This is a genomic window from Chryseobacterium sp. 2987, from assembly GCF_031456375.1.
Classification (GTDB): domain Bacteria; phylum Bacteroidota; class Bacteroidia; order Flavobacteriales; family Weeksellaceae; genus Chryseobacterium; species Chryseobacterium vaccae.
Map to the genome: position 1 here is coordinate 287,318 of NZ_JAVDUN010000004.1, position 230,686 is coordinate 518,003.

Here is a 230,686-nt window from a genome sequence, read left to right on the forward strand (position 1 = left end):
TATGTATGATGATAAAGACTGGTATCTGAATCAGCTGAATAATTTCTTATCTGCGAAATAATGATATTTGAGAATATATACGAACTCTACTGGCAGAAAATATTCCGGCTGTGCATGGGATACATCAATGACGCAGAGCTCGCCCGGGATCTGGCTCAGGAAACATTTATTATTGTATGGCAGCAGCTTCCGAAATTCAGAAATGAATCCAGCATCGGAACATGGATTTTCAGAATTGCCTCCAATAATTGTCTCCGCCAGATTGAAAAGGAGAAAAAATTCGCTAAAACAGAACTTCCCATAAACCTGGAAGAAAAGAAACAGGAATCTCTGGAACCCCAGATCCAGCTGCTCTACCGGTTTATTTCCGAATTACCGGAAACGGACAGGATCATTATCTCTCTGGAACTTGAAGAAATAAAACAGGTAGAAATTGCCCAGATTACCGGACTCTCAGAATCTAACGTCCGGGTAAAAATTCACAGGATAAAAGAAAAATTAACGCAAAAGTTTAAAGAAAATGGCTACTGATATTGATTTCAAAAATATATGGAAACAACAGGCTTCCAACAAACCCAATATGGAAGAACTCCTTGGCAGACTGAAAAAATTCAGAAATGAAAACCTACGCAGGCTGATTCTTACTAATATTGCCCTGATCGCCACCTGCCTCGGCATTGCATTGATCTGGTTCCGCTACCAGCCTCAAATGATGACTACAAAAATCGGAATCGTACTTGTTATCCTGGCAATGGTTATTTTTCTGCTTGCCTATAACCGAATGTTCATGTTTTTTTACAAAACTGATACTACTCAATCCAACAGTGAGTATCTGCAAAGCCTGTATGCTGTGAAGAATAAGCAGAAGTTTATGCAAACGACTATGCTCAATCTTTATTTCATCATGCTGTTTCTGGGAATCTGTCTGTATATGTATGAATACACTTCATTGATGAAATTTTCTTCCGCTGTATTAGCTTATGGAGCTGTTTTGGCCTGGCTTGGTTTCAATTGGTTCTATATAAGGCCTAAAACGGTAAGAAAACAACAGGAAAAACTGAATGGACTGATCAGCAAATTTGAAGAGCTCAACAATCAGTTTAAAGAATTATAAATCAGGCAGTATTCATTATATGGTATTTTTTATTTATTTTTAAAATTGAAAAATTTAAATCGAAAATACTATGAAAAAATTATTATTTCTTCTTATTTCCGGGGGATTATGCACGAGTTTTTATTCACAGAAGTTGGAATTCCAGGAATGTGGAACGGATGAACTGATGAAAAAGCACTATGAAAGGTTTCCCGAAGAGAAAGCCCGTGATGATGCTTTCAATCTTGAGCTCTCCAAACTGATCAAAAGTGGAAAACTTGCATCCAAATTCAATAAAAATCAAGTCTATGAAATTCCGGTTGTAGTACATGTTGTTGGAGATGGCAGCGCCATAGGAACTCCTAATAATAAATCTGATGCGGATATTATAGCGTGGATTAATTATACCAACGGCGTTTTTGCAGGAAGCTCATCCAGCGGAATGGCAGGAACCAGTGCTGTGCTTCCGGTAAAATTTGTTTTTGCCCAAATAGACCCCAGCTGTAATGCTACCAACGGAATTAACAGAATCAATGCTTCCCATCTTCCGAAATACGTAAGCGGCGGTGTCAACAATGATAATACCACTAATGCTGTAACCGCATCGGACATCACAGCTCTCGGAATGTGGGATACCGGCAAATATTATAACATATATGTCGTAAAAAGACTGGCTTCTAACTCCGGATTACTGAATGGCTTTGCGTATTACCCGGGAGGAACCAATGATTATTCTTTCATGTCGACCAGTGCCTCAGCTGTAAATGCCCAAACTTTGGCCCATGAATTCGGACACGCTTTAGGCCTGCGCCATACCCATGAAGGCTACAATACCTCTACCGGAGACTGCCCAACCAACACAGATTGTACCCTTCAGGGAGATCTTGTATGTGATACTGAGCCGATGAAAAGTCTTTACCACTCTTCTGTTCCCAATACCTGCCAGACCGGGCAGATCAATCCATGCACCAGCCAGGTGTATGCCGGTGGTGAAAAAAATGTGATGGCTTACACGTTCTGTTTCCGAAATTTATTTACACAAGGACAGACAGACCGTGCTACAGCGCAGCTTCTGCAGTACAGACAATCATTAATCAATTCTCCGGTAGCATCTTCAGCAATTCCGGCTAACAGTTCTGTATTAGCCACAGCTTGTGTTCCTGCTTCTATCACCACGCCGGGGAACTTTAATATCGGAGTGACTGGTGTACAATTCGGGAACATTAATAACTATTCTTCTCATTATAAACAGGCAGCTAATAACTTTTATGAAAACTTTACCGGAACGTATTGTTTAGGAACATCAAAAACCACTATTCCATCAGGAACATCTACTGCTCTTACTGTGATGCCGGGCTTAAGTAATCCGCATATCATTAAAGCTTATATTGATTACAATAATGACGGACAGTTCAATGAAACAACTGAGTTGGTTCTTAATCAGAGCAACATAAGCAATGGTTCTTCGGCTACAGCTTCTGTAACTCCACCTGCCACTGCAGTACTCAATACTCCGCTAAGAATGAGGGTAATTGGTGATTACAACGGTACAGCAATTACCGCCTGCTATACTCCAAGATATGGACAGGTAGAAGATTATTCGGTGATTATCAGTCAGAATAATTCATTATCTGCAAAGGATACAGCCAGAAAAAATACGGTTGATATTTTTAAAGATGAGAATTTTGTGTATGTAAGAAGTGATATCAAAATAAATTCTCTGCACATTTATGATGCTTCAGGAAGGCTTCTTATGAACCAAAATGGTATTAAATCTACAGAATACAGATTTCCGATCAGCCAAAAGAATAGTATCGTGACTGTAACAGCCGTTCTGGAAGATGGAAAAGTACTGACTAAAAAACTGAAGTTCTAAGACTCATGAACCATTAGATCATTTATAAAAAATAAGTTCTGTGCTGCACAGGACTTATTTTTGTTATTTTCGTCTGTAACAAATTTGTCCTGTGAAAATATAAATAGAAAAAAATGACTCTTCAAAAAACTCAGGCTATATTGACCGATTTTCTATCTTTTTTAAAGAGACCTGATGATATACAACTAAAGCCTCCCCTCAAAGAACGTTACAGGATGATCTTTACCTTATTGTCTTTGGAACTTATCCTCAATCTGACTTTGATTAGCTTTTTAAATTATGGAATACAAAAGTTCATCACTTTAAAAACTGACCGGTTGGAATATAGTGAAACCTTTATATCTTCTATAATCTGGTTTGTCATCATAGTTCCTTTGGTTGAAGAAGCTGCTTTCAGATATATTCTGAGGTATAACAGGCTGTTTTCCAAAATTATTAAAAGAGACAAGTGGAACTGTATATTTCCTTTTGCAGTCTATAGTCTCAGTATCTTCTTCGGCCTCATCCATATTTTCAATTATAATAATGATACGGCTCTTTTTTATATACTATCTCCGTTAATTATTTTCAGCCAGTTATTTGGCGGCTTTATTCTCAGCTTTATCAGGGTAAGGCTAGATTTTTCTTATGCTTATTTTTACCATACGCTTTGGAATTTTCTTTTTATTGTACCCATTCCCTATATCACTTTGCTTTTTACCAATCCACATATGGATACCGGAGCCGGGCAAAATTATAATCTGGAAATTAAAGAACGTTTATTTTTCAATAAGCAGGATAAGCAATCCATCAAAATAGACTCTTCTGCAGGTAAAATATATAAAATTGAATCTAAACAATATTCATTTCAGCATATTTTAGATACTGTTTATGGCCGTAATACATACTATACTGATGATTTTCTCCTTGACATGAAATTCAGATCCCGAAACGGTGTTTCGAAGGAGGATTTTAAAAAGATCCTGGAAAAGGAATATGACATTGAATAGAGTCGAATTAATGTATTCCCGTTTATGCTTCTTTTTCTTCTTCCAACTCTACTTCGTGACGCAGCTGGGCTTTGTATAGAGTGGCATAATATCCGTTCTTATCAAGAAGTTCCAGATGTTTTCCCTCTTCCACAATTTTCCCATGTTCCATGACGATGATCTTATCTGCTTTTTCAATGGTTGAAAGCCTGTGTGCAATAATAATGGAAGTTCTGTTTTTCGTGATTTTTTCAGTAGCCCGCTGGATTAGTTTTTCACTTTCATGATCAATAGATGATGTTGCTTCATCCAAGATAAGAATTTTCGGATCAGACAGGTAGGCTCTGAGGAAAGATAAAAGCTGTCTCTGCCCTAAAGATATAGAAGAACCTCTTTCACTCACAACATACTCATACCCGCCCGGAAGTTGTTCAATAAACTTATCCACTTCAATTTCTTTTGCACCTGCCTTTATTTTTTCCAGTGTAATGCTACTGTCTCCAAAGGCAAGATTTTCAAAAATACTTCCATGGAACAGGAAAACATCCTGCAATACGACCCCGATGTGACTTCTCAGGTTATACAGTTCATAATCTTTCAGGTCTACATTATCAATCAGGATCTTTCCGGAATTGATATCATAAAGCCTTGTAATTAAGCTGATGATGGTAGATTTTCCAGCTCCCGTAGCTCCTACAATCGCCACCGTTTCTCCCGGATTTACTTTAAAATCGATCCCTTTCAATACTTCCTGTTTTTCATCGTAGGCAAAGTGTACCTTCTGGAACTCTATTTTTCCGTCAAAATGGTCTTTTTTCACGGTCCCAGTATTCGGCATTGAATTCTCTTCATCCATCAGTCCCAGTACTCTTTCCGCACCTACAATACCTCGCTGGATATTATTAAAACGGTCAGCAATCTGCCTTAAAGGACGAATCAGCATAGAAATATACTGAATAAAAGCAATCACTACCCCGGCACTTATTGTAATATATCCTCCATAGAACAGAATAAATCCGATGAAAAGTGACGAAATAAGTTCTACCACAGGGAAAAATAATGAGAAAATAAAAACAGTCCTTAAAAGGGCTCCTTTCAGGGTAATATTGATATCATCAAACTTTTTAAATTCTGATTCCTGTCTGTTGAAAACCTGAATAATAGACATCCCTGCAAGCCTTTCTTGAACAAAAGAGTTCTGATTAGATGTCCAGTTTCTCTCATCTCCGAAAGCCTTTTTCAGCCTTTTCTGGAAAAATCGGGTAATCACTACCATTAAAGGAAGAATTGCCAGGGTGATATAGCTCAGATGTACATTGGTACTGAACATCATCACCAGAACAAAAATAATTCTGAGGATATCCCCAAAAACCATCAGAAATCCATCTGTATATACTGTAGCAATAGTTTCCACATCCCCTACAGCACGTGTTACCAGCTGTCCGATAGGAGTTTTATCAAAAAAAGAAGTCTTGAAATAGATTAGCTTGGCGTATAACCTCTGTCTTATATCACGGATAACATTCTGAGAAATATAGTTGGAAAAATAGACCAGAAAAAAGTTCAGAACAGTTTCTGCAAATACCAGCCCTACCAATATATAAATATGTTTCATCATCAAAGCTTTGTCTTTAAGCTTGGTAATGTCATTATCCACCACTTCCATGGTAAGATAAGGTCTATAGGTAGAAACGATGGATAGTATAACGGAAATTACTAATGTAAGGATGAACCAGGAACGGAATTTCATCCCGATAAAGAACAGCCTCCTTATAATCCCCCAAGTATCTTGTTTTTTCATTGTTCGAATTGAAGAAAAGAATTAAAAATTCTATGCAAAAATAAGACTTTATAATTTGTCTGCCTTTACAACTTCAGCAAATCCTCATAGAAAATTTTAGATAGGCATCATTTACAATATGAATAGTTTTGGCTTTTTCCGGATTTCCTACCTTAGATTGACTCCGGCCTGAAAATGTGATTCGCTAATCTATAATCTTCAATATGCTGGTTTGTTCAGCGAATCTTCTTCCAGCGTCTGCCAAAGTACCATCCGACTAGTAAAGCCACAATAGCAGAAAAAATCCAGCCCAGAATATTCACCAGAGTGAATGAATGGAAATCAATATCCTGCGAATAGTGATTGGGATCCTGTATGACACCTGCTATTCCGTACGTAAGACCAAATATAAACTGTAGCCCGAAACACAGAGCAATTCCTAAAAAACCATAAAGCCATTTCTTCTTTCCGAAACGGGCTGCCAGCTTCTCGTAATAAAAAATATGGCTACAGCAATAAGTCCAGAAATCATAGATTTGGGTTTAAAATTCGTATCCTACATCCACCAGATAGAGCCCATGTCCTGGAGCAGAGGTTCCTGCGGCATTACGGTTTTTATCTTCAATAACTTTACGCAGATCTTCCGGCTTTATTTTTCCGGTACCAATCTCCACCATGGTTCCAACGATAGCCCGGACCATATTTCTAAGGAAACGATTCGCCGAAACCGTAAATTTCAGTTCTGTCCCGTTCTGCTCCCACTCCGCTTTGTAGATCTTACAGATATTGGTTTTATTATCAGTTTTCAACTTGGCAAAACTTGTAAAATCTTCATATTCAAAAAGAATCTTACAGGCTTCATTCATTTTATTAATGTCAAGAGGTCTTTTCCAGTGCTGCCATGCCGACTCTTGGGTAAAAGGATTTTTAGCAAGGGAAATATAATATTCGTAGGTTCTGTAAGTAGCATCAAAACGTGCATGGAAATCATCCTGTACGAGAAAGATTCTTTTCACCGCAATATCAGGAGGCAGGAAGCTGTTCAACTTGTGCGGAAGATTTTCGTCCAGCACTTTTTCTGTGTCAAAATGGGCAAATATTTTTTTAGCATGAACTCCGGTATCTGTTCTTCCGGCTCCTGTGGTTTTAATTTCTTCCCTCAGAATCGTGGAAAGTGCTTTCTCCAGCTCTTCCTGTACAGAAACAGCGTCCGGCTGTATCTGATAGCCGAAATAATTTTTTCCGTTGTAAGAAAATTCTATAAAGTATCTCAATGTATTTCAATAACTCCACAAAAATACTTTAATTTCACGAAATAATTGTTGAAAAGTCTTTGAGAATCTTGCATCAAATCCCTGCAAAAATTCCTATTTTTGCAATCGTATGAAAAGATGGTACCTTTATCCTTTCTCCCTTGGTTATCATTTGGTAACGGGTATCCGAAACACAATGTATGATCTGGGAATTTTTAAGTCAACAAAGTTCAAAACACCGATAATTAATGTCGGGAACCTTTCCGTGGGCGGAAGCGGAAAATCGCCTATGGTGATGTATCTTGCCCAATACCTGTCCAAACATTACAGGACCGGTGTTCTTTCACGTGGTTACGGAAGATTAACCAAAGGCTATGAAGTAACCAATTACGACAGTAATTATAAAATGGTGGGCGATGAAGCCATGCAGCTTTTTGAGCGTTTTAAAAACCGCTTTGTAATCGCTGTTTCGGAGAAAAGAGTTCCGGGAGCCCAAAAGGTAATTGAAGATATGGACCTTGATGTTCTTGTTCTGGATGATGCCTTCCAGCACAGAGCCATTAAGGCCGGGTTCAATATTCTGATGACGGATTTTAACGACCCGTTTTTTAAAGACCATCTTCTTCCTGCCGGAGACTTAAGAGAATCCAGGGCCGGTTCCAAAAGAGCAGACATCATTATGGTCAGCAAATGTCCTGATGAACTGACAGAGGAAACAAAAAGATATTACATTTCAAGGATCAGACCTTCTCATAACCAAAAAGTTTTCTTTTCATCCATTGGTTATGATGAAAACGTATACGGAAAAGATAAAATGCTTCCGGACAATAATCTGAATTATTATGACATTCTGCTGATCACAGGAATTGCCAATCCAAAACCTCTTCTTGAGCATCTGGCAAAATTTTCACAAAGGGTGAAGCATCTGAAATTCAGGGATCATCATAATTTCACGGACGATGATATTAAAAAAATCAACGCAGAATACAAAAAACTGGGCGAATATAAACTGATCCTGACGACGGAGAAAGATTATGTACGTCTGAAAACTTTTGACTATCTTAGAGAAATTGTTTACTACTGGCCTATCAATGTCATTATTGATAAAAAGGAAGAATTCAATCAAATCATCTTAGATTATGTTAGAAAAAATTAAGCAGACCTCAGATTTCATTAAAAGTATTATTAAGGAAACTCCTGATTTCGCAATCGTATTAGGTTCAGGGCTTGGAAAGCTACAAGACGAAGTACAAGCCATTCATACACTGGAATACCATGAAATCCCCAATTTCCCGCAGACTACCGTTGCCGGACATGGAGGAAAATTAATCTATGGAATCTTAGAAGGGAAAAAAGTTCTGATGATGAGCGGCCGTTTTCATTACTATGAAGGCCATTCTATGGAAACCGTAACATTTCCGATACGTGTTTTTCATCTGCTGGGAATTAAAAACCTTATCCTTTCCAATGCTTCGGGCGGAGTAAATCCGAATTACAGTGTAGCAGATATTGTGATTTTAAAAGATCACATTAATATGATGCCTGAGCATCCGCTTCGTGGCAGAAATATTGATTCTTTCGGACCACGTTTTGTGGATATGAGTGAGCCTTATAACAAAAAAATGATTGAGGTCGCTGAAAAAGCGGCTAAAGAAAATAATATTAAAATTCACCAGGGTGTTTACGTAGGGCTGCAAGGGCCAACCTTTGAAACTCCGGCAGAATATGGAATGATTAAGGCCATTGGTGGAGATATGGTAGGGATGAGCACCGTTCCGGAAGTCATCATTGCCAGACATATGAGCATGGATGTTTTCTGTATTTCCATCATTACAGACCTTGGCGGTCCGGATATTGCCTATTCCGTTTCCCACGAAGAAGTCTTGAATGCAGCCAATAAAGCCATGCCGAATGTAATTACCGTTGTGAAAGGACTTATCAGAAATTATTCAGTAACTTAAAATTTATCGGGAATTTTTTAACCACAAAAGATTAACACTTAAGATTTCTTTTAAGAGACAAACTGTACGTTAGGAAGTGCTCTATGATTTTTATTGGCTCTGAACATCAATTTGCGTCATTGCCAATACCTGTAAGAGAAGTAGGGAGAATTGGAAAGCGCAAGGATTCAAGTTTTTGATCTAAAACTGCTTTTAAGGTGCAAAAAATCAAAGATTTTAACAAATTTTTCTCACTGATATTTTTTTATTCTGATTAGGCAGATTTCATGCAGCCTTTCTAAAAAACAGAGATAAAATATCGAATTTGAACTATTTTTTACGTCCGCTTCATCAAATCAACGCAGTTGATTCCCTCCTTTGCCTCCTAATATAAGCAATATTAAAATAAAACCTTTACGAATTATTTTATTAGTGCATTAGTGGCTAAAAATATCAATAGAAATTTTCAATTTCATAAATTTTTCTTAATTCATCAAAAATCGATTTCCGGTTGCCATTCATTGTTTAGATTTGTACCATGAAATTGTAAGAGATGAGAAAGTTGTTATTAATTTTTATGATAGGTATTTTTGGAATAAGCTATTCCCAAGAAGATCCTGCTGTCCTTAAGAAAGGATTTTCTAAAGAAGCTTTGAAGCAGAAACTGGAAAATGAAGAGGGAAAAACGATTACCATTCAACAGATTTTGGATCAGCACAAAGGAAAAGTTTTAGTCATTGATTTCTGGGCCGGATGGTGCAGAGACTGTTTGCAGGCACTGCCAAAAGCAGAAGAACTGGAAAAGAATAACCCCAATGTAGATTTTGTGTTTCTGTCGCTGGAAAAATCAAAAGAGAGCTTTGATAAAAGTCTTGTGAGGTTTAATATGAAGGATAAAGACAATTATTGGTTTGTTACAGGATGGAAAAATGATTTCAATAATTATATTGATCTTAACTGGATTCCGAGATATATGATCATCAACCAGAAGTCCGGCATTGCCAAATATTACGCTATTTCCCCGGAAGATCCTGAAATCCAGCAAACCATAAATAACCTTTTAAAGTAATCGATATTTTATTTTTCAACCATGATCATAAGAGAAGCAACAGAACAGGATTTAGAAATTCTTTTAACATTTGAACAGGGCATTGTCACAGCGGAAAGACCATTCAACAGTACCCTTATTGATGGGGAAATTCATTACTATGACCTGACCCATTTTATGAAATCTCCTGATGCTGTTTTAATCATTGCGGAAGAGGATAATGAAATCGTTGCATCGGGATACGCTCTCATTAAAAATACCGATAAGAATTATTATCATTTTAAAACTTATGCTTATCTGGGTTTTATGTATGTAAAACCGGAGTATCGGGGAAAAGGAATCAACAAGCTGATTACTGACGAACTGATTAGTTGGTCGAAATCAAGAAATATTTCAGAGATCAGACTGGATGTTTACGCTCAGAACGAACCTGCTATAAAAGCCTATGAAAAAGCAGGATTTGAGCCGCTTCTCCTCACGATGAGACTGAAAAGCTAGAAAACAAGAAGATAAAAGCCGGAAGATGATGATGTTTTACAAATTCCTATCCTCTTTTATTTGAAAATATTTTAATTGTAAAATACAGATCCCATAATCTTCCCACTCCCCCTATTCATCTCTCTTCCCTCTAAAATCCTATCTTTGTACTATGGACCTGCCGCTTCGTAAGATTATTCATGTAGATATGGATGCATTTTATGCTTCCGTGGAACAGCATGACAATCCGGAGCTTAAAGGCAAGCCCATTGCAGTTGGCGGCCAGCACCGCGGAGTAGTTGCTGCCGCGAGCTATGAAGCCAGAAAATACGGAGTTCGTTCTGCAATGCCCAGTAAGACTGCCCGGGAAAGATGCCCGCATCTTATTTTTGTTTCGCCCCGCTTTGCCCGGTACAAAGAAATTTCCAGAAAGATCAGAGAAATTTTTTATGAATACACTGATCTGGTGGAGCCGCTGTCTCTGGATGAGGCTTATCTGGACGTTACTGAAAATAAAAAGGGAATGGAATCTGCCAACCTGATTGCCCGTGAAATCCGTCAGAAAATTTTTGAACAGACCGGATTAACGGCTTCTGCAGGAATTTCAGTCAATAAATTTTTAGCGAAAGTAGCTTCTGACATCAATAAACCCAATGGCCAGAAAACCATTCATCCAGATAAAGTGGAAAACTTTCTGGAAGAACTTCCTGTTGAAAAATTTTACGGCGTAGGTAAGGTTACAGCTAACAAAATGTTTAGTTTAGGGATTTACAAAGGAAAAGATTTAAAGAAAAGATCCCTGGAAGAACTGGACCGGCTTTTCGGAAAATCCGGCAGGCATTACTATAATGTGGTGCGTGGCATTCACACTTCCGAGGTAAAACCTCATCGAATCCAGAAAAGTGTCGCTGTTGAAAGGACTTTTTTTGAAGATCTTTTTGATGAACAGCAAATTGATGAAAAGCTTGAAAATTTAGGACAGGAACTCCATCAGCGGTTACAGAAAAACAATATTCTGGGAAGAACTCTCACTTTAAAAATAAAATACAGGGATTTCTCTATGTTCACCAGAAGTATCACAAAAGAGGAGTATTTTTCTTCTCCGGAACAGTACTTCAATACCGGTAAAAAACTCTGGGAACTCCGTCCTTATAATAAACCAGTAAGATTATTGGGATTGTCTCTTTCTCATCTTAATACGGAAGAAAAAAAGCAGATTTCTATTCAACTAAAAATTCCGTTTGAAGAGTTTGAAAATCAGTAGTGAAAATTTTTCACTATCTTGTATTGGCCAAATTCATCATTTATGAACCCAACAATGATCCAATTTTTCCACTGGTATTCCGAAGGGGATAGCAAACTGTGGAAAGAAGCTGAAAAACAAGCCAAATTTCTTTCAAGCCTAGGAATAACTTCTGTATGGCTTCCGCCGGCTTATAAGGGTAATAGCGGTGGCTATTCTGTTGGATATGATGTTTACGATCTTTATGACCTTGGGGAATTCAACCAGAAAGGAAGCATTTCCACGAAATATGGTACTAAAAACGAATATATAAAGGCTATCAAAGCTTTAAAAAAGCACCATATAGAAATCATTGTAGATATTGTACTGGGACATAAAGCAGGAGGTGACGAACTGGAAAAGTTCAAAGCGGTAAAAGTAGATGAAAACAACAGGGAAAAGATGATTTCTGATATTACTGAGATTGAATCTTATACCAAGTTTACTTTTCCCGGGCGGAATAAAAAATATTCTGATTTTGAATGGAATTTCACCTGTTTTAGCGGTGTAGATTATGCTGAAGGTATGGAATCCCACATTTTCAAGATACAGTCTGAATATGGAAACGACTGGGAAGAAATGATTGATGATGAAAAGGGCAATTACGATTACCTGATGTATAATGACATTGAGCATCGCAATCCTTTTGTACGTGAAGAGCTGAATCATTGGGCAAAATGGTATTTTGATCAGACTGATTTCGACGGGGTAAGGCTGGATGCATTAAAACATATTTCTTTTGATTTTTATAAAGAGTGGCTTACGATGCTCCGCTCCAATTCCGAAAAGAATATTTTCGCGGTAGGTGAATACTGGGCTCCCGGCCATCTGCATCTTCTCCAGAAATATATCGAAGTCACGGAAGGCTGTATGAGTCTTTTTGACAGTTCACTCCAGAATAATTTCTATAATGCCTCAAAAGAAGGAGGTTCTTATGATCTTCGGAGAATTTTTGAAGGTTCTCTCACAGAAGCAGACCCAATGCACTCGGTAAGTCTTGTTGATAATCACGACACACAACCTTTACAGGATCTTGAAGCCCCGGTAGAAGCCTGGTTTAAGCCCATTGCCTATGCCCTGATCTTACTGCGGAAAGATGGTTATCCCTGTATTTTTTATCCTGATTTATATGGCGCTCATTATATCGATAAAGACAGCGCCGGAAATGATCAGGAAATATTTTTATCTAAAGTGGAAGGTATTGAAGAACTCCTTCAAGCCAGAAAGAATCATGCTTACGGAGAGCAGCGGGATTATTTTGAAGACGCCAATTGTCTTGGATGGATACGCACAGGTGATGAAGAACATCCAGGGTGTGCCGTGGTTCTGAGCAATAAAGACGCTTATAACAAGCCTATGGAAATGGGAAAAGACTATGCCGGAAAAAAATGTAAAGATCTGCTTAAAAGATTCAAAGATGTGGTTGTTATTGATGAAAACGGATGGGGAAATTTCCCGGTTCCCGCAGGAAATGTAAGTGTCTGGATCCCTGAATAAAGGTAAAAATGATAAAAAACTAAGGCATCCATAGAGACCACGTATGCCTTAGCTGATTCTTTAAACCATCTATTTTAATGATTCTAGCACTGAATACCTCGGCAGTTCATAAAATCGCTGGCCCACTCACAACAAAAGTTTTCCTCGTTATAGGTACAGCATACCCGGTTACCCCAGCGGTCTCCTGCTTTGAGATTTTTTAGTTTCTCTCTTTCAATTTTTCGTACATGTAAAAGGTTTTTTGTTTTCATAATGATCTATTTTTATGATTTAATTAAATATACATAAAATATCACCAACCTTTGAATAAAACTAACCAACGACATTCTTTTATCTGTCTATTTCAAAAGATAGCAGATCTATGCTGAGTATTTTTAAAGCTTGATTTTCCGGAGACTCAGAATTTCAGGCCTTTCAGATTCATCGGATACATGTCCGGTTCTGGCAAATTCTGCCCAGAGTGCACGGATTTTTTTCCCGTTTTCGTGGATATATTCCCAGGAAACATTTTTCAATAATTCTGCAGGCTTCCAAGCTGATTCATTTCCGAAAATTAGGGGAAGATCAATGCAGTGTGCTGCCCCGATCTGGTTTTCCTTTAATTTTGAATGAATTCTGAAGAGATAAACGTTTCCACCTGCCTTGGCAAAATCTTCAGCAAAGTGCTCAGCCGGTTTTCCATAAATAAATTCTGTAGTTTTCTGGACCGTCTTATCAAGAATTTTCAGTCCAAAACCTTTTCCGAAATATTTATTTAAAGCTTCGGAGGTTTTAAGATAAAATGCGGTTTCATCATTATTCAAACCGATCAGAACATCATATTTTCCGACACCTGATTTCCACTTTTCCACGGCTTCACTTTCATTACATAAAGGAGGAAAACCATATTGTGTTCCGAAGGGCATTGCCGCTTTCAGGCCGTATTTTATCACAGAAGGTACATATTTTCCGTACTCGTCCATCATTTTATAGATATCCGGTTCATCCTTCAATCCTTCTGTTTTCTTCAGAAATTCGGCAGACATTTTCTGTCTTTTGTGACGTAACCCTAAAGGAGCACTTTGAATAATAACCTTTTGAAAAAGGTTTTCCACTCCATCAGAAATCATAAGATGTGCTATAGCATCACCTCCTGAAGACTGTCCTAAAAGCGTAATATTTTCGGCATCGCCTCCAAAGTCAGAAATGTAATTTTTAACCCATTTCAACGCTTCTATGATATCAAAAAGGCCCAGATTCGGTGGTCTTGTTTCATCACCTCCTAAAAAACCGAAAAGTCCAAGTCTGTAAGAAACATTCACCACAATAATGTTCTGCTCCCTCACCCACTCTCCTGCATCAGCGGTAGGAAGATCTCCGCAGCCGATCTCATGCGAACCGCCATGAATCCAAACGACAACTGCAAGCTTTTGATTTTCGGTAAAATTTTCAGGTCGGATCACTGAAAGATACTGTGTTGATTCGTCCGGATTAAAATCATCAATCTGGGTAGGGCCAATCATCTTTTCTACCAGCAGACTAATCTTCTGGGGACATACCGGAGTTTTATCCGGAAGTATAATATCAGACCCTGAAGGTTCTACAGGAACAGGTCTCTGATATCTTTTCGAAAAGGCATAACGGATACTTTTGGCCTTAATAATACCATTTTCTTTTACAGCAGTGATTCTTCCAAAACGGGTTTCAAAAATATGGCTTCCATTCTGTTGTGGTCTCATGATAAAACTGAAAAATTTTCTTATTTTAAATATAATAAATAAAAAATTTACCGAATGTCATGATCTGTAAAAGTTATTTATGAAACGGCTACTTGCTATTAATTAAGACTTTTATATTCGCTTGGAGAAATTCCTACTTTGGTTTTGAATAGTCTTGTAAAGTGCTGCGGATATTTAAATCCCAGATCATAAGAAATCTCGCTGATGGATTTGGAAGGATTCACAATCAGCTCTTTAGCCATTTCTATGAGCTTATTATGAATAAACTCCTGTGCGGAAATTCCTAATTCTTTTTTAATCAGATCCCCGAAATAATTAGCAGAAAGATTGAGCTGTTCTGCAAAATAATGCACCATCGGGAAGCCTATCGTTTTAGGATTATCGGATGTAAAGTAATCATCCACCAGTTTTTCAAATTTTCCGATCACCCCCTGATTGATATGGTCTCTGGTAATGAATTGCCGGTCATAAAAACGCATACAGTAGTTTAGAAATAATTCAATATTGTTTACAATTAATGATTTACTGTGCTTATCAATAGACTGCTCTAATTCGAGTTTAATATTCTTAAAGCATTCCAGAACGATTTCTCTTTCTTTTTCGGAGAGATGGAGTGCTTCATGTACATCATAAGAAAAAAAAGTATACTCATTGATGTTTTTACCAAGGTTGGTTCCTTTGATCAGATCCGGATGAAAAAGCAGGGCATATCCTCCCGGCTGAACGGATCTTCCATCATTGGTAACCCCGCTTACCTGCCCGGGAGCAATAAAAACCAATGTTCCTTCCTGGTAATCATAACTGTGTTTACCATAATGCATATCACCGCAAATCACATCTTTCAGAAAAACGGTATAAAAGGAATAGGTTCTCCTGTACTGGCATATCGGATCAGATTTTGAAAAATCGACCACACTTACCAGCGGATGAAGTGTTTCATGATTCGTCATTTTATTGTATTCCGAAATACTGCTGATCTTTTCAACGACCTGATTTTCCATAAAATAGATTTTAAATCTGATTCAAAATTACTACTTTCATTTGTACCATAGAATAAGGACTGTAAAATTGGTAAGTATTCCGGTAATCTGTATAAGCTCTGTTTTTACAAAAGTTTCGACTTTTGTATTGTTATGGAAATATTGAATACCAACATTTTTCCAAAAGGAGAAAAGGCGTCTGCTGATTATTTTTCAGGTGGTACAGCATGGGTACATATTTTAAAACCCAATGCGGATGAACTGAACTGTCAGATTGCTCATGTCACTTTTGAGCCTGGCTGTAGAAATAACTGGCATTCTCATGGCGGCGGACAGATTTTAATTGTAACTTCAGGAACCGGTTTTTATCAGGACAAAGGTAAGCCTGCACAAATCCTTAGTCCGGAAGATACAGTCAATATTCTTCCGGGAATCATTCACTGGCATGGAGCAGGTCCGGAAAGTGAATTTACGCATATTGCCATTAATCTGAATACCCAAAACGGTATTGTGGAATGGCTTAAGCCTGTAACCGATGATGAATATAATCATTTATAAATCATAATTTATTAACTTAAATACATATATAAAATGAGCACAATTACAGTAAAAGCCTATGGAGCAGAATCCAAGACGGCAGATCTGAAAGAAATGAATATTGAAAGAAGAGCGGTAACTTCCAAAGATGTAGAAATTGAAATTCTCTATTGCGGGGTATGCCACTCTGACCTCCATACAGCAAGAAATGACTGGGGCGGATCGCTGTATCCAGCGGTTCCCGGGCATGAAATTGTAGGAAGAATTACGAATGTGGGAAGCGAAGTATCTAAATTTAAGGTTGGGGATCTTGCCGCAGTGGGCTGTATGGTGGATTCATGCGGGCACTGTGACAGCTGCCAGCACGATCTTGAACAGTACTGTTTAAACGGATTTACAGGGACTTATAATGGTAAGGACCAACACTTGGGAGGCCATACCTTTGGAGGGTATTCCCAAAAAGTTGTGGTTGATGAACATTTTGTTTTAAGTGTTCCTGAAAATTTAGATTTAGCAGCAGTAGCACCGCTTCTGTGTGCAGGAATTACCACGTGGTCGCCTTTGAGACACTGGAACGCTGGTCCTGGCTCTAAAGTAGCCGTTGTAGGGCTTGGCGGATTAGGGCATATGGCGATCAAACTAGCCAAGGGATTAGGTGCAGAAGTTACATTATTCTCCAGAACTCCAGGGAAAACCGAAGATGCCAAACAGCTTGGAGCAGACCATGTTGTTATTTCTACTGATGATTCACAGATGGATGCCGTAAAAGGAAAGTTTGACCTGATTATTGATACTGTTCCTTATGAGCATGATATCACTCCTTATATGCAGACACTCAGACTGAACGGAACGATTGTTCTTGTAGGTTTTGTTGGCGAATTCGAAAATGATGCAGTGAGCACAAGGCCAATGATCTTCCAGCGTCGTTCTGTTGCAGGATCGCTAATTGGCGGTATTGCTGAAACACAGGAATTACTGGATTTCTGCGGAAAACACAATATTGTTTCTGAAATTGAGCTGATCAAAATGCAGGATATTAATCACGCTTACGAAAGAATGCTGAAGAGCGATGTAAAATACCGTTTTGTAATTGATATGAAATCTTTATAGATCTCCATCATATAACAATAAAAGACTCTTTCAATTGGAAGGGTCTTTTTATTTTTTTAGAATTAGGTAGCGTTATTGGTGTCTGTTGATTTTTATTAAATGGGCTGAAGCCCATTTCTATTGAATAAGGTTCTCTTTACAGGTCTTTTTTTATCAAAAAATTTTCAGAATCCCGAGATATATTTTAATTTTTACATTCTAGACTGATTATTTTTTATACTTCCCTTCCATATCCTGAAATGCCCATTCTGCCATAGCATCAATGACTGTTCCTAATCCACTTCCGGCTTTGCTTAGTTTATAAGTGACATGAGGAGGAACAACAGGTCTGGCGGTTCTGATGATAAGTCCGTCTGCCTCCAGCTGTTTAAGATGTTGAATCAGCATTTTTTCGGTGACGGCGGGAATTGCTTTTTTCAGTTCACTATATCTTTTTTCACCTGTGGAAAGATTGAAAAGGATAATGGGTTTCCAGAATCCCCCGATTCTTTCCATAACATACATTACAGGGCAGTCCTGCAGCACTTTTCTGTTTTCCTGAATGGTTGAGCTTTCTTTGATTGCTGTCATAATAATACATACTTTAGGGTAAGTACTTGTAAAAAAGTAAGTACAAATATAACTTTGTATTCAGAAATAAAAAAATATTTATTATGAAATCGCAGTCATTTGATCAATCCATAAAGGTGAATCAATATCCAGCGATTATATATGACCATTAAAAACAATAAAAAAAATTTACATATGAAAATTGTCATCACAGGATCATTAGGAAATACAGCCAAGCCTTTAGCACAACAGCTTCTATCAGAAGGCCATGAGATCACCATAATCAGCAGCAGTGAAGCCAGAAAACATGATATTGAATCACTGGGTGCCATTCCTGCAATCGGGTCAATAGAAGATGTAGATTTTCTGGCCCAAACATTTGAAAGTGCAGATGCTGTCTTTTTAATGACACCTCCTGCCATCAGTGCTGTAAATATCGTTGAAAATACTATTAACGCAGGAAAAAATTACGCTGAAGCTTTGAAAAAAGCCAAGGTAAAAAGAGCCGTTATGCTGAGCAGCGTGGGAGCAGAATCTCCTGTAGAAAACGGTCCGATTAAAGGCCTTCATCATATTGAAAAACTCTATAGCAATGTAGAAAACACCTCTTTTACTTTTTTAAGGGCAGGGTATTTTTACACCAACTTTTTTAATGATATTCCTTTAATTAAAAATGCAGGAATCATTGGCGGAAATTATTCTGCAGAGATAAATATTCCTCTGGTTCATCCTAAAGATATTGCCAAAGCAGCCGCTGAAGAGCTTGTAAAAAATGAAACAGGTAAAAATATCCGATATATTGTGAGCGACACCCGAAACGCTTCTGATTTTGCTAAAGTTTTAGGAGCCTCAGTAGAAAAACCGGAATTACCCTGGATAGAGTTTTCTGATGAAGATGCTTTCAATGGAATGATACAGGCGGGACTTCCCCAGAATATGGCCGAACTGTATACAGAGATGGGAAAAGGAATGAGAACAGGCATTATACAAAAAGACTTTATTGATCACAGAGCACCTGTTACAGGAAATATTAAGCTCGAGGATTTTGCTAAAGAATTTGCGGATAAATTCTAAGTTTTATTTTTTGTTCTGGAACAGTTTCGGCGCACCTTTGGTGCGCCGAAACTCTTTATATAGCTTTGAATTTTACTTTTTTCTATCTTTCAATATTTCTTTCAGAACTTTTAATTTTCCATCGATCGGCTGATCCGTTTTTAATCCTAAAACTTCTGCAACTAAAGGATAGACGTTTACATTTTCAAACTCATTGACCTGCTGATTGTTTTTGAATTCAGGGCCCCAAGCATAGAATGTAGCTTTCATTTCCGGAACTATTCCAGGATTGTAACCGTGTTTTCCTGCTGACGTTTTCTTGTCTTTTTCCAAAAATATTTTTGGAGCTTTAGGAATGAGAAGGATTTGCCCGATTCTTTTATAAGTATCATCTTTAGTGGCAAAATGCAGATATTTGGGAAGTTTTTTATCCAGATACACTTCATAGTCAGCTGTTTTATGAGCTTTTAATTCCTTATATACCGCTTTTACTTCAGCAGGATTCTTTACATATACTCTTAACAGGGTCTGAGAGTTATAGAAATCAAATCTGTTTTTATCAAAAAGTATGGCTGGAATTTCCAGCGGAGCCCCTCCATCTACTTTAATCATTCCATGATCTGAAACAAAAATAAAGTTGACATTTTTTAAACCTAAGCCATTTACTTTCTGAACCAGATCACCAACAGCCTGATCAATTAAATGAACCGCGCTTTCAGTTTCCGGAGTATCTGGTCCATAGTGATGGCCGCTTCCGTCAACTTCCGGGAAGTATAATGAGATAAAATGGGGCCTTTTATCTTCAGGCAGCTTCAGCCAGTTCACTACTTTATTTACCTTTTCAGAAGGAGTAAATTTTTCATGATAGGGATAATAATAAGAAGGCCTTATTCCTCCGGCATCACTTGCAGAACCTACCCACATTAAAGATGCAGATACCATTCCCTGCTTTTCGGCCAGTGCCCAAAGCGGAGTTCCGCCGTACCAGCTTCCATCTTCAGCATTCTTTTTATTACTCATCGCATAGGCTTCCTTTCTATTATAATCGTAGAAAAAATTGTCAATCAGACCATGATGAGAAGGATATAGACCTGTGATCAGACTCCAATGGTTAGGAAAAGTAATACTTGGATAGCTTGGAATCATTGCTTTGGCCTGTACTCCATTTTCAGAAAGTTGTAAAAGATGTTCAGCATGATATTTTTTGGCATAATCATACCGGAAGCCATCTGCTGAAATCATGATTACATAAGGTTTTCTCTGGGATTCTATACTATTGGTACGGCCGGGTATGATGATCTGTGCCGTATCTATAATGGTTTGCCGGGCAAAAGCTGTCAAAGAAAAAAAGAGCAGTAAAATTTGTATTCCTCGCTTCATTATTTAAATTTTGACAAAGTTACGGCCTGTATATCTGTCCGAAAAATGAATGAGGTTAAAAGTATATTAAAACTGAATTTTTAGAGATTTTTTTTCATTTCCAACTGCGATATCCAGTTTTTAAGACCAATAGTACTGCTCAAAAATGAAAAAGTTTCCTTTGACATATCATCTACATTATTTACCGATACTTCTGATCCTCCTGCTATTTGTGCTATCGCTTTGAAAAGCATTGTTCCAGCTCCTTGTTTTCTATGACTTTTATCGACAGCCAACTGATATATCTTTTTTGAAGAACGATTATAAATAGCGTATCCTACAAGCTTTGTATCCCTATAAGCTCCAAGAATAATACATTCTTTGAGTATATCGTCAAGAACAAAAACAGAAGCCTGCCATGAAGGTTCAATGTCCCAAAAAGAAAGGAAATTCTCCCATTGGAAGCCTTCCATTTCTCTTACAATAATATCAGGATTTTCTTTTGCCAGAATGATATTTCCTCTGAAGCAAAGTAATTTTCTTACCACATTGAAACCTAAATTTTCATAAGCCCGGATGGCGGGTTCATTTCCTTCAATGACTTCAAGCAATAATCTATCTGCATTTCTTTCTTGTAATACAGGAAGAATAAAATCGTACATTTTTCTTACCAGACCTTTTCCCCTAACCTCCGGAATTACTCCGGTTCCCGCATTATAAATTATTTTTTCACCATCTTCTTCCTTTTCTGCCTGTAGAATAAAACCTGCCAGGTGTCCGGAATCAAATACACCTACGGAGATATCCAAATTTATTTTTTCAGTATTTATTTTTGAAATAAGCTGTTCTTCTGTCAGATGAAAAGGAACGATATAATCTGAAAAAGAAAGGTTAAATACGGATAAAAGCTCCTTGATATCGGTTCCTGCTAAATTTTTAAATTCCATTGTTTTCTTGTTATTATATTTTTTTCTATGAAGAATTAATATTATTCAAAAATAATTTTCATACTATACAGATAGGGCAAAGGTATAAAACAATAGACAAATCTTTTAGGTATTTATAGAAAAAGTCCCTCTACAGCAAGCTATAAAAGGGACTTCCATCTGTATAGAGATCTAATTACTCTTTGATAAGCTTTTCATAAGACTTATTTCCATCTTTTAAAGTAACTTCGAAATAATAAATTCCGGATTTCAGGTCGGAAATATTGATATTCTCTCCATCCGTATTTGCTGTTCTTACCTTCCTTCCTGTTGAGTCGTAGATCTCAACAGATTTTATTTTGTCTGCGTTTTTAATACTTACAGTTTCCTTGGCCGGGTTCGGATAAAGATTAACTTTCTTGTTCTCGGCAGCAACTTCACTGGTTCCTAAGGTAGTAGCTGTCATTGTTAATGTTGCATAACCTCTGTCTGTATTTCCATGATATCCTAAATCCTGATTACCTAATCTGCGTGCATAAAAAATATTGATTGTTCCTGCTGCATTAGGAATTGCAAAATCCCCTGCTCCACCGGAAAGAGATCTTGTAGCCACAATAGTTCTTATACTTCCTGACACAGTATTTGATGTTTGCGTCCAGTCCTGAGATGAATCAGGTGAAGGAGCATTAGGAACTCCACTGAAAGAATAGTCTCTATTCGCAGACGAATTATAAATGAACCCATCTGCACCAGCCCCCATTCCTGAATTACCGAAACCTATTCCCAGCATTGAATTACTATCTCCTGTTAAGGTAAGGGTTACTTTTGTAGGATCAGTCACTAATTTCACCGTCATGACAGGTGTCATTACCGTTTCTGACGAAAACTGCGCCCAGGCTAAACTTGCAAAGGCTAAACTAAGTGTTAGTAGAATTTTTTTCATATCAATTTTTTAAGAGTTTAATAATTTCGTTGTTATTGGTCTGTAATGCATATTCAAAAGGAGTCATTCCCATTGAATCTTTTTTGGATTTATCTGCTTTATATTTCAGCAGCAGCTCTACCAGATCTTTGTTTCCTGATTTTACTGCCCAGAACAAAGGTGTATATCCTGTAGCATCAGCAATATTTGGATCTGCATTTTTCTTTAGCAACCGTTCCACCAGATCTCTGTTGTACTTTATTGCAAGTCCTGCCAATGCAGTTCCTTCGCCACTTTTATAATTAACATCTTTTACATGGTCAATCAAAAATTGAGCAACCTCAATATTCCCTCTGTAACAGGCTAAAATAAGTGGCGAAAAACCATTTTCATTGACCTGGTTAATAATATCCGGGTTCTGTTTCATCAGATCCTTTACTTCGGTAAGTGTTCCGCTTCTGGCAATATCAAATATTGACTTTGCTTTCTCCTGAGCAGATACCAGTGAACCCAGAAATATTCCTAACATGAAGATCAGATTTTTCATTGTTGGAGCATTACGTAGTTATATTCAATATTTACATTCTCTGCTACTTTCTTAGTAACCATCTTCGGAATAGCTACTTTATAATCTGCAGGCTTCGCTATAAAACCACCCTGCATATAGATTTTCCCATCTTTTGCATAGATTGTTGCTGTGGAAGAAACGGCTTTATCCACTCCGTGAAAATTTAAAGTTCCCTGAACGGTATACTTTTGTGGGCTTGCACTCAGCTTTGCTTTATCGAAGTTGACAACTTTCCCTTTGAAAGTCGTTTTCGGATATTTCGCAGTCTCGGCATAGCTTTCATTGAAATGTTCTTCCATTAATTTTGTTTTAAAATGAAAGTTCTTCACAGATGAAACTGATGCCATTTCTCCGGTATCTGCATTTAAAACAACAACATTATTGTCATCCTTCGCATAAATATCTTCGAATAAAGGTACTGAAGCCTCAAAACTTACTTTTCCCGTTTTAGAGCTGTATTTTTGTGCTGAAGCGTAACCAGCCGAAAGTAGTAATACACTTAATAATCCTAATTTTTTCATATCAAATATTTTTTAATTTTCAGTTAATCCGTCAGCTTTCCATTTAATAAAAATATTAATCTGTGTCTGAGACAAAGATCCGCCCTGAGGCATTTTCCCGGGATCACCGTTTGCTCTCTGTATTCTGTTGAGAATTCCTTCTATATTATTTTTTACATCATTATAAGACACCAGAGGTTTAAAACTTCCTGCCGAATGGCAACCTATGCAGTTATTATCCACAATTGGCTTTACATCCTGGTTGTATCTTACCAGTTCGACAATTGGCTTATTCTCAGATACTTCCTCGTAGGTTCTGCTGTCACAGGCAGTTAGTAAAACTGCTGAAAGCATTATGTATATGTTCTTTTTCATTTTAAAATACTCTGTAAAGATTAAATCCAAAGAAAATCTGCCCTTTGCCCCACTTTCCCACTGCATTGGTAAGATAGCCTATATCTGAATTGATCTGGGAATTGGTGAATAGCAGCTGGAAAATATGTCCTCCAGTTTCTATATCTACTCCTAATGACAGAGGGTTTTTATAAAAACTGTGATTATCAAAATTCACAAAATATTCTGCGTTTACAGAAACTCTTTTTGATATTTTATAGCGTCCTCCCAATCCGGTTAAAAACTGGTTCTTATCTTCTATTGTTGGTTCATATAGGTTTTTATGGACGTATGAAGGGATGAGCTGTAATGATAGGTTATCATTAAATCGTCTTGAGATTAAGGCTTGTGTAAGATAAGTGAGTCTGTCACCGAATTTAAGATAAGGATAAGTATCTTTACTAAGATCCGTATTTACTCCCATTACATTATAGCCAACGATATCCACCGGAAAGTTTTCATCTTGCTTGGTCAGTTTATATTTTAATGCCCCTTCGAAGGTTTTCATATTGGTTTCTCTGGAAAGACTTACAGAAACTGCATCTGAAACACCGTAGATAACACCTAATTTAGTGGATGCATTATCCAGTCCGAAAAAGTCTTTAAATCCTGTGCTTATGTCACCAAATCTATGGGCAACAACAATATACCATTCTTTTTTGGCAGCAAGTTTTGTAGATTGTGCCGTAACAATCTGAAGAGCTTTAAAAGCGGGCTGTGAAATTTCTGTATCGGTTTTAATAGTGTCAATATCTTTCAGCAGATCTTCCTGTCCAAAGGCAAAAACTGATGAAAATACTGACAAAAATAATAGAGTCTTTGTCATATACTACTACAATTTGAATTTAAATTATGATATGACAAACTTATAGAGATATCGATTCAAAAATGTGTGATAAAAGTCACCATATAAATAGTTTTTATCAATGATTAAACTAAAACCTTTAAAACAACATAAATTAGACTAATCTAACATTTTCATTTACAGCGACTTTTATTCCTTCCTTAGCCTGAACAATTTCTCCGTCACTTTCAATTTTCTTTAACACCCTGCTTACCACTTCCCGGGAAGTTCCTAAGCTGCTGGCTATTTCACGATGGGTAATCTTGATAGGATTATTTCCAGTTAAGGAGATCTGCTGTTTTATATAGTTCAAAACACGTCTGTCAAGCCTGTGAAAAACAGCTTCATTGACCATACTCATGACTTCCGAGAAACGTCTGTCGTATTCCCGGTAGAATAATTTATTGATTTCCGGAAACTGAATCAGCCAGTCGTGTATTACGGAAACAGGGATAAGCAAAGCTTCAGAATCTTCTTCTGCTATCGCATATACTCTGCTCACATAGTCTGTAAAAATGGAGGAAAAGGTCATAAGGCAGCTATCGTTGGGCCTGATGTAATAGTAAATAAGTTCCCGGCCGTCATTAAGGGTAAAAACTTTAATAGAGCCTTTTATCAGAAAAGGGACATATTTATTTTTCTGTCCTTCCCTTATAATTTCCGTCTTCGACTTTATATTGGTCATCACTGCATGTTTTTCAATTTCAGTTAAAAAACCACGACCTAAAAACCCAAATTTCTGGAGAATAAACTGGTCATTTATCATATCTTTTTTTGTGAGGTATTTTTAAGCAAATATATAAAATCGAGCAACTAATATGCGATATTAATAAAAATCTTTCATCATAATGTTAAAAATAACTAAATATTGGTATTTTTAATATATATTTTAAATTGAAAATTAAAATAATATGAATTTTATAAGGAAAAACCGAGAACTTATTTTGAAGATCATGGATCTATAAAAAGATCTATTAGCATTTAACAAAAATACCCCGGAAAACCGGGGTATTCTATTTTATGATAAGAAAAATCTTAAGCTTGTACGTTGTTTCCTCCTAATACGAAAGGCTCAACTTCTTTGATTTCTCCGAACTGCTGCTCATAGTTAGCGATGTTCTGTTGAAGAGCGTTTAAAACTCTTTTAGCATGAAGAGGAGCAAGAATAACTCTTGATCTTACTTTAGCTTGCTGTACCCCCGGCATTAATTGGATGAAATCTACTACGAACTCAGATGGAGAGTGGTTTACCAATGCTAAGTTAGCATAGATACCAGCAGCTACCATTTCGTTTAATTCGATGTTGATGTTTCCGTCTTGTGGATTTTGATTGTTGTCCATTGTTATAAATTATGTTTTTAAAATTCGAAATTTGAGATTGTGAAAATATAAAAATAATTCCAAATCCCAAATTTCAAATCATTTAATTTTAGTTAAGGTCTTCGAATTCTTTCTTAGAACCTACGATAACATTCTGGTATTCTTTAAGACCTGTACCTGCAGGAATTCTGTGCCCTACAATTACATTTTCTTTAAGACCACCAAGAGCGTCTACTTTACCAGCTACTGCTGCTTCATTAAGAACTTTAGTCGTTTCCTGGAACGATGCTGCAGACATGAATGACTTCGTCTGAAGAGCTGCTCTTGTAATCCCCTGAAGTACAGGTGTTGCTGTTGCAGGAAGAGCTTCTCTTACTTCTACTAAGGCCTGATCTTCACGTCTCAGTTTAGAGTTTTCGTCTCTTAATTCTCTAGCAGTAATCATCTGACCTGGTCTGAATTCTTTAGAATCACCTGCATCAACTACTACTTTAAGACCGAATACTCTGTTGTTTTCTTCCAGGAAGTCATACTTATGCTCAAGAGCTCCTTCAAGGAATTGAGTATCACCTCCATCCACGATAGATACTTTAGTCATCATCTGTCTTACGATGATTTCGAAGTGCTTATCGTCAATTTTTACCCCCTGAAGACGGTAAACTTCCTGAATCTCATTTACTAAGTATTCCTGAACGGCTGTTGGGCCTTTGATTCTTAAGATGTCGTCCGGAGTAATTGAACCGTCAGAAAGTGGTGAACCAGCTCTAACGAAGTCATTCTCCTGTACTAAGATCTGGTTAGATAATTTAACTAAGTAAATTTTTCTTTCTCCAGTTTTAGCCTCAACGATCAATTCACGGTTACCTCTCTTAATTTTTCCGTAAGAAACGACCCCATCGATTTCAGTAACAACCGCTGGGTTTGAAGGGTTTCTTGCTTCGAATAATTCGGTAACTCTCGGAAGACCTCCGGTGATATCCCCTGCTTTTGCAGATTTTCTTGGGATTTTAATTAGGACTTTACCAGCCTTAATTTTCTCACCATCATTTACCATTAAGTGGGCACCTACCGGTAAGTTGTAAGCTTTCTGCTCAACTCCTTTAGAGTCTACCACTTTCAGTGTAGGTACGGCTTTCTTATTTCTGGATTCAGAGATTACTTTCTCTTCAAATCCTGTCTGTTCGTCAATCTCCAATTGGAATGAAATACCCTGGATAATATCCTCGTATTCTACCTTACCTGAAGTTTCAGCAATAATTACCGCGTTATACGGATCCCATTTACAGATTGTATCTCCTTTTTTCACTTTATCACCTGGTTTCACAGCTAATATAGATCCATAAGGTACGTTAGCTACCATTAATGGAGTTCTGGACTCATTATCAGCAACTAATCTGAATTCTGTTGAACGGGAAACTACAACCTCAGCTGTATTACCGTTTTCATCTTCAGAAGTAATGGTTCTTACTTCATCCATTTCAACGATACCGTCTCTTCTTGCAACGATAGATGGGTTTTCCGATACGTTTCCTGCAGTACCCCCCTGGTGGAAAGTTCTCAACGTAAGCTGAGTACCTGGTTCCCCAATTGACTGTGCTGCAATTACACCTACCGCTTCTCCCATGTGGATCACTTTACCTGTTGCTAGGTTTCTACCGTAACATTTCGCACAGATACCTTTCTTAGCTTCACAAGTTAATGGTGAACGAACCTCAACTGCTTCTAATCCGGCTTCTTCAATTCTCTTAGCTAATGCTTCGTTGATTACCTGATCAGCTTCAGTGATTAATTCATCACTTTCAGGATCATAGATGTTATGAAGAGATACTCTACCTAAGATTCTTTCAGAAATCTTTTCAACGATCTCGTCATTTTTCTTAAGGGCAGTAACTTCTGTTCCTCTCAGTGTTCCACAGTCGTCTTCTGTAACGATAACGTCCTGTGCAACGTCTACCAATCTTCTCGTTAAGTAACCAGCATCGGCTGTCTTAAGAGCGGTATCCGCAAGACCTTTACGGGCACCGTGGGTAGAGATAAAGTACTCTAGAATCGAAAGACCTTCCTTAAAGTTCGCAAGGATCGGGTTTTCGATGATCTCCGCTCCGGTAGACCCGGCTTTCTGCGGTTTCGCCATCAAACCTCTCATCCCTGATAACTGACGGATCTGTTCTTTAGAACCCCTCGCTCCAGAGTCAAGCATCATGTATACAGAGTTGAAACCACCTTGGTCGGTTTTCATTCTGCTCATGATCATTTCAGTTAATCCGGCGTTGGTGTTTGTCCAAACGTCAATTACCTGATTATAACGTTCTGTATCGGTGATTAGACCCATGTTATAGTTGGCTCTAATTTCGTCTACAGTTTCAATTGAAGTAGCAATCATCTGCTTTTTCTCAACAGGAACTACGATATCCCCTAGTGAGAATGAAAGACCTCCTTTGAATGCGTTTGAATATCCTAAGTCTTTCATTGCATCAAGGAACTTCACCGTTGTAGGGAAATCTGTATCAGCAAGGATCTTACCGATAACGTTTCTCAATGATTTCTTAGTTAAAAGTTCATTGATATATCCTACCTGCTTAGGTACGATCTGGTTGAATAAGATTCTACCTACAGAAGTTTCGATTAATCTTGTTACGATTACTCCATCTTCTTTAATAGGAAGTCTACATCTTACTTTAGCATTTAAAGACACTCTCCCTTCAGCATAAGCGATTTCCGCTTCTTCAGGAGAATAGAATGCAAGACCTTCCCCTTTTACTTTCATATCTTCTGTAGAGCTCAATTCTTTAGTCATGAAATAAAGACCAAGAACCATGTCCTGAGAAGGTACTGTAATTGGAGAACCGTTTGCAGGGTTCAGGATGTTCTGAGAACCTAACATCAATAACTGAGCTTCAAGGATCGCTTCTGGTCCTAACGGTAAGTGTACCGCCATCTGGTCACCATCGAAATCGGCGTTGAATGCTGTTGTTACTAACGGGTGAAGCTGAATCGCTTTACCTTCGATCATCTTAGGTTGGAAAGCCTGGATACCCAGTCTGTGAAGGGTAGGTGCTCTGTTCAGTAGAACAGGGTGACCTTTCATCACGTTTTCAAGGATATCATATACTACAGGTTCTTTTCTGTCGATGATTCTTTTTGCAGATTTTACTGTTTTTACAATACCTCTCTCGATTAGTTTTCTAATGATAAACGGTTTGTAAAGTTCAGCTGCCATATCTTTAGGGATACCACACTCGTGAAGCTGTAAGTTTGGACCTACAACAATTACCGAACGAGCAGAGTAGTCAACCCTTTTTCCTAGTAGGTTCTGACGGAAACGCCCCTGCTTACCTTTCAATGAATCTGAAAGTGATTTCAATGGTCTGTTTGATTCAGATTTTACTGCAGAAGATTTTCTTGTGTTATCGAATAATGAATCTACAGATTCCTGAAGCATACGCTTCTCGTTTCTCAAGATTACTTCAGGAGCTTTGATCTCCAATAGTCTCTTCAAACGGTTATTTCTGATAATAACTCTTCTGTAAAGGTCATTTAAGTCAGAAGTCGCGAAACGTCCTCCATCCAATGGAACCAATGGTCTTAGTTCTGGCGGGATAACAGGAAGTACACGCATGATCATCCACTCAGGCTTGTTGATCATTCTTGTATTAGCACCTCTTAATGCTTCTACAACGTTCAATCTTTTTAAAGCCTCAGTTCTTCTCTGCTTGGAACCTTCGTTGTGAGCTTTGTGTCTTAAATCGAAAGACAACGCATCAAGATCGATTCTTTTTAATAGATCTTCTACAGCTTCAGCACCCATTCTGGCGATGAATTTGTTTGGATCAGAATCATCAAGATACTGGTTTTCCACAGGAAGAGTTTCCATGATATCAAGGTATTCTTCTTCTGTAAGGAATTCCATATTTTCAAAATCGGAACCGTCTAATTTTTTAGCAATACCCTGCTGAATCACTACATATCTTTCGTAGTAGATGATCATATCCAATTTCTTGGAAGGAATTCCTAAAAGGTAACCGATTTTGTTTGGTAAAGAACGGAAATACCAGATGTGAGCAATTGGAACAACAAGATTGATGTGTCCGATTCTCTCTCTTCTTACCTTTTTCTCAGTAACTTCTACTCCACAACGGTCACAAACGATTCCTTTATAACGGATTCTCTTGTATTTACCACAAGCACATTCGTAATCCTTTACCGGACCGAAGATCTTTTCACAGAATAACCCGTCTCTTTCAGGTTTGTGCGTTCTGTAGTTAATAGTTTCCGGTTTCAGAACTTCTCCTCTGGATTCCTGAAGAATGGATTCCGGTGAAGCTAAACCGATGGTTATTTTATTAAATCTACTTGATTTATTTTTATTTGACATAATTTTTTTTAGATTTTAGATTTCAGATTTCAGATTTCAGACGAAATCATCATTCCAAATTCAAGGATTATAAAATTTTTAGAGTGTCATAGTCTGACATCTTGTGTCTGACATCTGATATCTTACTCCTCCAATCTTACGTCTAATCCAAGACCTTGTAACTCGTGAAGCAATACGTTGAATGATTCCGGAATACCTGGTTCAGGCATAGATTCACCTTTTGCAATCGCTTCATAAGTTTTCGCTCTACCAATCACGTCATCCGATTTCACGGTAAGGATTTCTCTAAGGATGTTGGATGCTCCGAATGCTTCAAGAGCCCAAACCTCCATCTCTCCAAATCTCTGACCTCCGAATTGAGCTTTACCTCCTAACGGCTGCTGAGTAATTAATGAGTAAGGTCCAATAGAACGTGCGTGCATCTTATCGTCAACCATGTGACCCAGTTTCAGCATGTAGATGATACCTACAGTAGCTGCCTGAGTAAATCTTTCTCCGGTACCACCATCATAAAGGTGAGTGTGACCGAATTTAGGAAGACCTGCTTTCTCTGTATACTCCGTAATCTGATCAAGACTTGCTCCGTCAAAGATTGGTGTAGCAAACTTCAATCCTAATTTCTGACCAGCCCATCCAAGAACTGTTTCATAAATCTGACCGATGTTCATACGTGAAGGTACCCCTAGTGGATTCAATACGATATCTACTGGTGTTCCATCTTCAAGGAACGGCATATCTTCTTCACGAACGATTCTTGAAACGATACCTTTGTTACCGTGACGTCCTGCCATTTTATCTCCTACATTCAGTTTACGTTTCTTAGCGATGTAAACCTTAGCCAGCTTCATGATACCTGCAGGAAGTTCATCTCCGATTGAAATAGCAAATTTCTCACGGTTTTTAACCCCTTGAATATCGTTGTACTTGATTTTGTAGTTGTGAATTAATTGTTTGATTAATTCATTTTTATCAGCGTCAACTGTCCAGTCTGAACCGCTAACGTTTACGTAGTCTTCCACTGAAGTTAATAACTTGTGAGTAAACTTCACTCCTTTACCGATAATTTCCTCATCAAGGTCGTTTTTCACTCCCTGAGAAGTTTTACCGCTTACCAGCGTATTTAATTTTTCAATTAAAGTGTTTCTCAACTCGTCAAACTTAGCCTTGTAAGTGTTTTCAATTTCTTCAAGTTTAAGTTTTTCTTCAGTTCTTTTCTTTTTGTCTTTAATGTTTCTGGAGAACAATTTTTTGTTGATCACCACTCCTCTTAATGAAGAATCAGCTTTTAATGATGCATCTTTTACATCACCTGCTTTATCACCAAAGATTGCTCTAAGAAGTTTTTCTTCAGGAGTTGGGTCAGATTCACCTTTTGGAGTGATTTTACCAATCATGATATCTCCAGGCTTCACTTCAGCACCGATTCTGATCATACCGTTCTCGTCAAGATCTTTGGTAGCTTCTTCAGATACGTTTGGAATATCTGCTGTAAGCTCTTCCATACCTAATTTGGTATCACGAACTTCAAGAGAGTATTCATCTACGTGGATTGAAGTAAACCAGTCTTCACGTACCACTTTTTCGTTGATTACGATCGCATCCTCGAAGTTGTATCCTTTCCAAGGCATAAATGCAACCACCAGGTTTCTACCAAGAGCCAATTCTCCGTTTTCAGTAGCATAACCGTCGCAAAGAACCTGTCCTTTTTCTACTACATCACCTACTCTTACGTTTGGTCTTAGGGTAATGGTAGTACTCTGGTTGGTTTTTCTGAACTTGGTTAGGTTATATGTTTTAGTAGCAGACTCGAATTGTACTAAATCTTCGTCTTCACTTCTTTCATATTTAATAGTAATCTTGTCAGCATCTACATATTCTACAGTACCTGTACCTTCAGCATTGATTAAGATTCTTGAGTCTTTCGCAACTTGTTGTTCCAGACCTGTACCTACGATTGGAGCCTGTGGCTTCAACAATGGAACGGCCTGACGCATCATGTTGGATCCCATCAATGCACGGTTCGCATCATCATGCTCCAGGAATGGAATTAACGAGGCGGAAATACCGGAGATCTGGTTAGGAGCAACGTCGATAAGGTTAACCTGGGCAGGTTCAACTACCGGGTAATCGCCATCCAGTCTTGCAATAATTCTGTCTGTTAAGAAGTCACCGTTATCACTTAATTCAACGTTTGCCTGAGCAATTACTTTGTCTTCTTCATCTTCAGCATTAAGATAGATAGGATCAGCGTTAAGATCAATCTTGCTGTCTTCTACTTTTCTATATGGCGTTTCGATGAAACCAAGTCTGTTGATTTTAGCATAGATTCCTAAAGATGAAATCAAACCGATGTTTGGTCCTTCCGGAGTTTCAATCGGACAGATTCTTCCGTAGTGAGTATGGTGAACGTCACGAACCTCGAAACCTGCTCTTTCTCTTGATAAACCACCAGGCCCTAGTGCAGAAAGTCTACGCTTGTGCGTAATTTCTGATAGCGGGTTGGTCTGGTCCATGAACTGAGATAGCTGGTTGGTACCAAAGAACGAGTTAATTACAGATGTTAATGTCTTAGCATTTACAAGATCAAGCGGAGTAAAGATTTCATTATCTCTAACGTTCATTCTCTCCTTGATTGTTCTTGCAATTCTTGAAAGACCTACACCGAACTGTCCTGCTAACTGCTCTCCAACCGTCTTGATTCTTCTGTTAGAAAGGTGGTCGATATCATCAACCTCAGCTTTAGAGTTTACAAGTTCGATTAAGTGTCTTACGATAGCAATAATATCTTCTTTTGTAAGAACCTCAGTTGTAGTAGGGATGTTAAGACCTAACTTTTTGTTTAGTCTGTAACGTCCTACTTCACCTAGAGAGTATCTTTGCTCCGAGAAGAATAATTTTTCAATAATTCCTCTTGCTGTTTCCTCATCTGGCGGATCTGCGTTTCTTAACTGACGATAAATGTACTCTACAGCTTCTTTCTCAGAGTTCGTAGGGTCTTTTTGTAATGTATTCTGGATGATAGAGAATTCGTTACTGTTTTCTTTGTGAATCAGGATTGATTTCACCCCAGCATCAAGAATAAGATCTAAGTGTTCTTTTTCAAGAATTGTTTCTCTGTCCAAGATGATTTCGTTTCTTTCGATAGAAACTACTTCACCTGTATCTTCGTCTACGAAATCTTCGAACCATGTGTTCAATACTCTCGCTGCCAATGTTCTTCCCTCTACTTTTTTAAGTGCTGCTTTAGAAACTTTCACTTCTTCAGCAAGATCGAAGATCTGAAGGATATCCTTATCAGATTCATAACCGATCGCTCTTAATAAAGTTGTTAATGGTAACTTTTTCTTACGGTCGATATACGCGTACATTACGCTGTTGATATCGGTTGTAAATTCCATCCAAGATCCTTTGAAAGGGATAATTCTTGAATAGTAAAGCTTTGTTCCGTTAGCGTGGTAAGTCTGTCCGAAGAATACACCAGGTGAACGGTGTAACTGCGTAACGATAACTCTCTCTGCACCATTGATGATGAAAGATCCACTAGGCGTCATGTACGGAACCGGGCCTAAGTATACATCCTGAACTACGGTTTGGAAATCTTCGTGTTCAGGGTCTGTACAATACAATTTAAGTCTTGCTTTAAGAGGCACTGAATAAGTCAATCCTCTTTCCACACACTCATCAATTGAATAACGTGGAGAATCTACCAGATAATCCAGGAATTCCAATACGAACTGGTTTCTGGAATCAGTAATCGGGAAATTTTCCTGGAAAGTCTTGTACAAACCTTCGTCTGTTCTGTCTTCCGGAAGAGTATCAAGCTGGAAAAACTCTCTGAAAGACTCAATCTGGATGTCCAGGAAGTCAGGAGTGATAATTTTTCCTTTAGCTGAAGAGAAATTAATTCTCTGATTCCCCCTAGTTGTTGCTGTTGTTTTACTCATAAAACTTTTAAGAAAGGGTTAAAAAATATTTTGATTAATTACAAAAATATCAGAAGAAAGTAAAGAAAAAGAGGCTGGAGAAAAGAAAAAGCAAGAAAATTTTGGCGCAATGATCAGGTCTTTATTCTTTATTCTCAATTCTTTAAGTCTTTATCCGACTTCTAACTGCAACGCTGGTATATCTTTTCACAGCGTAATGCAAAATATTTTTATTACTTTTGAGGCAGAGATCGCCGCAACATCTATATACACAAAATCCCCTTCATTTTAATGAAAGAGGTGATATTCAATATTTTATAGATATACAAACAATTATTCGCGCCAAAAGAGGGACAAAGGTACAAAATATTTTCCGCGTGAACAAATAAAACCACTTCAAAATGAAGTGGTTAATATTTTAAAACTTTTATCTTACTGTTTCCAGAAGGTACATGCCTATCCGTTGAAAACTGCTAATAATTTTGTTGTGGTATCATAAACCATCATACTTGGAGGCGGGGTTAAATCAACAAATATTTTATACATTATTAAATTACTCCAATACCATCTACGCTTAAAACCCTCAAAGCATAATTCTCAAAATACTAAACAATCAACAAAACAAAGAAACCACTCTTTCGAGTGGTTTCCTTTCATAAATAAATTATTATAAGTGAAAATATTTTTTTGTTATTTTACAATTACTTTATAAGATTTTACAGTTGATTTGGTTTCTATTTTGATGATATAGATTCCTTCAGGTAATGAAGAAGTACTAATCTCTGTATTTCCGTTGAACTGACCCGTTTTAATCAGCTGTCCCTGAGCAGAGAACATTGTATATATACCACCTTCTTCTGATTTTATATTAAGGTTTTCACCGGATTTTACAGGGTTAGGATAAATTTTAGCATCGCTGGAAGCCTCTGTAATTTCAGCACCTATCGCTTTACTTGTTTTCATCTGTTCGTTTTTCAGCAGAGTCGCATAAGGGGAAAGCGGAGAATTTGGAGCTCCTCTTCTTACAAGATCCGTATCTACCACAGCCTGAATACCATCTTTGTCCATATCGTTGATTCTGGAAATAAATCCACCACCAAGATCATCCAGGTTATCTTTTCCGATAGCGTACAGATCATATTGTGAACCATTGGAAGTAATATCAAGGAAATCAGGTTTATCATCACCATCTGTATTTTTAATCTGATATTTCATCACTCCGGAATCAGGATATGTCTCCAGAATATCAGCAATACCGTTTTGTCCTACTGCTATATTACTATCGATAATACCGTTACGATCAGCATCAATCTGATTGATCACCGAGATAGGAATACCTGACTCAAACAGATCCAGTATACCATCGTTATCGGAATCAAGATCACGGTAATTAGGAACTGAATCACCAAGAACCGGAACAACTAATAGATCTCCTTCCAGATCATCGTTTTCAAATTTGCCATCATTATCAGCATCTTCTATTGAATCCGGAATACCGTCATTATCAGAATCAAGATCACATGCATCTACAATTCCGTCACCATCTGTATCCAGTGTAGGTGATTTGTCGTTTACAACTGTACAGCCTTCTGCGCAGTCAGGAATACCATTACCATTATTATCAATGCTATCATTCCCGTTCGGACATTGGTCAAAGCAGTTCGGCACTCCATCATTATCATCATCTCTGCTCGCAAAAGCATTGTAAATATTATAGCTCTGAGGAAGACGCACAGCTGTACCGCTGTTAAAAGTCACTTTAATTCTGTTAAAAGGTTTTGTTGCTTTTCCTCCTACATAAAACTTATTGGAATTTGTAGTAAAAAAGTTTCCACTGATCAGACTTCCCGTGCTGGTAAAGGTATCCGTCTGGGTATTTCCGTTATACAATGTTACTGTGATATTTTCCAAAACACTTACCCCGATCAGATTAGCAGCTTTTTCCAGAGTAAATCCGGCATAGGTATTGGCAGGCATCACACTATTGGTACTTACCGTGGCATAAGCCGAGAAGATACTGAAAATGGAAGCTGCCGGAATAGTTGCTGTTGCATAATTAGACGGATTGTTATCTACAATATTCCCTGAATTGCTCATTTTTGCAAGAATAAGCCCTAAGAATCCAGGTCCGGACGTCCAGCTGGTTCCTGTTACCAGATTTCCCGGGACTGCGGAACCGCTTGTCTGGATTTTATCATCACAGTCGCAGGCTACAGGCTCTTCGAACGCATAATATACTTTTAAAGAACCTAGATTCACGCCTAATGTCTGCGTTATTTTCAAGCGCACTTCATTAAATGGCTTGGTTGTAGTAACCGTTACTTTTTGTTTTCCTGATCCAAATCCAAGCACTTTAATATTGATAAGACCTCCACCATCAGATAGTGTTCTGGAATCCTGAAGCTGGCCATATAAATACGTTTCAACGGTAATGTTTTTTAAGAATTCAGCACTTAAAAGCTTTCCTTCATCATCAGGAGAGATCACAAATCCGGTTCTGTTCCCGGCAGGATACACCTGATTTTTATCTAATACTCCTACAGAATATGATCCTAAAAGTCCGGCAGGAAGTACAATTGAACCGTAAGAATTTTTATCTCCATCCCCTATTCTTTCTCTGTTCTGAACAAATGAAAGTGGTGCAAGGAAACTGCTGCTTCCGGAAACATTTCCGTCTACTCCGCTTCCCGCAATGATATCATCACAAATTCCATTCGTATCAACAGGCACTTTAGCCGGATCGAATGCAAATGCATAATATACATTCATTGCACTGAATATCGAAAGTACATTGGTCTGATATAACCTTACCTCATTAAATTCTTTTGTCGTCTTAAAATGCAGGAAAATTCTGTTCTTATTTCCTCCGAATGCAGGAACCGAAAGAAGTGTACTGCTGGTAGTACTCTCCTGAAGGACTCCATTTTTATAAGTACTGATTTTCAATGAACTTAAAAGATCTACGGTAATAAAGCTGGTTCCCAGATCTACATTAAAACCTGTAATATATCCTGCTGGATAGGTAACATTCGTATTTTTTACAGATATACCGTTTCCGCTAATCAGAGAGGCAAAGTTCCCCATGCTTACTTTATTGTCCAGATCTGCGTCTATTACAGGATTCATGTTCCCGTTATAACATGCAAGGCAAATTCCTGAATTATTAACAGGTTTTGCTTCTACCCCCATCCCGCGGATAGGCTCATAGCCTTGTTGTGCAAATGCGATGGCAGACATTACTACCATCAGCATCACAGCTAATTTCTCGAATAATTTTCTTGTCATTTTGTTTATTTTTATTTAAAATTGTGTGTGTTTCTATTAAAGGTTCTGCCATACATAAGTGGAAGCTCCGGTTTGTCTGCATCCTACGAAATTCCCCACTGATGATGATACTTCATAAATGATAGTTCCGGCATTGGAGGCATCGCATGTAGGCCTTGGGCTGCTTGAACTAAATGTATTCGCTTTAATGAGAATCGCTTTACTTACTTCAAGATCTGCAAAATTATTCCCATTGGGTGCCATATTGATTCCTACATCAGTAGCAGCTGTTCCTACTGCACCCTGTCCTGAAAAAACATGCATTACATTACCGTACACCGACTGGTTTGAGGAAGCCTGTGCAGAAAACCCAACAGCTAAGGCATAGCCACTTCCCGAAGCCGTAGAATTGGCTCCAAAAGCCATATTGCTTATACTGGCTGTATTTCCGGTACCTACAACAAGCCCTCCGTCATTTGTATTGCTGTTTCCAATAGTAATGCCTGATGTATTGATGAGATTATTCCCATTTCCAAATATTAAAGTAGTGGCACCGGTTCCGGTATTATTGCTTCCGATAATTTTGGCACCGCTGGCGGCCGTATTTTTCATCCCAATGGCTATTCCGGGAAAATTTGCAGCCTGTGCTGAAACGGTATTATCCCTTCCAAGAGCAACATTCGAAGAGCTTGTATTTCCCAGTGTATTATTGGATCCCCATGTAAAAGAAGCATAGGGCCCTGAGGCATTCATGTTTCCACCCTGTAAAGTTCCATTAGTATCCAGAGTTCCTTTGACATTTTTATTGGTAGCCAGCACCAGATTCTGCCCATCTGCTGTTCCCAAGTAATTTCCTGTAGTGATATTCGTACCTAAGGTTGCTGCCGTGGCTGTAGTTCCTATATTTCCGGCTGTATGCCAGTCTGCTCCGAACTGTGCCCATTTCGATCCGTCGAAATAATAATATCCTGGTGATAAAACCGCTACAGTCTGCCCACCAGGATTAGTATCTGCCGCCGTTACATATACAATAGCCCCTGTCTGAGCATTGGTATATGTTTTTAATCTCAGCTGATCTCCAGAAAGCCTTGGAGCAATAACTCCGTCTAATTTACCAGCTATGGCTGGAAAGCCGGTAACATCAAGGCTCGCTTTCGGATCATTTGTATTGATTCCTACTTGTGCGATTGCCCAAGAACTTAAAGAAAATGCTGCGATCGTAAATAATTTGCTTTTCATTTTTTTAGTGATATTTGTTGTTTTTTTTGTGTGTTTTTATAGAATATAGCGTCGAAAAACCTTTCCCTACTTGGGAAATGAATAAAGTATAAAAAAGCAGTAAGAAACTGCCGGATCAGGTTAAGAAAAAGATTTATCCGGAATTTTAACGATAGATATAAAACCTTTTGACTGTTTGAGATCTGCTGTAAATAATATATCAGATCTTAAATATTGTGTGGTTTCAGCATTTATTTTTAATCTTATTCCATATAACGGAATATCGTCGGAAAAAAAATATTTTGGGAATTCAGAAAAATGACGATAAGTAAGTTTTGAAAAAATATTTTTGTTTAAAGAAGATAAGAAACTATAAGTATAGGGTACAAAGAAAGAGTGTTTCAGATTATGATCAAAATTCACCTTATCCTTCAACTGATCAAATCCAGAAAGCAGGTTATTTTTCACACCGCCTCTCTGACTGTCTTCATCTGAAATACTATAAGATGTACCGGAATAAGAAAATAATGAAGCTGACCATTTTGAAAATGGCTCATGCTCTATATTTAGATTTCCTATAATCAATGCTGCCAATATGCCTATCGAACAGAATGCAATATGATTACAGAAAAGAAGATAATTTCTTTTCAAGTGAGTGTGTTTTTTTCAGTACAAATATAATAAATTTTCAACAAAAACAATATTTTAACAATTATTTTTCACTAAAAAGTTATTTCTATAAAAAAATAATCAATTAATTATGTTAAATAATACTGAATCGATAAAAATAATTAAATACCGTCGGTTATCCTGCAATGATATTTAAATATAATTACCTATAAAACACCTACATGGGATATGAAGAACACAAAAAAAGCCTGAGTAAAATACTCAGGCTTATTATTTTATAGTAAAATGAATTATTTCAATTCTACTTCAGCACCAGCTTCTTCAAGTTGCTTCTTAAGAGCTTCTGCTTCGTCTTTAGAAACACCAGTTTTGATTGGAGCAGGAGCACCATCTACGATGTCTTTAGCTTCTTTAAGACCAGCACCAGTTAAATCTTTTACTAATTTAACGATAGCTAATTTAGAAGCACCTGCAGACTTAAGAATTACGTCGAATTCTGTTTTTTCTTCAGCAGCTTCACCTGCACCACCTGCAGCAACTACTACAGCAGCAGCAGCTGGCTCAATTCCATACTCATCCTTAAGGATAGCAGCTAATTCGTTTACGTCTTTTACTGTTAAGTTTACTAGCGTTTCAGCTAAATTTTTTAAATCTGACATTGTTGTAATGTTTTTGTTGATTATTTATTTAATTTCTTGAGTGTAATTATTCAGCACTTGGAGTTTCTTCCGTGCTTTCTGCAGCAGGAGCTTCTGGAGCAGCCTCAGCAGGGGTTTCTTCTACAGCAGGAGCAGCAACCTCTTCAGTTGTAGCTTCTACAGCTTCAGATTTGTTTTGAAGAGCAGAAACAACTCTTTGAATTGGAGACTGAAGTAATCCGATGATTTCACCGATCATTTCTTCTCTAGACTTGATGCTTACTAAAGTATCAAGATTGTTATCACCAATATAGAAAGTTTCTTGAACAAAAGCAGACTTCAATGCCGGCTTCTCATCTTTCTTTCTGAAATCTTTGATTAATTTCGCAGGAGCATTTGCTGTCTCAGAAATCATAATCGCAGAGTTTCCTTTGAAAGACTGGAACATTTCAGAGAAATCTACTCCATCAATCTGCTCCATTGCTTTTTGTAAAAGTGTATTTTTAACTACTTTTACTTTGATATTTTGTTTGAAAGCCTGTCTTCTGAAGTCAGAAGATTTTGCAGCGTTCAATCCTTCTAGATCTGCTACGTATACTACTTTTGCATCCTGAAGCAAGTCTTTGATCTCTTGTATTGCTACAACTTTTTGGTCTTTTGTCATTGTCTTAAGGATTTAATATTAGTTAACAGATTTAGTATCAATTGCAATACCTGGGCTCATTGTAGAAGACAAGTAGATGCTTTTCACATAAGTTCCTTTAGCAGCAGTTGGCTTCATTTTGATCAATGTCTGGATTAATTCCTGAGCATTTTCTTTGATCTTAGCAGCATCGAAAGACACTTTACCAATACCGGCATGGATAATACCATACTTATCTACTTTGAAATCAATTTTACCAGCTTTTACTTCAGTTACTGCTTTACCAATTTCCATAGTTACAGTTCCTGATTTAGGGTTTGGCATTAAACCTCTTGGTCCTAATACTCTACCTAATGGTCCTAATTTACCCATAACAGCTGGCATAGTAACGATAACGTCAACATCAGTCCAACCGTCTTTGATTTTTTGAAGATATTCATCAAGACCTACATAATCAGCACCAGCTTCTTTAGCCTCTGCTTCTTTATCTGGAGTTACTAAAGCTAATACTTTAACATCTTTACCAGTTCCGTGAGGAAGAGATACTACACCTCTTACCATTTGGTTTGCTTTTCTTGGATCTACTCCTAATCTTACAGCGATATCTACAGAAGCATCAAACTTTGTAGTGTTCACTTCTTTTACAAGAGCTGAACCTTCTTCAAGGTTATAGATTCTTCCTTTTTCTACTTTGCTTAAAGCTTCCTTTTGCTTTTTAGTTAATTTTGCCATTTCTTTAAGTTTTAAGCGTTAGCTGGTTTAGTTCCTGTTACTCTCAATCCCATAGATCTAGCAGTACCTGCAACCATAGAAAGAGCTGAATCCAATGTAAAGCAGTTAAGGTCTGCCATTTTATCTTCAGCGATTTTCTTAACCTGATCCCAAGATACAGAACCTACTTTGTTTCTGTTTGGTTCACCGGAACCTCCTTTGATTTTAGCCGCATCCATTAACTGAATTGCTGCAGGTGGAGTTTTGATAACGAATTCAAAAGATTTGTCTTCGTATACTGTAATTACTACAGGTAAAACTTGCCCTGGCTTATCTTGGGTTCTTCCGTTAAATTGCTTACAAAACTCCATGATGTTCACACCTGCAGAACCCAAAGCTGGACCTACTGGTGGAGAAGGGTTAGCTGCGCCACCTTTCACCTGAAGCTTTACCATTTTAAAGACTTTCTTAGCCATTTTATTTTTTTTTAGTTTGAATAATTAATGAGTTTGGAAGCATTTATTATTCAGCAGGTTAATGCACTCACATAACAATAAACCTACTTTTCGGACTGCAAAAGTATAAAATATTTTTGAAATAGCAAATAATAATTATCTAAATACATGAATAAAAGTCAAATATGCAGTTAAAAAAATTACTGTCCATTTCTGAACAGTAATTAACCTTTTATGAATAATTATGTTTGTTTGCTTATTATTTTTTAATGAATTTTTCGGTGATCGTTTTATTTTTCGTTTTAATTTCCAATAAATACATTCCCGACGGAATAGACTGTACATCTATTCTTTTAGTTTGTCCTGCATGATTGATGATTCTATTTCCTGAGGCATTATAAACAGAAACAGCCAACACTTCCACATCAGTCTGAATATTAATAAAATCACCGGTAGGATTAGGATAAATTTTAAATGAATCCGAAGCAGCCGGTTTTGCTTCTCCATTCACTCTTGCTTCCGGTTTGATAACCTGATTCTCTACCGTATTTTTAGTAACCGGTAACGGAGTATTATCTGCATAAACATAGAAATACCCGTTATCTATTTTGGTATCCGGTAAAATTAGGCAGTAACCGGTTCCTTCTACTTTTATTCCATTCCAGGAAGAATCGTTGGCCGACCTTACATCAGCACCTTCAATGATCATATTGCTTCCGCTTTTGACAACCACCCTGCTCTGAGGGGCCATTATCAACTTACAGGTTACTTTTAAGCTTGAATTATTATCAATTTTCACATTGGAATAGTTCCTGAAATTAATATCCCACAGCTCATTAGAATTTACATTTAAATAGGTATTTTTAAATGAGTTTTCTGTAAAATACTGTCTTACACTGGTTACAGAAGCGGTCTGAAACATCATAGAAACATCTTCAATACTCAGATAACTATGATTTCCCGCCGAATAACTCATCAGGTTTGCACCGCAGTCGTGATGATACAGTCCCAGGTTATGCCCTAATTCATGAACCATTGCTCTTGCTCCCATATCAGAATAATACCACTGTTTTACCGTTTCCCAGGTAGGGTTGCCCAAAGCCGGGTTACCTACAGCAAACTGTTTCCTGTGAAGAAAACCATTATAGATATCCGGCCACAGCTGTCTTGATTTTGCATCAAACTGATTGGTAAACGGGAACTCAGAAGCTGCCCAGCCTAAAGGTGTCTGGCTGAAGTTTCCATTCTGGTATTCGGTATAGATCTGTCCGTTATTGGGAAATGTAATATTTATTCCCTGAGGTATAGCTGGATCATTATCGTAATAAGAATAGTAATAGGTACTTCCCGGCATTAAAATACTATTATTATCATAAGGGTTATTATTGGCCGGATTAAAACCTGTAACGAGAAAATCCCATGCAGGATCTACTTTCCAGATTTTATTGACGATTACTCTTATCTTCGTATCAGAGATCTGCTGTGTAGGATTTTCACATGTGCTATCCGGGCTCCCCAGATTGGCCAGCCGATAATTGATCATATCTACAAAACTGTTAAGAAATGCCGTATGTTCAGGATTATTCTGTTCAAAATTACCAGTTCCGTCTGGTTTGGTAGGAAAAATAAAATTCAGCTTCACATAGATAACATCATCGGTTACCTGTGGAATGTACTTCGGATTGTCATGATAATGATAGGCATACAATGAGGTATTACCACAATTCGTACTGTTTTTCTGTAATTCTGTGGGAAGATTTTTACTGCTTACATCTATTACGCAAGCTCTTGATTGAGCATCTGCCTGCTGTGATTTGAAGGTAACGAATAGATTGCATACAATTAAGAAAAAGAGAATTTTTTTCATAATTTTTGTTTTTCTAATTGCTGTATTTTTTTGTCCTGCTTTTCAAGCTTTTCATTCAGATCAATCAGATGTAATGTCAGTTCCTCTACTTTTTTCAATAAAAGGACATTCATTTCCTTTAATTCAACACCGTTTTTTACCACTTCATCTGCAGAAGGAACTTCAGGCAGGTGTTTATTTAATGTGATAAATTTCTTCACTTCATGTAAAGGCAGCAGTTTATAGCTGTCACTGAATACATAATCCGCCCAGCCATTAGCACTGGCAATTTCAACTTTAATTTTTTCAGTTTTAATTCCATCCTTCACAAATAGTCTGTAGTTATTACAGTCTGTGCACGAAGACAAACCAGCATTGTAGGCATTCACTCCCATCAGAATCTTCCCGTTTTCTCTTGCTGAAAATATAGGATACTGCCAGTTAGCTGTAGATATTGTTAAAAGTCCAACATCATTAGGCTGGCTATAAGTACTTTTAATCCATACCACATCTGTTCCGCTGTTCTTGTTTTGAGTGTTATCAATAATATCAATACCGTCTCCATCAACTGTATTAATATTGAAAAACATCCTGCCGTCAGCAATTCTGAATCGTTCAGCATTATTGGTCTTAAAGACGATGTCTTTATTATCTGTTGTACCGATAAAGTTAGTTGCGGGATCTGTACCGGAATTACCAGTTAACGACCAGTTCTGAGCTTTATTAAAAGCCATACATGACAAGAATGTCAAAAGAAAAATTTTCTTCATGTTATTAATTTTTAAGTTTAGGTTTAGTTTTATTCTATAAATTTAAATAATATTTCCCTAATTAAAGATATACTTTAAGAAAATTTAATCTGTTTTTATCCCGCAAAAAAAGAGCACTTTTCAGTACTCTTTTTCCCATTTTTATTTAAGCTCTGCATTTATTCTTTCATTTTACTTTTTAATGAATTTCAAACTTTCCTGCACTTCTTTAATTTTAAGAATATAATTGCCTTTTAAAAGATCTTTTACTTCTATTTTCCCCTGATTTATCATCCCTGATTTTACCAGTTGACCGGCTGTATTATAGATGTTAAATTCCTTATCTTTCAATCCTTCTATATGAATCACATCTACTGCCGGATTAGGATATATTCTCACAGAAGAATCTTTATCGGAAGTTTCATGAATCGCTAAATTTAAGCCTGGAAGCTTAAGGTTCTGTGCATATATTGCAGGGCTAGCATCTGTTGTTTTCTGTTCCTGAAATACAATAACCGCCTGGTTGTTTATAGGTTTTAATATGCTGGCATAGGCTTTAGAGGCAGGGAAAGTGGCAAAAGGAAGATATTGTTCAGTCCAGGCAAAATTACCGCTGCCGTCCAGCTGCACAGCGTTCAGTGAAAAACCAAGAGGTGAAGAATCTGCTTTTTTACGTACAACAAAGTAAGGCATATCACTCAACAGGATAAGTTCCCCGTAATGAAACATCGAAAGGTCATTAATAGGAAAAACCTGTTTTCCATGATCTGTAAAAAGCCTCGCTCCTGTATTTTTATCAAATTTCTGTACAAACTCCCCGTTTTGTCCCTGGCTGGAAGTACTGTAATTTGCGATAGCCCATACATAAGGTGATCCTGGAGCAAAAGCCATTTTAAGATCCTTTTCGAAATAGGTCTGATTAGTATCAAAATCCATCCCTGCTGTTCCCCATGGAAGGCTTCCGTCTGCATTAATTTTCTGTAAGTACCCATCAAATCTTGAAGATTCACCGGTGGTGTATCCATAATATACAACACCCCCGTCTGCTGCTCCGCTGTATTTTGCATTATAGGCTACAGATTTGGTAGAGATCTGTTTTGCATTGTTCCAGATAACAGCTCCATCCTGGCTGAGTTTCTGTGCAAATAAATAACTTGTTGTTCCAAAAGACATCTGTTTGTGGAAAACAATTTCAAACTGATTATCAGAGAGTTCAAAAAGATCGGCAGGAATAGTATTTTTAGCAGCGTCATCAGAAATGATCTGAACGGGATTTTCCCATACAGGCTGTCCTGCAGAGTTAAACCGTTGCACTTTTGTATATTTTTGACTTGGTGGATAATATCCTACAATAATATCTCCATTGGACAATGGCAGAATGGTAGGCAGATAGGCTTCTCCTAAATTAATTCCGTTAGGCCACATTGATGTTCCTTCAGGGGTAATTTTGAAAACATATCCTTTGGTTCCCGTTCCTGTTCCTGTAACACCAATGTAAAAATTACCGGAGGCATCTACTGCTGTTCTTTCAAAAATAGTATAAGTACTCATCGGAATCTGGTTACTGAGCATAATGCCATCATCGGGAAGCATTTTATTTCCGTTCGTATCAAGGATCTGCAGCCATAATTCGAAATTTACAGGGGAGGGAACGCTTTTCCAATATCCTATATAAGTTTTCCCGTCATTTGTTGTTGCAGCAAAGGAGGACCCGGATCCGGGATTGGTTACAAGAAGGTTTTGATCCAGTGCGGAATTCCATTGTGCTCTTCCAAAGAAGCCAATTGATGTAATCATCAAAAGAGTAAGTAGTTTTTTCATTGCGCTATTATTTTAAGTATGAAACAAAGGAAGACAATCTTCCTAAAAATCATTTAAAATCCCCCACATGCTTACCACTTCACTTTCAAAAAGCACCACCCTCTTTCCACACACATCAAAATACACAACTGATAAACAACAGTTTACATTTCATTTAAATATTGAGCCAGATCTTCCTTGGTATTGGTAAGATTTAATTTTTTACGCAGTCTGGTCCTGGAATTTTCTATTGTTTTCGGAGTAACATTCAGAAGACTTGATATTTCTTTGGTTGATAATTTAAGTTTCAGCATGGCTGCCAGCCTCTTATCGTAGTTGGTGAGTCCGGGATGCTTTTTGTCCAGATTTTCATAGAATGATTCATGAACATTTAAAAAATGATATTCAAAATCTCCCCATGAATCCTGCTTGGTGCTTAGTTTAATTTCATTAATGATTCCTGAGATTTCATTGATCTCCTGATCTCCGAATTTTGATTTAAGTACATTGATCTGTTCCAGAATAGATTTGAAGATGCCTTCTATCTTAGACTGTTCCATAGATTTATACACCAGCATTTTTTCTTTCATCTGATTGTCTATCTCCAATTCACGTTCTCTGTTTTCAATCAGTTTCTTTTCTAAGCTGAGTTTTTCTGTCTTGTTTCTGTAATTAATAAGCAGTAAAATACAGATCACCAATATCAGCAGAAGAATAATCCCGGTTACCATGTACAAGATATTCTTTTTGTCCTGCTCTATTGTATCCAGTCTTTTCTGCATTTCATAATCATGCTTTGCCTTCAGCCTTTCTACATTTACCGCTTTCTCTTCTACATTCAGTAACTCTCTAATGGAATCATACCTGCTAAATGTTTTTGCTGCCGATTTATAATCCTTATTCAGCAGGTAAGCTTTGTAAAGTGTTCTCAGATAGTTGGTCTGGTCAAAACTTACTGTATTGGAAGCAATATCTTTTTCAATTTGTTTTGCATACCATAAAGCATTTTCAGGATTTTGTGTCTGAATATAGAAATTAGCCAGATTATAGTGTACCTGATAATTTGACTTACTATCTTCGATATGATCTTTTGCTAAAATATGATCTGCTTCCAACAGATAATTTTCGGCTTTGTTAATATTTCCTTCTAAAAAATTAAGCTTCCCAAAATTTGAAAACACAAAAGCTTTTAAAACCGGATCATTATGTACTTCGAAAGCCATCAGCGCCTGTTCAAAATAATATCTTGACGAATCCAGCTTGGATAATACCAAATAAGCATTCCCTAAATTATTGAGTGATTTTATGGTTTCGGTTTCTTTTTTCTGCTTCCTGTAAAAGTTCAGCAGCTTTTTATAATAGGTAACTGCACGTCTGGTATCATTAAGCTGGGAATAGATGTAAGCAAAAACGCCATCTACTTTTGCTGTTTTTTCACCGTCTTTATCCAGAAAGATATGATAGGCTTTTGCAGCATAATCCAGTGCCATATCAAAATAGTTCATGTCACTGTAAATTTTAGCTGCTTCCAGATAAAAATTTCCTAAATCATTCTCCGAAACTATTTTCCGGGCACTTTGTATATTGAGTTCAGCTTTTGACCAGTCTTTAAATTTCAGTTCATTGGCAGTCTTCATATACTGCTCATAGCTTTTCTTATTCTGTCCTGAACAAAAGAAGACTGAAAATAATAACAGTATTAAAAGCAATGGATTTTTCATAAATCTATAATTCCGTATAAAATTATAAAATCATTTGAACAAATGATATTCATCACGAATTAGTTTAGCAGATTCTTAAACCAATTCAAGATATTACAGAAAAACTATTAAACAAAAAGATCATTTTTGAGCAAAATGATCTTTTTAATTTTTATACAGGTGCATTCATTAACTTAAATTCCCTCCCTGCTCTTTAACAGATTCTTTTTTTATATTCAGATACTTCAAAAATATAAACAGGGAAATTACAGAAGTCTCTATCCATTCAAAATCCAATTTAAATCGGATATTCGCAGCGTGTCCTATCAGATAAGGAAATGTAAATCCTGCAAATACTACCGTTAAAAACAGGAAAAGGGGTTTGTTTTTTCTGAAGAAATAGCCAAGACTCACTACGAATAGTAAATTGATCCCAATCACATACAGTTTTCTTCCGATAAGAACAGATAGTCCATTGTTATCAAAATACCGTTTGGGAACAAACCATAAACTTATAAAGTTATTAAGTCCCTTTTTTAGAGGGGCCATTTTATCTGCTTCCACAATTTTTGATACGGCCTCTTCAAAAATAGGTTCATCCGCAAATTCATTATGAACTGCAATTTTCTCTTCAATGAGTTTCTCCTCTTCTTCTGTCATGAATTTATTACCGGGCAAAATCTGATATTCGGATTCATATCCTAAAAATACATTCTGCCAAACAGGAGATTTGCTCACAATAAGCTGATCAAAAGTAAGATAGTTCCTGATTACCCAGGGAGAGTAAAGAAGTACGGCTATGAAACTAACGGTCACGCTCTGTTTTATAGATAATTTTTTATAAAAACACAAAACCAGAATCAGTACGGCCATTATAGGAACTGCCACAACCTGTGTGAGCGCTACAAGGGCTGTCATTACTGAGAAAATGATCAATTTTCTATAGATAACTAATTGTGTCCATATTATAGAGTAAAAATAAATCCAAGCTGCAAAAAGTAGTATAAACAGATTGGTTGCCTCAAGAACATTAGAATAGTAAAAATAGGCAGGAGAGAAAATAAAGAAATATGCTGCCAGAAATCCAGCTGTTTTGAAATTAAAATTCTCGAATATTTTAACAATAATTACCGGGATCACAAAATAGAATACATGCTGGATGATAACAATGCATTTCACCGCTTTTACGGTACCGAATATCTTTATAAAAAAGCTTAAAAACAATGGATAAACAGGAAGTTTATAGACAGAGCTTCCAAATCTGGACTGCATAGAGTATACGCCGTCACGAGCCAAATTTTCAGCAATGGACCAGTCTTCAAAAAACTCAGCATTAAATTTTGTATATACTGAGAAGAGAATTTTAACTGTAAGAATGAAAAGGTTTAAGATAAGGAACGTTTTCCAATTCAAGAAAAAATTCACCAATCGTATTTTTGAATTACCTAGCATATATAGATTTCTAAAAAGCAAAAGTAAAGAAAGATGGAAGAAAAACAGAAGATTTTACTCCCATTTTTTATGATGGACACGTTTAGAAAACAAAAAAAGTCATATCGTAATGTATGACTTTTAATGTAGATCGAAATCTTATTTTATATTAAAATCCTGAAGGCTTATTAATCGTTTGAGCTGAACCATCTGTTCCTCCCAGATCAGCATTTACATCGCTGATATTTTGTTTTGTGATTAATCTCTTATAAGCCATTAAATAAAGATCTACTGTAAAATTATCATAGGTTCTGGATGGAGGATTGGTATTGGTAGCAATAATCCTGCTATCAGTAAATTTTGCTTTGATATGCCATGTCCCATTGCTTTTGAAAGCGGTTACATCCGGAGAACCCTGTTTATTATCATTAATTCCGTTGTCTCCGTAATCCAGCATTACATTCGTAGAATTGTCATTCAGTTTAAATGAATAATTGTGAAGAACAACTAAGAAGTTATTGGCATCAATTTTAGTATCGTAATCTGTGATCCCGTTTCCGGAAACTCCTGTAAGGGTAAGCTTGATGTAATTAAACAATCCGCTGCTTTCCAGGGTTGGGTCATACAATTGAAGTCCGTTTTCTGAAGTTGCTAAGAAGCTTCCTCCTGTCATGGTAGGTTCTCCCGGGTTTCTCAGATACAAAGCATTTGTGTAACTTTTTCCGTTCACATCAAGAGTCTCTGTGGGCTTATCCGTTTTGATTCCTACCTTACCTGTCTGGGCATTCAAAAATAAACCCAAAGCCATTATTATAGTGATATAAATTTTCTTTCTCATATTTTTTTATTGAAGCCCCAGAGGGGTATTAGCAGAAACTCCTGAATAGATTGGCGAGGCAGAAGCCGAAACAGAACCATTGAATGTTCCCCAATCCTTGACTAATGATTTTTCGAAAACATTCAGTGTAAATGTCCATGTTCCGTTTTGTGAAGAAACAGTACCTGCTCCCTTGAAGCTTAAATTCACGGCATGGTAGTTTTTACCATTTTTTGAAAGTTTAGTAACTTCAGTAGAATAAGCTCCGTACGATTTAGGACTGGTACTTGTATTGGCAGCTGATACCGCATCAGTAAAAACAGCTCCTGTAATAGCAAGAACGTATTTATCCGCGTCTAATCCTGTATTCAGGCTAACTACTTCGTCCTGCTTCACATTTTTTAAAATAACAGTATACATATTTACAGGGGCCACATTACGAAGGGAAATATCGAGCATTTTCACTTTTCCGACAGGAGAACTGTCCTTGGAACGGGTAAGAAGCAGATAATTTCCTCTTGCCGGAGCATTTTCCGTATCTATTAAATAGGACTCAACCAAAGTTTCTCCTTCTACATCCAGCGTTCCTTTTGGGTTAGCAGTATTGATTCCAATTTGGGCTTTTATTCCTAATGAAGCAAAAGCCATACATAATAACAGGGTAATTTTTTTCATGATTGTATTTTTATTGAATTAACGGAGCTGCTGCAGCCCCTGTAGAAGAAGCTTTAAGGTCCTGTGTAGAACTTACATCTTTTGCATAGGATCTGTCAAAAACTAATAAATTAAGCGTCCATTCACCGGTAGGTAATGATGAAACCGGAGAGAATCCCTGGTAGTCTGCCTTAAGTTTCCATGTTCCACCTAAGGGATAAGCATAGATTTGGGGAACAGGTGTTACCCAATCTGTAGAAGATCTCACCGGCTGAGTAAAACCAAAAGAAGAGATAACTACAAAAAACTTTTGAGCATTAATCTTTGTATCAAACTGGTTTACCCAATCTTTATCGGAAGGATCACAAGTAATTTTAAACTGAATAAGATTGATGGGTGCAGGTGAATTAGGTACAAAGGAGTCGTTGTAAGCTGTAATTTTATTTTCCGGTGCGGGAGATTTAATAATAAAAGTATAATTCTCATTGGCACCTAGTTTTTCCATAGGCTTTTTGAAAACCATTCCAGATGTTTTCATTGTCCCGTTTACAGTCAGTTCTTTTTCAGGTGTGGTAGTATTTATGCCAACCTGAGCGTTCATAAGCACAGCACTTGCCACAAGCGCCATCGAAATAATTTTCGTCATTAGAAATGTGTGTTTATTGGTTACTTAACTTTTCAATTTTATATGATAGAACTCTGAATTAATTTATAGGCATAACAAACCCCGTACTCCTGCGGGGCATAGTATTCAATGGAGATCATATAAAATTTATGGATTAGTCAGGCAGTAACTTACAAGAAGTGTGCCACATGAATAATAATCAAAAAATAATTAATTATTATGAACAAAACAAGCAGTTTAATTTAAAAACATTGAATACAAAACTAAAAACAGCACAAATAATTATAATATCAACAACAACAAAAAGAATGTTTTTACAGATTGATAATGAATCAGGTGTAATATTGGAAAGAGCTCAATTCAATGAACAAATATTGAGGGAATTAAAATCAGACAGATCGTATCAAATGGAAAACTATGCTTTTTATAAATCATGAAAACAAAAAGTATAATAGCAGGATAGGTTCAAAACTTATGAGGTAATAGATTTCCCGCAAGGATACACAAAGAATATTTATACAATGTGTAAATAAGGTAAACAAAGGCGTAAACTTGGTAAAGTAATACAAAGAAAACCCTTGTATTTCAAAAATAAGCGAAGCGGCTTTGTTTATCTTAAAAACGTCTGAAATTATTTATCCTTGTTTAACTCAGCGATTAATAAAAAACTTCCTATAAGTTTTTAAGCAAAGCCTTTTATTTTACTATTAGATTCTAATTATAAAGAAAAGGGAATAAAAAAAAGACCGCTTATTCAGCGGTCTTTCTATATTTTATAGTAAGTTGTATTATACTTTTTCAACTTGCATGTAGCTCAGTTCCATTGGAGTTTTTCTACCGAAGATTAATACAGAAACTTCAATTTTCTTTTTATCTTCAAGAATTTTCTCAACTGTACCGTTGAATCCGTTGAAAGGTCCGTCAATTACTTTAACATTCTCTCCTACTACATATGGAATCTCAACATCGCTTGCAAATTCTGAAAGTTCATCCATTCTTCCAAGCATTCTGTTCACTTCAGATTTTCTCATCGGAACAGGATCTCCTCCTTTTGTTAAACTTAAGAAAGAAATTACACCAGGAATATTTTTGATAACGTGAGGAATTTCTCCCATCAGATCAGCTTCGATCATCAGGTACCCAGGATAGTAAGGTCTTTCTTTAGGAACTTTTTTACCGTTTCTAATCTGAATTACCTTTTCCATAGGAATAACCACTTGAGTAACGTACTGCTCAAACCCTAAACGTTTGATCTCCGTCTCAATATAGTTTTTCACTTTATTTTCCTGTCCGCTGATTGCTTTCAGCACATACCATTTCAATTCGCTCATTATGGGAAAATACTTTTGTTTTAGTTGAACACGTTAATTAGCATTCCAATTATGTTGCTGATTGCTTTAGAAAACAATTCATCAACTCCAAAGGTAAATAATGCCAAAATCACTGTCGCTATAGTCACTACAATTGTAGAAGACTGAAGATCAGACCACTTTGGCCATTCAACTTTATGTCTGAATTCGTTATAAGAACCTTTTAAAAAATCGACAAATGAACTCATACGATATTTATATTTGCACGGGCACAAGGATTCGAACCCTGATCAACGGTTTTGGAGACCGGTATCCTACCATTGGACGATGCCCGTAGATTTAAAAAGCTTCCGTAAAGAAGTTCCCCTTACGGAAGCCTTTTATATTTTAAGATATTAATCTAAGATTTCAGTAACCTGACCTGAACCAACTGTTCTACCTCCTTCTCTGATCGCGAATCTAAGACCCTCGTTAAGAGCGATTGGTTGTAACAATTCTACAGTGATCTCTAAGTTATCACCAGGCATTACCATTTCTACACCTTCTGGTAAGAAGATCTCACCTGTAACGTCAGTAGTTCTTACGTAGAACTGAGGACGGTATTTGTTGTGGAATGGAGTGTGACGTCCACCTTCTTCTTTAGAAAGGATATAAACAGATGCTTTGAATTTTTTGTGTGGCTTAACAGAATCTTTCTTAGCGATAACCATACCTCTCTTGATGTCAGTTTTTTCAATACCTCTCAACAATAGACCTACGTTATCACCAGCTTCACCTCTGTCTAGGATTTTTCTGAACATCTCAACTCCTGTAATTGTAGAAGTTAATTTTTCATCACCCATACCTACGATATCAACTGGATCACCAGTGTTGATAATACCTGCTTCAATTCTACCAGTTGCTACAGTACCTCTACCTGTAATAGAGAATACGTCTTCAATTGGCATCAAGAAAGGCTTCTCAGTATCTCTTACTGGCTCGTCAATCCACTCATCAACTGCATCCATTAATGCTTCAACAGTTTTGAACCACTTATCTTCTGAGTCACCGTTAGTAGCTGCAGTAAGTGCTCCAAGAGCTGAACCTTGAATTACTGGAGAGTTATCTCCATCAAAGTCATAAGTAGCTAATAGATCTCTAAGTTCCATTTCAACAAGCTCTAACAATTCTGGATCATCCACCATGTCAACTTTGTTCATGAAAACAACGATCTTAGGTACGTTTACCTGACGGCAAAGTAGGATATGTTCTCTAGTTTGAGGCATTGGACCATCAGTTGCAGCACATACTACGATAGCTCCATCCATCTGAGCAGCACCAGTTACCATGTTCTTAACATAGTCGGCGTGACCTGGACAGTCAACGTGAGCATAGTGTCTTTTTTCAGTTTCGTATTCAATGTGAGCAGTATTGATAGTAATACCTCTTTCTTTTTCTTCTGGAGCAGAGTCAATTGCAGAGAAGTCTTTTTTCTCAGCAAGACCTTTGCTAGCTAATACAGCAGAAATAGCAGCTGTAAGAGTAGTTTTACCATGGTCAACGTGACCAATAGTACCAATGTTCAAGTGTGGTTTGTTACGATTAAACGTTTCCTTTGCCATGATTTAAAATTATTTATTTATTGTTTTTCAAATTTTCGGTGTGCAAATATAATGAATTTTTAAATACGAAAACCTTTTTAATGAAAAAAGTTTCAATATTCAGATCCAATGAAGCACAAACCTTTTATTTCAATGTATTGAGACTGCAAATTTACATAAATTTCCCGATTGAAAAAAACTTTGCGAAAACTTTGAGGAAGCTTTTATGAAAAAGCCTGAAATACAGAATATTTCAGGCACAATAATATAATATAAATGAAAGAATACTAGATCTGCTGGGACTTTTTGGTCCTGTTGAAGATCCAGAAAATGATCGGGAAAATGAGTAAGGTAAGAACAGTGGCTGTAATAAGCCCTCCAATGATCACAATAGCCAGTGGTTTTTGTGACTCTGATCCGATACCGGTAGATAAAGCAGCAGGCATCAATCCTATGGAGGCCATCAATGCGGTCATAATTACAGGTCTGGTTCTGGATTTTACACCGCTTAAAATAGCATCATCTATCATAAGTCCGTTTTTCACATTCTGATGGAATTCCGTAATCAGGATTACCCCGTTCTGTATACAGATTCCTAAAAGGGCAATCATTCCTACCCCCGCAGAAATTCCAAAGTTGATTCCTGTAACATGGAGCGCAATAATTCCACCGATAAGGGCAAAAGGCACATTAGCCAGTACCAGAAGAGAGTCTTTCATATTCCCGAACAGGATAAATAATAAAAAGAAAATCATCAGTATACTCACCGGCACCACCTGGGTAAGTCTGTGGGAAGCCCGCTGCTGGTTTTCAAACTGCCCTGTCCATCCGATAGAATAGCCGTCCGGTAGTTCAATATGGGCTACTTTTTTCTGAGCATCGGCAATCGTACTTCCCAAATCACGGTCGCGGATTGAGAATTTAACACCAATATATCTTTTGATGTCATCTCTGTAGATAAATGCAGCCCCATTATCTTTTACAATACGGCTGATTTCTTTTAAAGGAATCTTAGCTCCATCCTGTGTAGGCACCATCAATGCAGCAATATCATTCTCATCTTTCCTATATTCCTGAGAATAGCGGAGACGAATAGGAAATTTTCGTTCGCCATCAAACATTTCTGAAGCTGTTTTTCCTCCGAAAGCCATTTCCAGCACGGCCTGTGCATCTGCCGGCATCACTCCGTAAGCAGCCATTTTATCTCTGTCCAGAATCACACTTACTTCCGGCTGGCCTATATTTTTAATGATTCCCGGATCTTTTACCCCTTCTACATTTTTGATCTGTGCCAGCACTTCTTCTGCCAGCTTATCCAGGGTTTCCAGATTATCTCCATAGATTTTGATTCCGTTTTCCGCTTTAAATCCGGCTACTGCTTCAGCAACATTGTCAGAGATCGGCTGTGAATAATTGAATGTAATTCCCTGATAATTTCTGAGTTTTTTATCGATCTCATCAATCAGTTCTTCATAGGTGATCTTGCGTTTCCATTCTTCTTTAGGTTTAAGATTTACGGCAAACTGTACAAATCCGAATCCATTAGGGTCTGTTCCGTCGTTGCTTCGGCCTGTCTGCGCCAGAACATCTGTTACTTCCGGTACACTCATAATATCTTTCTTGAGAAGATCTGCTGTTTTCAGTGATTCTTTTAATGATGAACTCATCGGCATTTCCGCTGTGATCCATAATGAACCTTCGTTAAGCTGCGGCAGGAATTCCGTTCCTAAAAACTTTCCGGAGAACAATGTTACTGCCAGAAATGCAATAGCCACAATAAGGCTCATCCTTTTATGTTTAAAAGTATAGTTGAAGCCTTTTAAAACAATTCTGTCCCAGAAATTAACAAACGGATTGTTCTTTTCTTTTACATTCTTATTTAATAAAATATGGGAAAGAACCGGAACCAGGGTTAGCGTGAATATCAATGCTCCCATCAGTGCAAAACCCAGGGTAAAGGCTAAAGGTGAGAACATCTTTCCTTCTACTTTCTGAAATGAGAAAATAGGAATCAGGGAGGTAATGATGATCAGTTTTGAGAAGAAAATGGCTTTTCCCAAACCTGTTCCTGTCTGCTTGATCCAGCCTCCTTTGGCCAGTTTGTTGAACTTTTCAGTTCCGTATTTATGTGCTTTATGATCGAGCATTACGAAGAGCCCTTCCACCATGACGACGGCTCCGTCTATAATAATCCCGAAGTCTACAGCTCCCAGAGAAAGAAGGTTTGCGCTCATTCCCGCCAGTTTTAAACACAGGAAAGCAAACAGCAGGGACAAAGGAATGATGATGGAAACAATCAGAGTTGTTCTCCAGTCTGCCATAAAGATCAAAACAATTACCGTTACCAGTACAATCCCTTCAATCAGATTGTGCATTACAGTGTGTGTGGTAAAATCCATCAGGTTATCTCTGTCGTAGAAAGTAACCATTTTCACATCTTTTGGAAGGATTTTTTCGTTGAGTTCTTTAATTTTCGCTTTTACTCCTACCAGAACCTCTCTTGGATTTTCTCCTTTTCTCATCACCACGATTCCTTCCACGGTATCATCATGATGATTCAGGGCTGCCTGCCCTACTCTCGGCATAGAGCTTTCATGAACATCTGCAACATTCTTTACCAGCACAGGATTTCCACTGTCGTTATGTATGGTAATATTCCCAATATCAGAGATGGATTTCACAAGTCCTATGCCTCTTACCACATAAGCCTGCCCGTTCTTTTCAATAACATCTCCTCCTACGTTCAGGTTACTCTTGGTAACAGCATCATATACCTGGAGTGGCGTAAGATTGTATTTATCCAGTGTCCGTGGATCTATGCTTAATTCAAAAACTTTGTCCTGGCCTCCGAATACATTGATATCTGCTACTCCAGGAACTCCTCTTAAGGCTCGATCGATAACCCAGTTCTGAAGGGTAAGCAGTTCTCTGGAATCTTTGGTTTTACTTTCAAGGGTATATCTGAAAATTTCACCGGTTGGCCCGTAGGGTGGCTGTACTTCAGGATCTACCTCATCAGGAAGGCTAATGGTTCTTAATTGGTTATTGACCTGATTTCTGGCAAAAGTATCATCCACCCCGTCGTCAAAAAGAATTTTCACGATAGAAAGACCAAACATGGTAGTACTTCTTACGTTTGTTTTCTTTTGAACCGGGCTCATGGCCAATTCGATGGGGGTGGTAACGAAACGTTCGACTTCTTCGGCACTCCGCCCATTCCATTGGGTTATAATGACAATCTGGGTATTGGTAACATCAGGAAAAGCTTCAATGGGCATATTTTTGAAGCTGATAAAGCCTGATATTGCTAAAATAGCAACCCAGATAAAAGTAAAAGCTTTATTCTTTAAGGAAAAAGCAATTATATTTTTAATAAATTTATTCATGATTGATTACATTGATGACCTAAAAAAGCCGTTGAAAGAATTTTAAAACAAAGTTTAAAAATTAGCTGTTCAGGGAACGGTAAATCAGTAACTGGTTGTTGGTGATCACTTCTTCTCCTTCAGACAGGCCTCCTCCCACATAGGTAACTTCTCCTACCTGCTTCATTACTTTTATTTCTTTCACTTTAATGTCGGTTCTGGATTTAAAAACCACTACAAAGCTTCTGTTGTCATCGAAGATCACGGCTTTTGAAGGTACGGTAAGTGCTGTGCTGCTCTCAGAGCTGGAAACCTTTATCGTTGCTTTGCTTTCCGGGATCAGGAGGCCATTAGCATTATCCAAAACAACTCTTGCCTGCATGGCATTGGTTTCGGGATCAATGATCTTAAATATTTTATCAATTTTTCCGTCAAAAATTTTATCCGGGTAAGATAAAGTGGAAACCTGAGCTTTCATTCCAAGGCTGATCTTGTCTATATCAGATTCGTTTACGTTCATGATGGCCCATACATTGGTGGTATTGGCTACATCGAAGATATTTTCGCTTCTGTCACTTCTCAGCTGCATATCTTTATTGATATTTTTCTGAACAATGTATCCACTGATTGGCGCTACAACACTGTAAATATTTCCTTTTTTTACATTGTATACCGTACTTACCGCGATAGCCCTCTGCAGTTGGTCCTGTGCTTTCTGCAGAACACTTTTGGCTTCCAGAACTTCTCTTTCTGTGGTCAGCTTTCCTTCAAACATTTCTTTAGCTACCCTAAGATTGTTCTGGGCAACCACCAGATCAGTTTTAGCATCACTTACGTCTTTCTGTACTTCTGCGAGTTCTGTACTTCTGATGGTGGCCAGAACCTGCCCTTTTTTCACATAATCGCCCAATTCTGCATTTACGCTTAAAACGTTTCCTCCTACTAAAGGGTAAACATCAATATAACTGTTTTTATCAGCAGAAATTTTTCCGTAGAAATTATATTCATCTTCTATATATTTTTTTTCAACTTTGGCGAGAGAGATGGAGCTCAGCATGGTATTGCTCAGTTCAAACCCTTTTTTGGCCTGCGGCCTCACTTCTTCTTTTTTTCCGCAGGATAGTAAAGTCAGAGCGATCAGTACAGGGATAATATATTTTTTCATGATTAATAGAAGATTTTGGTTTGTATTAATTGATTGAGTTGTTCTGCAGACTGGATGATCTCATTTTTCATATCATAGATCTGAAGGGCTGTCTCCCTGTAGCTGTCCATAAAGTCTGTAAACTCAATAAGGTTTACATTCCCTTTCCTGAAGTTTTTCATCATCCCGTCATACACTAGATCCATATTATTAAGATCTGTTGTTTTGATCTCTGCCAGCTGATCGTATTGGGTTTTCCATGTTTTATAAGCTGCCCGGACTTTTGTTTCAAGGTTTAATTTCTGATAGTCTGCATTTTTCTGATTCTGCTGAATGGCATAATTCGCTTTTTCAACATTTCCCTGATTGGCTCTCCATAAAGGCAGCGGAATAGCCACCATAAGATTCACTTCATTTTTAAATGTTCCTCCGTTCTGGTCCCATCCGGCACCTACGTTCAGATCCGGAACATTCATAGATTTTTGCCACTGGGCGTATAATTTGCTGTTTTCTATTAATTTTAAATAATACTGATAGTCTGCATTGTTTTCCAGCGCTTTCTTTTTAAGTTCTTCATCGTCACCAAAAGGCTGGGCAGCCAAAATATCCTTTGCTTCGGCATCGGAAATCCGGGGTTCAATATCTTCGGTAATCCCTGTCAGTAGTTTTAAGCTCTGTTCGAATTCAAGAATATTTTTATTAATTCCCAGCTTATCATTGTTCAGCTGGATCACAAGGCTCTGTAATCTTACTTCGTCTTTAAGGGAAACGTTTCCTTTTGCCGACTGTACGCGGTAGGCACTCAAAAGGTCATTCATATACCCTAATTGCTTATTGGTATTGTCAAGTTTAAGTTTTTCGTAGTAGAGATTGAAATAAGCAGTACGTAGCTGGGCCCTTAAATCTACAAGCAATTGAGAAAACTGTAACTGGGCCAATTCTTTATTTGATTTTGCAAAAGCAATTTCATTCTTCTTTTTCCCGCCCATGTAAATCAATTGGGTAACCTGGGCTCCTTTTGCATGGCCTGCATCAAATACTTTATTTCCTTCGGGATTGTAAGCATTAATCTGGCCGCTGAGCTGAGGAAGCTCCCAGATTTTTGCCTGCAGAATATCTGCATCAGCCATGTTGATGTTGTATTGTTCTGCGAGAAGCTGTAGGTTATTGCTCTGAAATGCTTCTTCACACTCCACAAGCGACAGCTCCCGCTGCTGCCCTGCCATGAATGAGGAAATGGCAATGAGCAGTCCGGCAATCTTGTTCATTCTTTCTATTTATCAACAAAATTGCCTCTACAGGATTAAAATGCTCTTAAAGATTGCTTAAAAAAAAATTAAATTTTGCTTGGGTAAAAAAGTCTGTGGCTAAACGGAATATTCCTGACAATTTATTTATTGAAAATTATACTGAATTTATTAAGATTTTCAGATGGTGAAGAATATATGATCTGCGCACCATGATATTCAAGAATTCTTTTAACGATACGAAGCCCAAGGCCTGAGCCCGAAATATTCTGTGAATTGTTTCCTCTCATAAAAGCCTCAAAAAGCCTGGATTGCTCCTCCTCCGGAATCGTATTACCATGAGAAATAACATCTACCATAAGCTCTTCATTGGTTTCCGTAATGAGGACATCCATTTCTGCATCATCAGAATATACTGCGGCATTCTTAAACAGATTAATAAAAACAATAACCAGCAACGACTGGATTCCATTGATGATAAGAAGACCATTTTCAGAAGTATCTTCAGAGATGAGAAAATCCATTTTAAGCGTTGGGTAACTTTTTTCAACGGCTTCAAAGGCTTCAAAGATCACTTCATCAATTCTTACTTCTTCATAAATACTCTGGATATTTTCTTTATCAAATTTTGTCAGCAGCAGCAAAGAGTTTGTAAGATCAGATAACTGATAAATATCGCGTTGGATTTGTTTTAAAGAGGATAGCGTTTTTGGGGAATGTTCTTCAAATTTGATCAGATTTTCCAACTGAAAGGCCATTCTTGTAATGGGAGTTCTGATCTCATGCGATGCACTGGCTGTAAAATCTTTCTGTGACTGAAAAACATCATCCAGCCTGCCAATCATGGTATTGAATGATTTTGCCAATACATTGATCTCATCATCAGACTGCCGGACAGGGATCTCTGTAGTCAGCTTATGAGCTGTCACTTCTGAAATTTCCTGGTTAAGATCTTCCAAAGGACGTAAAAATTTTCCCATGAAATAATAACTCAAAAAGCCGATAAGAAGCGTACTCATTACATAGGCTGTAATCAAAAGATATTTCAGGAATGCCAGCTTTGATTTGCCATTGGTATCAAAAGCACTGGTAAGAATATAATAATTTTCACCGTTGATATTGCGTAATGCCGCATAAATCTCGGGAACTGTTTTTTCTGTATAGATGATTTTCTTTTCATCCAATTCTTTAAGCAATGTATTATCCCAGGTTACGTTCCGGTCTTTGATTGTACTGTAAATAAGCTCTTTCTGAGCATTAAAAATTAAAATCGTTTCATTCAGAAGGATATTATCCGAATTTTCATTAAAAAAAACAGGGGCTTCTTCTTCAAAATCCTTAGACTTTGAAATAAAATGAGTGGTAAATTCCAGACGTTGCCTGAATCTTTCTTTGAATTCGTCTCTTCGAAAATCATTAAAGGACAGGTAAATCACCGCCATTACCATTGCAAAAAGCAGGGAAAAAGCGATGCTGAGCGTTAATGCTATCCTTCTTTTTAACGACATTTATTATAACGGGCTTAAATAATATCCAAATCCTGAACGGGTATGAATAAGTTTAATTTTAAAATCTTTATCAATCTTTTTCCGTAAAAAGTTAATATAAACCTCTACGGTGTTGGTATTCGTATTAAAGTTATGTTCCCATACATGTTCAGTGATCTGTTGCTTGGAAACGGTTCTCCCCTGTGCTTCGGCCAGATAAACCAGCAGCTGGAATTCTTTCAGGGTAAGGGCAATTTCATTCCCTGCACGGTAAACCTTCTGCTCAGTTTTATTAATGATCAGATCATCTACCCGAATAATATCCTGATCTGTGGTATCTGACGGCGCTTTTCTTCTTAGAAGGGAGTTCATTCTCAGTAAAAGCTCTTCAAACTGGAACGGTTTTACGAGATAATCATCTGCAAGACGGGTAAAAGCATCCTTTTTATCGGAGATATCGCCATAAGCCGAAATAATAATGATAGGCGTATTCTTATCAAAGGAACGAATAGTCTGACAGACATCAAGTCCATTTATTTTAGGAACATTGATATCGAGCAGATATAGAGCATAGGTATTGTTCTTAATCTGGCGGAGAAAAGTTTCTCCGTCATAGATCTTATCACAGGTAAAATTATTTGATTCTAAAAATCTGCAAAGCTCCGCAGAAAGAATAAGATCGTCTTCCAGTAAAAGAATATTCATCAAAATTTATTTTACACGAATTTAACGAAAATTTTATGGTCCCGGATCATCCATAAAAAATAGATAGACAGTTTTAATTAAATTTTAAGCTGTAAATGGAATAATACAGATTATAAACTCACAAAAGATAAAGGGTCAGTTTCAAAATTTGGGAAGAATATTTTTTATTAATTTCTGGCTTGCAGGCATAAAAAAATCCCGAAAAAATCCGGGATGATAGTGAGCCAACTACGGGACTTGAACCCGTGACCTCTTCCTTACCAAGGAAGCACTCTACCGCTGAGCTAAGTCGGCATTGAACCAAAAAAATCACACTGATTAGCGTGATTTTCTTTGAGCGGAAGACGGGGGTCGAACCCGCGACATTCAGCTTGGAAGGCTGACGCTCTACCAACTGAGCTACTTCCGCAATTTTGTTTCCAAAACTATTGGTAAACGCTGTGCAAAACTAAGAAAAACTATTTAATCCTGCAACTTTTTTTCTAATATAAAATGTGGGGAGAGCAGGATTCGAACCTACGAAGCCGAAGCAACTGAGTTACAGTCAGTCCCATTTAGCCACTCTGGAATCTCCCCAGATATTTTATATTAAATTGAGCCTCCAGAGGGATTCGAACCCACGACCCCGAGATTACAAATCACGTGCTCTGGCCAACTGAGCTATGGAGGCATTTTAATATTTCGACTGAAAGCGATGGAGAAACTCTACTCTACGCATTTCAGTAGTGAAAAAAAATCACCCTTTTTGAGTGATATTTTGAGCGGAAGACGGGGGTCGAACCCGCGACATTCAGCTTGGAAGGCTGACGCTCTACCAACTGAGCTACTTCCGCAATTTTGTTTCCAAAACTATTGGTAAACGCTGTGCAAAACTAAGAAAAACTATTTAATCCTGCAACTTTTTTTCTAATATAAAATGTGGGGAGAGCAGGATTCGAACCTACGAAGCCGAAGCAACTGAGTTACAGTCAGTCCCATTTAGCCACTCTGGAATCTCCCCAGATATTTTATATTAAATTGAGCTTCCAGAGGGATTCGAACCCACGACCCCGAGATTACAAATCACGTGCTCTGGCCAACTGAGCTATGGAAGCATTTAATAAAAAAGAATTCAAAAGATCGCTGTTCCCTTTTTGCGAGTGCAAATATAGAACGGATTTTTTGAATTCTCAAATTTTTCTATAACTTTTTTTAAACTTTTTTACTACGCCATTTCTTTTTTCTTGATTAGTAGCTTTTTAGCAGTATCAACACAAAGGTCTAGACTTTCTTCAAAACTGGCAGATGTCTTTTTTACTACAATATCGTCTCCCGGAACCGCTAAAATAATTTCAGCTGTTTTATTCGCTTTATCGGCGTTATTTTCAACTTTCAGAAAAACCTTACACTCATGAATTTTATCATAGAAGGTATCTAATTTGCTTACTTTTTTGTCAATGTGTGATTCTAGTGGTTCGTGTGGAGTTAAACCAATTGATTGTACTGTGATCTTCATAATTCTTCTTTTTTAGACGCTCTAGGATGAGCCTGATTAAACACTTTTTTCAATTGTTCAATATTAGCATTCGTATAGACTTGAGTACTTGCAAGACTTGAATGCCCTAATATTTTCTTTACTTTGGAGATCTCCGCCCCATTATCCAGAACATGTGTAGCAAAACTATGCCGCAGGATATGAGGGCTTCTTTTTTCTTTTGTTGTTACAAGACTAAGGTACTTATTAACTACCACATAAACAAATTTTTCATTGAGTTTTTTACCCTTTTTATTGACAAAAAAATAGGTTTTATGTTCGTCCGTAGGTTTCCTTATTTCCAGATAACTTTCAAGCAGCTCCGAAAGGCCTTCGGAAATCGGAATAAATCTTTCTTTATTCCCTTTTCCTATTATTTTCAGTTCGTTTCCGCTTATATTAACATACTCAAACATCAGGCCACAAAGTTCTGCTTTCCGGATTCCGGTCTGATATAACACTTCCATAATACATCTTTCGAGAATATCATGTACTTCTATAAATATCCGGTCATTGAGATCCTGCATTTCCTCCTGTGACATAGGAATCTGTTTTTCAGCATAAAACTTCAGAGAAGACATCCCTTCTGCCGGAGAAATTTTAATTTCTCCTATTTTTAAAAGGAAAAGATAAAAACTTCGCAGAGATGATAATTTTCTGTTGATGCTTCTTTTTGAAATTCCATTTTCGCTTAATTCAATGATAAAATTCCGGATTACTTTTTTGTCAGCTTTGGAAATGTCATCTGAAGATTCTGTTCTGAGGAAGAAATAAGAAAAATCTTCAAGATCTTTTTTATAGCTTGTAATGGTATGAGGAGAATACCTCTTCTCGAATTGTAAATATTCTAAAAACTTATATAGCATTTACGTAGGGTATAAAAACAAAAATTCACCTCTCAAATATACGTATTTAAGAAGTGAATTAATGTATGCGATTTAAGAAAATTCTTAAGCCTGCTCTTCTTTGCTAAGATTTCTCTGCTTGTGAGCAGCTTTCAGTCTAGCTTGTCTTAAAGTTACAGAAGGCTTAATAAACTGTTGTCTAGCTCTTAATTGACGAACTGTACCTGTTTTATCAAATTTTCTTTTATATTTTTTTAAAGCTCTGTCGATGGATTCACCATCTTTTACTGGAATTATTAACATATTTTACATCTCATTTTGGATTGCAAAAGTAATATATTTTCATTAAACAACAAAATTATATCCAGTAAAAAAAGATAATGGGTTTTAATTTCAACTAAAAACATTATAAAAACAATAAATCAATATCCAAATCAATGAAATACATTTAATATTTAAAGTTAAATTATGAATTTATTCAAAATAAAATAATAAAACATTAAGATAATCATATTTTGATTAAATTTGGATTTTTAAAAATAATAAAACAAAACAGCCATGAAAAAATAATTACTCTTATTTATAACCTTCTTCCTCTCAACTCAGCTTTTTATTTTTTTACCCGCCCTAAGTAACAGCAGATTATATCAATAAAAGTCATTTTAAAAAAACACTTCCAGATATGCTAAAAAAAATACTTTTTACTATACTAGCACTCTTTTACCTATCTCTTACCGCACAGGAAGACTGCATTTCAGCGATCACGGTATGTGGAAACTCCAATATCAATTACACACCATCAGGAATAGGAAATATTAATGAAAATTTAGGAGGATGTCTTTCATATGAAAATCATTCAGTCTGGTATAAATTTACCATTGCAACCAGTGGCACCCTTACCTTTGACATCACCCCAACAGGACCTGTCGATTATGACTGGGCAGTTTATGGCCCGAATGTAACCTGCTCCAACAGAGGAACCCCTATCCGCTGTAATGCCTCCGGGGAAAACGGAGCTACAGGACTGAATATGAGCAGCACACAGACTTCCGTACCCGGAGGCTTCGGCCAGCCAAGGTATTGCAAATATATGGATGTACTCGCCGGGCAGACCTATTATTTATATGTAGATAATTGGTCGACCACTGTTTATACATTTAATTTAACATGGGGAGGTACTGCTACTTTTGTTTCACCTTTCAATAATTCGTCTGCAGCTCCCAATCCATTTATACCACCGGGAGCTCCGGGACCGAATGCCAATTCACCGCGGGAAATCCCAATCTGCGGAAATACAGCCGTTTTCGATTTCAGTTCTTTATCAGCAGGAATATTAAACGGAAATCCCAATTTCACGGTTACTTATTTTAACAATGCCAATAATGCGGCTACCGGAACGAATCCCATCACAGCTCCAACCACCGTAAACACTACCAATACTTACTATTATAATATTAACTATCAAGATCCAAACAGCCCTGGAAGTACGATCAATGCCTGCAAACAGACCAATGCCATTGTTTTCAGAAACAAAAGTATTACTGCTTCAATAACACCTTCGGCCACTGTTTTATGCCCGGGAGGAAGCATTACCTTAACTTCTAACAACCCCACAGGAAATACATGGTCTACTGGAGCTACTACCCCTTCTATTACAGTAACTTCTCCGGGGACTTATACTTTAACAACTACCAATGGAACATGTACGAGCGCTCCGGTTTCTACTACGATTACTCAAGATACGGATCCCGCTGTAAGTATTACAGGAAATTTAGTACTCTGTGAATCAACCAGCACGCAGCTTACCGCTTCTTCCACAGGAACGGGAAACACTTACACCTGGTCTACAGGAGCAACGGGGAATACTATTTCGGTTTCAACACCGGGAACCTATACGGTTACTGTGAAAACCCCTGCCAACTGCCAGTACACGAAATCTGTCACGGTAGCACAAGGTGTGGTTCCTGTTGTTCAGAATTCAAGCTTGAGCCAATGTTCAAATACGGCAACAGCTATTTTCGACCTTACCTCATCGCAACCCAATATCAGCCAAACAGCTAATGTAAGTTTCGATTATTATGTGAATCAAGCAGATGCGATTGCAGGAAATACGAATACAATTACGAACCCAGCAACCTATAATTCAGGTAATGCAACGATCTATGTCCGGGTAAAATCAGCAACCTGTTCTAAAATTGCACAATTGCAATTAAATATTACGCAATCGACCGCACCGAGCATTACAGCATCTTCGTCTACGATATGCTACGGAGGGAATGTTACCCTCACATCAAGCATCAGCACTGGAAACACCTGGTCTACAGGAGCAACAACCCCATCGATCACCGTTACAATCGAAGGCATCTACACTTTGACCAATACAAGCGGAAATTGCACCAGTACTCCCGTTTCAGTTACTATAAATAAAGAGAACGACCCGAATGTGACCATTACAGGAAATTTATTACTGTGTGACCAAACCAGCACACAACTTACAGCTGCTTCGGTGGGGACAGGAAACCTCTACACCTGGTCTACAGGAGCAACAACACCAGCGATTACTGTAACGTCTCCGGGAACTTATACTGTTACTGTGAAAACGCCCGCCAACTGCCAGTACACGAAATCTGTTACGGTAGCACAAGGCATTGTTCCTGCTGTTCAGAATTCAAGTTTGAGCCAATGCTCCAATACGGCAACAGCTATTTTTGATCTTACTTCAGCACAACCTAATATCAGCACAACTTCAACTGTAAGTTTTGATTATTATGTGAATCAGGCAGATGCGATTGCGGGAAATGCGAATACCATTACGAACCCAACAACCTATAATTCAGGTAATGCTACCATTTATGTCCGTGTAAAATCAACAACCTGTTTTAAAGTAGCCCAGCTGCAGCTTTCCGTTACTCAATTCCCTGTGCCAACGATCAGCGCATCTTCTACAACGATATGCTATGGAGGGAATATCACTTTAACTTCAAGCAATGCAACGGGAAACACATGGTCCACAGGAGAAACAACCCAATCCATCACCATTACAGCTCCCGGCACCTACACTTTAACGGGGGCAAACGGATTGTGCTCAAGCGCACCGGCATCCATTAGCATTTCGGCAGAAAACAATCCGAATTTACAGGTTTCCGGAAATCTTTCTTTCTGCCCGGGATCTTCAACTATACTGACCGCCTCTTCACAGGGGACAGGAAATACATTTACATGGTCAAATGGAGTAAATGGAGCCTCTAATACGATTACTATACCCGGCACTTATACTGTTACCGCTACAACACCTGCCGGCTGCCAATATCAAAAATCCGTAGTCGTAACTATGGATAATGCCATCATTGTAAATATTGCTCCACCGGCACAGATCACCTGCACCAACCCGCAAATCACACTCAATGCAACAGCTTCAATCTATCAGCCCGGAGCCACATTCCTATGGACAGCTTCTAATGGAGGGTCTATTATTTCAGGAGGCAGTACTTTGACTCCTACCGTTAATAATGGTGGAACTTATACTCTTACCATTACAAGTGCAGCACCTTTAGCATGTACCAGCCAGGCTTCAGTAGTGGTTACCAAAAACATAACCCCTCCTACTATTGCTATTTCTGCACCTAAACTTACTATTTGCCTTGGGGAATCTGTGGTTCTTACTGCCACAGGGGCTGCTACTTACACCTGGACAGGTATTCCAGGCAACGGAAGCACGCAGACAGTGTCACCTACTACAACCACAACGTATACGGTAACCGGAACCGGAGTTAATGGATGCGCTGCCCAGACGCCGGCTACAATAACAATTAATGTTGTTCCTGAAATTGTTTCAACCCTACATGACATTGAAATCTGTAAAGGAGACAAAGCTATTCTGGATGCAGGATCCGGACCTAACTACACTTATTTATGGAATACAGGAGCAACCACCCGGACCATTAATGTAGAGCTTGAAGGAAATTATTCAGTTACTATAAGCAACGGAGTCTGCTCAAAAACATTCACTGCTACGGTAAGGTATATTGTTACGCCTGAAATCCTGAATATTATTTATAAGGACAATACCTTAACGATCAATATCAAAAACAGTGGAAACCTTCCGGCAGAGTACTCCATAGACGGAGGGGTAACATGGCAGTCATCCAATATATTCACCAACGTACTCAGAAATACTCAATATCCTATTAAAGTAAGAAACAGAGGAGCATTATGCGAAACGAATACAACTTATTATACGTTTTTCATGTCCAATGTTATCACTCCAAACTATGACGGCATTAATGATGTGATTGATTTCAGTATCATCAGCAAATATGGAAACTTTGAAGGAAGTATATTTGACCGATACGGAAAATCGATTTTCAAGGTCACTCCTAAAAATCCGATATGGGATGGTAAATATCTTAATGCCCCACTTCCTACGGGCAGTTACTGGTACCGTTTGTTCTGGGAAGATAAAATCAGTAAAAAGCCTGTAGAAACATCAGGCTGGATATTATTAAAAAACAGGGATTAACTTTTATACAACTGCCGACAATCTATGAATGTCGGCAGTTTTGTTTCACCCCTATGAATCAGAATCCTCCCCTTATTACTATAATTAAAAAAAGCAATGGCCGATATTAACGGTATTTAAACAAAATATTCTATATTTGCAGTCACTTTATTCATGGGGTTGACTGGTTTCGACAGCAAGACCAATGGGTAAGTAAGCATGCAGAGAACCGTAGCGCGATCTCTATAATCCCTTGCTACAAAATTTTAACTGGCAACGAAGAGTTCGCTCTTGCAGCTTAATATCGAAGTATAGTAGATCAAGCGTTTTCCCGAAGATTTCAGTAGGGAAGCAAGATATTCCACAAATGCTCTGTTCTGCGGCGTTTGATTCTGGGATATAGGAATGCGGAAATAAGGTTTTAGAAACTTCGGCTAAAGCACGAAAATTTAGAAGATAAGCTGGAAGTTGGGTGTCTGCCCTCTGCCTCCAGTCGAAAACCAATGGTAGAATAAGCATGTAGAAAGCTTATGTATTGCTTGTTTGGACGAGGGTTCGAATCCCTCCAACTCCACTTAAAACCCTGTAAATTACTGATTTACAGGGTTTTTTAATTTCAGATGCCAATTAAGGTGCTAGTCCTAAATACTTAATTTTCTTCGTCTTTTATTTGCATAATTTTGATAAGAAAAATTTCATCCCTCTAAAATCCCCAGATTTATCCCCAGCATTTCTATCGTAAGTATGTTGTTTAATTTGATATACTAATAACAAATCATTTTTAGCCATATATTCTTTCAATAAATCAGTCCTAAAATACTCAAAATTTTGATCGTAGTAATTCTCCTCGTAATCGTAAGATTTAAAAGCAAGAGTATTGTTTACATCTAATATTTGAAGATTAGGAACATCTGCTTTTAAAGAAAGTTGTTTTCCCATATTTGTTGTAGGAATGGTTGAACTTATTGTAGGAATTACTTTAGAATCACTTTCCCACAAATACCCAACAACAGTAGGTTCATACTGAAAAGCAATTTGCTTAGATTGTTTTCTTTTAATTACTGTACCAATATCATCTACACTATAAGTATCAGGATTACTAAAAAAATCTAAAGGTTTTACAATATAATCCACTTCCTCTTGTTCAATCAAAGGAAGGTTATGCCATTCCATTTCATCAATCGGAATATTATCTGCCCAATATAGTTCACCAAAATAAATTTTTGTCAAAGAACTATTATTGTTAACGACATCATTTCGCCAATTAAAATTTCGATTAAAAATATCTTTTATGTTTCCACTAATTGTTTCTTTCTTAATAAAAAAGGACTCAATCATTAAAAATGATCTACTTTCATAAGATTTATCAGGTCTTTGATTGATGAAACCTGAAAGCAGTGTAAACTCGCCATTCTCATATAACGAATTTAACGAGTCGTATAATTCTGTGTAAACCCAATCCTGCATATTCGTTGAATGAGCAAATAAATCAATGTTATAAAGCTTTTCTTTATAAACTAATGGTTTAGGATGAGATATTTCAATGTCAACATCACTTAATCTATCATACCTTTTTTTATCATAAGAATCATCATCTGACCACGCTTTCAGCCTACCATCTTTTAGTAAATAACCCGCATAATCAAAAAAAGAAATCCAAGAATATTTCTTTCCTAATCGATCAATTTTATCTTCAACGCCATAGATAGCCTCTCCTCTACGAAATTTTATTTCTTGTTCATTTAAATTTTCAATTTCCTGTGAATATCCTAATTGGATTATTCTTTTATAAATATTCGCAACGTTATCTAGCCTATCTTCACTATCTCTTTCTTCTAATCGGGGAATTGTATAATGAACAAAATCCCCCCGCAATGGATCAGGATTATCGTCCAAAGACCAATGCAAATAAATATCTTCTACAGTTTTTCTATCTTCATCGTCAATATCAAACCAACTATTTAACTCAAATTTATAGTTGTTAAAATCATTACTGTCTTCTTCACTTAGCACGAAAACTTCTTTAAAAATTGCAAAATCAACTAAATGCTTTATACTATCAATCACTATGTAATTATAGACTGGGTTTCTAGGATTTTTGCCAAATTGCAATTCGTAAATTTTATTTACATTATTTTTCAAGGTAGTGTTAACAAATTCATCGCTATTTTGATGTATTAAAGTAATCCCATAACAAATTGAAACTAAACGTTCGTAAACATAAGGTTTTTTGATTGAAGAGTATTCAATGACTTTTTCAAAAATCAACTTTGGATTATTTGAATAAAAGTTTAGTAATAAAACATACACTTGATCTCGTAATTCTCGTATTGTAGTTTCAAAAAGCAATATCAAAAATTCAATCAATAATTCTCTTTTTTCTACATTCTGATTTAATAAATCCTCTTCATAAATTTTATTTAGTAGACTAACTATTTCATAATGGTTATCGTATATAGATCTTGACCAGGTAAATTCAAAAGAATCATTATCTAATAATAATAGTTGCTCCTTTACAAAATTAAAATTTAAAGGTGATGTTGGATCAAAGAAATTAGAATTAAGACCAGTGAGAATATCATTTATTTCATCTTTTGATTTTAATTTACCTGTTAATTTTTTACTTAATTCTAATGTTTTAGTATTTATCTTTTCAGTTTGTAATGTAACTAGTGTAAATCGTTTTATTATAGCATTTTCTATCTCGTAAATTTGAGAATTTTCACTTGCTTCAATTAATAAAAATTTAAGAATATCATCTTTTAATTGATGAAGAGGATCAACTATTCCTACAATTTTTGTTTTAAAAAAATCACTATTTACAACATTGTCAACAGATCCGTGGTTGCTTATTAGTTTATTTGCGAGCAAATAACCTCCCACTTCTTGTTGCGTATGAATTACAACATCTCTTCCATTATAATTTTCATCTAAATAAATTAAATATTCCGATAAAATTTCATTCCCAATTGTATCGTTTACATTAGTTACATTTTGATTTTGCATTAAAGAGTAAAAATCCATTATAGGAATATTTGCCTCTAAATTATTAATCATTTCATTTGAGCATCTATTAATGCCATCACTAACTTGATCAATTGTTCCTAAACTTAGTTTTTGTTTAACTTTATGTGAAAGATTCAAAATATATCTTTCAAAAACGCTTTTAAATCCATTTAATCCAAAAATAGCTTCAACATCAACTTCTTTTGAGGGATTTAGCATTTGACAATATAAATCAATTAATAAAGGGGTCTTAAAATAAAAAATATCACCCTCTGTTAATTGATCAAAAACAATTCTATAGTGATTAAAATATTTACTAACGACTAATTTTAAATTATTACTATTAAAGCCTCTTAATTCAAAATTTGAATGTGGAATTCGATTATTCGCCCAAATCCTAGATATATATGAAGTTCTAAGTGTTGCAACGAAATAAATGTATTTATGATTAGATAACAGGTTAATAAAATTATCTAGATTATTTTCCCATATCTTACTAAATCCTTGATTTTCGAATGTCGTTTCATTTAAGCCATCAAAAATTAAGACAACTCTTTTATTTAATCTTTTTCCATAAATATTTATCTTTTCTAAAACTTCTTCAAGAGAATAGCCCGGGGGAACTAACAACTGTTCCATTAAAATTCTATTGAATTCGTCTGGACTTCCTCTAAAATCTTTTGCTTTTACTAAAATTACTGGATGATTTTCATCTTTTAATGAATTAACCAAAAAAGCTGAAATGTTAGATTTTCCCATTCCTGCTTTTCCGTGTATTAGTTTAATCCTATTAAAAAAATCAACATTTATTGATTTTAATAAATTAATTTGTGAAAGAATTTCAGATTGTCTTCTAAATACAATTGCTATAGGATAGTCATAAGATGGTTTTTTATTAATAAATTTTAGATCTTCATCATATTCTTTTATATTTTTATAATCGAAACCAAATGCATATTCATAATCTTCAAAGGCTACTACTGGTAAAAACAATACATCACTATTTATTCCCCTTTCTAGAATTTCTTTTTGTTCATTTATCTTCCCTTTTATCTCTTCAATTTTATTTAATAATAACTCTAACTGAATGTACTGTTTAGATTTTATGTTAATATCGATAGATTCACCAGCTAAAAATTCTTTTAACTCCTGGTATTCTTTAGGAAACTTATCTAACCATTCGGATAATACTCTTAATTCATTTTTATATCGAGAAATATAACTTTCATTAAATTTAATTTCATTTAATAAACTAATTGCTTTTCCTTGATTCTGATCAACAAATAGTGAGGAATCGTATTTAGATTGGATATCTTTAGTATAATGTTTATTAAAAAGAGTTTCAAACCAACTCTCATCTAATTCAAATGAGGGCTTTTCATTAATTTCACAATTTTCATAAATATTTATTTCAGATTCTGTAACATTACCAAAAGAATATTTTTTTTGATTAAAAATGTTTTTAAAAAAGCCTATAATGCCCATCCTATTTTACTTTAACTTTCGATTTAGTAATATCTTTCATTTTAACATCATCTTTATTTTCAATATCCAATTCAGAATCAAGAAGATTTCCTGCTTCAAATTTTCTAGTTATTGAGTTTTCAAAAAATAACATAAATAAAGTCGCAATTTGAGCTAAAAATACGGCTATTGGTTCAGGATCATTCTTTTTAGTATATATCCAGTAGCCAGCTACAAATAGTATTAAAATATTAATTATGATCAAAATTGTTTTTAATGTTTTATTCATTCTATTAATTTATTAGTTTAAAAATTGTTAAAAAGTAATTTTCTTACTTTAATTTAAAATCAAATAGTTCTTGTGGATGCACATCTAGACCTTTGGCTAATTCTTGAATAGTAGAAATTCTTAGATCTACTTCACCTTTTTCTATTTTACTAATATTACTATGATCTACATCACATTTTTGCGCCAACTCTCTATAACTCAAGTTCAGCTTTTTCCTATATATCTCAACTCTTTTACCAAATGCTACTCTAAATTCTAATTTATCCATTTCGGTTAACTTTAAATAGACAAATTGATGAGATTTCAACAAATTGATGTAGTCGAATTAACCTACATTAAGAAAAATGTCTTATATTTGCTAAATAAGTTACAATAAAGGTAACTTTGCAATACTTCAATGATAATAATCGAAGCTATTGCTTAGATTCTCGACTGGAAAACTGGTAATTTTATGTGTACGAGAAGATAAGTAAATGTGCCCACGACTTCGGCGTGGGCTCACTTATCGTACACGGGTATACCAGTACCACCAGTCGGTAAGTTGAGTTCCACGCCTTTCTTTTTTGGCAATATGTAGTGAGTGAGTATTTATAATGATGTAGAGAATTCATCTTATTAATCGAAGCAGTTCTTCAAGCTATAATCAGCTCAAATACACTGCTTATGAAAAGAGCAAACTCTCTGCCCCGAAAACTCACAGACCATCAGTTATACGAACTGCTGAAAAAAGGTAATCCAGCCTCATTAGAACATATTCATTTACGATATAAGAGGCTTCTTTTTTGGATAGGGAAACAAATGCTCGAGGATGATTTTGTTGTGGAAACACTTGTGCAAGATACATTTCTTAAATTATGGTTATATCGTGATTCCATTGAAACTCCAAATCACATTCTTGGTTTTTTGCGATTTGTTCTGAAAAGAGACTGCATAACGTATTTCAATACCCCAAAGAATAAATTCGCTCGCTTAACGGCTTCACTTGAAAGTTTTGAAAATTATCAGGATTATCTTGTAGGATATGATCCTCTGCAAGACAAAGAACATCTACTTCAGCAGGAGTCCGATCAAAAAGATTTTGATGAAGTCAATAAGGTCTTAAACGTAATAAATCCAAAAAGAAAGCATCTAATCGAGCTTTGCCTTCAATACGGCTTTCGATACAAACCTATTGCAGAAGCAATGGGAAGCAGTGTTAAAGATATAAGCAATGAGATAAATAGGGCAATAGATGATCTAAGGAAAATCCTAAAGGAAAGTTCTAATGACAGGATAACTATTAAATCTCAGAAAAATAAGGCTCAACAAGATGAGCTCAGCAGTCAACAAATTGAAATTATGAAAAGAAGATTCGAGAAAAAATCTTCATTTGCAATCATTGCACGGGAACTCAAACTTTCTGAAAAAGAAGTGCATCAAGAGTTTCTATGTGCCTATCAATATTTACAAAATCGGAAAAACTCTGAAATACCTGTTTGATATGGAGAAATCTACGATGACACTTACCCGAAAAATTCAGTTGCTGATTAATGTTCCATCGGATCAGAAGAATGAAATGTGGGAAAAACTTTATCGGTATCAGAACCGATGCTTCCGAGCGGCAAACTTAATAGCTTCCCACCTGTTTGTTCAGGAAATGATCAAAGATTTCTTTTATCTCACTGAAGGAATACAATACAAGTTAGCTGATGAAAAAAAAGATGAGATGGGATTGTTTGACCGTTCGAAAACTGGCACTACGGCACGAATGGTGTTTGACCGATTCAAAGGGGAAATCCCGACAGATATTCTGGGAAGCCTTAACAATACGATTCAATCTACATTCTCTAAAAACAAAGCTGATTATTGGCAGGGAACAAAATCATTGAGAAATTATAAAAGAGACATTCCAATCCCACTTCCGGTTAAATGCATCAGCAAAATGAGATATGACGAAGAAACGAAAGCGTTTTGTTTCAATATGTTTGCAATTCCTGTCAAAACATACTTAGGAAAAGACTACACTGATAAGCGAGTGATAATGGAACGTCTGTTAAAAGAAGAGATAAAGCTTTGCACCTCACAGATCCAAGTGAAAGACAGGAAAATCTTCTGGCTTGCAGTTTTTGAATTTGAAAAGGAAAAATATTATTTAAAACCTGAAATCATTGCAGAAGCTTCCCTTTCTCTTGAACATCCTATCGTAGCAAAAGCCAACAATGTACGAATCAATATTGGTACAAAAGAAGAGTTTTTGTATCGAAGGCTAGCCATTCAGGCAAGTCAAAAAAGGATTCAAGACAGTATTACCTACGCCCGTTCCGGAAAAGGAGCTAAACGCAAACAAAAGGCATTGTATAAAACAGAGAATTTGGAAAGCAGATACGTAAGCAATCGTCTTCACGTGTACAGTCGGCAGTTGATTAATTTCTGTATCAAACAACAGGCAGGAACTTTGATTCTTAAAAATCAGGAGGACAAAATTGGGATTGCTAAGGAACAGGGGTTTGTACTTCGCAACTGGAATTATTATGAGTTGCAGACCAAAATAAGATACAAAGCTGAAAAAGCAGGTATTGAATTAATCATTGGATAGAAAAATAAGAGGGTGCTTGTACACCCGCAGGGTGAGGTCTTGAAACACTCACTAAATACTTACTGTATATACAACGGCGTGGGCTCTTTTTATATTTTCAAACTGAAAATGAGTCTTTAGGGAAAAATAAATAAAGTTTATTAGCCACGATATAGTCTGACTTCTATAATCTAATCATACTATGCTAAGCTCCGTTCTAGATTCAGTTTTATTTTCTCCCAGTTAGGTAATATTTCTGTTAATGTTTTATAAAAATCTTTTGAATGATTAGGATGTATTAAATGACAAAACTCGTGCAGGATAACATACTCTATACAAGCCTTATTTGCTTTTATCAACTCTGTATTCAATATGATATTGCCATTCATTGAGCAACTTCCCCAACGTTTTTTCATAAACCGATGAGTGAGTCTTATGTCATAAGTATTAAACTGTGGAAACTGAGAAAGTAATTGATCTAGCAATTCCTTGAAAATAATATCCGCCTTACTTTTATAAAATTTTTGAATGATTTGTTCTACATTATCATTTTTAGTTGTAATGGTAAACAAACCTTTCCCTAAATTAATATTGGTTTTATTTTGTTTCGTTTTATTAATTACTAATTTATACTGCCTTCCTAGATAACGATGGGTTTCTCCAGGAATATATAGTCTTTCTTTGGCAAAAGGTCTGAACAATTCAAATGTGCGTTGTTGTTGCAAAATCCATTTAGATTTTGGTTTTACTTTTTCTATAACTTTTTCCATTGACGTATTTTCCGGAACTGTAATCAGAATATTACCTTCGGGAAAAACTCGTAAATCCATCGTCTTTCTGTCGGAATAAATAACTTCTGCTTCGATATTCTTCTTGCCGTACTTATATTCTATCTTCATCACTAATCCATTTGCTTTTTAGCTATTTTTATCACTTCTTCTACAAAGTCATCTAAAATATCAAAAGGAATTTGATGATCCATTTCCAATGATAAGCTATAAAAATAGTCATCTAATTCACTCCAAATTTGCTTTTCAATTTCTTTGTTCAACTTCCAGTCAACGATAGCTCTATTGTTTTCTCTAGTTATATTTTTTATTAATTCTTGAATTTTTAAAGCAATTTCAGCATTTTGCAATCTATCTCCTAAAAATGTAAACAATTTCGCATTTATAAAATTATAAAATGCTACCGCTATTTTGTTTCCTTCAATTATTGCTGGTACATCGTCTTGTTTTCCCGTTAGGAAGCGTTCTTCAATATCTTTAATTTTATGGAGATATTCTGTTTCATCTATTCGGCTTTGCTTATAATCTAGGATGGTTTCTTTAATCAGTTCAGACAGTTTTTTATAAAATATAGGGTCTTCATCCATTTTTATGGTTATCCCCTTTGAAGTACGTGCTGCAATGTGATCTGCTTTAGCTGCTTTACCTATCAATTTTTCCACTTCATTATCACGCTCTTGTTTATTAAAAATATCTATAGGCTCGGTTATTTTTAATATTTCTCCATCGGTGGTGATGTGTTTGTCTATTAATTTCTGAACCTGAGCTTCATAGGCTTTATAATCTATTTGGTCAAAGTACCTGCGTTTTACATCTATCCTTAACTGAATAAAAAATTTGCTGTCTTTTTTGTATTTTTCAATAACCATATCATTTTTCACATCATTAAACTCAATAGTTGCCATTGCCAAGCTAAACAATCTAATGAATTTGGATAGTTTTTCATAGAAAAGATGACGTTGCTCTTCATCTCCTAAATGTACAGCATAGGCTTCTGTATCGTATTTATTTTTGATGGCAGAAAAAACATCCCAAACTTCGGAATGTACTTGTGGAAGATCCTTGATAATGTCTTTCACATTCGTAACAGAACCTTTTACATCATCAGGATTCATTTCGTCTGAACCCGAATAGATTTCTATGGCTTTATCAAGGTTTTCTAAATTCCCATAATAATCCACAATTAAACCATAATCTTTACCTTCTGCTAATCTATTGACTCTTGCGATGGCTTGTAACAAAGTGTGTTCTTTCAAACTTCTCGTTAAGTATAATACTCTGTTTTTGGGAGCATCAAACCCCGTAAGAAGCTTATCTACTACAATAATAATCTCAGGATTTTCTTGATATTTAAAAGCATTGATGATTGATTTTTCATACTTTTCCTGCGTGCCGTATTTGTCCATCATTGATTTGTAGAAAGACTGAACTAAGTTTTCATTTTCTTCAAAAGCATCATCATAATTTTCTCTCGTATCAGGAGCAGAAATGACAACTTCAGAAGATACTTTTCCTATTTCATTCAGGTATTTTCGGTATAAAATGGCAGTTGTTTTGTTAGGAGCAACCAACTGTGCTTTAAATCCTGTATTTTGGATAAAACCTACAAAATGTTCACTTATATCCCAAGCTCTGTCATAGACAACTTGATCTGCTTTATTGATGGCATTTTTGGAACTGTATTTTCTTTTTAGTCCTGCTTTACCATATTTTGTTAAGGGTTCAGAAACTTTATCGAAAAAGTTGTCTAAAGGTTTCTCGTTTACAGTAATTGAATTATGTCTTCCCTCGTACAACAAAGGAACTACCGCACCATCTTCCACCGCATCTTTTATGGTGTATTCATCTATTACCCCACCAAATTTATCCGCCGTATTTTTCTCGGATTTCATTAAAGGCGTTCCTGTAAAAGCAATAAAACAACCATTTGGAAAAGTTTTTTGCATTTTTACATTGAATGTTTTGTATTGGCTGCGATGTCCTTCGTCTATCAACACAAAAATCTCGGAAGAACTAAATCCTTCAGGCTCTTGATTAACCGCTGCTTTAAATTTATTAATGATGGTGGTAATGACTGCATCCGAATTGTTTTTCATCAATTCTATTAAATGTTTTCCCGTTGCCGCTTCTTCCACAGGAATATTACATTTCTGAAAGGTTTCTGTTATCTGTGTGTTGAGATCTACACGGTCGGTTACCAAGATAATTTTAGGATTTTTGATTTTTTTACTCAAAGCGATTTGTTGGGCAAGCATTACCATTGTGAGCGATTTCCCACTTCCTTGGGTATGCCAGATTACACCGCCTTTTCTTTTCCCGCTAAGATCTGTTTTTTCAATTTGTTTGATGGTTTTGGTAATCCCATAATATTGTTGGTATCGGGTTACTTTTTTAATCCCTTCATCGAAAAGAATAAAACGAAATACCAATTCTAACAAGCGTTTTGGATGGCAAATACTGTACAACAGTTGGTCTTGTGATGTAACTGCCAATTCTAATTTGCCGAGTTCTTGAAAATATCGGATGGTACTCCAATATCTTGTTTTAAAAATTTCGGTATGAATGTCTTTGGGTAATTCGGCTTGTTTTAGATCGTGGAGATTTTGGTAGAAAGTATTTTCTTCTTTAGCATTGGTGAATTTCTCTTTCCAAACCGACCAAAATTTTGCAGGTGTTGCTGTAGTGGCATATTTGGCATCACTTACCGCCAATGAAAGCAATACGTTGGAATAAACATACAAATCCCGAATTCCGTCTTCCTGTTGGTTTCTCAGGTGTTGCGAAATTCCTTCTTCTACTGGAGATTTTATGGCGTTGGATTTACATTCTATTACTACCATTGGAATCCCATTAATGAACAGCACAATATCTGGACGATAGGTGTCTGAACGATGAGAACGCATAACGGCAAATTCTTCGGAAACGTGGAAGGTATTGTTTTCTGGATTTTCCCAATCGATGTATTTGAAAGAAAAACTTTTACGGTCACCATAAATAGTTTGTTCAAAACTTTTGCCGAGTGTAATGAGATCATAAAAATGCTGATTGGCATTAATGAATCCTAAATGCATAGGAAGTTCCTTCAACTCGTTAATCGCCAATTCTACATTGGTATCCGAAAAGTCGTGGGTTTGTCCTTTATACTCAATTTTGTTGATTTTTTGAAGTTGCGTTTTCAAAATATCTCTCAACAAAACATTCGTTTTTCTGCCTTCACGAAGTTGCAAGGCTTCGTCTGGCGAAATATAAGTATAGCCCATTTTTATCAGCATTTGCAAGGCTGGTAATTGGCTAATGTGGTCTTCTATGTAGGATGGTGTCATAACTATTTTTTTAATCCTCTGTATCTTCTTCTAATTTTTTTCTGTCTATGTTATCAAAAATGTAAAAAATCTGAACAGGAATATTCATCATTTTAAATGTATTGACAATTCTCAATAGGCTAATACGAGAAAAAACAGGCAATCCATTTGATTTTTTATTCGTTTTTTTCGAAATGATACCATAGCTTACACGATATTTTCCTTCTCGGATAAATGATTCCATATTTGCATTGTCCTGAACAAGATCTAACAGTTTATTTTGAGCTTCTTCATTTACTCGTAACAGTTCTACAGAATTTACTCCTTGATTAAAGAGATGGCTTAAACTTGCCGATCTTGTCGAAATCTTAATATGTGCTAATTCCAAATAATCATTATCAATAAATATTAAATCACAAGGTTCAACCTTGTATTGACCATTAGGAGATATGTTTTCTTTATCTAAACAGATGACTTCTGTGAAGGTATCTCTTACGGAATTATTGTATTCATCTTCTCTTTTGTGGTCACATTGGTGGAGATAATTGTGTTCTGTTATAAAAAGAGGATCTAAAATATCTGAAAGTTTCTGAATGAAATCTTTTTGTATTAAATACCATTCTCCATCACACAAATGATAAACATTATCATTGTATTCACAGTCAAACAAAATACTCTTATATATTGAATACTCTTTTATAAGTATGTCGTTATCATCTACAATTTTTAATTTATGAGATAGAAACTTTTCTACTGAATTGATTTCCTCAACTTGTCTATCCAATAAATACTCTCTATAACCTTTAATATAAACATCTGCAAATTCTAAATCTGATTTTCCTTCTCCAGAATACTTTACTTTATAATCTGTTTCATAATCAAAAATTTCAGGTATAGCCAAGACCAATTCCATTGGTGCGGGATCTTGATTAAAAGCTTCTACTAAGATATTGTTTAACTGATTTAATACGGTAGGATCTTTAACCGGAACAATGTTTTGTAATTCTGGGAAACTTGTTTTATAATCTTCCTTATTATATATAATTATTAGTTCCTCGCACAATTCTGTTATTTCATCGGCTTGTAAGTTTGACGAAACTCTAATATTATTTCCTCCTGTAATATTCTTAAATAGTTCTTGGTATTCCTGCCTTACAGCCCCTGTCATTTTCTTCAAAATAGTTTCATCATTATTCAACTGAAAAAAATTTAGTTCAGATGCTGTTGGACTTTGTACGCGTTGTCTTTTAGCATTTTCAGGCTGCAAAATATCTGTTGATTTGATTTTTTTAGGATCTAATGCATTTAATGTGGTTTTTATACCAAAATCATATTCAAAAGCTTCATCTTTCAATTGATGATAAGTGGAGCCGAAAGTTAAGGCTACCCAATTTTCATTCAATTTCAAAAACACTAAAGCTCCTTTCTGAGTCTGAATAAGGTTTTTATCTATATTCCAATAGGATTTCCACCAAGGCGTATTAACGGGTCTGTCGGAAATATACATTACAGCTTTTTCAGGGAGATTGGTATCTTCCTCCTGTAATAATTCTAATGTATGTCCTTCTTTTAATGAATTTGAAGGATTGTAATTTTCTTTGAGTAAATAAATTGAAAAAGATCTACTTTTTGCCATAATTAATAGTTTTTGTGATTGGATTAATGGTATTATTTTTTTACACTGTTCTTATTTTTCCTGTTAATAATTGCTGCATTAAGCCTTTTTTCTGTTGCTGTAAGGCTTTTAATTTTTCTTGATATTGTTTCAGTTCTTGTTGGGCGGTGTTTAAAATTTCTGCAATAGCGGTTTGTTCTTCTAAAGAAGGATTGGGTAAAATAATAGTAGAGAAATCATCATAACTAATATTTTTCCCATCACGTATCCCTATAACCGCAACAGATAAACGACCAATTAAATCTCTACTTTTAAAATAATATTTGTAGAAATTATCATTTATTGGATTTATCGGCTTCAAAACTGTATACGCAGGACTCACAACTCCTGTGTATTCTGAGTATTCAATTCCACCTTGAAATGATCTTAAACTAATTACAAAATCTCCTTTTTGTACTAATTTATATGTATTTAAACTTCCACTTGGCATAGTTACTCTTGTTTCCAATAAACTTCGAGGTATAATTCCGTTTTCTTGAGTAGCAGAAAGTAGCTCTACATTTTCTGTATTATTTTTAACAGATACACTTTTGAAAACTTGATTAGCAAATGATTTTTTAAATTCTTTCCCCTCAAACCCTTTCACCCGCTTTTTGCCTGTTAAAAGCGAAAACGCCAACGCCTTATTTCTTAATTCTATTTTTTTAATTATTAATTGTAAATTATTAATGGCTTTGTCCCAAGTAGAAAGGATTTCCGCGATTTTTTGTTGCTCGGGAAGAGGAGGAAGGAAAAAGTTTCTATCTTCGATGAAAGATTTTGTAATATGAAACATAGTTCCACCTTGCTTTAATGATAGCATTTTATCTGTATCAAAAAGTAAATACTGATATAGATAGCGCTTATCTGCTATTGTTGGCATTACTTTCCAAATATGATAATGATAAATTGTTTTTATGCCATTCCAAAAACTAGGTCCAAATGAAGCAGACCAAGCATACATTAAATCTCCTTTATTAACATATTTATCTTCTCCTAACTCTAAATTTGACCAATACCATTCTGTACTTGTATTAAGGTTTCCAACTCTTAAAACCTTATACTTGCCCTCATTCAGTAATTCTTCTTGTTTATAGGCTTTACCATTTATAAATCTTGCAACTTCCCCCAACTTCTTCACTTCCCAATCTGTGGGAATAAGACCGATGGGCGTTTGTTTGTATTTTTGATTATTTTGCTGCATCTAATTTTTCCTTAAGTTTGGTAATGATGTCTCTGATATCATCTTTAAAATACTTTATCAAAGTCATAAAATATTCAGAAACCTCCTGCGGTGCTCTATTTTCTCCATATACTAATTTAAAAAGCTGATGTTTATTAATTAGAAATTTGAGCTCATCAATTACATAACCTAAATTTCTTTCTGCATCTGCTCTCTCTTTTTTATTTTTACCCTTTTCCGAGTAGAATTTATGAGTATGAGCATCAGAATTTAGTTGTTCTAATTTTCGTATTAAAAGTTCAATTTCATTTCTTTCCATATTTACTATTTTTTAATTGTTTTTTTATCTCATTATCAAAGTCGGAGATGTAATTCTGATCTTGCACAGGAGCAAATTTGGCATATTCTGCTTCAGCTAATTTTTTGGCTACTGCTGCCGAAATTTTTCCAGCATCAGTAAGAATATGATACTCATTAAAGCCCAAAAAAGCATCTAGTTTACTGATCCAATCTTCCATTTTCATAGGTATTTGACGAGAAGCTTGGTTTTCTGCATAATCCAGATACATACTCACAATACGTTCTAATGACTTTAATTCTTCTTCATTCAGATAGTTCTTGGCAACCGACACATCTGTTTTGATGATTTTGCCTTTGGGAGCAGCTTTCCACGTTTGTAAGCCCATATTGGGTAGTGCTGCGTTAGCTCTTTTACTAATGAGTTCAGCAGCGGTATGACCTGTAATTGCCCAATGCAATTTGTATTGCACCGTTTTATAAAAGGTTTGGGTCATAGGTGCATTTGCATCATAATCAATACTAGCTTCTGCATATAGATCGGTGATTTTTTGATAGAATCTACGTTCAGAAGCACGGATAGAACGAATGCGTTCTAATAATTCATCAAAATAATCTTTCCCGAAATTTTGACCTTGCTTCAAACGCTCATCATCCATCACAAAACCTTTTACGATGAATTCTTTTAAAGTATTGGTTGCCCAGATACGGAATTGTGTAGCATTATAACTATTTACACGATAACCTACTGCAATAATAGCATCTAAATTATAGAAATTGGTCAGATACGTTTTCCCATCTGTCGCAGTTGTTCGAATTTTTCGAATAACTGAATTTTCATTTAATTCCCCTGATTTAAAAATTTCTTTTAAGTGATAGTTGATTGTATGTACTTCTACATTAAAAAGCTCTGCTAACTTCTTCTGTGTAAGCCAAAAAGTTTCCTCCTCAAAGCGTATCTCAACTTTAACATTTCCCTGAGGTGTCGTATATAAAATAATTTCAGACTCTTTCATAAACAAAAAATTAAATAAGGTTTAATTCTTTAAGATACTGTTCCATTTTTGCTTCGGTTTCGGCTAATTGTTTTTTCAGATCCACAATTTCGGTATGTACTTCTTTTATGTCCACCTGTTCTTCTTCCTCAAAAGTGTCGATATAACGAGGGATATTCAGGTTATACTCATTATCCTGAATATCTTTTAAGGTAGCACGATAGGAAAATTTTTCCGTCAAAACTTCCCCGTCTTCGCTATCTAAAGAAGGTAAAGACTTGAATTTTTTAAATTCTGCCACTATTTTTCCGATGTGAGTATCTGCCATTTTATTTTGGTTTTTCCCCGATTCGAACTCTGCACTGGCATCTATAAACAAGACATTAGTATTATTGCCTTTTGCTTTATTGAAAATAAGAATAGCCGCAGGAATTCCTGTTCCAAAGAATAAATTGGCTGGTAATCCAACCACTGCTTCCAGAAGGTTTTCGTCAATGAGTTGCTGCCGGATTTTACCTTCGCTACTTCCTCTAAACAAAACACCATGTGGAACAATAACCCCTACTTTTCCTTTATCTTCAAAAGTAGTTTCTATCATATGGCTAATGAATGCGTAATCTCCTTTAGATTTAGGAGGAACACCTCTGTGAAAGCGGTTAAATTCATCTATCGAAGCTTGTTCTGCCCCCCATTTATCTAAAGAAAAAGGAGGATTAGCAACTACTATATCGAACTTCATTAGTGCATCTTTTTCTTTTAGTTGAGGATTGTTCAAGGTGTCTCCCCACGCGATTTCAGCATTATCTTCTTCGTGCAAAAACATATTCATACGAGCTAAAGCCCAAGTAGAACCATTATTTTCTTGTCCGTACAGCGCATAATTTTTACCTTCGATTTCTTTTGCCACTTTGATGAGTAAAGAACCAGAACCACAAGCAGGATCGCAAATTCGATCGCCAGATTGGGGATTTATCAATTTAGCCAATAATGTACTGACTTCTGAAGGTGTATAAAATTCACCAGCTTTTTTCCCTGCCTCACCCGCAAACATCGAAATCAAATATTCGTAACTGTCGCCAATCACATCATTGTTTGCAAGATGCGAAGGCTCTAAATTAAGTTCTGATAAATCTGTTAAAAGATTTTTCAAGATTTGGTTACGTTGTTTAGTTGGACCAAAAGCCGTTTCCGAATTAAAGGAAATACTACGAAAAACCATTGCCAGTTTTGAACGGTTTTCGTCTTCCAATTTCGTTAATGCAATGTCTATTAATTCGCCAATATTGCTTTCGTTTCGGTTTTCAAACAAAAAATCGAAAGAACTTTGTTCAGGTAAAAAGAAACGCTCACGTTTTAATTGGCGTTTTACCATATCTTCGTTACCATCATATTTTATTCTTAATTCATTGGCTTTCTCTTTCCATACATCAGATAAATATTTAACGAAAAGCAAGGTTAAAATATAATCTTTATAAGAGCCACTTCCCATTACAGGTCTTAGAGAATCACAAGCTTTCCAAACTATTCTATTAATATCTTGTTGTGTTAGTTTTGTTTCCATATTATTTGCTAAAATTATTAATGAGTTGACTGAACAGCACTTGTTTTTTTTCTTTCAACTGTTCAAGAATTTCTATTTCTTTTTTATGAATTTTATACATATCTACAATTTTTTTCTGCATTTCCATCGAAGGTATAGGAATTTCAAAATCTAACAACTCTTTCTTTCTTATCGATGGAATGGAACTTCCTGCGCTTATCTGATTAAAATAGGAAATACTTTTGGAGTGGTTTAAAATACACGTCACATAATCTGGTAAAACCACCGTTGAATCTACTTTTATAATATAGAAAATAGAAGAAGCAACAGCGTCTCCCATCTCTTTATCATATTTAAAAGCAAAAAACTTCATTCCTTTGCTTACAAAAAGAATTTCATCCTGTCTAAGAAGGATATTTTCTGAAATTTCATCAGCATTTACATAAGAATCTACATTATTCAGATACATTCCATTGTCTGAAAAGTTTTTCACTTGCAGATAAGGAATCCCCTTTTTATTAGATGCTTTTATATATTGCCCGAAACTTAAAGCACAAATGTTTTGCAACTTTGTTTTGGTAATTTTAATCATTGTAGAGTTTTTCAAATATCATATTGCAAATATAGAATTTTATTCCTAATTCACAAAATAATTTTTTGTAGAGTTTTTCAAAAAAAAATATTTTTAAAAGAATTATGTTTGTTTAATAGTAATGAAAAGTCAATTACAGATTAGAATACAATCGATTTTTACATAACATTTTTCAATAACTTACTTTATTTATGAATTAAATAATAAGCACAATTACCATCTTGGCTTTATGTTTTTTTGAACATTCTCTACTTCTTGTATTTGTTTATTATTTATTCCACCGACTAACAAATTCAAAAAGTAAGCTGTTTTATTTAAATCATTAAATACCTCCTCAAAAGCAGAAAAAGGAATGTTATTTTCTTTTGATGTTTTTTCCAATATCTCAATCATTTTATCTTTTCGTTCAGCATCTTTTAGATTTTGCACATTCTGGATTTTTATACTTTCTTGTAGAATGGTTTTTTTTAATGTAATTTCAACAGATTCCAAATATTTTTTCTTTTCAGCAGCAAAAGCGTTTGGATTAGTCAGGAGTGAGGAGTTTTTGTTTTTGAAAAAGAAAACTTCTTTTTTTAGACATTTAATTTTAGTTTTCAGTTCTGCAATATGCTTCTCTTTAGATTCCAATTCTGTTTTGTTTTTGAGGAGTTGAATGTTATTTGTTTTTATTGCCTTTTTGTAGTTTTCAATGGTTTTATCCGTTTTTATTTTCTGAAAACCCAGAAAATCAGATTCTTTTACAATAAACTCCTCGGATCTTTTAGATTCCAACTCTTGTCGCATTTGACTGTATCGTTCTTCCAAAATTTTCAAATCTTCTTCCTTTTTCTTGATTTTAAATTCCACCGCTTCTAATCTTGCCAAAGAACCTGAAATACCTCTTTCCATTTCCAAACATTCTGCTGCCAAATCCTGCATTTTTGAATAATGGAAGGATTGGTGTTTGAGTGTTTTACCTGTATCCAAATCTTGCCAGTCAGCTACTAAATGAGCGTGATAATTTGGTTTCCAATTTTTCGTATCTTTATCGGTGTGTCCTTCGTCTTTATGAATGGCAATCTGAAAAACACGAATTTTCAATTCTTCTTCCAGTCTCTTTGCTAAGTTTTGAAGTTCCAACATCGTCGTGCTTTCTTTGATAACAACAACAGCTTCCCGAATCGGCATTGCATTTTTCTGTAATTTTCTTCCAGATTTTTCTTTGCAATAGGCTTCTATTTTTTGTATTCTGTCGGCTATTTTCTGTTCCAACCAATATTCATTCTTTGGTGTCAGATCTTTGCGGATGTAATCGAAAGTTTTCTTCCTGAAATTATGAGTTTCAGAGTCCGATTTGACTGCTTTGAAATTAATTGAAGTCTTCATTAGTTTTCATCATTTAATTTTACGTTATATATTTACGATCAAAATTGTTGTACAAAAAATTGTACAGCATTCAATTTGACCTGTACATATTTTACGCACCTTCATAATAGACCTGAGTATTTTTTACACAGGTTGGCACAAGTCAACCTTATGCTATTTTACTCAGGTTAAAGCCTCGCAGAGCGTATTTGAAACTTTGTTGGGAGGAACGACCTTCAAAGTTGCGAATGCGCTCCTAACTTCTGCGGGTAGTTGGTAAAACATACAGCAAGCTTTATCAACGTTTCCTTTTAAAACGATTTGAATCTGTAAGTTCAGGTTTCTGATGTCTTACTTGCAATTCGTCCGCTTCAGGGAATTTTTCAGATCGCTTTCCTGATTTATTAGCTACATCATTTTTTATTCGATGTATCAAAAATTCGTTGAGATCTTTATGGTTGGAATAAATTCCGCAATGATCTTTTGCTTCCGGAAATGATTTTATGATCTGAGATTTACATTTTATTCCTGCGGTATCATTGTCGAGAAACAGATTGATATCAGAGTAGTTTTTCAGATGTTCCATCAACTTATTTAAAAGAGCAATCGAATTCATTACGAGGATATCTCCTGCGAAAGATTTCTGCATTTCTATAAAAGACAGGGCATCCATAAAGCCTTCAAAAACTGCTGAACTTTTGATATTTTTAACTTCAACACTTAATATGTCCCGTAAACCACAATTGAGATTAATTACTGAAATATCCTTTTTCAGCAATGAACCTTTATAAAATGAATTACGAAGCTCAAAGCCTCCGGATAAATTTTCGAATCCGATGGCATACAGTTTCTTATCTCCAACTGTAAATCGTACCTCTTTTATATAGTTATAGATTTTAGGACTTAATCCGCGTACCTGCAAATATTTTTTCAGGTTTGGATTCTGGATATCCATTATTTCATCAATTTTGTAATTAGGTTCCGATTTTTTAATGTGTAGTTGCTGATGAAAAGAAGAAAAATTTTGTTTTTGTGCCCAGTCCAGAACTTCATTGACCGAAGTCTTCAAATATTTCTTCATAAAATCGGTATTGTTACCGCCTATACCCTCTGAATGAAGATACCAGGCATTAATTCTCTTATCCAATTTAAAAGATGCTTGGGATTCGGTGGAAAATGGATTGAGATACCAAGCTTCTTTTTCATTTTGTTTCGTTGGAAGGTGTCCGAGAACAAGGAGGACTTCTTCCAACGATATGCTGTTGAATTGTTTGCAGTTCATTTTTGTAATTTTAAATGTTTTTTTAACAGTAAATAGTAGGTGTCCTATCAGTTCAGGCGGACGAGTTTAGTTTTGACTAATTATTGATGAATTGATGAGAAAGCCTTATAAGAAACTAATTGATAATATCTTACACTCTCATCAAAGTCTCATCATCTCATCAAAGTGGAAATATTATTCTCATCATCCTCTCATCAAAGATCAAGGCTGAAAAGTTTGATGAGGCTTTTGATGAGATGTAACTAATTGATTTTACTTTCATTATCAATTAATTCATCATTTCATCAAATTTTTGAAGAATAAAATTCCTTTCTATTGTAAAATACCGTCCTGTTTTGTTCTGTTGAAAAAAACTTAAACCATAATCTAGGTCGTATTTGATATAGGACAAAGAATTACTTTGAGGTTCAAGTTTCCAGTTTTCTTTCAAGATTTTCCGGACATCGTTGACTGTCCAATATTGTTTGCTGAACATCTTACCAAGCATATTGAAAATGTCCTGAGGAATACAGTTAATAATTTTGTCCTCGCAATTTTGGAAAAATTCATATAGCAGTTCGATAATCTTGGATTCCAGTTTATTATTATTCTTCCAAACCAATCTTTGAAGAGCCTTTGTCCTGATCTGTGAGTCCGTGAACCACATCCTTGTCTGCTTATTACTGTGGAAGGGTCTTTGAATTAAGTATCGAAGAAAATAAGGAATCTCCTTGTTGAGATTTTTTAGAAATTCGGTATTTTCGCTTTTGATTGATTTTACTTTAATGATCCAGAATCTAATCTCATTTTCATCGATCTGAATGAAGTTGTCCTCATTATTGGAGCAGAGAATAAATTTGCCAAAGAATTCGACTTCTTCACGATCTTTTCCCTTTGCCTCTTTCTTATCTTTGTCAGTAGTAGAAAGATATTTTAAGCGTTCCGTGATTTCTTTTTTATCAAAGAATACCTCATCAATTGCAACAATCAGCATTGAAGTCCAATCTGAATTGAACTGACTGCTAAATGAGTCTCCTTTGATGTAGGTCATATTTAATCCGAAGATAGATTTCAGCCATTTGATAAAAGTTGATTTTCCAGTAGCTCTTTCTTTACTTACCAAGCAAAGAATTGGAAGTATCTGCGTTGGATATTCCAGCAATATCTTTATGTAATCTAATCCTAGCTCCAATTGCTCTCCGAAAATATGCTCCATAAATTTAAGTGAGAATGGAATTTTGTGTTCTAAAGCTTCAGAACTTATACTTTCATTGATTGGTTGATAAGGAATTTCATTGTACATATTGTAAAATCCGTCTATGATCTGCTTATAGTCCAGATGAGAAGGAATACAGCAGAAGCCATCATATTTTGAAACTTTTGAAACGTAGATTTTTCCGTGGTCACTAATAATTGTTTCACGGTTCCATCGTACCAAAATTGATATCTTGTCTCCGGAGATCAATGGTTTCTCGATAGTTTTATAATAGGTTGTGCCTACCCTGAGGTATGGAATTTTTTCGCTCATATTTTAAAGGTTTGGTTCCGTACAGGAAATACGAAAGGGTTAATTAGAATATTTGATAAATAAAATATCTATCTATCTTTTATACTTAAGCGATTTGACCTCGTTTAAAGCATCCATCAGATCAAAATGATTGACTCTGTAGAATCTTCCTATTTGTTCTGCTTTGATGTTGCCTTTTAAAATGTGTGAGCGTACGGTCTGGTAATCGAGTTTAAGAATTTCTGAACACTCTTTGATAGAGTATAGTTTCTTTTTCAACGCGATTTCAGGTTCTTTTTTTAGGGAATAGAGTAAGTCTTTTACTTCCCCTAATTCGTCGAGGATGGTTTGGAATGGATTTGTTGTCTGCATAATCTGTGATATTTATTTGCAGACAAAATTGTAAGATTGAAATAACTAATGATGCAATTCTACTCAATTGCGTATAGTTTAATACCTGATATTAAACAGCTTAGATAATTCTTTGTAGATACTTTCCTCAAAATCACTGGGTTTCACAGTTACTGCCCTTGAAAATGTTCCTTTGTCAAAATTGGTATTATATTCATTTTCCATAGCCTCGATTATTGTAGTATCTTGAAAATCTGGATTGATTATGTGATTGTCTTTTAGAAAACGGTGAATTCTTATAAATGAAGATTTCTGATCTACCAGCAGATTGTGATTTTCATCGATGAATTTTTTGTCTTTTAAAAAAGCGAGAAGAATTTTTGAACTGTTATCACCAATCATAATATCAGATAAACTAATTTCTCTATTTGTTTTATGTTTTAACGCGAAATATAGAAAAAGTGTAGTTTCGGCACCATTTAAAAAATTGCCCTGCAATTTCATCAGATTACTTGGACTTAACAGGGTGTTTGATTCTTTTTTGTATTGATCCAAACAGTACTGGATCTTTTCTTCAAAATTGTGATTTCTTGATGCATCAATATCTCTGAAATGAAAAATGAAGAAATTGTCTAACTTTTCATATCTGATCAAAAATTCATTTCTCAACTTTTCATCGAGAGCGATTTTAGAGGATTTTTGTTGCGCTTTTTCAATTCTACTTCGCAAACGTTCGTGAATCTTTGGCCTTCTAATCCAGAAATAAATCATCATTGGATAGCCTACAAATTCTTCCCAAAAATTCCAACGTCCATAAAGTTTTTTTTGATCCATAGCGTAGTTATTTAAAAACTTCATTCATATAGTTGATCTTATCATCCTCACTTGGTCTGTAATAAGCATTAAAGACTTCCAAGCTAGTATGACCAGTGTAACTCATAATAACTTTATCCGGAACTCGTTTGTTCTTCATTATAGTGATGAAACTTCTCCTTGCAGTATGTGAGGAAATTCTTGTCCAAAACTCAGCTTTTTGATCTACCAACTCATCACCATACTTCATAGTCTTCTTTATTTCATCAGTAAATTCCAGCTTTTTAAAAACCTCCTTAATATATTCATTCATCTTTTGATTTGTAATACTTGGAAGATTATAATCATACTTTTCAAGTATTGATCTAGAAATACTGTTTAAAGGAATTGCTAAGTTTTTAGATTTACTTTTTAAATCAATGACCCGTATGAAATTACCATCAACATCACTTCTTGAGATCGTGCTGTAATTGCCAAACCTCATTCCTGTAGTGCATCCAAAAACAAAAAGGTCACGTACCCTTTCCAATCTTTTATTATCACTGAAGTCATAATTGTATATGAGCTCAACTTGTTCATAATTTAGAGCTATTTCATCAGTTGTGAATTTCGCAGGTTTTTTAAAAGTAATAAAATTGTTATTGTATGTATATTTTTTATTGAGAGCCCAAAGAAGGAAAGTTTTGAGCAAACCAACATTTCTATGTAATGTATTTGCAGAATGCTTTTTTTCCTCAATACAGTACTTTAAAAACCTATTGTAAAGTTTATCATCAAATTTTCCCAGAGTAATCTTAACTTTACAATTGCTTTCAAAATCTTCGAGTAGATTCTTATTGCATTTGTAACGCTTTAAAGTAGAATTTGAAATTGAATTCCCAGTATAGTCATTTTCTTTCTCATCTAAAAACTCCTGATAAATTCTAAAGAAATCACTTTTAACAGTAATTTTTTTGAACTTTTCATCAAATCTTTGTTTAAGAATATCGACGGTAAGTTCCTCATTTATGTTCTTATATCGATTAACGATCTCTGTGAAGAAACTGCTGTACCGATCTAATTGCATTTTGACGCTTCGATGAATTTCTGCCCTTTTAGTCCTCCCGTTTAGATCATTTGGTTGTCTGCCTTCAAAATCCCATTCGCTTGGTTTTATTTTCTCACCCGTAGAATAGATGAAATTCTTATTTTCATTGTTGAAAAAAGAACGGAAATAAATCAAAGATTCCTTTGTACCATTGGGCTGTTTAAGTTTAAAAGTGTAGTTCATCAGGTGCCAGTTTAGGTGCTACTTCTTCTATATTTAGACATAAAAACTAAGTATATTAGCTTATACAAATATAGTTAAAATACTGATAAATAGATACATTACATATTTTAGGTTATGTTAAAATATGATAGGTTCAAAAACCTCCAACTCCACTTTTTAAACTAAAGAGAATTTGTATATAATTACACTTTCTCTTTTTTGTTTTTATCCCAAAGCCACTCAAAAACGTCTTACCTTATCTTTCTATTATAAAAGTCAATATCACAAAGCAAAAAAAATCCCCGAATTGCTTCGAGGATAAAAACTAATAACCATGAAAACTCAAATAAATGAGAATCATGGCAAAGGTACTCATAAATAATGAATAACAGCAAATAATGAAGCCGCAAATTGCAGTTATTCAAAATATCAATTGCTTTTTATTTATATATTTAGTCCAACTAAAAAACTATAAACCATGAAATACAGGATTATCAGCAGCTTTTCTATTGAAGAGATATAAAAAGAAATAAACAGTTTATTATTGCAGGGCTGGAAACTTCAGGGAGGTATATGAATATACGAAAAAGGCTTCATTCAGGCTGCAGTAAAAGATAAGTAAAATAAACGGGGCTGGTTCAAAAAAGAGCTAGCCCCGTTTATGATTTCTTATACAAGAAGATGCTATAAGGACAATTTACTAGGTGGCAATCCAAATTGCTTTTTAAATGCAAATGAAAAATGGGAAAGATCTTCAAATCCGAGATCCAGATAGATATCCGAAATCTTTTTCCCTTTTTCCAGAAGATAGCGGGCTTCCTGTAACCTTCTTTGAAGCAGCCATTTTCCGGGTGCTGTTCCGAATATCTTTTCAAAATCTCTTTTAAAAGCAGCCAGGCTTCTTCCGGTAAGGTAGGCGAAGCGGTCAAGTTTTACATTAAAATGGTAATTCTTCAGCATAAACTCTTCAAGATTGATCTTGTAAGGTTCGGAAATATCATAGAGAATATTCTTTAATGACGGATCATATCCAAATAATAGCAGCAATGCTTCTTTCTGTTTTAAGAAAGCCAGTTCCGGAGATTTATTTTCTAAAAGATCCTGATATTGCAACAGAGATTCCATAAAATATTTCAGATGCGGAACATGTGACAGCTCTATAAAAACAGGAGTTTTAACTTTTTCCGGAACTGCAAAACGTTCCTCTGTGCTCATCTGCTTCAGCATTCCGTCATCAAGCCTGATGGATAAAGATTTAAACCCTGCTTCCTCACCTGGTTTTTTCAAAAACTTTAATAACTGATTTTTCCTGACAAGATATACATCTCCACTCCGAAATACCTTCCTATTCTCCCCGTCATTAAGTTCCATCTCTCCTGAAATTACCATAGACAAGGCATTGTAAGAAACAAACTGCTCGCCTTCACGAAAAACAGTAAAGTAGCAGGAATAATTGATATAATTTAAGTCTTCAGACATTTTTATACGATTCATATTGAACGAAACCTTTCGGTCTGACTGTTAAATATACTGCTTTTAATTATTTTTATATTAAAATTGATTTAGGCTCCAGATATTCTTCTAAACCATATGCTCCAAATTCTCTTCCAATTCCCGACTGTTTAAATCCACCGAACGGAGCCAGAGGATCATGCTTAAAGCCGTTGATACAAACCCTTCCGGCTTCAATTTGTGACGCGACATTCAAAGCACGTTTCTCATCCGCAGAAGAGATATAAGCAGCCAATCCATAAGTGGTATCATTGGCTATTGCAACAGCTTCTTCTTCATTTTCATAAGGGATAATGGATAGTACAGGACCAAAGATTTCCTCCTGTGCAATCCGCATATCGTTGTGAACATTGGTAAAAATAGTAGCCTTTACAAAGTTTCCGTTTTCAAGACCTTCGGGTTTTCCAATACCTCCTGCTAATATCTCTGCTCCTTCTTCTATTCCAAGCTTAATATAAAATTGTACTCGTTCGTATTGCTTTTCAGAAACCATGGGTCCTACATTGGTCTCTTCATTAGCAGGATTTCCAACAATAACCTGCATTGCAGCTTCTTTTGCAATGGTGTTTACTTCTTTGATTTTTGAACGGGGAACCAGTAAACGCGTAGGCGCAATACAAGCCTGGCCACTGTTCATATAAGCTCCAAAAACAGCCTGAGGGATGACCTGTTTCAAATCTGAATCATCAAGAATAATATTAGGTGATTTCCCTCCAAGTTCCAACGTAACTCTCTTCATTGAATCCACGGCTCCTTTAGCGATCATTTTACCTGTCTGAGTAGAACCCGTAAAGGATATCTTAGCCACATCATTACTATTAACAATCTCATTCCCCACAATACTGCCCAATCCGTTCACCACATTAAAGATACCTTTTGGAAGGCCTGCATTATGAAAACACTCCATAATAACCTGTGTCTGCAATGCACTCATCTCGCTGGGCTTTACCACTACCGTACATCCTGCTGCAACGGCAGTCGCAAACTTATTGCAGATAAAGCTGTTGCTGGAATTCCAGGGAGTAATAATTCCTACAACGCCAACCGGTGTCATCTGTACCTGAGTATTTCCGGCCTTCCTGGTAAACTCGAAATCACGTAAGGTCTCTATCATATGATCAAAACCTCCTACCATATTCTGAAAGCTCATGGTACAAAACTGTCGTGTTCCTCCATATTCCAGGATCATGGTTTCAATAAGATCTTCTTCACGGCCCTGTACAGATTTCTTTAGATTTTCAAGAATGACAATACGTTCTTCTATAGTTGTTTTCGAAAATGTTTTAAAAGCTTCTTTTGCTGCGGCAATCGCGTTTTGTGTATCTATTTCATCCCCCAGTACTACTTCTCCAATTTTCTGATGGTTTGAAGGATTAATAAGGTCAAAGACTTCAGTACCGTTTAATCCGGTAAATTCACCATTGATGTAAGCTTTGTCTATACGTTTCATAGGTATGTATGTATTTATTTTAATTGTACAGGACAAAGTTCCGATAATAAGGATCTCATCATTTTGTTGTAAAGCTCAATTCAACTTTGTTAAAAAGCTCAGCTTAATCATTCATGTTTGTTTCAGAATGATGAGGTAGGGTGAAAAAATGGTTCTTTTAGCAATAGCTGGTTAAAAAAAATCAAATCGGTTTCAGATAAAATCAAATCCAAACACTATATAATATATACAAATATAAACTCCTGAAAACGAAAAGACTAAAGTTTTATTATCCAAAATCAGGAATCGTTGTCCACAAAAAAGACTAAAAAAATGTTTTATCGTAAAGAATTTTATATATTTGCACCATCTAACAATTAAAAAAATAATTTACTATGTCAGACATTGCATCAAGAGTAAAAGCTATCATCGCTGATAAGCTTGACGTTGAAGAAACAGAAGTAACTCCTGAAGCTAGCTTCACTAACGATCTAGGAGCTGATTCATTGGATACAGTTGAACTTATCATGGAGTTTGAAAAAGAATTCAACATTCAAATCCCTGATGATCAGGCTGAAAAAATTACTACTGTAGGACACGCTATCGCTTATATCGAGGAAGTAGTAAATAAATAATATTCTTCAACAAAAAAGAAAATTTAAAAAGTTTATGGAATTAAAAAGAGTAGTTGTAACCGGTTTTGGCGCAATAACACCGATTGGAAAAAATGCAAAAGAATACTGGGAAAATCTTGTGAAAGGTGAGAGCGGTGCAGCTCCGATTACTCTTTTTGATGCCACAAACTTTAAGACCAAGTTCGCTTGCGAAGTAAAAGGGTTCGATCCATTGCAGCATTTCGATAAGAAAGAAGCTAAGAAAATGGACCGTAATACTCAATTGGGTATGGTAGCTGCTAAAGAAGCAGTGGCACATTCCCGAATTATTGAAGACAATGTGGATAAAAACAGAGTCGGTGTCATCTGGGGTTCAGGAATCGGAGGTTTAGAAACTTTCGAAACTGAAGTTTTAGGTTGGGCCAACACTGAAATACCAAGATTCAACCCGTTCTTTATTCCTAAGATGATCGCGGATATTACGCCGGGACACATCTCAATTGAATACGGATTCCACGGGCCGAATTATACAACGGTATCTGCATGTGCGTCTTCTGCAAACGCTTTAATTGATTCCAAAATGCTTATCCAGCTTGGAAAAGCAGACGTTATTGTGTGCGGAGGCTCTGAAGCAGCCGTTACAGCAAGTGGTGTTGGTGGATTCAATGCAATGATGGCACTTTCTACAAGAAATGATGATCCTAAAACAGCATCAAGACCATTTGACAAAGACAGAGATGGATTTGTACTGGGTGAAGGTGCAGGATGTATCATCCTTGAAGAATATGAGCACGCGGTAAAACGTGGTGCCACAATTTATGCAGAATTAAAAGGAGGCGGTATGAGTGCAGACGCACATCACATGACGGCCCCACATCCTGAAGGCTTAGGCGCTTACCTGGTTATGAAAAACTGTATGGAAGATGCAGGCTTAACTGCTGATGAAGTAGACCACATCAATATGCATGGTACCTCTACTCCATTAGGAGATATTGCAGAATCCAACGCAATTTCAAGACTATTGGGTGAACACGCTTACGATATTCAGATTAATTCTACAAAATCAATGACTGGTCACCTTCTGGGTGCTGCTGGTGTCATTGAAGCTATCGCTGCGTTGGGAACTATTATTCATGGTATTGTTCCTCCTACCATCAACCATTTTACTGATGATGAAAATATTGACAGCAGACTTAACTTTACGTTTAACAAAGCTGTGAAAAAAGATGTAAAAGTAGCCATGAGCAATACTTTTGGATTTGGCGGGCACAACGCTTGCGTTCTATTTAAGAAAATCTAAATTTACTGAATGGAGTTACAGAAATACTTTTCTAAATTCCTTCTCAAAAAAAGAAAAAGAAAATTAACGGAGAGAGATTACTTCCTTAGTACTGAACTGAACAAAATGTTGGGTACCGAGGTTCAAAATGTCGCGCTCTACCGTGAAGCTTTTTCTTTGAAAAGTTCTTCTAAAAATCAAGACAGCAATTATGAAAGGCTTGAATTTTTGGGAGATTCTGTTTTGGGTACCATTATTTCCTGCCATCTGTTCCAGACTTATCCTCAGGCCAATGAGGGCTATCTGACGCAGATGAAATCAAAAATCGTAAACAGGAAAAACCTTAATAAATTAGGAGAAGATCTGAAGCTTACCGACCTTCTGCAGAAGCAGGGTTCTGCAGCTTTAGGTGAAAATATCTCCGGAAATTTATTTGAGGCACTTATTGGTGCCGTTTATCTGGATTTTCAGTATGACGCCTGTAAAAGAATTATTCTTGAAAAGCTTCTGACCCCTACGGAAATCAACAAGCTTGAGAACAAAATTGTAAGCTACAAAGGCCTTCTGCTTGAATGGAGCCAGAAGAAAAAAGTAAATATAAAGTACGAAACCTGCGAGGAAATCCAGGCGAATAAGGCGGTCGTCTTCAGGTGCCATGTATGGCTGGGAGATGAAAGAATAGCTAACGCGGCAGAGACTTCCAAGAAAAAAGCAGAGGAAAAGGCAGCACAGAGGGCATTTTATATTTTAAACAAAAAAGAAAACATACTTGGAAATTCAAAAACTTTATGATCTGGATGATATAGAATTTGAAGATATTGCCATAGGATTGGTAAGATTAGCAAAAGATATACCCGCTCATGAGTTTTTCTACAAAATAAATCAGAACAACGGCCTCAATTTTTCCAGAAAGAAGGATCTTGTCTTTCACGGGGACTATTATGACTATTTTTTTCCAAGATTTGAAGCCTACCACAAGTCTACCAGGACTTGTTTTACATTTATTTCAAACCGGTCTTCGGAAAGTAAGCAAAAAAAACTACAGACCGAGCTCTTCACAGGAGAAGAAAACATTAAATTTTTATTAAATAATCAGGCAGATGTAGAATATATTCTGCATAGTTCGGAACAATTTCCTGATTTTTCCGTAATTTTGCTCCCTGAAAATCTTGTGTTTCCGATACAAGATTACACACTAAGTTCTGACGAAGAACTTTATCAAATTATCCAGTATTATGAATAAGTATTTAAAGAAGACAAAAATTATCGCAACACTAGGACCTGCTTCTTCATCGAAGGAGGTCATGTTAGGACTCATGAAAGCGGGTGTTGATATTTTCAGAATAAATTTCTCACATGCGGATTACGACCTGGTTCGAAGCAATATTGACATCATCAGAGAACTCAATAGAGAATATGGCTATTCAGTAGGAATCCTAGGCGACCTTCAGGGACCAAAGCTGAGAGTAGGCGTTGTAAAGGAAGGTTCTTATCTTAACCCGGGAGATATCCTGACATTCACCAATGAAAAAATAGAAGGTGACTCTACCAAGGTTTATATGACCTATCAGCAGTTTCCTCAGGATGTAAAAGTGGGGGAAAGAATCCTTATTGATGATGGTAAACTGGTACTGGAAGTAACGGAAACCAATGAAAAGGATACGGTAAAGGCTAAAACAATTCAAGGGGGTCCTCTGAGCTCTAAAAAAGGAGTAAACCTTCCTAATACCAATGTATCTCTTCCTGCGCTTACGGAAAAAGATATTCAGGATGCTAACTTCATGCTTGACATGGAGGTTGACTGGATTGCTCTTTCATTTGTACGCCATGCACAGGATATCATTGATCTGAAAAAGCTGATTGATGCCCACCCGAATGGTAAATTCAAAACACCAATTATTGCGAAAATTGAAAAGCCTGAAGGGGTTAAAAATATTGATGAAATCTTATTGGAATGTGATGGCTTAATGGTTGCCCGTGGTGACTTAGGTGTTGAAGTTCCGATGGAAGAAGTTCCTGCGATCCAGAAAAACCTGGTAGAAAAGGCAAGATTCTATTCAAAACCGGTGATTATTGCAACCCAGATGATGGAAACTATGATCAACAGCCTTACGCCGACAAGAGCGGAAGTAAATGACGTAGCCAACTCTGTATTGGACGGTGCTGATGCGGTAATGCTTTCCGGAGAAACTTCTGTAGGAAGATACCCGGTGCAGGTAGTGGAAAACATGGCAAAAATTGTAAAGAATATTGAAATGACCCATTTTTATCAGCATAAAAATGAGCCAATCGAGAAAGATTACAACTGCATCGATGAAAGATTCATCACCAACAGGGTATGTCTTGCTGCGGTAAGAATCGCTAAAACAACCAACGTTTCTGCTATTGTTACGCTTACACATTCCGGATATACAGCATTCCAGCTTGCTGCCCACAGACCGAATTCCCATATCATTGTATACAGCGGTAACAAAAGAGTAATCACCATGTTAAACCTTCTTTGGGGAGTACATGCTTACTATTATGACATGAAAAAATCTACGGATGAAACGATTATCCAGGTCAATATGTTAACGCATAATTACGGGTATATTGAAACCGGAGATTTCGTAATCAACATCAATGCTACTCCATCTTACGAAGGCGGAAAAACCAATACATTACGATTGACAACTGTCTAAAATAAGTAATAGGCAATAGGCAATAGGCAAAGCTACTTTTTGTCAAAGCATAAAAAACTCCCGGGGTATTTTCTTCCGGGAGTTTTTGTTTTATCTAAAGTCTTCTTCGTCAAAATTATAATTCAGTTCAGATGCTTTTATTGAATTCTTATAGATGTCCAGTAAAATTCGCCTGTCAAAAAAGCCAATGCCTTCTTTCATTGCAGGAGGTTCATAATCAAAAACACCAGGATAATACTCTTCCCCGTCTTTCTGTATCAGTGAATACCCAAATCTTTTTCTGAGTACAAAATATCTTTCCGCATAAAAGCCTTCCTCTACCTCCTGAACATCTTCCATTTCAAAAGGAATAATCACTTTATTATTTTCATCTACCGCTCCTAACTTTTCATCTTTAATAAAAAAGTAATATCCATTATCATCATTCCCTCTTTGATAGCGGTCATATTCTGAAGGGATAACTTTTTTATTTCTTGTCATAACGCCCACTTTTTTATCTTTCCAGATCACGGCTACAGATGGATCAGAAAAAGAGCTTATGCTATGATTTTCAAATGGAATTATGACTTCACTCTTATAATTAAGGATTCCGGAAGCTCCATCTTTTTTAAAAAGAATCCAATATTTTCCAATATTTTTTTTATCTTCTTCTTTATCCGGAACGATGAAATCAAAAGCAATATCGAAAAAGCCTTCATCATATATAAAAGGAATAATCACCTTATTTTTATGATTGATCAATCCTTTCTTCCCCTCCTTATTAATGGCCAGAAAATACCCTGTATCTCCCAGCGGAGCCAGTCTTTTGTATATCTGGGGAATAATTATTTTCAGATTGGAGTTTCTGATCCCAAAATTTTTATTATGTCCGGCAACGATATATTTTTTACCGGGCATCCAGAATGACTCATCAAATACCCTGTTGGTTTCCGGGTCATAAACATTAACAATAGTTTTATTGTCTTTATAGGTGGATAAAAGAATAAACCGGTTTTGATACAAGTCTGCCCGATGGTATTTAAAAGGAGTTACAGGTTGACCTTTTTTATTGATTAAACCTACAGAATCTCCTTTCAAAGCTTCATAGAAATCCCCTGCTTTCAAAATTCTTTTATATTTTTCAGAGATAATTTCGCCTTTTTCATTGACTAAAAATGAGCCACTCTTTTGTTCTAAAGCGATTGTATTTCCATTAAAGCTGTAGCTTAACAAACTTGTTTCTGTGTGAGTGTCTTCTCCATAAGGCTGAAAATCTTTGTTTAACAGATACCATGTATACTTTTTGTCTTTCTCTACCAGTCCGAAATAAAATTTGTTAAACGCAATCATATCCTGATACCTGAAATTCGTGAGATGTTCTCCCTTCAGGTTTACCAGATCACTTTTCCCGTCTTTTTTTCTTTCTTTTATAAAATATTCAGATAATTTATAGGTATTGGAATCTATGGAAAGAAAGGAATCGGTTCCAGATTCATATAGAACTTTCATATCTTTTTTCCTGATGAGCTGATCAGCTTGATAGCCCTTCCCAATCCAATACTCATCAGATATACCTTCTATATCTCTGAAATAATTACTAACCCGTATTCCTTCTTTATCTATAAAATAATACATGGGTGTGGTATCTTCTTCTGCACATAGATTTTCCGCACTACAATTACGGTGTATGGGAACATTTATTTTTACCTTCGAATATCCGTATTGATCAAAAGCAGAAGCAGAAGTATATTCGGGCGGAATGATTTCTTTACCGGTCTGATCTATAAATCCCCATTGCCAGCTATAATTTCCATCCTTTAAAACTCTGGCTCTTCTTTCATCCGATTTTCCAGAAACCTTCTGAAACATGCCTATAAGTTTATATTTTTCCTGAAGGCTTTTAATATCCGTAGAATCTGTCATCACCCCATAACGGTCTATTGGAATAAGTTTTTGTGATGAGAGCAAACCAAAGCCAAGACAGAGAAAAAAAGGATAGACCGTTTTCTTCATGTTAATTTCCAACGATGGTTTTCGCCGTCACAAATTCTTTTAAAGCCAGTAAAGAAAGTTCTGTTCCATATCCTGAGGCTTTGCTTCCACCGAATGGAAAACGTGGATCAGAACTGGTCATTCGGTTGATGTTTACCGTTCCTGATTCAAGATTTTCAATGAAATATAACTGACGCTCTTTGTTGGCCGTCCATACAGAATTGGAAAGTCCGAAAGGAATATCGTTCGCCATTTGTAAAGCTTCTTCGTCATTTTTTGCCGTCATAATCATTCCCAGAGGTCCGAAAAGTTCCTCTTTTAAAATAGGATTTCCCTCCTTAACCCTTATTAAACCAGGTTTAAATTCGTTTTCTGAGATTCTTTCCAGAGGAATAATAATTTCAGCTCCATTTTCCAACGCCCTGTTGAACTGGGCTTCCAACTCATCAGCCAGGTCAGGTCTTGCCATTCCGGCTAATTTGGTTTCCTTATTTAGAGGATCTCCAATTTCATATTTTTTATATTCTTCAATGAATTTCGGTAAAAACTCATCTTCAATTTTTTCAGCAATGATAAATCTTTTTGCTGCTGTACAGGTCTGTCCGCAGTTTTGAAGTCTTGATTTCACTCCGGACTTTGCTGCTTCATCCAGATTTGCATCTTCAAAAATGATGAAAGCGTCACTCCCACCTAACTCAAGCAAAGATTTTTTAATATTTAAACCAGCGATAGAAGCTACTTCTCCCCCAGCCTTTCCGCTGCCCGTTAAGCTCACTCCTTTTACAGCATCATGTTCAAGGATTTCCTTGACAGCCTTATGTCCTACTTCAAGATTCTGGAAAACACCTTCAGGGAAACCTGCCTCTAAAAGAACTTCTTCAATTGCGTTTCCGCTTCCGAAACAAATTGAAGCATGCTTAAGAACCACGGTATTTCCGGCTAAAATAGCAGGAACAGCAAACCTCAGCACCTGCCAGAAAGGAAAATTCCAGGGCATCACGCCTAAAATTACGCCTTTCGGAGCATAATGAACTTCAGAATAAGCAAATTCAGACACCACTTTTTCAGGTTTTAAAATATTTTCTGCCTCTGCATAATAATTCATCATTAGGGCACATTTTTCCACCTCAGCAATTGATTCTGAAATGGGCTTATTCATTTCCGTAGTAATGATCCTTCCAAATTTTTCCGAATTATTTTTTAAAATTTCTGCCGCCTTTGCAATCAGCTTCTGTCTTTCTTCAAACGGCACTTTTCTCCATGATGAAAATGTCTTATCTGCTTTAATAAGTTTATTTTCAATTAACTGTTCCATAATTTAATTTCTGTTTTAAATTCAAATCAATGAATTTATTTAATGCTTCTTCTTTAAAAGCATCATGAAAGCAACAAATTTTGTTCCTTAAGTTTATATAAAATAATGATTTTCTCTATTGAGACAATATATGTTCTTACACCATAAACCATTCATTCAAAAGACAGGCTGCCAGCCTTGCTGTTCTGTCCTGAATATCAAAAGAAGGATTTACTTCTGCTGCATCCAGTGACACTACTTTTTTATTTTTTAAGATATGCCTGTAAAAATGCATGAAAGTAGCATCCGCAAAGATCCCGTTGTAGGCAGAAGCTGATACGCCGGGCGCAATGGAAGCATTGAATACATCCATACAAATAGTAAGATAGGCATAATCTACGTTGTCCAGCAATTCGTCAATACGCTGATAAATGGATGGAAGGTTTTCAAAAAAGAGTTCATCGGCAAGAATGTACTTCATCCCGTACTGATGAGCGGTATCAAAAAGTTTTAATGTGTTTGAATTTCTCTGGATTCCTATGTGCAGGGAATTGATTGGTCCTTCCTGTGCAATCTGCCAGAATCCTGTTCCGGAGCTTGGCCCTACTTTTTTTTCCGGCTGTCTATTATCAAAATGAGCATCAATATTAATGATCCCTATTTTCTGTTCCGGAAAAGCAGTTTTCACTCCTAAATAATGGGCATAAGTTACTTCATGGCCTCCGCCCAGCACTAATGATTTTCCTCCTTTTAAAAGGACTTTTGATACATTTTTAGCAAGACTGTTCTGAGCCGTTTCCAAGTCTCCGTTTTCACAAGTGATATTTCCGAAATCCAGCAAAGAAAAATCAGGGAAAATAACCGGAAAATTGGACATATTTTTCCTGATCACATCAGGTGCATCCTTTGCTCCGAGGCGTCCTTTATTTCTTCGTACTCCTTCATCTACGGCAAAACCGTGCATAACGAAATCATTCGTTGAAATAGTATCGTAATTGTGTTCATCTTTTACTCTCTGAAACAGCCTGTGGAAAAGAAGCTCTTCTCCATCCAGTCTACCCTGCCAAATATCTTGAAACATAATCCTTTAAAATTCAATTTTAGTCACATCATTATATCCAGTAAAGCTAGCTAATATTGTTTAGATAAAAAAGCTCTGTTCATATATTATGCAAAGAATTTAGGATAAGAATAACTTGAGCTTATTCTATTCTTTTTTCTGATTGGCATTGCTGCTGATGAACATTTCATTTCGTTCTTCTGAAATAATTTCCAAAAACCGTTCATAATGCTTCAGCACGTCAGAAATTAATTCATTCTTGGTAAAATACTGCACATCATAACCTTCTCTTCCGTCTCCAAAATAGGATCTTGGATAATGGGTTTTATTATCATCAATTTCCGGCAGGTTTTCTTCATTCATGATATGTTCAGAAACTGTTTTTATCTGATTTTCGATACCGTAGACAAAGTTATTCACAACCCCCTGATGGATTTCTATTTCTATTCTGACAGGATTTTCACCATGATTTATCTGCGCTTTAATTCCGTTGGTCGCAAATTCCTGCTGCAGTTCTGTAAAGGCTTCTTTGCCTTTCACCTGAATGAAATGATCTACGGAAGCATTATCTTTAAAGGAAACGATATTTTTTAAACGTTCTTTCCAGAATTCACCAGACCATGGAACAGTAGACACTGAAAAGTTTCTGTCATAATATTTTTGGTCTATCACCAATCCTTTCATCAGGCTTACCATAAACAGAATTACTACAATGGAAAACGGTAATGCTGTAATTAAGGTCATGCTTTGTAGTGCTTTCAATCCTCCCACATTCAGCAGTAAAAGAGAAAGAACAGCCAATAAAACACCCCAGAATACAATCTGCCATTTTGGAGATTTACCGGCATTTTTGGTGGCAATACTGTTCATGACAAATATTCCCGAATCTGCTGATGTAACAAAAAAGATAAGAATGATAAGAATCACGAAGAATCCTGTAAATTCTGATAAAGGCAGGTACTCTAAGAACCGGAACATTAATGCGTCCGGATCTGTGGCAAACTGACTTAACTGCCCGTTGGCAATATTTAAATCAAACCAAATGGCACTGTTTCCGAATACGGACATCCAGATAAAATTGAACAACGTTGGTAATATTAAGACTGCAAGGATAAATTCTCGTATTGTACGCCCTTTGGAAATCCTCGCAATAAACAAGCCTACATATGGAGACCAGGAAATCCACCATGCCCAGTACAGGATGGTCCAGTCGTAAAACCATGGCAATGCATTTTTCTCATAAACATGGGTATTGAAGGTAAGATTGAAAAAGTTATTGATATAATTTCCCAGTCCTTCTGTAAAACTTCCGATCAGATATACTGTTGGTCCCAATATCAGCACAAAAATCAGGAGCCCTATCACACTAATGACATTGATATTACTTAAAATCTTCACTCCTTTTCCTACTCCAGAGATGGCAGACATTACGGAAAGAGCAACAAGGGTAACCACAATGATGATCTGATACATAAAACTGTTCTCAGGCGTAATATGAAGGATATTCAGTCCGGAACTGATCTGTACCACTCCAAATCCCAGCGTGGTAGTGATTCCAAAGAAAGTACAGCATAAGGCAAAAACGTCAATAGCATTGCCCCATTTTCCGTTGATCTTATTTTTTAACAAGGGATAAAAGCAGCTTCGTAATGAAAGCGGAAGCCTGTAACGGTAAGCAAAGTAAGATAAAGAAAGTCCTACCACTCCATAAATAGCCCATGCATGGATTCCCCAATGGAAAAAGGTATAGAGCTGCGCCTGCTTGGCCCGGCTTACATAATGATTATCCGCAAAAACGTCTGAAGAATAATGCTGCATGGGTTCAGCCACACTAAAATAGATTAATCCAATCCCCATTCCTGCGGCAAACAGCATGGAAATCCAGGAAAAGAAGGAATATTCCGGCTTACTGTCATTCGCTCCCAGCTTAATGTTAGCATATTTACTAAACAGCAGATATACCAGGAAAATTACAAAAAGCGTTACAGACCAAACGTACACCCAATTTAAATTAACGAATATGAATTGTTTGATTTCATTCAGGATATTTTCCGTTGGTTGTGGATAAACTGCAGACAAAAAACAGGTTCCTATAATAAAGAGCAAACTCGGAATAGTGACCCCTTTGTTAAAAGTAGATCTAACATTTTGAAAATTCATCTTTTTTATTTTCGAATTTATAGTATTGACAAGTCTTCCTGGTATGGGATATAGCTGTAAAAAAGTACTGAGAAATAAGAAAATATCCAGGTTTTCCGGGATCTCCGGTGCACTTAAGAACTATTGAAAAATGCGTTATTTATCTAAAAATCAACGCTAATCGAGGCGCAAGATAAGAAAACTTATAGAAAATATGAAAAATATGGAGGACTTTATGATTTTATGATATCGGCTTTTAAGGCCACTTATCTAATGAAACTTAACCTGCAGATGAAAGATCTACAAAAGCTTTAAGGTTTCCCGCAGATTTCACAATTGACACAGATCTTTACAATTTTTCAATACTTACAAATTGGGTAAAGAATAAAAAATGCAGAAGAAAAATTCCTCTGCATTTTGTTAAACGGCATTATTGTAATATTTAAAATACTGCCAATATTTATCTTTAAAGATTCTGAATGAGGCTTTGTATTCAGGGTTGCTATCTTGTATTGCTTTAAAAATTTTAGAAATTTCTCTGAAATCTTTTCCTGCAAAATAGCATTCCTTGACGTTATCAGCAGTCTCTCTACCTATATACAAATATCCTTTCTCTTTCAGTTCTTCAATAGCTTTATCTTCAATATCGCTTAATTTTTCAAAATCTTCTTTTTCAGGAAGTCCGTCATTGTTATCTCCATTATATTGAAATTTAAGAACAGAAATCCAGGGATAAGAAGCCTTTGCATCATATTGTAGTAATGGAAGATTCATGCAGGCAATAAGCGGTCTTTCATTGCCTAAAGTAGCTCTGAGAACAGAAAATGTATCTTCTTCATTAGCTCTTTTTACCTTTTCATACTTTTCTGTAAATTCCTTCTCTCTCCATAGCAGGAAATCTTTCAGCTTTTCAATAGGAACCAATTCTTTTTTTGCCTGATCTTTTCCAATGATATTGAATACATCAATTTGCGTTGCGAAATTCAATTCACCTAAAAAATGGTCTAAAAATATACATATTCCGGTGGTAATCTGCCCTTTATTTTCTTCATTTACACCTTCGTAAACAAATGTAAGATCAATTTCGTCCGGATATTCTTCCGATTCGTTGGAATAAAAGAAAACATTATCCCGTGTAAATTCATAACCGTTCATCTGAAGGGCTATATGATCTATATTTTTAGCCGGTTTTAAAGCGGTAAACAGCCAATGATTGTACTTCGGGGCAGCATTGATTAATTCTTCAGCAAAAACCATATTTTTTATTTCTCCGTCTACCGTAATGATGAGCTCTGCAGTAGTATCATCAGACATCCCTGTAAGAAAATAGAAGTGTTCATTGATCTGGCGCAGTTTAGGAGAGAGAACATCAAAAAAGTCCTTTTCAATGGATGACACCTCTCTGTTTTTCACAATTTCGTAAAAATCTTTCTCTCTGGTCTGAAACCAGTTCCAGAAGTCTTTATAGGTACGAATTTCCTGTCCTGGATCTTTTTTGCCGAGGATTTTATCAAAAATGCCCATAAGAGTGTTTATTTTACAAGGTTTCCATCAATATAAACATGTTCTGCACTTAAGCTTCCCTGATTGTAAAGGATATTCTGGAAGTTATTGGTTTTAAACGTCACAAAGTCTGCTTTTTTACCAGGTTCCAGTTTCCCTCTGTCTTCCAGATTAAGAGCATACGCAGCACGGTAAGTCATTCCTGCCAGAACTTCTGCCGTCGTCAGTTTTTGGAATGTTGCCAGAATAGAAGCCTGGGTAATTAAATTCCCCATAGGTGCCGATCCCGGATTCCAGTCACTTGCAATCGCTACAATAGCACCTGCATCCAGTAATTTTCTTGCCGGAGTAAATTTCTCTCCCAACCCTAAGCTTGCCCCCGGAAGTGCTGTTGCCACTGTATCCGATTCTGCTAAAAACTGAATATCTTCATCAACCGTTGCTTCCAGATGATCTGCGGATTTTGCTCCTACTTCCACAGCTATTCGAGAACTTCCCGGGGTAAACTGGTCTGCGTGAACAGTAATTTCAAAACCTAAGTCTTTAGTTTTAAGTAAGAAATCTTTACTTTCTTCTGGCTGGAACGCAGATTTTTCAATAAATATATCGACACGCTGTGCCAAGTTTTCTTCTTTTACTTTTGGTAAAATTTCGGTAAGAATGTATTCTAAATATTCAGGATTGCTTCCTTCGAAGTCTCTAGGCTTTAAATGAGCAGAAAGACAGGTGGGAACTAAAGTAGCTTTAGTGGACTCCTGTGCTTTTTTGATGATCCGAAGCATCTTCAATTCATTTTCCACATCCAGACCGTAACCGCTTTTTACTTCAATGGTTGTAATTCCAAGATCAACCAGAAATTTGATTCTTTCTAATAATGTTTTCAGCAATTCTTCTTCTGAAGCTTTTCTTGTGTGCTGTACAGAACTCCAGATTCCTCCTCCACTTTCAGCGATTTCCAGATATGTTTTCCCGGCATTACGCATTGCAAAATCATTAGCTCTGTTTCCTCCGAAACAGATGTGCGTATGTGAATCTACGAAGGCAGGAAGAACAACCTGTTCTCCTCCCATCTTTTCAATTTCTATTGTTGGGTTTTCTGATCTTAGCGTATCAAAATTTCCAATTTTCTGAATAGTATTGTTATCTACTACAATTCCTCCATCAACAATAATTTCCAGTTGCTCATCGGAAAGTTTTCCTCTTAATGGTAAGTTGGCAAGTGTTACTACCTGCCTGAATGGTCCTAGTAATTTCATTTATTTAGACTATGGGTTAGAAGATGAACTGCCTGATTCATGATTTCAACTCAATCAGAATTTTAAATTTACAGTTCAATCTTTAATATTTCCTCTCAAAAATACTTAAAATATCTCAATATATTAAACTCATTACGCGATCTGCTTTCATCCCGGCCCCGGTCTCTGTGCTTTTCTCAATCTGCCTTTCAACCTTATTCTAAATTTCCTATCTTTGAAGTAAATGAAATGAATTAATGCCAGATTTTTTACATCCAGATAAGGAAAATTACTCGCATGAAGAGCTTATGCAGGAAGAGCAGATCCGGCCCCAGAGTTTTAAAGACTTTGCGGGTCAGAGAAAAACGTTGGAAAACCTTGAGGTTTTTGTATCGGCTGCCAAAAGACGTGGTGGCGCTCTCGATCATGTTCTTCTTCATGGTCCTCCGGGTTTGGGTAAAACCACTTTAGCGAATATCATTGCCAATGAACTGGGAGTAAACTGCAAGATTACTTCCGGCCCTGTATTGGATAAACCGGGAAGTCTGGCGGGACTGCTGACTAATCTGGAGGAAAATGATGTTCTTTTTATTGATGAAATTCACCGTCTTTCTCCTGTAGTGGAAGAATATCTTTATTCTGCGATGGAGGATTACAAAATAGATATTATGCTGGAAACCGGCCCTAATGCACGCAGTGTACAGATCGGGCTTAATCCTTTCACTCTGGTAGGAGCTACCACCCGAAGCGGAATGCTGACTAAACCCATGCTGGCCAGATTCGGGATTCAAAGCAGGCTGGAATACTATTCTGTAGAGCTTTTATCTATGATTATTCAGAGAAGTTCAAGAGTTTTAGGAAGCACTATTTATGAGGATGCAGCCATAGAAATAGCCCGAAGAAGCCGCGGAACTCCAAGAATTGCCAATGCTCTGCTGAGAAGGGTACGCGATTTTGCTGAAATAAAAGGGAATGGTGAGATTGAAATCAACATTACAAAATATGCCCTGAATTCTCTTAACGTAGACGAGTTTGGTCTGGATGAAATGGATAATAAGATCATGCGTGTCATGATTGAAAATTTTAAAGGGAAACCGGTCGGAATTTCCGCTTTGGCAACCTCTATCGGAGAAAATCCTGAAACTGTAGAAGAGGTGTATGAACCATTCCTAATCCAGGAAGGTTTTATTATTAGAACACCGAGAGGAAGGGAAGTCACTGACAAAGCCTACAAACATTTAAATATTTCAAGACCTAAGAATCCGGGAGAACTTTTCTGATTCAGGGTTTTAAGTTCAAGGTTCAGATTTCAGAGTTTAAAGTTAATGAGAAGTTATTAGTTTATGTTTATTCCTAAATTATACAGAAGTGAAGATTTCGATGTGATGAGAACAATTATCAGCGAAAATTCTTTTGCTTTATTGATTTCCTCGGTGGATAAAATCAGGGCCACCCATTCTATGATGATGCTTAACGAAAATGATCCTGAAAATGTTTATATTGAAACTCATATTTCCAAAGCCAATCCTCAGGCAAAGACTTTAAAGGATGGCGATGAAGTACTGTGTGACTTTTTAGGAGCCCATACTTATATTTCAAGCAGCTGGTATGATCATATTAATGTTTCAACATGGAATTATGAAGCGGTACAGATTTATGGAAAAATACAGTTAATGAACTCTGAAGAGCTTTATCTGCATCTTGAAAAACTGACTTCCAAGTATGAAAAATTTCAGCAGTGTCCGATGATGGTTAAAGATATGGGACAGGAATTTGTAAAAAAGGAAATGAAAGGGGCTTTTGGGCTGAAGATCATTCCGACGGAAATATTCATCAAACAGAAGCTTTCGCAAAACAGAAAAGAAGGGGATTTTCAAAGTATCATTTCACATCTTGAAAATTCTTCTGATATTTATGGAGCAAAGATTGCTGAAAAAATGAAATTAATACAGAAATAATAATCAAAATATATATGAAGCTATATCCAATACAATGTGGAAAATTTAAACTGGATGGCGGTGCCATGTTTGGCGTCGTCCCAAAGAGTCTGTGGGAAAAAACCAATCCTGCAGACGAAAGAAACCTGATTGAACTGGGAACCCGTTCACTGCTTGTTGAAGACGGAAAGAAACTAATCCTGATAGACTGCGGTCTGGGTAATAAACAGGATGATAAATTCTTCGGGCATTACTCGCTTTGGGGCGATGATAACCTTGATAAGAATTTAAAAAAATTCGGTTTCATAAGAGAAGACATTACGGATGTTTTCCTTACTCACCTTCATTTTGACCACTGCGGAGGTGCTATTGAATGGAATGATGACAGAACGGGATACAGACCCGCCTTTAAAAACGCACAGTTCTGGACCAATGAAAACCACTGGCAATGGGCTACAGAACCTAATGCCAGAGAAAAAGCCAGCTTTCTGAAAGAAAATATCATTCCAATGCAGGAAAGCGGACAGCTCAACTTTTTACCACTTCCTACAACAGGAAATTACGGATTTGCCCCTGATTTGAAAATGGACGTGATTTTTGTGGACGGACATACCGAAAAACAGATGCTTCCGGTTATTCAGTATCAGGAAAAAACAATTGTCTTTGCTGCGGATCTTATTCCTACTGCAGGACACATTAACCAGGTGTATGTAATGGGCTATGATACAAGACCTCTCCTCACTCTTGAAGAGAAAGGAAAGTTCCTGAAACAGTGTATTGACAATGAATATTTACTATTCTTTGAACACGATGCCCATCATGAACTGGCCAGTCTTAAAATGACAGAAAAAGGAGTAAGGCTTGATGAAACCTATAGTTTTAATGATGTTTTTGGATATTAATTTTTAATCATGGAAGAATTACATTCAGAAACACAGAAAGCAGAACCGGAACCATCACCCAAGATTATTGGACTCACCGGAGGAATAGGATCAGGAAAAACAACGGTTGCCCATTTTATTGAAGAATTGGGGTTTCCGGTTTATTATTCGGATGACAGAGCAAAAAGTATCGTCAACGATAATGAAGATTTAAAAATAAAGATCAAAGAATTATTAGGAGAAGATGCCTATGATAAGGATGGTCTTTATGACCGGAAATTTGTTGCCGGAAAAGTTTTCAACAATAAAGATCTGCTCCAGCAATTAAACGAGATCATTCACCCTGCAGTAAGAATTGATTTTGAGGAATGGGTAAAAAAACAAACGAAGTATCTGGTTTTTAAAGAAACAGCTTTATTGTTTGAATTAAAACTTAACAGGCAATGTTATAAGTCTCTTTTAGTGACGGCAGAAGATAATATCAGAACCAAGAGAGTGATGGACCGTGATGGCAAAACCTACCGCGAAGTAGAAGCTGTTATGGAAAAACAGATGCCTGAAAAAGATAAAATAAGACTGGCAGACTGTATTATCTATAACAACACTAATCTGGAGGATCTTAAAGAACAGACCGAAAAGATCATTTTTACTATTGAATAAATCAATTCCTGTTAACTTCTTTATTTCACATTACAGAATTGAAACCATAAAAATAAGCCCTCAAAAATGAGGGCTTATTTTATTTAATCTGAGTTCGGGCTAAGAAGGATGATTAGTTATAAGCATTGAAGCTCACTGTTAAATCAAACTGCCTTAAAAAGATAAAGTACTTTAAAATTTAAAGAATCATCCTTAATATTCTAACCTATGAACCTCAATTGATACTAATCTACAAGCTTTCTCATGGCAGCCGGAAGAAGGGTTTTTAAAAATTTTGAAACCAAAAAAAAGCCCTCATTTCTGAGGGCTCATTTTATTTGAAATTTATTGATTATTCTTTGATAAATTTCTTTTGTACGGTGTTACCGTTGTCATCAATATCAATTACATATACTCCGTTGATCAGTCTGCTTACATTGATCTGGTTGTTTAACAGAATACCTTCTGCGATCACCTGACCTGCTGCATTGTAAATTTTATATTTCGCTTTTTTGCTGATATTTTTCACAAACAACACTGAACTTACAGGGTTTGGATAGATCATGATATCATCCTGGTTCAATGAATTCGGAACACCTTGTTTAGCAATTCTTACAGAATAGTCTTCAACCTCTCCGTTCTTCATATTCACACAGTTTACTGGAATACCATCTCTTTCCATTGCAACTCTCATCACAACATATTTATGAGTAGATGTACTTACGAATGCATCAGCCGGTACACTGAATGTTCCTGATACAGGAGTTGTTGTATTCGGTGGTGAAGTAAATACTCTTTCATTGATATCAAAGTATCCGTTTCTGTTAAAGTCAATCCATACAGCAATACCTTCATTATGATTAGTACCAGTCCATTTTTTCTCGATTGAAATCTCATTTCCTGTAGATCCTTGAACAAGTTCAATGAAAGCACCCGGAACTCCTGTATAATCTGTATAGCTTGATGCTCCTGATTCATTCTTCATTTCAGGTCTTCCGTTAGGTTTTACTGTAACTTTAGAAATATGTTCTCCCGTAGAGCTTAGTGCTCCCATCTGGCAGTAGATTACGGTTGGTGTTGTGAAATAGTACGGAGGAGTATAAGTTCCAGGGGTACCATTACATACGTTCACAACCTGCATTTCATATCTCGTAAGTTCAGTTAATCCTGTGATTGTATAAGTAGGATTTACTGTTGTAACTGTTGTCCAGCTCGGAATACCTACTTTTCTGTATCTAAGGATATATGTTGCTCCAGTGAATCCTTCCCATACTACTTCAGCACTTGTTGGAGTAAGCTGAGTAATTGTTAATCCCGGAGGAGGAAGTTCACAAATTCTATCTGTTGTAAATACTTTTGGATTAGAATATGGATTAATTCCAGATTCTCCATTACACTTGTTCGCCACTCTTACTTCATAAGTAGTATATGGATCCAGGTTGTTCAACTGGTACGTGTTAGTAGGAGGTACAATACCTGTAATCTGATTCCAGGTAGTTGTTCCAACTTTTCTCCATTCAAAAATGTATGTTGAACTAGCTACTACCGGAGCCCAAGTAATGAGTGCTGAGGTAGAAGTAATATTACTTACCGTAACATTCGGAGGAGTAGGATCACATCTTGTTGTGAATGTCTTTATTGGTGTAAAGTTTCCTGTTACTCCACCACAAACCGCAGCAATCTGAACTTCATAAGTGGTAGCATTTGCCAATCCTGTAATAACAAGTGGAACGTTATTCAGAACAGTAGAAGCATATACTTCTGTCCAGGTTCCAGGAGGAGGTCCCTGTGTTCTGTATCTTACAAGATACGTAACTGTAGTTGCAGGACCATTAAAAGCAATTGTCGCAGAGTTGTGTGTAGGTGTAATAGTAGGCTGGTTTGGAGTAGTTGATGTACATGGTCTGATTCTTACCGCATAATCTTCCACTTCTCCGTTAGCCGCATTCTGACATATTGTTGGTGCGCTTCCACGTTTCAATACCACTCTCATTGTGGTAGTATACTGTCCTACATAAGCATCAGCCGGAACATTGAAAGTTCCTGTAATAGGAGTAGTTGTATTTGACGGTGAAATAAGGATACGCTCTCCTGTTTCAAACTGTCCGTTTCTGTTGAAGTCAATCCAAACTGTAATAGCATCACTATTGGTTGCTGCTGTCCAGCCTTTAGCTACAGAAATTTTATTACCGACAGAACCTGCATCAAGAGTGATCAGAGTTTCCGGTGTTGTGTAGCTGAAATAATTGGTCTGTACAGTAGTGTTACTCATTACCGGTACACCAGGGTTAATAGAAGTAACGGTTACATTTGAAATGTGGTCGTTAGTTCCTGTACCTGTCATATCACAATATGATAACGGAGGTGTAGTAAACTGTACTGCTGTAGAATATGCTCCCGCAACACCTGTTCCACACTTGGTAGAAATCTGTACATCATATTTAGTCTGCTCTAAAAGACCAGTAATGGTATAGTTATTTACCCCTGCTGCTAAAGGAACAGCTGGAATAGTATAGGTACCAGCTGTTGCCAGTTTCCATCTGATGGTGTAAGAAGCGTTTGCAACTGCATTCCAATATACTGTAGCTGTGTTTGCAGTAACGTTGGTTACTGTAATATTGGAAGGCGGAGCATTAGTACATGCCGGCTGATCAACCAATTTTACAGCATAATCTTCTACTTCACCATAAGTAAATGTACCACAGGCTTCAGGAGCACTGCTTTCTCTTAAAGCGACACGCATACGGGTAGTAAGTGCACCGCCATAAGCACCTTCTGCTACGGTTGGTACGTAGAAAGTTGCAGTAACCGGAGAAGTAGTATTGCTTCCGGAAGTTAAAACTTTTTCTGAAGGCTCAAATACACCATTTCTGTTAAAGTCAATCCAAACTGCGGTTGCAAAAGACCATTGGTAATCCGGCCATGTCTTGGTAATTGTAACCGTATTATTATTTAATCCTCTTGATAAAGTAATCAATCTTGTAGCGTCAGTAGTATAGTCCGTATAATTACTGAAACCAGAAGTACTTGTCACTGGTATACCACCTGTTGGGTTTACTACAACTTTGCTGATATACCCATCAATTGTTGCACTTGTAGAAGCTGCAGCGCAATACGTAATAGGAGGAGTGGTAAAGAATACTCCGGCAGAGAATGGTCCCTGGTTTCCATTACATTTGGTCGCAATCTGAACTTCATACTGAGTCTGTTCAGTCAGACCTGTAAGAGCCAAACTTGATGTCAGAGGTGTATTTATGTTAACTGTTGTCCAAGCTCCGTTAGGTGCTACCCTATACTGTACTACATAGGTTGCCCCGGTTGTAGGGGTCCATGTTACAGTAGCTGAAGTAGGTGTAATACTGTTCACTGCAATATTGGCAGGAGGTGCTGTAGTACAAGGCTGAAGAGCCTCACTTACCAATATCAGCCTTGGAATATTAGAATATCTGGTGGTTGCTGCAGGAGGAGATGCAGGATCTGCATTGGTTCCGTCTTCATAGAACATCATTCCTCTGTTGGTACCAGCAGCATACTGTCCCCAGCTTGTAGCAGCATCGGCATAACCAGGAGAGTTCTCATCCACTGCAATTACAATATTACTTGTTCCATCCCATACGAACGGAGTGGTAAGAGGAATAGTAACCCATTGTCCATTAACAAGGTTAGGAATAGTTCCCGTAAACACCTGCTTCAGGTTAGGTAAAGTAACCCAGTTTGTTGTACTTGAGAAATTATTTTGTGTAGTATTTCCCATATACACTACCCAATTATTATAATTGGTCTGAGGTGTCGTAGCCGTACCTACAAAAAATTTGATGGCAGTAATATAATTGGCTGTACCTGCTGCTGTTATTTCCGCAGCGGTATAAATCTGCTGTGAGTAGTTGTATCCGTAATAGGTCTGTACAGGCAACGGCCCCGTAAGAGTTCCCTGCCCAATCTGACCAGGAGTAAACGACGGACCTGCCGCCCAGGCACTTTTATCTGTACCAGAACACACTGATCTTACCCACCAGTAATACGTAGTACCTGTAGTCAATCCAGGAATGTTAACCGTAGTACCTGTAACAGGTGTACCTGGTGTACCTGCTGCAGGAGGTGTATTGGTTGTAGTATAATAATATTCATAACCATTAGCCGGAGCTGTTCCCTGAGGAGCCCATGAAAGTCCTGCAGAATTAGCTCCTACAGTAGGGACTGCCAATGATATAGGGAAAAGACATGAAGGCACTGAGAATGAAATATTATCAATAGATGCCGGAGGGTTTGATCCCTGTGAGGCATCATTAACCCATTCAAATACCAGACGCATAGTACCACCAGCAAATGTATTAATAGCTAAGTTGCTAGTAGAATAATTTTGCCAGGTTGACTGAAGTTCAAACCGCCCACCACTTACCAGTGTTCTTCCGGTACCGGTAGTAATTGCCGTTCCCGGAGTAAGAGTATATGTGGTAGGAACCAGCCATACTCTTAAATAATCATAGGTAGACTCTCCGTTAGCTTTCCAGTCAAACGAAAAGTTACCAATAACAGATCCTGTCGGAATGGTAATATCCCTGTAGGCAAAAGTAACACTTTTGATACTGTTGTCATAAGCATTGGTAGTTCCGTTATCATCAGAAATGAAAAGGGAATTCCCGGGATTTCCGACCACGTTACCGTGCACCCATTTGTTGGTCTGGGTACCATTCAAAATTGTGAGATCATTACCAGCCGTAAAGTCCTGGCTATAGGGTAATGTCGCAGGTGTCTGACCATAAAGCTCTGATACAAAGCCAATGTTTATCAAACACAGAAGAAGTATTAAAGAAGTAAAGAGTTTCTTCATAATGTTCTCATTATTATATTAATCATACAAATCTAATCATTTTTCATTACTAATCTCACAGGAACAAGTATTTTTTTTGTAAAATTTTCATAATATTCGTTTTTACATCATAAAATAAAAAATCCCCAGGAAACCCGGGGATTAATGCTATTTTAAGCGAATAGGTTATTTTTTGATGAACTTAGATCTGAATTGATCTTTTCCTTTATCATCTATAGTGATCACATATCCACCTTTAATTAAAGAAGAAACATTGATCTTTCCACTGTTGATATTTCCATCACTTACAAGCTGGCCGGCAGCATTATAAATTTTATAGGCAGCTTTATCTGAAACTTTTGTTACGTTCAGGATATCGCTTACCGGGTTAGGATAGATCTGGATTCCGTCATTAGCTTTTTTAATGTCGCTTGTTCCTAAATTTGGTGAAGTTACAACAACATTGTAGTCTTCAACTTCTCCGTATAAACCTACAGTCCCACATGGAGGTGTAGAAATTACATAAGGTGCCGACTGGTAATAGAATACACTGGCTCTCATTCTTAATCCCTGTCCTATAACAGCATTAGCCGGAACTGTAAATGAAGCTGTAACAGGGTTCTGTGTATTGGTTGTTGCATTAGAAACCATTAAAATTCTTTCGCTATCTTCAAAGCTTCCATTTCTATTGAAATCAATCCATGCAGTTACCATTTCCGGAACAGGAGTACTGGTCCATCCTTTTGTAATAGACAGTGTATACTGGTTACCTGCTACCAAATTGATCTGCAATGCAGGATTCGTAGTATAATTGGTATACACACTAGGACCTGAAGGGTTACTCGCTAAATTTCCTAATGATATGTTGGCAATATGATCATCTGTTCCGTTTCCGGATTGTACGTTACAATATACAAGACCTGGTGTTGTAAATCCTGAAGATGCAGAATAAGTTCCTGTAGTTCCAGAGCAAACTGTTGCAATTTGTACTTCGTATGCAGTTCCATCAACAAGGTTTGGCAATGTTACTGTATTTGAAGATGTATTAATAGTCTGCCAAGTCGTCTCAATTACTTTCTTATATCTTACAACATAAGTAGCCGTTGGTACCGGCGCCCAAGTTACTACAGCAGAACTAGGGGTAATGTTACTTACACCAATACCGCCTGGCGCAGTACCATCACAAGCGATTAATGTTACTACATTGATTGCTTTAACTGCATAGAATACATTACCTATTGAAGAAATTCTCAATTTAATGATCTGCCCATTCAATGAAGAAGGGAAAGAAAACACTTCTGAGCCATCATTGGCTGTTGTATTTGAAAGAACAGTCCATGATGTTCCATTGTCTGTTGTATAATCAATTTTAACATTCGCAGAATTGTATGGAGCCGAAGTTGTATTGGCCACATCCCATTCAACGGCAGTTGGTGAGTTATGATATACATACTGAGTATTCACTTTAAATGGTCCGTCATTTCCAACTACAATGGTTTGTGTTCCATAATTAGTCTGCTGTTCTGCAGGGTTTGGGTTATTATCTCTTACGGTTACAGCAAAGTTGGTTGTTCTTGCTACTTTAGAAACAGATTCCCAACCGTTGTTTGAATTATCCAACACTCCGTCAAGCACTGAAGATAATTTAGGGAAATATCTTGTAGGACTTGTACTCGCTGGCTGTGATCTGAATGTAGCCCCTGAAGTAGTCGTTCCAAGATTATTTTTATCGATAACAAGTGCAGCATTATCAATCTGTTCCCATACATAAGTAAGTGGGTTATTTTCCTGATCTGTAGCAGAAGCAGTCAATACAAACGCTGTTCCTTTAGGGATATTATAAGTAGGTAATGCAGCAACAACAGGAGGGTTGTTGGTAACCGGAGTTTCTACATCACATAACTTGTTGGTAAGATTGGTTTGAATCTGCTGGATGCTCACATGATGAAAAAACGGGTCAGAATGTGCTTGAACATCCGTAGTAGCACCAGTAATACCGGCATATCCCATAATAGTAGTCCCTGAACCTGGTTCAACATTCTTTCCGGCGGGTTCCAACGCATGGGCAAAGGTGTGGTTAGCTCCAAGCTGGTGGCCCATTTCGTGAGCGACAAAATCAATATCAAAATTATCCCCTACCGGGCTTGTACTCTGAGTAAAGGCAGATCCTTTTGCTCTATCAGTAGTCGCAACCGGAGATATACATACGCAACCGATACATCCTGCATTTCCGTTATTTCCCGCAGCATTAAACACGTGGCCTATATCATAGTTCTCGCTGCCTACCAATGATGTAAGCGTCTGCTGCAACTGTAAATTTAAATTGTTCGAATAGGGATCTGAGGTAGCATCTGTAAAAATAATATTCTCAAAATCCTGAACATTTAAGTGAAGAGCAAGGTCTTTTTCGAAAACGGCATTTACTCTTGTCATTGTAGCGTTCATAGCCTGAAGTGCCAATGGTTTGGTACCTCCATGAAAAGTAGTGTATTCTCCTGTAGCAGAAAGAGCCAATCTCATGGTACGGTACTTCTTGTCTGAGCTTCTGGAGAAATCTGTCGGCTGGTTATTGAAATTCTGCCCAGATCTACGCATTTGTTCTATCTGATGAACTTCATTTGGATTTTCTGATGTAGTACAGACAAAACTTTTACCTTCCGTGTTTACCGTTTTAGGATGAACGCCATAAAGTGTTTTATCTGCATTCTGTGGATCAATAAATTCATATTCCCCGCCTTTGATAATCATAGACTGGAAATCATTCGGAGCCAATGAGAATCTCAGGTATTTTTCAGGATCATCAATCCCAACTCCCACATAGGAGCCTAAATTATACCTGTCTGCAAGGGACTTTACAAGAACCGGAAAACTGTATACATTAAATTTTTCAATTTTCCCACTCAATGTCGGAATGGAAATAACCACTGGCTTACTTCCTTTTCCCATTTCCTGGGCATTTTTAAGCTGGTCTCTTAATAAGTTAATGTCCAGTTTGAAATTCTGCCTCACCATTCCGGTAGGTGATTTCAGATCAATTGACTTGACTTTTGTTTCCGGTTTAGCGGGCGACCACTGTGCGAGGGCCGTTCCTCCTACCAAACTTAAACATAAAGTAGTAATAAGTTTTTTCATAAATTACTTTTTAACAAATTCATATCTGGCAAAAATATAAAAAATATCCAACGAAACAGCCAAAAAGATAACTTTAAATTAACATAATAACATTAAAATCAATTATTAAACAACAAAAAAGACCAACAAAACGAATAATCAAATTAAAAAACAAAAGATAAAAATCAACAATATGAAAACAAATAACACATTATTTACAGCAATAAACACAGTAAAACTTAATTTATTGTATTTTAAGAAAATAACACTATTTCTTTTTTCATTCTACCCATAAACATAAAACTCCGGAAGTACCGGAGTTTTATGTCTATATCATTATTTATATTTTAAAACTTATAGGCAATATTCCATGCAAAGCCCATATTGAATTTGGAAGAACTTCTGCCAAATCCCGGAATGATCATTGGTGATATATTATCCTGCTTAGAAGTATATGCAAGATATCTTGGCTGAAGGTTCACATCAATATAAAAGTTAGAGTCAAACAACTGAACTCTGCCTCCCAGTGTTCCTTCCACCCAGAAAGAAGATTGAGAGGAAGACGGAAAGGCTACTGAGGAAGTACTTCCCCCAAATCCACGCACCGGGATAGCCATATATTCCTGGTTGTAAAAAGCTCCCCCAACTTTACCTCCGGCATAGAAACCATTGAACGGATTTTCTGTATCTTTTGCCAGCATATAAAATGCTCCCAACTTCACAAAAGGACCGCTTGCTTTGGCATCATACCCATTCTTCTGATACACATTTTTTTCAAAGCCTGCTTCAGCAATGGCATGAACATTTTCCTTTATTCTGGAAGAGATAAACCCCTGATACAGCATACGGTCTGAGAAAAAAGAGACCCCGGTATTCAGTGCATCAAGACCTACCATGAAATTAGGCTCGTATTTCCATTTGGTTTTCTTTGTTTCTTTTTCTTCCTGAGCCAGCGTCAGTATTCCGATCAGGCTAAAAAAGAAGGTAAATGCTAGTCTTGTCCTCATTCTCTATTTGATTTTGTGCTACTTCCGTTGCTTTTACAGGATCAGCTGTTATTAATTCTGCTTTCAGATTCTCATAGGATTTTTTTACACCACATCCCGGAGACACATAGGTAGCTTTTGTGGTATAGCTTATTCTTACCTGAGATTCTTTTCCCTTATCTTCTAACCTCACATAAACATCGGTATAGGCGTTATCATCCACTCTTAAGGGAGCAAGTACTGATTCAACATTCTGCTGTCTTCCCAGCTCCACTTTTCCGGAACCATAATCTACGGCAACATAGACGTTTTCCAACGCCTTAATTTTGCCATCCTGAGACTTGAAGCCTATTTTCATTCGCGGGGTTCCCTCTCCGCTTTCACAGATATCATCATCTCCTCCGCATGACCAAATCATACAAAGGCCACATAATACTATAAGGTATCTAAGGTATTTCATATTTCTATTTTGGGTCTAAAGCTTTTTCTATTCTGAAAACAAGATCTTCATAGTGGTATTTATTAACGGTATTGGGATCTGTTTTTACCGAAAGTTCTTTCTTTATTGTATTTAAATTACCTCTGGCAATGGCAGCAACATCAGATTTGTCTGAAACTTTTGTATCCACAAGTTTAATCAGGTTATCTACATAGCTTCTCTGAAGGTTTCTTCCATATACATCAGGATTCTGCTTTTTAATAATCGAATTATTAAGGTCTGCAAAAAGATCAATCACAGTATAGGTATTCTGATCAACCGCTTCCATCTGATACATATTCTGTAATACAAAAGGACTTAAAATTCTTGTAAGAACACCATTCTGAATTTCTTCAACCGTTTTTACAGGTGTTTTTCCTGTTTTTTCAAATATCTCTTTTTTAAGTAGCCATTGTGGTACTGTAAATACATTCTCTTCTAAAAATCTCATGGCTTCCTGCTGATCTTTTTTAGCAACTGCTTCATATACTACTCCGGACTGTTCTGCTGTTTTAGGAGTTTCCATCTGGCCACCAATGTATTTTGAAACATGTCCTGTGTACCTTCTGAATTGTGACACAACCTGATCATACATCATTCCAAGGTTTTCATAATCTTCATTTGGAGTCGCCGTCCATTTGTCAAGATTATCTATAATTCTCTTCAGGTTCTTGATTCCGTACGTACTGGCCACCATGGCATTATCTCCTACCTGCTCGCTCTGAGATCTAGGATCCAAAGGATTGGTTTCTGTACCAAACCAAAGTCTTTCATTCTTCAGGTTTTTAATAATCCATTTATTCAGATGCTCTTTTTCAGCATCCGGAGTATTGTACTGATAAAATCTCCTGTATCCCCATTCAATGGCCCAGTCATCATAGTCACCAATTCTTGGCATAATTCCTGAATCACCAATATTATCTTCCGGCTGTGCAACATAATTAAATCTTGCATAATCCATGATGGAAGGGGTATGACCATTTTTTTCCAGCCATTTTTTATCTCTTAACTTTTCAACGGGCACGGTAGAACTTGAGCCAAAATTATGCCTTAATCCTAAAGTATGTCCTACTTCATGAGAAGAAACAAAACGGATCAGTTCTCCCATCAGTTTATCATCAAACTTTACCTTTCGGGCTCTTTCATCATTAGGTGCAGCCTGTACAAAATACCAGTTTCTCAGCAGAAGCATTACATTATGATACCAATTGATATGGCTTTCCAGAATTTCCCCTGTTCTCGGATCGGAAATAGAAGGTCCTGAAGCATTGGGGACATCTGAAGGTTTATAGACAACGGCAGAGAATCTTGCATCTTCAAGACTCCATTCTGGATCTGTTTTAGGATCCGGAACTTTTGCGTACACCGCATTTTTGAAACCTGCTTTTTCAAAAGCCTTCTGCCAGTCGTTCACTCCCTGAATCAGGTAAGGAACCCATTTTTTAGGGGTTGCAGGATCAATATAGAATACAATAGGTTTTGCAGGCTCTACCAGTTCTCCTCTTTTATATTTTTCAAGATCCTGAGGTTTAGGCTCCAGTCTCCATCTTTTTACCAGAGAAATTCTTTTTACTCCCTGAGGATCTAAATCGAAGTCTGTATATCCGACTGCAAAATACCCTACTCTTGGGTCAAAATAACGTGCCTGCATCTTATTTTCCGGAAGAAGAACGAAAGATGAGTTAATCTCTACGGTATAGTTTCCGCTTACTTTCGGAAGATCGGCCGGTGGAATTCCCGGTAAAGGTCTGCCTAAGGTACGTGCAAAAGTTTTTGTGGTATTAACTTCTATATTTCCAGGGAATGATTTTACGAAGTTTACAAAAGACATATCTTTCTGAAAAGCTCCTACTTTGAAGGCTTCTTTATTCCTTACAGAGAAAGAAACCATTTCATTGTCAGAATTCAGGAGATCTGTTACCTCAATTACTGAAGATTTCTTATCATTTCCGTATGTTTTTACATCAAAAGATTTAATGATAGATTGCACATTATTTCTGATCACAGAATTATACATATCTGATGTAGAATCTTTTGCATAATCTACGTACGAAATAGATCTAAGAAGGATTTTATCTTTTGGACCTTTTTCAAAGGCAACTACCTGCTGGCCGATTTGGTCTCCGGCATAACCGGTAGTTCCCGAACGCATTCCTGCAGCTGCTTTGGTAAGTCTTGTTACCAAAAGGAATTCCTTTTTCAGCATTTTGTCAGGAATCTCAAAGTAATATTTATCTTCAATTTTATGAACGGTGAAAACACCCTGATCCGAAACTGCTTTATCGGTAATGATCTCTTTATAGGATTTCATAGCCGGTTTCTTCTTCGGGTCATCTTTTTTTACTTTGGCTGTATCTGTTTTTACTGCCGTAGAATCTTTCTCTTGTGCTTTCAATCCACTTTGTCCCAATGACAGCGCCAGCGCAATGAGTGCTGCATTCCTAAGGTTTTTCACTTCTTTCATTTAAAATTTTCAGGTTATATTTTCAAATTTAACTCATTATTTTTTAATCAACAGGGCTATATTTTCAACATGGTGCGTCTGTGGAAACATATCTACAGGAAGTATTTTCACCAAGGTATAGTGTTCTTTCATCAAAGCAAGATCTCTGGCCTGTGTTGCTGAGTTACAGCTTACATAGACTACTTTTTCCGGGGAAAGCTTCAGGATCTGTTCTACCACTTTCTGGTGCATTCCGTCTCTTGGCGGATCTGTAATTAACACATCGGCTTTAGGGTGATTTTCAAGGAACTCGTCATTAAAGATATCTTTCATATCTCCACAGTAGAAAGTACAGTTATCAAGACCATTGAGCTCTGCATGCTCTATTGCAGCATCAATCGCCTCCTGAACGGATTCTATTCCGATGACCTGTTTTGCATTTCTTGCTACATATTGTGCAATAGTTCCTGTTCCTGTATATAGGTCATAAACAACTTCAGTTCCTTTCAGATCTGCAAATTCCAGGGTTTTTCTATATAATTCAAGAGCTTGTTTATAATTGGTCTGAAAAAAGGATTTTGGACCTATTTTAAATTGAAGTCCATCCATTTCTTCCATCAGATAGCCTTCACCAAAGTAAACGTTGATATCCAGATCGTAAATAGAATCATTCGGTTTTGGATTGATGGCATATACCAGTGTTTTAATCTGAGGGAATTTTTCCAGTAAAAACTCAAAAAGCTTTTCTCTGTTTTCTTTATCTTCCTGATAAAGCTGGAATAATACCATCCACTCTCCTTTGGAGTTTTGTCTCATCATGAGTGTTCTCAGGAATCCTGCATGATTTCTTACATCGAAAAATTCAAGGCCGTTATTATCGCTGTATTCTTTTACGGCTAATCTTATGGCATTGGACGGGTCTTCCTGAAGGAAACATTCTTTAAGATCAAGAATTTTGCTCCACATTCCCGGAATATGGAAACCAAGGGCATTCTTATCGTTGATATCCTCCTGTGAATTGACTTCATCCAAGGTCAGCCAACGTGCATTGGAAAACGAAAATTCCATTTTGTTTCTGTAGAAATATTGTTCTTCAGCACCCAGAATCGGCACGGTTACAAAGTCATCAATTCCGCCAATTCTTTTGATATTATTATAGACTTCTTCCTGTTTGAAATCGAGCTGTTTTTCATAGCTCATATTCTGCCATTTGCATCCACCGCAGGCTCCGAAATGGATACATTTAGGTGCTGTTCTGAAAGGAGATTCTTCTACAATTTCTATGGCTTCTGCTTCAAAATATTTGGATTTAGCCTTCTTTACTCTGGCATTTACCAAATCCCCCGGTACTGCTCCTGAAACCAAAACAGTTTTACCATCCTCAGTTTTCCCTATGGCTACTCCTTTAGCCCCTGCAGCCAGAAGCCTGATATTTTCAAGAATTATATTCTTCTTCTTTTTCATCCTTAAAATTCAATTTTTTCTAAGACTGGATGGAATCTTTCGGTCTCATCCCTCAATTTCTATTTTTCTAAATTATAAAACCTTCCGGCTTTATCCCGCAAAAATACAATAAAAAAAAACCTTATCCGAGGATAAGGTTTTCATGTATGTTAAAGTTTACTATTTTACAGGTTCAGGCTGTGGATTTACAGGTTGTGCTGGCTGTGAAGGGTCTACCATCATTCCTCCTCCAGGCTGAAGCTGGATATTAGGATTTACTTTAGGGGCTGTAAGACCCGTCTGCTTGTCCAGAATACTTACCAGATCCTGTTCTCCGATATTAACAAAAGATCTGCTGGCAATTTTACCGTCTTTATCAATCACTACGAAACATGGCAGCTTAAATCCATAGATTCCGTATTTTTTTGCAACGTCTGAGTTCAGACCTCCTTCACCGTATACATTTACTCCCGGAATACCTTTCAAAAGAGCATTGCTTGTTTTGATAAACTGATCTTTTGTATCATCTAAGTTCACAAATGTGAAGTTCATTTTAGATTTATAGAAATTCACTACTTCTTTCAGAATTGGAACAGTTGCTTCTGCGATGTAGGGATTCCATGATGCATAGAATACAAGCATTGTTGGTTTTCCTTTTCCTTCTGAAATTTTATATGATTTCCCGTCTTGTTTAATTAATGAAGCATCCGGAGCTGCCTCTCCAACTTTCACACCAGTTATTGCCAGGTGAAGATCTTTTAAACTCTTTTTAATTCCACTGTCTTTGATCTCTTCATTAATGATCTTAGAAACTCTGTCCAGTGCTTTAGGATCTGCTCCCGGACGCATATCCTGAGCAGCGATAAATGAAAGAAGATAATCTTTCTTCGTCTGTGGCGTTTCTTCTTTCTGGCTTTTCAAAAACTGAGAGAATAGTTCAGTTAAAGTTACCCCAGGATTATTAGCTACTTTAGGCTCAGCGAATTTCTGGAAATCAGCGTTATATTTGTTTAGTAGGTAGCTTCTGTAGATAGGGCTTGTCTTCAGCATTTTATCTTTATTCTCCTGCAGCTTGTCTTCATAATCCGTAAAGGCTTTTGTTACTTTAAAAGCTGGGCCTTCTGACATTTTCTTCATCATTTCGTACTGCGCCATGATGGTAAGAACCGTACTTGAAACATCCATTTTCTTCCATTCTACGATGTCGTTATCAGGATTGAATTTCTTGATGTTCTCATCAATATTTTTCTTGATGTCGCTATCTATTTTCTGAACTCCTTGAAGAAATGTTTTTTCATCTTTTCTCATCAGTTCAGGAACGTTTGCTTTCTGTGCATAAGTTCCAAGATATTTTTGGGTAGCTACAAAGAAATCGTTATTCTTTTTAGCATCACCGGTAATCACATATTCCATAGGGAATGTAGCACCGTTACCGGAAATATTTAAAGTTTGACCTGCTTTTAAATAAATCAGATTTCTTTTCTCTCCGTAAGAAATCTCATACATCCCGTCTTTCGGGGCATCAAAGGAACCGGAAAAATTTCCGTTTTTATCTAGTCCTAAATTCACCAAAGGTAAGGTAGCAACACCGGAAGCCTCTATCAGCTCAATTCTTTCCAACGGTGATCCACCTGTGATTTTTCCTTTTACTTCAACTTTTTTTGAACAAGACATCGCAAAAACCGCGATGATAAACAATAAAAGATATTTTTTCATTTCAATTTTTAATATTACACAAAAATACGCTTTTTAGGGCTTGTTAATTCACCCTGATTATTTTTTTTGAAAAATTTATAACAACCCTTTAATAAGGCATTATACAATGCTTTTTATCTTTGTCAGATTCTCTGATATTCACAGAATCTGCTGAAAGACCATTTTCACTGTACATTATTATATGCTCACCAAATATAGACTTATTCTATAAAGAGCACCAAGTACTTTTCGGAACTTAACAAACTTTAACAGGAAAATAATTAAAAAAAATCGTCTCCAAAAATGAAGACGATTTTTTATTGTATTTAAATCAATTCTATCCCTGATCTACAAGAGCAGCCATGTATTCTCTGTTCATTCTTGCGATATTCTCAAGAGAAATACCTTTAGGACATTCTATTTCACATGCTCCTGTGTTTGAACAGTTTCCGAATCCTTCTTCATCCATTGCCTTCACCATGTTCAGAACTCTTCTCTTCGCTTCTACTCTACCCTGAGGAAGTAAAGCATACTGAGAAACCTTAGCTCCCACGAATAACATCGCAGATCCATTTTTACAAGTAGCTACACAAGCTCCACATCCGATACAAGCTGCAGCATCCATTGCTTTATCTGCATCTTCTTTAGGAACAGGAATTGCGTTGGCATCCAATGTATTACCGGAAGTATTCACAGAAATGAAACCACCTGCAGCCATTACTCTGTCGAATGCGCTTCTGTCTACCATTAAGTCTTTAATCACCGGGAAAGCAGCACTTCTCCAAGGTTCAATAACGATCGTTTCTCCATCTTTGAACATTCTCATGTGAAGCTGGCAGGTTGTGATACCTGTGTCCGGCCCATGAGCTCTACCATTGATGTAAAGTGAACACATCCCGCAGATTCCCTCACGACAGTCGTGATCAAAAGCGATAGGTTCTTTACCTTCGTTAATTAAATTTTCGTTCAGGATGTCTAACATTTCCAGAAAAGAAGAATCTGTAGACACATCTGATATTTTATAGGTCTCAAACTGACCTTTAGATTTATTATTTTTTTGTCTCCAAATTTTCAGCGTAAGATGTAAGCCTTTTTTTGCACTCATAATGTTATATTTATAGGTTGGAGATTATTTATTTGTAACTTCTAGTTTTAACCTCGATGTTGTCATATATCAGTTCTTCTTTATGCAACACTTCCGCATTGATATTTTCACCCTGATATTCCCAAGCTCCGACGTATTTGTAGTTTACGTCATCTCTTTCCGCTTCACCATCCGGAGTTGCATGATCCCAACGGAAATGTCCGCCACAAGATTCTTCTCTGTTTAGCGCATCGATAGCCATTAATTGACCTAATTCAAGGAAGTCTGCTACTCTGAATGCTTTTTCAAGTTCAGTGTTCATACCTTCACCTTCACCAGGTACTCTTACGTTTTTCCAGAAGTCATTTCTTACTTCTTCAATTTCTTTGATTGCTTCTGCCAATCCTTCAGGAGTTCTTCCCATTCCAACTTTGTTCCACATAATGTGTCCCAGTTTCTTGTGGAAGTGGTCTACTGAATGAGTTCCTTTGTTGTTCAAGAAGAAATCAATTTTATCTTTAATTCCTTTTTCAGCTTCAATAAACTCACCTGAATCGGTAGGAATAGTTCCTGTTCTGATGTCTGCTGCAAGATAATCTGCAATCGTGTAAGGAAGTACAAAATATCCGTCTGCAAGTCCCTGCATCAAGGCAGATGCTCCAAGTCTGTTCGCTCCGTGGTCTGAGAAGTTAGCTTCACCAATGACGAAACATCCCGGAATAGTAGACTGAAGGTTATAATCAACCCACACACCTCCCATGGTATAGTGAACTGCAGGATAGATCTTCATTGGAGTTTTGTAAGGATCATCGGCTGTAATTTTTTCGTACATTACGAATAGGTTACCATATTTCTCCTCAACCCAGCTCTTTCCTAGATCATAGATCTGCTGATCAGTTGGATTATGAATATGTTTTTCGATAGCGGCTTCTTTACCTTTCTTCATGATCTCTGTAGAGAAATCAAGGTAAACTCCTTCCTGAGTATCATTATTTTCGATTCCGAATCCGGCATCACATCTTTCCTTGGCTGCTCTTGAAGCAACGTCTCTAGGTACAAGGTTACCGAATGCAGGATATCTTCTTTCCAGATAGTAATCTCTGTCTTCTTCTTTAATATTTTCCGGTCTTAATTTACCTTCTCTGATGGCTACTGAATCTTCAATCTTTTTAGGAACCCAGATTCTTCCTGAGTTTCTTAGTGATTCAGACATCAAAGTCAGCTTAGACTGCTGAGTTCCGTGAACCGGGATACAAGTCGGGTGAATCTGTACGTAGCAAGGATTAGCGAAATATGCTCCTTTCTTGTGAATCTTCCAGGCTGCGGAAACGTTTGATCCCATTGCATTGGTAGAAAGGAAATATACGTTTCCATACCCTCCTGAAGCGATTACTACAGCGTGAGCAGAGTGTCTTTCTATTTCACCTGTTACCAGGTTTCTTGCGATGATTCCTCTTGCTTTTCCATCAACAATGACAAGGTCTAACATTTCGTGACGGTTGTACATTTTGATTCTTCCTTTACCGATCTGACGGCTCATGGCAGAATAAGCACCTAATAATAATTGCTGTCCTGTTTGTCCTTTTGCGTAGAAAGTTCTTTTTACCTGAACCCCACCAAATGAACGGTTATCTAACTGGCCGCCGTAATCTCTACCGAAAGGAACCCCTTGGGAAACACATTGGTCAATAATATTAGCAGAAACTTCAGCCAATCTGTAAACGTTGGCTTCTCTTGCTCTATAGTCACCACCTTTGATGGTATCGTAGAATAATCTGTATGTTGAATCCCCGTCACCCTGATAGTTTTTAGCAGCATTGATCCCCCCTTGAGCGGCAATTGAGTGTGCTCTTCTTGGAGAATCCTGATAACAGAATGCTTTTACATTATATCCCTGCTCTGCCAAAGTAGCAGCAGCAGAACCTCCTGCCAAACCTGTTCCTACAACAATAATATCAATCTTATCTCTGTTGTTTGGGGCAACAAGGTTCATATGGTCTTTATGATTTTTCCATTTATCCTTTAGAGGACCTGCTGGAATTTTTGAATCTAATTTACTCATATTAGTATATTGATATTATTGAGTTACAAAGTGATAAATTGCGATAAAAATAAAACCTGCAGGAATAAGGATTGAATACCATTTTCCGAAAGCTTTAATTACCGGAGTATATTTTGGATGTCTTGCACCGATTGACTGGAATGAAGACTGGAATCCGTGAGCTAAGTGTAGTCCTAACAGAACAAAAGAGATCACGTATAGAGCAACTCTCCAAAGGTCTGCAAACTTCTCGTGCAGTTCCGGCCAGAAACGTTCAGCATCAGGAGCTTTTCCATCAACATACTTATATGTAATTTCATGAAGCCAGAAATCATATAAGTGAAGCGCAAGGAAAGCCAGAACAACAGCACCGGAAATAATCATATTTCTGGACATCCATGAAGAGTTCACAGAAGGGTTGTTTGATTCGTACTTTACCGGACGTGCTTTATTATTCTTGATTTCCAATACAAATCCCATTACAAAATGGAAAATTACTGCAAAGCCAAGAATAGGCTGCATTAAGAACTGCACAAACGGATTATAGCCCATAAAGTCAGATGCCGTATTGAAAGCATCACGGTTAAGAACTGATAATAAGTTGGTTGTCAAATGCAGTATAAGAAAAATCAGCAAAAACATAGCTGATAATGCCATAGCATATTTTCTACCTATCGTAGAACTCGTTAAACCTGCCATATAAGTTTAAATTTGAATTTCCACAAAATTAAGAAATGTTAACAATATCGAAAAGTGAGAAATCTCACAATTAGCCAGTTTGTAACCTTTCTAAATAAGAATCTAATCCGTTGTAAATGCAGGAAAAATGAATTTCAAAAAGGTTATTTTAAATCATAAATTTCACCTTCATATTCAATACGTCCTGTCGTCATTGGAAATGTCTTTAAATTAAAGCTCCGGACCCGTCTGGAAGAGCAGTAAGGGTTGATAATAAACTTCCGGATCTTCTCTTTTTCTGAGCTTTCAGAAATCCAAAATTCAACTTTATTTCCTTTTTTTATTGAAAAAATTCTGCTTTGATTTACCTTATAAAAAAGAATTTCACTCCTTTGACTTTCATACACATTACATCCTGTCCGAAAAATAAAAAATACAACCATTACTGCCAGCAGTCTGGTCCCGTTTCCAAGGCTGTATTTCCGGAGCAGAACCCCCGTCATATAAACCATTACAAAGAGGAGAAACACTTCAACCACATTCATCGGAATATTTGTATAAAACAATGATTCAAATTTTGCAAACCAATGAATGACTTTCAAAAGAATATCAATAAAGAAATCATAGATTACATTGAGCAATGTGAAATCGAGCTGCAGAGTGATAAGAATGGTCATCAGAAATGAAAATACAATAACGAATTCCGAAAAGGGTACGATCAGGATATTGGCAGGAAAGGAAATAAGGGAAAACTGATGAAAGTAATACAGAACCAATGGCAACGTTGCGAGCTGTGCAGACAGTGATAGGGTAACTGTATTGAACAGTAGTTTTTTCAAATAATGATCCTGTTTAGGAAAATACCGCAGCAAAGGCTGATTCAGCCAAAAGATGCCCAAAACAGCCAGAAAGCTAAGCTGAAATCCCACGTCAAAGATCTGTTGCGTATCCAGACACAGAATAATCAATGCCGACAGGGAAAGGGAATGAAGCAGGTCCGGTTTTCTCTGAAGCAGTACATATACAAAATATACACTCAGCATAATACATGAGCGGACTACCGAGTTTCCGAATCCTATGAATCCTGCAAATAGCCAGATGAAAAGCAAACTTATGACCACCACATATTTTCTGAAGTACAGAGGGCAGAAACGGGTAAACAGAAAATAAAAAATACCGAAGATTACAATAACATGTGTTCCGGATATCGCCAGAAAATGAACCAATCCTGACCTGCTGAAATCCTGTACGGTATCAAGATCAGTTTCTGTCCTGTCTGCCAGAATCATTCCTTTTAAAAACTCCCGGGTTTTACCGGACATTTCTGCATGATCAATTTTCTTCAGTACATGAAGCCGCTGCTGCTTAATTTTTTCAGCAAAGGTTAAATCATTCCTTACAGATGACGATACTTCTCTTGAAATATAACATTGATATTCAATACCATTCCTTTTTAAATATGCTGCATAATTAAACTGGAAATCATAGGGCGGCGGCTCCGGTTTTGAAATGTAAGCTTCTGCTTTATAGTAATGTTTAAAATCCAGTTCATTATTCTTTTTAGGGATATAAATGACCGCTGACAACTTTCGATTTCCAACCTGAGCCTCTGCTTCATATTTTTTATTTTTCTCAGTAGAATTTAATTTTTTTGAGATTTTAAAAACAATTGCTTCACTGGAAGAAAATGAATATTTCTGAGGCTGAAAAGTATTGAAAAAATGAAGAGCCACAGCTACTCCGAAAAACATCAGCCCCAGCAGAACCGGCTTTGATTGATGCAGCCAATAAGAATGAAAAAAATTCAGAATCAGGATCAGAATACAACCTGAAATGACAAAATAAACAGATTTTCCACTCAGCAAAAAGTGATCCTGAAAAAAAATCCCCAGAATAAAGCACACGGTAAGAGTAAGGATAGGCTGTTTATTCACCATCAATATTTAGACATAAAAATTATTGATTTCTATGTCCTGCTGCTAACACTGGTTTTGCAGAGTTACAGCATTTTCACCTAATGAATAAACAATAGGAAGCTTTAATATTTACTATAAAACCAAGAGTTCATAAAAAAATTAAAACTATCCTTTATAAAATCGTTTTGTACCGGAATTTATTTTTCCAAGAACCGGTCTGCCAGTCTTTTGGTTTCTTTAATGTAAAACCGTGGATCTTTTCCATAATCTTCGTAGGTAAAATCTCCTGCCTTTTTAGATACTGCAGGTTCTATCTGTGTTCCCTCATGCCATTCGTTGAATGAAGTTACACCTATCAGTTCCGGCTTAACTTTTATGGCTGCATCAAACATTCTTTCGTAATACTTTCCGTTTTCTCTGCTTTTAAAATTTGCTCCATTCCAGGGTCTTATTCTTGTATCAGAATATCCGGGGCCAACACACGGAATAAAAATAAGACGATGTTCTTTTGCATATTGGGACAGGTAATCCCAATTGGAAACTGTACTCCCGAAGACAAAGCCTTCACTGGCAAAGTAAGTATAAAATCCATCAAAGCCTGCCTTATCAAAGAAAACCGCATCATTTTTTTCTACCCATAAACCAATATAAAGGGCATCCAGATCTGTTTTCCTGAGTGTTTCCTTTCCGTTTTCGGAAAGTAATTTCGACCATTCTTCCGGAGAAATTTTATAACTGTCGTATACATAAAACAAAGGCTTCCCCTCTTTTCTGTAAAAAGCATGATGGCCGGAATAGGTATGAATCAGATAGGAAATCTGTTCTTTAAATTCAGAAATATTTTTATAGAAAGGCTCTATATGAAAGGCAATTTTAAGCCCCTGCCGGTCAGCGGCATCAAGATATTTTGTAACACTTTTATCGGTATATGAATCTTTGCCCAGCCAGCTTATGACGACAACTCCAACGCCGGAATCTTTGATCATTTTCATATGTTTACCGATAATTTCAGAATCATTGGAACTGTAATTTCCTAAAGCCGGATAGAAATTAGCTCCGATATCGTCACCGCCTTTATAGTTTCCCAGATTATTCCATTGAGGATCTTTCCAATGCGGAAGAATATCATGATTCCAGTGATGATACTGTCTATCAACAGCAGGATTTCCGTACCAGCCGTAATAGAAGACCTGTATCTTTTCCCGTGCACTTTGCGCAGAAAGTTCTGATAATGAAAAGAGCACTATGAAAAACGCCAGTAAATTTTTAAAATAATTCATGTTAATCCGCATACACTCACAGTATTATTAACAAATTGCTCTGAAATATCTATTCCATAATTATGATCTCTGTACTTTCATAATTACTTCTGCAGCATGATCGCTGGCCCCTTTTCCACCCAACTTTTCTCTTAAAAGACTATAATCGTTCAGTACTTTCTCTCTTGTTTCTCCTCCCAGCATTTTATTCAGTTCGCTCACCAGATTTTTGGTAGTAAGATCATTCTGAATCAGTTCTTTTACCACTTCCCGATCCATAATCAGGTTGACCAGGGAAATGTAATTGATATTTTTTACAAGCCTTTTCGCAATCGCATAAGAGATACGGCTTCCGCGGTAGCATACTACCTCAGGAATATTCAGCAATGCGGTTTCTAAAGTGGCGGTTCCTGAAGTAACAAGCGCTGCTTTGGAACATCTCAGCAGATCATAAGTTCTGTTGGAGACAAAATGCACATTGTCATCTACATATTTCTGATAAAACTCCTTCGGAAGACTTGGAGCACCGGCAATCACAAACTGATAATTTTTAAAATGCGGCCTTACGGAAAGCATGATCTCAAGCATCTTTTCCACTTCCTGTTTTCTGGAGCCGGGAAGAAGGGCGATGATTTCTTTTTCATTCAGTCCGTTTTCTTTTCTAAAATCTTCAATACTAATGTCCTGAAGCGTAGAAATCGCATCAAGCAATGGATGTCCTACAAAGTGAGAGTGTACTCCGTGTTTTTTATAGAAATCTTCTTCAAATGGAAGAATCACCATCATTTCATCCACGTATTTTTTAATAATCTCTACTCTTCCTTCTTTCCATGCCCAAAGTTGAGGAGAAATATAATACACGACTTTAATTCCGAGCTCTTTTGCAAATTTTGCAATTCTTAAGTTAAATCCCGGATAATCAATCAGGATGAGTACATCAGGTTTATTATTCTTAATATCTTCTTTACAGAATTTGATGTTGTTTAGAATGGTTCTCAGGTTCATGGCAACTTCCAGAAACCCCATAAACGCTAGATCGCGGTAATGTTTCACCATTGTTCCGCCCTGCTTCTGCATAAGATCTCCACCCCAGAACCTGAATTCTGCATCAGGATCTTTCTGTTTAAGGGCTTTCATTAAGTTGCTTCCATGCAGATCTCCGGAAGCTTCACCTGCAATAACATAATATTTCATTTCTTTCGAAATCTTTTTTATTTGTACAACCTTCACACCATTTTTATCATGGGAGGTTATCTATGATCAAGATAGAGAACAAATTAAGTCTGGTATAGATCTAATTTGTAAATTTGCTCAAAGATAATGATAAAAATGTCAGAAGAATTTGAAATCCGAAATAAAGTTGCGGAAAGTGGTTTAATCAATTTTGACCTTACCGATCTTGTTCCGAAAGGCGTAAGAAAAGGGATTGACCTTAAAGATTTCCTGTTTATGGAAATGATTCTTAAGGAAAAGGATTTCCGCGAAAAAGTGGCAGCCATTGATGTTGAAGAATATCGTGACGCCTATGTTTATATCTATAATTCCGCAGAAGCTATTGTTCCTCTCTGGGCCTATTTTTTGTTGACAGCTAAACTGACAGATGTTACCAAAAAAATTGTTTTCGGAAACCGTGAAGATCTTGAAGTTATCCTGATGCATAATGCTATTCAGCGCTATGATTTTGATGAAATGAGAGGAAAAAGAGTTTTAGTAAAGGGTTGTTCAGATAAAGAGATCCCGGAAAATGCCTATATTGAATTGGTTGAGCAGCTAAAGCCTATTGTAAAATCTTTAATGTTTGGTGAAGCCTGTTCTAATGTGCCAATTGTAAAGAATTAATTTTTCAGAAATCTGAACATCAGGCTGCCTGTTTCTAATAATTCTAAATTTTAACAATAATTATGAAGCTTAGAAATTTTATCAGGCATATTTTTTGATAACTTTGGTTCACTTAATAATTAAATAAACACAAACATGAGTTTAATTGACCTACTTACAGGGAACACCAGCAATCAGGTTGCTGAACAGGCTGAAAATAAATTTGGAATCAGCAGAAACCAGATTATTGCTTTACTGGCAGTCGCTGCCCCTCTGATTATTTCTTATCTCAGAAACAAATCACAGGACTCCAAAGAAGCAGAAGCCCTGAACAACGCTCTGGATAAAGACCACGATGGAAGTATCCTTAATGACGCTTCACAGATCGAATCAAGACAGGCAGAAGGCGGATCTATCCTTGACCATATTTTTGGCGGGCAAAAAAGCACTGTAGAGAACCAACTTTCTCAGAATACAGGAATCTCCATTGACAAAATAGGACCAATCCTTGCCATGTTAGCTCCTGTTGTAATGGGCTATATCGGAAAAGAAAAGCAGCAGAGCAATGTAGGTGCAGGTGGTTTGGGAGATCTTTTAGGAGGAATCCTTGGAAATGCATCCAACCAGGCTCAGGCTCAACAGTCTAATCCTTTGAATGACATTTTAGGAAGTGTTTTAGGAGGAGGACAATCCCAATCTTCAGGAAGCCCGTTAAATGACATTTTAGGAAGCGTACTTGGAGGTGGAAACAACCAACAGCAAAGTGGCGGCTTAGGCAGTATCCTTGGAAATATTTTAGGAGGAAAATAATTTAATTTGTATACCTAGAAAAGGCCGGAGAAATTTCTCCGGCCTTTTTGCTTTTACGACTTTGCTTTGTTTTCAGCAGCACGTTTAGAAGATTTTCTCGGTCTTCTTTTTCCATAGCTTCCCGAATTGATCTTACCTCTTCTTGATTTTTTGTCTCCTTTTCCCATAGTAAAGTATTTTTTGATTGAAACGAATTTACAAAAAACCACTTAAAACACAGGGAATAAAGCTGTTAAAGTTTTTATAAAAGAGGGAAGATGGAAGCAGGAGGATGGAAGTTTAATACTACCCCGTTTAGCGGAAAATCTATTTATTTGGTCTGGATTAAAAGGTTGGAAATTATTTTTAGTTACAGATATTGATCATCACTATCACTTATTACTCATTACCTATTACTTATCTTCAAGCTTCATCCATCAGAATCCCTTTCCTAAACCAAAGCTATTTAAAAATTTCCCTATCCTTCAAAATCGCCACAGTCATGCTCTTTGAAAAGTGACAGAGCTTTTTGGGTGGTAAAATACCTGGATATTCTTTTGTTATTCAATTCCAGTTTCTGTCCTTCCATAACAAGCTCATAAACGGGGGCTTTATCTATCTGAGTTAAAATATAAGTTCTTTCCGGTGTTTTTAGAATCGTTTTGTTTCCCTCATTAGAGAATGAAAAATCATTGATTTCGAAAATATCTTTTTCATCGCAGACGTTGGTCCATACCATTTTATTCTTTGTCACAGATAGGCTTGCCAGATCGCATGAATAACAATTGCCAGAGAACTCTATTCCATATTTCTCATATACATTGGTACTTTTACTGTTCAATACATCAATAGGAACCAATGTTGAAAAGTCGCCCGGCAGCTCTGGGTCTGCTACTGTCTCCTTTGCCGGAATAAGTACAGCATTTGTATCTGTTTTTTTTATTTCCGCAGAATCTGTTTTATTTACTTTTCTTTCTGCAGAAGGTGAGCAGGCAGCCAGAAAAGCGATCACTACAGAAAAACTGATGATTACATTTTTCATTTTTATAAAATAATTTACAATATTTGATTTACTGTTTGTAAAATTGTCTAAAATACCCCGTTCAATATATCCCTGTTTTCAGCCATTTCTGACCTGTATGAGGCATTTTATCGGCTACTGATCTAAATTCAGCAAGGCTAACCCAGCTGAAAAACCCCTGAAACCAGCCAGTGTTTATGGAACCAAAGTCCAATATCTTTGCAGCAGTTATTTAAAAGATATACCATGAAAAAAATAAGCTTAACCCTCCTTTTTTCTTTATTAAGTGTAATAACTTTTGCACAGTCGCTGAAAGTAGTTATCAAACAGGACGGAAAAGTAATCAAGCCTGTCAATGATGTTTATGATCTGAAAAAATCAGCTTTCCAATTTGAAATTACTTCTACGGATCTTGAAGGTTTTTTAGTGGGAGCTACCACAAATAAGGATATTTACGCAGCGGCTTTAGGTGTTTACAATGCTGAAGTTCCATGGTTTCAGAATACGGGTATGGCAGAGGAACTGTATAATAAGGACAAAGAAATGTTTTTGATGGATCAGGCACCGTCATATTGGTACTACACCGATGCTAAAGATCACAGATTTGATAAAAACCCTAAAGGCAGCTTAAAGCAATGGACGGGTACCCGCACGATTACTAGATTTTATGATGTGCTGGTAGATCAGCCTATCAATTTAAAAGATTTTGACGGGAGAGTTTATCTGTTAATGTACGAGCCTGTATATAATGACGAATATGATTTAACAGGAAAGAAAAACCTGTTCCAGGCTGCATTGAGGTTCAAAGATTAATAATAAGACACCTAATTATTTGATTTTATATAAAAAAGGTCTGCTTTTACGATGTAAGCAGACCTTTTTGTTAGATTATTCGATAATCAAACCGTATTCTATGGCCAGTTTAATGGCTGAGCTCAGATTGGCGGTTTGAAATTTTTCAATAAGATTTTTCCGGTGGCTTTCTACGGTATGCGGGCTGATAAAAAGCTTTTCTGCCATTTGATTGGTCGTAAGTCCTCTCGCGGCTTCAGCCAAAATTTCCTTTTCTCTTCTGGTAAGTTTCGGAACCTGACTCAATCCGTCCGGTGATTTTTTCTCCAAAACAGACCTTGTCTGCGAGCATAAAAACTGTTGACCGGTATAAACGGTATTAATACCTTCCAAAATTTCGGAAACTGAAGCATTTTTCTGAATGTATCCCAAAGCACCCTCCGCCAAAGTACTGTTGATTACAGGCAGTTCATTGTGAACGCTGAGCATGATAATCTGAAGGCGTTCGTATTTTTTCGTTAAAGGTTTGATGAGTTCAATACTGTTGGTATCTGCCAGATTAATATCCAGAAGCAAAATATCGACAGCCTGTTTTGCCAGACCTTCATTCATTTCTGAAACGTTTCTGAAGCAATCTACCACATCTATGGTATCACTGTTTCCTAAAATATTCTTCAGCCCTTCCAATAGAAGCGGATGATCGTCTGTTATAGCTACTTTTATCATGTTTAATGAATAGGTATTTGAAGTTCTATGCTGGTGCCAATATTCAGTTCGGACCTGATGTTCATCGTTCCTTTTAAAAACTGAACTCTTGACTCTATATTATGGAAACCAGCTGTTTTTCTCACATCTAAACTGGCTGGATCAAAACCTTTGCCGTTGTCCTCTACTGTGAGATTTAAAATATTCTCTTCTTCACTGATCTGAATAATAATTTCTGAAGTTTCAGCATGTTTTATGGCATTGTTGACCAATTCCTGAATAATCCTGTACAGGATCAGCTGCTTTTCTTCTGATATTGAATTGGTGTAACCGATCAATTCAGTATGGATGTCTAACGCACTGTTGGACATGCGGGAAGCAAACTCTTTAATGGCTGTTTCCAGACCGTATTTCATGAGTAAATCGGGCATTAAATTATGTGCGACCCGTCTCAATTCTTCTACGGCGCCATCAATCTGGGTAATTGATTTTGAAATTCCTTCTTCTATATTTCCGTATTGATGGGGACTCAAAGAGGACAACTGAAGTTTGGTTCCTGAAAGTAAACCTCCCAGTCCGTCATGAAGATCACGAGCCAGACGGCCACGCTCCTGTTCCTGCCCTTCCAGCAATGCCGTAAGTGTTGATATTTTTGAATTCTGCTTTTCTTTTTCCATGGCCAGAGCATGCAGTTCATCTCTTTGCTTCAGTGAATTCGCCCTTTGTTTATAGGCATACAGCAATAAGATGATCAGAACAATGGAAACCACAATAAAAATAATATAGTAAGTACTGATCTTTTCTTTGAAGGCTAACAGCTTTTTATAGTTGTTGATGTCGTTGTTCTTTTGCCTTGTTTCTAATTTTGCCAAACGAAGCTGTTGTGCTCTTTTTTCGGATTCAAGCTCTGAAAATTTCAGCCGTTCCCGTTGATTTTCTTCTACCAGTTTTAAGTTGTTATAAACCTGTTCACGCTGTGCTCTAAGGATGTTGATTAACCTGATCTGCTGTGCCTTTTTATCACTCTCCAGCTGCAGTTTTATATATTTCTGTTCCTGCCGTTCTTTCTCAAACTGCGATTCCAGCCTTTTGGTTATATCCAGTTTTTCCTGATCGTAAACGCTTTTGTATTTATCTACATAACTTTTATAATAAACCAAAGCTTCTTTGTAATTACCCTGCTCTTCGCTGATTTGGGACAGAGATTCAAGAATTGACAGTTCTATATTGTGATCTCTCACAGGGCTTTTACCAATTTCCATGGAAGCCTTTAGAAAGTAAGATTTAGCTAAATCATAATTTTTATCCTGTATGGCCAGCTCTGCCAGAATTCCAAATGAAGAGGCAATATGGATGGCATCGCCGGTTTCCAGACTTACCTTGTTTGCTAATTGGGCATATTTCATTGCCTTTTCTTTGTCAAAACTGGTGTACAAGTTGGCTAAATTGATGGCTGCATAGGAAAGATTACTCTTATTGGGCATCACATCCTTGCTTTTGTTGAAAGTGGTAACCGCCTGCAGATAGTACTGCTCTGCCTTATTTCTCCAGTCAATATTTGATAGACTCTGCACATATTTTTGCTCGTACACGTAACCCATCCGCATATACGCATCGAAGATAAGGTTGGGATCATTCTGTTTGGATGCCAGCACCAGAAACTGTTTGCTGTATTTTTCTTCCAGCTGGTATTCATTCAGGTTAGAATAAATGGTGGACAATTCTTTAACTACGGTAGCAAATCTTCCATACAGAGTAGAAGTTGTTGGTGAATTTTCGTAATAGTCGATAGATTTCAGGTAAGCGGCAACGGCATCGGTCGTTTTATTGTTACGTACTAAAACCCATCCTTTTGCATATTCAAAATAACCTTTAGCTTCTTTATTATCTGTTTTTAAGCTATATATTTTTGCCAGGTCCAGACTTTTTGACGATTCAGCTTCTTTATTGTCTAGCCTGTAATTCATCGCCTGAACAGCATATAGAATGGTGGCATACTTTCCATCAGCCTGTTTTATTGCGACGGGAATATTGGCTTTTAAAATCCGGTATGACTGATCTTTGTCATTATGTAGAAATAATGCTTTGGCGTATTTGGGAGCCAGATTTAACCGTTCTGTTGTTTTATCTGAAGCATTGTTATATTCCTTTTCCAATCTGCTTACAGCATCCTGTGCCTGAGCAAAAAACGGAAAAACCAGTACAATCCATATAAATAACAACCTGTGCATCAAATCCTTATCTCTATTAAATTTTATTATCGTAAAGAATGTAAATATAGGCAAAATACCCGTGATCTATTTCTGAGCCATGTTCTTGGGTGAAAGATTCCTGCCTTTCCGCTTCTTCACTTCAAAAATCATTCTGAGCAGTCCGTCGTTTTAGAAATTTTAAGGCAGCTATTAACTCTTAGGTCATCTATTTTTTCATAAGTTGTAGCTGTTTCCCTTGTTTCACCATAGTAAAAGCCATGGTTTCTGCTGGTTTGAAAATCTTTACAGGTGCTTCACAGGTTCCTGACTGTCTTATACTATCAACTTCCATTTCTATCCGGTTGACTTCCGTTAAATAATATCTTCCGTATATTTCAGTAAAGCAGTCGTTTCCACATTCCCAGCTATCATAACTTTCAAATTTTTCGTCATCCAAAAAGTTGATTGCGTGAAAATTGAAAATCAAAGCAGTGTCTATTCTTGGTGACAGATCATAAGTTTTCTCACCATCCGGCTTAATAAGTCCGCCTGCATCAACAATCCAATGCGTATTTTTCAGATCATTCGGAACATTTGTTTTTTTTCGTTCAGGATCTTTGCAGCTAAAGGTCATAACCAAAATGAGGCACAAAAATGGGAAAACAAAAGTATTTTTCATAGCTTTATTGATCTATTTACTCTGTATAATCAAATTTTGTGTTTAATTTTTCAAAGGCGATTTCCTTCTGAATGAGCTTTTCAAGTTCGTCAAAAGTCAGCAGACCTTCTGCTTCAAATTCGCGGCCATTCGGTGCTTTGTAGGTATATTCAAAAATATCACGTTGATAAATCCCTTCTAATATTTCAATCTGATTAGATGTTAAATATTTACGGTGGGTTCTCAGCTGATTGTGTAAATTCTTTTTGATTTCGTCTTCAGAATCCCCTTCAAACATAGAATATTCATCCATTTCGGTTAAAGATTCCAGAAGCTGTCTGAAGATAAAATCCTGTAGGTTTTTGGCTAAAATTTCAGCTTCAGAATCGTCATGTGGAAAAAAAGTAACCGGAATTTCACCATTGACTTCCATATCCAATTGAAAAACATACAAATCGCCGGCTCCATTTTTCGCAAAAGGAACCATTTTGTATATGGGATTGATATCGTAGATTTCGTGGTTAATGATTTCCCTGATTGCGCCAGGGTAAGCCACCGGATCCCAGATTTCAATATCATTCCCAAACAGAAGCAAAGGCGGATTTTCCTTTAGAGTGGGAAAAACATGGGTGTACCAACCGCTTCCTTCCGTACCCCAATCAAGCATTTTATCATCGTATAATTGTCTGTAAAGCGCAGGGTAGGTAAAATTAAATTCTTTTTCTAAATCTTGAAAAGTGGTCATTCTTATACTATTTTGTTTATTGATTTTTATACAATATAACTTTTTATTTTGTCCAGTGAGACGACAATCCTGCCAAGATCAACTATTACTTTTACAGCTTCTTCTTCACTCAGTTTTATTTTGTTACTGTTTTTACCCATTCTTTATTACTGTGTGTTTGTTCGAAATAAGAATTTTTCATTTTAATCCGGGGTGAAAAAGAAAGCTATAAAAGTTATAAAAATTAATGTCTATCTAAGGGTGAATAGCCGGCATTAACTATAATGAAGTACTGCCAGAGGTTTTACCGCTTTATTTTCTAATAAAAATTTGAGTTTAAAGGTATTAAAAGAGGATGAATGAAGATATCCCTGATAATAGTGGTTTTTTATGCATTGGTTGAAATCCTTTCAATAATTCATTTCTTTTCTGGCTTCTTTTAATATTTTTTCAGCTTTCAGCCTTATCTCTTTGGGCAATAAGCTGAAGTTGGTATCTTTTACTTCACGATACTGATCTTCTTCCTGAAACGGGATCCAGCCGGTAATTTTTGATTTTGATAATGTTTTACCACCCATATTCGTGTAAATAATCACCTTAAGAGGTTTTGCGTCCAGACCGTCTGATTCTTCAAAATAAGTAAGATAAAACTCAGGGAAACCATTCTTGTCGGCATCACCTATTTCACAGAAATTGATCAGATATCTGGGCTGGGCCAGACCTTGTGAAAAGTCTTTAAAGGTTACCTGTGGAATTAATCCGCCATGATCTTCCAGAAAAATACCCGCGTGTAAATCTTTTGGATTCTCCCCTAAATAAGTGGGACTTTTAGCTTTGCTTTCGTTCAGAAACCAAATATAACTTCCATTGTTAGGGACAAATGCCTGCACAATCATCACCGGATTTCCTGATAATGGATTTCCAACCTCATCAATAATCTCCTTGTATTTTTTATCTGAAGAAAAATATACTCCTGTCCGCATTTGGGCAAAAGATAGTACACTTACAATACAAGCGCCAACAGGTAAAAGCTTTCTAAAAATCATAGTCTAATGTTTTTTCAATGTATTATTTAACCTCAGTTCGGAATAAAAAATCTGATGGATGCAGGTTTGAAGCTGGATGATGGAAGAGGGAAGTTTTGAAAGTCATTAAGAACAAATATTGATCTGTTTTTATTTAATTTGATTTTCTGGTAGCTTTCAATATGTATAACTAAAAGTAATTTCCAGCCTCCTTCTTCCATCTTCCAACCTTTTACCTTTTAACTCCTTAACCCGAATTCTCCGGTTATTTAATTCTCTTTGTATTCTTTTCCTGAAGCAATGTCAATATAGTAATAAATGGTTTGCCCTGAATTAAGCTTAACACTCACCTGTCCGTCCGAATTAATGGAGGTATAACTTTTTGATCCTATACTTTTCTTATTCTTGTTGTCATAAAGTGTATACAATCCGTTTTCCTCTTTTTGAAGTGTATAGATCTGTTTTTCTGTATCCAGAACCGAGATCGCATGATACTCTGGCCTGATCTCCCAGGCCTTGTCATGACTATTCCACAAGCCCATGGTTCTCCGTTGTTTTTCGTCTTCAACCCGAATCAGATACAGGTTATTCATCCCTTGATAAGAGTTTATCTTTCCGAATTTCCAGTTTTTGTTATTGAACTGATTGGGTAAAATCATTTTTCTGTCGGGCCAGACCAGGTTTCCGACCTGATCCAGAACCTTGAAATTATACGTATCAATAGAATCTGTAACATTTCCTTGGGTATCAATATAAAGCCAGTCGTACGCCCAGATATCATGATCATAATTAAAAACACCAAGCAAAAAATAAGGTGAATTCGTTATGGAGTACACCAGAGAAGTTTTCTTTATAAAATCGATCTGTGAAGCCGTGGCCTTTGTAATTTCTTTTGGGAATGCCTTTTCATATTGTGGAAAAGGGTAAACCTCATCGTTTCTGTTATCTGCTAAAAGCTTAGGAACTTCCGGGTTATATCGTTCTTTATTGACCTCATTCAGCATTATGGTTTCCTTTCCAAACCGCATTAAAAGTGTTTCAGTTCCTTTCAGCCCGCTGTGAATTGGTTTTTTCTGATCCAAAACATACATTGAAAAAGTTGCATTGGAAGCTTTGATAAAGCGTTTATTTTCCAGTAATTCAGCAATATTCTGCTCCGTTTTATGTAAACGGCCTTGTTTGATTTCGTAAAGGGTTTCGTTCCAGAAAACATGGCTTTCATCTACCGAAACAAAATTCAGGTAATAACTATCCTCCAGATACGGAATGTCTTTATCAAGTAAGATTTGTTTCGTTTCTACAACTCCGATCTCAATTTTATGATACGTTTGTTCTTTCTTGATACCCCCTCCTAAGATATTCCAATCCCATTTCCAGGCAGGCATTTTCTTTTCGTATTCAATATCTTTTTTATAAAATGTAAGTCCGTTTACTACATTTAGACCGATTGGGATGGCTGAAAAATCCAGAACTGTTTTTCCATTTTCGTCTATAACAGCATATTCATTTTTTTCATTTTCAACAACGGCAAAACCTGTAGAAGTAAATATGGACGCACTCCGGAATTTTTGATTGCTAACAGGTTTCAGACTTGTTTTATCCACATAAATAAAATCATTCTGCTTCGTTAAAAACGGAACATTGTTTATGGTTTTTGTTTTTGAAGGAATTAACTGAGAATTATCTTTTTTTTCCTGTGTACAGGCTGCCACTGAAGCCAGCATACAAAAGATACTAAATAGGGTTATTTTCATGCTTCAAAATTCTATTCATCTGAGTAATCAATATTAGAGAGAATTGAAGCATAAGACAATCCCGGTTATCAGCCATATTTCAGGTGGGACAAAAAATAAAAAACGGCTGTCAATATATATTAACAACCGTTTTCCCTGTTTTAATTTAAAAAATATATTGAGCTTAAACTATCATCTTAATCTTTAAAAACTTTCCTCCTTCTGTCTTACTCATACTTTCACCATTTTCCATTTTCCTTTTTTGAACAGAATAAAAGCGACAATCGTAATTAAAGTTTCGGCTGCCGGAATAGATATAAAGACGCCTTTCGGTCCCATTTCCATATGTTTCGAAAGAAAATAGGCCAGCGGAATCTGAAACAGCCAGAATCCGAAAAAATTCACCCATGTTGGTGTCCAGGTATCTCCGGCTCCGTTAAATGCATTGATCATGACCATTCCTATTCCATAGAAAATAAAGCCGGTACTCATGATGTGTAGTGCATTTTTAGCAAAAGCCTTAATTTCGGTTTCCTGGGTAAAAAATCCTACCAGAAAATCTCCCAACAGGAAAAAAATGAGACTTACTGCCAGCATGAAGATGACGTTATACTTTACGGTTTTCATCACAGACTGTTCTGCTCTCAGCATTTCCCCGGCTCCCATATTCTGTCCCACCAGCGTAGACGCTGCATTACTCAGCCCCCAGGCCGGAAGCATAAAGAACATCATCAGCCTCAAAGCCGTCTGATAACCTGCGGAAGCATCTTCTCCACCCGTGGTAGCAACCAGTTGAGCAAGAAAAATCCAGCTGCATGAAGCAATCACAAACTGAAAAATCCCGGGTGTTGCAATTTTCACAATAGATTTTATCAGCTCAAACTGTGGCTTAAAATAAGACAGCCTGATTCTGATCTGGGTATCTGCAATTAAAAGATGATAGAGCTGATAAATAACCCCGATACTTCTTCCGATTGTAGTAGCCAGAGCTGCTCCTGTCAGTCCCATAGCAGGAATAGGCCCGAAACCTTTAATCAGTACCGGACACAGGATAATATTGGCAATATTGGCAATCCAGAGGGATTTCATGGCAATGGCAGCATTTCCAGCGCCTCTGAAAATCCCGTTGATCAGAAACAAAAGCATAATAATCACACTGCTTCCCATCATAATCCTTGTGAAATCCTTTCCATAAGCTGCAGCTTCCGGTTTTGAACCCATCAGAATTAAGATTTCTTCGGCAAAGACCACACCCAGTATGCTCAGAATAAAAGTAACAGCAAATGATACCAACAGAACCTGTGCCGCACTCCTGGATGCCTTCTCCGGATTTTTTTCACCAATTCTTCGGGCTACCAAAGCAGTTGCCGCCATACTCATCCCAATCGCAATGGAGTACATCACAGAAAGTACAGATTCTGTAAGGCCAACCGTCTGTATTGCATAGCCGCTTTCTTTTAAATGGCCTACAAAATACAGGTCAACCAGTGCAAAAACAGATTCCATCGCCATTTCCAGCATCATTGGGATGGCTAAAAGAAGTACAGCACTTCTTATGTCTGCTTTTGTATAGTCTGCCTCCTCTCCGCTTAATGCTTTTTTAATAAAACTGATATATTTTGACATGCTGCCGGATTTATTTTAAGCAAAAATATTGATTCAAAACTGAATGATACTTAGCATATGAAAAGTTTTTAAAGAATACTTTTTTATTATCCAAAAATAAAACAACAACAATTTATTATCGTAATACAATAAATATTTACACATTAACAGCTGTTCCAAAATAGAGAATACCTCCTATTCATTGCTGTCACTGGCCATTAAAATGAACAGTAAGGAAGTCTTTCAAAAACTCTTAGAAGAAAAGGCTAATCTGGAGAGTGTCTGTGACGGTAAAACCCCATTGATGTTCGCTGCAAAATATGGGAATACAGAAATGGCAAAAAAACTTCTGGCAGCAGGAGCCCAAAAAGATACTAAAACAGAAAGAGGATACACCGCTCTGGATTATGCAAAGAAATATGACGAACCAGAGGTCATCAAAATTTTAGAATAAATTGATTTACATCACCTATATTGTACCCGGATAACGAACATCCGGGAATTTTTATATATGTGATTCATCTGGATTATACATCATATGATCAAAAATTCCCCCATTAGGCACATATCTGTTAAAGTTTCCTTAAAAAGAAAATCTACAATTATAATATTTCCATAAAAAAAGCGTTTTGTGTAGCATATAACCTGTTTAACTCCCTAGATTTGGGAAAAATTAAAACCATGAAAAAAAACATTACAGCATTTCTTGCGCTTCTGTTTTTCGCCAGCTATCAAGGCCAAACGAAAATTGACAATCTGAATTTTGAAAATAATGAAAATAACCTTCCGAAATCATGGACTATTATTGATGGAGGAAAATCAACGATCTCGATAGATGGAAAGGAAAAATATGAAGGAAAATATTCTGTTTTGGCAGAAGCTCCGGAAAAAGCTGATATGGTAGGCATGATGCGTATTCTTCCTGAAAATTATGCCGGAAAGAAAATTACTATTTCCGGCTATATCAAAACAGAAAATGTAACTGAAGGGTTTGCCGGATTCTGGATGCGCATCGATCCGAAAATAGGATTCAATAATATGCAGGATAAAGGCATCAAAGGCACTACACCCTGGACGAAATACGAAACCACCCTTGATCTGTCTCCTGCAGAAACCAAAAAGATCTTCATCGGTACACTTTTAACAGGTAAAGGGAAAGCCTGGTTTGATGATATTAAAATTACCATAGACGGCAAAGATATCCAGGAAGCGGCCGTTTTCCAGAAAAAACAATTCAATGCCGATCTTGATAAAGAATTTGACAATGGCTCCAAAATCAGCAGTATTGATCTAAGCAAAAAGAATCTTGATAATTTAAAGAACCTTGGCCTCATTTGGGGATATTTAAAATATTACCATCCCAATGTTGCTGAAGGAAAATACAACTGGGATTATGAGCTTTTCAGAATCCTTCCAAAAATCAGCGGAACCTCAGCACAGGAGAGAGACAAAATCCTTACAGAATGGATTAAAGGACTGGGAACTTTTCAGACTGAAAAAATAGCTATTGATTCCAAAAACGTAAAGATCACTCCGGATCTGAACTGGATTACCAATTCAGGATTTTCAAAAGAACTTTCTGATCTTCTTCTCCAGCTAAAAGATGCTAAAAGGCCTAAAGCCAATTATTATCTGGATTTCTATGAAGGGGTAGGAAATCCTGATTTTGAGCGTGAAAAACCTTATGAGAACAGTACATATCCTGATGCAGGCTTCCGTCTTCTTTCCCTGTACAGATACTGGAATATCATTCAATATACTTTTCCGTACAAAAATCTTATCCAGGAAGACTGGAAAGGGGTTTTATCTGAATTTATTCCGAAGTTTGCAGATTCCAAAAATGAAACAGAGTATACGCTTTCCACTTTAGAAATCATTGCAAGAATCCATGACACTCATGCCAATGTATGGGGAGCTAATAAAGCCCTGGAAAAACACTTTGGAGCAAGGTACTCTCCTGTAAAGCTTGTATTTGCCGAAAATAAAGCGGTAGTAAATGGTTTTCACAATGATCAATTGGGCGCTGAGACAGGATTACAGACCGGAGATATTATCACCGAAGTCAATGGAAAGTCTGTTGCCCAAATCGTAAAAGAGATGCTGAAACTTACTCCGGCATCCAACTATCCTACCCAGCTCAGAGATATTGCCAAAAAACTTCTGAAAAGCAATGTAGAGACCGTAACCGTTAAAATTTCAAGAAACGGAAAATCAGAAAGCAAAACGATAAAAACCTATGAATTTAAGGATCTGAATCCTAAAAAAGAGACGAGAGAGTTCTTTAAAATGCTGGATGATAAAACGGGTTATTTCTATATGGGAAGCTCAGACAGCAAAAAACTTCCGGAAATTTTCGAGCAGATGAAAGGTACGAAAGGGATTGTCATTGATTTCAGAAGCTATCCGCCTGATTTCGTTGTATTCTCTATGGGAAAACTGCTGAAGCAGAATTCTACCGATTTTGTAAAATTTACCCAGACTACCAATCAGATGCCAGGTCTATTCACCTTTACTCCAAATCTTGCAGTAGATGGGAATGGTGCTGATTATTATAAGGGAAAAATCGCCATCCTGATCAATGAAACTACCCAGAGCAGTGCTGAATATCATACTATGGCTTTCAGAACAGCTCCTACTGCCAAGGTTTTCGGATCTACAACTGCCGGTGCAGACGGAAATGTTTCGAGAATTCTTCTTCCGGGAAATATCAGCACCATGATCAGCGGTATCGGCATCTATTATCCGGATGGAAAAGAAACCCAGAGAATAGGAATTGTTCCCGATGTAGAAGTAAAACCTACTGTTGAGGGAATCAAAAATAATAAAGATGAGGTACTGGACAAAGCACTTGAATGGATCAAAAGCTGATCTTAAAGTCTTTGAGACCAATTTTGAGGCTGCACGCTTCATTTTACCACAAAACAAATTCAAAAAACTTCCGAAAGGGAGTTTTTTTGTTTATAAAACTTTCAAAAATCCTATCTTTGCACCCTGAATTCAAAGTCCGATAATCAAACTCTGAAAAACCAGACTTTGAATCTTAATCATTGAACTTTAAACAAATAATTATGTTTCGATCACACACCAACGGAGAATTATCTCTGAAAAATCTAAATGAAGAAGTTACACTTTCAGGATGGGTACAGACTATCCGTGATAAAGGATTTATGATTTGGATAGATCTTCGGGATCGTTACGGAATTACCCAGCTGGTTTTGGACCAGGAGCGTTCTTCTGCGCAGCTGATGGAAGAGGCTAAAAAATTAGGCCGGGAATTTGTGATTCAGGTTACCGGAAAAGTAATTGAAAGAGTAAGCAAAAACCCTAATATTCCGACAGGAGAAATTGAGATTCTAGTTGAAAAACTGTCAATCCTTAATGACTCTCAGCTTCCCCCATTCACTATTGAAGATGAAACAGATGGCGGCGAGGAACTGAGAATGAAATACCGTTATCTGGATATCAGAAGAGCACCGGTAAGAGATAAACTGATCTTCCGTCACAAAATGGCTCAGAAGGTTAGAAATTACCTTTCAGACGAAGGATTCATTGAAGTGGAAACACCAGTACTGATCAAATCTACTCCGGAAGGAGCGAGAGACTTTGTGGTGCCGAGCAGAATGAACCCGGGACAGTTTTATGCCCTTCCGCAATCTCCACAGACATTCAAACAGCTTCTGATGGTAGGCGGTATGGATAAATATTTCCAGATCGTAAAATGTTTCCGTGATGAGGATTTAAGAGCGGACAGACAGCCGGAATTTACACAGATCGACTGTGAAATGGCTTTCGTGGAGCAGGAAGACGTTATGAATGTTTTTGAGGGAATGACCAAAACCCTTTTAAAAGATATTACAGGAAAAGAGTTCGGAGATTTCCCAAGAATGACTTTTGCCGATGCGATGAGAAGATACGGAAACGATAAACCGGACATCCGTTTCGGAATGGAATTCGTAGAGCTGAACGAACTGGTAAAAGGAAAAGATTTTAAAATATTTGATGAAGCTGAGCTTGTTGTAGGAATCAATGTAGAGGGATGTGCAGAGTATACAAGAAAACAGATCGATGAGCTTGTTGACTGGGTAAAACGTCCGCAGATCGGAGCTTCAGGAATGGTTTGGGCGAAATTCCAGAATGACGGTGTGAAAACATCATCGGTAAACAAATTCTATAACGAAGAAGATTTAACAAAGATTATCGAGAAATTCGGAGCTAAGGAAGGCGATTTAATGCTAATCTTATCCGGAAATGAAAATAAGGTAAGAGCTCAGCTTTCTGCTTTAAGAATGGAGCTTGGAAACCGTTTGGGATTAAGAAAAGGAAATGAATTCGCTCCACTTTGGGTTGTAGACTTCCCACTTCTGGAATGGGACGAGGAAACCGGAAGATACCACGCGATGCACCACCCTTTCACTTCTCCTAAGCCTGAAGATACTCATTTGATTGAAACTGATCCCGGTAAAGTAAGAGCCAACGCTTACGATATGGTTCTTAACGGAAACGAAATCGGAGGAGGTTCTATCAGAATTTTCGACAAAGACCTTCAGTCTAAAATGTTTGACCTTTTAGGATTCACCAAAGAGGAAGCAGAAGCACAGTTCGGATTCCTGATGAATGCATTCAAATACGGAGCACCTCCTCACGGTGGTTTAGCATTCGGATTTGACCGTTTAGTGGCGATCCTTGACGGAAATGAAGTAATCAGAGATTATATTGCATTCCCTAAGAATAATTCAGGACGTGATGTGATGATTGATGCTCCGGCTTCCATTGCAGAAGCACAGCTGGATGAATTGGAAATTAAGCTGAATTTAAAAGCATAAACCTTATCAAAAAACAGTTAATTTGTTGGTTTAATATAAAAACCAACAAATTAACTTTCTTTCTTCATTAAAAAGAAATGAATATAAAGCTAAAACATTACAATGAATTAGACGGTGTAAGAGCAGTTGCCGTTATCATGGTAATGTTTTTTCATTTTTTTCAGAATATTGACAGCTCCAGCTCTATCATAAAGCTTAGCCTTTTCGGAAAAACAGGTGTTTCGTTATTTTTTGTATTATCAGGATTTCTCATTACCCGGATATTACTGAATACCAAAGAAAAGACATCTTATTTCAAATCATTTTATACAAGGAGAGCCCTAAGAATATTCCCTCTATATTTTTTATTTCTTTTCATCTATTATTTTATTTTTCCGTTGGTTTCGGATTGGCATTTAGCCAGTTTCTCCGAACAAATCTGGTACTGGACTTTTACACAGAATTTTGCTATGACCTTTGGATGGGATAATTTTGGCCCTAATTATTACTGGTCTTTGGCTGTAGAAGAACACTTTTATCTGTTCTGGCCGTTAATTCTCTATTATTGTCCGATAAAAAAGATTAAATGGACCGTTTTATTCCTTTGCATCCTTTCTTTTTTAACAAGGGTTATTCTTATTAAAAATAATATTGAAGAATCTCTATTTACTTTCGCAAGATTAGATGAGCTGGCTCTGGGTTCATTTCTGGCCATCCTGGAACGGGAGAATAAATTAATAAGCAGCAACTCAAAAAAATTCTTTGCAGCTTTTATCATATCATTGTTTCCTTTATTCTACCTTACTTTTAAAAATGGTTCCTACTCTCTGCTCGATAATAGTATAAGGCATCTAGTACTTGGGCTTGTCTATACAAGTTTTGTGGCTTTCATCGTATCTGTTGATTCAAAAAACAGGATAAAACAACTCCTCAACACTCATTTATTCAGCTTTACAGGGAAGATAAGCTATGGACTTTACGTTTACCATCCCACCTGTTTTTTAATCATTCATTACTATTTAAAAAATACCAGCATTATCCTCAGCTTTATTTTAAGCTTTGGATTGGCCTATATTATTTCCATATTGAGCTACTATTTTTTTGAAAAAAGATTTTTAAAACTGAAAAATAAATTTCCCAACTAGACTTTATTCAAGTAAAAATCTCCCTATACAAAAAGATACTTCAGAACTGCCAGAATACCCGCTAAAATGTTGATCTTGAAAATGTCTTCAGTTCTATTAAAAGAAAGTTCCGTTTACAGGAAATTTACTTCATTTTCAAAATCTCCTCTCTCCCCGGTCCGGTAGAAAGATAAGCCACAGGGATTTTCAGTTCCTCTTCCAGAAAGGAAATAAATTCTTTTAATTCATCCGGTAATTCTGAAATTCTTTTTATTGCCTTAACATCGGCATCCCAGCCTTTCAGCCATTTAAGGACAGGTTTTATATTTTCAGAAAGCCTGCCTGAAACGGACTCCATGCTTCCGTTTTCCAGTTCATAATGAGTACAAATAGCGACTGACTTCATTCCGCTCAAAACATCTGCCTTTGTAAGAACCAGCTGGGTAACTCCGCCGACCATCACAGCATATTTCAAAGCAGGAAGGTCAAGCCAGCCTATTCTTCTGGGCCGTCCTGTATTGGAACCGAACTCATGGCCTATAGTTCTTATTTTTTCTCCCTCTTCATTAAAGATCTCCGTTGGAAATACTCCGTTTCCTACTCTTGTACAATAGGCTTTAGCAATACCATAGATCTCACCGACTTTTTTCGGGGAAACACCCAATCCACTGCATGCCCCTGCTGCCGTAGTTGAGGAAGAGGTAACGTAAGGATAAGTTCCATGATCAATGTCCAACATTACTGCCTGGGAGCCCTCTGCCAAGATCTTTTTCCCTTCAGATAAAGCATTATTCAGATAGATTTCCGTATCTGTGCATCTAAATTTCTTAAGAAAATCCACTGCATCAAAAAATTCGCTGCTGATCTCTTCAAGAGAAGGCAATATCATATCTCCTCCGGCAAGAAATCTGTAATCTCTTTTTAAGATTTGCTCTGTTCTATTTTTAAAATCCTGGGAATACATATCTTCCACCCTTAAGTTCTGTCTTAAAATCTTGTTGGAATACGCCTGTGCAATGCCGTTTTTGGTAGTTCCTATCGTAGTATAATCCGGATTTCCCTCCATAAAAACATCCAGAAGCTTATGGGTCGGAAGTACGAAATGGGCCTTTCGGGAGATAACCAGATTGTTTTCCGGGTGAATGCTTTCATCAAATAACTGCAGATTCAGAATCTCTTTTTTCAGGCTTACCGGGTCTAAAACTCCCCCCGTTCCGACAACATTCTGTAATCCCTTCATAAAAATCCCCGAAGGAATTGATTTAAGGGTGATTCTTTTGCCATTTCTCTCAATGCTGTGCCCTGCGTTCGCTCCACCGTTAAAACGTGCTGTAATGTTGTAGTTTTCGCTGATGAGGTCTATAAACTTTCCTTTTCCTTCATCTCCCCACTGCAATCCTAATACAATATCCATATTTAAAATTTTATGGTACAAAGCTATGATCGTTATAAAAGGCGGCCATTGTCATTTGGCAAAAAAGTTCTTTTTAAGAAGAAAGCCGGAAGAGGGAGGATGAAAGTTACAAATACTATACCTTCGGAATGTCTATTTAAAGAATATTTCTTCTTATCCTGCTTAATGAAGAAGGAGTAATTCCGAGATAGGAAGCCAGCATGGATTGAGGAACCCTGTTCGCCAGGCCCGGATAATGTTCCAGAAAATGGATATACCGGGATTTTGCATTCAGATTGAGCATGGTACTGGCTACTTTAAGCTTATTTTCGGCAACAAAGGCATGAAGCTTTGAAAAAAGAACAGGCCATGCTGAAATTTCATTTTCCAACATTTTAAAATGATCAAAATTGATCTCCAACAGAACGGCATCTGTGATAGCTTCAATATATTCATTGGACGGAACCTGATCGGCAAATCCGTGAAAATCTCCGATAAACCGGCCTTCATAAATAAAAAAACGGGTAAAATCATCACCTTGCTTATTATAATATAAAGAACGGAATACACCCTCTTTCACAAAAGCAATCTTACGACTGACTTTTCCGGCTTCTACGAAAACATCACCTTTCTGAATGACCGTTTCCTGAAGCCCTTCAACGATCAGCTGTTCTTCTCTTTCATTCAGTATTCCGAATTTCCGGATATAATTCAACAATTCTTTCATATTAAAAAAGAGTCCTTTGGAAATTTAAAGGTAGAAAAACCCGCTGTAAAAGCCATTGCCATTTGGCAATAAAGGATAGAAAATGTACCACACGCGCTTTCATCGGCATGCTAATTGATTGATTTTTAAAAACGTAAGACAATGAAAGCAATTTGGAATGGCGCCATTGGCTTCGGTTTAGTAAATATTCCCGTTAAAATTTACTCCGCCACCGAAACCAGTAAACTGGACCTCGATATGCTCGACAAATCTGACTTTTCTAACATCAAATTCAAAAGAGTAAATGAAAATACGGGAAAAGAAGTGAAATGGGAAAACATTGTAAAAGGTTATCTCATGGATGATCAGTACATCGTTCTGAACGATGAAGACTACGCAGCAGCAAATCCGGAAAAAACAAAGATACTTTCCATAGACCAGTTTGTAAAGGAAGATGAGGTAGACAGTGTTTATTTTGAAACCCCTTATTATCTGGAGCCACAGAAAAATGGTGAAAATGCTTACAGGCTTCTGCTGAAAGCTCTTGAAGAAACCGGAATGGCCGGGATAGGAACTTTTGTGCTTCGTGAAAGTGAGGCCATCGGGCTTATCCGTCCGTATAATGATGACATCCTTGTTCTGAATCGTCTGAGGTTTGATCAGGAAATCAGAGATTACGCGGACCTGAAAATACCTGCTAAAAAAACTCCAAAGCCTGCCGAGCTGAAAATGGCCGTAAGCCTTATCAAGCAGCTTTCACAGGATTTTGATCCTCAAATGTATAAAGACACCTATTCTGATGAGCTGATGAAGATCATTAAGCAGAAAGCAAAAGGTAAAAATATAAAAGCTCCAAAAGCTGAACCTGCCAAAGAAGGCAAAGTGATTGACCTGATGGCTCAGCTAAAAGCAAGTTTACAGCATTCTAAATCTAAATCCGCATCCTGATGGCTCTTAAAGATTATCACAACAAAAGAAAGTTCGATGAAACCAGCGAACCGAAAGGAAAAACAAAAAAAAGCATAGACAAACTTATTTTTGTAGTTCAGAGACATGCCGCAACGCGACTTCATTATGATTTCAGACTGGAAATGGAAGGCGTACTGAAAAGCTGGGCTGTTCCGAAAGGACCTTCGCTCGATCCGAAAGATAAACGTCTTGCGATGATGGTTGAGGATCATCCCTATGATTACAAAGACTTTGAAGGCAATATTCCGGAAGGTAATTACGGTGCCGGACAGGTAGAAGTCTGGGACAGCGGGACCTACGAACCTCTGGAAGAAAACTCTAAACTGTCTGATGAAAAGGAGCTGTTAAAAGAACTTCACGCCGGTTCGTTAAAATTTATTTTGCACGGAAAAAAACTGAAGGGTGAGTTTGCCCTCGTTAAAATGAAAAACACAGAAGACAATGCTTGGCTGCTGATTAAACATAAAGATGAATTTGCAGAGAGTTCTTATGATGCGGAAGACAACACCTCACCCAAATCTTTGGTAACGAAATTTTTAGAGGAAAAAAAAAGCCTAAAAAACAACGGAAGAAAGAAGTCATAACTTCAGAAAAAAGCTTCAGAAACTTTAATTCCCTAACGAATGAGAAGAAGCTTAAATCCTTCATCAGACCAATGGTTGCCAAATCATCTGAAAAAGCATTTGATGATGAGAAATGGATCTTTGAAATAAAATGGGACGGCTATAGAGCCATTGCAGACCTCAGCCATGATGACCCCTTATTCTATTCCCGAAACGGAATTTCGTTTTTATCAAAATTCGGAAAAATCGCAGAAGACTTCAGCACTCAGAAATATAAGATGATTCTGGATGGTGAAATTGTGGCTTATGATCATAACGGAAGACCTAGTTTTCAGCTATTACAACAGATCGGAGACAATCCTGAGCAGACTCTGGCTTATCAGGTCTTTGATCTTCTTTGGCTGAACGGCTATTCCACCGAAGATCTTCCCCTTCTGCAGCGGAAGGAACTGCTTAAAGAAGCTTTAACAGAAACAGAAATCATTAAATATTGTGATCATATTCCGGAAAAAGGAACTGCCTTTTTTAAACAGATGAAAAAAATGAAACTTGAAGGGATGATCGCAAAAAAAGCAGATAGCCGATATATTGAAAATCACAGAACCGGTGACTGGCTGAAAATAAAGTTCAGCAATACAGATGAAGCTATCATCTGCGGTTTTACAGAGCCGAGGGGTTCACGTGAGAGCTTCGGTGCATTGATCTTAGGAAAATTTATGAATGGTAAACTTAAGTACTGCGGTCATACAGGAACCGGCTTTAACAATGAATCATTAAAACAGCTTCACCAACAGCTTCAGAAACTGACTATAAAAACCTCTCCGTTTGAAACGATTCCTAAAACCAATATGCCTGTTATCTGGACGAAACCTGAGCTGGTTTGTGAAATTAAATATTCGGAAATCACCAAAGACGGCATCTACCGCCATCCTGTTTTTGTAACTCTCCGGGAAGACAAAGAGCCCGAAGAAATTGCAGAGGCTGAAAATAAATTAAGTTCAAACTGCAAACATCCAAAAATAATGAAAGCCAAAAGTCCGTTAAAAAAAACTGAAAATTCTGAAAAAGAAATTACTCTAAATAAGCATAAGGTAAAACTTACCAATCAGGATAAGATTTATTTTCCAAAAGATGGTATTACCAAAGGGGATGTGATAGAATATTATCAGTCTGTTGCCTCGTATATCCTTCCCTACCTTAAAAACCGGCCTTTGTCTCTGAACCGTTTTCCGAACGGCATTGAAGAGCAAGGCTTTTATCAGAAGGATGCCGGTGACAGCATTCCTGAATGGATCAAAACGACACAGGTCTACTCGGAATCCAATGATAAATATATTGATTATATCTACTGTAATGACAAAGCAACTCTGGCTTATCTGAATAATTTAGGCTGTATTGATCTCAACCCATGGAACAGTTCCCTGCCCGACCTGGAACATCCTGATTATCTTGTTCTGGACCTTGACCCATCAAAAAAGAACACATTTGATGATGTAGTTGAAACGGCCCTGCAGGTAAATGAAGTTTTAAAATCCGTTAAAGTGAAAGGCTATTGCAAAACTTCCGGAAGCACAGGAATCCACATTTATATTCCGATGGATGGGAAATATGATTTTGAACAGGTAAAAGATTTTGCACACATCCTGATGAAGCAGGTAAATGAAAAACTTCCCAAAATCACTACTCTGGAAAGAAGTCTTCAGAAAAGAGATGATAAAAAAATCTATCTCGATTATCTGCAGAACAGAACAGGACAGACTTTAGCGAGCGCATATAGTTTAAGGCCTAAAGAAGGAACCGCTGTTTCTATGCCGCTGGAATGGAATGAACTGAAACCTGGATTGAAACCTATTGACTTCAATATTCATAATGCGCTTGAAAGGATTAAAGAGAAGGGAGATTTATTTAAACCCGTTCTGGAAAAGGGAATTGATATGATGAAGACATTGGAATTGTTGCAGCCATAAATTAATAAAGCATTTCTTTAATTAATTTACTATACTCTTCCTGTTTTTTAAAGTCCCTGCCCATGTCTGTATCAATTTCATATTTATCCTGAAATTCAAGGTGCTCTTTATACATATCATCATATGTTTTTTGAAATTTTTCTATAAAGTCCTGTGAACCTTTGATCTCGACATCTATTTTCTTCTGCAATTTTTTTGCGAATATTTCCGCAATATCAAAATGGCCCTGCTCATGGGCTAAAAGTTGCAGTGTTTTATACTCAGGTTTTACCCAAGATGACAATTGATCAAAATCAGCATATATTTTAACTTTAATTCTTCCTGTCCAAATAGATTGTGATAAGATTTTGAATTTTATACTGACTGAAGAAACAGCAGCTGCCGTACTTATACCAATTTCACCCTTAAAATCATCAAATGACAACCTATTTTGGCGACTCCATTCAAGGTTCTGTTGTGAAAACCATAAAGAGGGTATTAAAATAAAAATTGATAGCAATAGTTTCATAATACAAATCAAGGAAGTTTTGCGACCAGGCTTTCCGGTAATATTTTCAAAATCAAATAAATAATTTTCCACTTAAAATTGGGAACAATAGTAAAGGTATTTCCAGCATTCACAATGAATTTCGCTACATAGTCCGGTTCCATAATCAGAGATTCATTCAGTTGCAGCCCTTCATTGATCTTGGTTCTGATGTAGCCAATCACCAAAACATTTACAATAATTTTTCTGAAAGCAAGCTCCTGTCGTAACCCTGCTAAATACTGGGTAAATGCAGCTTTCGTACTTCCATATACAAAATTGCTTTTTCTTCCCCTTACTCCGGAAAGCGAAGACAATCCGACAATCCTTTCCAGATTTCTATTGCTTTGATCCGTTGCAATGATGTTTAGGATAGATACCGCCCCCATATAATTAACCTGCATCATCTGGCTGGCTCCTTTAAAATCTTTTAATGCTTTTTCATTATCCACTAAAAATCCGGCAGCATACACCACAATATGAGGTTTTGCAGGAAGGCTGTCATAAAATGACTGGTGAGAATCAAAATCCACAGCGTCAAAGTACAAAATTCTGATTTTTGAAGCATCCAGACTGTTCTCTGTCACAAATTTCTCCAGTGATCTGGTATCCCGTGAAGCCGCCATTACTGAAAATCCTTTTTCAATATACTGTTTTATACACTGCTTGGCCACATCTGAATTGGCTCCTAAAATGAGAACGTTTTTGCCTGTATTCTGATTCATTCCACAAAGATATTTTATTTGTTTTTATTGGATGAAATAGAACAGTCTTAAATATACATCCGATTATACCAACTAAACCCGACAGGCTTTAGAAACCTGTTAGGTTTCAATTAAGATTCTCAAAATACAGAGTTCTATATCTCTAATCAGGTTATTTCTCTTTAAATTCTTTTTAATAAAAAAATCCGGCGCGGTGAGCTTTGCTCACCGCGCCGGAAAAATATCTTCAAACTGAAAAATTATTTTGTTTCAGCTTCATTTTCTTTTTTATCTGCTGTTTTTTCAGCAGCTTTTGCCTTATCTCCAAAACGCGCTTCAGTAAATTCTCTTGAAACCGCTGCTTTTTCGAATTTCAGCTTTCCGGATAATGTTTCAATAACGAAACCATCCTCCTGAACTTGGGCAATTCTTCCGTGAAGACCTGAAGTAAGCACTACTCTGGTTCCTACTTTTAAAGTTTCCTGGAAGTTCTTTTCCTGTTTTTGCTTTTTCATTTGCGGTCTTATCATCAGGAAATAAAAACCTACAAACATCACACCCATCATGATCAGCATCATTGAAGAAGATCCTTGTGGCTGTGCTTGTAAAAAGATTGTTAACATATAAGTTAAATTAAGGTTGAATGTTCGCTGTGAACGTTAATCTGATTGGAGACTTCTCTACATTGGCGAATACATCTGCATACTTCTGAACGTTTCCGTCGAAGTTAGTAGAATCAAAATGCAATGTAATTTTTCCTTTTTTACCCGGAAGAATCGGTTCTTTCGTAAAATCAGGAGCTGTACATCCGCATCCTGGCTTTACTTCAGAAATTACTAACGGATTGTTTCCAGTATTGGTAATTTCGTATACGTGCTCTACTTTATCTCCTTTTTTGATTTTCCCAAAATCGAAGTTGCTTTCACCTAAAGCCACTGTAGTTGATGGCTGGGTAGAAACCTGCGCAGGAACACCTGCCTCAGCGGTTACAGGAGTTACTGCAGAATCTGCAGGAGTACCAGCTGCTGAAGCTGTAGAATCTGTTGTAGTTTCAGTAGTCTGAGTTTCTTTGTTTTCTTTTTTGCAGGAAACCAAACCAAAGCCTATAATAGACAAAGCGATAATTGATAACGTCTTTTTCATGTTAAATTCTATTTTGATCTTTACAATATTTATCCAAAATTCCGTTAATGAAAATATTGGAACGGTCTGTAGCAAATACTTTCGCAATTTCAATATATTCATTAATAATAACTCTTGAAGGCGTAAAAGGAAAATTATCCAGTTCAGAGATGGAAGTTGACAAAATTACTTTATCCATTAAAGAAACTCTTTCCAGATCCCAATTTTCCAGTCTTTCTTCCAATTTCTTTTCATTGATTTCCCAGTTATTCAGCGTATCTCTAAGCAGTTTGCTGGCAAAAGTTTTATCCTCTTCATCTTTGATCATTTTAATCAGAGTTCTGCTTTCTTCATCTTCTTTCAGAAAACCAATTGTTTTCTGCACCATGGAATTGGCAATATGGATATCATCATACCATGAAAGTTCTTTGTCCCCTAAATAATCATGAAAATCATCATTTTCAGCGATATATCTTAAAAACAGTTTTCCAATGAACTTCTGATCATCTTCAAAAGAATATCCATCTTCTTTCATGAAATCCTGATATCGTTTTCCTGCAGTGATTCTCTGGAAAGTCTTCACCAATAAATCATCATGCATATCCCACTTCAGCTGTTTGTGCTGGCCTGTAAAAAATAACCTTTCAGGGTTTTCTTCCAATTTAATCAGGATCTGGTTGTTGATGAATTTTTGGTTAGGATTGATATCAGCATCAGTTTTAATGAATTTATTTTTCCCGATCTCGATCTGGTTTTCTGCCAGTTCTTTGAGGGCTACTAAAAAATTCAGCTGATAGATGTATAGATAATAGATTTTCTCTATTCCTGAGAACATATTTTTCTCTAAAACATCAAACTTTACAGGATTCTGGTAGTAAGAATACACTGTTTGTACTACTTTTTCACGGATTTGTCGTCTTCCTAACATTCAAAGAGCTTTTTTATGGCTGCAAAGATACAAAATTTAAAATTGATGAAATTCGTAGTATGGTCACATTTTCGTAATTTTGTAAAACTTTATGAAAGCGCTAAAAACTTTAAACCCCTATTTTTGGAAACACAAAATACTTTTGTTTTGGGGGTTCTTATTTATCATTGCCAGTAATTTTTTCAATATATATAAAGTTCAGTTTATCGGAAAATCTGTAGACCAGCTTGCTGATATGAAAAACGGAAGTCTTGGCTTCAATAAACAGGTACTTATTTATGTGGCAATCATTGTGGCCAGTTCTCTTCTGACAGGTTTTTTTACATTCATGATGAGACAGACCATCATTGTAGCTTCAAGAAGGATTGAATATGAATTGAAAAATAAAATCTACAGGCATTATCAGGATCTGTCTTTAACAGATTACAAGCAGACCACCATCGGAGATCTGATGAACAGGCTTAGTGAAGATGTGGTTGCTGTAAGAATGTATCTTGGCCCCGGTGTAATGTACGTAGTGAACATCATCGTTTTGGTTGTGATCACGGCCATCTATATGGTGAGTACAGATACGTCTATGACTTTATGGACTCTTCTCCCGCTTCCGATCCTGTCTTATCTTATATTTAAGGTAAGTTCTATTATTAATAAGAAATCAAAGGTCATGCAAAAAAGCCAGTCTGCGATTTCTACATTTGTACAGGACAGCTTTTCAGGAATCCGCGTAGTGAAGTTTTTTGCTAAAGAAAAATACATCGAGAAAAACTATGGCATCAAAGTAACGGATTATCAGGACAAAGCTTTGGATTTAGCCAAAACAGAAGCATATTTCTTTACCATTATTCTATTTGTAATCGGGCTTTTGAATGTTGCTGTGATCTGGATTGGAGGACAGAAATATATTGCAGGAGAACTGAGCGTGGGTAAAATTGCAGACTTCTTTATGTACATCAACATCCTGATATGGCCATTCTCTTTGGTAGGTTGGGTAACTTCAGTTAACCAGAGGGCTGAAGCCTCAATGCAGAGGATCAATGAATTTATGGATAAAAAATCAGAGATTGTAAATACCAACTTTGAGACTTATCCAATTAAAGGGGATATTGAATTCAGAAATGTGACTTATGTTTATCCCAATACAGGAATCACAGCGCTTGACAACTTAAATTTTAAGATTAACGCAGGTGAATCACTGGCCATCATGGGTAAAACCGGAAGCGGAAAGTCTACTATTGCTCTCCTGCTCTGCCGATTGATTGATCCCACGGAAGGAGAAATTCTTATTGATGGGAAAAATCTTAAAGAGCACAATCTGGACAATTACAGAAAATTCCTTGGTTATATTCCTCAGGAAAGCTATTTATTCTCAGATTCTATTGAAAATAATATTGGCTTTGCCATCGATAACCCTTCTCATGAGAAAGTAGTGGAATATGCAAAAATTGCTGATGTAGATAAAAATATTATTGAATTTAAAGAGCAGTATAAAACACTTGTAGGTGAACGCGGAGTGATGCTTTCGGGAGGTCAGAAACAGAGAATCTGCATCGCCAGAGCCCTGATCAAAGACCCTAATATCATCATTTTTGACGACTCTTTATCTGCTTTGGACACCAAAACGGAACAGAATATTCTTGAAAATATTGACAAAAAAATTCGTAACGCTACTTCCATAATTATCACACACAGAGAGTCTAGCGCTCAAAAAGCAGACAAAATCCTCAACCTTACCGAAATTGCCAATTCTGTAACCGCATAGCCGTTTCATTCCCAATTGTTAAATAAATCATAAAAAAAATTTTGTGATTAAAAGAATTCTTTTATATTTGTTCTTAACAAGATTAAAAAATATCTAACAATGAGTGAATACAAGGAACGCCATGAAAATGAAATTTTCACTAAGGTGTTAAAAGCAGGGAGAAGAACTTATTTCTTTGATGTGCGCGAGACGAAAGCAGGAGATTATTATCTTACGATTACCGAAAGCAAAAAGAATTTCGGGGAGAATGGGGAAGCTACATTCGAGAAGCACAAAATTTATCTTTACAAAGAAGATTTTAAAAGTTTTCAGGAGATGTTTAATGAGTCCACAGATTTCATCATTAACGAAAAGGGTGAGGATGTAATTTCAGAAAAACATGACAAAGACTTCAAAAGCAGAACCTACACAATTGATTCTGACGACGAAGTTTAAAAAAAGAATATCTAAAAACACAAGCATCTGAAAAAGGTGCTTTTTTTTGTATCTGAAAATGTGCAGATCAAAGTACAAAACGAGATCAGGTTGTAAAAACTTACTTTGCCTTGATAAATACCTCTAATGGACATTATAACAAAAGGTACACCCTTGAAAGTGTACCTTTTTAGTTTTATAAAAGCTTTACAATTGATCTTCTATACAAATTCTCTTTTGATCTGGGAAAGTATAGTCGGATCCTGTATTTCATTGTCTTTGGCCAGCAATAAAACTTTAGACAGAACTTCCGCAGATTTTGGATCATCATCGGCAAAAGGCAAGAATAATCTTCCTCTGTGCTGTGAATGAACGGAAAGTATGGACAGATAATTGCCCGGAACCTGATGCACAACTGCACTGCCCAGGTGAACACTGTATTCCGCCATTTTTCCTTTAACCAATACGTGTGAGCCTTCAATTCTTACATTATCCAGCTTGAAAAGTTTTGCTGTTTCCTTCATCAATACCGCCCTCATTTCAATGGAAGAATGGCTCGCCTCCGGATCTACATTTCCAACGTGGGCAACCGATACCACCAGATCCACATCACGCATGACCTCAGAGAACAGCCTCGGGTTAATCTCTTCAAAAGGAATATTCTTATACGTTTTCAATGAATGGAATTCTATGGTTTCCAGGGTCGGACTCTCTATATCGGCAGGTGAAAACCAATCAGCCATCGCATACAATTTCACCTGAAAGCCTTCTTTATGGTAGACTTTCTGTAATCCTTCTTCGTGGTCTACTTTCCATCCTCTTGTTTTCAGAAGGGCTAAAGTCTGTTTCGGCTGGATCTGATGCCCTGCATAACGGCGTGATATAGATTTTTCCTTCAGTTCATCAGGAGTCGGCACGTACAATTCCCTGAAAATCTGTTTGAACGGCTGGATCAGCTTTTCTGTAAAGCAGTAATGCTGATAGTCACTCCACACAGAATTATGATGCAGATCCACACAATGAGCAATACGCAGAGTATTATCTTCGCTTAATTTTTGAATTTCTCCATGGGTATTCACCAGATTTCCGTTATGGAAGAACCCTATTTTCCCGTCATTGGAAATAAACACCAGCTTTTCCAGATGTTTTACAATAACCGGATGTTCAAATAAATTTTGAATTTCAGCAAAAAGGAATTCATCCCCCCTGATCATTGCCTCTTCCAAACCTTTCCGGGAACGGGTCCACTGCTCACGCATAATCTTCCTATAACTACCCAGCTCCAGAATAGCTTTATCTTTTTTAATTTTCGGCGGAATTGATTTCAGCTGTTTATCATCCCGGAACACGACAAGCTCGGCTTTCCCGCCAGTTTCTATGATTAAACCTACCGTTACACCATCTATTGTTACTTGTGTTTCTTTTGACAGCAGGTTTTGGATCTGTTTGGTTTCCATTGCCCAGGTCAGCCGGATTGGATCAGGATAGCCTGCATTTCTGGCTAAGTTTTCTAAAGCAACTCTTACCGCCAATGCTTCACTGGCCTGCTTCATAGAGCCAAATTCACGGCTTTCTTTTTTGAACTGCTGTATATATTCGTACCGGTTCAGTACATCTTTCTCCGGGTTGGTTTTACTTAACGGAACAAGTCCATAGACACGGAGAAAATCCTGATCCCGTTTATCTTTTACTTTAGCCGTTACTTCTTTTATTTTCAGACTTCCGGTAAGAGTGTCAGAATAAAGCCTTGCGCGGCGGTGTCCGTTTCCGTCAGAAATATATTTGGCGGATTCGTAAAGCATTTCCCAGCGGGTTTTCCCCAATTCTTTATATGCCTGAGTAAACCAGTCTTTATCTACTGCCCCGTCTTTAAATTCCTGAATATCCACAGATGAATATTTTGCAGCCTCACTTTCCAGCTCTGAATTCTGTTCCTGATAAGCCCCAGTTTTAGTATGGGCATGCATCCACCAAATCGCTGAATCCAGACCTTTCCAGCCTAAATAACTACTGATTAACTTCTGCCATTGCGGAGCATACACAGCAGCCTGTATCAGGCGTAATTCTGTAATATTCTCCTTTTTCACCATTTCGTTGAATGATTTCTGGGTATCTGTCTCCAGAGGATAGCACTGAGATAACAGATAAGAAAAGAGCTTCTGCTTGGTCATGCTTTCATTGCCATAGCTGTATATATAATTGGCATACAACCCGGATTTACCCAAGCCTTTCAGGATCTGCACAAATCTGTCTGCCCCGTAAATTGCCCGGAATTCCTGTACAAAGTGGGAAACAGCGGTATTGGCATCACCACGGATAAGTTCTACGTCCAGGAATTTGTTCTGTATTTCTTTGATCATCGGTTTCAGGAAAGGGAAAATTTCCAGCAGCTTCTCGCTGTTCTTATAGAATTTAACAGTCGTAAGGTTTCTTATGACGGAATCTCCCGTGAAAATTCCTTCGTACAGTTCATCTTTGGTAATGATCTTCAGTTCGTACGCTTTACAGAATAAATAAAAATCCGGAACAGTATGTTTTACATTTTCCGGCAGTCCGTTAAACTGCATCCAACGGAATAAGTTCCATAACTTGGTTAATTGCTCATCTGTAATTTTCTGGTACGGAACTGCATCTAAGAACAGATTAAAAAATCCCGTCTGCTGCCAGCCGTTTCCGTCATACCTATAATAATAATCGTTTTCTTTTGCTTTATGATTGATAATTTCCTCCGGAAGATTGGCAAACAAAGTACTGCAGATATCCAGTAAGAAATCTGTTCTTTCTTCAAATACAAATTTATACCGCAGGGAATCCAGAATGTACTTAATAGGATTATCCCAGAAATAGCCTCCTTTTTTAGGATTCGGAAGGACATCCTTACAATAGAACACATAGTTTTCAAGAAAATCTCTGAACTTTTTACGGTCGCAGCTTTCCGCAAAGGTCATCAGGAAAAGATCTCTTGGCTCAAGCCCCGAATCTTTATACCATTGCTCCCAAACTTCATGCAAAGGATAATTCTCAGCAAGCTGTGCACCTGTAAAGCCTTCGGTGTTTCTTTTCATTTGTGTGAAACTATTTCCCAACAACTGCTTTTGCATTGATCCATCCCAGTTTTCAAATTCGTATTCGTGGTCTTTATGTTTCTGGAACAGGTCATTCAGTTTTTTCAGTTCTGCCTTTATCTGACTTAATGGCTGTGTGAAACCGTATTTTTCTTTTTTAACAGCCTGTGCATATACTGAATCCGTCTTCACTTCCGGTAGCTCAAATTTAGAAATAACCTTAGGATCATAGAATCCAAAGCCATTTTCAGGAGAAAGCTGTTCTTTATCCCCGGAAGGATTAAGCTGGTCAAGAAGATTCTGTTCCCTCTCAGAGATCTTTGTTTTTTCTGAATATTGTTTTGTCCATTCCGTGATTCGGGCCGGCACTCTTCTGTTTTTTTGAAGCTGAAGCATGAGATCGAGGGAAGCTGTTCTCTGCTCTACATCTCCTTTGGTCATTAGTTCTTCCACAAACGGAACAACCGCTTCATCTTCCTGCTGGATAACCAGTTCAATCAGTTTCTTACGGAGTGTTCCGCCTTTTCTTTTGAACATATCGAAGAAAGTCATTACCTCCTCTTTATTCAGAGGATTCTGAAGGAGCACATTAATTCCTGAAGCAATCAAAGATTCTCCCCTGTCCTTTATAATTCTGAAAGCAAATTCTTTCTGAAAAGGAGTAACAGCATTTTTCTTTTTCCCCATTCCGTAAGAGAATGAATAGCAGTAAAAGTCTCCTAAAAGTGCTCTCGTTAACTGTTCACGTAATGAAAGTTCAAACTGATCGAAATAAGAAAGTACCAGATCCAGCTTTGCTTTATCTTCTCCCACCAGGTAGAACATTGAAGAATAGAAATTACTCTTATTAAAAGCAGCATTAAGCCACGAGAATATTTTTCCCTCGAATTTCTTTTCTTTTATGTCTATCTTTTGGGTTAATTCATGAAGCTTCTCAAAGAAATCCGGGTAATCTGCATTATTGATATAGAATTTTGAAACTGTATTCACACTTAACAATGAAGATAAGGGATACCCAACAAATGCCAGAACCTGCAGATCGTCTTCCTGTATTGCTTTATAGAATAACGGCATCTGAATATAAGGATCTCCGGTTTCCACAGCAAATTTTACAGCCAGACATTTTTTTTCCGTATTTCCTTTATCAAAGAGCTGGTGCAGATAAGGAACTGTTTTTTCCACATCCCAGACCGCCTGCACCCAAAGTGCCATATAGACTTCGTTATTGTTTTTACTTTTTATGGCATTAGGAATCTCTTCCGGATTATTGAAATAGGTATCTGCTAATGAAACAATGTTTTTTACTACTGATTCTTTTTCTGCATCCCATCCCAAACCGGTCCAGGTATCAATAGCCCGTACAACAGAAGAAAAACGGGTAAGTTTATGCTCAAGAATTACATGAACCATGTACTGAAGGGCTCCGATACTGGTTTCATCCAGAGCTTCGAGTATAGTTTGGCGAAGACCTTCCTGTCTCTGGGCTGCCAGCAGCAACTTTTCAACTAATTCCCAGCAGTGCTTCTGCTCACTGTTTAGTAAAGCCTTAATGATATTTCTGGATACTTTTCCTTCTGTATGCTTATTGAAAATGATATCCTCAATCAGTTGGTAAACAGCTTTATTCCCTGTGTCGATGGCTGCCGACCATATATAAAACTGATATGAATTATGAGTTACCGCCTGATCATAGATGATCTGTTCTTCCAGTGAAAGATCATAATGCTGATTACCACTGCTGTAATTATAGATCATCGGAAACTTTATCAGCTCTCTCAACAGGTTAACCTGGTTAAGCAATAAATACTTCTCATTATTCGGGGCCCGGAATGAACGGCGATAATATCCCGTCTGGTACATTTTATAAGCCATTTTATTCCAGACATATTTCACCAGATCAGCATGAGCTCCAAAATAATAGACCAGTAATTCATAGTACTCTTTATCCTCCCAAATATCAGATTTGATGTACTGTTTAAGCTTTTCTGTCTCTTTAGAGCCTACAGTAAGTTCCTGATAATAATCTGTTTTTCCCTTCAGCAATAGCGCCATCTCTGCTACATGTCTTTTAAGAATAGGCTTATCCGGAAAGACACGAGAAGAAATATTTCCCTCTGCCAGTGCTTTAAGATCTTTTTTTACTTTTTCATAATAATTGCTGACGAGGGTCTTTGATTTTAGTTTTTCTGTAATTTCCATTTATATTGTTACTTAGTGTGATTATTTTACCAATAGCTTCCTGCCAGAAAGGTGAGCCTGATGAAAGTGAAGGTATATTCCTGACTCAGATCAATGGTCTGGGCTAGGTTTTCAAGCTGTTCATCATTATAAAATACAGCAAACAATCCGTCTTCAAAAGCCTGAATGGCGTTTTCCTGAGCTTTTGCCAGATCTGCTTTCTTTTGATTGTAAATGCTTCCGAACCCTACTTTTCCAGTATCGGTAAGGATATTCAGATAATTGTCTACAGGGATTTTAGCATCATCTTCGTCTTCCAATTCAAATGATTTTGTATTAAATGCTTCAACTTGCTGTTGAACAATACGCTTTAATAGCTCTTCCAGGGTAATACTGTTTTCTGAATATCCTATTTCAAGCTTCTGTTCTGCAAGAACGGGATGTTTCTTTCCTAATTGTTTTACAGTGACCTTTATTTCCATATTTGAAGTTAGTGTGGACTAAATATAGGGAAATTTTCAGCCTCCATGTGTTATATTCACCTTTTTACCGCTTATCAAACTCCAGCTTTACATTAAAAAAAAATCTATACATCCCATTTATTTTTAAGGAAATAAAAATGAAAAAGCGATATTATTTAGTGTTTTTGATTGTTTTCAATAATTTCCGATGATCTATACAATATAAAAATGGATAAATAAATTTGAAAATCAGATAATTATCAACAATTTCCCTTAAGACTTACTCTTCGTTTATGCTTCTTCCTCGTAATAAATTGGAATATATACTGATCTTTTATCGATTTTGGCTGAAAAAAAATTCTACTTAAATGTTTTAATAAAACACATTATGATACTATATTTTACATTTTATATTGTATTTTTTATAATTTCTTTTAATTCTATTTAATTTTTATTGAAAATCATTTAATTTAAAGAGTTTCTGTAAATTTGGAAATTGTCTTTTGGATATTTAAGATGTTGTAAGAGCTATGATTTAATTCAGAGATTGATAAAAAACCAACTTAAAATATATAAATATGATTAACCGTAAATTCTTTTTTCCGGTATTATTAATTCTGGCCATACTTGTGCCTTCTTTTGCTAATCTATCAGCTCACGGATATGTGGTAAGCCCCGCTTCACGGGGATACCAGGGAAGTCTGGATAAAGCCACAATAGGTTATGGTGCAGCATTGGCGTTGTATGGAACAGTTATTAATGAACCTGGATCCTTAGAAGCTCTTAAAGGCTTTCCTGCACTTGGACCTGCAGATGGGAAAATTGCTTCAGCAAATGGAAGTATAGGAGGAAACACTCTGCTGGACATTCAAACTGCTGACCGTTGGAAGAAAACAAATATTACAGCCGGTGTGAATACTTTTATCTGGAAATATCTTGCTTATCACGCAACAGCGAAATGGCATTATTATATGACCAAACCCGGGTGGAATCCAAATAAACCTCTTACCCGCCAGGATCTTGAACTTATAGGAGAGGTATCACATAATGGTACACCACCACAAGACAATATTCCTCACCATATTACAGTTCCGGCTAACCGTACAGGGTATCATGTTATCTTAGCAGTATGGGATGTTGCAGATACCGAAAATGCATTTTATAATGTAATTGATGTAAATGTAACGTCTGGAACAGGAATTTCCATACCACCGGCAGTACCAACGGGTCTTGCTCAAGTGGGAGTAACAAGTTCTTCAGCTAAAATCAGCTGGACACAACAGGCAGATGCTGTGTCCTATACTGTTTTCCGAAACGGCCAAAGTTTGCAGCAAGTGAGTGTGGCACAATTCGAAGACCAGGGATTGTCTGCCAATACGGTTTATACTTATGAAGTACAGGCAAAAGGTTCTAACGGATTGATATCAGGAAAAAGTACTCCGCTTACTGTAAAAACAAATAGTGAAGGAATTCCGGAAAAGCCTGTAGCGCCAACAAACCTTCATTCAATGGGAGTAACAGAAAACTCCGTTTCAATAATGTGGACCGCTTCAAGCCACACCCAAGGAATCAAAAACTATCAGATCTTTGAGAATAATATTAAAATTGGAGAAACTGTACAAACCCATTTTTTACGTTCAGGTTTATCCCAAAATACAGAATATCGTTATACTGTGAGAGCTGTTTCCATGAATGAACAGCTATCTGAATTCAGTAATGAATTAAAAATCAGAACCAAGACAGCATCCCCGGGTGGAGGGCAGATATATTGTGGGGCAGAGCAGTATAAATCTGCCAATGCATATGCTACAGCCGGGACAAAAGTCTTCTATTCCTGCAGAATCTGGAAAAACAAATGGTATGCGAATCCAGGTGAGCTTCCGGGAACAGATATGGTTTGGGAAGAAGTGAACATATGCAGCGAAGGACCAAACTGCATGTCTAATCCTCCTGTTACCTATTGCGGATCTCAGGAATATAATTCGATAAAGGTTTATCCAGCAGCCGGAACAAGAGTGTTCTATGCATGTAAGATATGGGAAAACAAATGGTATGCGAATCCTGGGGAAGCTCCGGGAGCAAATCCTGTATGGAAAGTAATAAGTGATTGCAATGAAGGCCCGGCCTGCTCAACAGGAGTTACAAATAGAGAAAGTGCTCTTTCGGTAATAGTATCTGACAATATGATCAACTTTGTACCGGAAAGCCAGTACGGGAAAATAAACCGGGTGAGCGTAATTAACTCTGGTGGAATTGAGATGATATCTGCTTCTTCCCCTGCAAAAAACAGCATTAACATCAGCCATCTTCAACCCGGAATCTATTTTGTGAAAATTCATTATAAAGATGGAAACAGGATCACTAAAACCATCAGAAAATAATAGATAAAAATATAGAAATATAAATGGAGGCTATCTCACTTTTGAGACAGCCTCTTTTATTTTTTATCGCTATTCCTTCCTAGTCCAAAAGAGAGAAATTACTATTTGGAAGTCCAGTCAGAATAATCCGGGGCATTAAATAGCCAGATATGACAAAGAAAATATCAACTCCTGTAAAGCCTACTTTAAAAAAAGAAAATTTAAAATGATATAACAATACGCAACTACAGATATTGCCCGGAGAAAGGAAATATCATTTCTGAATTTCATGAATCAATTTTAAAGGAGATATTGACGAATCATCAAATATTCTCAATTCAACAAAATTGGTAAGAAAGCTTTTAAAAGTAATTTACAAATTGTAAGGTTGTACGAAATAATAATCTTCTTTTTATGAATTGAAGTTGTATAAAAATAAAAAAGTACACTATAAAAGTGTACTTTTCTTGGGTGAATGATGGGTCTCGAACCCACGACCTTCGGAACCACAATCCGACGCTCTAACCAACTGAGCTACAATCACCGTTTTGTGAGTGCAAATATAGGAAAGATTTTTTAATTACAAAACAATTCCATCAAAATTTTTCAAAGCAATTAACTTTTCTGTTGTAAAGCCCTCAGCATAAGCAACTCCCGATAATCGACCTAAATCCTGAGCACGGTAGGTCAGGCTCTCAAAAAAGTCTTTTGTGGCAATCGGAGTGACGGGTTCTTTAGAAGCCGGGTCATAAAACTGAGTTTTGAAAGCCATGCAGGCCTCAATTTTTTTATCCAGATGCTCAGAGATGTCAATAACGAATTCAGGTTTGATATCTTTCCACTGAATATAATGGAAAATATGCTTTGGTCTCCAAACTTCCTGATTTTCTCCATCCAGAACTGTTTCAATTTTTCTCAGTCCGGACAAAAAGCACGCATCCGACACTAATTTCGCTCCTTTTGCATGGTCCGGATGTCTGTCATCAATAGCATTGGCTAAGACGATTTCCGGCCTATATCTGCGAATCATTTTTACAATCCTCATCTGATATTCTTCGGAGTTCATTAAAAAGCCGTCTTTCATTCCAAGATTCTCTCTTGCTGAAACCCCCAATATTTTTGCAGCCTCTGTGGCTTCTTCTTTTCTTGTTTCATCGGTTCCTCTTGTTCCGAGCTCTCCTTTGGTAAGATCTACAATAACGCAGGTCTTCCCTTCCGAAATCATTTTGGCTATCGTTCCGCCACATCCCAGCTCTACATCGTCAGGATGTGCTCCAAAAGCAAGTATATCTGTTTTCATAGTATAAAGATAAGCTTTAAAATAAAAACTTCCCAAACATTACGAATGGGAAGTTTTAATATCTATAATTTAAATTATTTATTGATCTCTGCGTTTAATTTTACAGCATCCTGATAACTTGGATCAAGCTGTAAGGATTTAGCAACATAATCTTTAGCTTTTGCAGCATCAGAGTCTTTTACCATATAAGCTACAGCAAAGTAAGCATAAGCAAGAGTTTGCTTATTAGCATCTCTATCAGCTGGTTTTACTGTACTGATGAATTTTTCATAAGCAAGTTTTGCTGCATCATTATTTCCTGCCTGCTGGTAAGAGTATCCCTGACTGTAATAAGCCGGAGCCCAGTCCGGAAGAAGGGCAATCATTTTCTGCCATGTAAGAACAGCACCATTCCAGTTTTTAGCGTCCTGATAAGCAGTTGCTAACTTGAATAATGAATCTGAATCCTGTGAATTTTCAGCTACTTTTTTCTTAAGTGCTTCAATTTCTGGAGTAGTAGGACCTTTATCAGCTTCTGCCTGAGAAGCTCCACCCCCTGCAATATTCGCTAATTCTACATCCCATTTCATTGTTTCATCTTTTGCAGCTTTAGCAATAGCAATTTTCTGCTGTGCTTCGTTCGTTAAAGCTGTTTTCTTAGCCGCATCCGTTTCTGTCTTAGCTAAACCTGCTGCGATAAGTCCCTGAAGCCCCTGGTCTGCAGGCTGGATTCTTGTTTTCTCTGCCTGAGAAACAAAAGTATCCATATTTTGTTTTGCTTCTGCGTAGTTTCCATCAGCATAAGACTGATATGCTCTCAACTTAAATTTGATTGGATCTTCAATTTTATCAAAGATTTTATCTAATACAGTTTTAGAGTTTGCATAATCTTCGTTAGTGAAATATAATTTAGAAATTTCTAATTGTGTATATGGATCTTCGTCAGCATATTTTGTATAGTTGATAAGGTCCTGAGTAGCTTTTGCGTTCTGCTGGTATCTGATGTCATAAGATGCCAGAGCTTTGTAGGCAGGTGCGTAAGTAGCATCTACACCAATAGCTTTATCAATACTCTGTTTAGCCTGCTGCCATTGTTGTGCAGCCATCCATAAAGTCGCCATTCTTGTATATACAGACGCTTTATTTTTAGCTAAAGGAAGTGCTTTGTCGTAAGCAGACATTGCTTCTCCCGGGTTTCTCTTCAACCTATAAGCATCCCCCAGTGTATAGTAGAAATGAGCAGGAACTCCTTTCTTTTCAGCTTTCTCAATTGCTTTTGTAAGATATTGGATTGCTGCATCCGGAGCACTGTTTTTTTCAAATAAAGTCAATGCTTCAGCAGCTCTGAACAATACTTCAGGATCTTTTTCTCTAGAATCAGTTACAATTTTCTGAATTTCAGTGATGGCGCTTTTATCACCTTTACCTAATTTTACAGTAGCCAGACCGATTTTGTTTAAAAAGCTCTTACCATCTGCAGCCAGACCTTTGTTGAAACTTTCGATAGCTTTAGCATAATCAGGCTCTCCTTGCTTTAAATAAGTATTTCCTAAGTAGAAGTAATTCTCAGCACTAGGCTCTTTCGCAATCATATTCGTGAAATTAGTTTTTGCCTGTGCAAATTTATCACTGTCTATGCTGTTAATACCGTCCTGCAGCGTCTGTGCAGAAGCGAAACCAGCAAAAAATACTACGGCTGCTCCAAAAGCAATCTTCTTTACATTCATAATCATTATATCTTTCATTTTATATTTTTCTATATTCGAGTTATATTCTACGCAATTTTCAGACCAAAATGTTATTTATCTGAAGGGTAAAATACGATTTTAATATTTATTAACGCATTTGTACCTCTCTCTTATAGAGGTTGTAAGGCTGTAATCCTTCTTTTTCTACGATCATCTGCCCCAGCTGGGTACATGAGTATCTGATAAAGCCATTGGCTATGTTAAAATTGCCTTCATTGGTTAAAAAATACAGGACACGGGTGAATGGATACTTCATTTCACGCATTCCTTCAGAATCAGCGGTATATAGCTTTCCTTGATCCTGTATCGGAAGGACTTTTACCATTTCCCTCAGTTTTTGAGAGGTTTTATCATAAGGTCTACTGAATGTGTTAAGCCCAATAACACCAATCTTTCCCGGATATTTCCCCAGTTCTTCAATAATATTCTGGTTTCCCGGAATGATAGAGAATTTAAGATCTTTAGGTTGTTTTTTTAATTTCTGAGCGACGAAGTTCAGGTTACTGGAATTGGTTCCGTCAAAAATGAAATTCTTATCATCAGATTCCATCCCATTTTTAATTTCATCCATAGAAATACTTTCTTTAGGAGAATCTTTAGGGACAACAAAAATGACAGCATCTGCTGCAAATTTAGCGGGAAGAAACTTCAGATCTACCTGTTCTTCATAAGTTTTCTTTTCTTCGGGAGTGAGATCTCTGGACATTACTGCAATTCTCGCTTTGTCATTAAGAAGATCAATAAAACCCAGGTCTTCTTTCTTGGTAACCACTTTGATGTGTGTATCCGGATAATTAATCATATATCCTTCTGCCAAAGCTTCTGTAACGCTTTTGAAGGATTCATCCGCAAGAATGGTAAGATCCCCTTTATGATAAGACGGAGATTTTTCTTCTTTTTTGCAGCCTACAGCGATGACACTTAAAACACAAAGCATCAATGCTTTACAACTATTCTTCATTTCCTGAATTTTTAATTTTTGCAACCGCTCTATAGATTCTAAAAATCCCATAAAGAATAAGCACTGCTCCCAGTGCATAAGCAACGGCAGGCTCCAGAATCGTAAAGAAAAACTTGTAGACAATAACTACACCTCCCAATACGATATAAAACAATCCTGTAATTAAGGATAACCAATTGAACATCATGTAACAAAAATACCAAAAAAAATAAAAAAGAGAAGCATATGCTTCTCTTTTTCTTTATAAGTTGAATAAGAATTATTATTCAAAGTTCATTGTGAACGGAACGCTATAGTAAGATCTAACGCTCTCCCCGTTTCTTTTCGCAGGAGTCCATTTTTTCAGTTTCTTAACTACACGCACTGCTTCATTGTTGAAGTCGCCATTTGGAGATTTCTCTTCAATTACAACTCCGGAAACGGTACCGTCTCTTTCTACAACGAATTTAAGCTTAGCTTTAAGCGTACCTTCACCTCCTTCCATTAATGAAGTATCAAAGTTTTCCCCAAGGAACTTTCTCAATGCTCCCATACCTCCAGGATATTCTGCAGACTGGTCTACATCTTTGTAGATCTCGTTAGGGTTATTCGTCTTCACCTCTGCAGTACTTGCTTTAGTACCTGTAGATGGCGGTGGTGGCGGTGGTGTATAGGCCGGAGCCTTTACTCCTTCCTGATTTTGTAAACCAGTAGTCGTTTCTAACTGCTTAGAAATCGGCGGTGGAGGAGTTTCAATTTTCGGAGCTTTTACAGGCTCAGGAACCACGTTCTGGATCACCTCAATTTTCTCTTCCTCTTTTGGAGGTGGAGGTGGTGGAGGTGGTTCTTCTTCTTTAGGCTGCTCGATAATCGGATCTTCTTCAATAATATTTAATAGATCTGCCTTTACTTCCTGTTTAGGCGGAGCTGTAAGATTCTTGATCGTAAGATAGATGAACGGAGACAAAGCCATAAGTAGGAATAAAGACGTTCCGACAATAAAAGATTTTGTCAAAAGTCTAGGATACTGATGTCTAAGGTCATAGGCACCATATTCCTTGTTTCTATTTTCAAATACGATTTCGTCTAAAGTAAGATTCTGACCGTATACATTTTCATCTGCCATAGATATACAATTTTATGGTTAAATTACTTTGTGGCAGCCGGTGCAGAAGCACCACCTATTTTTTTCTCGTAAATTGCTTTTTCCCAAGGCTTCAAGTCGGTTACCCCGTACTGTTCGCTTTTGGTAATGGCCATTTCATCAAGAATATCCACGAAGTTTTTATATACAGCATCGTCAGTCGGCTTAATGATCACCGTAAATTTGGTTTGATCTGCAGCTCTTGCTTTTGCCTGCTCAATAACTTTTCTGATTCCAGCTCTGTCTAAGGTAGTTTCATTAAGATTCTGATCGTTCAGGGATGTATTATCCTGCTGATGCCAGAACACTTTGTTGTCTTTACCTAATAATATTGAGATAGAGTTCGAAAGTTTAATTTCTGTTGGAGGTGGTTTTTTAGTTTCATCTTTCGGTTTTGCCGGAAGACCCAAATCCATAACATTCGGTTTGCTAAATGTAGTTGTGAACATAAAGAAGGTAATCAATAGAAAACCCAAGTCCACCATCGGAGTCATATCAACTCTGGTACTCTGCTTCTTGGAACGTACCTTGCCGCCTTTGGCGCCCTTATCCTGTACTTGTACTTCTGCCATTTCTAATGATTTACGGTTTACCTTCTTGTGATGTAATCAACCAAAATTTAAGAAAATCAATATCTCTCAAACCCTCAAACAGGCTTTTAACTTTAGGGTATTCGGTAGTAACGTCACCTTTGATTGCTAATTTGTAATCAGGATTAACGCTTAAACTCTGTTGTACCCAGTCGATTAACTGCTTATTTGTACTATCCATCGGAATCCCTGTAGGACTCTTATAATTTTTCTGCTCATCTTCAGACAGATCGAGATAGCCTTTCAGCTGGTTCATAGGAACCCCGATTGCCTGTACTTTCTGGAAAGCAGCTTTTTGTTTGTTGTCAAAAGTCATTTTATACTTTTCACCCATTTTTTCCAAAAGCGCTAATCTTTCTGATGCGTTTTCTACTGGTTGGAAATAGAATTTTCCGTCCGGTGTAGCATTAATAGTCATAAGACTGGCATCAGGAAGAAGTTTTTCAGATATTGAAGATGGCGGTTTAATCTGCTCCACGTCAGGTTTTTTAAACTGAGTGGTCAATATAAAGAACGTAAGTAGTAGGAACGCAACGTCACACATTGCCGTCATGTCCGTAATTACTCCGTGTCTTTTTGGTTTGACTCTCGCCATTATTATTAATGATTTTTAATTAAACTTCTTTTTACTTACTGCAAATTCCTTGCTAATTCTTAGTTGAATTCAGCGAAAGACTGCTGGATGCTCATAGCGATCTCGTCGATCTTATAAGTTAATCCGTCAATTTTAGAAGTAAAGAAGTTGTAAAGGATAATAGCGATTGCTGAAGTACCAATACCTAAAGCCGTGTTGATCAATGCTTCAGAGATACCTGTAGAAAGTGCAGCAGCATCTGGAGTACCACCACCTGAACCTAACGCGAAGAATGCCTTGATCATCCCGATTACCGTTCCAAGAAGTGCTACTAGCGTTGCAACAGTTCCTAAAGTAGAAAGGATCATCATGTTTTTCTCAAGCATTGGCATCTCAAGAGTAGTAGCTTCTTCGATAGCTTTGTTAAGAGCTACCATTTTTTGCTCTTTATTTAAAGTAGTATCATGAGAAAGCGCTTTGTAAGTAGTAAGACCTTCCTTCACTACGTTACCAACAGAACCTTGTTGTCTGTCACACTCTTCTAAAGCTTCATCAATTTTGTTTTTGTTCAATAAGCTTCTTACCTGAACTACGAAGTTGTCTAAGTTTCCTTTACCAGCAGCTTTGCTTAGTACGAAATATCTTTCAAAAGAGAAAACAATTACAGTAATCATGAAAGTAATCAAGATTGGTACGATAACCCCTCCTTTGTAGATAATACCTAAAAACGACTCTGGGTGAATGTCTTTTCCTTCAACACTTGAAAAGGCTACAGATCCACTTCCTAGTTTGTCTGCATCTTTAAAGTTTCCTGGGCTTCCAAGAACGAATAAATAAATACATACTCCTATAGCAAATAGAATAGGAATAATAACAGCTGGATTTAAACCTCCTGCTTTTCTAGCAACTACTTGCTCATCATTTTTTGAAACATTCATTTCCATATTTAACTAAATTATATTGTTTTAAATTTTTACAGGGTGTAAATTAAAGGCAAAATTAATTAAAATGCAAGAGTCTTAAATAAACATTTTGCATTTTTTTGATAAAGAAAATTTAATACGATTTCGATATAATAATTATTTTTAAAAATTTTATTTATTTTCCCCAATTTTAACATTTGGGTTAAAAATTTAAAAAAATAAGCCCTTCATTTTTTTTAATTTGCCAATGTTAATTTTTTTTTAAATTACGATATTCACAATACGGTGAGGCACAACAATGATTTTTTTAGGGGTTTTGCCTTCCAAAATCTGTTGCATTTTTTCATCTGCAATCACCAAATCTTCTACCTCCTTGGCAGATAATTGAGCTGAAAGCGAAATTTTGAACTTCATTTTACCATTTACACTTACCGGATATTCAATTTCATCTTCAATCAGATATTCTTCATTCAATACCGGGAACTTTTCAAATTCAATAGAAGTGTCATGTCCCAGTAAACTCCAAAGCTCTTCACAGATGTGCGGAGCATACGGAGAGATGATAACGGCTAATGGTTCCAAAATATTGCGCTTGTTGCATTTTATTTTTTGCAGCTCGTTCACAGCAATCATAAATGATGATACTGATGTATTGAAAGAGAAGTTTTCAATATCGTAAACCACCTTCTTTATTAAGGTATGTAAAACTTTGTATTCTGCCTTTGTAGGCTCTTCATCAGAAACTTCAAAAACATCTCCGTTGAAATACAGGTTCCAGAATTTTTTAAGGAAACCGTAAACTCCGCTTAGTCCTTGGGTGTTCCAAGGCTTAGACTGCTCTAATGGCCCTAAGAACATTTCATATAGTCTTAGCCCGTCTGCTCCGTATTCATTACAGATATCATCAGGATTCACTACATTATATTTTGACTTGGACATTTTTTCTACTTCACGGTCTGTGATGTATTTTCCATCCTCTAAAATAAATTCAGCATCGGCATAATCCGGTCTCCATGTTTTGAAAGCTTCTGTATCTAACTCATCTGAAGTTCCTTTTAATAAGGATACATCAACGTGAATTTGTTGTGTTGAATAATTTCCTGCTAAATTTTTAGAAACATATTGGTTGGTTCCGTCAATTCTGTAGACAAAAGCACTCATCCCAAGAATCATCCCTTGGTTGATCAGTTTCTGGAAAGGCTCATCATGATTGATATATCCTCTGTCTTTTAAGAACATATTCCAGAAACGGGAATACAGTAAGTGTCCGGTAGCATGTTCGCTTCCTCCTATATATAAGTCTACCTGTCCCCAGTAATCTGAAAGTTCTTTATTGGTGAAAACCTCTTCATTTTTCGGATCCATATATCTAAGGAAGTACCATGAACTTCCTGCCCATCCAGGCATTGTGGATAATTCTAAAGGGAAAACCGTTTTGTCATCAATTAAATCTGTAGCAACCACCTTCTGGTTTATCTCATCCCATGCAAAAGTTTTTGCATTTCCTAATGGCGGATCTCCGTCTTCAGTTGGTAAATATTTTTCAACTTCCGGAAGTTCCAAAGGCAATGCAGAAGTTGGTAACGTGTAAGGCATTCCATCCTTATAATATATAGGAACCGGTTCTCCCCAATAACGCTGTCTTGAGAAAATAGCATCACGCTGTCTGTAATTGGTCGTTCCGTGGCCAATTCCTTTGTTTTCAATTTCTGAAATTATTTTTGATTTGGCATCGTTATAACTCATTCCGTTTAAGAAATCAGAGTTCACACAAACCGAATCTTTAGAATCAAAAGATTTCTCCTGAACATCTTCTTCAGTTTCTACAACTTTTTTAATTTCCAGATTAAATTTCTTTGCAAATCTGTGATCACGTTCATCATGTGCAGGAACAGCCATTACCGCTCCTGTTCCGTAGCCCATCAATACATAATCTGAAATATAAATTGGCATTTTTTCTCCGCTGAACGGATTGACTGCATAACTTCCGGTGAAAGCACCGCTCACGTTTTTCACGTCAGCCATTCTGTCTCTTTCTGTTTTTTTGGAAGTTTCTTCTATATAAGTATCTACTTCTGCTTTTTGTGCGTCTGTAGTAATGGTTTCCACTAAAGGATTTTCAGGAGCCAACACCATAAATGTTGCTCCGAAAATGGTATCAGGCCTTGTAGTGAACACTTCAACAACCTCATCGTGTCCTTCTACCTGAAACTTCACCTGAGCTCCCTGAGATTTCCCGATCCAGTATTCCTGGGAATCTTTCAAAGGCTGCGGCCAGTCCAAAGTAGCAAGTCCTTGTAATAGTCTTTCAGAATAAGCTGAGATTCTCATGCTCCACTGCATCATTTTTTTCTGGAATACAGGGAATCCTCCTCTTTCGGATTTCCCGTCTTTTACCTCATCATTAGCCAGTACTGTACCCAAAGCCGGACACCAGTTTACCGTTGTTTCAGCTCTGTAAGCCAAACGGTAATTTAATAAGATATCTTCTTTATCCAGTTCTGAAGCCTTTTCCCATTCTTCTGCGGTGAAATTTAATTCATCGTTCTGATTGGCATTTAACCCTTCTGTTCCTTTTTCCTCAAAATGACGAATCAGGGTATCAATAGATTCGGCTTTGTCTGTATCTTTATTATACCATGAATGGTACAGCTCGATAAAAATCCACTGGGTCCATTTATAATAAGAAGAATCGGAAGTTCTCACTTCTCTGCTCCAGTCGAATGAAAAACCGATTTTTTTCAGCTGTTCTTCATATCGGTTGATATTCTGCTCAGTAGTTACAGCGGGATGCTGCCCTGTCTGGATAGCATACTGTTCAGCAGGAAGACCAAAACTGTCATAACCTACCGGGTGGAGCACATTAAATCCCTGATGTCTTTTATATCTCGCATAAATATCTGATGCAATATACCCCAGCGGGTGCCCCACGTGAAGCCCTGCCCCGGATGGATACGGAAACATATCTAGAACATAAAATTTAGGTTTGTCTGTGTTATTGGAAGTCTTGTACGTTTGATTTTCCTCCCAGTATTTCTGCCACTTTTTTTCTATCTGCTGATGATCGTAAAACACTTTATTATAGATATTAGATGTTAAACTCCGGATTTCAGATGTTGTTTAGTTCTGAAATCAAGATTCACAAAAATAATGATTTTAAAGGAAATGGAGATTTAATTTTTAATTAATTGCCGGAGATGCATTTAGAGCCTGTTTCAGTTTTAAGATAAACATTCTAAAAGTGAAGTGCACTTAATGGTTTAAAAAGTTAAATGACCAATCCTATTTTCGACTCATTATTTAAAAAAAAATCTCATCCGGAGATGAGATCTTTATCTTATGCTAAAATATATTATTGCTGAGGAATTCTCTTCATCGTATATGTTCTCGTCTTAAATACATTTGGGTTTTCTGTATTTTCTCTGATAGCAAGATTCAGGGTAGTTTCATTAAGGGTAACAATCTTCCCACTTGCAGGCTCTACAGTTCCCTGGTATTTGATCACCACTGTTTTGGCACTTTTATCATAGGTATACGTAAAATTACGGTCTGATGATATAGCACACTGCCCCGGAGTTGCAGAATCCCCCCAATCTGTTCTTTTACCTACAGTTTCTGTATTGAACCTCCATCTGGAATCTTTCTGACAAGTGGTATAAGTAATCTCGTCTGAAACCGGAGTTTCTCCTGTCTCTATAGTGGTAACAACTTCTTTGTATGGCTGCCATACACCTACCAACGGATATTCCATTTCATTATCGTTGTCGTTATTACATCCTGTAGCTACAAATAATGATAAACCTGCAAATAGTAATGCTAATTTCTTCATATACTCAAATTTTCAAGCGCTAAAATTATAATTTTTTTGATTTATATTACTATTTTTTGTGAAAAATTATTTTACAATTCTATATTTCTGCCAATTTTAACACAAGACAGATCAAAATCTATCTTATTTAATAAATATTGAACCTGCTGAAACACCCGTATTGTATTAAAAAAGTTATTTTTGTAGCAAAGAAAAAAAATGCAAAACATAACGAAAAATAATTTTGACTTTATCCGTGTTCTCCTCGCTTTCATTGTCTTTGTTGGACATCTGGGAGCATTAAGCTTCTCTAAAGAGCTCGCCGTTTTAGAAAACAGCCCCGTAGAAATTGCCGTTTTTTCGTTTTTTGTGGTCAGCGGATTTTTAATTGCGCGAAGTTATGACAGATCATCCAGCCTTAAAAGCTATGCAAAGAAAAGATTCAACAGGATTGTTCCCGCTTACCTGTTGGTTGTATTTCTTTGTGCGATCCTGCTCAGTCTGGTAAGTACACTTTCTTTTTCGGAATATTTCGGCAATACGCAGGTTTATAAGTATTTGTTCTGGAATTCTCTTTTCCTGAATTTTAAAGCTCCCTGGCTACCGGGCGTCTTCGGCAATCAGGCTGTAAACGGAGCACTCTGGACCATGAAGGTAGAAATGTGCTTTTACATTGCTGTTCCCCTGATGTTTTTATTATTCGGAAAAAATAATAAATACAGAACGACCAGTCTGATTGTACTATATTTTCTTTCGCTCATTTATCTCAATTATTTTGAAATGGCTGGGAAAATTTCAATGTCCAAGCAGCTGCCGGGATCACTGTGTTATTTCATAGGAGGAATGTTGATTTACTTTCATTTTGATCAATTCATCAAACACAAGAACATCCTTTTCATCATCGCTATTATTACCGTATGGATTGATCTGTTTCTCAAAATAAAACTATTCTCCCCCATCATGATCAGCATCATTGTGCTGTATATTGCCTACTCTTTTAAATTCCTGAATAATTTCGGCAAGTATGGGGATTTCACCTATGGAATCTATATATTCCATTTCCCTATTATCAGAACATTTCAAACAACGGGTCTTTTTGCTGATTACAATCCATATCTCATGAGTTTTGTATGCATGTTCGTGGTGATTGGAGTAGGAATTGCTTCATGGCATCTGTATGAAAAGAAATTTTTATAATTTTGAACGATATAACGACACAAATGCAAGACCTCGTCTCCATCATTACTCCATGTTACAACTCTGCAGAATTTATCGAAGAAACGATACAGTCTGTTCTTGACCAAACCTACCAGAACTGGGAATGGCTGATTACTGATGACCTATCCAGAGACAACACCATTGAAATCATCAGAAAATATAACGACCCGAGAATAAAACTACAGGTTCTGGAGAAAAACGGAGGAGCAGGAAATGCCAGAAATAAAAGCCTTGAAAGAGCCACGGGAAGATATATTGCGTTCCTAGACTCTGATGACTACTGGTACCCAGAATATCTGGAAACGATGACAGGTTATATGCAGGAACATCATGCAGAGCTTGTATATTGTAATTATTCAAGGTGTAATGAGCAGCTTCAGCCTGTTCTTAAAGATTTCGAAGCAGACAAGATTGTTACGTTCTCTAATCTTCTGAAAACCTGCAGACTTGCTCCGGTTTCTACAATGTATGATACCAAAAGAGTTGGTAAATTTTTCTTTCCTATTAAAAGCAAACGGGAAGATCATGTGATGTGGCTAAACCTTTTAAAAGTAATCCCGGAAGGCAAGCCCTTAAAAAAGACCCTGGCAAAATACAGAATGCGCGAAAATAGTGTTTCCAGAAAGAAAAAAAATATCATCATAGATCAGTATCTTGTATATAAAGATTTCATGGAATTCTCTACTATAAAATCACTTTATTATACCGCCAACTGGGCTGTGAACGGGTTCCTTAAGTATTCTAAAATTTTCAACTGATGGAGTATTCAAAAGAATTCAAAGCGGCACTGAGCGCTTTTTCAAATATAGAAAAGGACAGGCTTATTTTCAGATTGCTGAAGAAAGACAAGCTCCTGTCTAAAAAGTTATATTTCGAGCTTATAGATCCGGAAACTACGGACGATAAAAGAAACGCCATGGAGGAGAACGTTGCAGAAAAAATTCTTCTGGCTTCCAAATACATCGGCAATTCTCAATATTTTCTGAGTGTTATCCGGAAAATAAGTGCAGAGATTACAGAACATGTTAAAATAACTACCGATAAATTCGGGGATGTTTCGCTTAATTTACTTCTTATCAACAAAATTTTAGAATACAATAGCGATCTCAGCAGGCAAAGGTTTGATCATGTTTATAAATTATACCTTTATATTATCAATAAAGTATTTAAAGCTCTGATACTTGCGAAAAAGCTGGATGAAGATTACTGGCTGGAAATTGATGACTTCCTGAGAACAACCCAATCCGGCATAGAAGAAAATCATTACCTTCTGAAATTATCCACCAACAACGGCCTGGATATGAACTGGCTCCGCGATTGTGAAAGCATTCCGGAAAATATAGAACAAATCATGAAAGGGATTAAAAGCCAGGGATTTTTAAAATAAAATTTTCTGAAGGATAAGTTCTGTGGAATTAGGTTTTTCTTCTACAAATTTTCCGGCATTCTGAGACATTGATTCAAGCTCTTCTTCATTATTGAGAAGGAATAAAATAAAATCTGCGGCGGCATTTTCTTCAGAAAAAGACTTACCTCCTTCTGCAGCAATCAGATCATCTGCTTCCGGATTCTTTTTGTAGTGATTCCCAAAAACTACCGGGATTCCAAATGTTGCTGCTTCGAGAATATTGTGAAGCCCTGCATCATGAAAGCCACCTCCTACTATTGCTATATCTGCATAGGAATAGAGTTTTGACAACAATCCGATGCTGTCTATAATTAAAATCTGAGATTCTTTTACAGCTGCTTCAGCATTGTTAATTTCACTGTATACCAAAGCATCAGGGAAGATACTTTTTAGATGCTCTACTCTTTTCAGATCATGAGGTGCTATAATTAATTTCAGATCTGCATTTTTCCTGAAAACTGTTGCCGCTATTTTCTCTTCCGCCTGCCAGCTGCTTCCAAAAACCACGGTTTGTTTACCGTCAATGAATGTATTGATATATTCTACATGATTATCACGCTTCTTAAGCTGTTTTACACGATCAAACCGCGTGTCACCCGCTACCGAAGAATTGGTAAGTCCTACACTTTTGGCAAGTGCCATAGAAAACGGCGTCTGATGAAAAAACCAGTCAACATTTTTCTGAAGCTGCTTTACAAACCATTTTCCATACGATGTGAAGAAAGACTGTCTTTCATAAAATAATGCGGAAACTACATAGATTTTAGTCCCTTTATTTTTAAGCTCAGCCAAAAGGTTATACCAATAATCATACTTCACCGTAAAAAATAGTTCAGTATTAAATTGTGATACAAAGTCTTTTACAATATTTTTTTTATCAAAAGGAAGATAACAGATTACATCTTCACTATGTTTCTTTTTAATCATATTTTCATAACCGGAAGGTGAAAAGAAAGTTACCAGAATTTTATGATCCGGATAATTCTCTTTCAACTTTTCCAAAACAGGAAGACCCTGCTCATATTCCCCGAGGCTGGCCGCATGCATCCAAATAACTTTATCGGAAGGTGAAAAAGCGTTTTTTACTTTTTTCAATGATTCTTCTCTCCCGTCAACTCCTTTTTTAGTTTTATCATTAAATAACGAAAAAATCTTCATTCCGAAGATAAGAAGACTAACAAACAGGTTATAAAAGAAGGACATCTGAATTATTTTTTAAATTTAATTTTATGACGATATTGAGGAGATATCATTTAAACAAACCAATAAAAATAAAGACGGTGATCAGGCTTCCGAAAATAGCCAGAATAGCTCCTCCAAAAGGAACCCGCGGCTTTACGTTTTTATCAAAGGTATAGCGGAACATATAATCCTGGAGATTCATGAAAATCAGGAGTACCAAAGTAAGTATCCATCTGACAAAAATTTCCATGATCAGAAATTGGGCATCTTTGTTCTGTTCGGTAATTTCCACCGGAAAATTAACCGCATTGGCATATCGTACAGCAAAAGTGAGCACTACAAATAAAGCAGCTGCCACCCCCGGCATCAAAAAGGCGGACTTCCGGCCTCCGAAATGATCTGCTTTTCCATAAAAATCAAAGTGAACAGGAATTCTTTCCGGAAGTGTTTTGTATTGCTTCAGGGTAAATCTCCAGAAGAAGATCACCAATCCAAAATTTAAAACATCAAAAGCGGTCAACAGAATATTCTCCATTTCAGGCTGATTTTAAAGTTTAAAGCACATTTTTGATCACTCTCAGCTTATGAGTATGTTTATTCATTTCTTTATTAAAGATCCCTGTGGAGTCTAAAATATCAATTCTTACTTTTCCTGAAGCATGAATGATTCTCTGGTTATCCAGCATAATGCCTACATGAATAATTTTTCCTTCAGGATTTTCAAAAAATGCTAAATCTCCGGGCTGACTTTCTTCAACAAAAGTCAGGGGCTCTCCTACTTCTGCCTGCTGATAAGTATCTCTTGGAAGCTTAATCCCATGAATTTTATATACCAGCTGCGTAAAACCGGAGCAGTCTACAGCAAAAAAACTTTTACCTCCCCACAGATAGGGAACATTCAGAAATTCTTTGGCAGCCAGAGCAATACTTTCGCGCAGATCATGGCTTCTTCTTGAAGCCACTGCAGGAAATTCTACTTCAGACCCCATGGAGAGAAGTGTTTTTCCATCATTCATCAGCACGGAAGAAAAGTCTTCAGTGATCACGGTAACTTTTCTTTTTTCCAGCTCCTCATCCGTTACAGGTTTCAGCTGTTTGGTATCCATCCATCCTTCGTACCCGTCATAATGCATTTTTATCCTGGTCCAGTTTTTATTTACTTCCAGAATGTCTGCGCTTTCTCCAAACAATATTTCCGTAACAATTTCCGCTTTATCAGAACCTTCTGCCCGTACCGGTGCTACAGTGACTATACAAATTCCTTTGTTCATTTTATTCATTTAGAAGTTAAGAAATTGAACGGTTCAGAAGATATAACATCCCTAAATCCCTCAATCTCTATATCTTTTAATTACTTCCTGCGAAGGAAGTTTACTCCGTCCCGCAAAGGTAAAATAAGATTTTCAAAATCATCATCTTTTGCAATTAAATCGTTCAGTTCTTTAATGGACTGTGTTGATTTTTGTTTAGGATTTTCTTCCAGAACTTTTCCGTACCACAAAACATTATCAAACATTACAACAGAGCCTGATTTTGTTCTGGGTTTTATCAGTTTGAAATATTCAGCATAGTTTTCTTTATCTGCATCAATAAACACGAGATCAAAAAACTCATCTGTTTCTTTCAGAAATTCTTTTGCATCCTGAAGCCTGAAATTGATCTGTCCTGCATATTCACTGTTTTCAAAATATTTTTTCGGCAGATAGGCAAGATCTTCATTGACATCCAGTGTTGTTATTTTTCCTTCACCAGATAATCCGGCAGCTAGACATAAAGTAGCATATCCTGTAAAAGTTCCTATCTCAAGAACATTCTCAGGCCTTATTATTTGGGAAATAATCGTCAAAAGTCTTCCCTGCTGATATCCGGAGATCATGTGAGGCTGTGTTGTTTTCTGATAGGTCTCTCTTCTTAATTTTTTCAAAATTTCAGGTTCTGAAGAAGCGTGGGTTTCCAGATACCGGTCCATTTCAGGATTTTTTTCTTCGAAAAAGCTCATGCTGCAATTTTTTTGTTATTCAAATGTACTTAAAATATAAGAAAAACCCTCCATTCCGGGGCTATTCATCAAGATACACGGTGATCACGATTTAAAATACCGTAAAAACACGGATACCCTGGCATTCATAATAACGATACATTTGCAAAGAACAAAGGGTAAAAACACTAAAGGAAAAACAATGAATGTGGCTGAAAAACAAATTAACCAAGAGAATCAGAAGACCGCAAAGCCAACAAGCAGAGCGGTTTCTTCGTTAAAAAAAACTAAAACCGAAATATCCAGCTCATTTTTGCAGCGAATTATTTCCTTATTGAAAAAAGAAGAATTAATTTGATTAAAAAAAACAGATCCCGAATTTCTTCAGGATCTGTTTTTTATTTTAAGTTATTTGCATTACTTCTTAGGAGCAATATCCATCAGTTTCATAAACTCATCAAGTTTAGGCATAATGATGATCTCTGTTCTTCTGTTTTCCGCTCTTCCGGAAACACTCATATTAGTTGCCTTAGGATTGTATTCAGAACGTCCTCCCGCAGTGATCCTTGCAGGATCTACCCCAAATTGTGTCTGTAACACTTTTGCAATAGCTGTACCTCTCAATGCAGAAAGATCCCAGTTATCTTTTGGCAGATTAGGAGAACTTAGTGGAGCATTATCCGTATTACCTTCAATTAATACAGAATATTTATCGTAATCATTAATTACTTTCGCCACTTTCCCTAACACTTCCTGAGCTGCAGGCAGTACATTGTAATCTCCTGTTTTGTATAGCATTTTATCTGAAAGCGAAATCATAACTACTCCTTTCAGAACTTTCACTTGTACATCATCATCCGTTACATTATCCAAAGATCTTTTCAGCTTGTTAGATAATGCAAGGTTAAGACTATCGTTCTTAGCATTATTAGAAATCAATTGTTTGATGTAAGAATTAGACGCATTGATCTCCCCTACCAGTTTATCGATATTAGCCGAACTTTTCCCTGTATTGGACAAACATGCATCCAAAGATGATTTTAAAGCATCATGCTGGCTTTTCAACAGATTGTTTTCACCTGCCAATGCTGAATTCTGAGACTTTAAATCCTGAATTTCTCTTTGTCTTTCTCCAATATTTTCAATACACTGCTTATAGTTTGTGCTCAAAGCGTCATACTGTTTTTTACTGACACAAGATGTCAATCCCAGCGCCATTGCAGAAACTGCTAAAATTTTAAAAATCTTCATAAGTAATCATTTTTAGACGAATCAAAGTTAGGGAAATTCAATTGAATTATATGGATTATCTTTGCATAAAAGAAATTCCCAACCTAAGTCTTGGAAAAAATAAGTTTAAAAAATGAGTTAAAAAATCTGGTCAGCCATCCGGAAAAACGCAGTTATCTTCTGGCGGTGAGCGGAGGTGCAGATTCTATGGTTCTGGCTTCGCTGTTCAGGGATTTCAGAGATGAAATACAGAATTCAGAATTCAAAATCCAGATTGCCCATATCAACTATAAACTGCGTGGAAAAGACTCTGATCTCGATCAAGAAACGGTACAGGATTTCTGCGAGAAAAATAATATCCCGTTTCATCTTTATGAAGTTTCAGAAAAAGACAGAAAACCTGAAAACTCTATCCAGCTATGGGCCAGAGAACTCCGTTATGATTTTTTCAGAAAGATTAAAGAACAGGAACAACTTGAATTCCTGGCAACTGCCCATCATTTGAATGACCAGCTGGAAACTTTTCTTATCAATTTATCCAAAGCATCCGGAATTAAAGGGCTTAGCGGAATTCCTGCGAATGACAACCACATCCTGCGCCCTCTTTTACATGTTTCAAAAGACGAGATCTATAAGTTTGCTGAGAAAAACGATATCGCTTTTCGGGAAGACCTTTCCAATAAAAAAAGTGATTATTTGAGAAATAAGATCAGAAATGAGATTGTTCCGAAGCTTTTGGAAACGAATAATCATTTCCTTAACAATTTCAAAAGAAGTATGTTCTATCTGAATCAAACCAAAGATTTTGCTGAAAAACAGATTCAGGAGATTGAAAATAAGCTCACCGTATTTAACCCTGACCATAAAATCTTATCAAAGGAAAAGCTGGATCAGGAAAGTGATTTCGTGAAGTTTGAGATTTTAAAAAAATATGGTTTCGACCAGGAGAATGAAATCCCCAAAATTTTCAAAGCAGAAAACGGCAGCTCTTTTTTTTCAAAAGAGTATCAGTTGATCGTCAGCCGTGATGAATTCATTTTTATTAACCTGAATTTAAAACAGGAAATCAAAAAAGAAATCATTGTTGCCGAAAATATTGATCTTAGTGAAGCTTTGCTGACTATCAATCTTCAAAATTGTATTGAAGATATTGATGGAATTAATAATAATTTCAACTGGGATTTTGATGCTGAAAGAATTCAATTTCCAGTGTATTTAAGAAAACAACAGGACGGAGATGAAATTTATCCTTCGGGATTTTCAGGTAAAAAGAAAGTCTCTAAGTTTTTTAGGGACGAAAAATTATCTATTTTAGCGAGGCAAAAAATTTGGATCCTGTGTGACAACAATAATTCCGTTCTCGGAATTATTCCGTTAAGACAGGACAGAAGATATGCAAAAGATGAGAAAACGAAGCGTGTTCTCAAAATTTTTAATGAAAAGTAAAATGAAATTTAGAAACTGGTTTTTAGCAGTCCTCCTATTTTTAGCGGCAGGAATCAATGCACAGATTAAAAATCCTGTAAAATTTAAGTTCACCGTCAATGACTTAGGGAACAATCAGTATGAAGCTGTTTTGAATGCCACCATGGAAAGCGGATGGCATATTTATTCCAAAGATCTTCCTGAAGATACCGGGATTCCTACTGAATATAAGGTTTCAGGGAAAAATATTGAACTGATTGGTAAATTCACCGAAGTCGGTAAAAAGCACGAGGAATTTTCTGAGGCTTTCGGAGGAACTATTGTATATTACTCCAATACAGCAGGCTTCAAACAGAAATTCAAATTAAAAGATCCCACAAAACCCGCAGACGTTACTTCTGAAATTACCTATCAGACCTGTGATGACAGGGTGTGTCTGGCTCCCAATACTTTAGAATTCAACCAAAAAGTTACTCCAAAAGGTGTTGAGGAAGCAGCAGCGACTGACGAAACGGCTGAACCAGCCAAAGATTCCGCAAAAGTAACAGAAACAGTTGCTACAGATCCTGCAAAAGGAGAAGTAACGATTACAGAGGCTTCTAAACTGGACCCAAAACAGCTGAAAATTGAAACCCTTGATTTCCAGAAACCACTAACGGACTGCGGAACAGCCTCAACAAAGGTGGATGAAAATTACTGGACCTATCTGTTCTTAGGGTTCATCGGAGGATTAATTGCCTTACTGACCCCTTGTGTATTCCCAATGATTCCACTAACGGTTTCATTCTTTACTAAAGGAAGCAAGAACAAGGCAAAGGGGAAAAGAGATGCATTGATCTATGGATTTTTCATCCTTTTAATCTTCGTTTTGCTAAGTCTTCCGTTCCACCTAATTGATGGAATTGCCGGAAATATTTTCAACGAAATTTCTACCAGTGTATGGCTGAATATTGCGTTCTTCATCATATTTATCTTCTTTGCAGGTAGTTTCTTCGGATACTACGATATTACGCTTCCAAGCTCTATTGCCAACAAATCTTCAAAGGCTGAGGAAGCAGGAGGAATTATCGGTATTTTCTTTATGGCTTTAACGCTTGTGATTGTTTCATTCTCATGTACGGGCCCTATTCTGGGAAGTTTATTGGGAAGCGCTGTAACAGGCTCTACCAACGTTCCGATGCTGCTTACTTTTGCTCTGGCAGGGTTCGGACTGGCATGGGCGATTGTTTTTGGGCTACTGGCTTTATTCCCTCAGGCTTTACAAAGTCTTCCGAAATCCGGAGGATGGATGAATACCGTGAAAGTGGTCTTAGGTTTTGTAGAATTGGCACTGGCTTTAAAATTCTTATCCAAAGCTGACCTGGTTTCCAAAACATTCTTCTTAAAAAGAGAACTTTTCATTGCAATCTGGATTATCATTGCATTAGGCCTCGCTTTATATCTGTTCGGGCTGATCAGATTCCCGCATGACGATAAAAAACCTAAAATCTCCATTACCAGAAAGATTTTGGGGGCTTTGGGAATGGGTTTTGTGATTTATCTGATTCAGGGGTTAATTCCTTCTGACCGCCCGAAACTTCAGCTGTTAAGCGGAATCCTGCCTCCCCTGAATGTGAGCTATTTCCATGACGAAAAAGACGGCATCTTAGGAATGCATCCTGAACATGATTTCTTTAAAGCCATTGAAATTGCGAAGAAAGAGAACAAGCCTATCCTGATTGATTTTACCGGATATGGATGTGAAAACTGCCGTAAAATGGAAGAATTTGTATGGAGCGAACCGGATATTTTACCAACGCTTCAAAACGATGTTGTCCTGGCTTCTTTATATGTTGATGATAAGGAAGAGCTTCCGGAAGACCAGAAAACAAAGATTGACCTTGGGGACGGACAGATCAAAAAGGTAAAAACTATTGGGGACCGATGGAGCTTATTCCAGCAGGTCAACTTCAATAATAATTCCCAGCCTCACTATGTTTTAATAACGCCCGACGGAAAGGTAATCAATACTCCGGTTTCAGGATACATGCCGAAAGAAGATTTTAAAAAATTCCTCGAATGCGGCGTAGAGTATTTCAAAAAAAGTAAATAACAATAAATAAAAAAGACTGTTTCATTTTGAAGCAGTCTTTTTTGTTGCCAATCAAGCAATATTTCTAATTTACTGTTGATATAACAACAGGTATTATTTTTTTTAATAATTTAGAACATTGATAACCAATCACAAAGATCTATGAAATATTTTAAATCTATTTTCTTCTTCTTTATCATTTCCTCCGGCATTTCTGCACAAGCTCCTTCTATACAATGGCAAAAAGCTCTGGGTGGAAATAGCTGGGATCAGGCACATTCTGTTCTACAGACTTCGGACGGAGGATACATCATGGCCGGCGAATCTTCTTCTGCCAACGGAGATGTTACAATAAATCATGGAACTGCGGACTTCTGGATCGTCAAGCTAAATACTTCAGGAGCTATACAATGGCAAAAATCACTGGGTGGAACTCTTGATGACGTTGCCAATTCCATTCAACAGACCTCTGACGGAGGATATATTATTGCCGGCGCGTCTTCTTCTACCAATGGAGATGTTACCGTAAATCATGGATATTCCGATTACTGGATTGTGAAGTTAGATTCTTCAGGAAATATACAATGGCAGAAATCATTGGGTGGAAATAAAGAAGATATAGCCCATTCTATTCAGCAGACTTCTGACGGAGGATATATTATTGCTGGTGAATCTTATTCTACCGACGGAGATGTTACCGTAAATCATGGATATTCCGATTACTGGATTGTAAAGCTGGATACATCAGGAAGCATGCAATGGCAGAAGTCATTGGGTGGAAGTTCTTATGACAGAGCACGTTCAGTCCAACAGACCTCTGACGGAGGATATATTATTGCTGGAGGATCTCTTTCTACCGATGGAGACGTTACAGGAAACCATGGTCAGGAAGATTTCTGGATCGTAAAATTAGATTCTTCAGGAAACATACAGTGGGAAAAATCATTGGAAGGCAATCTAGCTGATTTTGCAGAATCTATCCAGCAAACATCAGACGGGGGATACATCGTTGCCGGCGGGTCCAACTCTGTTAACTCTGAAATCCCGGTAACGTTTGGAATCTCAAATTATCGTGTAGCCAAATTAGATTCTGACGGAAATATGTTATGGCAAAGATATTTCGGGGGCAGTGGCAACGATTATCCCAACTCTATCCAGCAAACTTCTGACGAAGGATATATTGTTGCCGGAGGAGCTGCATCTTTAGACGGAAATATTACAGGAAATCATGGACTTGTTGATTATTGGATCATCAAATTAGATTCTTCAGGAAACATGCAATGGCAGAAATCATTGGGAGGAAGTCAATTTGATGAAACCCATTCCATCCAACAGACCAGTGATGGAGGATATATACTCGCAGGCATGACCGCTTCTGCAGACGGGGACATTACAGGATATCATGGAGACGGTGATGCTTGGATTGTAAAATTAAATGCCAAGCAATTAAGCACTGCAGAAAATCACCTGGGTAATAAACCCGCTGTTTATCCAAATCCGGCAAAAGATTTTGTATATATCAGCCCATTGCATGGTGAAACAACCATCAGCATTACAGACATGACCGGAAGAAAATTATTTGCTCAGAAATACAATGACCAAAAGGCAGCCATAAATGTCAGACAATTTACAACAGGTACTTATTTCATCCAGGTAATGCATGAGGATAAAATAATTGTTTCTGAAAAACTGCTGATCAGCAAATAGAACAACAACAAGAAGACTATCATCCTAAAATCAACACAAATTCAGTACTTTATGAAATATTTTAAATTTATTTTTTTCTCCGTTATGATCTCCTCCGGCCTTCCAGCTCAGAACAATACCATAGAATGGCAGAAATCATTTGGAGGCAGCCGGATGGAACAATCTCCGGATATTCACCAGACTAATGACGGAGGGTATATCATAGCAGGTTCTTCCAACTCCATTGATGAAGGTATGGGCAACCATGGCTTTTTCGATCAATGGGTTATCAAGGTGAACGCTGCAGGAACTGTTGAATGGCAAAGATCCTATGGAGGCACAGCAGATGATAAAGCCAACTCTGTACGGCAAACTAATGACGGAGGGTATATTGTAGCCGGTTCCACCCGTTCAGTTAATGGAGATGTTTCCGGCAATCATGGTCAGGAAGATTTCTGGATTGTAAAGCTGAATTCCACAGGAAACATAGAATGGCAGAAAACCTTAGGCGGAAGCGGTAATGATGCCGCTAGGTGTATCCGCCAGACACCTGATGGAGGGTATATTGTAGCGGGAAAATCAGAATCCAATGATGGAGACATTACCGGAAATAACGGATATCTGGATGGCTGGATTGTAAAACTTGATCAAAACGGAGGAGTCACATGGCAGAAATCTATTGGAGGGCCCAATTTTGAAGAATTCAGCTCTCTTGAACTCACGGCAGACGGAGGATATGTAATGACTGGTAATATAAGCACGAGCAACAGCGATTTTAATTACTGGATCGTAAAAGTAGATTCTTCAGGGAACACCCAATGGTCAAAAAATTACGGTGGTTCTGCTTCAGATACCGCCAATTCATTAAAACAAACTCCCGACGGAGGCTATATCATTGCAGGAAGCTCCAACTCCAGCGATGGAGATATTACAGCTAGTAATGGCAATTATGATTACTGGGTCATCAAATTGGATCCCCTCGGAAATCTGCAATGGCAAAAATCTTTTGGAGATCACCTGTATGATCATGCTTTCGGTATTGATAATACAGATGACGGAGGGCTTGCTGTTTTAGGTTACTCTGCTACAACAGATACAACCAACCCCAGTTCCAATGATTATTTACTGATAAAATTAAATGCTAACGGAGATACAGAATGGCTGAGAAGATATGGCGGCACACACGATGATTATGCATCCGCTCTACAGCAGACTGCGGACGGGGGTTATATTATGGCCGGCGTATCTAATTCTTTTTCTGTTTCTCAAGGCAATTATGACTACCGGATTATAAAGCTGGGACCTGACACACTGGGAACAAACGAGAATACATCTCCTCTACAGATCTCATTTTCTCCTAATCCTGCAAAAAATGTGGTTTACATAGGCCATCTTCCTGGTGAAACAGTAATAAATATTACTGATATGTCCGGAAGAAAATTATTCAGCAGAAAATACAATGAGTCAAAAGCGGCCATAGATGTTACTCCATTCATCAACGGTGTATATCTGGTTCAGATTCAGCATAAAGGAAAAATAATTTTATCTGAGAAATTAATCATCAGTAAATAATAAAAACCTCCTTAAAATATCATAAATCATTATAAAATAAAAAAAGATTAATCGATTTTAAATGTTAAAATTGAATCATTTTACAAAATCAACTACCAAATTAAAAATTAAGGTATAAACTTTGCATGGATTTTTTCAAATAAAGATCAAAAGTTCAATCTTTATTAAAATTTGTTTAACATTTAAAAACTATGTACCATGGCTGAAGTAAACACTCAGGAAAAACAAGGCGGAAAACAAAAGAAAAAATTAATCAGGGTAGATATGACCCCAATGGTAGATCTGGGGTTTCTATTGATCACCTTTTTCATGTTTACCACTAATTTTACAAAACCCAACGTAATGGATTTAGGACTGCCCGCAAAAAGCCCTGTTCCCACTACTAATGTAATTGATGACAAAAATCAGATTACTTTTATTCTTGGTAAAGACAATAGGGTATTTTATCATCAAAGCAATGAGAAAGAGCTAAATACAGCTAATTTAAAAGAAACGGATTTCAACGGTGTAAACATTTCAAAGATTATTTCTGAAGCGTTTAAAAAAGCTCCGGTTCCGAGTAATTTCACGGTCATTATCAAACCAACAGATGATGCCAATTACAAAAACTTCGTAGATGTTCTCGACAATGTTGCAATCTCTAAAAAAGAGCGATACGGCATCGCAGATATAAAACCTTGGGAAAAGAAAGTTTACACTGAATTAACTCAATAAAAGCAAAGGGCATTTTTACAATGCTCTTTTTTTATTTAAATTTGAAACTGTAACGAACTTTATTTTAACTGTAACACGATTGAAATCATGCTGAATTTTGAGAAAAAAGGAAACGGAAAAGAAACCCTGGTACTACTTCACGGCTTTATGGAAAATCTTTCAATATGGAATGATATGGAATCTCATCTTTCCAAAGATTTTTCTCTGTTAAAAATTGATCTCCCGGGACACGGGCAGTCTGAGGTTTTTGCGGAAGTTCACACTATGGAACTGATGGCAAATGAAGTGAAAAAAGTTTTAGACCACGAAAATCTTCAAAAAATACACCTTTTAGGGCATTCTATGGGTGGTTACACAGCATTAGCCTTTGCCGAAAAGTATCCTGCCTCTCTTAAAAGTCTTACCCTATTCTTTTCGACTTACTTTGCGGATGATGAAGAGAAAAAACAGCAACGCATCAAAAGTTACAGGATCATCAAAGATGCATTTGCCCATTATGCCAGAGCCGGCATTCCTAATCTGTTCAACCCTAACGAAAGGGATATTCTGGAAGGAAAAATTGAAACCGCACTTGAAACCGCTTTATCAACCAATAATCTGGGAGCTTTAGCCTGCGTAAAAGGCATGGTAGAAAGAACGGATAAAAAGCACATCATGGAAAATCTGGAAGCTAAAATTTTAGTATTGGCAGGAAAACATGATAATGCTGTAAAAACGGATGCCATGATTAAACATCTTCCGGACAGAACAAATATAAAATCATATATCCTGGACTGCGGACATAACGGGCATTGGGAAAAACCAGCCATCTGCGCAGAGATCATCAATACTGAACTTCTTCATAACCTGCCGAAAAAACTGATCCTGTAAACGGACTTTATCAGCTTGGAGAGATATACCAATTCTATATTAAAAAATCTTGTATATTAGTAGGGAATAATTATTTCAATGGGTTTATTCTCCTTCAAAAAAAAGCAACCGCCGGTCATCGGCCTCACTCTTTCCGGGGGCGGAATGCGGGGAATCGCCCATATTGCAGTCCTCAAAGCCTTGGAAGAATACGGGCTTAAACCTCATATTATCTCAGGAACCAGTGCAGGTTCTATTGTCGGTGCTTTTTATGCTTTCGGAAAAACGCCAGATGAGATGATAGACATCGTTAAACAAACGACCTTCTTTTCCCGGTCTTACCTGAAGCTTTCCAAGAACGGAATTTTCAGCTCGAATTTCATTTTAAAACTTTTTAAAGATCATTTTCCTGAAGATGACTTTAAGATCCTGAAAATACCCGTTTATGTTACGGCCACAGAAATGACTCACGGAATTGTTGATTTTTTCTCTGAAGGTGAACTTTTCAGGCCGCTTCTCGCTTCATCAAGTGTTCCTTTTATTTTACCACCGGTAAAAATTGATGAAAAAATATATGTAGACGGCGGAGTTCTGGATAACCTTCCTATTGAACCGATTATTGACAAATGTGATTTTCTGATTGCTTCTCATGTGAATTCAATAAGCTATGACGAGCTTAAAAAGATGAGCCTGATGAAAGAATTTGACAGAATCCTCCACCTTGCCATCGCCAAATCTGTTTATTCTAAAGCCAAATCCTGCGATATCTTCCTGGATCCTCCCAAGATGACCAAATTCAGCTTATTCAGCAAAAAAAATCTGGATGAAATGTTTGGCGAAGTATATGAATACACTTGTCTGGAACTGGAGAGCAAAGGATACACAAGGGGCTCTTTTCTAAAACCAAAACAATAGGTATAGACTTTTATCTTTCTATGGGGTTAAAATACTTCCCCTTCTACCTTCTTCTTAAATGTTTCTATCGTATCCCATAATGATTCATCAGATTTCCCTCCGGCAGCATTGATATGCCCTCCTCCATTGAAATATTTTCTTGAGAACTGGTTCACATCTACATCATCTTTGCTTCTGAAAGAAATTTTAATAAAATCTTCATACAAATCCTCCATAAAGAAGGCAGACATTTTTACCCCGGCAATACTTAAACCATAATTCACAAAGCCTTCTGTATCTCCTTTCTGGAAACCAAACTCTTTAAGCTCATTTCTTGTAAGAGACAGAACAGCAACCTTTCCGTCATTTACCACCTCTATTCTTCCCAATACTAAAGCAAGCAGATGAAGACGGGAAACCGTGTTGGTATCCCAGGTATTGGAGGTAATCACCGATGGATCTGCTCCCTTTTCTATTAAATTGGCAATAATCCTATGGGTAGCAGCACTTGTAGAACGGAAACGGAACCCTCCGGTATCTGTCATAATTCCGGTATACAGACATTCTGCAATATCCAGATTCACCAGCTGTTCTTTATTCAGCGCTTCAATGAAATGATAGATCATCTGGGAAGTAGCGGGAATTACGGTATCAGAATATACAAAATCAAAGTTTTCAGGCTGCTGATGGTGATCAATCAGAATTTTCTTAGCAGAGGCTTTAGTCAGCCACTCCCCTAGAAGGCCTATTCTGGAAGGAGAATTAAAATCAAGACAGAAAATCACATCTGCTCCGCTAATCATATCGAACGCCAGTTTTCTTTTGTACTCTCCGATGATCACTTTCTTAGCTTCCGGCATCCATTTCAGAAATTTCGGAAAATCATTGGGTACAATTACTTCCGCATGAATTCCTTTTGTCTTTAAAAAATGTTTCAGCCCCAGACTGGAACCAATAGCATCTCCATCCGGATTATAATGGGTAAGGATAACGATTTTGTTCTCAGGAGTAAGTAATGTATTGATTTCTAAAAGTTCTGCAGGTGTAAACATCCGGTGTTTATTTTTCTTTAATTTTAAGTTTTCAAAGATAAAGCTTTTAAATAAATCATTTAAATATTATTTTTGCATCCGGAATTTGCCTTTCCTTCGGGATTTGTAAATAATTGATTAAAAAATAGATCAAATAATTTCAAAAAAAGATAGTTAAAGTTTGTAACTTATAATTTTTTCTATATCTTTGCAACCTGAAAATTAATAGATATAATTACGATTTAAATATATAGTAATGAGTAAAAGAACATTCCAGCCATCAGAAAGAAAGAAAAGAAACAAACACGGTTTCAGAGAAAGAATGTCTACGCCAAATGGAAGAAGAGTTTTGGCTGCGAGAAGAGCTAAAGGCAGAAAGAGATTAACTGTAAGTGCTGCACGCGCTAAGAGATAATTTCTACATTATCATATACAAATCATGCTTGAAAAGAAGTTTTTCAGGCATTTTTTGTTGTTAAAATTTACTAAAATTTAGGTTCTTTAAGCTTCTTTTGTCTATTTTTAAGATCTCAAAAAATATTTTAGAAATAGCACGTTAAAATTGAATTATGCCACATACAAATATCTCCGGAGATAATATCATAAGTTTACAACACGCAAAGATTGCGCAAAAAAGCTTTACTGTTCTTTCTGATGTTAATCTTAACATTAAAAAAGGAAGATTCTGCTACCTTATCGGAAAGACAGGTTCCGGAAAAAGTTCCCTATTGAAAACCCTTTACGGACACATTCCGTTAGCAGCAGGGCATGGGGCTGTAGTTGGTTTTGATCTTGCTAAAATGAGACCTTCAGACATTCCCAATCTGAGAAGAAAACTGGGAATTGTATTCCAGGACTTCCAGCTTCTTTCCGACAGAACCGTTGAAAAGAATTTGAGATTCGTTCTTGAAGCTACAGGCTGGAGCGATAAGGTAAAAATGGAAGACCGCATCAACGAAGTATTGGGAAGCGTGAACATGAAAAGCAAAAAGCACAAAATGCCGCACGAACTTTCCGGAGGTGAGCAGCAGCGTATTGCCATTGCGAGAGCTTTATTGAATCACCCGGACCTGATCCTTGCCGATGAGCCTACGGGAAACCTTGACCCGGAAACCTCCAATGAAATCATGACCTTACTAAAGCAGGTTGCCCTTGAAAACGGAGCAGCAGTAGTAATGGCTACCCATGACTATCATATGATTCAGAATTTCCCGGGAGAAGCGATCAGATGTGAAGACGGTAAAGTTTCTGTACTGGACACAACTGAATTATTTGAATAAGAAAATTAAAGGAACAAGGTAATCCGTTAATCTTTTGTCTTAAAAACATGAAACTCTTTGGTGAGTTCAAGATATTGGTCCGAGTATTGTCTCGGACTTTTTTCTATCACAAAATCAAATTCCGATAGAGATTTTTCAGTTAAAGAAAATTCAAGAATCAACCTTTTGGTTTTTGAATTTTCAATCCCCTGAATATTAATTCTTCTTATTAAAAATAGATGGCTTTCAAAAGCAGCCTTGATAAACACCCCTCCGGCTTCTACCGGAATAATAACAGATAAAATCCCGTCTTCACTCAGAAACTTCACAGAAGCCTCTATAAGCTGCCTGAAATTCAGTTCAACAGTCTGACGTGCAATCTTGTCTTTTTCAGATCCGGATTCTTCAAAATAAGGAGGGTTGGAAACGATAAAGTTGAACTTTTCTTCTGTTTCAAACGTCTTTAGATCCTGATGTAAATTATTCAGTCTTGAATGATAGGGGGAATTTTCAAAATTAGCTTTTGTAAGAGCGACAGCGGCTGCATTAATATCCAGTCCAAGAAAAGATGCATGCGTATTTCTTTGTGCAAGCATCAATGAGATCAGCCCGGTTCCCGTTCCGATTTCCAAAACACGGGAAGCATTTCCCACATCAGCCAAAGCACCAAGCAGCACACCATCTGTCCCAACCCGGAAGACTTCTTTTGCCTGCCGGATTTCAAAATTTTTAAACGTAAAAGATTTCACTATAGATTAGTAGGGAGTGTAATAATGAATGTTGATCCTTTTCCTACTTCAGACCTTACCGTAATTTCCCCTTTATAGTCTTCAATCATTTTTCTGACCATAGAAAGACCAAGTCCCATTCCACTGTTTTTCGAGGTAAAATTCGGTTCAAAGATTCTTTCGTACATATTTTCTGGGATTCCGATTCCGTTATCCTGAACAGAGATCATCACTCTTCTCTGATGCTGTTCCACATCTACATTAATAATCAGTTTTCTTTCATCACTTTCAGCCTGTTTCGCATTGGTAACAAGGTTGGTAATAATTCTGGAAAGGTAGATCCTGTCCATATTGATCATAATATTTCCTTTATTGGAATGCATAAAAATACTGTCATCATTGAAAACACGAAGAATATCTTCTACTTCTGTATTCAGGTTGATCACTTCATTATTTTTTTCCGGAAGTTTAGCAAACTCAGAGAATGCCGATGCTACGGTAGCAATCAGATCGATCTGGTCTACCATCGTTTTACTCATCTGTTTTACTCTTTCCCTAATATTCGGATCTTCAGGATCAAATTTTCTTTCAAAATTCTGAATGGTAAGCTTCATTGGCGTAAGCGGGTTCTTTACTTCGTGTGCCACCTGCTTTGCCATCTCCCGCCATGCTTCTTCCGAGGCCTTGAAACGAAGTCTTTCTTTCTGATCCTGGATCTGTAGAATCATTCTGTTATAAGCTCTTGCCAAAGCATTCAGTTCATCATTTTTATAATATCTGATGGGACGCATTTCATTTTCAAACAACGTGATCCTTGTAATCATATCAGAAAACTTCGTAATATTCTTCGCAAGACCATTAGAAGTAACCCAGCTTATCCAGATACTGAACAGAATCAGGAAAATATCTACCAGAAGAATGTATTTCACAAACTGATTCAATACATCAAAATAAGCTGATTCATTATGATATAAAGGAATATATACAATTCCGATAGGTTCCAGATCATTATTTTTCAAAAGCAGGTAAGAAGAAGTAAGCCCCGCATCTTTGGTCTTGTCATACCCTCTGATATCAACCCTTGCTTCAGTAGCCAGAATTTTATTAACAATATAGAGGGGGATCGTTTTCTGATCAATCTGGGTTTCATCTTTATTAGAAAGAATATAATTCCCTTTAAGATCATAAATAACAATATCATGCTGATTGATATCTGCAATTTCGAAAATCTTGTTTCCGAGTACCTTGGAAATATCCTCTGTTTTTACTAGCGTCTGGCTGACTGCATAATCCAGAAATCTCATGACCGCATTGGTCTTCTCCTGCATTTCAATATTACTCTGTTCCTGGGAATTCTTCCTCAGTACAAAATAAGGAACAAGTGATGTGGCAACAACACTTAAAAAACATACCAGCAGAAACCCGAAAAACACACGGTTTCTTAAACTATACCCTTTGTATTTATTGATTGGCATCCTACTTTTTAATTAACCTAGCAATATACTTACCAATAATATCAAATTCTAAATTAACTTTATCTCCGGTTTTGAGATGCTGCATATTGGTAAACTCCCAGGTATATGGAATAATCGCTACAGAAAACTGTTTTTCTTCACTTTTTGCCACCGTAAGACTGATTCCGTTTACGGTAATTGATCCCTGAGGAACCGTTACAAAACTGCCATCATCCTCATATTGTATGGTCACAAAATAGCTCCCATCTTTATTTTCTATCCCGATTACTTCACCAGTCTTATCAACATGCCCCTGAACAATATGACCATCAAGTCTTCCATCCATCTTCATGCATCTCTCAAGATTTACCACGGTTCCCAATTCCCATTTTCCAAGATTGGTTTTTTCTAAAGTTTCGTTGATAGCAGTTACCACATAATGATTTTCCTTAATCTCTACAACGGTAAGACAACATCCGTTATGGGCCAGACTTTGATCTATTTTCAGCTCATTGGTAAACGGACACGTAAGGGTAAAATCAATGTTGCTCCCTTTTTCTTCTATTTTTTCAATTACACCGACTGCCTCAATAATTCCTGTGAACATATTATTTTTTGCTAAATTTGTAAAATTATAATCTTCAAAGATAATCAAAATGAGCCCAAAAAACCATAAAGTACGAGTAGGAATTTCAATCGGTGATTTCAATGGCATCGGCCCCGAGATCATTATGAAGTCTCTGAAAGACAAAACCATTACGGATTTTTTCACTCCAGTGATTTTTGGTTCGGGAAAACTATTCACGTATCAGAAAAACATTTTCAAGCTTAACCTGAACTTCAATTACATTAATGAAGCATCACAGGCTCAGGGCGGAAAACTGAATATGGTAAACCTTACCAAGGAGAATGTGAATGTAGAAATGGGTGTTCCTACAGAAGAGTCCACCAAGATGGCTATTGATTCCCTGGAAATGGCTACGGAGGCTCTAATGAAAGGAGACATTGATGTTCTTGTGACTGCTCCGATCAACAAAGATGAAATGGTAAAAATGGGCTTTAAACATGCCGGCCATACAGGATATTTTGAAGAAAAATTCAACAAAAAAGGACTGATGTTCCTGGTGACTGAGGATTTAAAGGTGGCTGTTTCCACCCACCACATTCCTATTGCTCAAGTAGCAGAAAACATTTCCAAAGAGAAGATCAAAAAACAGATAAGAGCTCTGAACCAGACACTGATCGAAGATTTCTGTATCCAAAAACCGAAAATTGCTGTGCTTGGACTGAATCCTCATGCAGGAGATGGCGGCGTAATAGGACGTGAAGAGATTGAGATCATCGTACCTGCTGTAAAAGAACTTTCAGACAATGGAATTCTGGCTTTCGGACCTTTTCCGGCAGATAGTTTTTTCCAGCCTAATAAATACAGAAGTTTTGATGCGGTCTTAGCAATGTATCACGACCAGGGATTAGCTCCTTTCAAAACCCTTGCTTACGAAGAAGGTGTAAATTATACAGCCGCACTTCCATTCATCAGGACTTCTCCGGATCATGGAGTAGCTTATGATATTGCCGGGCAAAACATAGCCGATGAGCAGAGTTTTACTGAAGCTATATTTACAGCTATTCAAATTTTTAAAAACAGAAGTGAATATAATGATCTGATGAGCAACCGTCTACAACCAAGAAAACTGAATGTTGATAACGGAATAGATGAAGATCTCCCTGATGAAACTGAAGCATAATTTGTTAAAACAAATTTTAAATTAATTTGTTATGGATTTTATTTGTTATTATAAAAAAATTGCATATTTTTGCACACTCATTTTATGGACAAGTTAAGAAACTATGACGTAAGCTTTTCAGGACTTAAAAACGGAAAGCACGAGTTCAAATTTGAGATAGATAAAACGTTCTTTCAATTATTTGACACTGAGCAGGAATTTACAAATCCTAAAATAGAAGTGAATATTCTTTTAGAAAAACACACTACTTTTTTAGAATTTGAGATCAAAGTACATGGGACGGTAGAACTGATTTGTGATATTACCAATGAAGAATTCGACCATCCTATTGAAAACCACATCAAGGTTTTAGTGAAATTCGGAGAAGAATATGATGACAGCGAGGAAGATGTTATCACCATCCCGGCGGGAGACCATGCATTTAATGCAGCACAGTTGATTTACGAAAACGTACAGCTTTCTATCCCGATGAAAAAACTTTCACCCAATGTAAGTGATGAAGATCTGGAACTCCTTGATCAGTTCAGCCCGAAAGATATTGAGGAAGCAGAAGAGGAAGAACATGAAAGTGATCCCAGATGGGATGCCTTGAAAAAGTTAAGAGACAATAATTAAATAAAATAATTTAAATATGATGAGATGATGAATCTCATCGCTCATCAATTAAAAAAGTTATTCAAAATGGCACATCCAAAGAGAAGACAGTCGTCTACAAGAAGAGATAAGAGAAGAACTCACTACAAAGCTGTAGTTCCTCAATTAGCTAAAGATGCAACAACAGGAGAGCTTCACCTTTACCACAGAGCTCACTGGCATGAAGGGAAATTATACTACAGAGGAAAAGTAGTATTGGAAAAAGAAGTAGCAACTACTGAAGAAAACTAAGAGACGCTTTTCGCTGAAAAAGCCTCATTTTAATACAAAAACCGTCCAATTTTGATAAAATTAGACGGTTTTTTGTTGTTTTTTATGTTTTTTTGGTATCTTTGGCTCAAAATCAAATATCAAATTTATGGACATTAAAGACATACAAAATCTTATCAAGTTTGTATCTAAAGCTGAAGTATCAGAAGTAAAGTACAAAACTAAAGATTTCGAAATCACTATTAAAACTCCATTAGCGGGAAGTGATGCAGTATATGCACAGCCTGCTGTATACCACACAGCTCCTCAGGCTGTAGCAGCTCCGGCACCGGTAGCAGCTACTCCGGCAGCATCTGCTGAAAAAGCGGAAGCAGCTTCTGATGATAGCAAATATGTAGCGATCAAGTCTCCAATGATCGGTACTTTCTACAGAAAGCCATCTCCTGATAAAGATGTATTCGTAAATGTTGGTGATGAAGTTTCCATCGGAAAAACGGTTTGCGTAATTGAAGCAATGAAATTATTCAACCAGATTGAATCTGAGATCAGCGGTAAAATCGTTAAGATCTTAGTAGACGATGCTACTCCGGTAGAATATGATCAGCCACTATTCTTAGTAGATCCGTCTTAATTGAGAACTTAGATGTTAGACATTAGATGTTAGACTAAATTCTACATTAAATAACATTATCTAATTTTCAAATTATCTAATTTTCAAATTGAAGAAGATGTTCAAAAAAATATTAATAGCCAATCGTGGCGAAATTGCAATGCGTATTTTACGTACTTGTAAAGAAATGGGGATCAAAACCGTTGCAGTATACTCTACTGCTGATAAAGACAGTCTTCACGTAAGATTTGCTGATGAAGCGGTTTGTATCGGTCCTGCGATGAGTAAAGACTCATACTTAAAAATCCCTAACATCATTGCTGCAGCGGAAATCACCAATGCCGATGCGATCCACCCTGGTTACGGATTCTTATCTGAAAATGCTAACTTCTCCAGAATCTGTGAGAGAAACAACATCAAATTCATTGGTGCTTCTCCTGAGCAGATCGAAAAAATGGGTGATAAGGCCAATGCCAAAGCAACCATGAAAGCAGCAGGTGTTCCTTGTGTACCTGGTTCTGACGGATTGATTGAGTCTTATGAGCATGCCGTAAAAGTTGCTGAAGAAACAGGATATCCAGTGATGATCAAAGCTACTGCAGGTGGTGGAGGTAAAGGAATGAGAGCTGTATGGAAAGCCGAAGATCTTAAAGATCACTGGGAATCTGCCATTCAGGAAGCTGTAGCAGCCTTCGGAAACGGAGGAATGTATATGGAAAAACTGATCGAAGAGCCTAGACACATCGAGATTCAGGTTGCGGGTGACCAATTCGGTAAAGCTTGCCACCTTTCTGAAAGAGATTGCTCAGTACAGAGAAGAAACCAGAAACTGACTGAAGAAACTCCTTCTCCTTTCATGACTGACGAACTTCGTGAGAAAATGGGCGACGCGGCTGTAAAAGCTGCCGAATTCATTGGATATGAAGGTGTAGGTACTATTGAATTCCTTGTAGACAAGCACAGAAATTTCTATTTCATGGAAATGAATACAAGAATCCAGGTAGAACACCCTATTACTGAACAGGTAATTGATTATGACCTGATCAGAGAACAAATCCTTCTTGCAGCAGGAACTCCTATTTCAGGAATCAATTATTACCCTAAATTACACTCTATTGAGTGCAGAATCAACGCTGAGGACCCTTACGCAGATTTCAGACCTTCTCCGGGGAAAATCACAGGATTAAACATTCCTGGCGGACATGGAATCAGAGTGGACACTCACGTTTATTCAGGATATACAATCCCTTCCAACTATGACTCAATGATTGCAAAGCTTATTACTACGGCACAAACCCGTGAAGAAGCTATTGCTAAAATGAGACGTGCTTTGGAGGAGTTCTATATTGAGGGAGTAAAAACCACTATTCCTTTCCACAGACAACTGATGGATAATGAGGATTATCTTGCAGGAAACTATACTACAAAATTCATGGAAGATTTTGTAATGGATAGAAAATACGATAATCACTAAGATTATTTAAAATAAAAACTTTAAGCTGCCTCTTTTTGGGGCAGTTTTTTATTTTTGTACTTATTCAATCGTGAAAGTGATGTTGAAAAAAATTTTTAAATATATTCTGATTGCAGGTATCTTCTGGTTTATTATTCATTCTCTTTATATTGCGTATGATGGTCTTACGGACGCCAGACAGAAAGCTGATCTTGCTGTAGTATTCGGGAATAAGGTGAATGAAGACGGAACACTTTCACCCCGGCTGAAAGCAAGGCTTGATAAAAGTATTGAACTGTATCAAAAAAAGCAGGTCAGAAATATACTGGTAAGTGGCGGGTTGGGTAAAGAAGGCTACTGGGAAGGCACAGAAATGAAAAAATACCTGATTAAAAATAAAATTCCACCAACATCTATTCTTGTGGATAACTTTGGGGATAATACTGAAAAGACAGTCCTCAATACCATAAAAGCAGCAGACAGTTTAAAATACAGTACACTTATTTCGGTATCTCAGTTTTATCATCAGACAAGGATAAAAAAATTATTTCGGGAGCATCATTTTAAAAATATTGAAAGTTCAAGCCCAAAGTATTTTGAAACAAGAGACCTTTATTCTGTTTTCAGAGAATTTTTTGCTTATTATTTATAGAAGAGTAGTAAGTATATCAATAAAGATCCTGAACACCATCATTTTGAAGCCGGATTTATTGATCATATGACTTTCTTTGTTTTTACTAAACTCTAAATTCAGGATAGATGAAATTAACTTAACCTCTCTATCCATCAAACATTCCTGTATACAGACTACTGCAAATCATATAAATAATTGATTCACAAACATCAATTTACCTAACAATCGTTAGTCGCACTATTACTACACTTTTTAAAATTTATACATATTTTATTTTTTTCTACCGGAATTACTTCTATTTTTGGTGACATAAGAAATCAAATCACAGAATATTAATCCATAAAAATTTACAAATCATGGCAGAAAAAAATTCGAGAGGAATTTTAAAATTCAACGGAGGAGACGGTCAGAAACTATTAAAACTGAACTATAGTGTATCTAGATCTACAGACGTTTCAGGACGTGTAGCATCAGACCCGTCCAACGCTCTTATCAAAATTACAGTAGAAGCGACTGAAAAATCAGATATCCTTGAAAGCTTATTAAACGGAAAGTATAAGCCAACAACAGGAGAAGTTACCTTTAACAAGTCTCACGAAGAAGGTACACTTACCACTTTAAAGTGGAACAACGGATATGTAATCCAACACGAAGTAGACTTCGATGCGATAGATGACAACAGTATGTATATCAGCTTTGTCATAAGTGCAGAGCAGATTGATCTTGGAACATCATCTTTCCACGGAGACTGGCCATCTTAAAAAATGCCGCTTTATAATAAAAACTAACAAAGACAGAATGGCTATGGTCATTCTGTTTTTTTATCTTCATAGTTCAATAATCGCTAATAAAGAAACCAGAACTGTAATTCAACATTATAAAAAATATCTGTGGCTAAAAATGCTTGTCTGGAAAGATATAATACCTGCATGGCATGACCAGACCAAGAAATATTTTCTGATACAGCTTCATTCAGCCTTAAAATACACTTTAATTCCATGCCTCTGCGCTATTCCATTTTAGTTGATGCATCTCATTAATAATGCTTAAATTTGTCAAAAACCAAAAATATGTCAACAGCAGAAACAACAAAAAACTCACAGTATTTTATTGACCTTGAAGACAGGCATGGAGCACACAACTACCACCCTCTTCCTGTAGTTCTTGACCGCGGAGAAGGCGTTTTTGTATGGGATGTGGAAGGTAAAAAATATTATGATTTTCTTTCAGCATATTCTGCTGTGAACCAAGGGCACTCCCATCCAAAGATCGTAGGCGCATTGGTAGATCAGGCACAGAAACTGGCTTTAACATCAAGAGCTTTTTACAACTCCAAACTGGGAGAATATGAGCAGAAGATCACTAGCCTATTTGGGTTTGACAAGGTTCTTCCGATGAACTCAGGAGCTGAGGCAGTAGAAACCGCTGTAAAATTAGCAAGAAAATGGAGCTATGAAGTAAAAGGAATCTCTGAAAATGCAGCAAAGATCATCGTTTGTGAAAATAATTTCCACGGAAGAACGACAACTATTGTTTCTTTCTCCAACGATCCCGATGCCAACCAGAACTATGGACCTTTCACACCAGGGTTTATTAAAATTCCTTATAATGATATTGCTGCTTTAGAAGAAGTTTTAAGCAGAGAAGCCGAAAATATTGCTGCTTTCTTAGTAGAACCCATTCAGGGGGAAGCAGGAGTTTATGTACCAGATGAAAACTTCCTGAAAAATGCGTCTGAATTATGTAAAAAATACAACGTTCTTTTCATAGCAGACGAAGTTCAAACCGGAATCGCAAGAACCGGAAAGCTGATCGCCTGCCATCATGAAAATGTACAGCCGGATATTCTGATCTTAGGAAAAGCACTTTCCGGAGGAATGTATCCTGTATCTGCCGTTCTAGCAAACGATTTTATTATGAATGTGATTAAGCCAGGACAGCACGGATCTACTTTCGGAGGAAATCCTATTGCCTGTGCGGTTGCCGTAGCGGCATTAGACGTTGTAGCTGATGAAAAACTATCCGAAAGAGCGGAACATTTGGGACAGGTTTTCAGAGCTGAAATTGAAAAAATCATCGAGAAAAATGATCTTATTACCAAAGTAAGAGGAAAAGGACTTCTGAACGCCATCCTGATCAACGATACCCCTGAAAGTTCCACAGCATGGAACCTTTGTCTTCAGCTAAAAGAAAATGGTCTTCTGGCTAAACCTACCCACGGAAATATCATCAGATTGGCACCGCCATTGGTGATTACAGAAGAACAGCTTTTAGATTGCGTAAAAATCATTGAAAAAACGATCACAGAATTTCGTTAATGAAACTATCAGTCTGTTATATTATTTTTAACGGAGAAAGAATCATTGAGAAAAGTATCAGAAGCGTTTATGAAATTGCTGATGAAATTATTGTCGTTGATTCTTTTTCCATGGACAAAACTGAGGAAATCTGTACTGGGTTTCCGAAGGTAAAATTTATCAAAAAAAAGTTTGAAGGATTCGGCGACCAGAAAAATTATACCCTGGCACAGACTTCAGGCGAATGGATCCTTTTTCTGGACTCTGACGAAGTTCCGGATGCTACGGCTGTACAGGCTATCAAAGATATTCTGAACAGCAGTTCTCCCGCCTATAAAGTATATACCATTCATTTCAACAATATCCTGTTGAAAAAAACAATCAGATACGGAGGTTGGGGAACTGTATGGAGAGAGCGGTTCTTCAAGAAAGGCCATGGAAAATATTCTGATGACCTGGTTCATGAAAGCTTCATTACTCAGGATAAAATAGGAAAACTTCCTGGAAATATAGATCATTATACCTATAAAAGTATTGCCCACCATATTGAAAAGATTAATAACTATACGCAGCTGATGGCGGAAAAAAAGGTAGCTAACGGTAAAAAAGTTTCCTTATTCAAAATCATATTCTCCCCTTTCTTTGATTTTATGAAAACCTATTTTTTCAAACTGGGCTTTATGGATGGAGTGGCAGGATTTTATATTTCCGTCACCGGAGCTTTTTATACCTTCCTTAAATATATTAAGATCAATGAAATTCTTAGAGTTAAATAAAGATCTTCATATCAAATATCAGACAGCCGTAATTTTTACTACGGCTGTCTGATATTTATACCTTTAACTCCTTATTTTAATATATTTTTAAGCTAGTGCTTTCAATTTTTAATTAAATTTGAGGAGTATAATAACAGATTGTTATTTGCGTCAAATAAAAAGCACAATATGGATCTCCGGAACTTTTATATGTTTTGAATTCCATAAAAAATAACGGGATCTTAAATTCAGATAACCATGTTCAGATTCTTTAAAAGAATACTTGGATTTTCAAAAGCAGAAAGTGTCCGTATTCTCATGTATCATAAAGTTCAGCCTGAGAAAAACATCTCCGGAAAAGATACATTAGCTGTTTCTGTGGAAAATCTGGAAGAACAGCTTCAATACGTTAAAAACAATTACAATACCTTATTTTTCACCGAACTGGAAGCCAACAAAGCTACAGAACGTAAACTGATCCTGACTTTTGACGACGGCTACCTTGATAACCTGCAATACCTGGCTCCTTTGCTTGAAAAATATCAGCTGAAGGCTACTATTTTTATTCCTACGGAGCTTATTCAGAATGATGAAACAAGTGAGCAGCGCAGCCTGATGACCTTTGAGGAAATCAGGTCTTTAAACCGTAATTTTATAGAAATCGCCCTTCATAGCCATTCTCACAGAAATTATTCACAAATAACGCTTCAGGAAGCTTCAGATGATCTTCAGAAAAACATCAGCACTCTTGAGGAGAAAAAAATACCATTTACTAAGGTTCTGGCTTACCCTTACGGCCAGTTTCCTAAAAAAGGAGAAGCTAAGAAAGCATTTTTTACCATGCTGGAAAATACAGGCATTACCTCAGCTGTACGTATTGGAAATAATATAACTTATTTTCCGTGGAAAAACAAATTTGAGATCAAAAGGATTGATATAAAAGGGAGCGACAGTTTTGATCTTTTTAAATGGAAACTGAGACTTGGAAAAGTTAAACTTTAGTTCAGCAGCTCACCATATAGTTTTTCATATGCATCTGCCATCTCTCTATATCCAAATTTCAAAGCTCTTTCTTTCAGCTGTAAAGCATATTCGCTGGCTTTCGCTCCATAGGTCTGCATTCCTGACGCGTATACCTGCTGCATATTTTCTGCTGAGAAATCATCAAAATAAAATGCAAGATCCCCTCCTATTTCCGGAAGGCTCGTCAGTCTGCTCAGAAAAACAGGCTTCCCAAAATACATGGCTTCTACAGGCGGGATTCCAAAACCTTCTGCCAGTGAAGGATGGCAATATGACTCACAATGCTGAAGAAGAAAATATTTCTCATCATTATTTATATTTTCCAGAATATGCACTCTGCTTTCCAAACCTAAAGCTTTCGTTTTCTCCAGAAACTTCTCTTTATAGGCTGATTTTGCAGAAGAAGTTACCAATACAAGGTCTCGGTCGTTTTTTGTCAGAAGATCCAGCAGTACTTCCTGGTTTTTCTTGGGGAAAAGCACTCCGATATTCAAAATATATTTTTTTCCGATGAAACTATATTTATTGTTAGAATTAAAATCTGTAATTTCGGGAAAGATCAGTCCGTTATATATGACCTCAACCCTTACATCCTTATTCAGTATGAAAAGATGTTTGTTTTTAAGGAAGTCTTTCTTTACAAAATCCGAGATGCAGACAATGGCATTTGCATTTCCTATATTCTTCTGGACAAGTCTGGTACTCTTTTTGACTTTCTTTTCGGAACTGTTGTCGTGCAGAAAATTAAGATCATGAAGAGTAACCACTTTTTTTTGCCCACTTTTGATATGATGAAAGTAATCAGAAAGCTGGTGGGCGGTATGGATCAGCGAAAAAGATCCGGTACTGACAGGAATTTTTTTCTGCCAGAACTTCCAATCGAGAATAATGAACTTACTCTTCGTTATTGGCATGTTCTTTCTGGGACCATAAAAAGAATACTCAAAATCAGAAACTTTCTCATCCAATCCCCTGATCAGGGAGATGCATACATTGGCAATTCCCGACTTCGGGTACTTCAGTCTTTCGGCGTCGATAAGAATTTTCTTTCTCATTATAATCGGGCTTTTCGCCAAAAATATAAATTTAAATATGAATTTTTTATTTTTGCACTATGAAAATTTGTTTAATTAGTTTCGACTTCTGGCACTATGATGAGCATATCGTGGATAAACTGAATGAGAGAGGCATTCAGGCTTGCCATATCAACATAGGATCCTTCACTCATAAGAATACGGGAGAGCGTCTGAAGAACACTTTCAGCAAAATTTTCTTAGGCAAAAACCCGAAATATCATAAAAGACAAAATTTCATCCTCGAATCACTTGAAAAAATTGGAAAACAAGATCAGATTCTTGTGATTAATCCCGAAGCTATTGATGAAGAGATTCATCAGAAGATCAGAGAATATGCTGACCGCAACATTGCTTACCTTTACGACAGCATGGCCAGAAACCCGGCCACCCATCTTCTGCACTATTTTGATACGGTTTTTTCTTTTGATGATGAAGACGTAAAAAATTTCGGATTCGAAAAGATTACTAATTATAATTATCTTGAATATCTTCCGGCAGAAAAACAGCATCCTAATTTAGACTTATTCTATATTTCTTCTTATGACCAAAAAAGATTATCTGCCTTAAATGTACTCATTAACAGACTTTGTTCTCTGAAAGTAAAATTTGAAGTATACATGGTGGGTAAAAAAGGGTGGAAAAATAAACTGAACCAGATCTTCGATAAAAAGAATATAGAAATTCTGAAGTTTGGAAGAAGAAAGATTCCCCATCACGCACTGCCTTCTTACTATAAGAATACAAAAGTGGTTCTGGATCTGATGCGGGCTGATCAGACCGGGCTTAGTTTCAGGATCTTTGAAGCAATGGCCCTGGAAAAAAAGATCATTACAGATAATCCTACTATTTCCAGTTACGATTTTTACAATCCTAATAATATTCTGCTGCTGAATAAAAACTTCAGCAATGTAAGACAGGATTTTTTTGAAACGCCATACGAAAAACTGCCTGAAGCAGTTTATTATAAGTATACCCTGGATCATTGGGTGAATACTGTTTTTAAACTGAATTCATGAAAGAAATCAAACATGTACTTATTGTAACCAAAGAGTACAAATGTTCCCGGACGCCAAAAGTAGGCGGAACCGGTACTTTTTACAGAAACTTATCCGAAGAACTGGTAAAACGAGGTATTTCGGTACATGTTTTTCTGATCTCAAAGTACGCTTTCGATATTCAGGAAGATGGCGCGACTATTCATTCTATTAAAGATATCTTCAAATCTAGCCCCGTTCTTGAATTGCTAAGATCCGCTACCGGAAAACTGAAAGTTCTGGAGCCATTACATTTTAAGATCTATCTTTCGGAGAAAAAAGCGATATCAGATAAAATCAACAGTTGGATCAGGAAAAACAACCTTCATTTTGATGTTGCAGAGACCCATGATTTTGACGGACTGGCACTTTCTATTCCTCAAAATATCCCTTATGCTGTACGATGCCATGGCTCATGGTCTGTACTGGAAAAATATTTCGGCTATAAAAAAGCGCATAAAGGACGTATTTTCTGTGAGAAAGAAGCTTTTAAAAAATCCGAACATATCATTACGATATCCCGGTACAACGAAACGATCAATACCAACCTTTTCAATATTAAAAATCCGAGACTGATCTACAACGGAGTGGATGAAAAATTCTATAGCCCTGATGAAACCATTCAGATCATTCCTAAATCTGTTTTTTTCCTGGGAAATGTTACTTTTGAAAAAGGAGCAGAAACCATGATCCGTGAATTTATCAAACTTAAAAAAGCGCATCCAGAAACTTCCCTGCATTTTATAGGAAGACCCAACCATTATCCGGATTACGTTAAAGATCATGTACAGGAACCGGAGATCAGAAATGCCATTCATTTTCTGGGCAACAGAAACGGAAAAGAAATTGTAGAGCTTATCAGCAAAGCTGAAGTAGTATGTTTCCCATCTAAAGGTGAAAATTTTAGCTTATCTTTGCTGGAAGTAATGGCCCTGCAAAAAGCTGTGGTATGCTCCCCTATAGATTCTTTTAAAGAGGTCATACAGGATTCAGTGAACGGTCTCATTGCTGATGAAGAAAACTTTCACAAAAAAATAAGTCTTATTTTTGAAGACAATGATCTGAGAAACCGTCTCTCATTGAATGCCAGAAAAACTGTAGAATCAGCTTTTGGTATTGACAGAATGGTTGATCAAACGATCAGCTTTTATCAGGAAATTCTGTAGAAATGTACACTTTCTTTCTATCATAAGATCTGAAATAACAGCCAATAATCTTAGATCATCCCAAGTTATAGAATATGAATGCAAAGGAACAAATTGAGAATCTAGAGGTTGAACTTAAAGCCCTCAGGAGAAAATATTATATCAAATCATTTTTCAGGAAAGCCAAAAGGCTTGTCACTGATTTTTTACCACTGGATTCTATTCCTGCTGAATATTGTACAGAAAGAATCAAAATAAAAGAAAAACATGAGGGAGATCTTTATCTTCCCAAAACATTCGGGTCACAGCAGGTTTCTGTAAAAACACCTAAAAATGAAGTGGAAATCTTTGCACTGCAGAATGTGTTATGTATTCCTGATTCCACATACTTTTTAGACATCAAAAAACAGAAGATCTTTTATGAAAGATGGCATGATGATGACCGGATCATTTATGTGTATAATACTGTGAATCTGATGCAGCATTCTATGACACTGGCTAAGGTTAAGAATCACAAAAACATCTATTATAATGAGGAAGCCATTTTTCTTGGGGGAACGTTTACATTCAACTATTATCATTTCCTGATCGATATTCTTTCAAAAATTGAATTTTTCAACCATATTCCGGATGCTAAAAGTAAGCTGATTGTTGTAGATTCAGATGTGGAAAAAGTTGAAAACCTGAAAGAGCTTTTACAGTTCTTCCTGAAGGATTATAAGATTGTATTCCTCAACCACGATAAAAACTATTATCAATTTAAAAAACTGTGGCACATCACCAGCATTAATTATGCAGTTCCGAATATTATGCCGGGGGAAAAATATGATGCACGGTTTGCTAAAATATCAAAAGAATCTCTTCAATACCTAAGAAAAACCTGCTTTGACGGCCTGGATATGAGTAAAGTACAGGTACAGCCTGTGAAAAGGATATTTATTGCCCGAAAATCTAAGTTCAGAAAATATAATGAAGAAGAAGTTCTGGAAGTTTCAAAAAAACATGGCTTTGAGGCAGTATTCTTTGAAGACCTGAACATTCATGAACAGATCTACATGGTAAATAATGCAGAATATATCATAGGCCCAAGTGGTGCGGCATGGACGAATCTGATCTTTGCCAATCCGGGAGCTAAAGGACTTTCCTGGTACAGTGCCGTATGGGGAGATTTTCCTATTTTTTCTACTCTGGCTGCAGAAATGAACTTTGATCTGAATTTTTATATCTATCCTCAGGACGAAGAAGGTTTCCACGAAGATTACAGACTGGATCCGGATATTTTTTCTCAAAAGCTGGAAGAAGTATTAAGCCTTTAATATCATTTCATTCCCTATCTGTCATATTCGTACCTTTGCCTCATGAATAATCCGCCTCTTGTAAGTCTTGTTATCATCACAATGAACCATGAAAAGTTTATTGAGCAGGCTTGTATGTCTGCTATTTCACAGACTTATCCCAACTATGAGATCATTCTTTTGGATAATGCCTCCACAGACAAAACATTTGAAAATGCAGAACGGGTACTTTCGCAGTTTACTCAACATTATAAGCTGATCAGGAATACTGAGAGTTTTGGGGTTGCTAAAAATATCAATACAGCAGTTGCACAGGCTTCAGGAAAATATGTTTCCCTTCTTTCCGGAGACGACTGGTATACGGAGGACAGCCTGGCAGAAAAGGTGGCTTTCATCGAAAAAAATACTGTTGACTTTATCCTTTCAGATGGGTATAGATATTACCAGGATGAGGATAAAATAACAGAAGTCTATACTCATAAAGAAAAGAAAAGAGTAATGGACAGCATGGAGAATTTTTTTCACGAAAATGTTGCTGAAAACAGAACTGCCAATGTAGGAACTTTTGTAAAAAGAGAACTTCTGGTACAATATCCGTTTGATGAAAACATCAATACCGAAGATTGGGACATGAATCTGAGACTTACTTCCAAAGGTTATAAGATAGGGTTTATCGATAAAAAATTATTTTATTACAGAATTCTTTCAACCAGTTTATCGAGAAACTGGAAACTGATGGAAGATTCGTATAAAAAAGTGACAGGAAAATACCTGAATTATATCAAAGCCGATAAAGGCCTTGATCAGAAATACAGACTCCAGCTGCTTCATTTCAAATATGAGGTTTTACTTTCTGATACGCAATCAGAATCCGAAAAGAAGAAATTGCAGATGGAATGGAAAAAAGAAAAATACAGGATCAAATACAAAAATCCGGTTCTGTTCTTTAAACTGCTTATGTTAAAAAAATAAATAACGTGAGTTCGGGTTAAGGAATTTAAATTTAAAAGACCGGAAGATGGAAGAAGCAGGCTGGAAGTTAATTTTAGTTATAGGTATTGAAAGCCTCCGGAAAGTTAAATAAAAACAGATCAATATTTGCTCTTGATGACTTTCATAACTTCCCTCTTCCATCATCCGACTTCAAACCTGCATCTATCAGATGTTATTATCCCGATTATCCCGAACTCTGAGGTTAAATACAACGGATAGAGTTATTTTTAACTTCATCTTTTTTATGTTCACAAGCCGTAAAAAGCCTGAAACCAATTTATAAATCATCTTTAAAAACGCATAATTTTAAGTAAATTTGCACCAAAATTTTAATTAAAATGGAGAAAGTAAGAGTACGTTTTGCTCCAAGTCCAACAGGACCTTTGCATTTAGGAGGCGTAAGAACCGCATTATATGATTATCTTTTTGCCAAAAACCAGGGCGGAGAATTTGTATTGAGAATTGAAGATACAGATACGGCAAGATATGTAGAAGGAGCTGAAGAATATATTGAAGAAGCTTTGGAATGGTGTGGAATTATCCCGGATGAAAGTCCTAAAAAAGGAGGAAAATTTGCCCCTTACAGACAATCTGAAAGAAGAGACATCTATGACCGGTATACCGAGCAGATCTTAAAAACAGACTATGCTTACCTGGCGTTCGATACCCCTGAAGAACTGGATGCCATCCGTGCGGAATACGAGGCAAAAGGTGATGTTTTCTCCTATGACAATAAAACCAGAAACAGACTGAGAAACAGTCTTGCTCTTTCTGAGGAAGAACTTCAAAAGTTATTGGCTGATAAAACACCGTATGTGGTACGATTTAAAATGCCGGTAGACCGTATTCTGAACCTTGAGGATATCATCAGAGGAAAATTCTCTGTGAATACCAATACCCTTGACGATAAAGTTCTGGTAAAAAATGACGGAATGCCGACCTACCATTTTGCCAACATCATTGATGACCATGAAATGGAAATCTCCCACGTGATTCGTGGGGAAGAATGGCTTCCTTCTCTGGGGCTGCATACTTTATTATACGAGGCAATGGGCTGGGAAGCGCCTCAGTTTGCTCACCTTTCTTTAATTCTAAAGCCGGAAGGAAAAGGGAAATTAAGTAAAAGAGACGGTGATAAATTCGGGTTCCCGGTGTTTCCACTAGATTTCAAAGATCCTGTAACAGGTATTGTGTCTAAAGGGTACAGAGAGAACGGTTATCTTCCTGATGCCTTCATCAATATGGTTGCCCTTCTTGGGTGGTCTCCTGCTGACGACAAAGAAATCTTATCTCTGGATGAAATGTGCAAAGAATTTGACCTTCATAAAGTACATAAGGCAGGTGCACGATTCAGCAAAGAAAAATCGGAATGGTTCAACCACCAGTACATGCAGATGAAATCTAATGAAGAGCTTCTTCAGATCTTAAAAAATACGGACCTTGATCTGTCTGGTGCTTCAGATGAGAAGCTACTAAAAGTGATTGGCCTGATGAAAGAGAGAGCCACTTTCCCTAAAGATATTTATGAAAGCGGAAAATTTTTCTTCGAAGCTCCGGTATCTTATGATGAAAAGGCATCCAAAAAAGCATGGAACGAGGAAACATCTGCTATTTTAGGTGATCTTGCTGAAACACTAAACGGAACGGAAACCTTCAACGCAGAAGCTTTAAAACAGGTTGTTCACGATTTTGCAGACAGCAAAGGCTTGGGAATGGGAAAAGTTATGATGCCTTTACGCCTCTCTTTAGTGGGAGAACTGAAAGGACCAGATGTTCCGGACATTCTGGAAACCCTTGGAAAAGAGGAAAGTATCTCCAGAATAAACAATGCTATCAATAATTTTAAATAGGTTCCCATAATTTTTCATAAATTTGAAAGATTTAATTTACTTCAAGAAATGGAATATTTAAGTTTCGAACTTCCTATCAAAGAACTAATGGATCAACTTCAGACTTGTTCTTTAGTAGGAGAAGAAAGTGGTGTTGATGTAAAATTAGCATGCAGCCAGATTGAGGATAAGATTTTAGAAAAGAAAAAAGAAATCTACAGCAACCTCACTCCATGGCAGAGAGTACAAATGTCCCGTCACCCGGATCGTCCATACGCATTGGACTATATCAAGGGAATGACAGACAAAGGCAGCTTCTTAGAACTTCACGGAGACAGAAATTTCGCTGATGACCCTGCAATGGTTGGCGGTTTAGCTACTCTTGACGGTCAGAAAGTAATGATCATAGGAACCCAGAAAGGAAGAACGACCAAAGAAAGACAGCACAGAAGATTCGGGATGCCGAATCCGGAAGGATACAGAAAAGCTTTACGTTTGATGAAGCTTGCTGAGAAATTCAATATCCCTGTCATTACTTTAGTGGATACCCCAGGGGCTTACCCAGGATTAGAAGCTGAAGAAAGAGGCCAGGGAGAAGCTATTGCCAGAAACATTTTTGAAATGGTACAGCTTAAAACTCCGATCTTCACTTATATTATTGGAGAAGGAGCCAGTGGCGGTGCATTAGGAATTGGCGTAGGAAATAAAGTATATATGTTGGAAAATACGTGGTATACAGTAATTGCTCCGGAAAGCTGCTCGTCTATTTTATGGAGAAACTGGGACCACAAGGAAGATGCAGCCAATGCACTGAACCTTACTCCTGCAGATGCTTTAAGAGAAAAGTTTATTGACGGAATCATTGAGGAACCGCTTGGAGGTGCTCATTATGACCCTGAAACCACTTATTTAAACCTGAAAAATTCTATTTTACAGAATATCAAAGCTTTTTCCAAATTCACAGGACAGGAGCTTGAAACCCAGAGACAAGAGAAATTCATTGCGATGGGACAGTTTAAAGGATAAAAAAACAAAACGGTTAAGAAAAATTTCTTAACCGTTTTTACTTTAGTTTTCTTCTTATTAATTTATTTCTATTCTGCTATATTCAGTACCAGCTCAATATCCTGAGTAATTTTTTTCGAAGAAGAATATTTCGCATCGCAGATGGACGTACTCAGTACATATTCTCCTTTATCAATCAGGATAAAATTCTGTCCTTTGGCCGGAACATTCATGCTGTACGCTTTTTTCCCATTGATCTTTATGACCAGTGGACAGCTGGATTTATTTCTGATATTTACATAAGCTTCATTTTTTCCCGCATCATTATTAAAAAGATGGGTAAGCATGGCAGCTGTTCTTTTAGCTTCATCACTTGGTTCAGATTTACTTGATCCTGCACTTTTCAATGATCCTGCAGAGGCATAGTTTACGGTTCTTTCAGTTTTTGCAGGTGAAGAAGTATTGGATGCTAATGTTTTTCCGCTTTTTACTTCGGTATTTTTAGCACTATTTTCTGTTTTTTCTCTTCCCACCGCCATAATAGCAGGTTTCGTTTCCGAAGATGAATTATCTGCAAGAATGATCTCCACCAATTTTCTTTTAAAGAAATCGGTTCTGGCATGTCCGGGATTCTGTTTAAGGAAACCTGCAATTATTCTCGGCTCTTTTGACGTTTCAGCTTCCTGTTCCGTATAGATGATCACCGTTTCTTTTTCCACAACCGCTTTAGATTTCGTTTTTTTCTTTTTTTGCGAGAAACCTAAGGTAAAAATGCATAGAAATATGAGTAGAAAGATTTTTTTCATTAATCAAGGCTTTAAAATAGTATTAAATATATGAATAACGTGAAAAGTCATTTTTTAGTTTATCATTAAAATTATTATCTTTGCACTGCTTTAAAATTAAGCTAAAAATTAATACTAATCTTAAATAAAAAATAATAGATATTATGTCTTATACACCAGTTGCTGCAGACGTAGCGAAATTAAGAAACCAAACAGGTGCAGGTATGATGGACTGCAAGAAAGCTCTAGTTGAAGCTGAAGGAGACTTCGAAAAAGCTGTAGATATCCTTAGAAAAAAAGGACAGAAAGTAGCTGCTAACAGAGCTGACAGAGAGTCTTCTGAAGGTGCTGTAATCGCAAGAGTAAACGAAGACAACACTTTAGGTGCTGTTATTTCTTTAAACTGCGAAACTGACTTCGTTGCTAAAAACGAAGCGTTCATCGAGCTTGCTTACGAATTAGCTGAAATGGCTATTTTCGCGGCTACTAAAGAAGAGCTTTTAGCTACAGATTTCCACGGTCTTACTGTTGCTGAGAAATTAATTGAGCAAACAGGTGTTATTGGTGAGAAAATCGAGATCGGAACTTTCGAAAGAATCGAAGGACCATTCTTAGGTGCTTACATCCACGCTGGAAACAAAATTGCTGCAATCACTTCTCTTTCTGCAAAAGTAGACGGAGCTGACGAAGCTGCTAAAGCTGTTTCTATGCAGATTGCTGCCATGAACCCAATCGCTTTGGATGAAAATGCTGTTTCTCAGGAAACTATTGACAAGGAATTAGAAATCGAAAGACATAAACTTGTTGAAGAAGGTAAGCCTGAAAACATTATCGATAACATCCTAAAAGGTAAAATGCAGAGATTCTACAAAGACAATACTTTGGTACACCAGGATTTCATTAAAGATCCAAGTATCTCAGTTGCTGATTATGTAAAATCTGTAAACGGAGACCTTAAAGTAACTGGATTCGTAAGAGTAAGCTTAGCTTAATTCATCTTATTCAGAAAAACATATGCCCCGGAGCTCATTGCTTCGGGGCTTTTTTATTATTTAATCGTAGATTAATTGCATAGAATATTAGACTCCTCTGATAGGGCTAAAGCCCATTCTATTGAATATTGATGTCTTTTTAATTATTTATAGCTATAAAAAATTTATGGAGGTTGATCTTTATAACGTCCTCCTTTTTTCTCTTAATTTCAAACCTACCTCTTTCGGGGTATTTTTTTTACCGGTGTGAAGGCGTAGATTTGCTATAAACAGCCAGACATGAAATATCTTATCCATCGATATATCCTAATACTGTCTATTTTAACGGGATCATTCTTCTTTTCCCAGAAAGCTGCCACAGTACAAATCCTGAATCTTTACCTGAAGAAAGATCTAAAATTGCAGTTAAAGTCCAATCGTTTTGAAGATACTTTAAAAATAATTGCTCCCTATCAACTACATAACGGCATTTTATCTATAGAAATAGAAACGAACGGAAGCTTTCATTATATAGAAAAGCAGGAAGTTCTTCTTTCTGAAATCACCGGAGTGGCCAAGGATATTAATGTCGTATTTAAAACCCGGCAGGACGCAGTAAAGACAATACGACATTATACCGGAAAGAATAAGGACATCCCGGGATATGAGAATACGGGAAGTATGTTCTTCACAGGAATAAGACAGACCCTGAAAAATGAATATCTTGGCAAAGCCCTGTTGAAAGCTTTTGCAAATGATGGCTACACCATCAGCATCCTTCACTGGTATGATTAAATAACCAACAAATAAAATAAATCATGAAAATCACCCCCTCTTTTATTGTACTGCTGTTATGTCTTTTATTTACAGCTTGTCAACCTTCAGGAACTCCTGACAATTTTCTCCTGATGGATCAAAACATTCAGCTACCGGAAGGTTTTTCTAATGCTGTGGAAAAGAAATACAGTGTTCAGAAGAATATTGATAACACCGAAGCCGTATGTACGTTTGATGTTACTACCTTAGAAAAAGCGCCTTCTAATTTTGTAGTGAAAAACATTAAGATCACATTAAACAAAGGAGCACAAAATATTAAATTTAAAGCCTTGGTACACGCTCAAAACTTAAATCTTGGTACAAAAAAGGCATATAACACCTATTGTACAGTAGAAATAAAAAATGAAAAATCCGGTAACGTCATCAAAATTTATGTTGTCACAGCCCAAGGAAAAGTCAATGTGCTGTAATCACCGGTAAAAAATAATAGTCCCATCAGGATTAATTCAAAATCCATTATATTCCACAAAAAATGTCTGATAAAACCCGTTTCACCGATCAGAATAAAACAATTTCCGATTTCTATGATGAAGTCTGGGTAGTCTGCCCCGTTTGTGAGCAGAAAGCATTGGCCAAAACTGAGAAGGAACAGAAAAAAGCAAGATTGTACTGTCCCGGTTGTGGTTATAACAAAGAAACCACCATGGAATCTTGCATTTTCGGATACAAAACACTCATTATAAGAGCCGCTCATGTTTACTTTGGAGCAGAGCTCTGGCTTCAGCATTCTTTTAAAGATGATGTATTCTGTGCTTATAACGGCAGCCATCTGGAATACTTGGAAAAGTATATTGCGGCTGATCTCCGGGAACATAAAGACCGTACTCATTTTACACTTCTTGAAAAACTTCCCAAGTTTTATCATGAAGCTAAAAACCGGAAATCACTTTTAGCGATCATAGGAAAACTGAAGAAAAAATAAGGCGATAAATAGGAAGCAAGAATGCACGATTTGCCGTCAACCTAGAAAGTATGCTATTAATCAATTGAAAGAGCCCTGAAAATGGGTTCTTTTTTTATTGTTCATCACCGAAGAAAGATTTATTGGTGTTAACAAAATATGACGTAAATTTTAAATATTCGACAATCCATCAATAAAGATCAATTGTTTAATTTTTTTCTATAAAAAATTGATTATTAATGCTTAAATTTGCGGCCCTTATAGTAACGCATGAAAAAATTTCTACTCGCTTTTTGTACATTTTTCTGTTTATTAGTCAATGCACAATTAGATACAGAGCACTGGTTTGCTCCTATGTCCGCAAGTTCTCTTCAGGGAACTCCAAAATGTTATTTATATCTGTCTACCAATGAAGTTACACCTTTCCAGGTTCAGGTTTATAATAACAACACTGTATTTTCTACCGTACAGGTAAGCAAAGGAAATCCGGTCCAGGTAACGGTTCCTTATCAATACATGATTTCCTCTACCCTGTCTAACCTTTTTACATCCAATTCTATGGGACTGTATGTAAAAGGAAACAAAAAATTCTTTGCCAATTTCAGGTTTACGGTTCCTAATCAGGCTGAAATTATTACATCAAAAGGACTAGCGGGTATCGGAAAAAACTTTTTCGTAGGAACAGCTCCTGTTACTTCAGCAAAAGAACACGTTAACTCAACGGTGGGAATTACTGCTACAGAAGACAATACTACAGTGACTTTATCAGGATACAACCCTGGTGTTGTTTTCTCTGACGGTGTTTCGGCTGCTTCAAGAACCTTTACTCTTAACAAGGGTAAATCATATATTATTGAAGCTAAAAGTACACTCTCCACAGCCAATTTAAGAGGGCTGATCGGAGCAAAGATCACAGCAACAAAACCGATCTCTGTAACGAACGGGAATTTCAATAGCATCTATACTACTCAGAACAGTACGAATGTTGATGTACTGATGGATCAGGCTGTTCCGGTAGAAAGATTAGGTAAAGATTTTGTACTGGTAAAAGGAAACGGGCCGGCTGCCTCCGGAATGGAAGCCGCATTGGTCATCGGTACGGTAAACGGAACTGTCCTTACCATCAACGGAAACCCTGGTAACACCGTTACCCTGAACGCCGGAGAACACCGAATTATCCCGGGAACCAACTACAGCACCCAGGGAAATAATATGAGCATTTCCTCCAATAACAATGTTTATGTCTATCAGCTTCTTGCAGGAACTTCAGGAAATACTGTTTATGCAACAGGAGGAATGAACTTTATCCCGCCACTAAGCTGTTTTCTTCCTAAAGAGATCAATGAAATAGGGTTTATCAACAGAATTGGTGTTGATTATTTTGATACCAAACTTAATATCATTACGCAGGCAGGTGCAACAGTCGCCTTTAACGGAGCTACTCCTGCAGCTTCTACCGGTCCCTATCCTGTAGCCGGAAATGCGAACTGGGTAACTTATTCTATACCGTATGTTTCAAACACGATAACGGTAACTTCTACAAAACCTGTTACTGCAGGTATCGCAGCAGGAGACGGAGCCGTAGGATATGGAGGTTATTTTGCCGGATTCTCTTCAGTACCAGCGATTACCAAAACCGGAGACTGTTACACCGGGGTTCGTCTTGAAGTAGACAGCAGCTATGATTCTTACCAATGGTATTTTAATGGAAATCCTATTAACGGAGCCACCACATACTTTATTAATCCTGAGCTATACGGAGCAGGAACCTATACCTGTTACATCACAAAGAACAACTGTGAATCCAGAATGACTTATGAGTATGAATATACTTTATGTCCGCCCATCTCAACCACAATATATGATATCGGTTCGTGTAATACGAAAGTGATTACTCCTGTATTTACCAATTCAACTCAGACCATTAATCCTTCCCAAACCAGCATCATCGTACAGCCAACCAATGGAACTGTAGCTATAAATCCGGCTAACGGACAGATTACATACACTCCTAATCCGGGTCTTACGGCTGATGCAACGGATACATTCACCTATTATATCTCAGGAAACGGAAATCCTGCTGATTTTGAATATTTCAAAGTCAACATGAATATTGATGTTCTTCAGACGCAAAATGCTACGATGTCATCCTGTGCGGGAGCTACCGGAAACGGGACTTATAATCTTACAACGGCTGTTGTTACTCCGGATACTGGTACTACAGCAACGTATTTTACCAATGCTAACTTAACAGGTCAGATTACTATTCCTACGACTTATACAGGTCCTGCGGGAACAATCTACGTTAATGTTACATCTTCATTCGGGTGTAGCAAAACAGCACAAATCACTTTAACTCAAAATCTTTCCCCTAATATCAATACAGCCAATTTCAACGCGAATTTCTGTGATGATGATTTTGATGGGATCATTAATGTTAATTTCAATAACGTAACTCCTCAGATTGTAGCTAATTCTGCCAATTTCACTGTAAAATATTACCTTACCCAGGCTGATGCTACCGCAGGAAACAATAATAACCTTCCTTCGAACTGGACATACACTGCCAATACAACGGTATATGTAAGGGTATTTTCCAATGTAAGCGACTGCCCTTCAGCTTTTGGACAGATCAATTTTACGATAGGAGCCAAAATTCCACTGATCACAGCAAACGCAGTGGCTGATATCTGTGATAATGATCTTAGCGGATCGGAAGCAGTTAACCTTAATGACTATAAGAACCTGTTTACTCTGGATCCTAATATTGTTCTGTCATTCCATTCTACGCTGGCCAATGCGCAGGCAGGAACGAACGCTATTTCTCCAAATCAGAATATTACGTCTGTACATACTTTCTATATAAGATTTCAAAGTACTACAGGATGTCCCAATACCGGTACACTGAAGCTTACTTTAAAAACCCCTAAAAAATCTGAAACACTGCACGATCAGGTGGTATGTTCTAATGATAAAGCAATCCTGAATCCAGGTCCCGGATTTACGTCTTATCTATGGAGCACTGGTGCCACTACTCCAACAATTACGGTAGGAGCAGGAAACTATTATGTAGATCTTGGATTCAACGGATGTGTATACCGCCAGTATGTAAAAGTAACAACAGCACAGGCTCCTACCATTACCAGAATAGACCTGGCGGGGTCTACGGCAACAGTATATGTAACCGGAGGTACACCTCCTTATCAGTATTCCCTTGATGGATTCAACTACCAGCCTTCTAATGTTTTCATGAACTTGTCAAGAGGAATTCATAAAGTATATGTGCTGGGAGCAGACGGATGTCTTCCTGTTTCTAAAGAATTTTTAGTGATCAACCTTGTGAATACCATCACTCCGAACGGAGACGGAATTAATGATGTTCTTAACTATTCTGAGCTGAAAATAAAAGATAATGTAAGCATAGAAGTAGCTGACCGCTATGGTGCTTCTGTTTACCGTTCGGCAGACAAAAATTATATTTGGGACGGAAAAGTGAGCGGACGCAGTATTCCTACGGGAACTTACTGGTATGTAATACGATGGACAGAACCTGATACTAAATTATCAGTTTCCTATTCCGGATGGCTTTTAATTAAAAATCGATGATAAAAATTAACTTTTATTTACATTTCATTAACACTATTTGAAATATTATTTTAATTTTGTAGAAATCCTAATCCCATACACATGAAAAAATTTCTACTCAGCTTAGTATTGGTTTTTTTGACGGTAAATATGGTTTTTGCACAAAGGGACACCGAACACTGGTTTGCTCCTATGGCCGCAAGATCACTTGCTCTATCGTCTGCTAAACAGGCATTATATCTGTCTACAGATTCTACCACTCCTTTTGATGTAGAAATCTACAGCCGAAATGCTACCGGCTATCAGCTGCTGGCAACAAGAACGATCAGTAAAGGCGACCCTAAAACATATGATGTAGCTACAGCAGTAATGACTACTTCAACTTCTACAGAACTCTTCAAATCGGTAAACAAGGGTCTGTATGTTAAAGGAACAAAACCATTTTTCGCCAATTACAGATTCAGTGTAACCAGTCATGGGGAAATATTAACCTCTAAAGGTAAAGCTGGTATCGGAACTAAATTTTATGTAGCTACAGCCCCTGTACTTGCGTCATCATCAT

The 230,686-nt window shown here is 36.9% G+C and carries 194 protein-coding genes, 9 tRNA genes and 1 other RNA gene (2 of these 204 cut by a window edge); 75 read left to right on the top strand and 129 right to left on the bottom strand.

Features of this window, described 5'->3' with window-relative positions; translation table 11 throughout:
- From J2Y40_RS14095 to J2Y40_RS14115, 5 genes are all read left to right on the top strand, one after another.
- Positions 1–61: the 3' end of an alpha/beta fold hydrolase gene (locus J2Y40_RS14095; RefSeq protein WP_153395760.1), read on the top strand. Its footprint begins 791 nt before the window's first position; the window shows 61 of its 852 coding nt (coding positions 792–852); the start codon falls outside the window, past its left edge; it ends in the stop codon at positions 59–61.
- Positions 61–531 carry an RNA polymerase sigma factor gene (locus J2Y40_RS14100; protein ID WP_309999599.1) on the top strand — a complete coding sequence of 157 codons (471 nt, stop codon included), beginning with the start codon at positions 61–63 and terminating at the stop codon, positions 529–531. Before J2Y40_RS14095 ends, J2Y40_RS14100 begins: the two co-directional genes overlap by 1 nt.
- Positions 521–1,114, top strand: a complete 594-nt coding sequence (locus J2Y40_RS14105) for a hypothetical protein (RefSeq protein ID WP_153395764.1) — start codon at positions 521–523, stop codon at positions 1,112–1,114. Before J2Y40_RS14100 ends, J2Y40_RS14105 begins: the two co-directional genes overlap by 11 nt.
- Positions 1,115–1,184: 70 nt before the next feature.
- Positions 1,185–2,969 carry a GEVED domain-containing protein gene (locus J2Y40_RS14110; RefSeq protein WP_309999604.1) on the top strand — a complete coding sequence of 595 codons (1,785 nt, stop codon included), beginning with the start codon at positions 1,185–1,187 and terminating at the stop codon, positions 2,967–2,969.
- Positions 2,970–3,082: 113 nt separating this feature from the next.
- A complete protein-coding gene (locus tag J2Y40_RS14115) occupies positions 3,083–3,958 on the top strand; it encodes a CPBP family intramembrane glutamic endopeptidase (protein ID WP_309999606.1) in 876 nt (291 codons plus the stop codon).
- A gap of 22 nt (positions 3,959–3,980) precedes the next feature.
- Here the strand turns inward: J2Y40_RS14115 and J2Y40_RS14120 are convergent, their stop codons facing one another.
- Positions 3,981–5,738 carry an ABC transporter ATP-binding protein gene (locus J2Y40_RS14120; RefSeq protein ID WP_309999608.1) on the bottom strand — a complete coding sequence of 586 codons (1,758 nt, stop codon included), beginning with the start codon at positions 5,736–5,738 and terminating at the stop codon, positions 3,981–3,983.
- 521 nt (positions 5,739–6,259) lie between these two features.
- Positions 6,260–6,991, bottom strand: coding sequence for a tRNA pseudouridine(38-40) synthase TruA (truA, locus tag J2Y40_RS14125; protein ID WP_153395772.1), 732 nt, complete (start codon positions 6,989–6,991; stop codon positions 6,260–6,262).
- Between the two features lie 109 nt (positions 6,992–7,100).
- Here truA and lpxK point away from each other — a divergent pair, with 109 nt between their 5' ends.
- From lpxK to J2Y40_RS14155, 6 genes are all read left to right on the top strand, one after another.
- Complete coding sequence (gene lpxK, locus J2Y40_RS14130) at positions 7,101–8,126, top strand: tetraacyldisaccharide 4'-kinase (protein WP_153395774.1); 1,026 nt, start codon at positions 7,101–7,103, stop codon at positions 8,124–8,126.
- Entirely contained in the window at positions 8,110–8,931 is an 822-nt protein-coding gene (locus tag J2Y40_RS14135; RefSeq protein WP_309999614.1) for a purine-nucleoside phosphorylase, read from the top strand. The genes lpxK and J2Y40_RS14135 overlap by 17 nt, the downstream gene beginning before the upstream one ends.
- 532 nt (positions 8,932–9,463) lie before the next feature.
- Positions 9,464–9,979, top strand: coding sequence for a thioredoxin family protein (locus J2Y40_RS14140; RefSeq protein ID WP_309999616.1), 516 nt, complete (start codon positions 9,464–9,466; stop codon positions 9,977–9,979).
- Between the two features lie 21 nt (positions 9,980–10,000).
- Positions 10,001–10,456, top strand: a complete 456-nt coding sequence (locus J2Y40_RS14145) for a GNAT family N-acetyltransferase (protein WP_153395780.1) — start codon at positions 10,001–10,003, stop codon at positions 10,454–10,456.
- A gap of 151 nt (positions 10,457–10,607) precedes the next feature.
- Positions 10,608–11,699, top strand: coding sequence for a DNA polymerase IV (dinB, locus tag J2Y40_RS14150; RefSeq protein ID WP_309999619.1), 1,092 nt, complete (start codon positions 10,608–10,610; stop codon positions 11,697–11,699).
- Positions 11,700–11,741: 42 nt separating this feature from the next.
- The gene (locus J2Y40_RS14155; protein WP_309999622.1) at positions 11,742–13,214 is read left to right on the top strand and encodes an alpha-amylase; all 1,473 of its coding nucleotides are present in this window, start codon (positions 11,742–11,744) and stop codon (positions 13,212–13,214) included.
- An 83-nt stretch (positions 13,215–13,297) separates the two neighbouring features.
- Here the strand turns inward: J2Y40_RS14155 and J2Y40_RS14160 are convergent, their stop codons facing one another.
- From J2Y40_RS14160 to J2Y40_RS14170, 3 genes are all read right to left on the bottom strand, one after another.
- Positions 13,298–13,465, bottom strand: coding sequence for a hypothetical protein (locus tag J2Y40_RS14160; protein ID WP_185151971.1), 168 nt, complete (start codon positions 13,463–13,465; stop codon positions 13,298–13,300).
- 123 nt (positions 13,466–13,588) lie between these two features.
- The gene (locus tag J2Y40_RS14165; RefSeq protein ID WP_309999623.1) at positions 13,589–14,932 is read right to left on the bottom strand and encodes a carboxylesterase family protein; all 1,344 of its coding nucleotides are present in this window, start codon (positions 14,930–14,932) and stop codon (positions 13,589–13,591) included.
- Positions 14,933–15,030: 98 nt separating this feature from the next.
- The gene (locus J2Y40_RS14170; RefSeq protein ID WP_309999626.1) at positions 15,031–15,933 is read right to left on the bottom strand and encodes a helix-turn-helix transcriptional regulator; all 903 of its coding nucleotides are present in this window, start codon (positions 15,931–15,933) and stop codon (positions 15,031–15,033) included.
- 132 nt (positions 15,934–16,065) lie between these two features.
- Here J2Y40_RS14170 and J2Y40_RS14175 point away from each other — a divergent pair, with 132 nt between their 5' ends.
- Both J2Y40_RS14175 and J2Y40_RS14180 read left to right on the top strand, forming a co-directional pair.
- Positions 16,066–16,470: a cupin domain-containing protein gene (locus J2Y40_RS14175; RefSeq protein ID WP_409017705.1), complete on the top strand. Its 405-nt coding sequence runs from the start codon at positions 16,066–16,068 to the stop codon at positions 16,468–16,470.
- Between the two features lie 33 nt (positions 16,471–16,503).
- Positions 16,504–17,559, top strand: a complete 1,056-nt coding sequence (locus J2Y40_RS14180) for an NAD(P)-dependent alcohol dehydrogenase (RefSeq protein ID WP_309999628.1) — start codon at positions 16,504–16,506, stop codon at positions 17,557–17,559.
- A gap of 207 nt (positions 17,560–17,766) precedes the next feature.
- Here the strand turns inward: J2Y40_RS14180 and J2Y40_RS14185 are convergent, their stop codons facing one another.
- On the bottom strand, positions 17,767–18,129 hold the full coding sequence (locus tag J2Y40_RS14185) for a helix-turn-helix domain-containing protein (protein WP_153395794.1): 363 nt from the start codon (positions 18,127–18,129) through the stop codon (positions 17,767–17,769).
- Between the two features lie 174 nt (positions 18,130–18,303).
- Here J2Y40_RS14185 and J2Y40_RS14190 point away from each other — a divergent pair, with 174 nt between their 5' ends.
- Complete coding sequence (locus J2Y40_RS14190; protein ID WP_309999629.1) at positions 18,304–19,182, top strand: NAD(P)H-binding protein; 879 nt, start codon at positions 18,304–18,306, stop codon at positions 19,180–19,182.
- Positions 19,183–19,254: 72 nt separating this feature from the next.
- Here J2Y40_RS14190 and J2Y40_RS14195 read toward each other — a convergent pair whose 3' ends face one another.
- The 26 genes from J2Y40_RS14195 to J2Y40_RS14320 all read right to left on the bottom strand — a co-directional run bounded on the left by J2Y40_RS14195 (position 19,255) and on the right by J2Y40_RS14320 (position 51,493).
- On the bottom strand, positions 19,255–20,541 hold the full coding sequence (locus J2Y40_RS14195; RefSeq protein WP_153395798.1) for an ectonucleotide pyrophosphatase/phosphodiesterase: 1,287 nt from the start codon (positions 20,539–20,541) through the stop codon (positions 19,255–19,257).
- Positions 20,542–20,621: 80 nt separating this feature from the next.
- Positions 20,622–21,467 (bottom strand): GNAT family N-acetyltransferase, encoded by an 846-nt coding sequence (locus tag J2Y40_RS14200; protein WP_309999630.1) that lies wholly within the window; start codon positions 21,465–21,467, stop codon positions 20,622–20,624.
- A gap of 175 nt (positions 21,468–21,642) precedes the next feature.
- A complete protein-coding gene (locus tag J2Y40_RS14205) occupies positions 21,643–22,389 on the bottom strand; it encodes a T9SS type A sorting domain-containing protein (protein ID WP_153395802.1) in 747 nt (248 codons plus the stop codon).
- Between the two features lies 1 nt (position 22,390).
- Positions 22,391–22,897 (bottom strand): ankyrin repeat domain-containing protein, encoded by a 507-nt coding sequence (locus J2Y40_RS14210; RefSeq protein ID WP_231128681.1) that lies wholly within the window; start codon positions 22,895–22,897, stop codon positions 22,391–22,393.
- A gap of 14 nt (positions 22,898–22,911) precedes the next feature.
- Positions 22,912–23,457, bottom strand: coding sequence for a YceI family protein (locus J2Y40_RS14215; protein WP_153395805.1), 546 nt, complete (start codon positions 23,455–23,457; stop codon positions 22,912–22,914).
- A gap of 12 nt (positions 23,458–23,469) precedes the next feature.
- Positions 23,470–23,811 carry a hypothetical protein gene (locus J2Y40_RS14220; RefSeq protein ID WP_185151972.1) on the bottom strand — a complete coding sequence of 114 codons (342 nt, stop codon included), beginning with the start codon at positions 23,809–23,811 and terminating at the stop codon, positions 23,470–23,472.
- Position 23,812: 1 nt separating this feature from the next.
- On the bottom strand, positions 23,813–24,655 hold the full coding sequence (locus tag J2Y40_RS14225) for a DUF5777 family beta-barrel protein (RefSeq protein WP_153395809.1): 843 nt from the start codon (positions 24,653–24,655) through the stop codon (positions 23,813–23,815).
- 133 nt (positions 24,656–24,788) lie between these two features.
- A complete protein-coding gene (locus J2Y40_RS14230) occupies positions 24,789–25,358 on the bottom strand; it encodes a Crp/Fnr family transcriptional regulator (RefSeq protein WP_309999632.1) in 570 nt (189 codons plus the stop codon).
- Positions 25,359–25,708: 350 nt separating this feature from the next.
- Positions 25,709–26,014, bottom strand: coding sequence for a DUF3467 domain-containing protein (locus J2Y40_RS14235; RefSeq protein ID WP_002976436.1), 306 nt, complete (start codon positions 26,012–26,014; stop codon positions 25,709–25,711).
- An 88-nt stretch (positions 26,015–26,102) separates the two neighbouring features.
- Positions 26,103–30,368, bottom strand: coding sequence for a DNA-directed RNA polymerase subunit beta' (rpoC, locus tag J2Y40_RS14240; protein ID WP_153395813.1), 4,266 nt, complete (start codon positions 30,366–30,368; stop codon positions 26,103–26,105).
- Between the two features lie 122 nt (positions 30,369–30,490).
- Entirely contained in the window at positions 30,491–34,312 is a 3,822-nt protein-coding gene (gene rpoB, locus J2Y40_RS14245) for a DNA-directed RNA polymerase subunit beta (protein ID WP_153395815.1), read from the bottom strand.
- Between the two features lie 669 nt (positions 34,313–34,981).
- Complete coding sequence (locus J2Y40_RS14250; protein ID WP_309999634.1) at positions 34,982–37,576, bottom strand: T9SS type A sorting domain-containing protein; 2,595 nt, start codon at positions 37,574–37,576, stop codon at positions 34,982–34,984.
- Between the two features lie 36 nt (positions 37,577–37,612).
- Positions 37,613–38,794, bottom strand: coding sequence for a hypothetical protein (locus J2Y40_RS14255; RefSeq protein ID WP_153395819.1), 1,182 nt, complete (start codon positions 38,792–38,794; stop codon positions 37,613–37,615).
- A gap of 120 nt (positions 38,795–38,914) precedes the next feature.
- On the bottom strand, positions 38,915–39,367 hold the full coding sequence (locus J2Y40_RS14260) for a hypothetical protein (RefSeq protein ID WP_153395820.1): 453 nt from the start codon (positions 39,365–39,367) through the stop codon (positions 38,915–38,917).
- Between the two features lie 326 nt (positions 39,368–39,693).
- Positions 39,694–40,062 carry a 50S ribosomal protein L7/L12 gene (gene rplL / locus J2Y40_RS14265; protein WP_072997912.1) on the bottom strand — a complete coding sequence of 123 codons (369 nt, stop codon included), beginning with the start codon at positions 40,060–40,062 and terminating at the stop codon, positions 39,694–39,696.
- Between the two features lie 46 nt (positions 40,063–40,108).
- Entirely contained in the window at positions 40,109–40,705 is a 597-nt protein-coding gene (gene rplJ / locus J2Y40_RS14270) for a 50S ribosomal protein L10 (protein WP_153395822.1), read from the bottom strand.
- Positions 40,706–40,723: 18 nt separating this feature from the next.
- Complete coding sequence (gene rplA / locus J2Y40_RS14275) at positions 40,724–41,416, bottom strand: 50S ribosomal protein L1 (RefSeq protein ID WP_153395824.1); 693 nt, start codon at positions 41,414–41,416, stop codon at positions 40,724–40,726.
- 11 nt (positions 41,417–41,427) lie between these two features.
- Positions 41,428–41,871 (bottom strand): 50S ribosomal protein L11, encoded by a 444-nt coding sequence (gene rplK / locus J2Y40_RS14280; RefSeq protein WP_153395826.1) that lies wholly within the window; start codon positions 41,869–41,871, stop codon positions 41,428–41,430.
- Between the two features lie 238 nt (positions 41,872–42,109).
- A complete protein-coding gene (locus J2Y40_RS14285) occupies positions 42,110–43,717 on the bottom strand; it encodes a zinc-dependent metalloprotease (protein WP_153395828.1) in 1,608 nt (535 codons plus the stop codon).
- The gene (locus J2Y40_RS14290) at positions 43,714–44,466 is read right to left on the bottom strand and encodes a hypothetical protein (protein WP_153395830.1); all 753 of its coding nucleotides are present in this window, start codon (positions 44,464–44,466) and stop codon (positions 43,714–43,716) included. The genes J2Y40_RS14285 and J2Y40_RS14290 overlap by 4 nt, the downstream gene beginning before the upstream one ends.
- 171 nt (positions 44,467–44,637) lie before the next feature.
- Entirely contained in the window at positions 44,638–46,266 is a 1,629-nt protein-coding gene (locus J2Y40_RS14295) for a T9SS type A sorting domain-containing protein (protein ID WP_153395832.1), read from the bottom strand.
- Positions 46,267–46,409: 143 nt separating this feature from the next.
- Positions 46,410–47,966, bottom strand: a complete 1,557-nt coding sequence (locus J2Y40_RS14300) for a LuxR C-terminal-related transcriptional regulator (RefSeq protein WP_153395834.1) — start codon at positions 47,964–47,966, stop codon at positions 46,410–46,412.
- Between the two features lie 168 nt (positions 47,967–48,134).
- Positions 48,135–49,370 (bottom strand): glycosyltransferase family 39 protein, encoded by a 1,236-nt coding sequence (locus tag J2Y40_RS14305; protein WP_185151973.1) that lies wholly within the window; start codon positions 49,368–49,370, stop codon positions 48,135–48,137.
- A 175-nt stretch (positions 49,371–49,545) separates the two neighbouring features.
- Entirely contained in the window at positions 49,546–50,214 is a 669-nt protein-coding gene (locus J2Y40_RS14310) for a hypothetical protein (RefSeq protein ID WP_153395838.1), read from the bottom strand.
- Between the two features lie 6 nt (positions 50,215–50,220).
- On the bottom strand, positions 50,221–50,868 hold the full coding sequence (locus J2Y40_RS14315; RefSeq protein WP_153395840.1) for a hypothetical protein: 648 nt from the start codon (positions 50,866–50,868) through the stop codon (positions 50,221–50,223).
- Positions 50,869–50,878: 10 nt separating this feature from the next.
- Positions 50,879–51,493 carry a hypothetical protein gene (locus J2Y40_RS14320; protein ID WP_153395842.1) on the bottom strand — a complete coding sequence of 205 codons (615 nt, stop codon included), beginning with the start codon at positions 51,491–51,493 and terminating at the stop codon, positions 50,879–50,881.
- Positions 51,494–51,660: 167 nt separating this feature from the next.
- Between J2Y40_RS14320 and J2Y40_RS14325 the strand changes: the two genes are divergently transcribed.
- Positions 51,661–51,909, top strand: coding sequence for a hypothetical protein (locus tag J2Y40_RS14325; RefSeq protein ID WP_309999646.1), 249 nt, complete (start codon positions 51,661–51,663; stop codon positions 51,907–51,909).
- Positions 51,910–52,260: 351 nt separating this feature from the next.
- Here J2Y40_RS14325 and nusG read toward each other — a convergent pair whose 3' ends face one another.
- The 19 genes from nusG to rpsU all read right to left on the bottom strand — a co-directional run bounded on the left by nusG (position 52,261) and on the right by rpsU (position 64,971).
- Complete coding sequence (nusG, locus tag J2Y40_RS14330) at positions 52,261–52,803, bottom strand: transcription termination/antitermination protein NusG (protein WP_002976412.1); 543 nt, start codon at positions 52,801–52,803, stop codon at positions 52,261–52,263.
- A gap of 20 nt (positions 52,804–52,823) precedes the next feature.
- On the bottom strand, positions 52,824–53,030 hold the full coding sequence (secE, locus tag J2Y40_RS14335; RefSeq protein WP_034723808.1) for a preprotein translocase subunit SecE: 207 nt from the start codon (positions 53,028–53,030) through the stop codon (positions 52,824–52,826).
- Between the two features lie 16 nt (positions 53,031–53,046).
- Positions 53,047–53,117: transfer RNA gene (locus J2Y40_RS14340), tRNA-Trp, on the bottom strand.
- A 60-nt stretch (positions 53,118–53,177) separates the two neighbouring features.
- On the bottom strand, positions 53,178–54,383 hold the full coding sequence (gene tuf / locus J2Y40_RS14345) for an elongation factor Tu (protein ID WP_039369540.1): 1,206 nt from the start codon (positions 54,381–54,383) through the stop codon (positions 53,178–53,180).
- A gap of 266 nt (positions 54,384–54,649) precedes the next feature.
- Positions 54,650–57,748 (bottom strand): CusA/CzcA family heavy metal efflux RND transporter, encoded by a 3,099-nt coding sequence (locus J2Y40_RS14350; RefSeq protein WP_309999651.1) that lies wholly within the window; start codon positions 57,746–57,748, stop codon positions 54,650–54,652.
- A gap of 61 nt (positions 57,749–57,809) precedes the next feature.
- Complete coding sequence (locus J2Y40_RS14355; RefSeq protein WP_309999653.1) at positions 57,810–58,892, bottom strand: efflux RND transporter periplasmic adaptor subunit; 1,083 nt, start codon at positions 58,890–58,892, stop codon at positions 57,810–57,812.
- A 2-nt stretch (positions 58,893–58,894) separates the two neighbouring features.
- Positions 58,895–60,139 carry a TolC family protein gene (locus J2Y40_RS14360; protein ID WP_309999655.1) on the bottom strand — a complete coding sequence of 415 codons (1,245 nt, stop codon included), beginning with the start codon at positions 60,137–60,139 and terminating at the stop codon, positions 58,895–58,897.
- Positions 60,140–60,261: 122 nt separating this feature from the next.
- Positions 60,262–61,626, bottom strand: coding sequence for an ATP-binding protein (locus J2Y40_RS14365; RefSeq protein ID WP_153395852.1), 1,365 nt, complete (start codon positions 61,624–61,626; stop codon positions 60,262–60,264).
- Positions 61,627–61,629: 3 nt separating this feature from the next.
- Entirely contained in the window at positions 61,630–62,310 is a 681-nt protein-coding gene (locus J2Y40_RS14370; protein WP_153395853.1) for a response regulator transcription factor, read from the bottom strand.
- A gap of 222 nt (positions 62,311–62,532) precedes the next feature.
- Positions 62,533–62,604 (bottom strand) — tRNA-Thr (locus tag J2Y40_RS14375).
- 42 nt (positions 62,605–62,646) lie between these two features.
- Positions 62,647–62,719: transfer RNA gene (locus tag J2Y40_RS14380), tRNA-Gly, on the bottom strand.
- A gap of 86 nt (positions 62,720–62,805) precedes the next feature.
- Positions 62,806–62,886 (bottom strand) — tRNA-Tyr (locus tag J2Y40_RS14385).
- A 20-nt stretch (positions 62,887–62,906) separates the two neighbouring features.
- Positions 62,907–62,980, bottom strand: a tRNA-Thr gene (locus J2Y40_RS14390).
- 90 nt (positions 62,981–63,070) lie between these two features.
- Positions 63,071–63,143 (bottom strand) — tRNA-Gly (locus tag J2Y40_RS14395).
- 86 nt (positions 63,144–63,229) lie between these two features.
- Positions 63,230–63,310, bottom strand: a tRNA-Tyr gene (locus J2Y40_RS14400).
- A 20-nt stretch (positions 63,311–63,330) separates the two neighbouring features.
- Positions 63,331–63,404 (bottom strand) — tRNA-Thr (locus J2Y40_RS14405).
- 110 nt (positions 63,405–63,514) lie between these two features.
- On the bottom strand, positions 63,515–63,805 hold the full coding sequence (locus J2Y40_RS14410) for an HPF/RaiA family ribosome-associated protein (RefSeq protein ID WP_153395856.1): 291 nt from the start codon (positions 63,803–63,805) through the stop codon (positions 63,515–63,517).
- Positions 63,802–64,689: a tyrosine-type recombinase/integrase gene (locus tag J2Y40_RS14415; protein WP_153395858.1), complete on the bottom strand. Its 888-nt coding sequence runs from the start codon at positions 64,687–64,689 to the stop codon at positions 63,802–63,804. Before J2Y40_RS14415 ends, J2Y40_RS14410 begins: the two co-directional genes overlap by 4 nt.
- Before the next feature lie 84 nt (positions 64,690–64,773).
- On the bottom strand, positions 64,774–64,971 hold the full coding sequence (gene rpsU / locus J2Y40_RS14420) for a 30S ribosomal protein S21 (RefSeq protein ID WP_062697349.1): 198 nt from the start codon (positions 64,969–64,971) through the stop codon (positions 64,774–64,776).
- Positions 64,972–65,350: 379 nt separating this feature from the next.
- On the opposite strand from rpsU, the gene J2Y40_RS14425 reads away from it, so the two are divergent.
- Entirely contained in the window at positions 65,351–69,187 is a 3,837-nt protein-coding gene (locus tag J2Y40_RS14425; protein WP_309999662.1) for a T9SS type B sorting domain-containing protein, read from the top strand.
- Between the two features lie 155 nt (positions 69,188–69,342).
- Positions 69,343–69,743, top strand: a transfer-messenger RNA (tmRNA) gene (ssrA, locus tag J2Y40_RS14430).
- Positions 69,744–69,832: 89 nt separating this feature from the next.
- Here the strand turns inward: ssrA and J2Y40_RS14435 are convergent.
- The 3 genes from J2Y40_RS14435 to J2Y40_RS14445 are packed head-to-tail and all read right to left on the bottom strand — an operon-like array spanning position 69,833 to position 74,193.
- Entirely contained in the window at positions 69,833–73,657 is a 3,825-nt protein-coding gene (locus J2Y40_RS14435) for an ATP-binding protein (RefSeq protein ID WP_309999664.1), read from the bottom strand.
- A gap of 1 nt (position 73,658) precedes the next feature.
- Positions 73,659–73,925 carry a hypothetical protein gene (locus J2Y40_RS14440; RefSeq protein ID WP_309999666.1) on the bottom strand — a complete coding sequence of 89 codons (267 nt, stop codon included), beginning with the start codon at positions 73,923–73,925 and terminating at the stop codon, positions 73,659–73,661.
- A gap of 43 nt (positions 73,926–73,968) precedes the next feature.
- The gene (locus J2Y40_RS14445; protein ID WP_309999668.1) at positions 73,969–74,193 is read right to left on the bottom strand and encodes a helix-turn-helix transcriptional regulator; all 225 of its coding nucleotides are present in this window, start codon (positions 74,191–74,193) and stop codon (positions 73,969–73,971) included.
- Positions 74,194–74,588: 395 nt separating this feature from the next.
- Here J2Y40_RS14445 and J2Y40_RS14450 point away from each other — a divergent pair, with 395 nt between their 5' ends.
- Together J2Y40_RS14450 and J2Y40_RS14455 are read left to right on the top strand one after the other, a co-directional pair.
- Positions 74,589–75,404 (top strand): sigma-70 family RNA polymerase sigma factor, encoded by an 816-nt coding sequence (locus tag J2Y40_RS14450; protein WP_309999670.1) that lies wholly within the window; start codon positions 74,589–74,591, stop codon positions 75,402–75,404.
- Between the two features lies 1 nt (position 75,405).
- A complete protein-coding gene (locus tag J2Y40_RS14455) occupies positions 75,406–76,500 on the top strand; it encodes a hypothetical protein (protein WP_309999672.1) in 1,095 nt (364 codons plus the stop codon).
- Positions 76,501–76,679: 179 nt separating this feature from the next.
- Here J2Y40_RS14455 and J2Y40_RS14460 read toward each other — a convergent pair whose 3' ends face one another.
- From J2Y40_RS14460 to J2Y40_RS14535, 16 genes are all read right to left on the bottom strand, one after another.
- Positions 76,680–77,378, bottom strand: coding sequence for a SprT family zinc-dependent metalloprotease (locus tag J2Y40_RS14460; protein ID WP_309999675.1), 699 nt, complete (start codon positions 77,376–77,378; stop codon positions 76,680–76,682).
- Positions 77,379–77,380: 2 nt separating this feature from the next.
- Positions 77,381–80,590, bottom strand: a complete 3,210-nt coding sequence (locus J2Y40_RS14465) for an HsdR family type I site-specific deoxyribonuclease (protein WP_309999678.1) — start codon at positions 80,588–80,590, stop codon at positions 77,381–77,383.
- A gap of 10 nt (positions 80,591–80,600) precedes the next feature.
- The gene (locus J2Y40_RS14470) at positions 80,601–82,205 is read right to left on the bottom strand and encodes a DUF6119 family protein (protein ID WP_309999680.1); all 1,605 of its coding nucleotides are present in this window, start codon (positions 82,203–82,205) and stop codon (positions 80,601–80,603) included.
- 40 nt (positions 82,206–82,245) lie between these two features.
- Positions 82,246–83,427: a restriction endonuclease subunit S gene (locus tag J2Y40_RS14475; protein WP_309999682.1), complete on the bottom strand. Its 1,182-nt coding sequence runs from the start codon at positions 83,425–83,427 to the stop codon at positions 82,246–82,248.
- Positions 83,414–83,725 (bottom strand): hypothetical protein, encoded by a 312-nt coding sequence (locus J2Y40_RS14480; protein WP_309999684.1) that lies wholly within the window; start codon positions 83,723–83,725, stop codon positions 83,414–83,416. The genes J2Y40_RS14475 and J2Y40_RS14480 overlap by 14 nt, the downstream gene beginning before the upstream one ends.
- A complete protein-coding gene (locus J2Y40_RS14485) occupies positions 83,712–84,719 on the bottom strand; it encodes a virulence RhuM family protein (RefSeq protein ID WP_309999686.1) in 1,008 nt (335 codons plus the stop codon). The genes J2Y40_RS14480 and J2Y40_RS14485 overlap by 14 nt, the downstream gene beginning before the upstream one ends.
- 10 nt (positions 84,720–84,729) lie before the next feature.
- On the bottom strand, positions 84,730–86,259 hold the full coding sequence (locus tag J2Y40_RS14490; protein ID WP_309999688.1) for a type I restriction-modification system subunit M: 1,530 nt from the start codon (positions 86,257–86,259) through the stop codon (positions 84,730–84,732).
- Between the two features lies 1 nt (position 86,260).
- Positions 86,261–86,830: a restriction endonuclease subunit S gene (locus J2Y40_RS14495; protein ID WP_309999690.1), complete on the bottom strand. Its 570-nt coding sequence runs from the start codon at positions 86,828–86,830 to the stop codon at positions 86,261–86,263.
- 213 nt (positions 86,831–87,043) lie between these two features.
- Positions 87,044–88,198 (bottom strand): hypothetical protein, encoded by a 1,155-nt coding sequence (locus J2Y40_RS14500; protein ID WP_309999691.1) that lies wholly within the window; start codon positions 88,196–88,198, stop codon positions 87,044–87,046.
- Between the two features lie 277 nt (positions 88,199–88,475).
- Positions 88,476–89,459: a toprim domain-containing protein gene (locus J2Y40_RS14505; RefSeq protein WP_309999693.1), complete on the bottom strand. Its 984-nt coding sequence runs from the start codon at positions 89,457–89,459 to the stop codon at positions 88,476–88,478.
- A gap of 268 nt (positions 89,460–89,727) precedes the next feature.
- On the bottom strand, positions 89,728–90,966 hold the full coding sequence (locus J2Y40_RS14510; protein ID WP_309999695.1) for a DUF5906 domain-containing protein: 1,239 nt from the start codon (positions 90,964–90,966) through the stop codon (positions 89,728–89,730).
- Between the two features lie 72 nt (positions 90,967–91,038).
- Positions 91,039–91,317, bottom strand: coding sequence for a helix-turn-helix domain-containing protein (locus J2Y40_RS14515; RefSeq protein ID WP_309999697.1), 279 nt, complete (start codon positions 91,315–91,317; stop codon positions 91,039–91,041).
- A gap of 78 nt (positions 91,318–91,395) precedes the next feature.
- Complete coding sequence (locus J2Y40_RS14520; protein WP_309999699.1) at positions 91,396–92,130, bottom strand: hypothetical protein; 735 nt, start codon at positions 92,128–92,130, stop codon at positions 91,396–91,398.
- A gap of 7 nt (positions 92,131–92,137) precedes the next feature.
- Positions 92,138–93,379, bottom strand: a complete 1,242-nt coding sequence (locus J2Y40_RS14525; protein ID WP_309999701.1) for a tyrosine-type recombinase/integrase — start codon at positions 93,377–93,379, stop codon at positions 92,138–92,140.
- Positions 93,380–94,042: 663 nt separating this feature from the next.
- Entirely contained in the window at positions 94,043–94,837 is a 795-nt protein-coding gene (locus J2Y40_RS14530) for an AraC family transcriptional regulator (protein WP_309999702.1), read from the bottom strand.
- Between the two features lie 67 nt (positions 94,838–94,904).
- Positions 94,905–96,320, bottom strand: a complete 1,416-nt coding sequence (locus J2Y40_RS14535; RefSeq protein WP_309999705.1) for an aldehyde dehydrogenase family protein — start codon at positions 96,318–96,320, stop codon at positions 94,905–94,907.
- A 374-nt stretch (positions 96,321–96,694) separates the two neighbouring features.
- On the opposite strand from J2Y40_RS14535, the gene J2Y40_RS14540 reads away from it, so the two are divergent.
- From J2Y40_RS14540 to pyk, 5 genes are read left to right on the top strand one after another with little or no spacing between them, the layout of a single operon-like run.
- Complete coding sequence (locus tag J2Y40_RS14540) at positions 96,695–96,934, top strand: acyl carrier protein (protein ID WP_002976354.1); 240 nt, start codon at positions 96,695–96,697, stop codon at positions 96,932–96,934.
- A gap of 34 nt (positions 96,935–96,968) precedes the next feature.
- Positions 96,969–98,213 carry a beta-ketoacyl-ACP synthase II gene (fabF, locus tag J2Y40_RS14545; protein ID WP_153395866.1) on the top strand — a complete coding sequence of 415 codons (1,245 nt, stop codon included), beginning with the start codon at positions 96,969–96,971 and terminating at the stop codon, positions 98,211–98,213.
- Between the two features lie 9 nt (positions 98,214–98,222).
- Positions 98,223–98,984 carry a ribonuclease III gene (gene rnc / locus J2Y40_RS14550; RefSeq protein ID WP_153395868.1) on the top strand — a complete coding sequence of 254 codons (762 nt, stop codon included), beginning with the start codon at positions 98,223–98,225 and terminating at the stop codon, positions 98,982–98,984.
- On the top strand, positions 98,962–99,435 hold the full coding sequence (locus tag J2Y40_RS14555) for an IPExxxVDY family protein (RefSeq protein WP_153395870.1): 474 nt from the start codon (positions 98,962–98,964) through the stop codon (positions 99,433–99,435). The genes rnc and J2Y40_RS14555 overlap by 23 nt, the downstream gene beginning before the upstream one ends.
- Positions 99,428–100,873, top strand: a complete 1,446-nt coding sequence (gene pyk / locus J2Y40_RS14560) for a pyruvate kinase (protein ID WP_153395872.1) — start codon at positions 99,428–99,430, stop codon at positions 100,871–100,873. The genes J2Y40_RS14555 and pyk overlap by 8 nt, the downstream gene beginning before the upstream one ends.
- 90 nt (positions 100,874–100,963) lie before the next feature.
- Here pyk and J2Y40_RS14565 read toward each other — a convergent pair whose 3' ends face one another.
- From J2Y40_RS14565 to hutI, 6 genes are all read right to left on the bottom strand, one after another.
- Entirely contained in the window at positions 100,964–102,865 is a 1,902-nt protein-coding gene (locus J2Y40_RS14565; RefSeq protein ID WP_309999708.1) for a WG repeat-containing protein, read from the bottom strand.
- Position 102,866: 1 nt separating this feature from the next.
- Positions 102,867–104,159, bottom strand: a complete 1,293-nt coding sequence (locus tag J2Y40_RS14570) for an aldehyde dehydrogenase family protein (RefSeq protein WP_309999710.1) — start codon at positions 104,157–104,159, stop codon at positions 102,867–102,869.
- A gap of 136 nt (positions 104,160–104,295) precedes the next feature.
- Positions 104,296–105,219: a formimidoylglutamase gene (gene hutG, locus J2Y40_RS14575; protein ID WP_153395878.1), complete on the bottom strand. Its 924-nt coding sequence runs from the start codon at positions 105,217–105,219 to the stop codon at positions 104,296–104,298.
- A 126-nt stretch (positions 105,220–105,345) separates the two neighbouring features.
- Positions 105,346–107,358, bottom strand: coding sequence for a BCCT family transporter (locus J2Y40_RS14580; RefSeq protein WP_309999713.1), 2,013 nt, complete (start codon positions 107,356–107,358; stop codon positions 105,346–105,348).
- Positions 107,359–107,757: 399 nt separating this feature from the next.
- A complete protein-coding gene (locus J2Y40_RS14585; protein WP_153395882.1) occupies positions 107,758–108,861 on the bottom strand; it encodes a DUF695 domain-containing protein in 1,104 nt (367 codons plus the stop codon).
- Between the two features lie 8 nt (positions 108,862–108,869).
- Complete coding sequence (gene hutI / locus J2Y40_RS14590; protein ID WP_309999715.1) at positions 108,870–110,096, bottom strand: imidazolonepropionase; 1,227 nt, start codon at positions 110,094–110,096, stop codon at positions 108,870–108,872.
- 236 nt (positions 110,097–110,332) lie between these two features.
- Between hutI and ruvB the strand changes: the two genes are divergently transcribed.
- The 4 genes from ruvB (at position 110,333) to coaE (ending at position 113,553) form a co-directional block, all read left to right on the top strand.
- Positions 110,333–111,355: a Holliday junction branch migration DNA helicase RuvB gene (ruvB, locus tag J2Y40_RS14595; RefSeq protein WP_153395886.1), complete on the top strand. Its 1,023-nt coding sequence runs from the start codon at positions 110,333–110,335 to the stop codon at positions 111,353–111,355.
- Positions 111,356–111,418: 63 nt separating this feature from the next.
- Positions 111,419–112,033, top strand: coding sequence for an FMN-binding negative transcriptional regulator (locus J2Y40_RS14600; protein WP_153395888.1), 615 nt, complete (start codon positions 111,419–111,421; stop codon positions 112,031–112,033).
- Between the two features lie 14 nt (positions 112,034–112,047).
- A complete protein-coding gene (locus J2Y40_RS14605; RefSeq protein WP_153395890.1) occupies positions 112,048–112,914 on the top strand; it encodes an MBL fold metallo-hydrolase in 867 nt (288 codons plus the stop codon).
- Positions 112,915–112,923: 9 nt separating this feature from the next.
- Positions 112,924–113,553: a dephospho-CoA kinase gene (coaE, locus tag J2Y40_RS14610; protein WP_309999719.1), complete on the top strand. Its 630-nt coding sequence runs from the start codon at positions 112,924–112,926 to the stop codon at positions 113,551–113,553.
- A 331-nt stretch (positions 113,554–113,884) separates the two neighbouring features.
- On the opposite strand, the gene J2Y40_RS14615 is transcribed toward coaE, so the two are convergent.
- The 13 genes from J2Y40_RS14615 to lpxB form a co-directional block, all read right to left on the bottom strand.
- Complete coding sequence (locus tag J2Y40_RS14615) at positions 113,885–118,363, bottom strand: GEVED domain-containing protein (RefSeq protein ID WP_153395894.1); 4,479 nt, start codon at positions 118,361–118,363, stop codon at positions 113,885–113,887.
- Between the two features lie 165 nt (positions 118,364–118,528).
- The gene (locus tag J2Y40_RS14620; protein WP_309999721.1) at positions 118,529–121,474 is read right to left on the bottom strand and encodes a reprolysin-like metallopeptidase; all 2,946 of its coding nucleotides are present in this window, start codon (positions 121,472–121,474) and stop codon (positions 118,529–118,531) included.
- Positions 121,475–121,800: 326 nt separating this feature from the next.
- A complete protein-coding gene (locus J2Y40_RS14625) occupies positions 121,801–122,460 on the bottom strand; it encodes a DUF6048 family protein (protein WP_153395898.1) in 660 nt (219 codons plus the stop codon).
- Positions 122,426–122,899, bottom strand: a complete 474-nt coding sequence (locus tag J2Y40_RS14630) for a DUF6452 family protein (RefSeq protein WP_153395900.1) — start codon at positions 122,897–122,899, stop codon at positions 122,426–122,428. The genes J2Y40_RS14625 and J2Y40_RS14630 overlap by 35 nt, the downstream gene beginning before the upstream one ends.
- A 4-nt stretch (positions 122,900–122,903) precedes the next feature.
- The gene (locus J2Y40_RS14635; protein WP_153395903.1) at positions 122,904–125,381 is read right to left on the bottom strand and encodes a zinc-dependent metalloprotease; all 2,478 of its coding nucleotides are present in this window, start codon (positions 125,379–125,381) and stop codon (positions 122,904–122,906) included.
- Positions 125,382–125,417: 36 nt separating this feature from the next.
- Positions 125,418–126,824 (bottom strand): 23S rRNA (uracil(1939)-C(5))-methyltransferase RlmD, encoded by a 1,407-nt coding sequence (gene rlmD / locus J2Y40_RS14640; RefSeq protein WP_153395905.1) that lies wholly within the window; start codon positions 126,822–126,824, stop codon positions 125,418–125,420.
- Positions 126,825–126,983: 159 nt separating this feature from the next.
- Positions 126,984–128,519, bottom strand: coding sequence for a TlpA disulfide reductase family protein (locus J2Y40_RS14645; RefSeq protein ID WP_153395907.1), 1,536 nt, complete (start codon positions 128,517–128,519; stop codon positions 126,984–126,986).
- Between the two features lie 316 nt (positions 128,520–128,835).
- Positions 128,836–129,603: a succinate dehydrogenase/fumarate reductase iron-sulfur subunit gene (locus J2Y40_RS14650; RefSeq protein ID WP_076551643.1), complete on the bottom strand. Its 768-nt coding sequence runs from the start codon at positions 129,601–129,603 to the stop codon at positions 128,836–128,838.
- A 28-nt stretch (positions 129,604–129,631) separates the two neighbouring features.
- Positions 129,632–131,644: a fumarate reductase/succinate dehydrogenase flavoprotein subunit gene (locus tag J2Y40_RS14655; RefSeq protein WP_153395908.1), complete on the bottom strand. Its 2,013-nt coding sequence runs from the start codon at positions 131,642–131,644 to the stop codon at positions 129,632–129,634.
- A gap of 15 nt (positions 131,645–131,659) precedes the next feature.
- Positions 131,660–132,322, bottom strand: coding sequence for a succinate dehydrogenase cytochrome b subunit (locus J2Y40_RS14660; RefSeq protein WP_153395910.1), 663 nt, complete (start codon positions 132,320–132,322; stop codon positions 131,660–131,662).
- Positions 132,323–132,465: 143 nt separating this feature from the next.
- Positions 132,466–134,238 (bottom strand): ComEC/Rec2 family competence protein, encoded by a 1,773-nt coding sequence (locus J2Y40_RS14665; protein WP_231128682.1) that lies wholly within the window; start codon positions 134,236–134,238, stop codon positions 132,466–132,468.
- A gap of 176 nt (positions 134,239–134,414) precedes the next feature.
- Positions 134,415–135,497 (bottom strand): glycoside hydrolase family 99 protein, encoded by a 1,083-nt coding sequence (locus tag J2Y40_RS14670; protein ID WP_153395912.1) that lies wholly within the window; start codon positions 135,495–135,497, stop codon positions 134,415–134,417.
- A 60-nt stretch (positions 135,498–135,557) separates the two neighbouring features.
- A complete protein-coding gene (gene lpxB, locus J2Y40_RS14675) occupies positions 135,558–136,670 on the bottom strand; it encodes a lipid-A-disaccharide synthase (protein ID WP_153395914.1) in 1,113 nt (370 codons plus the stop codon).
- A 135-nt stretch (positions 136,671–136,805) separates the two neighbouring features.
- On the opposite strand from lpxB, the gene J2Y40_RS14680 reads away from it, so the two are divergent.
- Together J2Y40_RS14680 and J2Y40_RS14685 are read left to right on the top strand one after the other, a co-directional pair.
- Positions 136,806–137,315, top strand: a complete 510-nt coding sequence (locus J2Y40_RS14680; protein ID WP_062702342.1) for a DUF2480 family protein — start codon at positions 136,806–136,808, stop codon at positions 137,313–137,315.
- Positions 137,316–137,450: 135 nt separating this feature from the next.
- Positions 137,451–138,104, top strand: a complete 654-nt coding sequence (locus tag J2Y40_RS14685; protein WP_153395916.1) for a DUF937 domain-containing protein — start codon at positions 137,451–137,453, stop codon at positions 138,102–138,104.
- 53 nt (positions 138,105–138,157) lie between these two features.
- Here the strand turns inward: J2Y40_RS14685 and J2Y40_RS14690 are convergent, their stop codons facing one another.
- Positions 138,158–138,271: a 30S ribosomal protein THX gene (locus J2Y40_RS14690; protein ID WP_082377253.1), complete on the bottom strand. Its 114-nt coding sequence runs from the start codon at positions 138,269–138,271 to the stop codon at positions 138,158–138,160.
- A gap of 290 nt (positions 138,272–138,561) precedes the next feature.
- The gene (locus J2Y40_RS14695) at positions 138,562–139,125 is read right to left on the bottom strand and encodes a hypothetical protein (protein ID WP_309999729.1); all 564 of its coding nucleotides are present in this window, start codon (positions 139,123–139,125) and stop codon (positions 138,562–138,564) included.
- 225 nt (positions 139,126–139,350) lie between these two features.
- Between J2Y40_RS14695 and J2Y40_RS14700 the strand changes: the two genes are divergently transcribed.
- Positions 139,351–139,917, top strand: coding sequence for a hypothetical protein (locus tag J2Y40_RS14700; protein ID WP_309999732.1), 567 nt, complete (start codon positions 139,351–139,353; stop codon positions 139,915–139,917).
- A 75-nt stretch (positions 139,918–139,992) separates the two neighbouring features.
- On the opposite strand, the gene J2Y40_RS14705 is transcribed toward J2Y40_RS14700, so the two are convergent.
- The 7 genes from J2Y40_RS14705 to J2Y40_RS14735 form a co-directional block, all read right to left on the bottom strand.
- Complete coding sequence (locus J2Y40_RS14705) at positions 139,993–140,622, bottom strand: response regulator transcription factor (protein WP_153395922.1); 630 nt, start codon at positions 140,620–140,622, stop codon at positions 139,993–139,995.
- A 2-nt stretch (positions 140,623–140,624) separates the two neighbouring features.
- Positions 140,625–142,832 carry an ATP-binding protein gene (locus tag J2Y40_RS14710; protein ID WP_309999734.1) on the bottom strand — a complete coding sequence of 736 codons (2,208 nt, stop codon included), beginning with the start codon at positions 142,830–142,832 and terminating at the stop codon, positions 140,625–140,627.
- Positions 142,833–143,019: 187 nt separating this feature from the next.
- A complete protein-coding gene (locus tag J2Y40_RS14715; protein WP_153395926.1) occupies positions 143,020–143,472 on the bottom strand; it encodes a hypothetical protein in 453 nt (150 codons plus the stop codon).
- Between the two features lie 16 nt (positions 143,473–143,488).
- The gene (locus J2Y40_RS14720) at positions 143,489–144,196 is read right to left on the bottom strand and encodes an SMI1/KNR4 family protein (protein WP_153395928.1); all 708 of its coding nucleotides are present in this window, start codon (positions 144,194–144,196) and stop codon (positions 143,489–143,491) included.
- A gap of 389 nt (positions 144,197–144,585) precedes the next feature.
- Positions 144,586–145,221: a hypothetical protein gene (locus tag J2Y40_RS14725; RefSeq protein WP_309999738.1), complete on the bottom strand. Its 636-nt coding sequence runs from the start codon at positions 145,219–145,221 to the stop codon at positions 144,586–144,588.
- A gap of 248 nt (positions 145,222–145,469) precedes the next feature.
- The gene (locus J2Y40_RS14730) at positions 145,470–146,954 is read right to left on the bottom strand and encodes a hypothetical protein (RefSeq protein WP_309999740.1); all 1,485 of its coding nucleotides are present in this window, start codon (positions 146,952–146,954) and stop codon (positions 145,470–145,472) included.
- A 210-nt stretch (positions 146,955–147,164) separates the two neighbouring features.
- A complete protein-coding gene (locus tag J2Y40_RS14735) occupies positions 147,165–148,559 on the bottom strand; it encodes an MATE family efflux transporter (RefSeq protein ID WP_309999742.1) in 1,395 nt (464 codons plus the stop codon).
- A 160-nt stretch (positions 148,560–148,719) separates the two neighbouring features.
- On the opposite strand from J2Y40_RS14735, the gene J2Y40_RS14740 reads away from it, so the two are divergent.
- The 4 genes from J2Y40_RS14740 (at position 148,720) to J2Y40_RS14755 (ending at position 154,485) form a co-directional block, all read left to right on the top strand.
- The gene (locus J2Y40_RS14740; protein ID WP_409017709.1) at positions 148,720–148,992 is read left to right on the top strand and encodes an ankyrin repeat domain-containing protein; all 273 of its coding nucleotides are present in this window, start codon (positions 148,720–148,722) and stop codon (positions 148,990–148,992) included.
- A gap of 227 nt (positions 148,993–149,219) precedes the next feature.
- Positions 149,220–151,406: a S41 family peptidase gene (locus J2Y40_RS14745; protein ID WP_309999747.1), complete on the top strand. Its 2,187-nt coding sequence runs from the start codon at positions 149,220–149,222 to the stop codon at positions 151,404–151,406.
- 200 nt (positions 151,407–151,606) lie between these two features.
- A complete protein-coding gene (gene aspS, locus J2Y40_RS14750) occupies positions 151,607–153,361 on the top strand; it encodes an aspartate--tRNA ligase (RefSeq protein ID WP_309999749.1) in 1,755 nt (584 codons plus the stop codon).
- 77 nt (positions 153,362–153,438) lie between these two features.
- The gene (locus J2Y40_RS14755; RefSeq protein ID WP_153395942.1) at positions 153,439–154,485 is read left to right on the top strand and encodes an acyltransferase; all 1,047 of its coding nucleotides are present in this window, start codon (positions 153,439–153,441) and stop codon (positions 154,483–154,485) included.
- 124 nt (positions 154,486–154,609) lie between these two features.
- On the opposite strand, the gene J2Y40_RS14760 is transcribed toward J2Y40_RS14755, so the two are convergent.
- Both J2Y40_RS14760 and J2Y40_RS14765 read right to left on the bottom strand, forming a co-directional pair.
- Positions 154,610–155,878 (bottom strand): adenylosuccinate synthase, encoded by a 1,269-nt coding sequence (locus J2Y40_RS14760; protein ID WP_309999751.1) that lies wholly within the window; start codon positions 155,876–155,878, stop codon positions 154,610–154,612.
- Between the two features lie 136 nt (positions 155,879–156,014).
- Positions 156,015–156,584, bottom strand: a complete 570-nt coding sequence (locus J2Y40_RS14765) for a Crp/Fnr family transcriptional regulator (RefSeq protein WP_153395946.1) — start codon at positions 156,582–156,584, stop codon at positions 156,015–156,017.
- A 141-nt stretch (positions 156,585–156,725) separates the two neighbouring features.
- On the opposite strand from J2Y40_RS14765, the gene J2Y40_RS14770 reads away from it, so the two are divergent.
- The 3 genes from J2Y40_RS14770 to ligD all read left to right on the top strand — a co-directional run bounded on the left by J2Y40_RS14770 (position 156,726) and on the right by ligD (position 160,062).
- Positions 156,726–157,511, top strand: coding sequence for a Ku protein (locus tag J2Y40_RS14770; protein WP_153395948.1), 786 nt, complete (start codon positions 156,726–156,728; stop codon positions 157,509–157,511).
- On the top strand, positions 157,511–158,116 hold the full coding sequence (locus J2Y40_RS14775; RefSeq protein WP_153395950.1) for a DNA polymerase ligase N-terminal domain-containing protein: 606 nt from the start codon (positions 157,511–157,513) through the stop codon (positions 158,114–158,116). Before J2Y40_RS14770 ends, J2Y40_RS14775 begins: the two co-directional genes overlap by 1 nt.
- 71 nt (positions 158,117–158,187) lie before the next feature.
- Positions 158,188–160,062 carry a DNA ligase D gene (gene ligD, locus J2Y40_RS14780; RefSeq protein WP_309999754.1) on the top strand — a complete coding sequence of 625 codons (1,875 nt, stop codon included), beginning with the start codon at positions 158,188–158,190 and terminating at the stop codon, positions 160,060–160,062.
- A gap of 1 nt (position 160,063) precedes the next feature.
- Here the strand turns inward: ligD and J2Y40_RS14785 are convergent, their stop codons facing one another.
- The 5 genes from J2Y40_RS14785 to J2Y40_RS14805 all read right to left on the bottom strand — a co-directional run bounded on the left by J2Y40_RS14785 (position 160,064) and on the right by J2Y40_RS14805 (position 163,342).
- Positions 160,064–160,570 carry a hypothetical protein gene (locus tag J2Y40_RS14785; protein ID WP_309999755.1) on the bottom strand — a complete coding sequence of 169 codons (507 nt, stop codon included), beginning with the start codon at positions 160,568–160,570 and terminating at the stop codon, positions 160,064–160,066.
- 8 nt (positions 160,571–160,578) lie between these two features.
- Entirely contained in the window at positions 160,579–161,313 is a 735-nt protein-coding gene (locus tag J2Y40_RS14790; protein WP_153395956.1) for an SDR family NAD(P)-dependent oxidoreductase, read from the bottom strand.
- Between the two features lie 239 nt (positions 161,314–161,552).
- Positions 161,553–161,915, bottom strand: a complete 363-nt coding sequence (gene yajC, locus J2Y40_RS14795; RefSeq protein WP_309999759.1) for a preprotein translocase subunit YajC — start codon at positions 161,913–161,915, stop codon at positions 161,553–161,555.
- Between the two features lie 10 nt (positions 161,916–161,925).
- Positions 161,926–162,435: a DUF1573 domain-containing protein gene (locus tag J2Y40_RS14800; protein ID WP_153395958.1), complete on the bottom strand. Its 510-nt coding sequence runs from the start codon at positions 162,433–162,435 to the stop codon at positions 161,926–161,928.
- Between the two features lies 1 nt (position 162,436).
- Positions 162,437–163,342, bottom strand: a complete 906-nt coding sequence (locus J2Y40_RS14805; RefSeq protein WP_153395960.1) for a transcription antitermination protein NusB — start codon at positions 163,340–163,342, stop codon at positions 162,437–162,439.
- Positions 163,343–163,433: 91 nt separating this feature from the next.
- Here J2Y40_RS14805 and J2Y40_RS14810 point away from each other — a divergent pair, with 91 nt between their 5' ends.
- Together J2Y40_RS14810 and J2Y40_RS14815 are read left to right on the top strand one after the other, a co-directional pair.
- Positions 163,434–165,101, top strand: a complete 1,668-nt coding sequence (locus J2Y40_RS14810) for an ABC transporter ATP-binding protein (RefSeq protein ID WP_153395962.1) — start codon at positions 163,434–163,436, stop codon at positions 165,099–165,101.
- A gap of 99 nt (positions 165,102–165,200) precedes the next feature.
- On the top strand, positions 165,201–165,536 hold the full coding sequence (locus J2Y40_RS14815; RefSeq protein ID WP_029295477.1) for a DUF3276 family protein: 336 nt from the start codon (positions 165,201–165,203) through the stop codon (positions 165,534–165,536).
- 200 nt (positions 165,537–165,736) lie between these two features.
- Here the strand turns inward: J2Y40_RS14815 and J2Y40_RS14820 are convergent, their stop codons facing one another.
- Positions 165,737–170,779 (bottom strand): DUF4132 domain-containing protein, encoded by a 5,043-nt coding sequence (locus J2Y40_RS14820; RefSeq protein ID WP_309999762.1) that lies wholly within the window; start codon positions 170,777–170,779, stop codon positions 165,737–165,739.
- A gap of 26 nt (positions 170,780–170,805) precedes the next feature.
- Positions 170,806–171,240: a hypothetical protein gene (locus J2Y40_RS14825; protein WP_153395966.1), complete on the bottom strand. Its 435-nt coding sequence runs from the start codon at positions 171,238–171,240 to the stop codon at positions 170,806–170,808.
- A 557-nt stretch (positions 171,241–171,797) separates the two neighbouring features.
- Here J2Y40_RS14825 and J2Y40_RS14830 point away from each other — a divergent pair.
- Complete coding sequence (locus J2Y40_RS14830; protein ID WP_153395968.1) at positions 171,798–173,600, top strand: lytic polysaccharide monooxygenase; 1,803 nt, start codon at positions 171,798–171,800, stop codon at positions 173,598–173,600.
- A 448-nt stretch (positions 173,601–174,048) separates the two neighbouring features.
- Here the strand turns inward: J2Y40_RS14830 and J2Y40_RS14835 are convergent.
- The 11 genes from J2Y40_RS14835 to J2Y40_RS14885 form a co-directional block, all read right to left on the bottom strand.
- Positions 174,049–174,124, bottom strand: a tRNA-His gene (locus J2Y40_RS14835).
- Positions 174,125–174,159: 35 nt separating this feature from the next.
- The gene (gene bshB1 / locus J2Y40_RS14840; RefSeq protein ID WP_153395970.1) at positions 174,160–174,879 is read right to left on the bottom strand and encodes a bacillithiol biosynthesis deacetylase BshB1; all 720 of its coding nucleotides are present in this window, start codon (positions 174,877–174,879) and stop codon (positions 174,160–174,162) included.
- 74 nt (positions 174,880–174,953) lie between these two features.
- The gene (locus J2Y40_RS14845) at positions 174,954–176,603 is read right to left on the bottom strand and encodes a tetratricopeptide repeat protein (RefSeq protein WP_153395972.1); all 1,650 of its coding nucleotides are present in this window, start codon (positions 176,601–176,603) and stop codon (positions 174,954–174,956) included.
- A 91-nt stretch (positions 176,604–176,694) separates the two neighbouring features.
- Entirely contained in the window at positions 176,695–177,567 is an 873-nt protein-coding gene (locus tag J2Y40_RS14850) for a PstS family phosphate ABC transporter substrate-binding protein (RefSeq protein ID WP_153395974.1), read from the bottom strand.
- Positions 177,557–177,754 carry a C4-dicarboxylate ABC transporter gene (locus J2Y40_RS14855; protein WP_185151975.1) on the bottom strand — a complete coding sequence of 66 codons (198 nt, stop codon included), beginning with the start codon at positions 177,752–177,754 and terminating at the stop codon, positions 177,557–177,559. The genes J2Y40_RS14850 and J2Y40_RS14855 overlap by 11 nt, the downstream gene beginning before the upstream one ends.
- A gap of 75 nt (positions 177,755–177,829) precedes the next feature.
- The gene (locus J2Y40_RS14860) at positions 177,830–178,672 is read right to left on the bottom strand and encodes an energy transducer TonB (protein WP_153395976.1); all 843 of its coding nucleotides are present in this window, start codon (positions 178,670–178,672) and stop codon (positions 177,830–177,832) included.
- 23 nt (positions 178,673–178,695) lie between these two features.
- Positions 178,696–179,262 (bottom strand): biopolymer transporter ExbD, encoded by a 567-nt coding sequence (locus tag J2Y40_RS14865; RefSeq protein WP_153395978.1) that lies wholly within the window; start codon positions 179,260–179,262, stop codon positions 178,696–178,698.
- A 10-nt stretch (positions 179,263–179,272) separates the two neighbouring features.
- Complete coding sequence (locus tag J2Y40_RS14870) at positions 179,273–179,875, bottom strand: biopolymer transporter ExbD (protein WP_153395980.1); 603 nt, start codon at positions 179,873–179,875, stop codon at positions 179,273–179,275.
- Between the two features lie 59 nt (positions 179,876–179,934).
- Positions 179,935–180,798: a MotA/TolQ/ExbB proton channel family protein gene (locus tag J2Y40_RS14875; protein WP_153395982.1), complete on the bottom strand. Its 864-nt coding sequence runs from the start codon at positions 180,796–180,798 to the stop codon at positions 179,935–179,937.
- A 240-nt stretch (positions 180,799–181,038) separates the two neighbouring features.
- A complete protein-coding gene (gene leuS / locus J2Y40_RS14880) occupies positions 181,039–183,852 on the bottom strand; it encodes a leucine--tRNA ligase (RefSeq protein WP_309999769.1) in 2,814 nt (937 codons plus the stop codon).
- 277 nt (positions 183,853–184,129) lie between these two features.
- The gene (locus tag J2Y40_RS14885) at positions 184,130–184,606 is read right to left on the bottom strand and encodes a lipocalin family protein (RefSeq protein ID WP_153395986.1); all 477 of its coding nucleotides are present in this window, start codon (positions 184,604–184,606) and stop codon (positions 184,130–184,132) included.
- Between the two features lie 198 nt (positions 184,607–184,804).
- Between J2Y40_RS14885 and J2Y40_RS14890 the strand changes: the two genes are divergently transcribed.
- The 3 genes from J2Y40_RS14890 to J2Y40_RS14900 are packed head-to-tail and all read left to right on the top strand — an operon-like array spanning position 184,805 to position 187,190.
- A complete protein-coding gene (locus tag J2Y40_RS14890) occupies positions 184,805–185,782 on the top strand; it encodes an acyltransferase (RefSeq protein WP_309999771.1) in 978 nt (325 codons plus the stop codon).
- 23 nt (positions 185,783–185,805) lie between these two features.
- Complete coding sequence (locus J2Y40_RS14895) at positions 185,806–186,561, top strand: glycosyltransferase (RefSeq protein ID WP_309999773.1); 756 nt, start codon at positions 185,806–185,808, stop codon at positions 186,559–186,561.
- A complete protein-coding gene (locus tag J2Y40_RS14900; protein ID WP_153395992.1) occupies positions 186,561–187,190 on the top strand; it encodes a deoxyuridine 5'-triphosphate nucleotidohydrolase in 630 nt (209 codons plus the stop codon). The genes J2Y40_RS14895 and J2Y40_RS14900 overlap by 1 nt, the downstream gene beginning before the upstream one ends.
- Here J2Y40_RS14900 and J2Y40_RS14905 read toward each other — a convergent pair.
- The 5 genes from J2Y40_RS14905 to J2Y40_RS14925 form a co-directional block, all read right to left on the bottom strand.
- The gene (locus J2Y40_RS14905; RefSeq protein ID WP_309999774.1) at positions 187,182–188,414 is read right to left on the bottom strand and encodes a glycosyltransferase N-terminal domain-containing protein; all 1,233 of its coding nucleotides are present in this window, start codon (positions 188,412–188,414) and stop codon (positions 187,182–187,184) included. The genes J2Y40_RS14900 and J2Y40_RS14905 overlap by 9 nt on opposite strands.
- Before the next feature lie 46 nt (positions 188,415–188,460).
- Positions 188,461–188,928: a DUF1648 domain-containing protein gene (locus J2Y40_RS14910; RefSeq protein ID WP_309999776.1), complete on the bottom strand. Its 468-nt coding sequence runs from the start codon at positions 188,926–188,928 to the stop codon at positions 188,461–188,463.
- Between the two features lie 19 nt (positions 188,929–188,947).
- Positions 188,948–189,664, bottom strand: coding sequence for a C40 family peptidase (locus tag J2Y40_RS14915; protein WP_153395998.1), 717 nt, complete (start codon positions 189,662–189,664; stop codon positions 188,948–188,950).
- A gap of 80 nt (positions 189,665–189,744) precedes the next feature.
- Positions 189,745–190,392, bottom strand: coding sequence for an O-methyltransferase (locus J2Y40_RS14920; protein WP_153396000.1), 648 nt, complete (start codon positions 190,390–190,392; stop codon positions 189,745–189,747).
- Positions 190,393–190,788: 396 nt separating this feature from the next.
- Positions 190,789–191,622, bottom strand: a complete 834-nt coding sequence (locus J2Y40_RS14925) for an OmpA family protein (protein WP_153396002.1) — start codon at positions 191,620–191,622, stop codon at positions 190,789–190,791.
- A gap of 90 nt (positions 191,623–191,712) precedes the next feature.
- Between J2Y40_RS14925 and tilS the strand changes: the two genes are divergently transcribed.
- The 7 genes from tilS to J2Y40_RS14960 all read left to right on the top strand — a co-directional run bounded on the left by tilS (position 191,713) and on the right by J2Y40_RS14960 (position 200,833).
- Positions 191,713–193,047 carry a tRNA lysidine(34) synthetase TilS gene (gene tilS / locus J2Y40_RS14930; protein ID WP_309999780.1) on the top strand — a complete coding sequence of 445 codons (1,335 nt, stop codon included), beginning with the start codon at positions 191,713–191,715 and terminating at the stop codon, positions 193,045–193,047.
- A gap of 1 nt (position 193,048) precedes the next feature.
- Positions 193,049–195,118 carry a thioredoxin family protein gene (locus J2Y40_RS14935; RefSeq protein WP_153396006.1) on the top strand — a complete coding sequence of 690 codons (2,070 nt, stop codon included), beginning with the start codon at positions 193,049–193,051 and terminating at the stop codon, positions 195,116–195,118.
- A 141-nt stretch (positions 195,119–195,259) separates the two neighbouring features.
- Positions 195,260–196,804 (top strand): T9SS type A sorting domain-containing protein, encoded by a 1,545-nt coding sequence (locus tag J2Y40_RS14940; RefSeq protein WP_309999783.1) that lies wholly within the window; start codon positions 195,260–195,262, stop codon positions 196,802–196,804.
- 51 nt (positions 196,805–196,855) lie between these two features.
- Positions 196,856–198,355 (top strand): T9SS type A sorting domain-containing protein, encoded by a 1,500-nt coding sequence (locus J2Y40_RS14945; protein WP_309999785.1) that lies wholly within the window; start codon positions 196,856–196,858, stop codon positions 198,353–198,355.
- 198 nt (positions 198,356–198,553) lie between these two features.
- Positions 198,554–199,069, top strand: a complete 516-nt coding sequence (locus tag J2Y40_RS14950) for a biopolymer transporter ExbD (RefSeq protein WP_309999787.1) — start codon at positions 198,554–198,556, stop codon at positions 199,067–199,069.
- A gap of 87 nt (positions 199,070–199,156) precedes the next feature.
- Positions 199,157–199,939 (top strand): alpha/beta fold hydrolase, encoded by a 783-nt coding sequence (locus J2Y40_RS14955; RefSeq protein WP_153396012.1) that lies wholly within the window; start codon positions 199,157–199,159, stop codon positions 199,937–199,939.
- Positions 199,940–200,017: 78 nt separating this feature from the next.
- Entirely contained in the window at positions 200,018–200,833 is an 816-nt protein-coding gene (locus J2Y40_RS14960) for a patatin-like phospholipase family protein (protein WP_309999789.1), read from the top strand.
- A 26-nt stretch (positions 200,834–200,859) separates the two neighbouring features.
- Here J2Y40_RS14960 and J2Y40_RS14965 read toward each other — a convergent pair whose 3' ends face one another.
- A complete protein-coding gene (locus J2Y40_RS14965; protein ID WP_309999791.1) occupies positions 200,860–201,864 on the bottom strand; it encodes a bifunctional oligoribonuclease/PAP phosphatase NrnA in 1,005 nt (334 codons plus the stop codon).
- Positions 201,865–202,099: 235 nt separating this feature from the next.
- Here J2Y40_RS14965 and rpmH point away from each other — a divergent pair, with 235 nt between their 5' ends.
- Both rpmH and J2Y40_RS14975 read left to right on the top strand, forming a co-directional pair.
- On the top strand, positions 202,100–202,258 hold the full coding sequence (gene rpmH, locus J2Y40_RS14970; RefSeq protein ID WP_062702430.1) for a 50S ribosomal protein L34: 159 nt from the start codon (positions 202,100–202,102) through the stop codon (positions 202,256–202,258).
- A gap of 154 nt (positions 202,259–202,412) precedes the next feature.
- Positions 202,413–203,123 carry a cell division ATP-binding protein FtsE gene (locus J2Y40_RS14975; protein ID WP_153396018.1) on the top strand — a complete coding sequence of 237 codons (711 nt, stop codon included), beginning with the start codon at positions 202,413–202,415 and terminating at the stop codon, positions 203,121–203,123.
- A gap of 26 nt (positions 203,124–203,149) precedes the next feature.
- Here J2Y40_RS14975 and J2Y40_RS14980 read toward each other — a convergent pair whose 3' ends face one another.
- Genes J2Y40_RS14980 through J2Y40_RS14990 form a run of 3 tightly spaced genes read right to left on the bottom strand, consistent with a single transcriptional unit; the run spans position 203,150 to position 205,891 of the window.
- Positions 203,150–203,851, bottom strand: a complete 702-nt coding sequence (locus tag J2Y40_RS14980) for a tRNA1(Val) (adenine(37)-N6)-methyltransferase (RefSeq protein WP_153396020.1) — start codon at positions 203,849–203,851, stop codon at positions 203,150–203,152.
- On the bottom strand, positions 203,851–205,305 hold the full coding sequence (locus tag J2Y40_RS14985; RefSeq protein ID WP_153396022.1) for a HAMP domain-containing sensor histidine kinase: 1,455 nt from the start codon (positions 205,303–205,305) through the stop codon (positions 203,851–203,853). The genes J2Y40_RS14980 and J2Y40_RS14985 overlap by 1 nt, the downstream gene beginning before the upstream one ends.
- Before the next feature lies 1 nt (position 205,306).
- Positions 205,307–205,891, bottom strand: coding sequence for a riboflavin synthase (locus tag J2Y40_RS14990; protein WP_153396024.1), 585 nt, complete (start codon positions 205,889–205,891; stop codon positions 205,307–205,309).
- A gap of 49 nt (positions 205,892–205,940) precedes the next feature.
- Between J2Y40_RS14990 and pdxA the strand changes: the two genes are divergently transcribed.
- The 10 genes from pdxA (at position 205,941) to J2Y40_RS15040 (ending at position 214,647) form a co-directional block, all read left to right on the top strand.
- Entirely contained in the window at positions 205,941–207,032 is a 1,092-nt protein-coding gene (gene pdxA, locus J2Y40_RS14995; RefSeq protein WP_153396026.1) for a 4-hydroxythreonine-4-phosphate dehydrogenase PdxA, read from the top strand.
- Positions 207,033–207,116: 84 nt separating this feature from the next.
- Entirely contained in the window at positions 207,117–207,647 is a 531-nt protein-coding gene (locus tag J2Y40_RS15000) for a DUF177 domain-containing protein (protein WP_153396028.1), read from the top strand.
- 66 nt (positions 207,648–207,713) lie between these two features.
- Positions 207,714–207,917: a 50S ribosomal protein L32 gene (gene rpmF / locus J2Y40_RS15005; RefSeq protein WP_007843326.1), complete on the top strand. Its 204-nt coding sequence runs from the start codon at positions 207,714–207,716 to the stop codon at positions 207,915–207,917.
- A gap of 127 nt (positions 207,918–208,044) precedes the next feature.
- Entirely contained in the window at positions 208,045–208,527 is a 483-nt protein-coding gene (accB, locus tag J2Y40_RS15010) for an acetyl-CoA carboxylase biotin carboxyl carrier protein (RefSeq protein ID WP_153396030.1), read from the top strand.
- A gap of 97 nt (positions 208,528–208,624) precedes the next feature.
- On the top strand, positions 208,625–209,980 hold the full coding sequence (accC, locus tag J2Y40_RS15015; protein WP_153396032.1) for an acetyl-CoA carboxylase biotin carboxylase subunit: 1,356 nt from the start codon (positions 208,625–208,627) through the stop codon (positions 209,978–209,980).
- A 79-nt stretch (positions 209,981–210,059) separates the two neighbouring features.
- Positions 210,060–210,611, top strand: coding sequence for a YdcF family protein (locus J2Y40_RS15020; protein ID WP_309999801.1), 552 nt, complete (start codon positions 210,060–210,062; stop codon positions 210,609–210,611).
- A 338-nt stretch (positions 210,612–210,949) separates the two neighbouring features.
- Positions 210,950–211,354 (top strand): type VI secretion system tube protein TssD, encoded by a 405-nt coding sequence (tssD, locus tag J2Y40_RS15025; RefSeq protein WP_153396036.1) that lies wholly within the window; start codon positions 210,950–210,952, stop codon positions 211,352–211,354.
- Positions 211,355–211,663: 309 nt separating this feature from the next.
- Positions 211,664–212,911 (top strand): ornithine--oxo-acid transaminase, encoded by a 1,248-nt coding sequence (gene rocD, locus J2Y40_RS15030; RefSeq protein WP_153396038.1) that lies wholly within the window; start codon positions 211,664–211,666, stop codon positions 212,909–212,911.
- On the top strand, positions 212,911–213,666 hold the full coding sequence (locus J2Y40_RS15035) for a glycosyltransferase family 2 protein (protein WP_153396040.1): 756 nt from the start codon (positions 212,911–212,913) through the stop codon (positions 213,664–213,666). The genes rocD and J2Y40_RS15035 overlap by 1 nt, the downstream gene beginning before the upstream one ends.
- Before the next feature lie 237 nt (positions 213,667–213,903).
- A complete protein-coding gene (locus J2Y40_RS15040; RefSeq protein WP_153396041.1) occupies positions 213,904–214,647 on the top strand; it encodes a polysaccharide deacetylase family protein in 744 nt (247 codons plus the stop codon).
- On the opposite strand, the gene J2Y40_RS15045 is transcribed toward J2Y40_RS15040, so the two are convergent.
- Positions 214,644–215,723, bottom strand: coding sequence for a glycosyltransferase family 1 protein (locus tag J2Y40_RS15045; protein WP_153396043.1), 1,080 nt, complete (start codon positions 215,721–215,723; stop codon positions 214,644–214,646). The two genes, J2Y40_RS15040 and J2Y40_RS15045, sit on opposite strands and share 4 nt — an antisense overlap.
- 59 nt (positions 215,724–215,782) lie before the next feature.
- Here J2Y40_RS15045 and J2Y40_RS15050 point away from each other — a divergent pair, with 59 nt between their 5' ends.
- The 6 genes from J2Y40_RS15050 (at position 215,783) to J2Y40_RS15075 (ending at position 223,066) form a co-directional block, all read left to right on the top strand.
- Positions 215,783–216,760, top strand: a complete 978-nt coding sequence (locus tag J2Y40_RS15050) for a hypothetical protein (RefSeq protein ID WP_153396045.1) — start codon at positions 215,783–215,785, stop codon at positions 216,758–216,760.
- Positions 216,757–217,944 carry a glycosyltransferase family 4 protein gene (locus tag J2Y40_RS15055; RefSeq protein WP_153396046.1) on the top strand — a complete coding sequence of 396 codons (1,188 nt, stop codon included), beginning with the start codon at positions 216,757–216,759 and terminating at the stop codon, positions 217,942–217,944. The genes J2Y40_RS15050 and J2Y40_RS15055 overlap by 4 nt, the downstream gene beginning before the upstream one ends.
- Before the next feature lie 74 nt (positions 217,945–218,018).
- Positions 218,019–219,239: a DUF563 domain-containing protein gene (locus J2Y40_RS15060; RefSeq protein ID WP_153396050.1), complete on the top strand. Its 1,221-nt coding sequence runs from the start codon at positions 218,019–218,021 to the stop codon at positions 219,237–219,239.
- Between the two features lie 42 nt (positions 219,240–219,281).
- Positions 219,282–220,190, top strand: coding sequence for a glycosyltransferase (locus J2Y40_RS15065; protein WP_309999808.1), 909 nt, complete (start codon positions 219,282–219,284; stop codon positions 220,188–220,190).
- Between the two features lie 359 nt (positions 220,191–220,549).
- On the top strand, positions 220,550–222,061 hold the full coding sequence (gene gltX, locus J2Y40_RS15070) for a glutamate--tRNA ligase (protein ID WP_153396054.1): 1,512 nt from the start codon (positions 220,550–220,552) through the stop codon (positions 222,059–222,061).
- Between the two features lie 48 nt (positions 222,062–222,109).
- Entirely contained in the window at positions 222,110–223,066 is a 957-nt protein-coding gene (locus J2Y40_RS15075) for an acetyl-CoA carboxylase carboxyltransferase subunit alpha (protein WP_153396056.1), read from the top strand.
- Positions 223,067–223,134: 68 nt separating this feature from the next.
- On the opposite strand, the gene J2Y40_RS15080 is transcribed toward J2Y40_RS15075, so the two are convergent.
- Positions 223,135–223,851, bottom strand: a complete 717-nt coding sequence (locus tag J2Y40_RS15080) for a DUF6759 domain-containing protein (protein ID WP_153396058.1) — start codon at positions 223,849–223,851, stop codon at positions 223,135–223,137.
- A gap of 143 nt (positions 223,852–223,994) precedes the next feature.
- On the opposite strand from J2Y40_RS15080, the gene tsf reads away from it, so the two are divergent.
- The 6 genes from tsf to J2Y40_RS15110 all read left to right on the top strand — a co-directional run.
- Positions 223,995–224,822, top strand: a complete 828-nt coding sequence (gene tsf, locus J2Y40_RS15085; RefSeq protein WP_153396059.1) for a translation elongation factor Ts — start codon at positions 223,995–223,997, stop codon at positions 224,820–224,822.
- A 279-nt stretch (positions 224,823–225,101) separates the two neighbouring features.
- Positions 225,102–225,596 carry a hypothetical protein gene (locus J2Y40_RS15090; protein ID WP_153396061.1) on the top strand — a complete coding sequence of 165 codons (495 nt, stop codon included), beginning with the start codon at positions 225,102–225,104 and terminating at the stop codon, positions 225,594–225,596.
- A gap of 23 nt (positions 225,597–225,619) precedes the next feature.
- Entirely contained in the window at positions 225,620–226,048 is a 429-nt protein-coding gene (locus J2Y40_RS15095) for a hypothetical protein (protein ID WP_309999814.1), read from the top strand.
- Positions 226,049–226,110: 62 nt separating this feature from the next.
- On the top strand, positions 226,111–226,560 hold the full coding sequence (locus tag J2Y40_RS15100; RefSeq protein WP_153396065.1) for a hypothetical protein: 450 nt from the start codon (positions 226,111–226,113) through the stop codon (positions 226,558–226,560).
- Positions 226,561–226,809: 249 nt separating this feature from the next.
- Positions 226,810–230,145 (top strand): T9SS type B sorting domain-containing protein, encoded by a 3,336-nt coding sequence (locus tag J2Y40_RS15105; protein ID WP_309999816.1) that lies wholly within the window; start codon positions 226,810–226,812, stop codon positions 230,143–230,145.
- Positions 230,146–230,226: 81 nt separating this feature from the next.
- Positions 230,227–230,686, top strand: the beginning of a protein-coding gene (locus tag J2Y40_RS15110; RefSeq protein ID WP_153396069.1) for a gliding motility-associated C-terminal domain-containing protein. It continues 2,426 nt past the right edge of the window; the window shows 460 of its 2,886 coding nt (coding positions 1–460); its start codon is at positions 230,227–230,229; the stop codon falls past the right edge of the window.

Bases quoted from the DNA above. Each gene is read 5' to 3' on its own strand.
- J2Y40_RS14100 (WP_309999599.1), top strand. From the start codon at position 61: ATGATATTTGAGAATATATACGAACTCTACTGGCAGAAAATATTCCGG.
- J2Y40_RS14105 (WP_153395764.1), top strand. From the start codon at position 521: ATGGCTACTGATATTGATTTCAAAAATATATGGAAACAACAGGCTTCC.
- J2Y40_RS14110 (WP_309999604.1), top strand. From the start codon at position 1,185: ATGAAAAAATTATTATTTCTTCTTATTTCCGGGGGATTATGCACGAGT.
- J2Y40_RS14115 (WP_309999606.1), top strand. From the start codon at position 3,083: ATGACTCTTCAAAAAACTCAGGCTATATTGACCGATTTTCTATCTTTT.
- J2Y40_RS14120 (WP_309999608.1), bottom strand. From the start codon at position 5,738: ATGAAAAAACAAGATACTTGGGGGATTATAAGGAGGCTGTTCTTTATC.
- lpxK (WP_153395774.1), top strand. From the start codon at position 7,101: ATGAAAAGATGGTACCTTTATCCTTTCTCCCTTGGTTATCATTTGGTA.
- J2Y40_RS14135 (WP_309999614.1), top strand. From the start codon at position 8,110: ATGTTAGAAAAAATTAAGCAGACCTCAGATTTCATTAAAAGTATTATT.
- J2Y40_RS14140 (WP_309999616.1), top strand. From the start codon at position 9,464: ATGAGAAAGTTGTTATTAATTTTTATGATAGGTATTTTTGGAATAAGC.
- J2Y40_RS14145 (WP_153395780.1), top strand. From the start codon at position 10,001: ATGATCATAAGAGAAGCAACAGAACAGGATTTAGAAATTCTTTTAACA.
- dinB (WP_309999619.1), top strand. From the start codon at position 10,608: ATGGACCTGCCGCTTCGTAAGATTATTCATGTAGATATGGATGCATTT.
- J2Y40_RS14155 (WP_309999622.1), top strand. From the start codon at position 11,742: ATGAACCCAACAATGATCCAATTTTTCCACTGGTATTCCGAAGGGGAT.
- J2Y40_RS14160 (WP_185151971.1), bottom strand. From the start codon at position 13,465: ATGAAAACAAAAAACCTTTTACATGTACGAAAAATTGAAAGAGAGAAA.
- J2Y40_RS14165 (WP_309999623.1), bottom strand. From the start codon at position 14,932: ATGAGACCACAACAGAATGGAAGCCATATTTTTGAAACCCGTTTTGGA.
- J2Y40_RS14170 (WP_309999626.1), bottom strand. From the start codon at position 15,933: ATGGAAAATCAGGTCGTTGAAAAGATCAGCAGTATTTCGGAATACAAT.
- J2Y40_RS14175 (WP_409017705.1), top strand. From the start codon at position 16,066: ATGGAAATATTGAATACCAACATTTTTCCAAAAGGAGAAAAGGCGTCT.
- J2Y40_RS14180 (WP_309999628.1), top strand. From the start codon at position 16,504: ATGAGCACAATTACAGTAAAAGCCTATGGAGCAGAATCCAAGACGGCA.
- J2Y40_RS14185 (WP_153395794.1), bottom strand. From the start codon at position 18,129: ATGACAGCAATCAAAGAAAGCTCAACCATTCAGGAAAACAGAAAAGTG.
- J2Y40_RS14190 (WP_309999629.1), top strand. From the start codon at position 18,304: ATGAAAATTGTCATCACAGGATCATTAGGAAATACAGCCAAGCCTTTA.
- J2Y40_RS14195 (WP_153395798.1), bottom strand. From the start codon at position 20,541: ATGAAGCGAGGAATACAAATTTTACTGCTCTTTTTTTCTTTGACAGCT.
- J2Y40_RS14200 (WP_309999630.1), bottom strand. From the start codon at position 21,467: ATGGAATTTAAAAATTTAGCAGGAACCGATATCAAGGAGCTTTTATCC.
- J2Y40_RS14205 (WP_153395802.1), bottom strand. From the start codon at position 22,389: ATGAAAAAAATTCTACTAACACTTAGTTTAGCCTTTGCAAGTTTAGCC.
- J2Y40_RS14210 (WP_231128681.1), bottom strand. From the start codon at position 22,897: ATGTTAGGAATATTTCTGGGTTCACTGGTATCTGCTCAGGAGAAAGCA.
- J2Y40_RS14215 (WP_153395805.1), bottom strand. From the start codon at position 23,457: ATGAAAAAATTAGGATTATTAAGTGTATTACTACTTTCGGCTGGTTAC.
- J2Y40_RS14220 (WP_185151972.1), bottom strand. From the start codon at position 23,811: ATGAAAAAGAACATATACATAATGCTTTCAGCAGTTTTACTAACTGCC.
- J2Y40_RS14225 (WP_153395809.1), bottom strand. From the start codon at position 24,655: ATGACAAAGACTCTATTATTTTTGTCAGTATTTTCATCAGTTTTTGCC.
- J2Y40_RS14230 (WP_309999632.1), bottom strand. From the start codon at position 25,358: ATGACCAATATAAAGTCGAAGACGGAAATTATAAGGGAAGGACAGAAA.
- J2Y40_RS14235 (WP_002976436.1), bottom strand. From the start codon at position 26,014: ATGGACAACAATCAAAATCCACAAGACGGAAACATCAACATCGAATTA.
- rpoC (WP_153395813.1), bottom strand. From the start codon at position 30,368: ATGTCAAATAAAAATAAATCAAGTAGATTTAATAAAATAACCATCGGT.
- rpoB (WP_153395815.1), bottom strand. From the start codon at position 34,312: ATGAGTAAAACAACAGCAACAACTAGGGGGAATCAGAGAATTAATTTC.
- J2Y40_RS14250 (WP_309999634.1), bottom strand. From the start codon at position 37,576: ATGACAAGAAAATTATTCGAGAAATTAGCTGTGATGCTGATGGTAGTA.
- J2Y40_RS14255 (WP_153395819.1), bottom strand. From the start codon at position 38,794: ATGAAAAGCAAATTATTTACGATCGCAGCATTTTCTTTAAGTTCTTGG.
- rplL (WP_072997912.1), bottom strand. From the start codon at position 40,062: ATGTCAGATTTAAAAAATTTAGCTGAAACGCTAGTAAACTTAACAGTA.
- rplJ (WP_153395822.1), bottom strand. From the start codon at position 40,705: ATGACAAAAGACCAAAAAGTTGTAGCAATACAAGAGATCAAAGACTTG.
- rplA (WP_153395824.1), bottom strand. From the start codon at position 41,416: ATGGCAAAATTAACTAAAAAGCAAAAGGAAGCTTTAAGCAAAGTAGAA.
- rplK (WP_153395826.1), bottom strand. From the start codon at position 41,871: ATGGCTAAGAAAGTCTTTAAAATGGTAAAGCTTCAGGTGAAAGGTGGC.
- J2Y40_RS14285 (WP_153395828.1), bottom strand. From the start codon at position 43,717: ATGAAAAAAATTCTCTTTTTCTTAATTGTATGCAATCTATTCGTTACC.
- J2Y40_RS14290 (WP_153395830.1), bottom strand. From the start codon at position 44,466: ATGAAGAAAATTTTTCTTTTGACATTCTTGTCATGTATGGCTTTTAAT.
- J2Y40_RS14295 (WP_153395832.1), bottom strand. From the start codon at position 46,266: ATGAAAAAACTACTTACTCTTTTGATGATTACATCAATTGGCTTCTTT.
- J2Y40_RS14300 (WP_153395834.1), bottom strand. From the start codon at position 47,966: ATGAAAAATCCATTGCTTTTAATACTGTTATTATTTTCAGTCTTCTTT.
- J2Y40_RS14310 (WP_153395838.1), bottom strand. From the start codon at position 50,214: ATGAGAAAGAAAATTTATATCACTATAATAATGGCTTTGGGTTTATTT.
- J2Y40_RS14315 (WP_153395840.1), bottom strand. From the start codon at position 50,868: ATGAAAAAAATTACCCTGTTATTATGTATGGCTTTTGCTTCATTAGGA.
- J2Y40_RS14320 (WP_153395842.1), bottom strand. From the start codon at position 51,493: ATGACGAAAATTATTTCGATGGCGCTTGTGGCAAGTGCTGTGCTTATG.
- J2Y40_RS14325 (WP_309999646.1), top strand. From the start codon at position 51,661: ATGAATAATAATCAAAAAATAATTAATTATTATGAACAAAACAAGCAG.
- nusG (WP_002976412.1), bottom strand. From the start codon at position 52,803: ATGAGCGAATTGAAATGGTATGTGCTGAAAGCAATCAGCGGACAGGAA.
- secE (WP_034723808.1), bottom strand. From the start codon at position 53,030: ATGAGTTCATTTGTCGATTTTTTAAAAGGTTCTTATAACGAATTCAGA.
- tuf (WP_039369540.1), bottom strand. From the start codon at position 54,383: ATGGCAAAGGAAACGTTTAATCGTAACAAACCACACTTGAACATTGGT.
- J2Y40_RS14350 (WP_309999651.1), bottom strand. From the start codon at position 57,748: ATGAATAAATTTATTAAAAATATAATTGCTTTTTCCTTAAAGAATAAA.
- J2Y40_RS14355 (WP_309999653.1), bottom strand. From the start codon at position 58,892: ATGAAAAAATATATTATCCCTGTACTGATCGCTCTGACTTTACTATCC.
- J2Y40_RS14360 (WP_309999655.1), bottom strand. From the start codon at position 60,139: ATGAACAAGATTGCCGGACTGCTCATTGCCATTTCCTCATTCATGGCA.
- J2Y40_RS14365 (WP_153395852.1), bottom strand. From the start codon at position 61,626: ATGTCGTTAAAAAGAAGGATAGCATTAACGCTCAGCATCGCTTTTTCC.
- J2Y40_RS14370 (WP_153395853.1), bottom strand. From the start codon at position 62,310: ATGAATATTCTTTTACTGGAAGACGATCTTATTCTTTCTGCGGAGCTT.
- J2Y40_RS14410 (WP_153395856.1), bottom strand. From the start codon at position 63,805: ATGAAGATCACAGTACAATCAATTGGTTTAACTCCACACGAACCACTA.
- J2Y40_RS14415 (WP_153395858.1), bottom strand. From the start codon at position 64,689: ATGCTATATAAGTTTTTAGAATATTTACAATTCGAGAAGAGGTATTCT.
- rpsU (WP_062697349.1), bottom strand. From the start codon at position 64,971: ATGTTAATAATTCCAGTAAAAGATGGTGAATCCATCGACAGAGCTTTA.
- J2Y40_RS14425 (WP_309999662.1), top strand. From the start codon at position 65,351: ATGCTAAAAAAAATACTTTTTACTATACTAGCACTCTTTTACCTATCT.
- J2Y40_RS14435 (WP_309999664.1), bottom strand. From the start codon at position 73,657: ATGGGCATTATAGGCTTTTTTAAAAACATTTTTAATCAAAAAAAATAT.
- J2Y40_RS14440 (WP_309999666.1), bottom strand. From the start codon at position 73,925: ATGAATAAAACATTAAAAACAATTTTGATCATAATTAATATTTTAATA.
- J2Y40_RS14445 (WP_309999668.1), bottom strand. From the start codon at position 74,193: ATGGATAAATTAGAATTTAGAGTAGCATTTGGTAAAAGAGTTGAGATA.
- J2Y40_RS14450 (WP_309999670.1), top strand. From the start codon at position 74,589: ATGAAAAGAGCAAACTCTCTGCCCCGAAAACTCACAGACCATCAGTTA.
- J2Y40_RS14455 (WP_309999672.1), top strand. From the start codon at position 75,406: ATGGAGAAATCTACGATGACACTTACCCGAAAAATTCAGTTGCTGATT.
- J2Y40_RS14460 (WP_309999675.1), bottom strand. From the start codon at position 77,378: ATGAAGATAGAATATAAGTACGGCAAGAAGAATATCGAAGCAGAAGTT.
- J2Y40_RS14465 (WP_309999678.1), bottom strand. From the start codon at position 80,590: ATGACACCATCCTACATAGAAGACCACATTAGCCAATTACCAGCCTTG.
- J2Y40_RS14470 (WP_309999680.1), bottom strand. From the start codon at position 82,205: ATGGCAAAAAGTAGATCTTTTTCAATTTATTTACTCAAAGAAAATTAC.
- J2Y40_RS14475 (WP_309999682.1), bottom strand. From the start codon at position 83,427: ATGCAGCAAAATAATCAAAAATACAAACAAACGCCCATCGGTCTTATT.
- J2Y40_RS14480 (WP_309999684.1), bottom strand. From the start codon at position 83,725: ATGGAAAGAAATGAAATTGAACTTTTAATACGAAAATTAGAACAACTA.
- J2Y40_RS14485 (WP_309999686.1), bottom strand. From the start codon at position 84,719: ATGAAAGAGTCTGAAATTATTTTATATACGACACCTCAGGGAAATGTT.
- J2Y40_RS14490 (WP_309999688.1), bottom strand. From the start codon at position 86,259: ATGGAAACAAAACTAACACAACAAGATATTAATAGAATAGTTTGGAAA.
- J2Y40_RS14495 (WP_309999690.1), bottom strand. From the start codon at position 86,830: ATGATTAAAATTACCAAAACAAAGTTGCAAAACATTTGTGCTTTAAGT.
- J2Y40_RS14500 (WP_309999691.1), bottom strand. From the start codon at position 88,198: ATGAAGACTTCAATTAATTTCAAAGCAGTCAAATCGGACTCTGAAACT.
- J2Y40_RS14505 (WP_309999693.1), bottom strand. From the start codon at position 89,459: ATGAACTGCAAACAATTCAACAGCATATCGTTGGAAGAAGTCCTCCTT.
- J2Y40_RS14510 (WP_309999695.1), bottom strand. From the start codon at position 90,966: ATGAGCGAAAAAATTCCATACCTCAGGGTAGGCACAACCTATTATAAA.
- J2Y40_RS14515 (WP_309999697.1), bottom strand. From the start codon at position 91,317: ATGCAGACAACAAATCCATTCCAAACCATCCTCGACGAATTAGGGGAA.
- J2Y40_RS14520 (WP_309999699.1), bottom strand. From the start codon at position 92,130: ATGGATCAAAAAAAACTTTATGGACGTTGGAATTTTTGGGAAGAATTT.
- J2Y40_RS14525 (WP_309999701.1), bottom strand. From the start codon at position 93,379: ATGAACTACACTTTTAAACTTAAACAGCCCAATGGTACAAAGGAATCT.
- J2Y40_RS14530 (WP_309999702.1), bottom strand. From the start codon at position 94,837: ATGTCTGAAGACTTAAATTATATCAATTATTCCTGCTACTTTACTGTT.
- J2Y40_RS14535 (WP_309999705.1), bottom strand. From the start codon at position 96,320: ATGAAACGTATAGACAAAGCTTACATCAATGGTGAATTTACCGGATTA.
- J2Y40_RS14540 (WP_002976354.1), top strand. From the start codon at position 96,695: ATGTCAGACATTGCATCAAGAGTAAAAGCTATCATCGCTGATAAGCTT.
- fabF (WP_153395866.1), top strand. From the start codon at position 96,969: ATGGAATTAAAAAGAGTAGTTGTAACCGGTTTTGGCGCAATAACACCG.
- rnc (WP_153395868.1), top strand. From the start codon at position 98,223: ATGGAGTTACAGAAATACTTTTCTAAATTCCTTCTCAAAAAAAGAAAA.
- pyk (WP_153395872.1), top strand. From the start codon at position 99,428: ATGAATAAGTATTTAAAGAAGACAAAAATTATCGCAACACTAGGACCT.
- J2Y40_RS14565 (WP_309999708.1), bottom strand. From the start codon at position 102,865: ATGAAGAAAACGGTCTATCCTTTTTTTCTCTGTCTTGGCTTTGGTTTG.
- J2Y40_RS14570 (WP_309999710.1), bottom strand. From the start codon at position 104,159: ATGGAACAGTTAATTGAAAATAAACTTATTAAAGCAGATAAGACATTT.
- hutG (WP_153395878.1), bottom strand. From the start codon at position 105,219: ATGTTTCAAGATATTTGGCAGGGTAGACTGGATGGAGAAGAGCTTCTT.
- J2Y40_RS14580 (WP_309999713.1), bottom strand. From the start codon at position 107,358: ATGAATTTTCAAAATGTTAGATCTACTTTTAACAAAGGGGTCACTATT.
- J2Y40_RS14585 (WP_153395882.1), bottom strand. From the start codon at position 108,861: ATGGGCATTTTTGATAAAATCCTCGGCAAAAAAGATCCAGGACAGGAA.
- hutI (WP_309999715.1), bottom strand. From the start codon at position 110,096: ATGAAATTACTAGGACCATTCAGGCAGGTAGTAACACTTGCCAACTTA.
- ruvB (WP_153395886.1), top strand. From the start codon at position 110,333: ATGCCAGATTTTTTACATCCAGATAAGGAAAATTACTCGCATGAAGAG.
- J2Y40_RS14600 (WP_153395888.1), top strand. From the start codon at position 111,419: ATGTTTATTCCTAAATTATACAGAAGTGAAGATTTCGATGTGATGAGA.
- J2Y40_RS14605 (WP_153395890.1), top strand. From the start codon at position 112,048: ATGAAGCTATATCCAATACAATGTGGAAAATTTAAACTGGATGGCGGT.
- coaE (WP_309999719.1), top strand. From the start codon at position 112,924: ATGGAAGAATTACATTCAGAAACACAGAAAGCAGAACCGGAACCATCA.
- J2Y40_RS14615 (WP_153395894.1), bottom strand. From the start codon at position 118,363: ATGAAGAAACTCTTTACTTCTTTAATACTTCTTCTGTGTTTGATAAAC.
- J2Y40_RS14620 (WP_309999721.1), bottom strand. From the start codon at position 121,474: ATGAAAAAACTTATTACTACTTTATGTTTAAGTTTGGTAGGAGGAACG.
- J2Y40_RS14625 (WP_153395898.1), bottom strand. From the start codon at position 122,460: ATGAGGACAAGACTAGCATTTACCTTCTTTTTTAGCCTGATCGGAATA.
- J2Y40_RS14630 (WP_153395900.1), bottom strand. From the start codon at position 122,899: ATGAAATACCTTAGATACCTTATAGTATTATGTGGCCTTTGTATGATT.
- J2Y40_RS14635 (WP_153395903.1), bottom strand. From the start codon at position 125,381: ATGAAAGAAGTGAAAAACCTTAGGAATGCAGCACTCATTGCGCTGGCG.
- rlmD (WP_153395905.1), bottom strand. From the start codon at position 126,824: ATGAAAAAGAAGAAGAATATAATTCTTGAAAATATCAGGCTTCTGGCT.
- J2Y40_RS14645 (WP_153395907.1), bottom strand. From the start codon at position 128,519: ATGAAAAAATATCTTTTATTGTTTATCATCGCGGTTTTTGCGATGTCT.
- J2Y40_RS14650 (WP_076551643.1), bottom strand. From the start codon at position 129,603: ATGAGTGCAAAAAAAGGCTTACATCTTACGCTGAAAATTTGGAGACAA.
- J2Y40_RS14655 (WP_153395908.1), bottom strand. From the start codon at position 131,644: ATGAGTAAATTAGATTCAAAAATTCCAGCAGGTCCTCTAAAGGATAAA.
- J2Y40_RS14660 (WP_153395910.1), bottom strand. From the start codon at position 132,322: ATGGCAGGTTTAACGAGTTCTACGATAGGTAGAAAATATGCTATGGCA.
- J2Y40_RS14665 (WP_231128682.1), bottom strand. From the start codon at position 134,238: ATGGTGAATAAACAGCCTATCCTTACTCTTACCGTGTGCTTTATTCTG.
- J2Y40_RS14670 (WP_153395912.1), bottom strand. From the start codon at position 135,497: ATGAATTATTTTAAAAATTTACTGGCGTTTTTCATAGTGCTCTTTTCA.
- lpxB (WP_153395914.1), bottom strand. From the start codon at position 136,670: ATGAAATATTATGTTATTGCAGGTGAAGCTTCCGGAGATCTGCATGGA.
- J2Y40_RS14680 (WP_062702342.1), top strand. From the start codon at position 136,806: ATGTCAGAAGAATTTGAAATCCGAAATAAAGTTGCGGAAAGTGGTTTA.
- J2Y40_RS14685 (WP_153395916.1), top strand. From the start codon at position 137,451: ATGAGTTTAATTGACCTACTTACAGGGAACACCAGCAATCAGGTTGCT.
- J2Y40_RS14690 (WP_082377253.1), bottom strand. From the start codon at position 138,271: ATGGGAAAAGGAGACAAAAAATCAAGAAGAGGTAAGATCAATTCGGGA.
- J2Y40_RS14695 (WP_309999729.1), bottom strand. From the start codon at position 139,125: ATGAAAAATGTAATCATCAGTTTTTCTGTAGTGATCGCTTTTCTGGCT.
- J2Y40_RS14700 (WP_309999732.1), top strand. From the start codon at position 139,351: ATGAAAAAAATAAGCTTAACCCTCCTTTTTTCTTTATTAAGTGTAATA.
- J2Y40_RS14705 (WP_153395922.1), bottom strand. From the start codon at position 140,622: ATGATAAAAGTAGCTATAACAGACGATCATCCGCTTCTATTGGAAGGG.
- J2Y40_RS14710 (WP_309999734.1), bottom strand. From the start codon at position 142,832: ATGCACAGGTTGTTATTTATATGGATTGTACTGGTTTTTCCGTTTTTT.
- J2Y40_RS14715 (WP_153395926.1), bottom strand. From the start codon at position 143,472: ATGAAAAATACTTTTGTTTTCCCATTTTTGTGCCTCATTTTGGTTATG.
- J2Y40_RS14720 (WP_153395928.1), bottom strand. From the start codon at position 144,196: ATGACCACTTTTCAAGATTTAGAAAAAGAATTTAATTTTACCTACCCT.
- J2Y40_RS14725 (WP_309999738.1), bottom strand. From the start codon at position 145,221: ATGATTTTTAGAAAGCTTTTACCTGTTGGCGCTTGTATTGTAAGTGTA.
- J2Y40_RS14730 (WP_309999740.1), bottom strand. From the start codon at position 146,954: ATGAAAATAACCCTATTTAGTATCTTTTGTATGCTGGCTTCAGTGGCA.
- J2Y40_RS14735 (WP_309999742.1), bottom strand. From the start codon at position 148,559: ATGTCAAAATATATCAGTTTTATTAAAAAAGCATTAAGCGGAGAGGAG.
- J2Y40_RS14745 (WP_309999747.1), top strand. From the start codon at position 149,220: ATGAAAAAAAACATTACAGCATTTCTTGCGCTTCTGTTTTTCGCCAGC.
- aspS (WP_309999749.1), top strand. From the start codon at position 151,607: ATGTTTCGATCACACACCAACGGAGAATTATCTCTGAAAAATCTAAAT.
- J2Y40_RS14755 (WP_153395942.1), top strand. From the start codon at position 153,439: ATGAATATAAAGCTAAAACATTACAATGAATTAGACGGTGTAAGAGCA.
- J2Y40_RS14760 (WP_309999751.1), bottom strand. From the start codon at position 155,878: ATGGATATTGTATTAGGATTGCAGTGGGGAGATGAAGGAAAAGGAAAG.
- J2Y40_RS14765 (WP_153395946.1), bottom strand. From the start codon at position 156,584: ATGAAAGAATTGTTGAATTATATCCGGAAATTCGGAATACTGAATGAA.
- J2Y40_RS14770 (WP_153395948.1), top strand. From the start codon at position 156,726: ATGAAAGCAATTTGGAATGGCGCCATTGGCTTCGGTTTAGTAAATATT.
- J2Y40_RS14775 (WP_153395950.1), top strand. From the start codon at position 157,511: ATGGCTCTTAAAGATTATCACAACAAAAGAAAGTTCGATGAAACCAGC.
- ligD (WP_309999754.1), top strand. From the start codon at position 158,188: ATGGTTGCCAAATCATCTGAAAAAGCATTTGATGATGAGAAATGGATC.
- J2Y40_RS14785 (WP_309999755.1), bottom strand. From the start codon at position 160,570: ATGAAACTATTGCTATCAATTTTTATTTTAATACCCTCTTTATGGTTT.
- J2Y40_RS14790 (WP_153395956.1), bottom strand. From the start codon at position 161,313: ATGAATCAGAATACAGGCAAAAACGTTCTCATTTTAGGAGCCAATTCA.
- yajC (WP_309999759.1), bottom strand. From the start codon at position 161,915: ATGTTAACAATCTTTTTACAAGCACAGCCACAAGGATCTTCTTCAATG.
- J2Y40_RS14800 (WP_153395958.1), bottom strand. From the start codon at position 162,435: ATGAAAAAGACGTTATCAATTATCGCTTTGTCTATTATAGGCTTTGGT.
- J2Y40_RS14805 (WP_153395960.1), bottom strand. From the start codon at position 163,342: ATGTTAGGAAGACGACAAATCCGTGAAAAAGTAGTACAAACAGTGTAT.
- J2Y40_RS14810 (WP_153395962.1), top strand. From the start codon at position 163,434: ATGAAAGCGCTAAAAACTTTAAACCCCTATTTTTGGAAACACAAAATA.
- J2Y40_RS14815 (WP_029295477.1), top strand. From the start codon at position 165,201: ATGAGTGAATACAAGGAACGCCATGAAAATGAAATTTTCACTAAGGTG.
- J2Y40_RS14820 (WP_309999762.1), bottom strand. From the start codon at position 170,779: ATGGAAATTACAGAAAAACTAAAATCAAAGACCCTCGTCAGCAATTAT.
- J2Y40_RS14825 (WP_153395966.1), bottom strand. From the start codon at position 171,240: ATGGAAATAAAGGTCACTGTAAAACAATTAGGAAAGAAACATCCCGTT.
- J2Y40_RS14830 (WP_153395968.1), top strand. From the start codon at position 171,798: ATGATTAACCGTAAATTCTTTTTTCCGGTATTATTAATTCTGGCCATA.
- bshB1 (WP_153395970.1), bottom strand. From the start codon at position 174,879: ATGAAAACAGATATACTTGCTTTTGGAGCACATCCTGACGATGTAGAG.
- J2Y40_RS14845 (WP_153395972.1), bottom strand. From the start codon at position 176,603: ATGAAAGATATAATGATTATGAATGTAAAGAAGATTGCTTTTGGAGCA.
- J2Y40_RS14850 (WP_153395974.1), bottom strand. From the start codon at position 177,567: ATGAAGAATAGTTGTAAAGCATTGATGCTTTGTGTTTTAAGTGTCATC.
- J2Y40_RS14855 (WP_185151975.1), bottom strand. From the start codon at position 177,754: ATGATGTTCAATTGGTTATCCTTAATTACAGGATTGTTTTATATCGTA.
- J2Y40_RS14860 (WP_153395976.1), bottom strand. From the start codon at position 178,672: ATGGCAGATGAAAATGTATACGGTCAGAATCTTACTTTAGACGAAATC.
- J2Y40_RS14865 (WP_153395978.1), bottom strand. From the start codon at position 179,262: ATGGCAGAAGTACAAGTACAGGATAAGGGCGCCAAAGGCGGCAAGGTA.
- J2Y40_RS14870 (WP_153395980.1), bottom strand. From the start codon at position 179,875: ATGGCGAGAGTCAAACCAAAAAGACACGGAGTAATTACGGACATGACG.
- J2Y40_RS14875 (WP_153395982.1), bottom strand. From the start codon at position 180,798: ATGGAAATGAATGTTTCAAAAAATGATGAGCAAGTAGTTGCTAGAAAA.
- J2Y40_RS14885 (WP_153395986.1), bottom strand. From the start codon at position 184,606: ATGAAGAAATTAGCATTACTATTTGCAGGTTTATCATTATTTGTAGCT.
- J2Y40_RS14890 (WP_309999771.1), top strand. From the start codon at position 184,805: ATGCAAAACATAACGAAAAATAATTTTGACTTTATCCGTGTTCTCCTC.
- J2Y40_RS14895 (WP_309999773.1), top strand. From the start codon at position 185,806: ATGCAAGACCTCGTCTCCATCATTACTCCATGTTACAACTCTGCAGAA.
- J2Y40_RS14900 (WP_153395992.1), top strand. From the start codon at position 186,561: ATGGAGTATTCAAAAGAATTCAAAGCGGCACTGAGCGCTTTTTCAAAT.
- J2Y40_RS14905 (WP_309999774.1), bottom strand. From the start codon at position 188,414: ATGTCCTTCTTTTATAACCTGTTTGTTAGTCTTCTTATCTTCGGAATG.
- J2Y40_RS14910 (WP_309999776.1), bottom strand. From the start codon at position 188,928: ATGGAGAATATTCTGTTGACCGCTTTTGATGTTTTAAATTTTGGATTG.
- J2Y40_RS14915 (WP_153395998.1), bottom strand. From the start codon at position 189,664: ATGAACAAAGGAATTTGTATAGTCACTGTAGCACCGGTACGGGCAGAA.
- J2Y40_RS14920 (WP_153396000.1), bottom strand. From the start codon at position 190,392: ATGAGCTTTTTCGAAGAAAAAAATCCTGAAATGGACCGGTATCTGGAA.
- J2Y40_RS14925 (WP_153396002.1), bottom strand. From the start codon at position 191,622: ATGAAGATTTTTAAAATTTTAGCAGTTTCTGCAATGGCGCTGGGATTG.
- J2Y40_RS14935 (WP_153396006.1), top strand. From the start codon at position 193,049: ATGAAATTTAGAAACTGGTTTTTAGCAGTCCTCCTATTTTTAGCGGCA.
- J2Y40_RS14940 (WP_309999783.1), top strand. From the start codon at position 195,260: ATGAAATATTTTAAATCTATTTTCTTCTTCTTTATCATTTCCTCCGGC.
- J2Y40_RS14945 (WP_309999785.1), top strand. From the start codon at position 196,856: ATGAAATATTTTAAATTTATTTTTTTCTCCGTTATGATCTCCTCCGGC.
- J2Y40_RS14950 (WP_309999787.1), top strand. From the start codon at position 198,554: ATGGCTGAAGTAAACACTCAGGAAAAACAAGGCGGAAAACAAAAGAAA.
- J2Y40_RS14955 (WP_153396012.1), top strand. From the start codon at position 199,157: ATGCTGAATTTTGAGAAAAAAGGAAACGGAAAAGAAACCCTGGTACTA.
- J2Y40_RS14960 (WP_309999789.1), top strand. From the start codon at position 200,018: ATGGGTTTATTCTCCTTCAAAAAAAAGCAACCGCCGGTCATCGGCCTC.
- J2Y40_RS14965 (WP_309999791.1), bottom strand. From the start codon at position 201,864: ATGTTTACACCTGCAGAACTTTTAGAAATCAATACATTACTTACTCCT.
- rpmH (WP_062702430.1), top strand. From the start codon at position 202,100: ATGAGTAAAAGAACATTCCAGCCATCAGAAAGAAAGAAAAGAAACAAA.
- J2Y40_RS14975 (WP_153396018.1), top strand. From the start codon at position 202,413: ATGCCACATACAAATATCTCCGGAGATAATATCATAAGTTTACAACAC.
- J2Y40_RS14985 (WP_153396022.1), bottom strand. From the start codon at position 205,305: ATGCCAATCAATAAATACAAAGGGTATAGTTTAAGAAACCGTGTGTTT.
- J2Y40_RS14990 (WP_153396024.1), bottom strand. From the start codon at position 205,891: ATGTTCACAGGAATTATTGAGGCAGTCGGTGTAATTGAAAAAATAGAA.
- pdxA (WP_153396026.1), top strand. From the start codon at position 205,941: ATGAGCCCAAAAAACCATAAAGTACGAGTAGGAATTTCAATCGGTGAT.
- J2Y40_RS15000 (WP_153396028.1), top strand. From the start codon at position 207,117: ATGGACAAGTTAAGAAACTATGACGTAAGCTTTTCAGGACTTAAAAAC.
- rpmF (WP_007843326.1), top strand. From the start codon at position 207,714: ATGGCACATCCAAAGAGAAGACAGTCGTCTACAAGAAGAGATAAGAGA.
- accB (WP_153396030.1), top strand. From the start codon at position 208,045: ATGGACATTAAAGACATACAAAATCTTATCAAGTTTGTATCTAAAGCT.
- accC (WP_153396032.1), top strand. From the start codon at position 208,625: ATGTTCAAAAAAATATTAATAGCCAATCGTGGCGAAATTGCAATGCGT.
- J2Y40_RS15020 (WP_309999801.1), top strand. From the start codon at position 210,060: ATGTTGAAAAAAATTTTTAAATATATTCTGATTGCAGGTATCTTCTGG.
- tssD (WP_153396036.1), top strand. From the start codon at position 210,950: ATGGCAGAAAAAAATTCGAGAGGAATTTTAAAATTCAACGGAGGAGAC.
- rocD (WP_153396038.1), top strand. From the start codon at position 211,664: ATGTCAACAGCAGAAACAACAAAAAACTCACAGTATTTTATTGACCTT.
- J2Y40_RS15035 (WP_153396040.1), top strand. From the start codon at position 212,911: ATGAAACTATCAGTCTGTTATATTATTTTTAACGGAGAAAGAATCATT.
- J2Y40_RS15040 (WP_153396041.1), top strand. From the start codon at position 213,904: ATGTTCAGATTCTTTAAAAGAATACTTGGATTTTCAAAAGCAGAAAGT.
- J2Y40_RS15045 (WP_153396043.1), bottom strand. From the start codon at position 215,723: ATGAGAAAGAAAATTCTTATCGACGCCGAAAGACTGAAGTACCCGAAG.
- J2Y40_RS15050 (WP_153396045.1), top strand. From the start codon at position 215,783: ATGAAAATTTGTTTAATTAGTTTCGACTTCTGGCACTATGATGAGCAT.
- J2Y40_RS15055 (WP_153396046.1), top strand. From the start codon at position 216,757: ATGAAAGAAATCAAACATGTACTTATTGTAACCAAAGAGTACAAATGT.
- J2Y40_RS15060 (WP_153396050.1), top strand. From the start codon at position 218,019: ATGAATGCAAAGGAACAAATTGAGAATCTAGAGGTTGAACTTAAAGCC.
- J2Y40_RS15065 (WP_309999808.1), top strand. From the start codon at position 219,282: ATGAATAATCCGCCTCTTGTAAGTCTTGTTATCATCACAATGAACCAT.
- gltX (WP_153396054.1), top strand. From the start codon at position 220,550: ATGGAGAAAGTAAGAGTACGTTTTGCTCCAAGTCCAACAGGACCTTTG.
- J2Y40_RS15075 (WP_153396056.1), top strand. From the start codon at position 222,110: ATGGAATATTTAAGTTTCGAACTTCCTATCAAAGAACTAATGGATCAA.
- J2Y40_RS15080 (WP_153396058.1), bottom strand. From the start codon at position 223,851: ATGAAAAAAATCTTTCTACTCATATTTCTATGCATTTTTACCTTAGGT.
- tsf (WP_153396059.1), top strand. From the start codon at position 223,995: ATGTCTTATACACCAGTTGCTGCAGACGTAGCGAAATTAAGAAACCAA.
- J2Y40_RS15090 (WP_153396061.1), top strand. From the start codon at position 225,102: ATGAAATATCTTATCCATCGATATATCCTAATACTGTCTATTTTAACG.
- J2Y40_RS15095 (WP_309999814.1), top strand. From the start codon at position 225,620: ATGAAAATCACCCCCTCTTTTATTGTACTGCTGTTATGTCTTTTATTT.
- J2Y40_RS15100 (WP_153396065.1), top strand. From the start codon at position 226,111: ATGTCTGATAAAACCCGTTTCACCGATCAGAATAAAACAATTTCCGAT.
- J2Y40_RS15105 (WP_309999816.1), top strand. From the start codon at position 226,810: ATGAAAAAATTTCTACTCGCTTTTTGTACATTTTTCTGTTTATTAGTC.